Here is a 228,901-nt window from a genome sequence, read left to right on the forward strand (position 1 = left end):
GTGCTGCTGCGCTCGCCGTGGTGGATGAGCGCGGGCGTGGCCGTACTGCTTAGCGCCGGCGGGTTTGCCGCGCTGCCGCTGGACTACGCGGCGATGGGCGTGTTCGCGGCAGTGCCGTTCGCGGTCATCGCCATCATGGCGGCCTACAAGCAGTTGCGAGCCCCGTCCGACACGCGCGTGCAGGCGGTCGCCGAAGCCACCGCGGCCATGCCCTGGGCCGACTTCGCCAACACCGTTGAAGCCGGTTTCAAACGCGACGGCTGCGAGGTTCAACGCCTGCAAACGCCGGGCGCCGACTTCGCCCTGAGCAAAGACGGCCACGTGGCGATCGTCAGCGCCAAACGCTGGAAGGCCGCTCGCGTTGGCGTGGAACCACTGCGCGAACTGCAAGCCGCGCGTGAGAAGCGTGGCGCGCGCGAAGCCATCTACATCGCGCTGGGCGACGTATCCGACAACGCCTGGAAATACGCCAAAGAGCAAGGCGTGTCGCTGATGACGGCGCCGGAACTGGCCAAGCTGCTGCGCGACCTGAAGGTCTGAGCCGCCTGCCCGTCGCGCCTTTGCGTTCCATCCTGATCTTCCAATGACCTACCGCATCCTTGCCGACCTGGTGCTTGTCGTGCACGGGCTTTTTGTTGCCTTCGTGGTGTTCGGCGGACTGCTGACGCTGTGGCGGCCGCGCATGGCCTACTGGCACCTGCCGGCCCTGGTCTGGGGCGCAGTCGTGGTCGGCATGGGCTGGATCTGCCCCTTGACCCCGCTGGAGGTGTCGCTGCGCCAACAGGCGGGGCAGCAAGGCTACGCGGGCGGCTTCATCGAACATTATTTGTTGGGCATCATCTACCCCGACGGCATCACGCGAACCACGCAGATGGTGCTGGCAGCGTTGCTGATCGTCGGCAATATCGTGGTGTATGCGCTGTGGGTGCGCCGGCGCCGGCGCCGGCGTGCGGGGCGCAAGGCGCCGCAACGCCGGCCGGTCGAATAGGCAAGGTCTGCAACCCATGCCTGGGAATGGAGTTTGTAAATCCGGGGTTTGTGAATCCGGGGTTGCAACTCTGCGGATTACACGCGATGCGAATTACAGACCGCGCGCGATCACCAGCCGCTGGATGTCGCTGGTGCCTTCGTAGATCTGGCACACGCGCACGTCGCGGTAGATGCGTTCGACCGGGAAGTCCTTCAGATAGCCATATCCGCCCAAAGTCTGGATGGCGGCCGAACACACTTTCTCGGCCATTTCCGACGCAAACAGCTTGGCCATTGACGCTTCCATCAGCGCCGGTTTGCCGGCTTCGCGCAGCGCCGCCGCATGCAGCACCATCTGGCGCGCGGCGTGGATCTGCGTCGCCATGTCGGCCAGGCGGAACGCCACGGCCTGATGTTCCATGATGGGCTTGCCGAATGCCTGACGATCGCGGGCGTAGTCGCGCGCGCATTCAAAGGCGGCCCGCGCCATGCCCACCGATTGCGACGCGATGCCGATGCGCCCGCCTTCAAGGTTGGCCAACGCAATCTTGTAGCCCTGTCCTTCTTCGCCCAAGCGGTACGCGGCGGGGATGCGCATGTCTTCAAACGCGATCTGGCAGGTGTCCGACGCATGCTGGCCCAGCTTGTCTTCCACTCGCAGCACCTGATACCCCGGCGTGTCGGTCGGCACGATGAAGGCCGAGATGCCGCGCTTGCCGGCGTCGGGGTCGGTGACCGCGAAGACGATCACGGTCTGGCCGCTCTTGCCCGACGTAATGAATTGCTTGGCGCCATTCAAGACATAGTCGTCGCCGTCGCGGCGGGCGCGCGTGCGCAGGCTGCTGGCGTCCGACCCCGCTTGCGGCTCGGTCAGCGCAAAACCACCGATGTGCTCGCCGCTGGCGAGCGGCCGCAGGAATTGCTCTTTCTGCGCATCGTTGCCGAACTTCAGGATGGGCATGCAGGCGACCGAATTGTGCACGCTCATGATGGTGGAACACGCGCCGCTACCAGCCGCAATTTCCTCCAGCGCCACGGCGTACGACACGTAGCCGCTGTCGTTGCCGTCCCATTCCTCGGGCACCAGCATGCCGAAAAAACCCAACTGCGCCATCTCTTGAATGGCGTCGGCGGGATAGTGGTGGTCGCGGTCCCAGCGCTCGGCGTTGGGCGCCAGGCGTTCCACGGCGAAACGGCGCGCCATCTCTTGAATACTGATTTGCTCTTCGGTCAACAGCATGTTTTGTCTCCTGGGGTTGCCGGGGCTGGCGCCGGATAGGCGCCGCCCGCCTTGTTCTGTGCGCCGCGTCAGGGTGTACGCACGAGGCATGGATGCGGCACGGAGTCGAGAATACACCGTCGACCACGGGCGTGCGCCCAGGCTTTTTCGCATCAGGAATCTTTTAAAGTTGCGTGAATCTCGAAGATCGAATTATCATGCAACTTATTAAGTATCTTGATAAGCCATGAAGAGGAGTTTGCGGATGAATTACGACGTGATCATTGTGGGCGGCAGTTTTGCCGGCCTGTCGGCTGCCATGCAACTGGCTCGCGCCAGACGGCGCATCGCGCTGATTGATGGCGGCCAGCCCCGCAACCGCTACGCCGCGCACTCGCATGGCTTCCTGGGTCAGGACGGCAAGACGCCGCAAGACATCGTGCAACAGGCCCGCGAACAATTGGCCCACTATCCCACCGTGACATTCCTGGATGGCGATGCGGTAACGGCCAGCGGGTCAATCGGCCGCTTGCAGGTGATGATGGCCGACGGGCAGCAGGTACAGGGCAAGCGGCTGATTTTGGCCACGGGGCTGCGCGACGAACTCCCCGCCCTGCCCGGCTTGAACGAGCGTTGGGGCAAGACGGTCTTGCACTGCCCTTACTGCCATGGCTATGAAGTGGCCGGGAGCCCGTTGGGCGTGATGGCGGCGCATCCGCTGTCGGCGCACCAGGCCATGCTGCTGCCGGACTGGGGGCCCACTACGTTCTTCACCCAAGGTGAATTTGAACCGGATGAGGAACAGGCCGCTTTGATGGCCAAGCGCGGCGTGCGTATCGAACGCAGCCCTATCGTTGAATTGATGGGCACGGCCCCTGGTTTGGACGCGGTCAAACTGGCCGATGGACGGCGCATGGCCATCCACGCGTTGTTCGTGGCCAGCAAGACGCACATGGCCAGCCCGCTGGCCGCGCAATTAGGATGCGCGTTCAACGACGGCCCCTTGGGTCCGTTGATTCGCGTGGATGATCTGCGGCAGACAAGCGTTGAAGGCGTCTTTGCCGCGGGCGACGCCGCCATTCCCATGAGCAACGCCACGCTAGCCAGCGCGTCCGGCGTGATGGCGGGCGTGTGCGCGCATCGGTCGCTGGTGATGGACTGCTCGTAGGATGGGTGAAGCGCGCGATGCGTGGCACAAGAACCTGGCCGAGGATCGCGCGTAACCCATCGCGCGGACGTTGCCGATGGGTTGCGCGCGACAGGCGCCAGTTTTCGCGGGCAGGCGGTGCCGCGCTTCACCCATCCTACGCATCGTGAATAGCACACCGATCCCGGCTCGTAGGATGGGTGAAGCGCGCGCTACCCGTCCCAAGAACCCGACCGAGGATCGCGCGTAACCCATCGCGCGGACGTTGCTGATGGGTTACGCGCGACAGGCGCCAGTCTTCGCGGGCAGGCGGTGCCGCGCTTCACCCATCCTACGAATTGTGGGTAGGAGGCCGGGCCGGGTCACAGGTTGGCGGGCGTCGGTGTCGGCCGGATCACGGTATCGCTGACGTGCGCCTTGAAGAACGCCGCCATGCGGGCGTTCCAGGCTTGATGGAATTGGCTGCGGTCGAAGCCGGGCGCGTCCCGGCAGATGTCGGCTTGCGTCTGGTCGGGCCGGCAAGGCGCCAGGAACGCGAAGTGGCCCGCACCTGCCACCACCTGATAATCCGGAGCGTGGCGCTGACCCCGGCCCTTATCCTGGCCCTGGCCACTATCCTGCCCCTGGCCATTATCCTGCCCCTGCCCCCAACCCAGCCCCTGCCTCACCGCCTCCACACTGGCCGGCGTTACGCCTTCGCCGCCCAGCGCCGAAGCCCAAAGCTGCACGGGGATTTTCACCGCCCGCAACGCGTCACCCGGAAAAACATTCAGTGGGTCTGCAATGACCAGCGCCTTGATGCGCGCATCCTGCACATAGGGTTGTTGAGGAATTTTCCCGGACGCGATATCGCGGCACATGGGTAACGTCGGCGCGTCCTGGCAAACCGCCAGGCCTGCCTGAAAATCTGGCTTGGCGCCGGCCAGCACCAACGCCGTGTACGCGCCGCGAGAAAAGCCAAAGGCGCCGATCTTGGTCGAATCCACGCGCGCCTGCTGCGGCCAGGCCGTCGTCATGTAATCGATCACGCGCCGTATCTCACGCGGGCGCGTCGAAAATATTGACAGATATCCTTGCCGCGAGCTGTCCTGCGCGTTGTCGCCCACGTGGTTGATGGCGACCACCACGAAGCCCGCATCCGCCAGCGCCGCGGCGGTGTCGTGATGGCTTAAGAATGAACCGGCCGACCCGTGCGACATCACGATCAAGGGATGCCGGCCGTCGGGTACGGCGCAGTTCAAGACGCCCGGGATGGTGGTGCGACCCAGCTTGATATCAGTGGCCGGCGCGGCGCAAGGCGTCCAGATGCCACCGGTGAGCGCCGGGCCATTCATGTCCATGGGTATCGTCAGGCGCTGGAAGCCGGCAGCCTGGGCGGCGCCGGGCGCAAGGGCGCAGGCAAGAAGGAGGACAAGCGCGGGAACCGTGGCGCAAAGCGTGCGCCATAAGTAATGTCGATGCGTATCGCCGTGCGTATCACCATGCGGACGTCCATGCATATCGCCCTGCGAATGCCGATGCGGATGCCGATGCATATCGCCCTGCGAATGCCGATGCGGATGCCGATGCATATCGCCCTGCGAATGTCGATGCGAATGGTGATGCGGGTTCCGAGACGAATCGCGATGCGGATGGCAATTGCAATGGGAATGCAGAGTCATGGTCGAACGGAGCGAGGAGAAAAGCCGGGTACCGACAATACCGGTATTCGGACTGGTCTTGTTGCGGAGGCGGCGCGGTAGAACAATGCCGCACACCGCAAATAACAGGATGGCTTCGAATGCGTATTTCGTTCTTGCACACTATTGATGGCAATCAGGCCGTATTTGAGCATGCGGCGACCGACGCTGGCTTGCTCGTCACGCAGTTGCGCCACGACGTGCGCCCAGACCTTCGGGAGGCGGTTGGCCAAGGCTTGGCAACGGACGACGCGTTGCGCGTTCAGGTCCGCGACGCGGTACGGAATCTGGCGGACGAAGCTGATGCCGTCATCGTCACCTGCGCCACGCTGGGCCCCGTGGTGGACAGCCTCCAGGATTGGCCGGTGCCGGTCATTCGCGCTGACGTGGCCTTGGCTAAAGCAACGGCGGCCGCTAGCGTGGGCAAGCCGATCGTGGTGCTTTGCGCGGTGGCGTCCACCGTGGATGCCAACCGGGCGCTGTTCGAGCGCCATGCCCAGGCCAGCGGCGCATCGGTGGCGGTGCGGCTGGTGCCGGACGCGTGGCCCCTGTTCCAGGCGGGTGATAGGTCCGCGTGCTTGCAGGCCTGCGCACACGCTGCGCAAGAGGCGTATGCGCAAGGTGCCGAGGTAGTGGCTTTTGCGCATCCGTGGATGGCAGACGCCGTGGCATTGGTGCAGGGTGAGCGCCGACCCGTGGACGCAGCGCGGGCGGCGTTGCAAGCCGGCTTGCAGACGCGCTAGAGAAACTGGCTAGCGAACCAGCTGGCGAACGGACTACCGAACTGGCCAGGGAACCGCCTGGCAGCCCCCCGCCCATTCTCCACCGCCCAAGGACAGCCGCTGCGGCTATCCGTGGGCGGTGCCCTGCCCGCTTAACCAGCCCCTACCGGACCTTGCCCTCCTTCCAGGCAGCCAGCAGTTGCTCATAGGGAATGGTCTCGCCCTTGGGCTTCTCGTTGGCCAGCTTCTTCCACGGCGCGTGCTGGTCCGACAGCCACTTGCTGGGGTTGCTTTTCGGATTCAGCTTGGGCGCGCATTGCGCCATGCCTGCCCGCTCCAGCCGCGCCATCACCTGGTCCATCTCATTGGCCAGGCTGTCCATGGCGGCCTGCGGCGTTTTTTCGGCGGTGACCGCCGTGGCCACGTTCTTCCACCACAACTGGGCCAGCTTCGGGTAATCCGGCACGTTGTTGCCGGTGGGCGTCCATGCCACGCGCGCCGGGCTGCGGTAGAACTCGATCAGCCCGCCGTAGTTGGCGGCGTTCTTGGTGAAGAACTCGCTGTTGATGTCGCTGTCGCGGATGAAGGTCAGGCCGGTGATGGACTTTTTCAGCGACACCGACTTCGACGTGACGAACTGCGCATACAGCCAGGCCGCGGCCATCTTGTCGGGGTTGGTGGATTTGAAGAACGTCCACGAACCCACGTCCTGATAGCCGTTCTGCATGCCGTCCTTCCAGTACGGGCCGTAGGGCGACGGCGCCATGCGCCATTTCGGCGTGCCGTCGTCGTTCACGACCGGCAGGCCCTTCTTGGTCATGTCGGCGGTGAAGGCCGTGTACCAGAAGATCTGCTGGGCGATCTGGCCTTGGGCGGGCACCGGGCCGGATTCCGAAAACGTCATGCCCATGGCCTGCTGCGGCGCGTACTTCTTCATCCAGTCGATGTATTTCGTCAGTGCATAGACGGCGGCCGGGCTGTTGGTGGCCCCGCCGCGAGACACGGACGCGCCGACCGGCGTGCACTTGTCATCCGCCACGCGAATGCCCCATTCATCCACCGGCATGCCGTTGGGCAGGCCCTTGTCGGCCGCGCCCGCCATCGACAGCCATGCATCGGTGAAGCGCCAGCCCAGCGACGGGTCTTTCTTGCCGTAGTCCATGTGGCCATAGACCTTCTTGCCGTCGATTTCCTTGACGTCGTTGGAGAAGAAGTCGGCAATGTCTTCGTAGGCGGACCAATTGGTGGGCACACCCAATTCATAGCCGTACTTGGCCTTGAACTTATCTTTCAAGTCTTGCCGGGCGAACCAGTCGGCGCGAAACCAATACACGTTGGCAAACTGCTGGTCGGGCAACTGGTACAGCTTGCCGTCGGGCGCGGTGGTGAATTTGGTGCCGATGAAGTCCTTGATGTCCAGGTCGGGGTTGGTCCATTCCTTGCCCGCGCCGGCCATGTAGTCCGACAGCGGCAGAATGGCGCCGTAACGGTAGTGGGTGCCGATAAGATCGGAGTCCGAGATCCAGCCGTCGTAGATCGATTTGCCGGACTGCATGGACGTCTGCAGTTTCTCGACCACGTCGCCTTCCTGGATCAGGTCATGATTGACCTTGATGCCGGTGATTTCACTGAACGCCTTGGCCAGCGTCTTGGATTCGTACTCGTGCGTGGTGATGGTTTCCGACACGACGTTGATTTCGTTGACGCCCTTGGCCTTCAGCTTGGCCGCGGCGTCCATGAACCATTTCATCTCGGCCATCTGCTGGTCCTTGGACAGCGTGGAAGGCTGGAACTCGGAATCCACCCACTTCTTCGCCTCCGGCTCGCCGGCCCAAGCCCCTGACGTGCCGATCAGGGCGATAGCAGCCGCCATGGCGTGCATGCGCAATTTCATGACCTGTCTCCTCGAATACCCTTCCCCTTCTGTTCTGCTGCGGACCGCTGGCCGGGGAAGATGCGGGCCGCAGTCCTTCAAAACCATCCATCCCAACCTGCCAGGGGTCGACGCGCCCCTTCAGCCTTTTCGCATGATGAAAGCCAGCAACAGCATGGACACCACGAAGCTGATCCACACCGATGGCGGCTCATCCAGCGACAGCCACTCCATCACCTTTTCGCCAAACCCCAGAAACGCCAGGTTGACCCAGGCCGCGGCCATCAATCCGATAAACAGCCTGTCGCCGCGCGTGGTGCGCAGCGGCAGAAAGCCCTTGCGTTCGACCGTGGGCGATTTCAATTCCCACACGGTCATGCCAATCAGCATCAACACGATGCAGGTGAAAAACACGGCAACCGGCGTGGTCCATACCATCCAACTGAACATGTCGGCCCCCTTCTACACGCGGCCCATCGCGAAGCCCTTCGCGATGTAGTGGCGCACGAACCAGATGACGATGCCGCCCGGCACGATGGTCAACACGCCCGCCGCCGCCAGCACGCCCCAGTCCATGCCGGACGCCGACACGGTTCGGGTCATGGTGGCCACGATGGGTTTGGCGTTGACGGAGGTCAGCGTGCGCGCCAGCAGCAGTTCCACCCAACTGAACATGAAGCAGAAGAACGCCGCCACGCCCACGCCCGACTTGATCAGCGGCAGGAAGATCGTCAGGAAAAACCGGGGGAAAGAATAGCCGTCCACGTAGGCGGTCTCGTCGATTTCGCGCGGCACGCCAGACATGAAGCCTTCCAGGATCCACACGGCCAGCGGCACGTTGAAGACCAGATGCGCCAGCGCCACGGCCAGGTGCGTATCCATCAGCCCGAACGAACTGTAGAGCTGGAAGAACGGCAGCAGGAACACGGCCGGCGGCGTCATGCGGTTGGTCAGCAGCCAGAAGAACACGTGCTTGTCGCCAATGAAGCGGTAGCGCGAAAACGCATAGGCGGCGGGCAGCGCCACCGCCAGCGAGATCACCGTGTTGATGACGACGTAGATCAGGGAATTGATGTAGCCCGAATACCAGGCGGGGTCGGTGAAGATGGTGCGGTAATGCTCGAACGTGAAGTCGCGCGGCCACAGCGTCAGCGTGCTGACGATTTCGGTATTGGTCTTGAACGACATGTTCAACATCCAATACAGCGGCAGCATCGCAAACACCAGGTACAGGATCAGGAAGGCGGAACGCCACCAGGTGGATTGGTCACGCATGGGGATGCTCCTCGTCGACGCCGCCGGTCGTGCCCGCGCGCTGCATCCAGTTGTAGAGGATGAAGCACAGCAGCAGGATGATCAGGAAGTAAATGATGGAGAACGCCGCGGCGGGGCCCAGGTCGAACTGGCCCACGGCCTTTTGCGTCAGGTATTGCGACAGGAACGTGGTGGCGTTACCCGGCCCCCCGCCCGTCAGCACGAAGGGCTCGGTGTAGATCATGAAGCTGTCCATGAAGCGCAGCAGCACGGCAATCATCAGCACGCCGCGCATCTTGGGCAGTTGGATGTAGCGGAACACCGCGAGCCGCGACGCCCCATCGATGCGCGCGGCCTGGTAGTAGGCGTCGGGAATGGCGCGCAGGCCGGCATAGCACAGCAGTGCGACCAGCGGCGTCCAGTGCCACACGTCCATGACCAGCACGGTCACCCAGGCGTCCACGTCGTTGCCGGTGTAGTTGTAGTCCACCCCCAGCCACGACAAGGTCGCGCCCAACAGGCCGATGTCGGTGCGGCCGAACACCTGCCAGATGGTGCCCACCACGTTCCACGGAATCAGCAAGGACAGCGCAATGATCACCAGCACGGCAGACGCGCGCCAACCACTGGCAGGCATGGACAGGGCCAGCAAGATGCCCAGCGGAATCTCAATCGCCAGCACCGCCAGCGAAAAGCCGATCTGGCGGAACAAGGCGCCATGCAGTTCTTCATCTTGCAGCACGGCGGCGAACCACTCGGTGCCCACGAAGACGCGGCGGTCGGGGGCAATGATGTCTTGCACGGAATAATTGACGATGGTCATCAGCGGCAAGATGGCCGAGAACGCCACGCACAACACCACGGGCAAGACCAGGAACCAGGCCCGGTGATTGATGGGTTTCATGGGATCAGCACCTCGTCGCGGTAAAAGCAGGTGTGCGGATTCAGCACCGACAACCAGACGGTGCCGCCGACGGCGGCGGGCACGATGTTGCTGCCCAGGCGGGCGCGCACGGGCGTGCCTTCGAAGTCGGCCACCAGCAAGGTGTAGGTGCCCACGTCCTGAATGCGCTCTACCCGCATGGGCACGGCGCCCGCCGCGTTCGCGTCCGTCAAGCGCAGGTATTCCGGGCGCACGCCCAGCTTGATGGGGCCTGCGTTAGCCAGCTTTGCGGCCACATCGGATGTGGCACCTTGCACGCGCGCCTGCCCCACCCACAGCGCATCGTCGCGCCATTGCGCCGGCAGGAAGTTCATGCCGGGTGATCCGATGAAATGGCCCACGAAGGTATGCGCCGGCCGCTCGAAGAGATCGTCCGCGCTGCCCACCTGCACGGCGCGTCCGCGCGCCATCACCATGACCTGGTCGGCAAACGTCAGCGCTTCGGTCTGGTCGTGCGTCACGTAGATCAGCGTCAGCTTGAATTCGTGATGGATTTCCTTGAGCTTGCGCCGCAGTTCCCACTTCAGTTGCGGGTCGATCACGGTCAAGGGTTCGTCGAACAGAATGGCCGACACGTCGCTGCGCACCAGCCCACGGCCCAGCGATATCTTCTGCTTGGCGTCCGCCGTGAGGCCGCTGGCGCGGCGGTCCAGCACGTGCGACATCTCCAGCATTTCGGCGATGCGTCCCACCCGTTCGCGGATGCGCTCGGGCGGCACGCCCCGGTTGCGCAGCGGAAAGGCCAGGTTGTCGGCCACCGTCATCGTGTCGTAGACGACGGGAAACTGGAACACCTGCGCGATGTTGCGCGCTTGCGGGGACTTGGCCGTGACGTCCTGGCCGTCGAACAAAATGCGCCCGTGCGAGGGGCGCAACAAGCCGGATACGCAATTGAGCAAGGTGGTCTTGCCGCAGCCCGATGGGCCCAGCAAAGCGTAGGCGCCGCCATCGCGAAAGGTGAACTGCAGCGGCAGCAGTGCGTAGTCCTCGTCGGTCTTGGGGTCGGCCACGTAGGAATGGGAGAGGTCCAGCTCGATCTGCGCCATCAGGCCGCCTCCCCGTTCATGCCCGGATGGCGCGGCGCGGCCAGAGGGGCGGCCAACAGCGCGCCGTCGGCGTTAAATGCATAGGTGTTGGCAGGGTCGAAATACAGTTGCACGCGCTGGTCCAAGGTGTAGCGATGCACGCCAGGCAATTGCGCCACCACGTTGCCCGCGGCCGTTTCCGCATGCACGAAGGTGTCGGAACCTGAAATCTCGGCCAGCTTCACCACGCCGGCCACGCCAACGTGGCCCGGGCGCGGCTCCACGTCCAGCGCGCCCGCGCGCAGTCCCGCCGTGATGTCGGCGCCCGCTTCCGCAGGCAGGCCGCGGTCAACCGCCACCTGGCCTTGCAGGACGAAACCCGTGTCCGTGCACCGGGCCGCAAACAGGTTCATGGGCGGATCGCTGAACGCGCGCGCCACGCGTATGGAATTGGGGCGGTGAAAGACCTCGGCCGTGGGGCCGTATTGCAGCAGCTCGCCCGCATCCAGCACGGCGGTGTGGCCGCCCAGCAACAGGGCTTCGCCCGGCTCGGTCGTGGCGTAGACCACGGTGGAACGCCCTTCGGCGAACAATTCCGAAAGCTCGTCGCGCAGTTCTTCGCGCAGCTTGTAGTCCAGGTTGACCAGGGGCTCGTCCAGCAGGATCAGGGGCGCGTCCTTGACCAGGGCGCGGGCCAGCGCCACCCGCTGCTGCTGTCCGCCAGACAGTTCCGACGGGTAACGCGCCAGCAGGTGGTCGATGTGCAGCCGGGCCGCCATGGCGCGGACTTTTTCGCGGATGTCCTTTTCGCCGCGCAGCTTGAGCGGCGACGCGATGTTGTCGTAGACCGACATGGACGGGTAATTGATGAACTGCTGGTAGACCATGGCCACGTTGCGCTGTCGCACGGGCACGCCCGTGACGTCCGCGCCGTCAACCAGTACACGGCCTTCGGTGGGTCGGTCCAGCCCGGCCATGATGCGCATCAACGAGGTCTTGCCCGCCAGGGTCACCCCCAGCAGCACCGTCATGGCTCCCGGCACGGGGGCCAGGCTCATGGGAGTCAGGTGCGTTTGCGAACCGGCCCGCAAACCTATCCTGTCCAAGGTCAGCTGCATCTAGTCTCCTCAACCTACTTATACGTCCCTGTTTTATTTCGGACTTCGGTATGCGGTACAGCGCCCCAGCCGCTACGCGCAATGGCGTAACAGGATGAGCATACTCTTTCAGGTATCTTTCGTTTTTTTTGCGTTTTACCCAAGAAGCGAACAAAAAACAATCTTGCAGTGCGGCATTATTTTTCGCTTTTGTTGTTTTATCATGCGAATATGACACTGAATCCACGACAGAGCGCATTGGTCGAAATGGTGCGGGCCCAAGGCTCGGCCACGATCGAAGAGCTCGCCAAACGCTTTGACGTTACGCTGCAAACCGTGCGGCGCGACGTCAACATCCTTTCCGAAGCCGGCATGCTGTCGCGCTTTCATGGTGGCGTGCGCATCGAAGCGTCCACCATCGAGAACATTGCCTACCGCAAGCGCCAGGGGCTGCATGCGGCGGGCAAACAGCGCATTGCCGAAGCCGTGGCGCGCGCCGTGCCGGACGGCTGTTCGCTGATACTGAACATCGGCACCACCACCGAGGCCATCGCACGCGCCCTGCTGCGCCATCGCGGCCTGCGCGTCATTACCAACAACCTGCACGTGGCGGACATTTTGTCCGATAACCCGGACTGCGAAGTCATCGTGGCCGGCGGCGTGGTGCGTTCGCGCGACCGGGGCATCGTGGGCGAAGCCACCATGGATTTCATCCGCCAGTTCAAGGTGGATATCGGGCTGATCGGCATTTCGGGTATCGAAGCCGACGGCACGCTGCGCGACTACGACTTCCGCGAAGTGCGCGTGGCACGAACCATCATCGAACAATCGCGTGAAGTCTGGCTGGCCGCGGACAGCAGCAAATTCAAGCGCCAGGCCATGGTGGAACTGGCGCATATCTCGCAAATCGACCGATTCTTTACCGACGCGCACCCTCAGGAACCGCTGGCGCAGGTGCTGCTGGATTCCGGCGTGCGCTGCGAAGTCGCGGCCGCGCCCAATGGCGCCGGCGTAGAGACCCCCACGAATAATTCCGCATCCAACTTATGAACCAACCGCTCGCCAACGTCACACCGCCCGACCGCAACCGCCTGTTGTCCACGCTGGACAACACGCCGTCCTGGGACGTCATCGTCATCGGTGGCGGTGCAACAGGCCTGGGCACCGCCGTGGACGCCGCCGCGCGCGGCTACCGCACCCTGCTGATCGAAGGCGCCGACTTTGCCAAGGGCACGTCCAGCAAGGCCACCAAGCTGGTGCACGGCGGCGTGCGCTATCTGGCCCAAGGCAACGTCAGCCTGGTGCGCGAAGCGCTGCACGAACGCGGCTTGCTCAACCGCAACGCGCCGCACCTGGTGTGGCCGCTGGGTTTTGTGGTGCCCGCCTACAACCTGTTCGATCAGCCCTTCTACGGCATCGGCCTGAAGATGTACGACATGCTGGCGGGCAAGCTGAACCTGGCGCCCAGCCGCTGGTTGTCGCGCCGCGACACGCTGGCCAATGCGCCCACGCTGGCGGAAAACGTCAACGGACGCGGCTTGAAAGGCGGCGTGCTGTACTACGACGGCCAGTTCGATGACGCGCGCCTGGCGATGAGCCTGATGCGCACGCTGTTCGACCTGGGCGGCACGGCCGTGAACTATGTGCGCGCCACGGGCCTGAGCACCAGCAATGGCAAGGTTGACGGTGTGACCGCGCAAGATGTGATCGGCGGCGCCAGCTTCTCGTTGCGCGCGCGCTGCGTGATCAACGCCACCGGCGTCTGGGTGGACGCCGTGCGCCGCATGGAAGACAAGAACGCAACCACGATGGTGGCGCCCAGCCAGGGCGTGCACCTGACCTTGCCGCAAGAGTTCCTGCCCGGCAAGCGCGCCATCCTTATCCCGAAGACCGACGACGGCCGCGTGCTGTTCGTCGTGCCATGGAACGGCCACACCATCGTGGGCACCACCGACACGCCGCGTGGCGATCTGCCGCTGGACCCGGAAGCGGGCGCGCAGGATGTGGATTTCATCCTGAGCACCGCCGCGCGCTACCTCAGCCGCAAGCCAACCCGCGACGACGTCACCAGCGTCTGGTCGGGCCTGCGTCCGCTGGTCAAGGCCACGGGCGAGGCGTCGACCAAGCAGTTATCGCGCGAGCACACGATTTTGGTGTCCAACGCGGGGTTGGTGACGGTGACGGGCGGCAAGTGGACGACCTACCGCCGCATGGCGCAGGACGTGGTGGACACGGCGATTCAACATCACTTGCTGACGCAGGCGTCGTGCCGGACCGAATCGCTGCCGCTGCACGGCGCGGCGGGCCTGACGCCATCCGAAGAGCATGCAGGAACGCCGGACAGCTACTACGGCAGCGATCTTGCCGTGTTGAAGGCGCTGCCCGGCGCCGACCGCATGCTGGTCAAGGCTAGCGGCCTGTCCGAAGCGCACGTACGCTTCGCGGCGCGCTATGAGTTGGCGCGCAGCGCCGAGGATGTGCTGGCCCGCCGCAACCGCGCGCTGTTTTTGGACGCGGAAGCCGCCATGCTGGCCGCCCCGGAAGTCGCCCGCATCCTGGCCGAAGAGCTGGGCCACGACGCAGCCTGGCAACAACGCACGCTGCAAGAGCTGGCCACGGTAGCAAAAACGTATCGACTGTAGGATGGGTGAAGCGCGAGGGGAAGGCTCGCAAGAACCCAGACGAACAACGCGCGTAACCCATCAACGGCGGTGAAGTGCTAGCCGAAGTTGGAATTCATCCACGGTTGTTTGATGGGTTACGCGCGGCACAGGCCGGCTTTCTTTGGGGTGATTTCTCGCGCTTCACCCATCCTACGTAAGACGCCCGCTGCCGTAGGATGGGTGCAGCGCGCGGAAGCCTTTAAAAGCACCCTGACGCGAAACGCGCGTAACCCATCAGCAACCGTAAAGTTCTTGCCGAAGGTGGAATTCATCCACGGTTGCTTGATGGGTTACGCGCGGCACAGGCCGGCTTTCTTTGGGGTGATTTCTCGCGCTTCACCCATCCTACGAATGAGGCGGCTGCCGCCCATACACGTGAAACGCCCGCTGCGATTCACGGCACGCGCAGCGTGCTCGTTTCTATCATCGCTTCAAAGACGCGCAACAAATCCGGGTCGCACTTTGAACCGGCTTCACGATGCAGAATCCGCATGATCTCGGTATGCCCACGCGCGGGGTGATATGGGCGTGCGTCGCCTAGCGCATCGTAAGAATCCGCCAGCGAAATAATGCGCGATAGCATCGGAATGTCGTGGCCGTGCAGGCCGGTCGGATAACCCGAGCCGTCGAAATGCTCGTGGTGGTGGCGTACCGCTTGCGCGATCAGATCGCGTTGCGGCATCGCGCTATGCAAGATGATGTCTGCGCCAACCGCCGCGTGGGACTTCATGATTTCCCAGTCTTCGCCTTCCAGGCGATGCGGCGAAAACAGCACGCGATCGGGCGTGCCGATCTTGCCCACGTCATGCAGCCGCGCGGCTACGGCGGTGGCCTGTTGTTCGTCTTCGGACAGGCCACAGGCCTGCGCCAGCGCTACGCTTAGGGCGACTACACGGCGGCAATGTCGGCCGGTGGCGGGATCACGCGCCTGCATGGCAGCGAACAGCGCGGCCTCGCAGGAACCTTCAGGGTATTCGGGTACGTCGGGGGCATCAGGAAGGGTGCGCGGCGGCTCGGCTGAGGGGCGCACTTGTGTCGGAAAGTAGCGATTCTGACACAGTGCGCACCAATCCTGACGAAACAGACCAGCGTTCGGAGAACGGCGCAGATTCAATATCCGCGCGCCTCCGGCGCCCTGCCGCGTTGCGAAAAACTTCAGCACGTCAACAATTCAGCAATTCAGTGCTCCGGTGCCCCAGCTCATTGCTTCATTGCTTCAGCGCCATTGCTCCGGTGCTCCAGTACTCCAGCCCCAGCTTCATTGCCCCAGCTTCATTGCTTCAAACGCTCAAGCAGCGCTTCTGCCACCGCCACCGACGACGCCGGGTTCTGTCCCGTGACCAACAAGCCGTCGCACACCACATGCGGCTGCCAATCTGGCCCACGGCTGTACAAGCCGCCCAACTGCGTCAGTTCGTCTTCCACCAGGAACGGCACCACGTCGGTCAACTGCACCGCTGCCTCTTCACTGTTGGAAAAGCCCGTTACCTGCCGCCCTTGCACCAAGGGCTTGCCATCCGCCGTCTTGGCGTGACGCAACACGCCCGGCGCGTGGCAAACCGCCGACACCGGCTTGCCGGCGGCCAGCATGGTTTCGATCAGCGCAACCGACTTGGCGTCTTCCGCCAGATCCCACAAGGGACCATGGCCGCCGGGATAGAACACCGCGTCGAAGTCCGCCGCCTGCATGTCGGCCAGCCGCTGCGTGTTGGCCAAGACGCGCTGCGCGTCGGCGTCCTGGCGAAAACGGCGCGTGGCGTCCGTCTGCGCATCGGGGTCGTCGCTCTTGGGATCCAGCGGCGGCTGACCGCCCTTGGGCGAGGCCAGCGTGACCGCGGCACCCGCGTCAACGAACGCGTAATACGGCGCTGCGAACTCTTCCAGCCAGAAGCCCGTCTTGCGGCCTGTGTCCCCCAGCGTGTCATGGGAAGTCAGCACGATCAGGATTTTCATGTTTAGCTCCGATTGCGGTACGCGCTTATTCATCCGGGCCGACGCGCACAATGCGCTTGCCGGCGTTTTCGCCCTTGAGCAGCCCGATCAGGCCGCGCGGCGCGTTCTCAAGGCCGTCGACCACGTCTTCGCGATACTTGATGCGGCCCTGCGCAATCAGCCCTTCCATCGCTTCGCGGAATTCGCCATAGCGATGCGCGTATTCGTTGAAGATGATGAAGCCCTGCACCTTCAGCCGCTTGGTCAGGATGTTGCGCATCAACAGCGCCAAACGGTCCGGGCCATCAGGCAGGCTGGTGGCGTTGTAGGCCGAGATCAGGCCGCAGACCGGCACGCGGGCGCGCGGGTTCAGCAGCGGCAGCACGGCATCAAAGACCGCGCCGCCCACGTTCTCGAAATACACGTCAATGCCTTGCGGCACGGCGCGCGCCAGACGGCCGGGCAAGTCGGGCGACTTGTGATCCAGGCAGTCGTCAAAGCCCAGTTCGTCGACCACGTAGCGGCATTTGTCCGCGCCGCCCGCAATGCCAACCACCTTGCAGCCGTGAATTTTCGCGATCTGTCCCACCACCGCGCCCACCGCGCCGCTGGCCGCGGCCACCACCACGGTTTCGCCGGCCTTGGGCTGGCCGATGTCCAGCAACCCCATGTAGCCCGTGAAACCGGGCATGCCCAGCACGCCCAGCGAATACGACGGATGCTGCGGCTTGGGGCCCAGGCGCAGCAAGCCGGCGCCGTCGGACAAGGCATAGTCCTGCCAGCCGGATTGGGCCAGCACCCATTCGCCAGGTTTGTAATCAGGGTGATTGGACGCCTGCACGCGGGTCACCGTGCCGCCGACCATGGGCTGGCCGATCTGCACGGGTTCGGCGTAGGACGGCGCGTCGCTCATGCGGCCGCGCATATAGGGATCCAGAGACAGGTACACGGTGCGCAGCAGCACCTGGCCTGGGCCGGGCTGCGGGACATCGCCCGTTTCCAGGCGGAAATCGCTATCGGAGGGCTCGCCATGCGGGCGAGCGGCAAGCACGATGCGGCGGTTGATCGACGGGGATTGCGTCATGAAGTCCAGCCTCCTGGGGAAGCCGCCCAGGCCTTGCAGGCAAGGCCCGGGCGGCAGATTGGGGAACCGAGCCATTACACCATCGATGCCCACCGCCCTGCGTTGCAACATTTAACGCCGGCCCTCTTTTAATTAATTAAATACTTAATTAAACTGCCCGCCATGTGCCCAACCCCTTCCGCCCCCACCCGCCGGCCCGGCCGCCCCGCGCGTGCCGCAGGCCCCGACAACGCCGCCATGCGCGCCCAACTGCTGGACATCGCCACCGGCCTGTTTGCCGCGCAGGGCGTGGCGGCCACCACCATCGCGCAGATCGCCCAACGCGCCAACGTCACGCCGGCGATGCTGCACTACTACTTCAAAAGCCGCGACCAACTGATTGATGCCGTGGTGCTGGAACGGGTGGTGCCGGTCATTGGCTATGTTTGGGCCCCGGTACGGCTGGCCTCCGAGGCGGAGCCGGATACCGCTATTGACCCCGTCCTTAAGCCCGCCATTGACCCCGACCCTGCCCCCGACATGGACCCCGCCACGGCGGCGCGCGGTTACCTGACGGAAATTGTGAATCGCATCGTGCAGAGCGCCACGCAACGGCCGTGGCTACCCGCGTTGTGGATGCATGAAGTGGTGAATGAAGGCGGGCAACTGCGCGAACGGGTGCTGCCCCATCTGCCCACCGACCGGCTGGCCGCCTTTGCCGGGATGATCGGCCAGGCCCAGCATCAGGGCGCCATCACGCCCGGCGTCGAACCCAGGCTGGTGTTTCTTTCCATTCTTGGCCTGACCCTGTTGCCGCTTGCCACGTCCAACTTGTGGCGCCGCATCTGGCAAGGCGACGCGCAGGCGCAGGCCATCGACACCCAGGCGATCGCGGCGCACGCCATCGCCATGCTGACCGGTGGTCTGTTTTCGCCGCCTGGCCCGTCTTCCGAAACCGCTCGCCCATGAGGATGCCCACCATGAGGATTTCCACCATGAGGACGCCGACTCTGTGGTTGCCCACCCTAAAGATGCCGACCATGCGCACCCGCCCTGCCCTGCTTCGATTCCTGCCCGGCCTGCCGGTGTTGACCTTGCTGTTGGCCGGCTGCGGTCAGGACAGCACGCCGTTCTACCAGGGCTACGTGGAGGGCGACTACGTGTATGTGGCCTCGTCCGAAGCCGGCCGCCTGGATGCGCTGGCCGTCAAGCGCGGGCAGCAGGTCAGCGTCGACGCGCCGCTGTTTACGCTGGAGGCCACACGCGAACGCGCTGCCCGCGATGAGGCCAACGCGCAGTTGGCGGCGGCCACCGCGCAGTTGGAAGACATCGCCACCGGCAAGCGGCCGGCGGAAATCGACGTCAGCCGCGCGCAACTGGCGCAAGCCGAGGCCGCCAGCCGCCGCTCGGCCGCGCAACTGCAACGCGACACGGCGCAGTTCCGCATCGGCGGCATTGCCCGCGCGCAGTTGGACGACAGCCGTGAACAGGCGCAGTCGGACGCCGCCCGCGTGCGCGAACTGCGCGCGCAACTGGAAGTGGCCAACCTGCCCGGCCGCGACGACCAGCGCCGCGCGCAGACCGCGCAAGTTACGGCCGCGCGCGCCGCGCTGGCGCAGGCGGAATGGACCTTGGCGCAAAAGCAGTTGGGCGCGCCGGCCGCGGGCCAAGTGTTCGACACGATGTACCGCGTGGGCGAATGGGTCCCCGCGGGCAGCCCCGTGGTCAGCCTGCTGCCACCCGGCAATGTGAAGGTGCGCTTCTTCGTGCCCGAAACCGTGGTCGGTACGCTAAAGAGCGGCCAAACCGCCACGCTGCGCTGCGACGGCTGCGGCGACCCCATCCCCGTGCATATCGACTACGTGTCTGACCAGGCCGAATACACCCCACCCGTCATCTACAGCCGCGAAAGCCGCAGCAAACTGGTCTACATGGTGGAAGCGCGCCCCGCGCCGGACGCCGCGGCGCGGCTGCATCCTGGGCAACCGGTCGAGGCAACGCTGCAATGAACGCGCCCGCCACTCCAGATGCGCAAGACGGCGCGCCCGCCCCCGGCAAGGCTGTCATTGACGTGCGCGGCCTGAACAAGCGCTTTGGCGACAAGCATGTGGTGAACGACGTATCGCTGCGTGTTCAAGAAGGCGAGATCTTCGGCTTTCTTGGCCCCAACGGCAGCGGCAAGACCACCTGCATCCGCTTGATGTGCGGCCTGCTGACGCCGGATTCCGGCAGCGGCACCTGCCTGGGCTACGACATCGTTCAAGACAGCGCCCAGATCAAGCGCCATGTGGGCTACATGACGCAGAAGTTCTCGTACTGGGATGACCTGACCATCCGCGAAAACCTGGACTTTGTGGCGCGCATGTATGGCATGCCGCAACGCAAGCAGACCGTGGACCGCGCGCTGGAAGACCTGGGGCTGCATACCCGCGCCAACCAGTTGACGGGGTCGCTGTCGGGCGGCTGGAAGCAGCGGATGGCGCTGGCCGCCTGCCTGCTGCACGAACCGCGCCTGCTGCTGCTGGACGAACCCACGGCGGGCGTGGACCCGACCGCGCGGCGCGACTTCTGGGAACAACTGCATGAGCTGGCCGCGCGCGGCATCTCGGTGCTGGTCAGCACGCACTACATGGACGAAGCCGAACGCTGCCACAAGCTGGCGTACATCTCGTACGGCAAGCTGCTGACGCAAGGCACGGCCGAACAGGTGATTGCCGAACAGCGTTTGTCCACCTTTGCCATTCACGGCCACAACCTGGTGCCGCTGGGCCAGCGCCTGCGCAGCGCGCCGGGCGTGGACCAGACCGTGGCGTTCGGGTCGGCGCTGCATGTCAGCGGCCGGGACGCGGATCTGCTGGAGCGCACCTTGCGCGAGGCCATAAGCGGCCAGGACCTGCGCCTGGAACGCATCGACACCAGCCTGGAAGACGTGTTCATCTACCTGATGAACCGGTCCACCGACAACTTCGCGAGCCCCCCATGATGCGCGCCATGCAAGGCTTTTCCTGGGCGCGCTGGTGGAGCATGGTGCTGAAGGAATTTCTGCAACTGCGCCGCGACCGCATCACCTTCGGCATGATCGTGGGCCTGCCCATCATGCAGTTGGCGCTGTTTGGCTATGCCATCAACACCGACCCCAAGCAGATGCCCACGGCGGTCATCACGGCCGACCACAGCCCCTTCACACGCAGCTTCATCGCGGCGATGAAGTCGTCCGACTACTTCCACATCACCGAAGAGCTGGACAACGAAGAAGCCGGCCGCGCCGCGCTGGCACAAGGGCGCGTGCTGTTCGTGGTGACCATTCCGCCGGACTTTTCGCGCCGGCTGTTGCGCGGCGAACGCCCCGCCCTGCTGATCGAGGCGGACGCCACCGACCCCATGGCCACCGGCATGGCGATCGGCGCGGCCACGCAGCTGACGCAGGCCGTGGCGCAAAAAGACCTGACCGGGCCGCTGGCGGGCTTGGCGGGCGGGCAGCCGCCTTTCGACGTGCGCGTGCACCAGCTCTACAACGAAGAGCAGATCTCGCAATACAACACGGTGCCCGGCCTGATGGGCGTGATATTGACAATGACCTTGGTGATGATGACGGGCCTGGCCATGACGCGCGAACGCGAGCGGGGCACGATGGAAAACCTGCTGTCGATGCCGGTGCGCCCGCTGGAGGTCATGACCGGCAAGATCGTGCCCTACATCGCCATCGGGCTGATCCAGGCCACCATCATCCTGCTGGCCGCGCATTTCGTCTTCCATGTGCCGATCCTCGGCAGCCTGTTGTCCGTGTACCTGGCGGCGCTGCTGTTCGTGGCGGCGAACCTGACGGTGGGCATCACGCTGTCGTCGCTGGCGCAGAACCAGTTGCAGGCCATGCAGCTGACCATGTTTTATTTCCTGCCCAACATGCTGCTGTCCGGGTTCATGTTCCCGTTCCAGGGCATGCCGATGTGGGCGCAGTACCTGGGCAACCTGCTGCCGCTGACGCACTTCAACCGGCTGATTCGCGGCATCCTGCTCAAAGGCAACGGCTGGTGGGACCTGTGGCCCAGCATCTGGCCGCTGATGCTGTTCACCGCGGTCGTCATGACCGCCGCCGTGAAGTTCTACCGCCGAACCCTGGATTGACGCGCCATGCCACGCTCTGCCTTATCGCCTATTTTTTCTTGCGCCGCAATGCTGGCGATCGGCCTGCCAGCCCTGATCACGGGCTGCGCGGTCGGGCCCGACTTCAAGGCACCCCCAGCGCCAGACGCCACGTCCTACACGGCGCACGACGACGACGCCATGCCCCCTGGCGCGCAGCGCTTGCAAGCCGGCGTCGACATTCCCGCGCAATGGTGGCGGCTGTTCCAGTCCGACGCGCTGGATCAACCGGTCCGCCAGGCGCTGGAAGCCAGCCCTACGCTTGCCCAGGCGCGCGCCAAGCTGCGCCAGGCCAGCGAAGACCTGAACGCCGAAGCGGGCGGCCGCCTGTTGCCGTCGGTGGACCTCGATCTGTCCGCCAAGCGGCAGAAGGTGGATCCCTCCGCCTACGGCGTGCCGGTAGCGGAATTGCCGCCGCCGTTCACGCTCTACAACGCCTCGATCAATGTGTCCTACACGCTGGACGTGTTCGGCGGCAACCGACGGGCGCTGGAAGGCATGGCGGCGCAGGTGGACTATCAGGCGCACGAATTGCAGGCAGCGCGCATGTCGCTGGCCGCCAATGTGGTCACGGCGTCCATCCGCCAGGCCGACCTGTCTGAACGGCTGGCCGCCACCCGCGACCTGCTGGCCACGCAAGTGCGCCAGCAAGACATCATGCGGCAACGCGTGGCGGCGGGCGGCATTGCAGAGGCCGACCTGAGCAACCAGGAACTGCTGGTGGCCCAGACCCGCGCCACGCTGCCACCGCTGGAAAAGCAGTTGTCGGAAACCACGCATCAGTTGGCGGTGTACCTTGGCCTGCCGCCCGCCGCGCTGCGCACGCCGCCCCTGCGCCTGGCCGACCTGCATCTGCCCGCCGACATTCCCACCGGTGTACCGTCCGCGCTGACGCGCCAGCGCCCCGACATCCTGGCCGCCGAGGCGCTGTGGCGCCAGGCATCCGCCGACGTGGGCGTGGCCACCGCCAACCAGTACCCGCAGTTCACGCTCACGGCCAGTTTTGGCTCGCAGCGCACGCGCGCGGGCGACTTGTCCGACGGTGTAAACGTGTGGAGCTTGGGACTGGGGCTGGTGCAACCGCTGTTTCATGGCGGCGAGCTACGCGCGCGCAAGCGTTCCGCCGAAGCGGCCTACGAGGCTGCGGCGGCCGCCTACCAGCAAACGGTGCTGGACGGATTCCGCCAGGTTGCCGACGCCCTGCGCGCGGTACAAACCGATGCCGACAGCTACGCCGCCTATGACGACGCCTGGCGCCGCGCCAAGGACGCCGAACGCATCGCGCAGGGCCGTTACCAGGCAGGCGGCATCAGCCACCAAAGCCTGCTGGACAGCCAACGGCAGCTATTGCAGACGCGGATTGCGCGCACCGAGGCGGATGCGGCCCGCTACGGCGACACCGCGGCGTTGTTGCAAGCCCTGGGCGGCGGCTGGTGGAACGAGCCCGCAGCCCCGCCGGCGGCAACGCAATCCAGCGTGTCTGCCCCCCTGACCGCGAGGCCCTGACGGGACCCGGCGTTCAACCGCGTGTCAGGGTTGACGCCGCGGCCGGCGAATTCAAACATTGTTCGGTTACCACCCGAAAATTCACGGCGATAGGCCGCCTGCAATCATGTCTGAGAATTCGGGTACGAAAGTGTCGTTGAGCGGGGTAAGGGAAACCGCCGATTCGTAGCATCATGCAAGCGCTCAAGCTGCAAAGATCACTACGATTTCATGAATGACCTACTAGACCTGATCGTCTTCTCACCCGATCCCGACCAACGCGTGCGCCGCAGCGACGCACTGGCCGAGATGGGATTCTCGCCACGCCGGTGCGAGGACTCCAATGGCCTGTTCCGCCTGTTCCAGGCGCGCCGCACGCCATTGCTTGTGATGGAGGCCGAACTAACGGATCTCTGCATGGCCGTCGCAGGTCTGCGCGCCATGGACACCACCGCGGGCATCATCGCCGTGTCCAACTTTGATTCGCCCGAAAACCGCATCCTGGGCCTGCATTGCGGCGCCGACGCCTGCTTTCAGCATGACGTGGCCACCGCGGAAATCGCCGCCGCCTTGCAAGCCCTGGTACGCCGCGTGCCCGCCACGGGCCGCCGTCCCGCCATGCCCGAGCCCGATCCACGTGCCGCCACCCTGCCACCGGCAGCGGAAGCCACGGGCAAATGGCAGTTCCACGACGCCGCCTGGACCTTGGTCAGCCCGCAAGGTACGCGCGTGTCGCTGACGTTGGCCGAACGCGAATTCCTGCTGAAGCTGACCACTTCGGCCGACAAGCGCCTGCCGCGCGGCGATGCGTCCGGCTCCGACGCGCAGATCGGCCGGGAATCGGTCCGCCGCAACGATGTCGTGGTCAGCCGGCTACGACGCAAGGCGCAGGACCTGAACGTGGAGTTGCCGATCCGCACCGTCTGGGGTTGGGGCTACGCCTTCACTGGCGACATCTGACGGCGGCTGGCGGGCGTATCATGCGTAGCGGGACCGACGTCAGCCATCCGACAGCCACGTCCGGCCCCCGTTTGTTCGCATCCCCCTCCTTGGTTTCTACGCTGCCGCCACCGATATGAAAGTCTTCGAACGCCTGCAAGCGCTGCTTGCCCAGCACCACGCGCGCCACCGCCTGATCAACCATCCCGCCGCCGGCCGTTCGGTGGAAGTGGCCGCCATCCGTGGCACCGAAGTCAGCCAGGGCGCCAAGGCACTGGTTTGCCGCGTGAAGATCTCGTCGAACGTGCGCAAGCACGTGCTGGCCGTTTTCCCCGCCGACAAGCAGGCCGACCTGGACGCCATCGCGCGCGCCGCGGGCGGCAAGAAGGCGTCGCTAGCCTCACAGGAACTGGCGCGCGAACTGACCGGCTGCGAAATCGGCGCCATCCCGCCGTTCTCTTTCAACCCCGACCTGCACCTGCTGGTGGACCCCAGCCTGCGCACGCGCCACGATGAAATCGTGTTCAACGCGGGGCGGCTGGATGCGTCCATCCTGCTGAACACGGAAGACTATTTCCGGCTGGCGGCGCCCGATGAAGCGCCGCTGATCAAGGCCTGACCCCACCCCGCCGCCCCAGCACCCCTGCCACCATGACGCCCGCCGTGTTCCGCTCCAAGATCGCACGCGGCGCCAACATGCGCTGGCTGATGAACCTGGCGCACATGGAGCCGTCACCCGTCAGCCCCTGGGTGGCGGCGCGGGCTGCGCTGGCCATCGGCTTGCCGACGGCCGTAGGTCTGGCGCTTGAGCAAAGCGGCCCCGCCGCGCTGGTCGCGCTAGGCGCGCTGCCGGCCATCACCGGCGACAACGGAGGCCCTTACCGCAACCGGGCGCTGTCCATCGGCTGCGCCGTGTTCGGCAGCGCGCTGGGCTATTTGCTGGGCAACCTGGTGGCCGGACACGGGCTGTGGACGGCGGCCGCCATGACCGTGCTGGTGCTCGTCGCCAGTCTGGTGGGCACCTTCAACAACATCGCGGCGGTCGCCACGCTGCAATTCGCGGTGTACGTCATCGTGGGTTCCAGCCTGACGTCCACCCTGCCGCCCTGGCTGCCTTCGGTGCTGGTGGGCATGGGCGGGCTGTTTGGCCTGGCGCTGACGCTGGTGGGCTGGGTCGTACACCCGATTGCCCCCGAACGCGCCGCCGTCGCGCAGGCCTACCGCAAGCTGGCCACCCTGCTCGCCGCGATCGGCACATCGCGCACCATGGTGGCCCGGCGCGACATGGAAGCGGCGATGACCACCGCCTACGACACGGTGTTGGCGGCCCGTGGACGCGCGGCCGGGCCGTCTCCGCGCCTGGCTCGCCTGGCGGCGCAACTTCAGGCCTGCACGCCGCTGGCCAATACCGCGCTGGCGCTGGCCCGCGCCGGCCGTGTCCTGCCGCCGGCCTGCGCGCGCGTCATGAACCATCTGGCCGACAGGGTGGAACATGATCAAGTCCCCGCCCCCGGCGACGACATTGCGGCCTTGCGCCACGCCGGCATGCCGCAACTGGCGGATGCGCTGGCGCAGGCCGAGCCCTTGCTGACCGGCGCCAGCACGCCCGAGGCGAACCCCGAGGCCCCGCTTGCGCCGGTGCGCCCGCGCACGCCATGGCGGGTGCTTGCACGCACCTACCGCCCCGGTCCAACCACCGTGCGCTACCTGATCCGGCTGGGCCTGTGTCTGGTCGCCGCCGAGGCTGTGGCGCTAGCCGCGTCGCTGCCGCGTTCGTACTGGGTGCCCTTGATTGTGGTGGTGATCTTCAAGCCCAACTTCGGCTCGGTATTCGCGCGGGCGCTGCAAAGCTGCGGCGGCAGCGTGGTGGGCGTGGCCATCAGCGCCACCGTGCTCGCGGTGGACCAGAACGGCATCGCCAGCGTGCTGACGGTGGCGGCGCTGGCGGCCTTGCTGCCTTGGTCCATCCGCCGCAATTACGGGCTGTTTTCCGCCCTTCTGGTGCCGATCCTGGTGTTGCTGATCGGCGCCTTGCAGCCCGGCACCTGGACCATCGCGCTGGCGCGCCTGCTGGATGTGGGCGTGGCGGCCGGCATCGTGCTGCTGGTGGGTTACCTGCCGTGGATCCGCATCGAGCGCAACAACCTGGACCACGCCGTCGCCACCTCGATGGACACGCTGGCCGCTTACGTCAACACCGTGTTCCAGGAGGCCCCCGCCAAGCGCCACGTCCTGCGCGCCCGCGCCTATGCAAGCCTGTCGGACTTGCGCATCGCGTTGCAGCGCGGCCTGTCGGAGCCGCGTTTGGTCAGCCGCCGCGCGCTGGCCTGGTGGCCGGTGGAAGTGGCGCTGGAGCGCGTGGCCAACGCCGTGTCGGATACGGCCTGGTCGCTGCCTGCCGACCAGCCCATTCCCAGCGCCGCCGAGGTCGGGCAACTGGCGCACGCCTTGCATGCCTTGAGCGTCGCGGTGACGGAAGGCGCGGCCCCGCCTGTTGCGGCCATCGCCACCCCCTCGGCAGCACTGGCCGACGTGGCCGCCGAAATAGAAAACTTGCGCGCTGTGCTGGCCGGCCCGGACTTTGCCATCGCGCCCCTCGCCGCCTTGCCCAAGCGCCGCTCCACCCATCCCCTTACCCCTCCACCCCACCAGGTCTGAACCATGTGTCTTGCCGTATTGGCCCTGCACGCCTTGCCGGGCATTCCCGTCCTGATCGCCGCCAACCGCGACGAATTCCACGCGCGCCCCACGCATCCGGCCGCACAATGGGCCGATGCGCCCGGCCTGTACGCGGGCCGCGACGGCCTGGCCGGCGGCACCTGGATGGGCGTGACGGCGCAAGGACGCTTTGCGCTGGTCACCAACTTCCGAGAACCCGGCAGGCACCTGGACCCCGCCCCGTCGCGCGGCGCGCTGGTTGAGGACTATCTGCGCGGCGAAGACTCGCCGCAAGCGTACCTGGCCCGCGCGCATGAATCGGATCAGGCGTACAACGGGTTCAACCTGATCGTGGGCGATACCCACCAGGCCTGGTACCTGAGCAACCGCGATGGCCCGCCGCGCCTGCTGGCGCCGGGCATCTACGCCCTGTCCAACCATTTGCTGGACACGCCCTGGCCCAAGCTTGCCCGTACCAAGACGGCGTTTACCGAGGTGCTGGGGCGTACCCCGCAACCCGACCTGCCCGCCTTGTTCGACGCGCTGGCGGACCGGCAGACCGCCACCGACGAGGACATGCCCGCCACCGGTCTGCCCCCTGACCGTGAAAGACTGTTGAGCAGCCCGTTCATCGTCAGCCCCGACTACGGCACCCGCGCCTCCAGCGTGCTGGTGCTGCGCGAGGGCGGCGCGGGCCAATTGGACGAACGGCGCTTTGCGCCCGACGGCACGGTCAGCGGTGAAAGCCGGCTGGCGTTTTCCTGGCAAGCCTGAACGCACGGGGATATGCTGGGCGGCACGGCGTCCGGAAAGGCCGGGAGCGGAAACAATCGGTTGATCTCCGAGACGCGCTGCTGCGAACTCCGTGCCGTCGGCCGGGTCGAAGCTCAATCATCCACGTCTGGAGAATCAGATGAACAAACGCATTGAACGCTGCACCCTATCCGCCATGATGGCCTTGGGCAGCATGGCCATTGCTGGCGTGCTGTCCACCGCGCAAGCGGCCTTGCCGCCGGTCAAGCACCAGGGCTCGGTGCAGTACGTCAGCGGCGGCATCGGCATCGATGAATCCGAAGCCATGAAAGCCGCCGCGAAAGACTATCCGCTGGCGCTGACTTTCGCGGCACAGCGCGATGGCAAGGCCGACTATGTAGCCAGCGTCGCCGTCACCATCCACGACGCGCAAGGCAAGGAAGTCTTGAAGGCGACGTCCGAAGGCCCTTACATGCTGGTCAAGCTGCCCGCCGGCAGCTACAAGGTGTCGGCTACGTTTGAGGGCAAGGCGCAGGAACGCGCAGTGACCGTGCAAGGCACCGGCACCGCGCGCGCGGTTTTTGAGTGGAAGTAACGCTGGGGGGATTCCCAGAGTGTTGACCCCAGGGTTCCGATGCCCAGGGGTTTGCATTTCTTAGACGCCTGAAAACAGGATGGCGATCACAAAGCCCACGCTGATCGCCCAGACCAGCGATCGCAACGCGCCCCAGCCCGCCACGTACATAGCCAGATAGCCCAGCCGCACGCCCAACCAGCACGCCATCAAGGTGGCTACATGGGCGGGCGACGCCTGCGTATACAGCGCAAACAACACCGCCGCGTAGAAGAACGGCAGCGCTTCAAAGGCATTGATCTGCGCCGCGTTGGCGCGCGCGCGCCATCCTTCCTGTCGAGCAAGCCATGCGCGAGGGTCGTTGTTGTCGAACTTATTGCCCCCCGCCTTGGCGATGATTGTCGACACCAACGGCAACAGCGCCGCTGCCAACATCAACCACGCAATCATTTTCATGTGAACTCCTGGTGCGCAAGATAAGGCGGCTCGCGTTTGGCGCCGCTGCGGCAGCGGTCACCTGAAGGCGGAAGAAGTGAAAAACCTGGCACATTGAACTGACCCGTAAGCAACCCTGTCAAGAAGGCATTGGTTGATAGACGCTCGGAGCAAGGGTTATCCAGGGCACGAAGTGCACTGGCGGGAGGCCGCCCAGCGACCGGGGCGGGCGGTATGGGTTGTGATTGACCAACCATCGGTCGGTAAACGCTTGAACTTGGCTGAGGTTGGCGAACAGGTGCGCATCGAGCACCTCGGTACGATCAATGCGATTGAAGCGCTCGATAAAGGCGTTCTGATTTGACTTGCCAGGCTGGATATAGCGGATCGAAATGCATTTTTCGACTGCCCATTCGGGAAAAGGGGCCTGTCAGTAATTTCGTGTTCAAGGCATAACATGCGTCCAAGGAGCATTTATGCCACGCAACCCGAAGTCCAAGCTGGCGGATCTGCCGGCTATTCGCCCTGAGCTGTTGGCGTCGTTCGGTGAGGGCCCGATGACGGCCGAAGCGATCAACGCCGCCTCCCTGGCCTTCAAGAAGGCCCTGATCGAGCGCGCGCTCAGCGGTGAGATGAACCATCACCTGGGCTACCCCAGCGGTGCCGCCAAGCCCGCCGATGTCGCCAACCAGCGCAACGGCAAGGGCGCCAAGACGGTGCTCACCGGGGAAGGCCCTGTGCGTATCGAGGTGCCGCGCGACCGCGACGGCAGCTTCACGCCGCTGCTTATCCCGAAGCACGAGCGGCGTTTCACGGGCTTTGACGACAAGATTGTTGCCATGTACGCCCGAGGCATGACGGTGCGCGAGATCCACGGATTTTTGCTGGAGCAATACGCCACCGAGGTCTCGCCCGAGTTCATCAGCTCGGTGACCGATGAGGTCATGGCCGAGGTCACTGCCAGTCAAGGTCCGCGAGGACGCCGTCGTACGCAACAAGGCCATCTACCTGGCGCTGGGCGTGTTGCCAGACGGATCGAGGGAGATCCTGGGCCTTTGGATCGAAGGCACCGAAGGCGCCAAGTTCTGGATGAAGGTCTTCAACGATCTGAAGACGCGAGGCGTGGGAGATATCCTGATCGCCGTGACCGACGGCCTGAAAAGCATGCCCGAGGCCCTGGGCGCAGTGTTCCCCGCGACCACGCTGCAAACCTGCATCGTGCACCTGATCCGCAACAGCCTCGATTACGCCACCTGGAAGGACCGCAAGGCGCTTGCCGCGGCGATCCGGCCCATCTACACGGCCGCGAGTGCTGAGGCGGCCCAGGCCGAGCTCGATGCCTTTTCTGAAGGCCCATGGGGTCAGAAATTCCCGACGATCCGCGCCGCGTGGCGCAGCGCCTGGGATCGCGTGATTCCCTTCTTCGCATTTCCGCCGGAAGTGCGCCGGGTGATCTATACGACCAACGCCATCGAGAGCATCAATGCCCAGTTGCGCAAGATTATCAAGACCCGCGGGCACTTCCCATCTGACGACGACGCCACCAAGCTCATCTGGCTGGCCCTGCGCAATATCACCGCAGACTGGGGACGGCCTGCTCGCGACTGGAAGCAGGCCATGAACCAATTCGCTATCCTCTATGAGGATCGGTTTATCAGACCTTCCGTGTAAGTCTTAACCCCGCCTTGAACACGGAATTCTGACACCCCCGGGAAAGGCCTCGGAGATCCTCTCCGGGCCTTTATCCAGGCGTATTGCGTCAGGGGTCCATCGTTGATCAAGCGGCCCAAGACCACAACGAGGGGTGCTAAAGGGATGGACACCTGAGTACTTGATCTTCCATAGACAATACGCGGCGTTGCTGACAGACCCTGAATGCGCGTGGCGACTTCAAAACCAACAAAAGCCTAAGCTAATTGTCCGGCGGCAGCCTCTGCGCAACAGCGCAAATCAAGTTCCGCTCTGCCTGTGTAGGTGAGCGCATCACAAACAGAAAGGTCTGCCTTGCTGATCCTGACCTTTCTGCACCATCTAAATCACCGCTACTTCAATAACTTAACCGCCTGACTCAATAGAGACATGAACTCTTCAAGTTCAAAACTCCACTTCCCGCCTTCAGCAGGTGGGTATATTTCTATTTCCAAGGGTCTATCAGGCTCGCGGGATACTTCAGCTAGCTGGTCAGTTCCCAACCATATTTCGAACACAGAATTTTCCCAATCTGGAGGGCTACTAATCAAAGAGGATAAATGTGTCATGGTTTCGGTAGCACCAACAGGCCGATGAATTTTCCACTGGCTTCATAGCGAAGCCCCCTACCATCCGGAGCAACGATATCCATCACTTTTCCGAATCTTCCTGTGTACTTGTAGGTAACGGTTGACGCGGGATTTGTGAGAATATCATCAGCTATTTTTTGGCCTTGAGCATTGATTTCGGAAGGACTGCCTTTGACGCTAGGAAATGCACTACCTTCTCGACTGCCATGCTGCGACCCGCGGCCAGGTCAGAGCCGGCCACGACGATGTTGTATTGATCTGCCTTGCCCGCCGCGATGATCGCCATGTCTCGGTCAGACTACGATTTTTCTTCAATCGGTTTAGTCGCCTGACGAAGGGCATAAGACTGGCACTATGCATGCCCTAATCATCGCCAACGGAACCTTTTTATCTCGCCTCGCTCCACAGGAATTGGCTCAAATTTAATTTCCCTGTAAATCCGTTGGAAACCTAGGGATATGATTACGCTTTTCAGCCGTCGGGAACCAGCTAAAAAACGTCGCTTGAAACATTAAATCCAAAAAAATCGACAAATGCAGGACGATCATGAATAACAAGCAACTGACCGAAACAAGCAAATTTCTAAGTTTTATTTTGCGCCATGAACCTCAAACAATCGGATTGCAACTCGATGCGGAAGGCTGGACAGACATCAACTCTTTGATTGTCGGCGCAGCGAAAGAGGGCCGCGTACTTGACCAGGCAATAATTCAGGCAGTAGTAAATAACAGCAATAAGAAACGTTTTACTCTCTCCGTCGATGGCTTGCGCATTCGAGCCGCACAGGGACATTCAGCACCAAACGTAAACCTCCCACACATAGAGAAAGAGCCGCCAAAACTCCTCTATCATGGCACTGCAACACGCTTTCTTGAATCTGTCCTTCAGCAAGGATTGATTGCAGGCTCACGCCACCATGTGCATTTATCCCAAGAAATTCTCACGGCTATCGCTGTCGGGCAGCGCTACGGCAAACCCGTAGTTCTGAGGATTGAATCCCAGCTGATGTACCAACAGGGGTTTAAATTTTTTCAAGCCGAAAATAGTGTTTGGCTAACTGACACAGTTCCCGCTAATTTCATTTCAAAATAAAATCAACTACGCGATAATTCATTGGATAAAAACACATCTACGGCAAGCACATGAAAAGCAAGATTTTCTGACAAAAACTGTATACTGAAATGCCTCAACTTCGCCGGGTCGTGACTCGACACGGAACGCCATGCCTTCGAATTCTCTCTTACCAATTCGGAATCTATAAACTCGGTCAAATTTCCCAACCTAAAATCGTTTGGATCACCATCAAACTCAAAAATAGCGCCTCCCGGGAATGGCTCCCGAATAAAGCATCGCACAGACCTGAACACAATCTCCCGTCTTAAAGCAAGTGCGACCTCTTCGCCATTAACCACAATCTCCTTCTCATACTCAATCTCAAGTATCACGTCCGAGCCCACGGAGCGAAAAGACACTCTTGACTCACCATAACCTGGCAGCCACTCATATGGATCTAGTATTAATTTTGGCTGACGTATTTTCATGGACGCACCGACTTTAGTTGCTCTGCGCCTGTCGGCGGCAATTTGTTATTTTTTAACTGATCTGTTGCCAAATCATTGAATGTCTTACCTGGATAAGCCTCAACACCTGTCTGATTTCGCCCAAACCACTCACTTCTAGGGATAGCAGCCTGCTCAAGCGCGGTAGAAGTTCGCGTATTTAAAATAAGGCGAGTCCCATTTATATCAACATAATCAACGGGAAGCTGATTCGGCTTAACTTTCCCGTCTCTCAAAGCATCGGCCAGGTCATCAACTGTCTTGATCGGTTTGCCAGCCAACTGTGAGTATAGCCTTTGCCCATCCTCACTGAAGGATCGGTCAGATTTAATTTTATTTTGAGCGAAATTTGCTTTTAATAGTGCCCCTCTCTCTGCATTGGCAAGGGCACCTGATCCTTTTGCACCCTTTATCGATCCAGCCACCGCACTCGCAGCCGCCACTAGCCTTGCAGCCGTCTCTGTACTCACACCATATCTTTTTTGCAGATCGGCGGCGATTTCGGTATGGAGCGCCAAACTGACTGCTTCCGCATGCTGCAAAAAGTATATGGCAACATCATTCTTGAGGGCCGCAGGAAGATTCGTGCCAGTTAACTTATCTAGTTCCTCACGATACTCCGTCACTTGCTCGACAAATTCACCATAGCGTTCCCGGCAGAGGTTCGGGTCTGCCGCACACACGGCGATCATGGTTTCTTGGTTTTCGATGCTGAGTTTTCGGTACTTCTCCTGGACTTCGTCGCAATTGCCAAGTGCTTCGCAAGTGGATGCTTCTGCTGCGAATCGCTTCAACTCAGACAAGGTGAGGGCGTTATTGGTCAGCTCCGTGACAGCCGCGATGGTGCTAGTGGTGGCATCCACCGAAATTATTTCGGACATGCCGGCCACAACACTGGCGACCAAATTGCCTCGCGCTTCACGCTCCTCTGCGGATAGGTCGTCCCCCGCAGCCATTCCTATCAGCTTGGCAAGGACAGAACTCGCTGCAGCGCCCAAAGCACCGGCCGAACAATTGCCGCCGCTCGCCGCCGCACCAGCGCACCCCACAACTCCATGCAGAAGGGCGCGCGCAGCCTCCGAATCAGCTCCATCACCCAAGGAATCGGCGAGCTTCTTAACTCGCGACGCCCCTAAGCCCTGTAGATAATTCACTGCGGCCGCCTGGACGAAGCCACCAGCACTGCCGGTCACATTACCGGCTGCAGCCGCTGAAATCGCGCTCACGATGCGGCGGTACGAACCCGAAGGACCCCACTCACTATCCAGCTTCTCCGCAGCGGCAGCGGCCTGGGCACGCTCAGCCTGGGACAATGTCTCATCCTTGGCTCGCGCTTTTAAGGCCTCGATCTCCCGCGCCCGATTCACCAAAAACTGCCCCACCTGCCGGCCAGCTTCCCCCACGATCTCGAAGCCGGCCCGAATCTCCTTCTCGTTAAAAATCGGATCAAGGCTGTTCAACGTATCCTTGGTGTCGCGGTTCAGTCCGGCGATCACCTCGGCCGCCGTCTGCCCTGTCTGCGCCTTCTGCCCCGCCTCGTCGCGAATGACGACCGTTCCGCCGCTGATACCACTGAGCGTGGTGGAGTTGGACTGGCCGCTGGCGCCCATGACGACGGGCAAGCCCATGCTGATGCCGTTAGCGCTGGCCAGCTTCGAGTTCGGCGTCGCCTTGCTTCCGCCTGCGACCTCCCCCTTGCCGTCGGTGCCGATGTTGCTCTGGTCCTTGTCGCCGTCCTTCCCGCCGCTTTTACCGTCATCCTTGCCGCCGCCGAAGCTCACGCCCCCGCCCAACTGAATGGATTGCCCTTCGTAGCTGGCGCGGTTTTCGACGTCGCGGCTAGTCAGGGTGCCGGTGGTCAGGACGTTCTTGCCATCGGCAACCGCCTTGTCGCTGCTGGCAATGACGCCACCCATCAGTCCGGTATTCTTCGCCACATCAATCTGGAAGCCACCGTCGCCTGCCCACAGGCCCGTCTGCTCCGTGACGCTGGCGTACTGGCTGTTGATCTTGCTGTGGCCGTAGTTGCCGCTGACCGAACTGGCGCCGTAGCACAGGGGCGGTATGCACAGGCTTACCTGCACGCCCACGCTGCGGTCGCGCGCGGCGTAGTGGCTGATGTCCTGCAGGCTTTCGACAACAAGGTTGCCGCCTACCGTCGCCATAATCCGGTCGGCGCTGGCTTGCGCGCCGCGCAAGACCGTGTCGCCGCCGGAGTTCATGGTCAGGTTGCCGCCGGCCTGGACATGGGTGTTGTTCCACTTCGTATCCCGGCCATCGCCTTTGTTCTTGCTACCGCCTGCCGCCAGGTTGATGCTGACGCCGTTCTGGGTTCCACCGATCGAAAAACCCACCCCGACACTGGCGTTGCTGCTCTTGCCGTCAGTCTTCTGGCTGGCGGTATTCTGCTGGGCGGTAAGTAGGATGTCGCCCTGTGCGTTCAGCAGGATGTTGCGGCCCGCGGCCAGGTCGGAGCCCGCCACGACGATGTTGGATTGATCTGCCTTGCCCGCCGCGATGATCGTCAGGTCGCGGCCGGCCGCGATGGCCGCGCCGCTTGCTGTGCTGCTTTGCCCACTGCGGGTCTGGCTGGCGCTGCTGGCGCCGACATCGACGTTGATGTTGATGCCGCCGACCTTCGAGGGATCTTTAGCCACCGCATCGTAGGCGTTCTTGGCAGCCAGCCCCGCCGCGACCGCAGCGATTGCCTGCAGGCGGCCATTGTTGGTCTCTTGCGCCGCCTCGCGCATGCGGTTGGTGCTTTGCACGGCGCTGACAACAGGATTGCTGGCGCTGACGGTGACGCCGACCTGGCTGGTCTCCTGAAACTGGCGATACACGCTGGTGTCGAAGCTGCCGTCGATCGTGACCGCCTGCCCGCCCATCAGGACGTCTCGGCCCGCGCGGATGCCGCTACCGCGCACAAGCACATCTTCCTTGGCGACAATAGAAACGTCGCCCAGATGGCTGGTGACGGTGCTGCCAGCCGCGCTTGGCGTGCTGCTGCGCTCATCCAGGCTGCCGCTGCTGCTGCGAACTCCAACACTGAAGCCGCTGCCTTCGCGCCCCAGATCGCCCACCGTCTTGTTGCTGTAGCTTCTGCCTTGATCGCGCGTCGCGTTGCCCGTATCGACGGTGATCGATCCGCGATTGGCCAAGAGGCCCACGTTGTCGATGGCGTCGATAGCCGAGCCGGCGATACGGATATCGCCATCGCGGCTGTTCAGGTGGACGCTATTGCCAGTGATAAGCGAGGACGTCTGCCCCGTGCCCGAGGACAGCTCATTGGACTTCGCCGATTCGCCGCCGTAGGGGAACATCTTGACCCCACTGGAGTTCGGGCCGCCATCGATTGCCCGTCCGATGTCGCCCAGGCTCATGCCGCCCAACTCGAAGCTGGTGCTCTTGCTCGACTCCTCGCTGGTCTTGGTCTGACGGTTGTCGGAGCCGACAACGGAGATACTGCGCTGGGCGTCCAGCACGACACCGCCCTGGGCGCGCAGGCTGGACCCGGAAATCAGGACGTCGCCATCCCGTGCACGGCCCGAGGCATCGCGCGAGCCGTTGCCGGTGGCACGGATCATGACATCGCCCACGGCGCTAAGCGACGAGCCACTGCTGACCAGGCTAGACGAATCGAACGAGCCGCTGCTCTTGCTGCCGCTGTGCGAGAACGACACACCGGGCATTGTGGCCCCGCTGTGGGCAAGCTCTTGCGCCTTGGCTTTGGTGGTGCTGGCAGTGGCCAGGTTTTTGAAGGTATCCATCAGCGTGCTGACGGCGGACACGCCAAAGCTGCTTTCCTTCAGCGAGTATTCGCTGTGGGTGTTTTCGACGTCGCGGCCCGCCACGATGGCGACGTTCTGGGCCTGGATATCGATGTTGCCCGTATTGCCGGCGGTATCGCCCGAGGCCTTGCCCGCGACCACATCGCTGCCCGCGATCAGTACGTTTCGTCCCGCCGTCATGATGACGTCGCCGCCCGTGGTACCCAGAAGACTACGTGCGTCGCTCTGCGTCATGCCATCGACGGTCTGCAGCGATCGAGCATCGCTGCTTTTGTACGAGATCCCCAGACCTCTGGCGGAAATGCCGCTTTTCTTCACGCGCTTGTAATTGCTTTCCGCGTAAGTGTTCGTGCCGGCCGTCACCGACAAGTCGCGGCCGGCATCGACGATAAGATCTCCGCTGGCAAGGGCCTGCGACGCATTCAGCGAAACGTCCCGGCCAGCCTGAAATACGACCTTATCGCCAGTGAAAGTCGAACCCTTGGCCTGCTCCCAATCCGTCGAATTGATGATGTGCGTGGTCTTCGACGACAAGAAACCGCGCTTTTTATAGTGAAGTTCGTCGTACGCCGAACCGGACTCCACGCCGGCCGTCAGATTGATGTCGCGACCGGCGCCCACGGCCAACTTTTTGTCGGCGGTGACATCAGCCGCACGCGCGTTCACGTCTTGCCCCGCGATCAGCGTCAGGTTGCCGCCTGCGGCAATCGACGAACCGATCTCTTTGCTGGTGCTCAGGTCGTGGCGGTTTTTCTTGTTGATGACGATCGACTCGTCGTGGCGTTCCGTCAGGGTGGCCAGATTGATGTCGCGGCCGGCTTGCAACCCGGCGTTGCGCTCGGCGTTGACTTGCGCGGCGGTCAGGTTGATGTCGCGACCGGCTCGCATGTTCAGGTCACCCGCGTCCACGCGGGCCACGCCCGTGACGTGCGAACCCCAGGTGCTGCCGAAGTTCTCGGACGCCGCCGTCGAGGTCAAGGCGATGTCGCGCCCCGCCTTCAGCGTGACGGCATCACCCAAGATCCGCGAGGCGAGGTTGGTCAGGTTGGTGCGCGCGGAAAGATCCACGGTGGCGCCCTGGACCAGGCCGCCGGCCTGGTTGACGATGTTGGACGCGCTCATGACGGTGGCATGGCGCGCGCCGATCGTGCCGCTGTTGTCGATATTGCCATCGGCGACGAGCTTGACGTCGCGCCCGGCCATCAAGGTGCCGTCGCCTTTCAAGTCGTTCTTGCGGACCAGCAGGTAGACCTTGGGCACCAGCACCGTCTCGGCACTGCCGTCGGGCAGGGTGACCGTCTGCGCCACCAGCCAGACCAGATCGGTCTTGAGCTGGCGTTGTTGCGCGTCGGTCAACGCCACGCCCACCTGCACGTTGTGGTCTCGAGCGAATTGCGCGCCCGCGGCCAGCAAGGCCTTGTACTGGCTGTCGTTGTCGCCAAAGCGTTCCAGGAAGCGCTGGCCGGTGGTGGCCAGGATCTGGTCGGATACGAGTTTTTGCTCGTAGAAGCCGTCACCCAAACGCTTGGGTTGACCCGATGGCGTCAGGAACCTGGCGCCCTTGGGCACCAGGGTGTCCCAACCTGCCAGCCGCGCGCTGGACAGCGTCTTGCCGCCTTGCACGTCGTGGCCGGCGATGGTGCTGCCGCTGCCCAGGGCAGCGCCATGTACCGAAGAGGCCGCTGGGGCGTCCAGCCGTTGCGCGTCCCCGCCGGAGCCGGCGCCCACAGCGGGGCCTGCCGCCGCTTGCGGCGTGACGGTGCCGGCGCTGATGGCGGCTTGGACCAGGCTTGCGTCGGCGGGTTGGTCGACGCGCGGGCCGGTGAGCCCGCCGCCCGCGCCTGCTCCACCTGCGATGGAGGTATCCGGCAGCGCGCCCGGCTGGCGCAACAGCTCGAACAGATAGTCGCTGGACACGGTCGGCCGTTGGCCGATGAAGCGCGGGTCGGTCGCAACGAGGTAAGGCGCGTCGGGCCGCTGGTTTACCGCAAAAAGCTGGCTGTCTGGAATGCTGGCCGGGTTGGAGACGGTGCGCACGACCGTGCCGCCGGGCAGGTCCAGGCTGGCGACCAACACGGGGCCCGGTGTGCCGACACCGGTGGGGCCGGGCGCCGATCCGCCTAGCGTGACGTTGGTGTATCCGCCCGAGGTCCCGACGGGCAGTTCAATGCCCTGCGCCGCCAGCTTGGCGGTGTACGGAACCGAGGTTTCATAGCGATAACTGGAGCGCGGCTGCGAAAGCGTGGCCCTGCCCTCGCGCGTGATGGTGCGCTGACCGCTGGCGCCAACGTTATGGATGGCCGGGCCCGCCACACTCAGCGCGCCGCCGGCGGCGATCTGGCTTTTGTCGTTAGTGACCGTGCCAGCCAGCGTCATGGCGCCGCCCGACAGGATCTTGCCCGGGTCCGACGACAGCGTGCGGGTCTCGGTGACCGTTTCGTTGACCTGGTAATAGGTCAGCGAGCCGACCAGGCGGTTGTTGAAATCAGCGTTGAATTCGCGAATGCGGGCGTTCAGTTCCAGGTGCGGTGTTTTGTACGCGGCATAGGCCGCTTCATAGGCTTTGCGGCGCGCGGCTTCCGCCACGCAGGCCGGGCGGTTGCCAATGCACGGGGATGCAGGAGGAACCCAAATCGGAAGCGTGCCCGTGGGCGGGGTAACGCCGAAGACGGCCCATATGCGGGCGTCCGAGGCATAGAGGAATTTTTCCGGCTCGTCCCAGCAGGGACCGCCCGCGTCTCCGCCGCTACAACCGCTATTGGCGGGGGTATAAGTCGGGGCTATAGGCGAACTCACGCGCGCCTTGCGCTTTCCGCCCGGCGTGTAGTCGAACGGCGGGCCATACCGCGCCTGCGGATATTTGGCCGACGGCAGCAGGAACATGCGTTCGGGGTCGTCGTTTAGCCACGCCGGGTCCTTGCTGCACATCGGCGTGACTTCGTCGCACAGCCAGTTTGTCTCGGCGTCGTACATATCCGTGCTGCCGGCCGGGGTGAAGTACACCTTGGCCTGGGACGACACCTGCACGGTCTGGCTGGCGTAGTTGGCGTTATGGTTGTGCAGCGACGCCGCCGAGATACGGGCGTTGCCCGCCGCTTCGATGGTGGCGCCGGAGTTCAACAGAGACGCCGCCTGACCCACGGCATTGCCGCCGGCATCCAGCTCCCCGCCGATGGCGAGGTCTGCCCCGGCATAGATCAGCGCTTGCGCGCGATTCACCAGCGTAGCCACGCCCAAATCCATGGCGCCCCGAGACGCGATGACGGCACCGCCACCCGTACCGGCGCGGTTCACCAGCGTATGGGCCAGGATCGCGACCTTGTCGCCGTAGATGCGGGCCAGATTATCCACGCTGCCCGCGTTGATGCGCGTGACCGCGCCATCGATCAGGCCGGCGTTGATCAGGCCGTGCGCGACGGTGATGGTATTGGCGCCGCCCGCCAGAAGCTGACCGGTGGCGTGGTTGGTGAGCGAGTTCGCCTTGATGTTCAGGTCGCGCCCGGCGCTGATGGTTGCGCTGTTGTCCAGCGCGCCACCCACGGACAGGTTCATGTCGCGGCCACTGGACAGGTCGCCCGGCTGGTTCAGCGCGCCCGCATAGTGAAAGCTCAGGTCGCCCGCGGATTGCAGCGCGCCCAAGCCATGCAGCACGTGCGCGATGACTGTGAGGCTGTTGCCGCCCAGCAGCTTGCCCTGGCCGTTCTTCAGCGTATCCGCCACGATGTGGGCGTTGCCTTGGGCGGCTACCTCGCCGCCCTGGTTGTCGAGTTCGCGGGTGGTCAGGGTCAGGTTGTGGCCCGCCTGGATGGAGCCGCCCTGGTTGTTGACGCGGTCCGCCACGATGGTGACCACTTTGCCCAACACGCCCTGGGGTGCCGACTTTGCTGCCCCCAGCGTCGCGCTGTTGTCCAGCGTGGCCGAGGTCAGCGTCAAGGCGTTATCGGCCTGGATCAAGCCACTGTGGTTATCCACCGCGCCGCTGGCGTTGATGACAAGATTGCCGCCCGCCAGCGTGCCCGCGCGGTTGATGACCGTTGCGGCATCGACTCGCATGTCACCCGCCGCGGCGATCAGCCCTTCGGCGTTGTTGAGTTCGCCGCTTAGAGCCAGACGGGCGTCGCCCGTCGAGGTGAGTTTGCCTGCCTGATTGCGCAGATTGGCGGCCGAGATGTCCAAGCCGCCGCCTTGTACGACGGCGTGGCGTGTGTCGATGTCGCCTGGCGTGCCTAGCTTGACGTTGCCCACGGCCGAGAGCGTGCCGTGCGTCAGGTCCAGGCCGCCAGCGGTAAGGCTCAGGTCCTTGCCCGCAAGGCTGGTGCCGGGGTGGACGATGGTGCCGGCCGCAAGCGTCAGGCTGCCCGGCTGCTTGAGCGCGCCGTCACCATCCACGCCTGCCACGAGACGGCCGGCGTTGCTCAGCAACCCCGGCGTGGTGGCGAGCAGATCGCCTCCCGCCAGGACCGAACCCGGGTTCAGCAAGGTCTTGCCCGCGCGCACGCTAGCGTCTTCCTGGGCGGAAACCACGCCAGCGTTGGCCAGCGCACCACCCGCCTGCAAATCCAGGCCTCGGTTTGATTGAAGACGGCCCTCGGCCGCGACGGCCAGGTCACCCGCCGCGCGAGCCGTCAGGTCGCCCGCCTGGGTGGCGGCGATGCCGCCGAGCGTGGCATCGGTGCCTGCACGCAACGCCATGCCCTGGCCCGCTGCCAGCGAACCCTGCGTGCGCAGTGCCGCGCCGGCCTTGGCCGTCAGCGTGCCGCTGGCCTGCACGGTTGATGCCGCGCCCAATGCCAGGTCGCCCCGCTGCGAGGTCAACGTCAGGTTGCCGTTCAGCGCGGCAACCGTGCCGTCCACCGTCAAGTCGGTGCCAGCGATCAGCGCTTGCGACTGCCCGGCCAACAGGCGACCTGCGGCAAGCAAGGCGCCTTGCGCGGTGGCGGCAAGCGTGCCGCCTGCTTGCGCAAGACCGGTTGCCGCAACGCTCAGGTCGCGTCCGGTCAAGGTCAGGTTGGCGTCGGATGCGGCGGTGCCGTTTATGCGCAAGTCACGCGCGGCGGCCAATGCCATATCGGCCACCGAACTCAGGGCACCCGTGGCGTTCAGGTCGCGACCGGCACGCGCGGTCAGTGTGCCCGCGGCCTGGACCTGTGCACCTTGCTTGACGGTCAAATCGTGTTGCGCCGTGATCAGTGCATCGCCTGCCGCGCGCTCGCCCAACGCTGCCACCACGCCGCCCAATCGGGCGCTTGCGCCCGCAGCCAGCGTGAGGCCGCCGCCCGCAGCAATGGCGCCGTCGGAATCCAGGTCCGCGCCCGCGCTTGCAGCGAGGTTGTCAGAGGCTTGCATCCGGCCGGCGGCGCCCACTTGCAGATTGGCGCCGGCGTCGGCTTGCAAGCTACCCGCCAGGGCGGTCGCGATGCCGTCGATGTTGATGTCGCGGGTCGCCTTCAAGGCGATGGGTGAGCCGGCGGTGACGATGCCCGTATCCGTGATGGACAGATCGCGGCCGGCCTGCGCGTGTAGCGTGCCGCCCGAGGCGGCACTGGCGCTCCTGGCGCTCTGAGTGCCCGCTCCCTGAGTGCCCGCGCTCTGAGTATCCGCTCCTTGAGTGCCCGCTCCCCGAGTGCCCGCGCCCTCTGCGGTGCCGGCCGTGCCGGCGATGCGCAGGTCTTGGCCGGCGCTCATCAGCAACTTGCCGCTGCCTTGGGCCAGCGCATTTTCAGCCACCGCCAGATTTCTGCCGGCATCGATTGCGAGCGCTCCGTTGGCGACTGTCTTACCAGTCAGTTCAGCGTCCTTGCCCGCCGTCAGCACGATGTCCGTTTCGCTGGAAACACTGCCCGCTGCAAGCAGCTTGCCGCCCGCCCGTGCATCCAGTTTTCCCCCGGCTTGCAGCGCGCTTGCGCCGCCCAGCGTCATGTCACCGCCACTGCTGGCGACAAGTGCGTCCTTGTCGGCCAGCACGGTGCCCTCGACCGTCAGGTCGTTTTGCACCTGCACCTGCGCCGATTGTCCGGCAACAAGCATGCCGGCAAGCGTTGCGGTGTCCGCGTTGACAGCAATCGCGCCGTCGGCCTGCAGGCGCGAGTCCGCCCGCGCCGTCAATACGCCGCCCACGTTTGCACTGAGTGCTCCCGTCGCCAGCGTCTGCCCGGCCACCGTCATGTTGGCGGCCGCATCCAGGACCAGATCGGCAAGGGACGACATCGTGCCCGCCGCCATCAGCGATGCGCCCGCGCGCGCCAGCAAGGCGCCGCCCGCAAAGGCCTGGCTGTCAGACGACAGCGTCAGGTCTTGTCCGGCAATCAACTGCAACGGCCCCTTGGCCGATGCCGCCGTGCCCGTCATGGCCAGCGCGCCGCCAGCCTGGATGGACGTGCCCCGGTCGCCGCGCACGGCGCCCGCGACCGTTGCGTCGCCCAAAGCGTGGATTTGCGTCTTCTTGGACGCCTCCAACTGCCCGGCCGCACCGACCCTGATGTTGTTGCCCGCGTTGAGATTCAGCGAGCCATCCACGCCCACCTTGCCGGTAACTCCGGCATCGCGCTCAGCGCGCAGTAGCGCATCGCCTTTGGATACCAGCACGCCGTGGACCGCAAGATCGCGCCCCGACTGCCCCTGGACGTTCATCCCTTGCAACTGGCTGCCCACGCCCAGCAGCAGATCGTTGCCGCTCTTCAGGTCCAGCGTGCCACCTTCGGCCAGCGCGTTGCCCTCCACGCGCAGGTCGCGCACGGCAGCCAGCGCCATGCCGCGCTCGGACAAGGCCGTGCCTGCAATGGTCAGGTCCTGGCCCGCGTTCAGCGCCATCGCGCCGTCGGACTGCAGATGCGAACCGCTTGCCGTGGTCAAGGACTGACCCGCTTGCACGTCCAGCGCGCCTGCGGCGTAAAGCTGGTTGCTGATGCTGGCATTGCGCGCGGCCTGCAACGTCAATGCCTTCAACGAGCTGACCGTACCCGCCACGTGCAGGTCGCCATCGGTCTTGGCCCGCAGGGGTCCTGCTGCCGCCATGCGCGCCAAGGCGCCCACGGACAGGTCACCGCCCGCGCTCAGGTCCAGTCCGCCAACGCTGGCGGTCAGTGCGCCGTCCACCGTCAACGCACCCACCGCGGCCAGCGTCATATCGCCATTGCCGCGCCACGCGCCGGACAAGCGCATAGCGTTACCGGCTGCTGCCCGCGACGCGCCTTCTGCTTCCCACTGCGCCGCCTTGCTCATGTTGAGATCGCGCGCGGCAACGAGAGACACGTCGCCGCTTGCCAGCGCGGTGCTGTCAACGCGCGCATCACGGCCCGCGGCCAGTTCGATACCGCCGCGTGACCCCATCGTGCCTGCCGCGTAGAGATCGCTGCCCGCCGTTGCCGAGATGCCCTCGCCTTGCGTACGGCTGGACTCGCCCAGCCGCAGCGCCTTGCCCGCGTTCAGCGCCAGTGCGCCGTCATAGGCCCGCGCGGCGCCATCTATGCGCAGGTCGTCGCCGGCGTCCAGCGTGATGCCTGCGTTGGCTTGCGCCTCGCCCGCCAAGAACAAGTCTTGGCCGGCCTGTAGCGTCATCGTGGCTTCTGATTGCAGGTGCGCCTCGGCGCTCGCCACGATTTTTCCGAACGCCTTGAGCGACAGCGGGCCGCTCGCCAACAGCTTGCCGTCCACTATGGCGTCATGTGCAGCTTGTGCCGTCAGCCCCGCCAACGACGACACCGTTCCCGCCGCGTTCAGCGCGCCCCCGGTGCGTAACGCCAGCGGCCCGGCCGCCTGCACACGGCCGCGGGCGCCGATGGACAGGTCACTGCCCGAACCCAGGTTCAAGGCCCCCCGCACCGCTTCAGCCGCACCGGTGATGTCCAGCTTGCTGGCCGCATTCACCTGTGCGCCAAGATTGCTGCGCAAGCTGCCCGCCAGCGTGATATCGCTGTCGCTCGACAAGGCCGCGCTGCCGGTCGCCTCGAAGGTGCCGGTGACATAGGCCGCATCCGCCGCCCGCAGCGTCAAGTCCCCATCGGCGCCAAGCTTGCCGCCCAGCATCGCGCGATTGCCCGCTGTCAGCACCGCCGCGCCCACAGCGGATACTTCGCCGCTGGTGTAAAGGTCACGCGACGCAGCAACGGCAACGCCCAAACCTTGGACTTGGCTGGTTTCGCCCAAGCGCAGATCGTTGCGGCTGTTCAGATTCAGCGCGCCACCATGTGCCAGCGCTGATCCGTCCACATTCAAGTCGCGCGCCGCGTCGATCGCGATAGCGCCATCGCTCACGGCCGACCCCGCAAGTTTGGCGTCCTGCCCTGCGCTCAGCGTCATGTTCTTGGCCGATTGCAGTCGCGCGGCTCGCGCTCGGTGCCCAGGCCCTGGCCCGCGCGCTAGTGACAGCCTGTCGCCGGACAACAGTTGGCCACCGACGTTGATGTCGCGCGCAGCTGTCAGTGTTTGCGCGTCTTTGCTGGACAACGCCCCATCTACCGTCAACGCGCCGCCGCTCTTGCCCTGTAATGCGCCACCCGCCACTGCCTTGCCCTGCTTGCCGACCGACAGTTCTTTGCCTGCCAGCATATCCAGCCCGCCTTGCGCGACAGAGATTTCGCCGTCCAGGCGCAATGCGCCCTTGGCTCCAATGCGGTTGCCTTCGTTGCTGCGCAGCGCGCCGGCAATCAGGATGTCTTGTCCCGCCAAGATGTCCGCGCTGCGTTCCGCCTCCACGCGCGCGCCCTGGGCCAGGGTGACGTTGCCCGCGCTTTGCAGATCCAGTTTTCCCGTCGCTTGCGCTTGGCCGCCGACCAAGGTGTCGCGACCCGCCGCCAAGACCATATCTCCACGCGAAGCCATCGCGCCGTCAGCGATAAAATCGCCACCTGCCTGCGCGGACACGCCGTCGCCTTGGGTGCGGCTGGCCTTGCCCAGTTGCAAGGTATTGCCCGCGGTCAACGCCAACGCGCCCGCGTAAGCGTGCGCCGCGCCATCGATGCGCAGGTCGCGCCCGGCATTCAGCATCAGACCCGCATTGGTTTGCGCCTCGCCCGCCAGGGACAAGTCTTTGCCGGCAAGCAGCGTCATTGCCCCTTCTGATTGCAGCCGCGCATTCGCGCCCGCCTTCACCTGGCCGTCGGCCTGAAGCAACAGAGACCCACCCGCCAACAATTTGCCGTCGACCTTGGCGTCACGCGCGGCCTGTGCACTCAGCGCCGCCATGGAAGACACCGTACCGGCCGCGTTCAACGCACCTTCCGTGCGCAGCACTACCGGGCCGCCGGCCTGCACACTGCCGCCAGCACCAATCGACAGATCGCCGCCCGACGCCAGCGTCACTGCGCCCCGCGCGGCATCCGCCGCACCGACAACGCCCAGCGTGCCCGCCGCCCGCACGTCCACGCCTTGATTGCCGCTCAGGGTGCCCGCCAACAAGGCATTGCCGCCTGCCTTCAGGTCGACGCTAGTCTCGGACACCATGTCGCCGCCCGTGCGCACATCGCCACCGGCGTTCACCACGATGCGCTTGCCCTGCGCCTTGCTGGCCTGACCCAAGCGCAGATCGCTTCCGCTGTTCAGGTCAAGCGCACCACCGTAGGCCAGCGCGCTGCCATCCATGCGCAGATGGCGCCCCGCATCGATCGACAGGGCGCCATCCGTCAATGCCACGCCGGCGAGACTGGCGTTACCGCCCGCGCGCATCGTCAAGCCCTGGGCCGATTGCAGATGCGCGCCGGCGTCAGAAGCCAAGTCCGCGCCAGCCTGCATCAGCAGGTTGCCGGACGTGTATACCTGGCGCGGCAGCACCAGGTTGCGTCCCGCTTCCAGCGTGACGCCTGCCTTGGCGGAGACGACGCCGGGCGACACCGATCCGCCGCCTGCCTGCGTTCCGGCAGCCGTGCTTGCTGCCGATGAACTGCCTCCTGCGCCGCCAGCACTGCCGCCACTTCCACTGTTTCCACTGCCGTCTCCAGCGCTGCCGCCAGTGCCGCCACTGTTTCCGCTGCCGCCCCCTGCGCCACCGCCATTACCGGCCACGCCCCCGTTGCCAGTACCCGCGCCGGGCTGCGTCACCGAAGCCTGCACGCCCGCCACCTTCAGATTGCGGCTGGCAAGCGCCTTGATGTCCTGATCAGCCGTCAACAAATGGCCCGACAGAGCCAAGTCCCGGCCCGCGACGACGGCCAGCGCGCCCTGGGTGCGCAGACTGCCTTGCGCGCCGACGGTGACATCCTTGCCGCCCCGCACGCTTAAGGGCCCGCCGGCCCCCACCGCGCCCTGGATGCTGGCATCGCGCCCCGCGATCAATGTTGTTGCGCCCGCGGCCTGCGCCGTGCCCTGCACGGCAAGATCCCGGCCGCTTGCCATGCGCACCGCGCCCGCTGCCTGCGCGGTGCCGCTGGGCGTGATGCGCAGGTCTCCCGCCGCGTCAACGTGCAAGTCGCCAGTCAGCGCCACCAGGTTGCCACCGATGTTCACGCCCACGCCGGCCTCGGTACCAATCAGCCTGATGCTGTTTGCGTACATACCACCGAGCGCGGCCGTGTCCAGCGCCACGTCGGGCTTGGCGCCTTGCCCGACTTGGGCGGACACCGCACCCGTGCCGTAGTCGACGCGCGCGGCGCCGGCCGTGACGTTAAGCCTGTCGGCCCAGACGCCCGCATTGATTTCCAGCGTGCGGGCAAGCAGATCCACCTGGCTCAGGTTGGCGCCGTACAAGCCGTCGCCCTCAACGCGAAGCTTGCCCGATGCAATGTCAAAGCCGATACGGCCATCGGCCCCGATCTGCGGCCGGCCGGTCGTCAACGTCGCGCGGTCGGCATTCAAGAAGCCGCAGCCATTGCAGGTGATGCCGGCGGGGTTGGCGACGATGATGTTTGCCCGGTTGCCGGCCACCTCCAGGGTGCCCAGCAATTGCGACGGGTTCGGCGCCGTGACCTGGTTGAGGATGGTGGTGGCACGCTGGTTGCCCAACATGATGTTGCCCGCCACCTGGCCGGCCAACTGCGTCTGGCTGGCGCCGCCGCTGTTGTTGAGCACCGCGCCGGACGGGCCCACGTTGAATTGCGTGTAGCGGTTGTTCGACACCCCGCCCGCCGAGGGCGGCGCGATGTTGATGACAGGCACCCCGTTGGTGACGCCCACGGCAGGCTTCGCGCCGACAACGCTCTTGTCCACCGTGATCGGCAAGGTCTGCGCCAGCACCGGCGACCAGACCTGCAAGAAAACGACGGACCAGACAATCATCGAACGAAGCTTGGACATCATGCGTACCCGGTAACGTAGGGGTCGGCCTGCGTGCCACGCACGCCTGCTCCGATATCCAGCACCGCGCGCCCTATGTAATGGCAATGCCCAAGGCTGAAGCAAGGCGTTTCGGTCGGGAGGTCCAGCTTGGCTTGACTGGGCCCGGCGCGCGAGGACATGACGCCAGAACGCTCTGCCGAGCGGGCGCGCTGAATGTCCAGCGCTTGCTCCAGCCGGCGTTCGATCTCGGTGGGAAGCACCGCCGCTTCGGGCAAGCCTAGAGCGAAAGGTATGGTCGGTAAGGCTCCCGCCACCAACAGGCTTGCGATAAGACGCCAGCGCCAAAGAGGATTCATAACGGGTCGGCGCCCGCAGCGTGTGCGCGGAGCGATCTATCTCACGGAAACTGAATGAAGGGGCAGTCTGTCGTGAAAGATCGTTAACAACAATACTAATTGGGCAGCGGTCAGCAAAATCTGAGTTTTACTAATACTTGAATGCCGCTTGGAAGGAATTAGCGAAATAACGCGGACGTTGTCGAATCATCCACCTCGTTTTCGCGCTGCATCAGCGCTTATGGCCCGCTCCCCTTGGACCGCAGCCGCAGCCCGGATCGACCACGCTGCTGGTCGCTTGCCACCCAGGACGCTGCATCGATTGCTCTATGTCGAAGACTCAAGCCGCCTCGACAACGCCACTGTCGTGATAGATAGCGCTTTACGACATCCAGCTTGAGACACCCGTCGTACTTCGCCATGAAAAACAGCCCAAAGATTGGATAGGTATCCAACCTTTGGAGTGCGGTTCACATAGGAAGCACAGGCATGCGCGCTTACACTTTGCGCTTCGAATTCAGCGCCCGCTTGCTTCATGACCTTGCTCAGCCCCTGGCCCGCCCTGTTTCTTGCCGCCGCCCTGCTTTGGCCGCCCGCCACCCGGCGCTGGGCGCTGGCGCCGTTGGCGGTCGCATGGGGCTGGGCATGGGCTGAAGGGGTGATTGATCCGGTGGCGTTTGCCGCGCCGGCGCTGCTGGTCGTGGCGGCGGCCTGGGTGCGGCCGGGATCGGGCGACGCGGCGCGCGTGGCCGGTCACGCCTTGTTCCTGTTATTGGCCAGCGCGCTCTTCCTGCATTGGCTGCCAGGCTTTCACAACCCGCTGGTGATCGCCCCCGCCCCGCTGACCCCGGACGCTCTGGCGTTTGGCATGTACCTGAACCTGGACAAGCCGCTGGTCGCCTTCTGGGTGGTCTTGGCCTTGGCGCCGCCCATGGCGGGCGCCGACCCGCGCCGCACTTTGCTGGCGGCCGTGCTGGCTTGTGGAATGGCGGTGCTGGCCTGCCTGGGCATTGCCATGGCATTGGGTGTGGTGGGCTGGGCGCCCAAGTGGCCGGACTCCGGCTGGATCTGGCTCATCAACAATGCGTTGCTAGTGACGCTGGCCGAAGAAGCGTTGTTTCGCGGCTATGTGCAGCAGCAGTTGACCACGCGCTGGCGGCATCATGCCTGGGGTCCGTGGGCCGCGCTGGGCGTGGCCGCGATCCTGTTCGGGCTGGCGCATTTCGCGGGCGGCTGGCAATGGATGTTGCTGGCCGCCATCGCTGGCGCCGCCTATGGCGTGGCTTACCGCTACGGCGGACTGGCGGCGGCGGTGCTGGCGCATTTGGGGCTGAACGCCGCGCACTTCGGTTTGTTCACCTACCCGATGCGCGCGGTGTTTTAGGGCGGCTTACGCCAATGCCGGATAGTCCGTATACCCCGTTGCGCCCTGCGCGTAGAACGTGGACGGCACCGGCGTATTCAACTCGGCGTTCAATTCAAACCGGCGTTCCAGGTCGGGGTTGGCAATGTAAGGAACGCCAAACGCCACGGCGTCGGCGCGGCCGGCCTTGATGGCCGCTTCGGCGGATTCGCGCGTGTAGCCTTCGTTGCCGATGTAGACGCCGCCAAAAGCCGCCTTCAGGCGCGGGCCCAGGCTGTCTTCGGCTTCATGTTCGCGCACGCAAATAAACGCGATGCCGCGCTTGCCCAGTTCGGTGGCCACATACAGGAAGGTGGCGGCCGGATCGGAATCACCCATGGTGTGGGCATCGCCGCGCGGCGACAGGTGCACGCCCACGCGGTCGGCGCCCCAGACGGCCACGCACGCATCCACCACTTCCAGCAACAGGCGAGCGCGGTTTTCCAGCGATCCGCCGTATTGGTCGGTGCGCTGGTTGGTGCTGTCTTGCAGGAACTGGTCCAGCAGATAGCCGTTGGCGGCGTGCACTTCTACGCCGTCGAACCCCGCTTCCATGGCCATTTGCGCGCCATGGCGGTAGGCCTCGACCACGCCGGGCAACTCGGCCGTTTCCAGCGCGCGCGGGGTGACGTAGGCGCGCTTGGGGCGCACATGGCTGACATGGCCGCCGGCCGCGATGGCGCTGGGCGCAACGGGCAGTTCGCCGTTCAGGAAGATGGGGTCGGAAATGCGGCCCACGTGCCAAAGCTGGGCCGCGATCAGGCCGCCTTTTTCGTGTACCGCCGCAGTCACTTTGCGCCAGCCCTTCACTTGTTCGGTGGACCACAGGCCGGGGGTGTCGGCGTAGCCCACGCCTTGCGGCGTCACGGCGGTGGCTTCGGTCAAGATCAGGCCCGCGCCGGCGCGCTGGGTGTAGTACTCGACCATCAAGTCGTTGGGGACGCGGCCTTCGCTGGCGCGCTGGCGCGTCAAGGGGGCCATGACAATGCGGTTGCGCAGCGTCAGCGCGCCAACGCACAGGGGTTCAAACAGGGTGCTCATGCAAAGTCCTTCCGCCCCGGGTCGATGGGGCGCGGTGCGCAGCGGCGTACAAGGTGGCGTGGTGCGGTGTGGGGGCACACGCCTGCCGGCTGACTACATATCCTGGTTCAACTGCCGCAGGAACGCGGCAATCGCGGCTTCATTGCGACGGAAAAAGACCCACTGCCCCACCTTGGTCGACGTAATCAGGCCCGCGCGTTGCAACACGGCCAGGTGCGAAGACACGGTTGACTGCGACAGCCCGCAGCGGTCATCGATGTGGCCCGCGCACACCCCATGTTCAAAGGAGTGGCCCGGACGTTCCTCGAAATACGCATGCGGCGTCTTCAGCCATGCAAGGATGTCACGCCGCACCGGATTGGCCAGCGCCTTGATGATGGCGTCGGTATCAATTCCGGGTTCTGCGCCGGTCTGATCGGAGGACGAAGCGGAAGCGGAGCGAGTCATATTGGTATATCGCAATTTATCGAATCTTAAATCGAAAGTATTCGATATATAGTCATGCCCCTGCGGGCAACGCGGTTTTGCTTAGTCGCCTTGCACCCGGCCACGCAGGCGCTTGACCTCGCCATGCAGGACTTTGCGTTGCACGCGGCGGCGTTGGGAAGATCGCGTGGGCTTCGTGGCGCGGCGCGGCTTGTCGACCTGGATGGCGTTGCGAACCATGGTCACCAGCCGTTCGATGGCTTCGGCCCGGTTTTTCTCCTGGCTGCGAAACGACTGCGACTTGATGACGATAACGCCCTCTTTCGAGATGCGGTGATCGCTGACGGCGCACACGGCGTCCTGCACTTCGGGAGGCAGACGCGAAGCCCGCACATCAAAGCGCAAATGAACGGCGCTGGACACCTTGTTGACGTTCTGGCCACCCGCGCCCTGGGCGCGGATCATGCTGAACGTCAGGTCGCGTTCGTCGATATACAGGGAATCTTGGACATGAAACATAGGGCGGGAGTCTATACCAAGTAAAATAATCCGCTTTTGCCCGATTTTCGCGGCGCCTCCGGCCGCCAGCAACCTTATGACCTACTCCGCCAAAGAAATTTTCAAGACCCTGCAAGGCGAAGGCGCCCACGCAGGCCGCGCGGCGGTATTTTGCCGGTTTGCGGGCTGTAACCTCTGGACCGGCCGCGAAAGCGACCGCGCCAGCGCCGCCTGCACCTTCTGCGACACCGACTTCATCGGCACCGATGGCGAAGGCGGCGGCAAGTTCGCCACGGCGGACCTCTTGGCCGACACCATCGCCACCACCTGGGGACCGGGCACGCAAGACCGCTACGTCGTCTTCACGGGCGGCGAACCGCTGTTGCAACTGGACGCGGCGCTGCTCACCGCCATCCACGCCCGCGGCTTCACCGTCGCCATCGAAACCAATGGCACCGTCAAGGCACCCGCCGGCATCGACTGGATCTGCGTCAGCCCCAAGGGCACGGCGCCTCTCGTCATCGAACGCGGCGACGAGTTGAAGCTGGTCTACCCGCAACTCAACGCCTTGCCCGAGACCTTCGCGCACCTGGATTTCGAGCACTTTTTCCTGCAACCCATGGACGGCCCCGCGCGCGTGGCCAACACCGAGCGTGCCGTTCAGTACTGTATGCAGCATCCGCAATGGCGGCTGAGTTTGCAGACCCATAAATACATAGGCATTCCATGATGACCCCCCACGCGCGGCGGACCGCGCGATGATTTCCGTTACCCGCAGGCTGGAATTCGACGCCGGCCACCGTATCCCCGATCACCGCAGCCAATGCCGCAACCTGCATGGCCACCGCTATGTGCTTGAAATCACCCTGACGGGCGACGTGGTGCAAGCCCCCGGCGAATCCGACAACGGCATGTTGATGGACTTTTCCGAGATCAAGCACATCGCCAAGACCCACATCGTGGACGTCTGGGATCACGCTTTCCTGGTGTACGAAGGCGACGCCGCCGTGCGCGGTTTTTTGGACACCCTGCCCGATCACAAGACCGTGGTGCTGGACCGCATTCCCACGGCGGAAAACCTGGCCAAGATCGTGTTCGACACGCTAGCGCCGCACTACCACGGCCACTACGGCGCTGACCTGCGCCTGTCCCGCGTGCGGTTGTATGAAACCCCGAATTGCTGGGCGGACTGCAACGGCTGAGGGTTGGCGGCGAGATGAATCGCCGACCATCGTAGGATGGGTGCAGCGCGCAAGAAAAGGCACAAGAACCCAACTGCCGTTCGCGCGAAACCCATCAATCAACCCCGAAACCCGAAACAATCCGGCCACATCTTGGCGGTGGTTCGATGGGTTACGCGCGCTCAACGGAGGGGTCCTTGCCACGGATCTTGCGCGCTGCACCCATCCTACGAACGTTGCTGTCGACGGCAATATCACCGTCTTGGCATAAACCATCCCACCGTTCAATCACCGTCGCGCGATGGGTTCGCGTGATCGGCAGTGGTGTTTTCTTCGCCGGCCCCCCGCGCCACACCCATTCGATTAAAAATTCCTATCGACCCATTCGACACATTCAATCATTAGTAAGCTAATAGATAGGATACAATCGATTTCATGCACACTCCTTCAGACTCCCAACTCATGGCCACCACCGCTCACCTGATGGTGCTGTCGCGCGCCTATCGCGGGGCGGCTGACAAAGCCCTGGCCGACTACGGTTTATCGCAAGCCACCGCCTGGCCCGTCATCCTGGCCGGACGCCTGGGCGACGGCGTACGCCAAGGCGCGTTGGCCGAGGCGCTGGGCGTCGAAGGCCCCTCCCTGGTTCGCGTCCTTGATCAACTCGTCGCCGCCGGCCTGATGGAACGCCGCGAAGACGCGCATGACCGCCGCGCCAAGACCCTGCACCTGACCGACGCCGGCCATGCCCTGCGCGCCCAGGTTGAAGACGTGCTGGTGGAACTGCGCCGCCGCCTGTTCAACGGCGTCAGCGAAACCGATCTGCAAGCCTGCCTGCGCGTCTTCGACGCCTTGAATGTGTCCTTGGGGCGCGGCACGGCCAACGCGCAGCCCCAGCAGCAACAGGACAACGCATCGTGAAATTGCCCAACGTCCGCGAAACCCTCTTTTCGCTCAAGAGCTACCTAAGCGCCATCATGGCGCTTTATCTGGCCTACAGCATGGGTTTGCCGCGTCCGTTCTGGGCGATGACCACCGCCTACGTCGTGGCGCAACCCTGGTCCGGCGCCGTGCGTTCCAAAGCGCTGTACCGGCTGGTAGGCACCTTTGCCGGCTCGGCCGCCACGGTCTACCTGGTACCGCGCTTGTCGAATTCTCCCGTCATCATGACCGCCGCCATGGTGCTGTGGGTGGGCATCTGCCTGTATATGTCGGTGCTGGATCGCACGCCGCGTTCCTACCTCTTCATGCTGGCGGGCTACACCGCCGCCATGATCGGCTTTCCCAGCGTGACCGACCCGTCCCTGGTCTTCGACACCGCGCTTGCCCGCGTAGAGGAAATCAGCCTGGGGATCGTCTGCGCCACACTGGTCCACAGCATTGTGCTGCCGCGTGGACTGGCGCCTGCCTTGACGCTGCAGTTGGACAAGGCCGTGCGCGACGCCCGCAACTGGATGCACGACACGCTTAGCGGCAAGACCGCCGAACAGCGCGACCGCGACCGCCGCGTGCTGGCCAACGACATCACCCAATTGCGGCTTTTGTCCACCCATGTGCCGTTCGACACCAGCAACCTGCGCTGGACGTCCGGCGCCGTGCGCGCCATGCAGGATCAGATTTCGGCATTGACGCCGGCGGTGTCGGCCGTGGAAGACCGCCTGCGGGCACTTCAGGCCAATGACCAGCCGCTACCCGAACCCGTGTCCGCGCTGCTGAACGATATTTCGGAATGGATCAATGCCGGCGCCCAGGCCTCGCACGACACGGCCGTGCAATTGCGCGCCGCCGTCTCGCGGCTGACGCCCGCCATCGACAGCCACTCCTCCTGGCGCGACGCGCTGCTGGCCAGCCTGATGACGCGGCTGCGCGAACTGATCGACACCTATGACGAATGCCTGGCGCTGCGCCGCGAGATTCACGCCGGCCTCGCAGGTGCGCCACGCCGGGGGTCGGCACACAAGGCCCACGCTGCCCGCGACCCCAACACCGCGCTGCACCGCGACCATGGCATGGCGCTGCTGTCGGCGCTGGCCGCGGGCGTGGCCATTTCGGTGTGTTGCGCGTTCTGGATCGGCACGGCCTGGAGCAACGGCGCCACCGCCGCGTTGATGGCCGCTATCTTCAGCTGCTTCTTTGCGTCGCAAGACAACCCCGTGCCGGGCATCATGCAGTTCCTGACGTACACGGTGTATTCGATTCCGCTGTCGGCCCTGTACCTGCTGGGCATCATGCCCGCCATCCATTCCTTTGAAATGCTGGCCCTGACGATGCTGCCCACTGCCTTCGTGCTGGGCATTTTCATTGCGCGGCCCGCCAGCACCGGCAAGGGCATGGCCATGCTGTTCGGCTTTCTGGGCACCATGGCGCTGCAAGACACCAACACCGCCAACGTCGTGTCGTTCATCGACACCCAGGTGGCGCAGTGCATTGGCGTGGCCACCGCCGCCATCATTGCCGCCGTGTTCCGCACCGTCAGCGTTGACTGGAGCGCGCGCCGCATCCAGGCCGCCAACTGGAAGGAACTGGCGACGCTGGCCGCCTCGCCGCGCGCGCCCTCGCGCCACACCTACACCGCCCGCATGCTGGATCGCATCGGCCTGTTGCAGCCGCGCCTGGCGCTGGCCCAGCGGCCCGACGATCTGGTGGCCGCCGATGCATTGAAAGACCTGCGCGTGGGCCGTGACATTACTGAATTGCAGCGCGCCCGCCGTCATCTGCCGATGGCCGACGCCACGATCCAACCCGTGCTGAACAGCCTGGCGCAGTTCTTCCGCGCGCGCTCCGCGTGGCGCGTCGGAGAAAAAACGCCCGAGTTCCTGGCGCAGATCGACCGCGCGCTGTGCAGCGTGGCCGCCACGCCGCCAGGCCTGGCCGCCCGCGACCGCGCGGTGGTGGCGCTGGTGGGCATCCGCCGCGCCTTCTTCCCCGACGCGCCCGACTACCAACCCGCCCATCCCGCCATGGAGGGCCACGCATCATGATCGGTGAATTCAATCTTTACGGCATTTACTTCCCCTGGCTGCTGGTACTGGGCGTCGTCACGCTCGGCGTGGCCTGGGCATTGCGCCGCGTGCTGGCGCGCGTCGGCCTGTACCGCCTGGTGTGGCACCCCGCGCTGTTTGATCTGGCGCTGTTCGTGGTGCTGCTTTACGGCGTATCCCTGATTTCCCCATATTTTTTACAGAGATAGGTATGAAACTCCCCAACGCCCTTCGCCCTGCTGCTATCGGCAAGTTCGCGGTGACGGCCATCGTCGTCGCCGCCGCCGCTTACGCCGGCTGGCAGCTTTGGGTGCACTACGAAGTTGAACCCTGGACGCGCGATGGCCGCGTCAAGGCCTATGTGGTTCAGGTGGCGCCCGATGTCTCGGGCCTGGTGACGAGCGTGCCCGTGCACGACAACCAGGACGTGAAGGCCGGCGACCTGCTGTTTGAAATCGACCGCGCCCGCTTCCAGTTGGCCTTCGACCAGGCCCAGGCATCGGTGCGATCGCAGCAAGTGGCGCACGACCAGGCGCTGCGCGACGCCAAGCGCAACCGTTCGCTGGGCCAACTGGTGGCCGCCGAAGCGGTCGAACAAAGCCAGACCAAGGTGCAGCAGACCGAAGCCGCGCTGGCGCAGGCGCAAGTGCAACTGAACACCGCCCGCCTGAACCTGGAGCGCAGCCGCGTCGTGGCCGCCAGCGACGGCCGCATCACCAACCTGGATCTGCGCGCGGGTTCCTACGCCACGGCCGGGCGCGGCGTGATGGCGTTGGTCGACGCCGGCAGCTTCTATGTGGAAGGCTATTTTGAAGAAACCAAGCTGCCCGGCATTCACGAAGGCGCGCCCGTCACGGTGACGCTGATGGGCGATACGCGCCACATTCGCGGCCATGTGGAAAGCATCGCCATGGGCATTGCCGACCGCGACCGCAGCACGGGCGCCAATCTGCTGCCCAACGTGAACCCCACCTTCAACTGGGTGCGCCTTGCCCAACGCATTCCGGTGCGCGTGAAGATCGACGCCGTGCCCGACGGCGTGCGCCTGGTCGCCGGCCAGACCGCCACCGTGTCGGTGGACCCAGCATGAACGCCCGGCACTTTCTACCCCCGCTGTTGGCTGTGGCGATGGCGCTGGCCGGCTGCACCACCGTGGGCCCGGACTATCAAACGCCCGCCGGGTCCGCTGTGCAACGGCCAAGCGCGCAAGGCGCCTTCATCGAAGCGCAGCCTGGCGTGTATCAGCAAGCGCCGGTGGCCGGGCACTGGTGGCGCCTGTACAACGACCCGGTGCTGGATAGCCTGATCGACAAGGCCCTGTCGGCCAACACCGATCTGCGCGTGGCCAGCGCCAACCTGGAACGCGCGCAGGCCGCCGTGCAGGAATCCCAGGCGCAGCAGCAACCCAGCATCGGCGTGAACGCATCGCCCACCTTCGGCCATGTATCGGGCTTGCAGGAACTGCAACCGGGCGTCAACCCGCCTAGCCGCTGGTCGTATTCCACCGGCGCCAGCGTGTCGTACCAACTGGATTTGTTCGGGCAGATACGCCGCGCCATCGAAGCCGCCAGCGGTGATGCCCAGGCCGCGCAAGCCGCCTACGACGCCACCCGCGTCACCGTCGCCGCCGAAACCGCGCGCGCCTACGCCACGATGTGCGCGGCGGGCATGCAGTTGGCGTCGGCCAAGCATTCGGTGCAGGTGCAGAAGGAATCGCTGGATGCTGTCAGCCGCCTGCAACGCGCCGGCCGTGGCACCACGCTGGACGTCACACGCGCCCGCAGCCAGCTTGAACAGTTGCAGGCCAACCTGCCGCCGTTCCAGGCGCAGCAGCGCACGGCGCTGTACCGCCTGGCCGCGTTGACGGGGCAGACCCCCAACGACATACCTGCGTCGCTGCTGCAATGCGCCACCGCGCCGCGCCTGACCCGCACCATTCCCGTGGGCGACGGCGCCGCGCTGTTGCGCCGCCGCCCCGACATCCGCCAGGCCGAGCGCACCTTGGCCGCGTCCACAGCCCGCATCGGCGTGGCCACCGCCGACCTGTACCCCAAGGTCACGCTGGGTTTGTCCGCCGCGTCGGGCGGCCCCGCCGCCATGTTGGGCGATCGGGGCACCTTCAGTTGGAGCGTGGGTCCGTTGATCTCGTGGACGATTCCGAACACGGGCGCGGTGCAGGCCCGCATTGCCGAGGCCGAAGCCAACACCAAAGCCGCCGTGGCGCGCTTTGACGCCACCGTGTTGAATGCGCTGCGCGAAACCGAAAGCGCGCTGGTGGTCTACGCGCGGCAACTGGATCGCGACGCCGCCTTGCGCGCCGCCCGCGACCAAAGCGCCGAAGCCGCCTCGCAAGCGCGGCGGTTGTTCCAGTACGGCAAGACCGACTACCTGACCGTGCTGGACGCCGAACGCACGCTGGCCAGCAACGAAAGCGCGCTGGCGGCTTCGCAAGCCGAACTCAGCAACGACCAGATCGCCGTCTTCCTGGCGCTGGGCGGCGGCTGGGAAGACTAGCCAGCGGATGCCTCGCATCGGCGCCCCTACGCGGGGCGCTTTTTTTTGCTTGGCGTTTGACGCGTGGGCAACTTCCCGCCTTCGCTGGAAAATCCATTTCCACAATATGGATATCGCATTGCCTCCCAGGTTTTCGGGACCTTAGAATAATTCCGAGACAAATCAGTTGAAAACAGTTGAGCGCAAATGCTCAATGCCGGCCACAGGTACGCGTGATCGGCAAACAGATAAAACAAAAATCCATAATATGGAATACACAGAACGCGTCGACGCCCGGGTGCTCGACAGCATTACCAAGCTTGGCGACGCGGATGTCGGCCGGGTCGTGATCGCGGGATCCCATGGCGGCCGCTATGCGGCTTATTGCGCCGCCCGGGGCCGGGTTCACGCCGTGGTGCTCAACGATGCGGGCGTGGGCTGGCAAGAGGCCGGCATCGCGGGCCTGCAAGACCTGCAACACTGGGGCGTGCCCGCCGCCACGGCCGATTACCGCAGTTGCCGCATCGGCGACGGCGCGGACATGCTGCGCCGCGGTGTCATCAGCCATGCCAACCCGCTGGCTCAGGCCTTGGGCTGCCGGCCCGGCATGCGCGTTGCCGAATGCGCCGCGTTTTTGGGTCAGTCTTTGGGTCACTCTTTGCCCCACGCCTCACCGCATTCCCCAGCACGTCCCGCGCCGCCCACCGAGCGCAACGAATCCCGCATGGTGTTGCGCACCGCCGCCGACGGCACGCCCTGCGTCATCGGCGTGGATTCGGTGTCGTTGCTGGACGAACGCGACAACGGCCTGATCGCCGTCACGGCATCGCATGGCGAACGCCTGGCCGGGCTGCCGACCGACGGCGTCAAGGCCACGCCCCGGCTGGTGACGTTCAACGACGCCGGCATGGGCCAGGACGGCGCGGGCGTCGGTCGCCTGCCGCTGCTGCAACAGCGCGGCATTGCGGCATTGACCGTGTCCGCCCATAGCGCCTGCATTGGCGACGCCAGGTCCTGCTACGACGAGGGCGTGATTTCCTGCGCGAACGCGCGCGCCCGCGAACTCGGCTGCCGTGTCGGCACGCCACTGAAAACGTTTATCGACGCTCTCCTGAGCGGGCACGCCAATCAATAGAAACGATCACTACAACAATCACGAGAAATGAGGAGCACATCCGCATGTCGGAAAAACTGGAAATCACAGGCGGCGAAGCCATCGCCCGCATGTTCGCCGCGCATGATGTCGGCTTGATGTTTGGCATGGGCGGCTTTCAACTGCTGCCCTTCTACGACGCCGTGCGGCGCTTGAAGCTGAATCACAACCTGATCAACGACGAACGCTGCGCCGTGTTTGCCGCCGACGCCTACACCAAGGTCAGCGGGCGCCCCGGCGTGTGCGACGCCACCTTGGGGCCAGGCGCCACCAACCTGGTCACCGGCCTGGCCGAAGCCTTCAACGCCGGCACGCCGCTGGTGGCGCTGGTGGGCGACTCGCATCGCCTGCATTCGTGGAAGAACATGACGCAGGAAGCGCGCCAGCTTGAAGTGCTGCGCCCCGTGGTCAAGGACGTGCTGCGCGTGGAGATGATCGAGCGCATTCCCGAACTGGTGCGCCGCGCGTTCGCGGTGGCCACCAGCGGCCGCCCTGGCCCCGTGGTGCTGGACGTGCCCGAAGACATCGCGCATGCCGTCCATGCCTTTGACGCCGACGAGTTCTATTCCAGCGCCAACGCCCGCCGCGCCCCCGCGCTGCGCTGCCGCCCCGCCGCCGATGATCTGGCCCAGGCGGCCAGCATGTTGGCCGGCGCCGCGCGCCCCCTGATGCTGTGCGGCGGCGGCGTGCACATCAGCGACGCCGCCCTGGCCGTTGAAGCCTTCGCGCACCGCTTCAACATCCCCGTGGCGCACACCATGAGCGGCAAGGGCGCCATTGCTTGCAGCGACCCGCTGAACGCGGGCCTCTTCGGCCGCTACAGCCGCATCGCCAATGACCTGATCGCCAAGGCCGACTGCCTGTTCGTCGTGGGCTGCAAACTGGGCGAAGTGGCTACTCGGCGTTATGACCTGTTGAACGCGGGCGTGCCGGTCATTCATCTGGACATCGTGGCCGAAGAGTTCGACCGCACCACCACCCCTGCCCTGCGGCTATGGGGCGACGCGCGCGCCACGCTTGAAGAATTGGGCGAACTCATGGCGGCGCAAACGTCGCAAGCCGACCGCCAGGCCTATGCGGACGAAGTCGGGCAAGCCATGCACGCCTGGCGCGAATCCGTGCAGGGCAAGCTGACATCTTCCGACAGCCCGATCGGCATGGCGCGCCTGATGCATGAGATCAACGCCACGCTGCCCGAAGACGGCATCCTGGTGGCCGACGGCGGCTTTGCCGCGCATTGGGGCGGCCTGCTGTTCGACACCAAGCGCGCGGGCCGGGGCTTTGTGCCCGACCGGGGCTTTGCCTCCATCGGCTACGGCATTCCAGGTGCGATCGGCGCCGCTGCCGCCGCGCCGGGGCGCCAGGTCGTCAGCCTGACCGGTGACGGCGGCTGCAATATGTCGCTGGGCGAATTGGAAACGGCGGTGCGCATGGGCCTGGCGTTCACGCTGGTGGTGGTGAACAACGCGGCCTCGGGGTATATCAAGGCGTTGCAGCACCTGATGTATGGCGGCGGCAGCTATCAATCGTCCGACCTTGCGGAAACCAACTACGCCAACGTGGCGCGCGCGCTGGGTTGCAACGGCATCCGCGTGGAAGACCCCGCCGACATCAAGGCGGCCTTGGCCAGCGCCTACGCCTGCAAGGACCGCCCCACTATCCTGGACGTCGTGGTCACGCGCGACCCGGCGCACATGTTGCCGGGTGTGGACAGCCGCGCCGCCAAGATCAAGCCGGGCGACCGCATCGCCTGATATCAGTCAGCAGCCACAACAACGACAACACGCACAACAATACAAAGCGAGGAGACAACACCATGAAGAGAAGAACCTGGATCAGCTTGGCGGCCGCAACGCTGGCCCTATCGCTGACGGGCGCCGCCACGGCGCAAGGCAGCTACCCCGACCACCCCATCCGCCTGATCGTGCCTTTTCCGCCGGGCGGCACGTCCGACGTGGTGGGCCGCATCTTCGCCGAGGCGCTGGGCAAGCAGTTGGGCCAGACGGTGGTCGTGGAAAACCGGGGCGGCGCGGGCGGTACGGTCGGCACGCGCGCGGTGGCGTCCGCCGCGCCCGACGGCTACACGCTGCTGCTGGGCACGTCCAGCACCAACGGCACCAATTCGGCGGTGTACAAGAACCTGTCTTACGACGCCGTGAAAGACTTCACCCCTGTCACGCAGATCATCCGCGTGCCGGGCGTGATTGTGGTCAACAAGGATTTCCCGGCCAAGGACTACGCGCAATTCTTCGCGTTGGTGAAAAGCGCGCCGGGCAAGTATTCGTATGCGTCCTCGGGCAATGGCGGGGCCACGCACATGGCCATGGAGTACTACAAGTCGCTCTCGGGGCTGGACATGATGCACGTGCCGTATCGCGGCACCGGCCCGGCGTTGAACGACGTCATCGCCGGCCAGGTGCCCATCTTGTGGGACACGGCGGCGTCGTCCATGGCGCACATCCAGTCAGGCAATTTGCGGGCGATCGTGGTGGCGGCCAAGGCGCGCTTGCCGCAACTGCCCGACGTGCCGACCTTCGCGGAAATGGGCCTGCCTGACTACGACGCCGAAATGTGGAACGGCCTGCTGGCGCCGGCGGGCCTGCCCAAGGACGTGCTGGCCAAGCTGAGCGACGCGTCGCGCAAGGCGCTGGCGGACCCGGACGTGCAGGCCAAGTACGCGGGCGTGGGCGCCTATGTGGTGGCCGACACGCCCGAGGAGTTTGGCGCGATGATCAAAGCCGATGTGGCCAAGTGGAAGAAGGTGGCCGACTTCGCCCACATCTCGGTGCAATAGCATGGGCCAGCGCGTAAAAGACAAGGTCGCGCTGGTGTTCGGCGCGGGGTCGTCGGGGCCGGGCTGGGGCAACGGCAAGGCGGCCGCCGCGCTGTATGCCCGCGAGGGCGCGCGGGTCTACGCCGTGGACGTGCGCGCGGAAGCGGCCGAGGAAACCCGGCGCGTCATCGAAGCCGAAGGCGGGCAATGCGCCGCGCTGGTGGCCGACGTGACGCAGTCCGCGCAGATCCAGGCCGTGGTGGCGCGCGTGCTGGACGAAGCGGGCCGCATCGACATCCTGCACAACAATGTGGGCATCACCGAAATGGGCGGCCCCATCGAGGCCAGCGAGGAAAGCTGGCACCGCGTGCTGGACACCAACCTGACCGGCGTGTTCCTGACCTGCAAGCACGTGCTGCCGGCCATGCTGGCGCAAGGCGGCGGCAGCATCATCAACATCTCGTCGCTGGCGTCGATCCAGGTCAACAGCTATCCGTACACGTCCTATTACGCGGCCAAGGCGGGGCTGAACCATCTGACCCGGTCCCTGGCCGTGCGCTATGCGCCGGACAATATCCGGGTCAACGCGGTGCTGCCGGGCGTGATCGACACGCCATTGATCTACCAGCAAATCGCCGGCCAGTTCCAGGACGTGGAAGCCATGCGCCAGCGTCGCAACGCCGCCAGCCCTATGGGCCGCATGGGCGATGCCTGGGACGTGGCGCACGCCGCGCTGTTCCTGGTCAGCGACGAAGCCAAGTACATCACCGGCGTGTGCCTGCCGGTGGATGGCGGCAAGGCCTGCGCGGGACGCTAGCTCTTCGTGCTGCGGGGCCGACTTTGGGGCAAGCTCCGAGCACGTTCAGGGGCGCGCTCCGGCGCACAGTCAAGGACGCGGCAGCAGGTCCGCCGACAGCTCAGCCGCCGCGCGTTGCAAGGCCGCCACCACGTCATGCAGGCGCGCGCCGGACAGGCGTGAGCGGATCGCCGCCACGCTCAAGGCGGCCACCACGTTCTGCTCGCGGTCCAGCACCGGCACGCCCACACCCAGCATGTCGGGAATGATGCGACCCGGGTTCAGCGCATAGCCCTGCTTGCGGGCGGCGGCAATGTCGTCGCGCAGCATGTCGGTGGATGGGAGGTCGGGCGCGGTGGTGGCGTCATAGCGCGCCAGCACCCGTTCGATATCGTCGTTGGGCAGGAACGCCAGCAGCGCCAGGCTGCCCGCCCCCACGCCCAAGGGCCGTCTGTGCCCCACTTCCAGCGTCAGGATCTTGATGGGAAAGTCGCCCGTCTTGCGGTCCACGCACACGGCTTCGTGGCCGGAACGCACTGACAGGAAACTGGTGTCGCCGGTGGACTGGGCCAGCCGCAGCACGGCGGATTCCGCAATGGCCTTGATGCCGTGGCGGCTTTCCGCGGCCAGGCCCAGGATGTAGGACTCGCGCCCCAGGCTGTACGTCTTCAGCTTGGCGTTCAGCGACAAAAAGCCTTCCTGCAGCAAGGCCGACAACATGCGATGCGCCGTGGGCGGGGTCAGGCCAAGGTCGCGCACGACGTCGCTCAAGCCCACGCCCCGCGCGGGCGCGGCCCCCACGTATTTCAGCAGGCGCAGCACGCGGAAGATGCTTTGCGCGCCACCCACCGCATCGGCGGCGCGCGGCGAGGCCGGCACGGAAGAACGGGCGGTGCTCATTGGGCGCGGATCATCGGGCGGTGTTCATCGGGCTGCGGGGCATCGGGCTGCGGATCATCGAGCAGTGTCATCCCGCGATCAATGCACGGTGGTGCCATCGGGCGGCGTCTGGTTCAGCCCCAGGGCCGCTTCCCAGCTTCGCAGCGGCACGCAGGTCTGCAAGCGGACGATGGCGCGCTCGATCAGGGCGGGATGCAGTTCGTGGCCGACGTGGCTGGCGATGTCGATGGTGGAATCCCCGTGCAGCGTTTCCAGCCGGGCTTGCGCGGCCTGGATGTGGGACACGTTCATGACCGGGTCGTCGGCGCCGTGCAGCAGGTGCAGGGTGGTGAATTGCGGCGCGGCCTTTGGCAATTGCGCATAGCGTCCCGAGAACGCGATGACGCGCCCGGCCATGCCGTCGTGGGCCTGCACCAGTTCCAGCGCCATGATGGCGCCCTGCGAAAAGCCCGCCACCGCCGTGTCCGACTGCAGCAACTTGAAGCGAGCCTGCGCCTGGCGCACATAGGCTTCCAGGGGCGGCATGGCCGCCGCCACGCGCTCGGCGCGGTTGTCTTCGCTGATGCCGCGCACTGAAAACCACTGCCGTCCCGCGCCGCCGCCGTCAAAGGGCTCGAAGCCTTCGGGCGCCAGCACCGCCGCCATCGGGAAGGCCGCGCGCACGGCGTCGGCCAATGGCCGCAGGTTATCGGGCGACCCGCCCACGCCGTGCAACAGGATGAACAACTGGCGCACGTCGACGCCCGCTTCGGGAAGGAATTCAAGTGAACCGGTAGATGCCATGAAACTGCTCCGTGCTGGCTGGGGCCGCGGGACTGCGCCGCTGTCACAGCATTGTAAAATGCGCGGCGTTGGCGCTGGCGCCCCCCTTTGGTTCCCTGGGGATGCCCTTGCCTCTTGCTGGCAGTCCCTTGTCGCGGACCCTGCCTGAATGCCGCCGCGGCGGCCACTTTTCCCCGTTGCAATGCAAACACCGATTTCCGATTCTGGCGCCACGCCCGCCAGCCAGAATCAGCTGCACCGCGTGCTCAAGGCGCGCCACCTGACGATGATAGCGCTGGGCGGAGCCATCGGCACCGGCCTGTTCGTGGCCTCCGGCGCGGCCATTGCCGAAGCGGGTCCCGGCGGCGCCCTGCTCGTCTACCTGGTGATTGGCCTGATGGTCTACTTCATCATGACGAGCCTGGGCGAACTGGCCACCTTCATGCCGGTGTCGGGCTCGTTCTGCACCTATGCGTCACGCTACGTGGACCCCGGCTTCGGCTTCGCGCTGGGATGGAACTTCTGGGTCAGTTGGGCCACGGTTGTCGCCGTGGACGTGGTGGCCGCCCAACTGGTCATGGCGTACTGGCTGCCGGACACGCCGGGCTGGATCTGGAGCGTGGCATTTTTAGCGCTGACCTTCGGGCTGAACGCCTTTTCAGCGCGCAGCTTCGGCGAAGCCGAATACTGGTTCGCCCTGATCAAGGTGGTGGCCGTGCTGTGCTTCATTGCCGTCGGCCTGGGCATGCTGGTGGGCATCATCCACGGCGGCGACCAGGTCGGCCTGGCGAACTGGACCATCGGCGATGCGCCCTTCGTGGGCAACGCGGCCACCTGGGTGGGCGTGGCGATGGTGGTGGCCTATTCCTTCCAGGGCACCGAACTGGTGGGCGTGGCGGCGGGCGAATCCGAAAACCCGCGCCGCAATGTGCCGCGCGCCATCAATAGCGTGTTCTGGCGCATCCTGCTGTTCTACGTGCTGGCCATTCTGATCATCGGCCTGCTGTTGCCCTATACCGACCCGCAATTGCTGCGCAACGACGTCGAAGACATCGCCGTCAGCCCGTTCACGCTGGTGTTCCAGCACGCGGGCCTGCTGTCGGCCGCCACCGTGATGAACGCGGTGATCCTGACGTCGGTGCTGTCGGCCGGCAATTCAGGCATGTACGCTGCCACCCGCATGCTGTTCAACATGGCGGCCGAAGGCCAGGCGCCGGCGCTGTTCAAGCGGCTGACGTCCAAGGGCGTGCCGCTGTACGCGCTGCTGGCCACCACGGCGCTGGCCTGCCTGTGCCTGTTCAGCGTGGTGTACAGCCCGAAGGCGGTCTATATCTGGCTGCTGAATTTTGCGGGCATGACGGAATTCATCGTGTGGCTGAGCATCGCGATGAGCCATTACCGGTTTCGCCAGGGCTACGTCAGGCACGGCTACGACACGGCCGACCTGCCCTACAAGGCCGGCCTGTTTCCCTTCGGCCCGGTGCTGGCCTTTGTGCTGTGCCTGGTGGTGACGCTGGGGCAGAACTACCAGGCGTTCCTGCAAGATCGCATCGACTGGATCGGGGTGGTGTCCACGTATCTGGCCATTCCGCTGTTCCTGGCGCTGTGGATCGGGCATCGCGTGGTGAAGAAGTCGCGCTGGGTGCGCTACGGGGACATGCGCTTTTATGGGCTGGATCGGGACCAGGGCTAGGCGCGGGTCCGCCGGTTCAGGCCACAAAACCGCTCATCAGGCGGCCCATGGTTGGCCCATGGACGGCTCATAGTCGACCCATAGCCGCTTAAAAAGCGGCCCACAAAACGGGGCTACAATACTGTATATTCATACAGTAATGATAACCCCTGAACGCATCCACCCCGCGTTGTGGCGCGCCACCCAGTTGGCCAAAGGCGCCGCGCGCACCCTGCCCACCGGGCACGCTTCGCTTTCCGCCGAGCTGCCGGACGGCGGCTGGCCGCTGGGATCCCTGATCGAACTGCTGACCCCGCATCCCGGCGTGGGCGAAATCCGCCTGCTGCGCCCGGCCCTGGCCCAATTGGAAACGCGCCGCCCCATTGCGCTGGTGCAACCGCCGCACCGGCCCCACATCGCCAGTTGGATGAGCTGGCGGCTGGATCCCCGGCAATTGCTGTGGGTGGCGCCGCAAAAACCCGTCGATACCCTCTGGGCCACGGAACAAATCCTGAAAAACGGCAGTTGCGGCGCGCTGATCTGCTGGCTGCCGCATGTGCGCCCTGAATCCCTGCGCCGGCTGCATCTGGCGGCCCAGGCAAGCGACCTGCTCTTCATTGCCATCCGCCCGGCCAAGGCCGCGCAGAATGCCACCGCCGCCCCCTTGCGGCTGGCGCTTGCGCCCGCCCCGGGCGGTTTATCCGTCCATATTCTGAAGCGCCGGGGGCCTGTCTGCGACACCCCGCTGTACGTGGGCCTGGAGCCCGGCGCGCCGACACCGTCTTCCCCCCGCCATGCGCCTTTGGATCGCCGCCTTCCTGCGCTGCCTGCCGCTGGACGTACTACGCCCGCACTGGCCGCATGAGGAACACGCCTTCGCCGTCCTGGACCAGGAACGCGTTGCCGCCCTCACCCCCGCCGCCCGCCAGGCCGGCGTCAAGCCGGGCATGCGCCGCGCGGGCGCCGCAGCCATCGCCCCGCAGGTGGAACTCTTGCCGCGCCAGCCGCAGGCCGAAGCCGACACCCTGCACGGCGCGGCGCTGGCGCTGCTGCAATACACCCCCGAAATTGCCTTGGGCGATGCCGACACCGTGCTCTTGAACGTGGGCGCCAGCCTGATGTTCTTCGGCGGCCCGCGCGCGCTGTCCCGGCGCATACGGGCCACCTTGGCCGCGCTGGATGTGCGGGTGTCCCTGGGCATGGCGCCCACCGCCCGGGGCGCCTGGCTGCTGGCGCACCGCCCCGGCCGGCGCGTGCCCCGGCGCACCCTCACCCTGCGCACGCTGACCCGTCGGTTGGACGCGCTGCCGCTGGCGCTGCTGCCCCAGGCCCAGGCGCGGCTGGACTGGCTGGGCGACATCGGCTGCCACGCCCTGGCCGACCTGCGCGCCCTGCCGCGCGCCGGCCTGCAACGGCGCAGCACGCCAGATCTGCTTCCCGCCCTGGACGCCGCCTATGGCCAGGCGCCGGAACTGTATCGCTGGATTGAACCGCCCCACCAGTTTTCCCGGCGCATTGAACTCATGGATTACGTCGAGCACACCGACGCCGTGCTGGCCGTGGGGCGCCGCCTGGCCGAACAACTGGGCGGGTGGCTCACCGCACGGCAATTGGCGGTGCGGCGCGTGGTGCTCAGCATGGAACACGAACGCGGCCGCCATGCCCGCCCGCCCACCGAACTGGAACTGGCGCTGGCGCAACCGGTCTGGCAGGCGCCGCAAATCCTGCACCTGCTGCGCGAAAAGCTCAACCACGTCACGCTGGAAGCGCCCGTCATCGCCGTGTCGCTATTGGCGCCCGACACCGTGGAGCAACCCGCCGTCAGCACCACGCTGTTTCCCGAACCCGGCGGCACCGCGGCCGACCACGCCCGCCTGCTGGACCTGCTGGTGGCCCGGCTGGGCCGCGATCAGGTGCGTCACGCCCATCCCACGCCCGACCATCGCCCCGAAGCCGCGAATTCCTGGGGCGACGCGCTGGCCACCCCGCGCCCGCCCCAGCCCCTGCCCCCCTTGCTGGACCGTCCCTTCTGGCTGCTGGAAACGCCGCTGGCCCTGAAGCTGTCGGGCCATCGCCCCCAATACGGCGGCCAGCCACTGCGGCTGGTGCGCGGGCCCGAACGCATCGAAAGCGGCTGGTGGGATCCGGCCCTGACCGTGCGCGACTACTTCGTCGCCGAAGACGCGGCGGCGGCGCGCTACTGGATCTACCGCGAACGCGACGCGGAACACGCGCGCTGGTTCCTGCACGGGCTCTACGCCTGAGGCTTCGCGCATGCAAGACGACCCTCACGACGCCTCCTACGACGCCCCCGATCCGTCCGAACTGTTGGCAACGTTGCCCGGCTACGCCGAGCTGCAATGCCAGTCGAACTTTTCCTTCCTGCAAGGCGCCTCGCACCCGGAAGAGCTGGTCGCGCGCGCCGCTGAACTGGGTTACGCCGCGCTGGCGCTGACCGACGAATGTTCGCTGGCCGGCGTGGTCCGCGCCCACATGGAGGCCAAGACCCAGAAGCTGCCCCTGATCATCGGCGCCACGTTCCAGTTGCGCGCCGCGCCCGACGCCGCCCCGCTGGGCCTGACCCTGCTGGCGCAAACCCGCGAAGGCTACGGCAACCTGTCCGAACTCATCACGCTGGCCCGCACCCGCGCGCCCAAGGGCGAATACCGCTTGGCCCCGGATGACCTGACCCGTCCGCCCAAGGGCTCCGAGCACCTGCGCCAAGTACCGGAATGCCTGGCCATCCTGACCCCCGCTTACGGCACCGACGCCGACCGCCTGGCCGAGCAGGCGCGCTGGTTGGCGCGCGTGTTTCCCAACCGCGCCTGGGTCGGGCTGAATCTGCTGTACCGGTCGCGCGACGACCAGCACCGCGCCGCCGTCGAGCATGCCGCGCGCCAGGCCGATCTGCCCATCGTGGCCGTGGGCCAGGTGCAGATGCATGTGCGATCGCGCAAGCCCCTGCACGACACGCTGGCCGGCATCCGCACGCGCCAGCCGGTGGCCCAATGCGGCTACGAATTATCCGAAAACGCCGAACAGCATCTGCGCACCCGCATGCGCCTGGCCAACCTGTATCCGCCCGACGCGCTGGCGCAAACGCTGGTGGTGGCGCGCCGCTGCGCGTTTTCACTGGACGAACTGCGCTACGAATATCCCGACGAGGTCGTCCCGCCCGGCCACACGCCCGCCACCTATCTGCGCCAGGAAACCCTGGCCGGCGCCGCCCGGCGCTTTCCCGCCGGGGTCCCGGAAAACGTGGCCGGCCAGATCGAAAGAGAGCTCGACCTGATCGGCGACCTGCACTACGAAGCCTACTTCCTGACCGTCTACGACATCGTCCAGTACGCGCGCAGCCAGGGCATTTTGTGCCAGGGCCGGGGGTCGGCCGCCAACTCCGCCGTCTGTTATTGCCTGGGTATCACCGCGGTGGACCCGGTGCGCGGCAACAACTTGTTTGAACGTTTCATCAGCAAAGAGCGCAACGAACCACCCGACATAGACGTGGATTTCGAACACCAGCGCCGCGAAGAAGTCATCCAGTACATCTACAACAAATACGGACGCGAACGCGCCGCCCTGACCGCCGTGGTCATTTCGTACCGGCCACGCAGCGTACTGCGCGACACCGGCAGCGCGCTGGGCGTGGACCTGGGCGTGATCGACGCCGTGGCGCGCGCGCACCAGTGGTGGGACGGCAAAAAGGAAATGCTGCGCACGCTGGGCACCTGCGGGCTGGACCCGGAATCCCGCGTGGCGCGGCAATGGGCGTCGCTGGCGCAAACCATGATGGGCTTTCCGCGCCACCTGTCGCAGCACCCGGGCGGCTTCGTGATTTCACGCGGCAAGCTGTCGCGCCTGGTGCCCATTGAAAACGCCGCCATGCAAGACCGCAGCGTCGTGCAATGGGACAAGGACGATCTGGACGCGCTGAAACTGCTGAAAGTGGACGTGCTGGCGCTGGGCATGCTGTCGGCCTTGCGCCGCACCCTGGAGCTGGCCGGCCAACGCCGCGGCCAGCCGCTGGCGCTGCAAGACATTCCCGAAGGCGACGAAGCCACCTACGACATGATCTGCGACGCCGACACGGTGGGCGTGTTCCAGATCGAATCGCGCGCGCAGATGACCATGCTGCCCCGCCTGCGGCCGCGCAAATACTACGACCTGGTCGTGCAGGTGGCCATCGTGCGCCCCGGCCCGATCCAGGGCGGCATGGTCCACCCCTACCTGCGCCGGCGCCAGGGCAAGGAAGACGAAACCTATCCCAGCGAAAAAGTCCGAGGCGTGCTCAGCCGCACCATGGGCGTGCCCATCTTCCAGGAACAGGTGATGCAGATCGCGGTGGTGGCCGCGGGGTTCACGCCTGGCGAGGCCGACCAGTTGCGCCGGTCCATGGCCGCCTGGAAACGCAAGGGCGGCGTGGACAAATTCCGCGTCAAGCTGGTGGGTGGCCTGCTGGCGCACGGTTACACGCTGGAATTCGCCGAAGCGCTGTTCCGGCAGGTAGAGGGGTTTGGCGAGTACGGCTTTCCCGAAAGCCATGCCGCCAGCTTCGCGCTGCTGGCGTACTTCAGTTCCTGGCTCAAGCGCCACGAACCCGAAGCCTTTCTGGCCGCCTTGCTCAATTCCCAGCCCATGGGTTTCTACGCGCCCGCGCAACTGGTGCAGGACGCCCGCCGCCACGGCGTCTGCGTGCTGCCCGCCGACGTCACCGTCAGCGGCTGGGATTCGGCGCTGGAAACCCTGCCCGACGATCACCCCGGCGCCCAGCGACGCCCGCGCCCGCACTCACCACCCACCGAAGACACCCGCCCCGCCGTCCGGCTGGGCCTGAGCCTGATCCAGGGCATGCGGGAAGACGCCGCGCGCCGCATTGAAGAGGCTCGCGCAACGGCGCCTTTTACCGACACCGGTGACCTGGCCCGCCGCGCCGCGCTGAACCGCCACGACCTGAACGCCTTGGCCGCCGGCGACGCGCTGCGCACCCTTGCCGGCCACCGCCGCCAGGCCAGTTGGCAGGCCGCCGCCAGCGTACAAAGCCGCGACCTGCTGCGCGACGCCGCCATCGTGGAAACCCAGGCCCCCCAGTTGTCGGCCCCCTCGGAAAACCAGACCGTGGCCGCCGACTACCGCAGCCTGGGGCTGACGCTGCACAGCCACCCGGTCGCCCTGTTGCGCGCGCAACTTGCCGCCCGCAATTTCCAGCCGGCCGAAGTCCTGAACGGCTACCCCGACAAGCGCGTGGCCCGCGCCTGCGGCATCGTCACCGTGCGCCAGCGGCCACAAACCTCCAAGGGCGTGATCTTCGTCACGCTGGAAGACGAAACCGGCCCCGTCAACGTGGTCGTGCGCCCGGAACTCATCGAACGCCAACGCCGCGAACTGCTGGGCGCCAAATTGCTGGGCGTCTACGGCGCCTGGCAGAACGTGGACGGCGTACGCCACCTGATCGCGCAGCGCCTGGTGGACCTGTCCGACCTGCTGGGCGGGCTGGCGGCGCATAGCCGGAATTTTCATTGAGGCGCCAACTGGCCGGTATCACGGCAGGCACGTACCCGTTCCTGATGACATTTGGATCACTATCCGCCCGCTCCACTATGCTCGAGCGGCCTATGCTCTGCGCCTCTATCAACGCCCCCTCGAGGACTCAGCATGTCACCGCCGCGATCGCGCTTTTATCGGGAGCGCCTGGCCGAACTTCATCAGCAACTGATGCTGCATCCCGTCGTGCACCAACATCTAAACGGACAGCAGATCCGGTTTGACGGTATTCGCCTGCTGCCGGACAACGTGTTTTCCATGCCCTTTGGCGATATCTCCGTTCTGGAATTGACCCATTTGCTTTCCATTTTCAACGGCAGCCGTGTGCATCAACAGGCGGAACGAAAAGCAGGGCCGGATGACGCGCCGGCCGGACTGTACTTCACCGTTATCAACAATCGTCTTATTCAGGCGCCCTACAAAAACAGAATCGGGCTGTACACGGAGCAAAGCCGACCGCCCCGGGCGGCGCGCTACGCACTCCACATCGACTACTACTATCTGAACGCCAGCTTGGCACCACGCTACCTGGGACGGATCGCCTTCGCGCTCTGCGCCATCACAGCCTATTTATGGGGGCTGTCTAAAATTTCACTGATCGCAGCAGGCGGTATCGGTTACCCCGACCGCTATATCGGCTATCAAATCTGGCCCAGACTGGGCTTTGATGCTCGCCTGCTTCCCGAAGAAACATCAGGCGAAGCGCGGTTGTCGGAATGCGCGACAGTGCAGGAAGTGCTGGCTGCGGACGAAGCGTGGTGGATCAGGAAAGGGACACAAAGGCTGATGGTTTTCGACTTGGCGCCCCATAGCGCCTCCTGGGAAAAGCTAGTACCCTGCTTCGGTACAAAAGTCATGTCGGGAGGAGGTCTCAATGGCTGATCAAACCACATCGAAACGCATCGCCACCACCACAACCATGCACCGCACGAAGCCGGGGCATGTGTTCAAGATATCCATGAAGGGCATCCCGGTGGTCACCGAGGAAGACTGGGCCAGACTGGAAGCCTACGCCCGTCAGCCGACCACTGCACGCCGTGCTTATCCCACCTTGCCCGACCCAAGCTGATTCAGCATCCCCTGCTACGCCATCGCAGCCCGCCTTGATCACATTTCAACGCGGGCTTTTCACTTTTTGGCGCGCCGCCGCAACGCCAGATTACAGCGCGCCTAGGCTGGTCTATCATGGCTTTTTTCGTCGTGAAGTTGTAAGGAGCGATACATGATCCGCAAGCTGATCCCTTTCATTCTGGTTGCCAGCCTGACCGCATGCGCCAACACTGGAACGTCGTCGTCCAGCGCACCGGCAGCCTCCAGCTCCTCCAGCTCTTCATCCTCGTCCGGCGCCAGCTCGTCGGGCGGTGCTTCCTATGGTGGGTCGGGCTCGGCCATGCCGGGCTACGGTAGCAAAACCTGCGATGCGGCCGCGCTGCAATCGCAAATTGGCCAAAAGGCCACCACGTCCTCGATGGAAGACCTGCGTACCCGCAGCGGCAGTACCACCGCCCGCATCCTGCGCCCCGGCCAACTCGTCACCATGGAATACAACGCCACCCGTTTGAACCTGATCGTGGATGACAAAGACGTCATGACCGCCATTCGCTGCGGTTGATCTACCCCCCCAACAAGCCCTGCAAGGAACCCACCCCGCCCCGGACCGGCCGGCGCCTGACATCGCCGGCCGCCTCAGGCTTCGTCCGGTAACGCGGCGGGCGGCGTGGGCGGCACGTGGGGCAGGAAGGCCCCCGCCACTTCAAACGCGCATTCCTCGCGCGCGATCTCGATCACCCGTGACACGATCGGGTTGACGATGTTCTTCTTGTGCACCGCGTAGTAATTGATGGTGGGCAGGTCTGGCTGCACATCCAGCTGACATAGCGCGCCGCGCTCGACCAGTGGCGCGAAGTAGGCCCCAGGCAGATAACTGATGCCCAGCCCCAGCATCGTCAGTTGCGCCATCATCCCCAAGCTGTTGCAGGTCAACACCCGTTTGACCGACAAGCCCTGTTCCGCGAACCAGGCGTCGTACAGATGCGACAAGGCGGAATTGGTCGGCTGCGAAATCACCGGATACGGCGCCAGATCCTGGGGCGACAAACGCGCCTGCAAATCGATATCCAGCGCCGGGCTGGCCATCCAGACGTTGGTGACGGCGCCCAGATGGGTGCCCTCGTATTGATAGCTCCAGAACGGGCCAGGCATGATGGCCAAGTCCAGTTGGTCTTGGTCCAACCTTTCGTACAACGTAATGCCGCCGTCGATCTCGGGCATCAGTTGTACGCGCGGGTAGCGCAAGCTGATCTGATTGATCAGCCGCGCCAGCCACGTCATGCCGACCAGCTCGGTCACCCCCAGCCGTATCACGCCTTCGAAACTGGCCGGGTCGGCCATGTTTTGCACGATGCGGCTATTCAGGTCCAGCATTTCACGCGCCAGCTCAAACAGCTTGCGCCCTTGAGGCGTCATGAACAGCTTTTTGGCCCGGCGCTCGAATAACGGCGACCCGGCGAAGGCTTCCAATTCCCCTACCCGCTTGGCCACCGCCGATTGCGTGGTGTGCAGTTTCCGGGAAGATGCGCTGAAGCTGCCTAGCTCGGCGCTCCAGTAAAAAGCCTCTAGCTGTTTAAGGGTGTACATCGCGGCGGTGGATGCGAAACGCATGAAAGCCCTCACGTTACCATCGCCGCCACGACGCTAGCCGCGTGGGTGCAGGATGTCGGCCAGAAAGCGCTGTGCGCGCGGATGCGAGGGCGCGCTGAAAAAGCGCTCGGGCGTATCCACCTCAAGAATCTCGCCACCATCCATGAAGACGACCCGATCGCAGACGTCGCGCGCAAAGCCCATTTCGTGGGTCACGCATACCATCGTCATGCCGTCTTTGGCCAGGCCCTTCATCACTTGCAGCACCTCGCCGACCATTTCAGGGTCGAGCGCGCTGGTCGGCTCATCGAACAACATCACCGGCGGCTGCAACGCCAAGGCGCGCGCAATCGCCACGCGCTGCTGCTGGCCGCCCGACAGCGCACCAGGGTAGGCGTCGATCTTGTTCAGCAACCCCACCCGATCAAGCAGCGCACGCGCCAGTTCCAGGGCTTCCTTGCGCGGCTGCTTGCGGATATTGACCGGCGCGAAGATCACGTTTTCCAGCACGCTCATGTGCGGGAACAGGTTGAACTGCTGGAATACGAAGCCGATCTTCTGACGCAGCGCGTTCAGGTTCGCGCCCTTCTGGTAGATGTCCGCGCCGTCGATCAGGATGCGGCCTTTCTCAATAGGCTCCAACCGATTCACCGTGCGGATCATGGTCGACTTGCCCGAGCCCGACGGCCCGCACACCACCAGCACTTCGCCACGCGCCACGGACAGGTCCACGTCCCGCAGCACATGATGGGCGCCGTACCACTTGTTCACTTTTTCAAGCTTGATCATGATTCTTTCCGTTAAGCCATGGCGCGCGAGCGGCGGATATGCAGGTCCAGCCAGCTCAAGCCGCGACTCAGGCTGAAGCACACCAGAAAATAGATGATGGCCAGGATGCCGAACACCTGCAGCGGCTGGGTCAGCACCAGGTTGTTGACCTGATTGGCCGCGAAGGTCAGCTCGTTGACGCTGATGACGTAGCCCAAGGACGTTTCCTTGATCGTGGAAACGAACTGGCTCGTCATGCTGGGCAGCACGTTGAACAGCGCCTGGGGCAGCACCACCTTGCGCATCGTCGTCCAGTAGCCCACGCCCAGCGAACGCGACGCTTCAATCTGGCCGCGCGGCACCGCCTCGATGCCCGAGCGGATCACCTCGGACAAGTAGGCGCTTTCATAGACCACCAGCGCAAAGATCAGCGTCCAGAAACCGCTGACCACCTGCCCCGTCAACTTGGGCACCACGAAGTACGCCCAGAAGATCAGCATCAGCAGCGGCATGCCGCGCACCACGTTGACCAGCGCCTTGCTGGCGCCCCGCAACGCGCCGAATGGGCTGACTCGGGCCAGCGCGATCAGCAGCGCCAATGGTAAGGACATCAACAGCCCCAGCGCCGCCAGGATCAGCGTCAGCGCCAGCCCGCCCAAAGGCCCGTTGGGGTATTGGCCGACCAGCAGCGTCGGCCAGTATTGCATCAGCAGATCAAGCACCGTGGCCTCCGCGATTCAGACGATAACGGGCGTAGATGCGCGACCCCACCGCCATGATCAGGAACGATCCCAGCAGGTACATGATCGTGGCCGCGCCGAAGGTGGCGAAGGTGCGATAGGTTTCATTTTCAATTTCGCGTGCCTGATAGGTTAGCTCCATCACGCCGATCGCCATCGCAACGCTGGTGTTCTTGAACAGCAGCAACGCGCGGCCAACCAGCGGCGGAATGGATATGCGCAGCGCCTGCGGCACGATCACGTAACGCATGCATTGCAGGTAGCTTGCGCCCAGCGCGCGCGCCGCCTCGAACTGCGTCCAGGGTATGGCACGCAAGCCGCTGCGGATGTCTTCGGCGATGTACGCCGCCGAACCGAGCGCCAGCGCAATCGCCGCCAGCGACATTTCCGCGTTGTGATCATAGAGCCACAAGCGCAGCCCTTCGGGAAGCAGTTCGGGCATGCCGAAATACCAGAACAACACCTGCACCAACAGCGGCACGTTGCGGTGGTATTCAACATAAGCGTCCACCACCCAGCGGCATGGCGCCAGGTTGGTGGCCCGCACCACCACCAGCGTCACCGCGATGGCGAAGGCCATGACCCACGCCACCAGGAACAGTTGCACGGTAACCACCATGCCGCTGAGCAGCAGTTGGTATTGGGATGCATCTAGCAAGCTCATAAAGCGTCGGCCCTTGGCGGTTGCGCGACCATCAGCCGGCGATGGGGCCGATCTTGAACCCGCGTTCCAGCTTGTAGGGCGTGGTGGGGCCGAACCACTTGTCGAACAGCTTGGCCGCCTCGCCCGAGCTTTCGGCTTCGTCCAGCGCCTGGTTCACGGTTTGCAGCATGCGCGGCTCGGACTTGCGCACGCCCAAGCCCCAGGGTTCGTCAAACACTGACTTGCCGATCACGCTGACGGGCGCCGTCGGCGGGCTTTGCAGCACCAGGCGCACCAGCACCAGCTCGGACGCAAACTGCGCATCCACCTTCTTTTGCTGCAAGGCCAGGTAGGTGGCCGAACTGTCGCCATAACCAATCACCTTGGACTTGTCCAGGATGCGCTTGATCTCGCGCTCCGAGCTGGAGCCCTTGGTGGCGCCAATGCGGTGACCGTTCAGCGCTTCGATGCTGTCCAGGCCCGAGTCCTTGCGCACCAACAGCTTTTGCGGGCTGACGTAGTAAGCGTGGCTGAAGGAAATCTGTTCAGCGCGATCCGGCGAATAACCAAGGTTGGCGGCCAGGATGTCCACGCGCCCTTCGTTCAATTCCGGCACGCGCGCCGCCACCGACAGCAGCTTGTAGCTGATCTTCACGCCCAGCTTGTCGGCGACGAGCTTGCACACGTCCACGTCATAGCCCACCAACTGGCGGGTGGCGCCGTCCTGGAAGCTGAACGGTTGCGACGTGCCCAGCGTGCCGCAGACGAGTTCGCCGCGCGCCTTGATGTCGTCGACTTGATCCGCTTGCGCGGCGGCGCCCAGCGTCAGTGTGACCAGGCCCAGGCAGGCCGCGAAGAAAGTGTGGCGTTTCATGGTTGATTCCCCTTGTGTGTTGTGTGGTGGTCAAACGGTCTAGCGTAGCGAGGCGCCGTGTTCAGGCCAGCTTGGCGCAGGCCTCGCGAATGGCGGAACATCCTTGCTTGATATCTTCCAGCGACGCGGCAAACGACAGCCGGAACGTGCCCGGCGCGCCATAGGCGTTGCCGTCGATCACGGCCACGCCCGCCTCGCGCAGCAGGTAATGCGTCAGGTCGGTGTCGGTGGCGATCACGTCGCCAGCGGGCGTTTTTTTACCCAGCAGGCCCGAGCAGTCCGGAAATACGTAGAACGCGCCTTGCGGCACGACGATGCTCAGGCCCTGCGTACCGGACAGCTCGGCAACCGCCAGGTCGCGGCGCGTTTTGAAAACCTTGGCGAATTCGGTCACGCAGTCCTGTGGGCCGGACAAGGCCTCCAGCGCCGCCGCCTGGCTGACCGACGACGCGCCCGACGTGCTTTGGGATTGCAGTATCGCCATCGCCTTGATCAATTCGTCGGGCCCCGCGCCATAGCCGATGCGCCAGCCCGTCATGGCGTAGGCCTTGGACACGCCGTTGATCACCAGCGTGCGGTCGGCAAGTTCGGGCGCCACCTGCAGCGGGTGCACCGTCGGCGCGTCGGTGAAATTGAGCCGGGCGTAGATATCGTCCGTCATCAGCCAGACGTGCGGATGGCGCTTGAGCACCTCGGTCAGCCCGCGCAATTCATCAGCGGTATAGACCGAGCCCGTGGGGTTGCTGGGCGCGTTCATCATCAACCACTTGGTACGCGGCGTGATGGCTTGTTCTAGCGCCTGGGGCGTGAGCTTGTAGTCCGTGGCCGGCAAGGTCCGCACCACAACCGGCACCCCGCCGTTCACCAACACCATGTCGGGGTACGAGACCCAGAACGGCGCGGGAATCAGCACCTCGTCGCCGTCATTCAGCGTGGCGGCCAGGCCATTGAAAATCACCTGCTTGGCGCCGGTGCTCACGATGATCCGCGCCACGGGATAGTCCACGCCCGTGGCGGCTTGCAAATGGCCGCGCGCGGCACGGCGCAACGCCGCCGTGCCCTGGGCAGGCGGGTATTTGGTTTCGCCGCGGTTCATCGCGGCGGTGGCGGCCTGGCGAATATGTTCCGGCGTTGAAAAGTCGGGTTCGCCGATCGTCAGGTCGATGATCCGGCGGCCTTGCTCGCGCAGTTCGGCAATGATGGCGCGCGCGGCAACGCTGGGCGACAGCTTGATGCGCTTGATGCGGTCGGCAATGATGCTCATTTGGCGCCGCCCGTCTTCTCGGCAATGGTCTTTGCCAACCACGGCTTGGTGTAGGTGCCGGCGCGCAGCTTTTCCTTGGCCACGGCTTCGTCGGCTTCCTTCTTTTGCGCCAATGCCAACACGGCGGCGGCGTGTTCGGCGGGAATCACCACCACGCCGTCGGCATCGCCCACGACCACATCGCCCGCGTTGACCACCTGCCCGCCCACGGACACCGGCACGTTGATTTCGCCCGGGCCGTCCTTGTAAGGGCCCTTGTGCGACACGGCACGCGCGAAGCAGCCGAATTCGCCTTGACCAAAGACGTCCACGTCGCGCACCGCGCCGTCGATGACAAAGCCCGCGATGCCGCGCGACTGCGCGTCCATCATCATCAGTTCGCCGACCAGCGCGTTACTGGCGTCGCCCGCGCCATCGACAACGATGACATCGCCCGCGCCGCCCATCGAAATCGCCTGATGGATCAACAGGTTGTCACCGGGACGGGTCTTGACGGTCAGCGCCAGGCCAACCATGCGGCGCGTGCCGCCATGCATCGGGCGCAGGCCCGATACGCCGTACAGGCGATTCATGCAGTCGCTGATCTGGGCGGAGCCGATATCGGCAAAGCTGGCCAGCACGTCGGCGGCCACGGCCGGCGCCGACCGCGAAAGAATGCGAAATCCGATGGGAGTCATAAGAAAGTCGAGAGGGTGAATGCGTCAAGCGGTTAAGCGAATACGCATTACAAGGCCCCGCGCAGCTTTCCTCAAAACGATATAAATTCCCAGCCAATCAGGAATTTTTTTCTTGCATAACCTCGTTAAGGGTTATCCCTTATTCGTGATTACCGTCGCTCAATCATCCCCCCCGTTATTCGCCCCCCGCGCTTCCGACAGCGCGATCGTCAGGTGCACTACCTTCTTTTTCAGCTGATCGCGCTCTTCCGTAATGCGCGCCAGCACCCCGCGCAAGCGCGCCACTTCCGCCGGCAGGTCGGCGATGTGTTCGATGGGCACTTCGGGCGGGGCTTCGCGGGGCGGCGGCGCCTTGGCCAAGCGCACTTCGCGCGCGGCCTGTTGCAGTTCTTTCTTGCCGCCCGCCACCGCCGCCGCCTGACGCTCGGGCGGCAACGACGCCACCGCCGCTGCCGCATTGATGGAAATGGCGCCCTCTTTCACGGCGCGCACCAGTTCCGGCGCGGCGGCTTTCTGGATCTTTTCGATCTGCCCCAGGGTATTGCTGCTGATGCGCGCGGCGCGCGCCAGCGCCTGCCGGCTGGGCACAGGCGGCGTCCATGACATGTTGGGCGGCAGGCGCGGCGCTCCATCGGCGGCGGGCGCGCCGTCGTCCTCATCCCAGGGCGGCGACCCATCCGCAGGCGGTGCGTCGGCCGCGGCCTCGGGCGGCGTGCGCGCCAGCAAAATTTCCTTCTTGCGCAGCGCCAGCACGCCGCGCTGGAAGTCCGACACGCTGCGGCGTCCCAGATGGTTTTCGATCATCCACAGATGCACGTCTTCCATCGACTTGAACGTGGTGTTCTGGCGCGTCTGGAATTCAATGCCGTGCTTCTTGCACAAGGCGTAGCGGTTGTGCCCGTCCACCAGCAGGTCGCCCCACAGCACCAGCGCATCGCGGCAGCCTTCGGCCAGCAGGCTACGCTCAAGCGCCTCGTGCTCGTCTTCGGTCAAGGGGTCTATGTAGGCGCGCAGGCCCTCGTCTATCCTGATTTCCATGGTGTCCAATTCGTTGATCTTGTCGGGCCGACGCTACGTCAGCCCCTGGCCGCGCAGAAAATCCTGAACCGCCGCCAGCCGCGCCACCGGGTCCGTCAGGCCCAGCAGACGGGTCTTGTCGTCGGGCGGCAGCGGCAGCAGTTCGCACCAGCGGTCCGCCACCCAACCGCTGTCGTCCAGCCGGAATGGCGGCGCAATCGGCATCTTGTCGGCAGGCACGCCCTCTTGCTGCCATTGCGCCACCAGGCGCCCCAGCGCGTCGGCGCTGGGCTGCATGGATGCCGGCACGGGCGTGGGCGGATCGTCGGCAATGGGCTCGGCCTGGCCCATCCAAAGGCCGTATTTTGCCACTTCGCTGGAAAGCAGCCGGAACCGGCTGCCGCCAATACAGCGCACTTGCAGCAAGGCGGGCATGGGCGCATCCCACGAGGCGATGCGCGCCATGGTGCCCAGCGGCGCAAGCGTCTCGACGCCCTCGGGCGAACGCACTTCGTTGCCCGCCAGCAAGCCCACCACGCCGAACTCGCTGCCATCCGCGATGCAGCGGCGGATCATATCCAGATAGCGCACCTCGAAAATGCGCAGATGCAGCACGCCAGCGGGAAACAGCGCGTTGGATAAGGGAAACAGCGGAATCAGCGCCATGGCCGGCTCCTTATTGGGTGTCGGAAACGTTGACGGAAGCGCCGACGTCGAACGCGGCATCCACCGGCACCTGCATGGCCGTCACCATCGCGTTGGTCTGCGCCGCCATGCCAATCACGGAAAGCAGTTCGGCATGTTGGCCGTCGGTCATGCCCCGGGCCTTGGCCGCCGCCGTGTGCGAGTGCACGCAGTACGAGCAACCGTTGGCGGTGGACACGGCGATATAGATCATCTCGCGCACCAGCGGCGACAGTTCGCCGTCGGCCATCATGACCTGCTTCAACTGCGCCCACACGCGCTGCAATTGCGGGGGATCGTTCGCCAGCGCGCGCCAGAAATTATTCACGAAATCTGACTTGCGCGTCGCCCGGATGTCTTCAAACACCGCCCATGCCTGAGGGCTTTTACGGACTTCGTCGTCCGATAGCAGTTTGACCGTGCTCATGCCATTTTTTCCTTTGTGAAGGCCGCTGTCAGGCAGAATTTGCCGTCAAGCGGCTACAGTGCGTACTTTGCCGGCTTCTTCGGGTACCGTGGGCCGGGTTTTCCATCATAGTGCGGCAGCGCAGCGCGCACCCGCCCCCCAAAAAAAGGAAACATCATGCCCCAGCTATCCGCCTATCTCAGCTTTGATGGCAACTGCGCGGACGCCATGCGCTTCTACGAGCGCGTGCTGGGCGGCCGCCTTGAAACGCTGATCCGCTACGCCGACGCGCCGTCGGACGCGGCGATGCCTGCCTTGTCACCCGAGGACGCCGAGCGTGTCATGGTGGCGCGCCTGGTACTGGACGAGCAGACGCTGCTGGGCAGCGACGCCACCAGCGGCCATCCCTATCCCGGCAAGCAGGGCATTGCGCTGGCCCTGGTCTACCCCACGGTATCCGACGCCCAGCGCGTGTTCGACCAATTGGCCGACGGCGGCAACGTGACGATGCCATTGCAGAAAACATTCTGGGCAGACGCGTATGGCGCGTTGCTGGACCGCTTTGGCACGCGCTGGATGGTCAGCGGCGGCAAGATCACGCATTAAGGATCAGGCCTTAAGGGGGTACGCCTTAAAGGTCACGTGTTGAGCACGTCGGGTGCCGCGCCGGTTATTCGCCGCGGGACCGCCCGCCGCGAGATCGCCCGCCGCGGGATCGCCCGCCGCGCCGTCGGAGCATCAAGCCCCCGGCCGATGCAGCGCCAGCACATCGTGCAACGATTGCGCCGCGCGTTGCAGCACCGGCACGGCGCGCAGCAAATCGTCCAGCATGACCCGGGCCGTGGGCGCGTGGCAGGCCACGGCCGCCACCACCCGGTCCTCGGCGTCTTTCACGGGCACCGCCACCGCGCTCATGCCGCGCACGAATTCTTCGTTGTCGATACCAATGCCGCGCGCGGCCAGGCGTTCCAGTTCTTCTTCCAATTGCACGGGGTCGGTCAGGGTGCGCGGCGTGTTGCGCGTCAGCGGCAAGCGGGCCACCACGCGGCCCCGTTCCAGCCGGTTCATGGACGCCAGGAACAGCTTGCCGCTGGCCGTGCAATGCATGGGCACATGGCTGCCCACCGCGAAGAACAGCCGCAAGGGTTCCGACGTTTCCACGCGCTCCATATAGACCACGCGGTCGCCGTCGGGCGCGGTCAAGTTGCAGGTTTCACCCAGGGTGCCGACCAGTTGCGCCAGCACCGCGCGGCAGGCGCGTGTAAAGGCCGACGCGTGCAAGGTGGCCAGCGCCAGTGACGTGGCTTGCGGCCCCGGCACAAAGCCATGTTCGGTGGGCGTGGACGCCACGAAGCCGGCGCGCTGCATGGCGGCCAGCAGCCGCATCAGCGTGGTCTTGGGCATGTTCAAGCGCTGTGCAAGCTGCGCCAAGGTGGGCGGATGCTGGGCGCGCGCCAGGTGTTCCAGCACCACCAGGGCACGCAGCGAACGCGCGGCCTCTTGTTGCTGTTCGGGCGTGTCGCCTTCAGTTGACTGCGCTCCCGTCACCGGCTTGGACGCCGATGCTGCACTGCGATTTTGAAACCGAAGTTGCATGTTCCGTTCCATTTGTCCGCCCCCACGCGCGTTGTGCTTTGTTCTACGCGCCTGCTTTCTAGAATCGCCACAGATGTCCAGCCGGTTCCCGCATCAACACCGGATGGGATCGAGCCAGTATATAAGTGCGCCCCGCCGCAACAAGCAGGGAAAACGCGCCGTCAGGGCGTGGTGCGGGTTGCGGTGCGGGTCGCTTGGGAACAGGCGGCACGACAACAAGGAGACAAGGCGATATGTCCGATACCGTGGATGTCATCGTGGTGGGCGCCGGCTCGGCCGGATGCGTGATGGCCAATCGGCTTAGCGCCGACGGCGCGCACGCCGTCTGCCTGCTGGAAGCGGGCCCCAGGGACACCTACCCCTGGATCCACATTCCCATCGGCTACGGCAAGACCATGTTCCACAAGGTGGTGAACTGGGGCTACTACACCGACCCCGACCCCAACATGCTGGGCCGCCGCATCTACTGGCCGCGCGGGCGCACCCTGGGCGGCTCCAGCGCCATCAACGGCCTGATCTACATACGCGGCCAGCGCGCCGACTACGACGCTTGGGCGCGCGCGGGCAACCCCGGCTGGGGCTGGGACGACTGCCTGCCCTACTTTCGCAAACTGGAAAACAACGACCTGGGCGCCGGCCTGACCCGGGGCGTGGACGGCCCCTTGAACGCCACGTCCATCAAGACGCCCCACCCGCTGGTGGAAGCGATGATCGCCGCCGCCGGAACGCTGGGCGTACCGGCGGTGCGGGACTTCAACACGGGTGATCAGGAAGGCGTGGGCTATTACCAACTGACCACGCGTAACGGCCGCCGCTGCTCCACCGCCGTGGCCTACTTGCGGCCCGCCGAAGACCGCCCCAACCTGCGCGTGGAAACCGATGCCCACGCCATGGCCATTCTGTTCGAAGGCGGACGCGCCTGCGGCGTGCGCTACAGGCAAGGCGGCCAGGTACGAACGCTGCGCGCCCGGCGCGAGGTGGTGCTGTGCGCGGGCGCGCTGCAATCGCCACAGTTGCTGCAACTCTCGGGCGTGGGGCCGGCCGCGCTGCTGCGCCAGTTTGGTATCCGCGTGGTGCGCGACCTGCCCGGCGTCGGTGAAAACCTGCAAGACCACTTGCAGATCCGGCTGATCTACGAAACCACGCGGCCCATCACCACCAACGACCAGTTGCGCAGCCTGCACGGGCGCGTGCGCATGGGTTTGCAATGGCTGCTGTTCAGAGGCGGCCCGCTGGCGGTCGGCATCAACCAGGGCGGCCTGTTCTGCCGGGTGGACCCGGCCAGCCTCACGCCCGACACCCAGTACCACTTCGCCACGCTGTCGGCCGACATGGCCGGCGGCAAGGTGCATCCGTTTTCAGGTTGCACGTACTCCGTCTGCCAGTTGCGCCCGACATCACGCGGCCAGGTGCGGCTGCGCAGCGCGGACCCGTTCGAGCCGCCGTCCATGCAAGCCAACTATCTTTCCACCGAGCTTGACCGCCACATGACCGTAGCGGCGGTCAAGCATGCGCGCCGGCTGGCCGCGACCGAGCCGCTTGCCGGGTTGATGAAGCGCGAGTTCCGGCCCGGCCCCGACGTGCGCACGGATGACGACATCCTGCATTTCTGCCGCGAACATGGGGCCACCATCTTCCACCCCTCGGGCACGGCCAAGATGGGGCCGCGCAGCGATCCGATGGCGGTGGTGGACGAACGCCTGCGCGTGCATGGCGTGGCCGGACTGCGGGTGGTGGACTGTTCCATCATGCCCACGCTGGTCTCGGGCAACACCAACGCACCCGTGGTGATGCTGGCCGAACGCGCGGCCGATTTCATGCTGGAAGATTTCAAGCTGTCCCGGCGCCGGGCGGATCTTGTCGCCGCCTGATCGCCCCCATCAACAAGAAGGATGTCCCGAACGAAGCTCAATCCAGACCCGCGCACGGCGCCGCAGAGCGCCCCGCCCCATCAAAGGAGACTGCAATGCCCAAGCAAAACGAAGCCGCGGTACGCAAGGTCGTCACCGCATCGCTGATCGGCGCCACTATCGAGTGGTACGACTTTTTTCTATACGGTGTGGTCGCCGGCATCGTATTCAACAAGCTGTACTTCCCCACCGGCGACCCGCTGGTCTCCACCATGCTGGCCTATACCACCTTCGCGGTGGGCTTCATCACGCGGCCGCTGGGCGGGCTGATCTTCGGCCACTTCGGCGACCGCATCGGCCGCAAGAGCATGCTGGTGATGACGCTGATGATCATGGGCGTGTCCACCTTCCTGATCGGCCTGGTGCCCACCTACGACAGCATCGGCGTGTGGGCGCCCATCCTGTTGCTGCTGCTGCGCGTGTTCCAGGGCATAGGCCTGGGCGGTGAATGGGGCGGCGCGGTGTTGATGGCCTACGAGTACGCGCCGCCGGGCAAGAAAGGCTTTTATGCGTCGTTGCCGCAGATCGGGCTGGCGATTGGGCTGTGCCTGGCTTCCGGCACGGTGGCGCTGCTGTCCACCTTGCTGACCGACGAACAGTTCATGGCCTGGGGCTGGCGCATCGCCTTCGTGGCGTCCGCCGCCATGGTGCTGGTGGGCATGTACATCCGCCTGAACATCAAGGAAACGCCGGAATTCACGGCGGTGAAGGCCAACAACGCCGAAAGCCGCATTCCGTTCTTCGACATGCTCAAGCGCTACCCCGGCAACGTGTTCAAGGGCATGGGCGCGCGGTATATCGATGGCGTTTTCTTCAACGTGTTCGGCGTGTTTTCCATTTCGTTCCTGACGCAGACCGTGCAGATCACCCGCACCGAAGCGCTGATCGGCGTCATGGCGGCCGCGCTGGTGATGTGCTTTTTCATTCCCTTCTTCGGCCGCTTGTCAGACCGCATCGGCCGCACGCGTGTCTACTTCTGGGGCTCGCTGATCACGGCGCTGGCGTCGTTTCCCGGCTTCTGGCTGATGCTGAACAGCCAGGGCAACGTCATGCTGATCTGGCTGGCCATCATCATCCCGTTCGGCATCTTCTACGCCGCCGTGTATGGCCCCGAGGCCGCGCTGTTCTGCGAGCTGTTCGACGCCAAGGTGCGCTACACCGGGATCTCGTTCGTGTATCAGTTCTCGGGCATCTTCGCCTCGGGTATCACGCCCATCATCGCCACCGCGCTGCTGAAGACAGGCAACGGCCAGCCGTGGCTGATCTGCCTGTACGTGCTGTTCGCCGGCGCGGTATCCGCGTGGTGCGCGTGGCTGATCGGGCGTGGCAAGCCCGCCGAAGACCCGGTCGCGCAGTCTTCGGCGCCCCTGCCTCGCGCGGGCTTGCGCAAGGCTTGAGCGTGGCCGCTCAGTTGGCCTGCGCCACGGGCGGCTGGACGCCGGTCCAGCCGCCACCCAACGCCTTGAACAAGGTCGCCAGCGCGATCTGGCGCTGCGTGCTGACCTCGATATAGGTCAACTGATCGGTGAACGCGCTGCGCTGCGCGTCCAGATAGCGCAGATGACTGTCCACCCCACCGCGATAGCGCGCTTCCGACAGGCGCATCGCTTCCTGGCTGGACTCGGCCAACGCGCGCCGCGAGGCCTCTTCGCGCCGCAAGGTGTCCGTGGCGGCCAGCGCGTCGGACACCTCTTTGAACGCGGTCTGGATCGTCAGCTCGTACTGCGCCACCGCGATGTCCTTGCGCACCGTCGCCAGATCCAGGTTGGCCACATTGCGTCCGCCCGAGAAAATGGGCAGCGTGATCTGCGGCGTGAACGACCAGGCCCGTTGGCCACCGCCGAACAGGTCGGACAGGTCGGCGCTGGACGAACCGAACAGGCCCGTCAGCGTGATGCTGGGAAAAAACGCCGCTCGCGCCGCGCCGATGCTGGCGTTGCGTGCTTGCAGTTCATGTTCGGCGGCCAGGATGTCGGGCCGGCGTTCCAGCAGTTCCGAAGGCGCGCCCGCCGCAATCTCCTGCACCAGCATGGGCGACGTGGGCAGTTGCGTGGGAAGGTAGGGACGCAGATCGTTCACGCCCACCAACAAAGCCAGCGCGTTGCCGGCTTGGCGGACCTGTCGGTCGATGCGCTCGCGCTCGGCGCGTGCCTGTTCGGTCAGGCCCAAGGCCTCTTGGTAGTCCAGCGCCGTGGCCGCGCCGGCCTGGCGCCGCTGGGCGGTCAGGTGCAGCGAGGCCTCGCGGCTGGCCAGCGTCTGCTCGGTGACTTGCAGGCGGCGCATCGCGCTGTCGCGCGTGAGGTAAGCCTGTATCACTTCGGCCACCAAGCTGATGCGGGTGCTGTGCGCGGTTTCTTCGGTAGCCAGATAGCTTTGCAGCGCCGCATCCGACAGGCTGCGCACGCGGCCAAACAGGTCGATCTCGAACGAGGTCAGCCCAACGCCTGCCTGATAGCTGCTTTGCACGGCCGAACTGCCCGTGCTGTTCAGGTCAGCCGGCACCCGCTGCCGCGTGCCCGTGCCTTGCGCGTTGATGCCCGGCAGGCGGTCCGCGCGTTCGATGCGGTACTGCGCGCGGGCCGCTTCGATATTCAGCACGGCCTGACGCAGGTCGCGGTTATTGTCCAACGCCAGCGCCACCAGTTGGCGCAAGGGTTCGTCGGTAACGAAGGCCTGCCAGTCCAGCGTGGCGGCCGCCGACGGCGCCGAGGCATCCGGTTGGCCGAACTGCGTGGGGATGGGGGCATCAGGCCGTTGATAAACGGGCGCCATCGAGCAGCCGGCCAGCGCCGCCGTCAACACCAAGGCGCCCAGGGTGCGCGAAAAAGAAGTTTGCATCATGACGGTCATTCCTCGGCCGTGCGCGTGGCAGGCAAGGCATCGGGGGCCGGCTTGCCGCGATTCTTCGGCAGCAGCGACAGCACCCAGACAAAGAAGATGGGCACGAAAATCACGCCCAACAAGGTGGCGGTCAGCATGCCGCCGATCACGCCCACGCCCAAGGCGCGCTGGCTGGCCGCGCCCGCGCCGCTGGCCAGCGCCAGGGGCACCACGCCCAGGATGAACGCCAGCGACGTCATCACAATGGGGCGAAAGCGCAGCTTGGCGGCCTGGATGGCGGCATCCGCCAGCGTGTGGCCCTGCTCGCGCAGGCTCTTGGCGAACTCCACGATAAGGATGGCGTTCTTGGCCGCCAAGCCGATGATGGTGATCAGGCCCACCTTGAAATACACGTCGTTGGACATGCCCAGCACCGTTACCGCCAAGACCGAACCCAGCGCGCCGATCGGCACGATCAACATCACTGACGCCGGAATGGCCCAGCTTTCGTACAACGCGACCATCAGCAGGAACACCACCAGAAACGCCAGCGCGAACAGCATGGGCGCCTGCGCACCGGCAAACTTTTCCTGATACGACAGGCCGGTCCATTCATAGCCGATGCCGTTGGGCAGTTCGGACACGATCTTTTCAATCACGGCCATGGCCTCGCCCGTGCTGTGCCCCGGCATCGCGTCGCCCGCGATCTTGAACGCGGGGTAGCCGTTGTAGCGCGAGATCTGCACGGGGCCGTTTTCCCAATCGGTCTTGACGAAGGCCGACAGTGGCACCATGCCGCCCGACTTGTTCGGCACGTTCAGCATCAGAATGCTTTCGGGCGTCATGCGGTCGCGCACGTCGGCCTGCACCACCACGCGCTGCAAGCGCCCGGCGTTGGCAAAGTCGTTGACGGTGGCCGAGCCATAGGCCGCCGAGATCGCCGTGCTGATCGTGTCAAAGCCCACGCCCAGCGCCTCGGCCTTCTGGCGGTCGATGTCCAGGCGCAACTGCGGTGCGTCGGCCAGGCCTTCCATCATGGCGTAGGCGATGACGGGCGAGCTATTGGCCTTGGCCAGCAGTTGGTTGCGCGCGTCGGTCAGCGCTTGGCGGCCCAAGCCGCCCCGGTCTTGCAGGCGCAGCGCAAAGCCGCCTGAGTTGCCAAGGCCGTCGATGGGCGGCGGGTTCACGGCCATGATGGAGCCGTCCGGGATCACCGCGAAGCGTTCGTTCACGCCAGCCGCCACATCCGAGGCTGCCTGGCCCTTGCCGCGCTCGGACCAGTCTTTCAGCGTGGGGAAGGCAATGCCCGCGTTCTGGCCGGTGCCCGAAAAGCTGAAGCCCATCACGGTAAAGGCGTCGCCCATGGCGTCCAGCGACATCAGGTGTTCCTCGACATCCGCCACGACCTTGTCGGTGCGGTTGTAGGTAGCGCCCGGCGGCAACTGCACGTCAACAATGACGTAGCCCTGATCTTCGGCCGGCACGAAGGATTCCGGGACGCGCACGTACAACACGCCCAGCACCGCCACGATGGCCACATAGATCACCATGTAGCGGCCGGTGCGCTTGACCAGCCGCGAGTTCAGCGCTTCGAAGCGCCCGGTCAGCCGGTTGAACAGGCGGTTGAAGCCGCCAAAGAAACCCTTCTTTTCGTCGTGATGTCCCTTCGGGATGGGCTTGAGGAAGGTGGCGCACAAGGCAGGCGTGAAGGTCAGCGCCAAGAAGCCCGAGAACAGGATCGACACCGCCAGCGACAGCGAGAACTGCTGGTAGATCACGCCCACCGAGCCGCTCATGAAGGCCAGAGGCAGGAATACGGCGGACAGCACGAGCGTGATGCCGACGATGGCGCCCGATACCTGCTCCATGGCCTTGATCGTGGCCTCGCGCGGGGGCAGGCCCTCTTCGGCCATGATGCGTTCCACGTTTTCGACCACCACGATGGCGTCGTCCACCAGGATGCCGATGGCCAGCACCATGCCGAACATCGTCATCATGTTGACCGAGAAGCCCAGCACCGACATCACCGCGAACGTGCCCAACAGGCAGACCGGCACGACGATGGTGGGGATGAGCGTGTAGCGGAAATTCTGCAAGAACAGGAACATCACCAGGAACACCAGCACCATGGCTTCCAGCAGCGTATGCACGACCTTGGTGATGGCCACGCTGACAAAGCGCGAGGTATCGAACGGCACCGAGAATTCCACGTCCTCGGGGAACGAGGCGGACAATTCCTGCAAGCGTGCCTTCACCGCCTTGACCGTGTCGATGGCGTTGGCGCCCGGCGCCAGCTGCACGGCCGCGCCCACCGACTTCTTGCCGTTCAGCCGCGTTTCAAAGTCGTAGCTCTGGCGCCCGACTTCCAGCCGCGCCACGTCCGACAGATGCACGACCGAGCCATCCGCATTCGCGCGCAGCACGATGTTGCCGAATTCCTCCGGCGAATCCAGCATGCCCTTGACCGCCAGCGTGGCCGTCAATTCTTGCTCGGGCGAACCGGGGCGGCTGCCGAAACTGCCGGCCGGCACCTGCACGTTCTGTGCCGCGATGGCCGCGTTGACGTCCGCCACCGACAGGCCCACGCCCAGCAGCTTCTGCGGGTCGATCCACACGCGCATGGCCGCTTCGGCGCCAAAGAACTGCACCTTGCCCACGCCTTTGACGCGGCGGATTTCGTTGTTGATGTGACGCGCGGCGTAGTCCGACAAACCCACCACGTCCTTGTGCGCGTCTTCGCCCTTGTAGGTCAGGGCGTAGATCATCAGGAAGTTCGAGCTGGCCTGCTCCACCTGCAAGCCCTGCTGCGTTACCGCCTGTGGCAAGCGTGCTTCCGCTTTCTTGATGCGGTTCTGCACGTCGACTTGCGCCAGGTCCGGGTCCATGCCCGGTTCAAACGTGACGGTGATTTCAGCGCTGCCGCTGGAACTGCTGGACGACTCGTAATACAGCATGTTCTTGGCGCCGTTCAGCTCTTCTTCGATGACGCTCGTCACCGAGTCCACCAGCACCGAGGCCGATGCGCCGGGATAGGTGGCGGCAATGGTCACCTGGGGCGGCGCCACCACCGGAAACTGCGACACCGGCAACGACGGAATCGCCAGCAAGCCCGCCAGCGAAATGAAGATGGCCACCACCCACGCAAAATTGGGGCGGCCAATAAAAAACTTGGACATGATCTACCTTTGGGAATGCACGCAGTGCGTGGGCGGCTGCTTAGTTCGCGGCATGGTCGGAAGCCTGGCTGTTGGCTTGGGCAGAGGCCTGGCTGCCTGCTTGCTTGGCAGCCGCGACGCGCGCTTGTTCAGCCGCCGGCGCCACGCTGACTTTCTGGCCGGGCACGGCGGCAGACACGCCGCCCACGATGACCCGGTCGCCCACCGCCAGGCCGTCGACGATGTGCCAGTCCGAGCCGCGCATCGTGCCGGTTTGCACCGCGCGCGATTCCACCACGTCGTCCTTGCCCACCAGCATCACCTGCGGTTTGCCATCGGTGCTGCGCGTAACCGCGCGCTGTGGCACCAGGATGGCGTCGGGGTCCACTCCCTGCTGCGTTTCCACGCGCACGTACATGCCTGGCAACAGCAGCACATCGGGGTTGGAGAACTCGCCACGCACCGACACCTGGCCGGTGCTGCGGTCCACCGCGATGTCCGAGAACAGCAGCTTGCCGCTGCGCCGTTGTTCCGTGCCGTCAATCGTGATCGAGATGTTGGCGCCCTCACCCTGCCCCAGGCTGCCGTTCTGCAGCGCCGCGCGCATGCGCAGCATGTCGGCCACGGGCTGGTTGAAGTCGACGTAGATGGGGTCCAGTTGCTGGATCGTTGCCATGGCGGTGGCTTCGTTCTGGCCGACCAGCGCGCCTTCGGTAACCTGCGCGCGGCCGATGCGGCCAGAGATCGGCGCCTTGACGGTGGCGTAGTCCAGATTCAGTTGCGCGGTCTCGACGTCGGCCTGGGCGGACCGGCGCGCGGCCTGGGCGCTTTTCAGGGTGGTGGTGGCGGTATCGAAATCCTGCTGGCTGACGGCTTCGATCTTCACCAAGGGGGTGTAGCGCTTCAAGATGGCTCGCGCGTCGGCCACGGCGGCGTCCGCCTTGGCCAGCTCGCCCTGCGCGCGCGACAGCGCAGCCTTGAACGGCGCGGGGTCGATGCGGAACAGCACATCGCCCGCCTTCACGTCGGCGCCTTCCTCAAAGTTGCGGGTCAGGACGATGCCCGCCACGCGGGCGCGCACTTCGGCCACCCGCACGGGTTCGACGCGACCTGGCAAGGTGCTGGACAGCGCGTAGCGCTGCGTTTGCACCTCAACTACCTGCACCCGACGCGGCGTGTCGGCCTGCGCCTGGTTGGGGGACTCGCCGCCGCAGCCGGCCAACACCAAGGTCAGGCCCAGGGCCGCCGCCACTGCCGTCACGCGCAAGCGCCGCTTCATTTCATTCTTCATTGTTTACCTTGCGCCCCGCGGCACTGTTTTTTTACCAAGTGGCGAATGCTACTGGAAAGATTGATTTGAATCAATAAAGATTCATTTGATTATCAAAAGTTCATCAAAGAAGATTTAAAAGGGTTTTCTTGTCAAAAACGCAAAAGTTTGCACAAGCTGAATCTCGCATGCTCCAATACCCCGCAAATGGGGATCTCACACACAAAACAGGGGAAAGCGATGTCTGACGACACAGGACACGAGCGCTTTTTGGTCGCATTGGCGTTGGCGATGGTGGACCAGCCGCGTGCCACCTTGCAGGAACTGGCCAAGGCGGTGGGCGTCAGCAAGGCGACGCTATACCGCTTCTGTCAGACGCGGGACCAACTGGTCCTGCGGCTTACGACGCATTGCGCGCACATCATGAAGAAGGCGTTGGCGGATTCGCATCTGGATACCGCGCCGCCACGCGAGGCCCTGCGCAACCTGATCCAGCAGAACATGGCGCACAAGGAACTGACCGCCTTCCTGATGTACAACTGGAAGCCCGACAACGAGCAGCAGCCCGACATCATGAACAGTTGGTCGGGCTATCAGGAATCGTTGGATGCGTTCTTTCTACGCGGTCAGCGCGAAGGCGCGTTCCGCGTCGACATCACGGCGGCAGCGCTGACGGAGATGTTCATCGGCGTGCTGACCAGCATGGTGGACGCCGAGCGACGCGGGCGCGTCGCGCGGCTGGGTATCGCGTCCGTGGTCGAGCAGATGATGTTGCACGGCATCGCCAGCGAACCGGTGCGCGCCCCGGCCCAGGGCGCGCCCGCCTGATCAGGCGCTGGCGACGGGCCGACCGAAGAACGGGTAGTTCGGGTCGTTGTAGCCGTGGCTGGAGGCGTGGCCGGGGACGACCCAACCGTCCACGATGGCTTCGTCTTCGGGCGTGATGGTGACGTCCAGCGCCGCGTAGTAGTCGTCCATTTGCGCCAGCGTGCGCGGGCCGGCGATCACGCCGGTGATGATGGGGTTAGCCAAGACCCAGGCGGTCGCGAAATGGCCCGGCAGTACACCGCGCGCGGCGCTGTGCTGCACCAGTTGCTGGGCAATCTGTAGCGATTCTTCGCGGAACTCGGTCGCCAGGATGCGGCGGTCGCCGCGCCCGGCACGGGTATCGGACCCGGGGGTCTGGCCGGGCAGGTACTTGCCCGTGAGCACGCCGCGCGCGATCGGGCTGTATGGCACCACGCCCAAGCCGTAGTGCTTGCACGCCGGCAAGATCTCCACTTCAGGGCCACGGTTCAGCATGTTGTAGTACGGCTGGCATACCACCGGCTGCGGTACGCCCATTTTTTCGCAAAGACGCATCACTTCGGCAATGCGCCATCCCCGGAAGTTCGACAACCCAAAGCTGCGCAGCTTGCCGGCGCGGATCAGGTCGCCCAGCGCCCACAGCGCTTCTTCCAGGTTCTCTTCGTGAAAGTCGCGGTGCAGGTACAGGATATCCATGAAGTCCGTACCCATGCGCGCCAGGCTTTGCTCCACGCCGCGCATCAGCCATTGGCGCGAGTAATGCGACTGGTTCGGCCCCTTGCCGACCGGGTTGCCGATCTTGCTGGCCAACACCCAGTCATGGCGCTGCCCTTGCAGCAGCTTGCCCACCACGTCTTCCGAGCGGCCTTCGTTATAGACATCGGCCGTATCGATGAAGTTGACGCCATGGTCGCGCGCCGACGCAACGATGCGCGCAGCCTCGTCATCCGGCGTCTGCTCGCCAAACATCATGGTGCCCAGGCACAAGGGCGAAACGCGAAGATTACTGTTTCCCAGTCGACGGTATTTCATGGGACATTTCCCTTTCAAATGTAGGATGGGTGAAGCGCGAAGACCCACGTCAGAAGAAAAATAAAGCGGAACGCGCGCAACCCATCAAGCAGCGCGGGCCTTGCGGAGATTGTTCCTATATAGAGGCCGTCACAAGAAAACCGGATAGGAATCGTCGCAAGAAAACCGTTGCGCTGCTTGATGGGTTGCGCGCGTTCGACACCTGCTTGCTATGTTGCGGTTTCGCGCGCTTCACCCATCCTACACCTCGTCACCCGCATCCCCCACGTAGGATGGGTGAAGCGCGAAAACCCACGTCAAAAGAAAAATAAAGCGGAACGCGCGTAACCCATCAAGCAGCGTCACCCGCATCCACCGCCGCCAGAATTTTCCCAAACAGCGCATCAGCGTGCGCCGAATTCAGCCAACGCACAATAACGACCATTTTCCGCTCCGGTTCCACCCACGTGAACGAGCTGCCCGCGCCCACGCCGAAGAAGCTCGAAGCCGGCACGCTGGGAAACACGCGGCCTTCGTGGTTCAGCCAGATCAGATAACCGTAGTACGGCGCAATCTCGCAGGGCGTGCGCATCGCCTGGATCCATTCACGCGACAGAATCTGTTTCCCATTCGCGGCCTGGCCGTCATTCAACAACATCTGACCGATCAAAGCCTGGTCGCGCGCGCTGATGGACATGCCGCCGCCCCAGTGCGAACCGCCCGGCACGGACGGCATGCGCTGGCCGTCGATCTCGACCCAGGCGGTGTCGTAGCCTACCCATTGCCAATCTTCACTAGCGCCGATGGGGCGCGTGACGGCTTCGCGGAAAACGTCCGGCAGAGGTTTGCGGAACAGGTGCAACAGCGCATACGACAACTGGTTGATGCGGACGTCGTTGTATTCCCAATACGTGCCCGGACGCTGCAACGGCCGCGCATCGCCCTTTTTGCCGTCAGGCGGCACCCCAAACGTGACCGCGCGATAGCGGTCCGCCTGATCCGACACGCCAAAGCGTTCGCCTTCCCATTCGCTCGTCTGCTGCAACAGATGGCGCCAGGTGATGTCGGCGTTCTGGCCTTCGTCAAAGCCAATGCCCGGCACGCGCTTGCCCACGGGTTCGTCCACGTCTGGCAACAGGCCACGGTCATGCGCCACGCCGGCCAGAATCGCCAGGTACAACTTGGCCACGCTGAAGGTCAGGTCGGCGCGCTCGGGTTCGCCCCAGGACGCCACCGTCTTGCCGTCCACCACCACCACGCCCGACACCGGGCCACGATCGTGAATGGGACCCAGCAGGCGGTTCCACGGTGGCGGGTCGTTCAGGTGCACGCCAAAGTTGCCCTTGACGCTGCGGTCCCAGGTGGATTCGTGTTCATTTGCGAATTCAATCGCCTGCTGCATAAGCGTGTTCATGGTTTCCCTTCGTGTTGTCTTTGTCTTGCTTGATCTTCAGGCCGCCGCCGCGCCCTCGGGTGTGCGCGCCAGAAATTCCATCGCCGCCTGCACACCGCCGGAACGATGCGGCACGCCCGCGGCGGCCAGTCCCATTTCGACGCCGGCCAGCGTGCCGCACAGCGTCAGGTCGTTGAAATGGCCCAGGTGGCCGATGCGGAAAATGCGGTCGGAAAGCTTGCCCAGGCCCTGCCCCAGCGACATATCGAAGCGTTCCAGAATCAGCTTGCGCAGCGCGTCGGCGCTATGGCCCTCGGGCATCATCACCGCGGTCAGCGCGGGGCTGTGGGCGGCCGGGTCCAGGCTCAGCAATTCCAGCCCCCAACCCGCCACAGCCAGGCGGGTTGCGCGCGCGTGGCGTTCGTGGCGCGCGAACACGCGCGGCAGCCCTTCGGCTTGCAGCATCGCCAGCGCTTCATGCAGGCCGTAAAGCAGATTGGTCGACGGCGTGTACGGAAAATAGCCCTTGCCGTTGGCCGTCAGCATTTCGCCCCAGTCCCAATACGAACGCGGCAGGCGCGCAGTGTCGGCGGCGGCCAGCGCACGCGCGCTGACGGCGTTGAACGCCAGGCCCGGCGGCAGCATCAAGCCCTTTTGCGAGCCGGCCACGGTGACGTCCACGCCCCATTCGTCGTGGCGGTAATCAATGGAACCCAAGGAAGAAATCGTGTCCACCATCAGCAGCGCGGGGTGCGCGGCGCGGTCGATCGCGGCACGCACGGCGGCGATGTTGCTGGTGACCCCGGTGGACGTTTCGTTATGCACCACGCACACGGCCTTGATGCGGTGCTGCGTGTCTTCGGCCAGGCGCGCGCCGATCACACCGGCGTCAACCGGGTGGCGCCAGTCGCCTTCCACGTAATCAACTTCCAGCCCCAAGCGGCCGGCCAGCTTCTTCCACAGGCTGGCGAAGTGGCCGGTTTCCACCATCAGCACGCGGTCGCCGGGGGACAGCGTATTGACCAGCGCCGCTTCCCAGGCACCCGTGCCCGACGACGGAAAAATCACCACGGGCGATTGCGTCTGGAAGACCCGCTTTGCGCCTTCCAGCACGGCGAGGCCCAGCGCGCCGAACTCGGGTCCGCGATGGTCGATGGTGGGTTGATCAATGGCGCGCAAGACGCGGTCGGGCACATTGGTTGGCCCCGGAATCTGCAAGAAGTGCCGGCCGGACAGATGGGTGTTCAGGGTAAGCATGCGTAGCCCCAGGGTGGAATTTTTTGTATACCAGTGAAAGAAGCGCGGCGTTTAACACGGCGTTTGAAACGGCCGGGGCCGAGCACGCGGACTTGCGGCATGCGCCACTCTATCCCATTGTTTTTGCATAGATAACCTAGGGTATACACCCATCAATGAAGTCATGACGACAGGTTTATAGTGCAAAAAAACACGGGGAAATGTTGGTATACCAATGAGCAGCAATCCTAGCCTGATGCCGGGTTTGGCCAAGTCGGCACGCGCCGATTCCACCACGCCCAACGCGTTGCCAGACGCCGCCGCGCCTGCCGCGCCACGTGCCGCCGGCAACGGCCGCACGCTGCCCGGCGCGGTTGCTGGCGCGCTGCGTGAACGCATCATCCAAGGTGAATTCCCCCCCGGCTCCCGCTTGAACGAACGCGCCCTGTGCGACCTGCTGGGTGTGTCGCGCACCCCGATGCGCGAAGCCTTCCGCGTGCTGGCGGCCGAAGGCCTGGTGCAGATCGAACCCAACCGCGGCGCGCAAGTGGTGGCGCTGTCGGAAGCCAACATCCGCGAGGCCTTTGAAGTCATCGGCGGCCTGGAAGCCATGTCTTGCCGACTGGCGTGTGAACGCGCCACCGACCTTGAAATTGCCGAGATCCGCGCGCTGACCTACGAGATGATGGCCAGCCACGCGCGCCACGACCTGCCTACCTACTTCCACACGAACCGCGAGATCCACGAACGCATCAGCCTGGCTTCGCACAACAGCCTGCTAAAGCAGTTGTACGACGCGCAGAACGCGCGCATCCAGAACCTGCGTTTCGTGTCGAACGAGAACCGGCAGAAGTGGGATTTGGCCATGCGGGAACACATCGAGATGGCCGAGGCCCTGGACGCGCGCGACGCGGACCGGCTGGCGGGCATCATGCGGCAACACTTGCAGCGCAAGTGCGAGGCCGCGCTGAAAAGCCTGAACCCCGATGCGGCGCCCCCGCCCGCGCAATCGTCCAAATCTGGTTGAGCCTGCCCTCCCAGCGCAAGGACGATAACGATAAAAACAGGGTGGCGCGGCCCGGAGCGAGACGTTGGATACGCAGTACTTGTAGTGCCTTCCACAGGAGCCTTCACCATGGCTGATAGTCGCTTCACACCGCAGCACCTCAATTCCGTACCCGCTTTGCGCGCCCGCCGCATCACCCCGATGCGCGCCGTTGCCGCCGCCATCCTGGCCTGCGCCACGCTTGCCTCCCAGCCCGCGCTGGCCGGCAAGAAGGACGACACCTTGCGCATGGCGTATGACCAGGCGCCGGAAAGCGTGGACCCCTACTTCAACAACGTGCGGATCGGCGTCATCATTGCCGCCAACGTCTGGGACACGCTGCTCTACCACGACCCCGTCTCCAATGAGTATCGGGGGCAACTGGCCAAGAGCTGGAAGCAGATCGATGACAAAACGATGGAATTCGAGCTGCGCCAAGGCGTGAAATTCCACAACGGCGAAGAGTTCGACGCGGACTCCGTCGTGTACACGCTGAACTATGTGGCCGACCCGAAGAACAAGGCCGTCACGCAGCAGAACGTGTCGTGGATCGACAAGGTCGAAAAAATCGACAAGTACAAGGTGCGCCTGACCACCAAGGAGCCCTTCCCCGCCGCCAAGGAATACCTGTCCACCACCGTGGCCATCCACCCGGCCAAGTACTACAAGGAAGTCGGCCCCCAGGGCATGAACGCCAAGCCGGTGGGCTCCGGCCCGTACAAGGTGGTGGACTACCAGCCGGGCAAGTCCATCACGCTGGAACGCAACACCGAGTACTTCAAGGATTCGCCCAAGGCGCAGCCGAAGATCGGCAAGGTCGTCATCCGCTTCATTCCTGACCGCCAGACGCAGATGGCCGAAGTCATCTCGGGTGGCGAAGACCTGATCATGAGCGTGCCCAAGGACCAGGCCGAACAGCTGGGCCAGATGCCGAACCTGCAGATGGTCACCGGCAACACCATGCGCATCGTGTTCATGCAGATGAACATCAAGGAAGGCACGCCCGCGCCGCAACTGAAAGACGAGCGCGTGCGCAAGGCCATCATCCACGCGATCGACCGCGAATCCATGCTGAAGAACATCGTGGGTGAAGGCGGCGGGCTCATCAACACCATCTGCACGCCCTCGCAAGTGGGTTGCACACAAGATGGCGCGCCGACCTACAAGTACGACCCGGCGCTGTCCAAGAAGCTGCTGGCCGAAGCGGGCTACCCCGACGGTTTCGACATCGACATCGTGGCCTACCGCGAGCGCAACCAGACCGAAGCCATCATCAACTACCTGCGCGCCGTGGGTATCCGTGCCAAGCTGAACTTCCTGCAGTACGCCGCCATGCGCGACATGATCCGCGCCAACAAGGCGTCGCTGACGCACCAGACCTGGGGCTCCAACCTGGTGAACGATGTGTCGGCGTCCACGCCCGTGTACTTCGCCTTCGGCAACGACGACATCACCCGCGACCCCAAGGTGCGCGACCTGCTCAACAAGGGTGACCACACCATCGAGGCCAAGCCGCGCAAAGCGGCCTACAAGGAAGCGCTGGATTTGATTGCGGAGAAGGCGTATGCGGTGCCGCTGTGGACGCTGCCCGCCTACTACGTCGCCACCAAGGCCGTGAACTTCAAGCCCTATTCGGACGAACTCGTCCGCTTCTGGGACATGAGCTGGAAGTAAGGCGCAGGCTTGGCGCCGGGCGTGCGTAATGCGCGCCCGGCGTGCTGACACGTTAGAGGAAGTCCTATGCTGTATTTCACGATCAGGCGTCTGGGCCTGGCAGCGCTGGTGGCGCTGACCGTATCGGTCCTGGCGTTCCTGCTGCTGCACCTGTCGGGCGATCCCGCCCTGGCCCTGGCTGGCGAAGGCGCGCGCCAGGCCGACATCGACATGATCCGCAAAACCTACGGCCTGGACCGGCCGCTGGTGGTGCAGTATGCCGATTGGCTCTGGCATATTGCGCAAGGCGATTTCGGTACGTCTGTGTACTTCAAGACCGACGCCGGCCCGCTGATTTGGTCCAAGCTCAAGACCACCTTGATGCTGGGCATGGGCGCGCTGGGCTTCGCGCTGTTTATCTCGATTCCGCTGGGCGTGCTGGCCGCCATCTACAAAGGCAGCGTGATCGACCGCGCCTGTCTGGCCATCGCGGTGCTGGGCCAGGCCCTGCCGAATTTCTTTTTCGCGCTGATCCTGATCATGCTGTTCTCGATCTCGCTGCGCATCCTGCCGGTATCGGGCAGCGGCACCTGGCAGCACTTCGTGATGCCCGCCATTGCCCTGGGCTACTACGTGGCGCCCGCCTTCATGCGGCTGATACGCGCCGGCATGATCGAGGTGCTGGGCGCCGACTACATCCGCACCGCGCGCGCCAAGGGTCTGCCGGCCCGCAAGATCATCTTCAAGCACGCGCTGCGCAACGCCATCGTGCCCGTGGTGGCGCTTGCCGCCGTGCAACTGGGCTATCTGCTGGGCGGCTCGGTCGTCATTGAAACCATCTTCGCGCTGGACGGCTTGGGCTACCTGGCCTACCAAAGCATTACGTACAAGGACTTTCCGGTGATGCAGTTGATCGTGCTGCTGCTGTCCGTGCTGTATGTGCTGCTGACGCTTGCCGCCGATATCGCCAACGCGTGGCTTGATCCGCGCATCCGGGTGTCCTGACATGACTACGCCTATCCTCACTCCTACCGTTCCGGGCGCCCCCGCGCCCATGGAATTCACCGCCGCCACCTTGCGCTGGCGCCGGCTGCGCCGCAACAAGGCCCTGCTGGCGGGCGGCGGCATCCTGCTGATCATTGTGCTGATTGCACTGCTGGCGCCGTGGATCTCTCCGCACGACCCCTATTTCCAGGATCTGGCCTACCGCACGGCGCCGCCTGTCTGGTACGAAAAAGGCACCTGGCTGCATCCACTGGGCACCGACCAGCTGGGCCGCGACTATATGTCGCGCCTGTTCTACGGCGCGCGCATCTCGCTGTTGATCGGCATCAGCGTGGCGCTGATTTCGGGAATCATCGGCACCGCCATGGGCATGGCCGCCGGTTACTTCGGCGGCAAGGTCGACATGGCCGTGTCGTTCCTGATCACGACGCGCCTGTCGATGCCCGTGATACTGGTGGCGCTGGCCACCGTGGCCATCGTGGGCGGCTCGCTGTGGGTCGTCATCCTGGTGCTGGGCCTGCTGAAATGGGACCGCTACGCGGTCGTCATGCGCAGCGCCACGCAGCAGGTGCGGTCGTTGGAATACGTGGCGGCGGCGCAGGCCGCGGGCGCGTCCACCTGGCGCATCGTGTGGGGCGAAGTGCTGCCCAACGTGGTGCCGCAGTTGATCGTGATTGCCACGCTGGAAGCCGCCAGCGCCATTCTGCTGGAGGCTTCGCTGTCGTTCCTGGGCCTGGGCGTGCAACCGCCGCTGCCGTCCTGGGGGCTGATGATTTCGGAAGCCAAGGCCTACATGTTCTTCTCGTTCTGGCTGATCGCCATTCCGGGGTCTGCGTTGGCGCTGCTGATCTTCGCGATCAATCTGGCTGGCGACGGGCTGCATCAACTGCTGACGCCTGAAGAGAGGGCCTGACCATGAACGACAAGGAAATTGTTCTGGACGTGCAAGGGCTGACGGTGGACATCGCCACGCCGCGCGGGCCGCTGCATGCGGTGCGTGACGTGTCGTTCCAGGTCAAGCGCGGTGAAACGCTGTGCCTGGTGGGCGAATCGGGCTGCGGCAAATCGATGACCTCGCTGGCCATCATGGGCTTGCTGCCCAAGGCCGCCAAGCGCACCACGCGCCGCCTGGCGGTGCTGGGTGAAGATCTGTCCGCCGCGCGCGGCCGCCGCATCAACGCGCTGCGCGGCAGCAAGATGGCGATGATCTTCCAGGAACCCATGACGGCGCTGAACCCGGCGTACGCCATCGGCGAGCAACTGACCGAGCACTACATCCACCACCGCCATGCCAGCCAACAGCAGGCGCGCGACCGCGCCGTGGAACTGCTGGAGAAAGTGGGCATTGCGTCGGCCGGACAGCGCCTGACGCAGTACCCGCACCAGCTTTCGGGCGGCCTGCGCCAGCGCGTGATGATCGCGATGGCGCTGATGTGCGGCCCCGAATTGCTGATCGCCGACGAGCCCAGCACCGCGCTGGACGTCACTATCCAGGCGCAGATTTTGCGCTTGCTGGCCGACCTGCAAGCCGAGCTGGGCATCGCCATGGTGCTGATCACCCATGACCTGGGCGTGGTGGCGCGCATTGCGCAGCAGGTGGCGGTGATGTATGCCGGGCAGATCGTCGAGGAAGGCCCGGTGAAAGACATCTTCGCCACGCCGCGTCATCCGTACACGCAGGGCTTGCTGGGCTGTATTCCCGTGCCCGGCCGCACCCCGCCCGGCGAATCGCTGGGAACGATACCCGGCGTGGTGCCGTCGCTGGTGGGCGACCTGCGCGGCTGCGCCTTCGCCGACCGCTGCCAGTATGTGCAGCCGCAATGCCGCGACACGGTTCCCGTGTACGGCCATCCGCCGCACCAGCAATGGCGCTGCATCCGCCAAGAAGAAGGAGTTCCGGCATGAGCGCGCTCTTGCAAGCCGAAGCCGTCAGCCGGCAGTTTTCCATCCGCTCGGGCATGTTCCGCCCGCGCAGTACCTTGCATGCGGTCAATGGCGTGGACCTGGCGGTGGAACGCGGCGCGGTGCTGGGCATCGTGGGCGAATCGGGCTGCGGAAAATCCACGCTGGCGCGCATGCTGCTGGGGCTGACGCCGCCCAGCGCGGGCGTGATCAAGCTGGACGGGCAAGACATCAGCCAGATGGACCGGCGCGCGTTGGCCCGCCGCGTGCAGCCGATTTTTCAGGATCCGTATTCGTCCTTGAACCCACGCCGTTCCATCGCGTCCATCGTGTCGCTGCCGCTGGAGGTGCACGGCATCCCCAACCCCAAGCTGCACAAGGCCATTGAAATGCTGGAGCGCGTAGGCCTGCCGCCGCGCCTGGCGCACAACACGCCGGGGCAGTTGTCGGGCGGGCAGCGCCAGCGGGTGGCGATTGCGCGGGCGCTGGTCATGAACCCCGAGATCGTCATCTGCGACGAGCCGACGTCCGCGCTGGATGTGTCGGTGCAGGCGCAGATCATGAACCTGCTGATGGACCTGCGCCGCGAATTCAACCTGACCTATGTCTTCATCAGCCACAACCTGGCGGTGGTGGAGCACATTGCCACGCACGTGGCCGTTATGTATCTGGGTCGCGTGGTGGAATCCGCCGACACCGCCAAGCTGTTCCACGACCCGCGCCACCCGTACACGCAGGCCTTGCTGGCATCGGTGCTGACGCCCGAACCCGGCCTGGGCATTCCCGACATGGGCTTGGGGCTGTCCTTTCCCGACCCGCTTAACCCGCCGCCGGGCTGCCCCTTTCACCCACGCTGCCAGTACGCGATGGCGCAATGCAAGACCGAACGGCCCGCGCTGACGCTGCGTGATACGTCGGTGGTGGCCTGCCATTTGTATCCCGCGGCCTCGTCTTCCCTTGCCGCATCGAATGCGTCTTCACCGCTATCTTCGATACCCACTTCCACCGGAGCCCGACCATCATGACCCGTGAGCAAGCCATCGCCCAAGCAGAACACTGCTTTGATTCTGGCGCCTTCCGCGCGCTGCTGGCGCGCCGGCTGGCGCTGCCCACGGAAAGCCAGAACCCCGAGCGCGCCGCCGTGCTGGCGGACTACCTGGAATCGGAAATCCGCCCCGCGTTCGAAGCGCTGGGATTCACCTGCCAGACCTTGACGCATCCCAAGGCGCTGGCGCCCTTTCTTTATGCCGAGCGGATTGAAGACGCAAGCCTGCCCACCGTGCTGGGCTATGGGCATGGCGACGTCATTCGGGGGCTGGAAAAGGAATGGAAGGAAGGCTTGTCGCCCTGGGCGTTGACCGAGGCCGAAGGCCGCTGGTACGGCCGTGGCATCGCCGACAACAAGGGGCAGCACACCATCAACATGGAAGCGCTACGGCTGGTGCTGGAAGCACGCGGCAAGCTGGGCTTCAACGCCAAGTACTTGATAGAGATGGGCGAAGAGACCGGGTCGATGGGCTTGCGGGAACTGTGTGCCGAGCATCGCGACATGCTGGCGGCCGACCTGCTGATCGCGTCCGACGGCCCACGCCTGGCGCCCCAACGGCCCACCATTTTCCTGGGTGCGCGCGGCAGCCTGAACTTTGACCTATCGATCGAGGCGCGCGCGGGTGGGCACCATTCCGGTAATTGGGGCGGACTGATTTCCAACCCCGGCATTCAGTTGGCGCATGCCATTTCGACGATTGTGTCTCCCACCGGCCAGATCCGCATCAAGGAATGGGTGCCCGCCAAACTGCCCGACGCCGTGCGTCGCGCGCTGGCGGATTGCCAGGTGGATGGCGGCACGGACGGCCCCGAGATTGAACCTGAATGGGGCGAACCCGGCCTGTCGCCGGCGGAACGGGTTTTTGGCTGGTGCTCGTTTGAAGTGCTGGCGTATAAAACCGGCAACCCGGAAACGCCCGTCAACGCGATCCCACCGCGTGCCTGGGCGCGTTGCCAACTGCGCTTTGTGGTGGGCGTGGACCCGGAAGACCTGATCCCCGCGCTGCGCCGCCATCTGGACCGCGAGGGTTTTCCGATGGTGAAGATTGCGCTGACGCGCGAGTCCATGTTCCGCGCCACGCGGATTGACCCTGACGACGCCTGGGTGCGGTGGGCGGTCGATTCGCTGGAACGCACGTCGGGGCAGAAGACGGCGTTGCTGCCGAACTTGGGCGGGTCATTGCCGAATGATATTTTCACGGATGTGCTGGGCCTGCGCACGATATGGGTTCCGCATTCGTATCCGGGTTGTTCGCAGCACGCGCCGAATGAGCACCTGCCGCCGGAGCTGCTGCGGCAAGCGCTGGGGTTGATGACGGGCTTGTACTGGGACTTGGGTGCGGGGGACACGCCGGCGGTGTCGCGAGGGTGAATGCTGATTGATGGTTTGGGGGGTGATGTTGCTTGATGGGTTTGCGCGTTGTGCGTCGGCGTATTTTTTGCCAAGGTGCCGCGCTACACCCATCCTACGGTGTTGGGTTGCCGCTGGAATTGGTTGTGGTGCTGGCGTTGCTTGATGGGTTTGCGCGTTGTGTGTCGGCGTGTTTTTCGCCAGGGTGCCGCGCTACACCCATCCTACGGCGTCACTTTGTAGGATGGGTGTAGCGCGCGCCGGCTGGAGCAAGAAAAACTCATTCCAACGCGCGGAACCCATCATGCGGCCGTTGCATTGTGGCTGGAACTGGTTGTGGTGCTGGCGTTGCTTGATGGGCTTGCGCGTTGTGCGTCGGCGTATTTGTCGGCAGTTTGCCGCGCTACACCCATCCTACGGTGTCACTTTGTAGGATGGGTGTAGCGCGCGCCGGCCGGCGCAAGAAAAGCTCATTCCAACGCGCGGAACCCATCATGCGGCCGTTGCATTGTCGCTGGAATTTTTTGGAACTCTTGCGTTGCTTGATGGGTTTGCGCGTTGTGTGTCGGCGTATTTGTCGGCAGTTTGCCGCGCTACACCCATCCTACGGTGTCACTTTGTAGGATGGGTGTAGCGCGCGTCGGCCGGCGCAAGAAAAACTCATTCCAACGCGCGGAACCCATCATGCGGCCGTTGCATTGTCGCTGGAACTGGTTGTGGTGCTGGCGTTGCTTGATGGGTTTGCGCGTTGTGTGTCGGCGTATTTGTCGGCAGTTTGCCGCGCTACACCCATCCTACGGTGTCACTTTGTAGGATGGGTGTAGCGCGCGCCGGCCGGCGCAAGAAAAACTCATTCCAACGCGCGGAACCCATCATGCGGCCGTTGCATTGTGGCTGGAATTTTTTGGAACTCTTGCGTTGCTTGATGGGTTTGCGCGTTGTGTGTCGGCGTATTTGTCGGCAGATTGCCGCGCTACACCCATCCTACGGTGTCACTTTGTAGGATGGGTGTAGCGCGCGTCGGCCGGCGCAAGAAAAACTCATTCTAACGCGCGGAACCCATCATGCGGCCGTTGCATTGTGGCTGGAACTGGTTGTGGTGCTTGCGTTGCTTGATGGGTTTGCGCGTTGTGCGTCGGCGTATTTGTCGGCAGTTTGCCGCGCTACACCCATCCTACGGTGTCACTTTGTAGGATGGGTGTAGCGCGCGTCGGCCGGCGCAAGAAAAACTCATTCCAACGCGCGGAACCCATCATGCGGCCGTTGCATTGTCGCTGGAACTGGTTGTGGTGCTGGCGTTGCTTGATGGGTTTGCGCGTTGTGTGTCGGCGTATTTGTCGGCAGTTTGCCGCGCTACACCCATCCTACGGTGTCACTTTGTAGGATGGGTGTAGCGCGCGTCGGCCGGCGCAAGAAAAACTCATTCCAACGCGCGGAACCCATCATGCGGCCGTTGCATTGTGGCTGGAACTGGTTGTGGTGCTGGCGTTGCTTGATGGGTTTGCGCGTTGTGTGTCGGCGTATTTTTCGCCAGGGTGCCGCGCTACACCCATCCTACGGGCGACGGATGCCGTTTAGCAGCAAGTCCGTAATAAACGTCGCCAAGGCGCGTTGCTGTTGCGCGTCCGGCGCCTGGCGTGTGAAGCGTTCGATCATGCCCATCAGCGATTGGGCGAACCAGTCCGCCGCAACATCCGGGCGGAACAAACCCGCCTGCTGCTCGGCGCGCACGTTGTCGGCAATCATTGCCACCAACTCGTCCTTCAATGCTTCCGCCCCGGCCACCTGAAAAAAACCGATGCGGGTCAGGTTGGGGTCTTCTTGCAAGATCGCAAGCAGGCCCAGCACGCCGCCACGAATGCGATCGACCAGTTCGGCGCCGTCCAGATCAGCTGGCAAGCGCGCCTGGCTGATCGCCTGGCGCAAGCGCTGCGCGAACATGCCGACCAGTTCGTCGTAGGCGGCTTGCTTGCTTGAAAAGTATTGATAGAAGACGGGTTGGGTGACCCCGGCCCGGGCGACGATGTCGCTGATCCGCGTGTGCTGAAATCCGCGTTCGGCGAATTCCGCGGCGGCAACCTGCAAAAGCTGTAAGCGGGTGCGTTCACCTTTGGTGAGACGCTTGTCTTGCGATAAAGAAGGGGGTGGTGCCGTCATCATCGCGAGAAAGTACCCTGCTTCATGGCTTTGCGCTACTAGTTCGCATGGCCTTCCCGCAACGCAATGTCACGGTATTTCAGTGCTCTCAGAGGGGTGCACCCAAAAGCTTACAAATTACTGAAACAAAGCCGTCGCAATTTCTCGACAAGCGCCGATCCCTACGAGCCCCAGTACGTTCCCCAGCCGCTTGGAAACCCCTTGAAGTCACTTGAAATGCCCGTAGCTTTTGCAACAACTCTTGATGCCCGCGCGGCAGTAAAGTAGCGCTATCGCCCTGGCGCATTTCAAATATGCCCGTGCCAGGCGGACAGGAGCAAGATCATGAAACGGTTTACAGGCCGGCTGGTTGCCGTGACGTTGGCGCTTGCCGTTGCAGGTGCGCCCGCGATGGCGGGCGGTCGTGGCGGTGGTTGGGGCGGCGGCGGTGGTTACCACGGCGGCTATTACAACGGCGGTGGCTATCACCATCATGGCGGCGGCGGCAGCTCGGACGGTTGGTGGGTAGGCGGCGCCTTTGCGCTGGCCGCCGTTGGGCTATTGCTGGCCGCGAACTCTGGCCCCAGTTATGCGCAGACCAGCGTCTACGCCTCGCCGGGCGTTGCCTACACGAGCCCGCCGATCTATGCCGCGCCCGTCTACGACGCGCCGCCCGTGTATGCCGACCCATCCATTGCTTATGCGCAACCGCAATCGCAGCTTGAGTCGCAGCCGCAATACGCGCCCGTGCAGTACGAGGCCGCGCCCAAGGTCAGCGCCGCCCAGGCCAGCGCCACCACCGATTGCCAGCGTTGGGCCATGAACCAAAGCGGCTACAACCCGGCCACCATTTCGCAATGGACGACGCAAGTGATGGTGGATTCGTACAACCATTCGCTGGATTCATGCATGACCAGCCGGGGTTACCGCAGCCAGTAGGGCCTGTCACCGGGCGTGGCGCCGGCAGCCGCGCCACGCCAGCGCCAGCCCGGCGGCCAGCAATACCGTCGCCGGCAGCACCCAGACAAAGCCTGACGACGTGTAGACCACTTGGTCCACGGGATCGTAATAGCGACCCAAGTCGTTGAAGTCCCACTTCCAATAGAACGCATACCAGGCGTAGTAGAAGAAGGCGGACAGCCCCAGGCACAGCACGGCGCCGATACGCGCCCGCCACGGGTGGCGCGCGGCGCCCTTCCCGCCCGATCGCCTTGCAACGCGCCCGCCCCAGGCCGCAACGGCCAGCACTGCCAGCACCACGGCTCCCGCGCTAAGCCACATCTTGCGCCTCCAACCCTGCCAGGCAAGCGTCGGCCTCGGCCCATTGCTTTTCGCTAAAGACCTGTACGCCAGCGCCGATCAGCAATTCGGCCGTGATGCCCACGCCCGTTTTCCGCTGGCCCGAGTAATGGCCGTCATACACATAGCCGCTGCCACACGACGGGCTGCCTTCTTTCAGCACCGCGATGCGAATGCCGCGCTGTCGCGCCACGGACAAGGCCGCATGGCCGCCTTGCACGAATGGCTGGGTGACGTCGTCTCCCGTCACGGCAATCACGCGCGCGCCGCCGGCCAACACATCGGCGGCCCGCTTGCCCGGCTCGATCTCGGCGGGCGGGCGCGGGGTAGCCATGCCGCCCGCGACTTCCGGACACACCGGCACGACCCGCCCTTCCTCGCGCCAGCGAGCCAGGACGGCGTCATCATTGGGCACCGCGCGCCCGTCATAGCGCACGGGGTTGCCTAACAGGCAGGAGCTGATCAACACGTATTGCATGGGAAATTCAAGCAGGACCGGGCTTGGACAGGAACAGGCCTGAATCATAGACCAGGCACTCAGCGCGTCAGCGACGGCACGACATCAGCGCGTGCACCCACGCCCGCAAATCGGGGGCGCGCAGTTCCATCACATCGAACAGGCCCAGCGCGCGCAGGGCCGGCAGCGCGTCTTGAATGTCGCGCCGCGCTTCGGCCACTGCCTCTGGCGACGCCTTGGCATCGGTGCACACACGCGCGTTCGCCAGAAACGCGCCCACGGTGCCCTTGCGCACCGGCACGCCGTTGAATTCACTGTGGTTCATGCCGTCCGGCAAGATGTCTTTGGCTTGCATGCCTGGCTCCTGATAGTGAGAAACAAGCGTTACGATAGCGGCATCAACTTGGCATTACTGCGGGGTTCTGGCCAATGAATACCGCGTTTCGGCCACGCACCACCTACCACCTGCGACCCGCCACCGGCTGACATGACCACTCCCTTGCTGCCGCCCGAACGCGCCCAATCAAAAAGCGGCCCGACGCTGATCGCCGTCCGCCGCGATGACGGCCTGCTTCGCGACACCGCCATGCATCAGCATGCGCGCGGCCAGTTGCTGGGCGCCTATCGGGGCTTGCTGACGGTGTATGCGGGCGCGCGGCAATGGGTGGTCCCGTCCGCGCAGGCGGTGTGGATTCCGCCCGGCCAGCCCCATGGTCTGAGATCGCACGGGCCGTACGCGGGCTACAGCGCCTACCTGAGTCCGGCTGCCTGCTCGCGCTTGCCCACCACCACCCGCGTGCTGCAAACATCAGCCTTGCTGCTGGCGGCCGTGGACCGTGCCGCGTCATGGAATGGCAATGAGACAAGCGCCGCGCGCGGCCACGTTCTGGGATTGATTCAAGACGAATTGTGCACCCTACCGCTAGCCGGCCAGGCGCTGATCATGCCGGGTGACCCGCGTTTGCAGCGCTTGGCGGTATCCCTTTCCGACAACCCTTCGGATACTCGGTCCTTGGATGCCTGGGCCGCGCAGGTCGGCATGGCGCCGCGCACCTTTGCGCGCCGTTTCCTGGCGGAAACCGGCCTGCCCCTGGGCGCATGGCGGCAGCAGGCCCGCCTGATGCGGGCGCAGGAAATGCTGGCGGCGGGGAGTGCCGTGACGACGGTGGCGTTGGAACTGGGCTACGACAACATCAGCGCATTCATCGCCATGTTCAAACGCGAAGTCGGAATCACGCCGGGCCGCTTTCGCGGCCCGGGGGTGTAAACCCGATCAGGATTCCTTGGCCGGCGTCTTGCGAGGGCTGCGGGTGCGCGACGCGGTCTTGCGGGCAGGCTTGGCAGACGCCTCGGCCTGGGGTTCAGCAGCCGGTGCCGATGCCGCCGATCCCGTTGCCGCCGCTTCGGTTGCCGAGGATTTCGTTGCCGACGGTTTCGTTGCCGTCGGTTTCGTTGCCGTCGCTCCGGTAGCCGTCGACTTGGTCGCCACCGGTTCCGTTGTCACGGCCCGGGCAGCGCGACCAGCGTCCGATTCGGCCGACTTGGCCTTCGTGGTCTTGCTGGCGGCACGGGCGCGCTTGGCCGGGGCTGCCGGAGCGGGAGCAGGAGCAGGTTCTGCCGCCGGCCTGGCGCTTGCGCCTGCGAACGGGTCGGCCACTTTGGCGGGGGCCTTGTCGGCTGCGTCGCGGCGCGTCTCAGCGGGGGGTTCAACGAACGTCCATTCCGCGATATTCACGGCAGGCAGCGGCTGGCGCGCTTGCGGCAAGGGCGTCGGCATGGGCGGCAGGCGCGACGGCTGGACAGGCTTGGGCGCTTGAGCGCGCGCCAGGGCATCCGCGCGCATGGACTCCAGTTTGGCAACTTCCCGAGCAAGCGCCTTGGCGGTTTCCTCATCGGCCTCGGCTTGCTTGTCGACCTGGGCTTGCTGGTTCGCCTGGCGTTCGGCCTGGGCTGCCCCCTGGAACGATACGGGCGGCGTAGTGGCTGGCGCAGTGGCTGCCGTAGTAGCTGGCGCAGTGGCCGGCGCAGTGGCTGGCGTAAATGCGCCCTCTTGGGTCCGCTCTTGGGTCCGCCGCTCTCGGGTCCGCTCTCGGGTCCGCTCTTGCCCCCGGTCCTGTACACCCTCGGGTGCTGCGACCGGAACCGCCGCCTGCGCGTCCGGCGCAGCGTCAGACGGCGCGGCGACCGCCACTTCGCCCGCGCCTTGCTCAACGGCATGGTTGGCGCCTCGGCCGGATCCGCCCGACTTGCGGCCGCCGCGTGATCTACGGGCAGGCCGGGAGCCGGTTTCTTCCTGCTCCGCGCCCGCTTGGGTGTCGTCGACATCCACCTGCGCGGCCTGGGCCGACTGTCGGCCCTGCCCGGAACGGGACCTACCCTGGCCGCCCGCGCGGTTCACTTCCGGCGTGCCGTCGATGCTGTCGCGATACACATAGGTGCCGGACTTCTCTTCGCGGCCCACGTCCAGGAAGCCGCGCGACTGCGCTTCGTCCAGCAGGTTGCCAAAGGCTCGAAAGCCGTAGTACGACTCGTTGAAATCCGGCTTGCGGCGCTTCAACGCATCTTTCAAGGCGGACGCCCAGATCTTGCCGCTGTCGCCGCGTTCGGCCATCAGCGCCTCGAAGGTCTCGACGACCATGTCCACGGCCTGGGTCTTGCGCGCTTCCAGCTCTTCCTTGCGGCGGAGTTCTTCGTCCGGCGTGCGGCGCTGGCCGGTGCTGGCGCCGCCACGGTTGTCGCGGCGGGCGTCGGCGGTGCGCTGGCCTTCGCGCGCCAGGTCGTCATAGAAGATGAATTCGTCGCAGTTGGCAATCAGCAGGTCCGACGTGGATTGCTTCACGCCCACGCCGATCACCTTCTTGTTGTTCTCGCGCAGCTTGGACACCAGGGGCGAAAAGTCGGAATCGCCGCTGATGATCACGAAGGTATTGACGTGCGACTTGGTATAGCAGAAGTCCAGCGCGTCCACGACCAGCCGGATGTCCGCCGAATTCTTGCCCGATTGGCGCACGTGCGGAATTTCGATCAGCTCGAAATTGGCCTCGTGCATGGGGGCCTTGAATTCCTTGTAGCGTTCCCAATCGCAATAGGCTTTCTTGACGACGATGCTGCCCTTGAGCAGCAGGCGTTCCAGCACGGGCCGGATGTCGAATTTCTGGTATTTGGTGTCCCGCACACCCAGCGCCACGTTCTCGAAGTCGCAGAAAAGCGCCATGCTGACGTTTTCGTTGGGGGTAGTCATTTTCTTCTCCAAAGCCGAGGCGGCCACGTGCTTCGGGCCGCCAGATAGCGCTCATGATATACATATCCGGCTTTTGCCCCTCTTGCCTTCCTGTCAGCCGCCCATTTTTACCCCCGCCGCGGCTTGACCCGGCCCCGTTTCCGACGGCCCGGCCGCCTTCCTGACGACTCGCCTAAGCCAGCGCTTACCGGCCCTTTCGCCCCGCTTTCCGGCGGATTGACTTGGGCGCGCGCTGGCTAGAATTCCCGACAATCCGGCATTCCGGCTCGGCGTGCCATCCCCCTTCGGGCAAGATCCATGAATCCGTCTACCCTCATCGGCGCCGCCGTCGGCCTGCTTACCCTTGTCATCGTCGTGGCGCTGTCCGCCACCGACGCCAGCATGTACATGAACCTGCCAGGCCTGGCCATCGTGCTGGGCGGCACCTGCGCCGCGCTGTTCATTGCCTATCCGTTGTCGGAAGTGCTGCGGATCTTCAAGCTGGTTCGCACCGTGTTCCGCAACGACCAACACGACCAGCAGCGCGACATCGAAGAACTGGCCACGATGGCGCAACTGTGGATGAACACCGACGTCCGCAAGGTCGAGCAAGAGCTCAAGAAGGTGTCAAACCCGTTCCTGCGCACCGGCGTGCAGTTGATCATCGACAACACCCCTGAAGACCAGATTATTGAAGTGCTGCAATGGCGCGTGGCGCGGCTGCGCGCCCGCGAACAGGCCGAAGCGCAGATGTTTCGCGTCATGGCCACGTTCGCGCCCGCCTTCGGCATGTTGGGCACCCTGATCGCCTTGATCAACATGATGGCGGTGCTGGGCGATGGCAGCATGGCGACCATCGGGCGCCATCTGGCCGTGGGCCTGATGACGACGTTCTACGGCATTTTGCTGGCCAACCTGATCTGCAAGCCGATCGCGCTGAAGCTCGAACGCCGCACCGCGCGCCGCGTGGAATCCATGAACATGGTGCTGCAAGGCATCTCCATGATGTGCGAAAAGCGCGGCCCGGCCGTGGTGCGCGAAACGCTGAATTCCTTCGTGCTGCACGTCGAAGACGAAATCTACGACGGCGGCGTGGCCGCGCCTGCGTCCAATGCCAAGGCCAAGACGGCTGCGCCGGCCAAGGGCGCCAACCAGGGCGCAACCCCCGCCGCCAACCCGCCTGTGTCCATCACCCGCCCTGCCGCCGCGCGTCAATGAGCCTGATTTCCCCTTCCCTGGCGCAGCGGATCGAACTGGCCCGCCAGGCCCAACTGCGCGCCCAGAAAGCCGCGGACACGAACGCCTGGCGGCCCAGCAAGACCGACCGCAAGGACCGCTACGCCCGCTGGCACGTCGAAGAAACGGTGGAGCAAGACGCCGAGAACTGGCTGTTGAGCTACCTGGATCTGATCACCCTGCTGCTGGCGATGCTGGTCGTGATGCTGGCGGTGTCGCGCCTGCATGGCCTGGGCCCTGAAGCCTCTGGCAAGCCCATCGAACTGGTCGGCACGCTGGCCACCGCCGGCTTGCCCGCGTATGACGGCGAATACTCGGAGTTCGACGCCGTCGCCATTCCCGCCAGTTGGGCCGAGCCTCCCGCGCCACCCGCACCGCCCGCCGCCGTCCAGGCGGCCGAAGCGGCGCCGGTCGAAGACGGCGTGAAGGTGGCCGAGGCCGCGCCGCCGTTGATTGCGCCGTCCAAGGAATCCCTGGGCCTGGACGACCTGGGCAAGTCGGTGGATGTGATCATCAACGAACAGTCCGTGAGCTTTCGGATCAGCAACGAATTGCTGTTCCCCTCGGGCCAGGCCGCCCTCAGCCCGTCCGGCCTGGACGTGATCAAGCGCCTGGCGGTCATCCTGAACAAGAACCAGCACCCGGTGTCCGTGGAAGGCCACAGCGACCCCGTGCCGATCCAGACGCGCCAGTTCGCGTCGAACTGGGAACTGTCCACCAGCCGCGCCACCAGCGTGCTGCGCGAACTGGTGCGCGACGGCGTGTCCGCCGACCGGCTGCGCGCGGTGGGCTATGCCGAAACGCGCCCGATCGAATCCAACGACACGCCGGCTGGCCGCGCCGCCAATCGCCGCGTCGAGCTGATCATGGACATCGCGCCGAAGCCAGCGCCCACGAAGAAAGCGCAGGCGCCCGCCGAGCCGTCGACGCCCCAGGCGGACACGGCACCGGCACGATCCTGAGCGGGCGACATCACAACGTTCTGAGCACGGGCAACATCACAACAATCAGCACGTGGCTTCTGCCGCCCTAGGGTGGACAAAGACGTCACGGTCAGGCTGGCGGGGTGCTGGGCAACGGCGGTAAGCTTCGCCAATTCGCCCCAGGCCCGAACCAGGAAACGCCATGTCCTATATGTTGCTGATTGTTGAACCGGTAGGCCAGCGCGCCCAGCGCACGCCCGAAGAAGGCCGCGAGGCCTATGCGCAGATGGTGCGCTACGCCGAAGGCCTGAAAAGCCGTGGCCTGCTCGTCAGCGCCGAATCATTGAAATCGGAATCCGAAAGCGTCCGCCTGCAAATCCGCGACGGCGAACGGTCGCTGATGGACGGGCCATTCGCCGAAGCCAAGGAAATGATCGGCGGGTTCTTTCTGTTGACCTGCGACACCCGCGAAGAGGCGCTGGCGCTAGCCGCCGAATGCCCTGCGGCGCAATGGGCAACCGTGGAAGTCCGCGAACTTGGGCCCTGCTTCATGTAGCAGCATGCCTTGCTCCTGGCCGACCATCGCAACGCGGGTTGTATAAGTGACTGCATATTCCTAGAATGCATGCACTGAATGCGTCAGGAGCGCCCGCATCATGCCTATGTTGACCGTGAGAAATATCTCTGAAGAGGTACATCGCGCCCTGCGCGTGCGCGCCGCCCAGCATGGCCGAAGCACCGAAGCCGAGGTCCGCGCCATTCTTGAAGACGCCGTCAAGCCTGAAGGGCGCGTCAAGCTGGGTTCGCTGCTTCTGCAGATCGGCCGCCAGGCCAGGCTCACCGACGAGGAAGCCGCCTTGTTCGACCAACGCGACAAGGCGCCCGCCGCCCCACCGAGGTTTGAATGATTCTGCTGGACACCAATGTCATCTCCGAGCCGCTGCGCCAGGCGCCCGCCGACGCCGTCATCGAATGGATAGACCGGCAGCCCCTGGAAACCTTGTTTCTTTCCGCCGTCACCGTCGCTGAATTGCGCTTTGGCGTGGCCTGCATGCCAGTGGGAAAACGGCGCGACGCCTTGCATGGCGACCTGGAACAGCGCGTCCTGGCCCTGTTTGCCGGGCGCATCCTGGCTTTCGATACGTCCGCCAGCCTGGAATACGTCGCGCTGATGGCGCGTGCGCGGGCCTCGGGCCAGGCCATCGGCGGGCCAGACGGCTACATCGCCGCCACCGCCGCCGCGCACGGGATGAGCGTCGCGACCCGGGACGTGGCGCCCTTTGAAGCCGCCGGCGTGTCCGTCATCAACCCGTGGGGCGCCTAGAACGCCACGGCACTAGTAATTACCCTGATATCGCGACATTCCTGTCGATCTGACCGCCTTTCATTCGTCGTCCCGATACAAGCCCCCGTTGTTCCACCCCGGACCCCAGCGGCGATGTCCACCCCCCAAGGAGAGACTCGGATGCGTTTCATGATGATTGTGCGGGCCACGCCCGATAGCGAAGCCGGCCTGATGCCGGACGACAGCCTGCTTGCCGCGATGGCGACCTACCACGAAGCGCTGGTCAAGGCCGGCGTGCTGCTGGATGCCAATGGCCTGAAGCCCACCTCCCAAGGCTGGCGCGTGCAGTATGCCGACGGCCAACGCCAGGTGGTGGAAGGCCCTTTCGCGGAAACCAAGGAGCTGATCGCGGGCTACACCCTGATTCAGGTGCGCTCGCGCGAAGAAGCCATGCAATGGGCGATGCGCTTTCCACAACCCTTCCCGGGCCAGAACTGCGCGATCGAAGTACGCCAGTTGTACGAACTGGAAGACTTCGAACCCAGCCCGGAAGTGGAACGCTTTCGCGACATTCCCGGCGTCAGCCACTGATATCCAGGAGACAAAGCCATGCACAAGCAAATTTTCGTCAACATCGCCATTGGCGACATGCAGAAATCGCAAGCCTTCTTCAAGCAACTGGGCTTCACCTTCAACCCGGATTTCACCAATGAGCAAGGCGCCTGCATGGTCATCAGCGATGACATCTACGCCATGCTTCTGACGCGCGATTTCTTCCAGGGCTTTACCGGCAAACCGCTGGTGAACGCCAAAGAGGCAACCGAAGTCCTGATCTGCCTGTCTTGCGAAAGTCGCGCCGAAGTCGACGACCTGGTCGCCCGCGCGCGGGCCGCCGGCGGCACCGTGCCGCGCGAGCCGCAAGACCACGGCTTCATGTACGCGCATGGCTTCGAAGACCTGGACGGCCACATCTGGGAACTGGTCCACATGGCGCCCGGCGAGGTTCCCGCGGCATGACGCAGGCGGCCACGCATCGTGCCATCGAGGCGGTCTGGCGGATCGAGGCCGCCAGCGTCATCGCCGGCGTCGCGCGCCTGGTGCGCGACGTCGGGCTGGCCGAAGAACTGGCGCAGGACGCGCTGGTGACCGCCCTGGAACGCTGGCCGCAGACCGGCGTGCCGGACAACCCGGGAGCCTGGCTGATGACCACCGCAAAGAACCGTGCCCGCGACCGCTTGCGCCTGGATGCGCTGCACACCCGCAAGCACGAGCAGATCGGCCACGAACTTGAAGCCTTGCACGCAGACGTGGAACCCGACTTTGTCGACGCGCTGGACGCCGCCCGCCAGGACGACATCGGCGACGACCTGCTGCGCCTGGTGTTCACCGCCTGCCATCCGGTGCTGTCCACCGATGCCAGGGTGGCGTTGACGCTGCGCCTGCTGGGCGGGCTGTCCACCGCCGAGATCGCCCGCGCGTTTCTGGCATCCGAATCCACCATTGCCCAGCGCATCGTGCGCGCCAAGCGCAGCTTGACCGCCGCGAATGTGCCGTTTGAAGTGCCCGATGCCAAGGACCGCGCCGCGCGCCTGGCGTCGGTGCTGGAAGTCATCTACCTGATTTTCAATGAAGGCTATTCGGCGACGTCCGGCGACGATTGGATGCGCCCGGCGCTGTGCGACGAAGCCTTGCGACTAGGCCGCATTCTGGCCGAACTCACCCCGGACGACGCCGAAGTGCACGGCCTGGTGGCGCTGATGGAACTGCAAGCCTCGCGCCTGCATGCGCGCACGGACGCTGGCGGCAAGCCTGTGCTGCTGATGGACCAGGACCGCAGCCGCTGGGACCCCTTGCTGATCCGGCGCGGTTTGGCCGCGCTGACCCGTGCCGCCGCGCTGGGCGGGCCGCACGGGCCCTATGCCTTACAGGCGGAATTGGCCGCCTGCCACGCGCGCGCGCCCACGCCGCCAGACACCGACTGGCCACGTATCGTGGCGCTTTACGACGCGCTGGTGCAATTGACGCCATCGCCCGTGGTTGCGCTGAACCGCGCAGTGGCCGTGGGCATGGCGTTCGGGCCGCAGGCGGGGTTGGATCTGGTCGACGCGCTGGCGAGCGAGCCCGCCCTGGCCAACTACCACTGGCTGCCCAGCGTGCGCGGCGACCTGCTGGCCAAGCTGGGGCGCAACGCCGAAGCCCGGACAGAATTCGAACGCGCGGCCGGCATGACCCGCAACGCCCGGGAACGTGAACTGCTGTTGGCGCGCGCCCAGGCGATGCAGGCGTAAGCGATTCCTGGCTAGCCGATTCACGCCCACGCGATGCGCGCCTTGCCGAACGGCCGACAAGCCAGCGTCGTGCTTAAATTCCACGCATGGTTTCCCTGCCTGCCGCCTCGTCCGATGCCGACGCTTCCGTATTGACGGGTGTGCCGGCGGCGTTCGACCACCCCAATGACCGCGCCGAATTTCGCCACGCCGCGCATCAGCCCGGCGTGGAGCTATACCGCGCCCACATCATCCGCCACGCCTTCGAACCGCACACGCATGAAGCCTATGGCCTGGGCGCCATCGAGTCCGGCGTCGAACGGTTTCGCTATCGCGGCGCCGATCACCTGGCGCCGTCCGGCTCGGTCGTGCTGATGAATCCCGACGAGCTGCACACCGGCCGCGCCGAAACGGAAGGCGGCTGGCGCTACCGCATGGTGTACATCGACCCCGACGTGGTGGCCCGCGTGTCGGGCGAAGCCGGCTGGTGGTTCGACTCCGCCGTCGGCCATGACGCCCCCGGCGCGCAGCGCGTCACCGCCCTGCTCGACACCTTATGGCGTTCGCACGAACCGCTGGCTTTCGACAGCGCGCTCTACACGCTGCTCAGTGAATTCCGCCGTCACGCCCAGGTGCCGCGCGATGCGCCGTCCGAGGGTGCGCCGCGTTTTGCGCCGGTCGTCGACTACCTGCGCGCGAATCTGTCGCGCCGCCTGACGCTGGATGAACTGGCGGCAGTGGCAGAACTGAGCCCCTTTCATTTCCTGCGGCGCTTTCAGTCGCACTACCACGCCACGCCCCAGCAGATGCTGATGGCCTTGCGGCTGTTCGAAGCCAAGCGCCTGTTGGCCGCGGGCATCGCGCCGGCCCAGGCGGCGCTGGCGGCCGGCCTGACTGACCAAGCGCACCTGACGCGGGCGTTTTCGCGCCGCTATGGCGTCACGCCCGCCCGCTATCAGAAGCAGGTACGTGGGTAGGCCAGCCTAAACCGCAATCTGGTACAAGATTCGCCCAGCCCGCGCCGCTAGACTGCCCGCATCGATACGCAGGAGCATGGCATGTGGGCAGGAACCCTTTACGCGCTGGCCGCCGGCCTGATGTGGGGGCTGGTGTTCGTGGGGCCGTTGTTGCTGCCGGAATATCCAGCGGCGCTGCAATCGGTGGCGCGCTACCTGGCGTTTGGGCTGATCGCGCTGCCGCTGGCGTGGCTGGACCGCAATCGGCTGCGGCAACTGCGCCGCGCCGACTGGATCGAGGCGCTGAAACTGGCCGCCATCGGCAACCTGCTGTACTACCTGTGCCTGGCCAGCGCCATCCAGCGCGCGGGCGGCCCCGTGCCCACGATGATCATCGGCACGCTGCCGGTCGTGATTGCCGTCTGCGCCAACCTGCGCAATGCGCGCCGCGACGGGAAACTGCCGTGGAAACGCTTGGCGCCCTCGCTGGCTCTGATTGCGCTGGGCATCGGCTGCGTCAACCAAGTAGAGCTGCAAGCGCTGCGCCAGGACGCCAATGCCGACTTGTCGCGCTACGTCGTGGGCGCCCTGCTGGCGCTGGCCGCCGTCGCCTGCTGGACCTGGTATCCCCTGCGAAACGCCGATTGGCTACGCGCGCATCCCGACCGCAGCCCCAGCACCTGGGCCACCGCGCAGGGCGTGGCCACCCTGCCGCTGGCGCTGGCGGGCTACGCGGTGCTGTGGGGCGGCATGGCCGCTACCGGCAGCCCGTTTGACATGCCGCTGGGACCGCGCCCCGACGTATTCCTGGGCCTGATGATCGCCATCGGCCTGTTCGCGTCCTGGTTGGGCACGCTGTGCTGGAATGAGGCCAGCCAACGCCTGCCCACCGCCCTGGCCGGCCAGCTTATCGTCTTTGAAACGCTGGCCGCGCTGGCCTACGCCTTCATTCTGCGCGGCACCATGCCGCAACCGCTGACCTTGGTTGGCATCGCCTGCCTGATGGTGGGCGTGCTGCGCGCGGTGCGCGTCAAGCCGGTGCCGGTGCCCGCGCCGCTATAGCTGGGCCGCCCGAACTCGCCGTAGACCGGCGGCGATCACCAGGCCCCCCAGCGCCGCCGCCAACACCACATACGACGCCGCCCCCCAGCCAAAGCGGTCTATCACCCCACCCACGGTGACCGGCCCGATCACCTGCCCCAGGTTGCTGCCCTGCATCACCAGCCCGACCGACGCCGCCGTCAGCGCGGGGCGCGGCGCGACCAGCGGCGCGGTGCCCAGCAAGGTGGCGGGAATCAGGCCGCCCACCGCCGAGAACAGCACGCACAGCAGGAAGGTCGGCATGGCCGGCAGCACGGATTGGAAGATCAGCAGTGCCACCACGCCCATCGTGGCGCTGGCGCAGGCGATCAGGGAGGACCGCCGCCACCCGCGCGCCAGCAGTACGCCCGCGCCCAGGTTGCCGATGATGTTGGCGGCGCTGGCGATGGCGCTGTACAGGCCCGCCTGTGCCAGCGTCAGGCCCAGTTGTTCCATCAGCAGCACCGGCAGGAACGTGAACAGCGCGAAGAACATCAGGCTGTAGAGCGTGAACGACAAGGCCAGCAGCACCGGGCCGGCCGCGCCCAGCGTATCGACGGTGTCTTGCCGCAAGCCGCGCCAAGACAAGGAGGCCGTGGCCGTGGATTCCCTCGCGGGCACCAGCGCCGCCACGCTTGCCAGCGCCACGGCCACCGCCGCGCCCGCGCACCACCAATAGGCCTGCCAGTGGTCAAACGCCTGCGAGGCCAGCATCGCGACGGCCATGCCGGTCGGCATGTAGCAGCTCCAGAGCGCAAAAGCGAAATCCCGGCCGGACGACGACACCATGCGCTGCAAGGCGGCGGGGCCGGCCACGGTAATCATCAGGAAACCCAAGCCCTCGATCACGCGGGACGCCAGCAGCAGCCCGTAGCTGGGCGCCATGGCCCCCATGGCCGTGCCCAGCGCCGTGGCCAGCAAGCCCAGCAACAGCATGCGCCGCGCACCGAAACGCGCGATCACGCCGCCGGCGGCAATACCGCCCACCACGCCCAATAGCGAAAACACGGCGGTCAGCGTGCCGATCGACGCCAGGTCCAGGCCCATGTCCTGGCGCAACAAGGGCGCGGCGATGATCACCTTGCCCACCTGCAACGACGCCACCACGCCCGCGCCCACAATAGCCAGCACCCCGGCCCAACGGGTTTCACCCTGATTCATTGCTGCCTCGATACCCATGCGATGGTCGCCAGCATGCCCGCTGGAAACGATCTTGAGAAGTGATTATTTTTCGATGAAAATGATCGACAAAATAGATCACTGTATCGATCACTGAATCGATCACCCGCCCGATGATAGATGCCCTGACCCTGGACCAATTGCGCGTGTTCGCCGCCGTGGCGGACGCCGGCAGCTTTCGCGCCGCCGCCCGCCGCCTGTCGCGCGTGCAATCGGCGGTCAGCCACGCCATCGCCAATATGGAACAGCAGTTGGGCGTGACGCTGTTCGACCGCGCCGGCCATCGCCCCGTGATGACGCCGCAAGGCCAGGCGCTGCTGGCCAATGCCCGCGACATTCTGCTGCGCGTGGACGCGCTGCGCGCGCGAGCGCAAGGCATGGGCACGGGCGTCGAACTGGAGCTTTCGCTGGTGGTGGACACCCTGTTTCCGATCGCCACGGTGGGCGCGGCGCTAAAGACCATGCGCGACTTGTATCCCATGGTGGCCACGCGCGTGGCGGTCTTGCCGCTGGGCGGCCCGATTGATGCCTTGCTGTCGGGCAGCCATACGCTGGGCATCATTGCGGGCGAGCATTTTCGCCACCCGCGTATTGCCGTGCAGGCCTTGTCGTCGGTGCAGATGGTGGCCGTTGTGGGTGCCGGCCATCCGCTGGCGCGGCACGCAGCCGGCAACGCCACGTTAGGCGCGCCGGAATTGGCCGACCACTTGCAGATCGTGCAATCCGATTCGTCCAGCTTGAGCGAGGGGCGTGACTTTGCGGTGCTGTCGCCGCAAACCTGCCGCGTCAGCGGTCAGGACACCAAACATGCATTGATTGTGGCGGGCCTGGGCTGGGGCCGCTTGCCGCTCTGGCAGGTGGAGCGCGACCTGGCCGAAGGCCGGCTGGTGCGCCTGCCCACGCACAGCCTGGGGCGCGGCAGCCAGGTCGCCACCGAGACGTACCTGGCGCACCGCATCGACATGCCGCTGGGCCCGGCCGCCCGTGCGTTTGCGGATGCGCTGCGGGCCAGCGCCTAAGCGCCCCGCGCGGGCGCTTGCGCATAGCTCACCCCCATACCCGCGCGCACATCGTTCTGTATGCCATAAGGCGCGATCGGATAGCGCAAGCCGTTGGCGGCCAAGGCCTTCATGCCTTCGATGGCAATCGGCAGGTAGCGCGGCGGCAGCGCCATCAGCATTTCTTCATCAGGCACGCCGCCGTAACGGCGTTCGGCGAAACAGGGTAATGACAAGCTCGGTTCGCCCGTGGCAAGCGCCCGGCCCCAGGAGTCCGCACAGGCCGTTTCGCCCACCACGCTAAAGTCAAAGCGCCGATAGTTCTTCCACTGCAAGCCATTGATAAGAATGATCATCTGCCCCGGCGTGGCATACACCAGGCAGATGTCGGGCGGGTTCAGCCGCCCCGAGGCCAGCGGCGACACCACCATGCCCCGGTACTTGCCCGCGGGCACACAGGACAGCGCTTCCTGGCGCGCGCGGGCATCGGCTTCAGTGGCATGCCACACGCCCACGTAGTCCTTGCCGCTTTTCCAGGCCTCGTCCTGCGGGCCCAGTCCTATCACCGCGCGGCATTGCGACCCGACAAGATCATCACCCGTGATGCCCACCGTCCAACCCAGCCGCGCCGCCATGCCGACGATCTGGTCGGTGGTATGCGTGGCTTGCGGCCGGCGCAAGCCCTTCACGCCAGCCATGTCCGCTTCGTTCTCAAACAGCTTCATGCCGATGACCGTGGTCTTCAAGCGCAGCAGCTTGTTCAGGTCGTCCACCAACTCGGGCCAGTTCAAGGCCGCGTCAAACGTTGTCTCTTCCATACCTGTCCTTTGGACTGTTGTGCGCGGCGTCTGCCGCGATGGGAATTCGTACTGGCGAGTGCTAAGCATGCACCAATCCGCCCGCGCATGAAACACGCAGAACTAGTCTTCGCGCCGAATGCCGCCTGGCGCTTGCCGCTGCAACATCGCAAACAAAGCCTGAACCGGCGCGCTGTCCGCCGCCTGCGCGGATGCCGCCAACCCGAACGACCGGTACAGCGGCGCGGCCAGTCGCAGCACACGCAAGCCGCGACGGTTCTCAGGCAAGGTCAGCGCGGGCACCAGCGACACACCCACGCCTTCGCGCACCAGCGCAAACGCGCTGCTCCAGTCGCGCACCGTGGCGCGCACGTCCGTGATCGTCACGCCCTCGCCATTCGCCACGCTTTGCGCATGCACGCTGCATCCGCCCGTGGCCAGCACGAAGGGCTGCCCGGCAAGCTCGGCCAGATCGATGGAGTTGCCGGCGCGCGCCAGCGGATGCGTGGCGGGCAGCACAACCAACCATTCATCCTCGCCAAGCGGGCACACGTGCCGGTCGGGCGCGGCGTTCAGCACCACGCCCACATCCACGGTATTGGCCGCCAGCAGCGTTTCGACTTCGTCATCACTGGCTTCCAGGGACACGACATCGATGGCCGGATGCAATTGCCGAAAGCGCCGCAACACGGGCGGCAGAATCGTCGAGAACACCATCGGAAAACTGGCCAGCCGCAAGGTGCCGCGCGCCGCGCCGCGCGCGTCTTGCGCCATCTCTTGAATGCGTCGCAGCGCATCCAGCATGGCGCGTGCTTCATCCGCCACGCGCAGACCCAGCGCGGTAGGCAGCGTCTGCCTGCGTTCGCGGGTGAAGAGCGGTGCGCCCAGCGTGTCTTCCAGGTTGGCGATGGCCTGGCTGGCGCCGGACTGGGTCATGCCCACCTCGGCCGCCGCGTGCGTGATGTTGCCGGCGTCGGCCACCGCCAGCACCAGCCGCCAGTGCATCAAGTTCATCATGGCATCAGCCCCGCTTATTCCACATTTTTGAAGAAGTAATTTTACGCATGCCTCGGGCGGCCTCAAGCTGAACGCCTTGTTGAATCAGGAGTGACCGATGAAGCTGTATTACGCCCCCGACACCTGCTCACTGTCGCCACACATCGTGCTGCGGGAGCTGGGCCTGCCCTTCACGCTGGTGCGCGTCAACAACCAGACCAAGCGCACGGAAGACGGCGGCGACTTCCTGGCGATCAACCCCAAGGGCTATGTCGCCGCGCTGCAACGTGACGATGGGCAAGTGCTGACCGAGGGGCCAGCCATCGTGCAGTACCTGGCGGACTTGAAGCCGGAAGCCGGATTGGCGCCGGCCAACGGCACGTGGGAGCGCAGCCGCTTGCAGGAATGGCTGAACTTCATCAGCACCGAAATCCATGGCGGCTTTGGCCCGCTGTTCAACCGCGCGCTGCCACCCGCTGCACGCCAGTGGTGGCAGGCGCGGTTGGAAAAACGGCTGGACTATGTGGCGGGCGCCTTGCAGCCGCATTCGTATCTGGTCGACGACCGTTTCGGTGTGGCCGATGCCTACCTGTACACGGTCTTGCGCTGGGCCGCGTTCTTCGACATGAGCCTGGCGCGCTGGCCCGCCCTGGCGGACTACATGGCCCGCATTGGCGAGCGGCCCAGCGTGCGGGCGGCGTTGGCGGCCGAAGGGCTTGCCAGCGGGACGTAAGCCCTCTGGTCTTGCCGCAAGGGTGCTTTCAGCTTGGCAAGCGGATGGCGTGGCGCTACCGCGAACAACCATTCCAGCGCCCCCAATTTCGCCCACTGCAGATTGGGCATAGACTGAGGTTCGTTCGTCGCCCCCACGTCAGATCCGCCCGATCTTCGCGCAGCGCTTCCCAGGTGCCGCCCAACACCTCTTGCGTCAAACGCAGGCTTACCCCGGATTCCAGGCGATCAAATGCGCGGATCAAGGGCAGCATCAATTCGAATGTTGGCGCGCCGCGTGGGATACCGACGATGGCGCACGGCCCAGTTTCACCGCCGCGCGGGACAGGCTGCCGCTGTCCCGGATGGCTTCCAGCAGCGCCAGTTCATTGACCGTCAACATGTGCGATTTCTTCGAACGTGTTCATGCGAAGGATCGTACGACAAAGCGCCAGCCCTGGCGCAACATGGCTGCACCTTATCGAACGACTCCCAAGGAGATCACCATGAACCGTTTTGAACACAAGACCGTATTGGTTACCGGCGGCACCAGCGGCATCGGCCTGGCGGCGGCGCAAGCCTTCGCGGCAGAAGGCGCGCGCGTCATCGTCACGGGCCGCGACGAGGCCGCGTTGGAAGCGGCGCGGGTCACCTTGGGCGGCAACGCGCTGGCGGTGCGCAATATTGCAGGCGCCCCAGGCGCCGCCGCCGCGCTGGCGCAAGCGTTGAAGGACGCGGACGTGCGCCTGGACGCCGTCTTCTTCAACGCCGGCATCGCCAAGTTCGCCACCTTGGCCGAATCCACCGAAGACCTTTGGGACCAAACCTTCAACACCAATATCAAGGGCGTGTTCTTTCAGTTGCAAGCCCTGGACCCGTTGCTCAACCCGGGCGCGTCCATCGTGCTGAACGGGTCCATCAGCGCCCACATCGGCATGCCGGCATCCTGCATCTACGGCGCCAGCAAGGCCGCGCTGATCTCCTTGGCCAAGACCTTGTCGGCGGAATTATTGCCGCGCGGCATCCGCGTGAACGTGGTCAGCCCCGGCCCGATCTCCACCCCCATCTACGGCAAGCTGGGCCTGGACGCGGCAAACCTGGAGAAAACCGCCGCCGGCATCCAGGCGCAGATCCCGCTGGGGCGCTTTGGCACGCCGCAGGAATTGGCGTCGACCGTGCTGCACCTGGCCGCGCCGGAATCCGCGTTCATCGTAGGCACCGAGATCATCGTGGATGGGGGAATGAGTCAGCTTTGACTCATCAGCTTTGACTCATCAGCTTTGACTCATCAGCTTTGACTCATCAGCGCTGCCCCCTCTGCTACGTCCCGATCGAACGCAACGCGCGCTGACAGATGCGTTCGGTGGCGGCGCCTGTCTTGCCGGCCAGCCAGCGTGCGCACACCTCACGCACCCATGCCGGCTGGTCTTTGCTGGCGTCGTTCAACCAGTTCGCCACCGAGTCCTGCACATACACCGAGGGGTCCGCGCGCAACGGCTCCAATAAGGGCAGCGCCATGGCGGGGTCGGCTTTTAGCGCCGCGATGTGCGCGCACCAGACACCGCGCGGGCGCAGGCATTCGCTGGCAAAGCGGCGCACGCGCTCGGAAGGGTCTAGGGTCCAGGGCCGCAATGCCTGGATGGCCGCCGGCAGATCCGCCGCCAGGCGCGGGCGCACCGCCAGCCATGCCCATTCGCGCACGCCGAAATGCGCGTCGTCGGCCAAGGGGCGGATCCGCTCAAGCCGCGCGCGCAAGGGCAAGTCCGGCCTTGCGCCGATGACGAAGCAGGCCCAGCCGCGCACGGTGTCGGACGCATGCGCGGCAAGCTGTGCTTCGCAATCGGCGCCCAATGCGTCCACCAGGAGTTCGGCGGCCAGCGCCATGCGTTTGGAAATTCCCAGCGCTGCCTGCGCCTGCATCCGCGCGATGGCCTCGTGCCCCACTTGCGGCGCCGCCGCCCGCATCAGCGCCGCGAAGTCCACCGCCAGGCATTCGGTCAGCGTCGTGGCCGGCGCGCCCGCGTTCAACTGCGCCAGCCGCGCGGCGGGAATGTCCTTGACGCCACGCCCGATGGGCTTGGCGGTGGGGGAATTGGCGGTGCGTGATTTGGCGGCGGGAGATTTGGCTGTACTCATGACTGCCTCTGCGCGATAGCGGCGCGGCCGGCATCGGTGCCGCGCCAGACGCGCGCCAGCAATCCGCTTAGTTGTGTCTTGTCCGCCGCGCTCAACTTGCCGAACAGCGACGCGATCCAGGCCGTGTGCTCGTCGAATAATTGCGCCGCCGCCGTCTTGCCCTTGGGGGTCAAGGTCACCATGATCTTGCGGCGATCGCCCTGGCCCGCCTGGCGCAGCACGTAGCCGTCCCGCGCCAAGCCATCGAGCAGGCCCGTGATGGTGGCGCGCGTAACGCCCGCCCCGTCCGCCAACTGATGCGGCGACAAGCCATCGGGCTGCTCGTGCAACAGAAACAGCAACACGAACTTGCCTTCGGACAATTGCCGGGGCGCCAGGCGCGCCGCGCAATCGCGGTCGATGGCATTGGCCAGCGACAACAACTGAAAGCACAGTCCGATATCGTCGGCCGAGGCCAGACCGCGCCGCGCGGCTTCGTCCAGCAGCGCGTGATGTTTGGGTTCAAGCATGGGGAGATCGGGGGGCAAGGCGAGATTCCTGGTTCAATTCAGGGGCAGATAGTAAGGCACCTAACTATAAGAGAGCAAGGCGAGGCGTAGGCCGTAGAATTTCCCCGGGATCCAAAGCGAGCCCCCTGCCGCTATCATCCCGATCTTCCCCCTCCCAGCGATCCGCCCCTCCCGATGATCCCTATCCTTCCTGCCCGTCTGCTGCTTGGCGCGTTGGCACTGGCCGTGTTGGCGCCCTGCGCGGCGCCGGCCGACGCCGCGTTGCGCACCGTCTACCGGGGCACGCTCGAAGGCGCGGGCGATGTGGTGATGGAACTGGATAGCGAGGCGCCTTCGGGCGGCACATTGACGGGCCGATATTTCTATCCGAAGCACGGCGTCGACATTCCCTTGAAGGGCACGCCCGAGGCGTTGACCGAACCTCGCCTGTTTCAGGACCTGGCGCAAGCCGGCATCGATCCCGACACGCCGGCAGCCGCCGCGGCCACCTGGCAAGGGCGGCGCGACGCCGACGGATATCGCGGACGATGGATCGACGCGCGCACGGGCAGGCAACGTGCGTTCACGCTGCGCCGCGTGGCCCAGTACGATCCCGACGCGCTGGCGCCCGACAGCGTGCAAGCCGTTACCGACGCGATCAGCGGAGGCACGGGCAGCGGGATTGATCGCGGCGTTGGCATCCATGCCACCAACGCCCCGTACGAAACCCTGAAGCTTGCGGGTTTCGCCAAACCCGTCGGCCCCGACAGCGGCACGGGCGCCGTCGCCTACAGGATGTGGCGCGATCCGCGCACCCGGTTCAGCTACCCGCGCCTGAGCCGCCACCCCGACCCGCGAGTGCTGGCGCGCGTCAACCACCTGCTTGAACAACGCCATTGGCAGATGAATCTGGCCGCGCTGGCTTGCATGGCGTCGGCCTATACCGACGGCAACCCCGCCGCCGGCACGCTGGGCAGCTATGACGACGAAGCCATCACCGTGCAGTGGCTGTCGCCCGCGCTGATGACTGTGACCGAGTCTGGCAGTCTGTACTGTGGTGGCGCGCATCCCGACAACCATTTCGAGCCCTACACCTTTGACCTGCTGCAAGGCGGCTATCTGGATTGGAACCGCGTGCTGAATGCATACGTGCCGGGCGACAACGGATGGCGCCAGGCAAGCCCCGCCCTGCTTGCGCTGGTGGAGAAAGCCCGCGCGCCGCTGGCCGGCGCAACGATCGAGAACCCGGAAGAGGCATCGCTGAAGGAATGCTCTGACCTTTGGCCCAGCTATCTGGCCTTGGGCACCCAGGCGCCGGGCGTGCTGACCCTGTCGGTCTCGGGCGTGGGCCACGCGATGGGGGTATGTCTGGGAACGCACGCAACCGTGCCGTTCAAGGACCTGACGCCGTATCTGGCGCCGGGCGGGCAGGCTTATCTGGTTGGTGAATAGCGGGTTGGTGAACAGCGGGGTGGTCGCATAGCGGACCGAAGCGCTTGATTACGCCATCAGTGCATCATGAATACGGCGGGCAATGACCGGATCATCCAGGTAGCCCTCGATGCCGTGCTGATTGCCGGTATGGTTGACGACATCGGTCTTGTTTTCGATTGCCGGGTTGACCCGGAAATTTCGCTGGTCCAGCGGGTACAAGGCCACCACATCGTGCGGGTCCAGCGCGTTGAACCAGTTGCCCACGCAGACTGGATGTGACACGCCACCCAAGCGGTCACGTATGGCCTTGAGGCCCAGCGGCGAGCCCAATGTAATCAACATAGGCACGCGCCACCCAGCCTGGGCGGTCGTTTGCCGCAGCATCAGATAGGCGACGATGGTGCCCAGAGAATGGGCAACCACCACCTTGTCCGACGGGTTGTCGAAGGCGAGGCCTACGCCGCGATGAATGACGGTGCGCACGTTGGTCTTGCGCAAATACATATAGACGTCATGGGTCAGCAGGCCGATCAGCGCGCCGCCGCCCGGCATGTGCTGGTCGATCGTGCGCAGCACCGCGTGCACCCAGCGCCAATTTTGCACGCCACGCTCGATCACCATCGGCTCGCCGTCGCGTGGGACGTTGCGGTTGATCTCGTCCTCGCCGATTCGGCAGGCCACGATATATTCATCTAGCAAGTCCAGCAGGAAATCAGAAGCGGCGGCGTCGTCTTGCGCGCCGCGCACGATGATCTTCGCCGCCGAGTGCTCGTCAACACCGCGCACCAAGTCCCTGAGCGTGTCGCCATAAAAGGGGAACCGGATGCGTTCGACAGGAATGGGCAGGGACAGCCCGGCTTTGCCCAGCCCCCGCTCCCAGGCGGCGATCCACTCGCGCTTGAGCGTCTCGGAGGCTTGATCGTGTTGCGATCGGCCGTGGATCAGCACCAGCTCTTTCATAAGGTCGGCGCCGACATCGAGTAGGCCTCGGCCTGTCCGGTGGAAGGCTCCAGCCACCCCGCCAGGCGCTGCATCCCTTGCGGCGAGTAATGCGCCCACAACTGGCCGGTGTCGTACTGGCGCAGGCTGCGCAATTCGGCCGGTAGCGCATGCCCCAAGGCGTCCATCAAAACCCATCCGGTTGAAAGCAAGGGCGTGGCCGGCATGAAATCAGTGGGCGTGTAGGGCCGGCGCAGCAGGTCGCGCGACAGCAATGCCAGATCAAACAGGTGGACGCCCAAACGCTGGAACATGTAGTCGCGCAGCGCGCGGATACGGTCAATGTCACCGATTTCGCGGTAGGCGTAGGCTGCGTAAAGGGCCAGGGCGGGATCCAGGAATTGCAGCTTGGCCATGCGCTCGTCCAAGGCCTGCGCGCTGGCCTGGTCGACTTCAAATACGTTTTGCTTGGCGGCTTCCGCCACCACGGCGCGCAGCCACTGAAGCTGGCGCATATCGTCGGTGTCGGCCTGGGCGTACAGCGGGTCGTAGTGCAGCGCGACGCGTTCTTCGGCGTCCCATCTCAGCGTGGCGACACATCCGTTGAAAAGGGGGACCAGCAAACCCGAGCCGTCGTGCAGCTGCACCAATGCCTGCTTGGGCGTCCAGAGATCCGGGAATTGCCAGGAGTCGTACACGACGATGTCCTGGCCGCCGTTCGCGCCGACCGTGCCGAAGCCGGCCTTGATGGCGCCGTCGTACTCCAGGCACGTTACGGTTAGCACCCGTTGCCCGATCGCGACCAGACCGGATGCCTCCAGCTCGGGAATGCCCAGGCCAAGCGCCCAAGTCGCCTTTTGAAGCACGCCCCGGGCTTGTTCGCCCAGGACATCGAGCGACGGAATTTCCAGGTTGGCCTCGTCCAGCGAATGACGAAGCACATGGCTGACCAAGCCTTCCGCCGATAACAGCGACAGGCCGGGCGAACCCAAGGCGGGCGCACCGGACGGCGCATGCCCGTCTCCTGACGCTCCGTCTTTGCTTGCCTGCCCCTTGGCGTCCGGGAGCCCGCTGTTGGAACCGTCGCCGAAGAACGCACCCAGGTTTCCGAGCGGCCCATCGCCCGTCTGGGAAACTCTGGGATCAAATCGCGCCAGCCACGCTTCTTCGTCCGACAGGATGTACGCGTCGGGATCCTGGTTGATGATCGGAGAAAAGCCATGCGCGAGCAGATACTCGGGCACAAGCGTCTTCAACGCCATTTTCAATGGCCGCGGCCGAATGAAGCCGGCCGTAGCCACCTGGGGCTTCGCGCCGCGAAGCACCTCGAACAGCACCTCGGTGTAAACGGCCTTGTACACATCGTTGGCGCCAACCCGAACGGGTACTTCCCGTGCCGGCGCACCCAACCTGGTAGCGTAGAAGACATCGACCCAGGACGAGTCGTTCGCATCATTCGAATTCGGAAATATGCCCGCGCCGTGCAACTTCGTTTGGGCCACGTCTTTCGACACGGTGCGGCACGCGTCTGAAATGAACACCACATGGCGCACGCTGCCACGTTGCGCCGCTTCATGACTGACTGCCAGGTTGACGGCGGCATTCAGGTCATTGGGGGCATCCGACAAGTGCCAGAACTCCGCGCGGCCATCCATGGATCCGTGTCCGGAGAAATAAACAATCAACTGCTCCACCGGGTCCTGCTCAACAAAGTGCCGGACCCAACGGTAAATCTCATGGGTCGTCACGGGTTCGCCCGCACCGTCCGTGATGCGGACGATGCGGTCTGCCGGGATGCCCTGCCCGCGCGCCCATTGCTCCATCAGATCCACGGCGCTTTCCACCGCTTCCAGCCGGCCCAAGCGGCCGCGCGTTTCGCTGACGCCGATAAGAACGATTGCCCGATCCATGCCGTCTCGCCTTGACGCGCCGTGCGCGCCTGTGCCCAAGCCTTTACCCGGATGCGGGTCTTTCAACCCGGCCGCCGCAAAGGTTACGCCCGGGGTCGCCGGGCGCACAATGATGCATGGGCACCGGGTAGCACACGCTGCCCCGGCGCTGCGCTTAGCGGTACAGCACCGTCGGCAGCCACATCCCGATTTCCGGGAACATGTACAGCAGGAAGATCGCCACGATCTGGATGCCCATGAACGGCATCATGCCCAGGAAAATCTGATTCAGCGTGACATGCGGCGGCGATACCCCTTTCAGGTAGAACGCCGACATGGCGACGGGCGGCGACAAGAACGCGGTTTGCAGGTTCAGCGCCACCAGCAGGCCGAAGAACAAGGGGTCGATGCCGAAGGTGTTCAGAAGCGGCACGAAGATGGGCATGAAGATCACGATGATCTCGGTCCATTCCAAGGGCCAGCCCAGCAGGAAAATAATGGCCTGCGCCAGCAACAGGAACTGGATGGGCGTGAGGCCCAGCGACAGCACCCATTCTTCGATGATGCGCTGGCCGCCCAGCAGCGCGAACGCCGCCGAGAAAATGGACGAACCCACGAACAGCCAGCACACCATTGCGCTGGTCTTGGCGGTAAGGAATACCGATTCGCGCAGCACCGGCAGGTTCAGGCGCCGGTATGCCAGCGCCAGCAAGGCGCCGCCCATGGCGCCCATGGCCGCGGCTTCGCTGGGCGTGGCCAGGCCGAAGACGATGGAGCCCAGCACCGCCGCGATCATCACCGCCAAGGGAAAGAACGAACCCATCAGCATCTTGAAGATCTCAAGACGCGCCCAGGTCAGCGCGGCGTAGAAGACCACCAGCATCACCGCGCAGATGGCGGCAAAGATCCAGAAACCGGTTGGCGCGGCGACGGCGTTGTCCTTGTCTTCAACGGCGGCCGAGGCAGCGGCAGCGGCGGGCTCGGCGGCGGGTTCGGCCTGCGGCGTGCCGGGCGGTTCCGACAAGCCCCCTGACCCGGCATCCGACATCGGCGGCTCGGCCAGGCCATCGACCGGGGGTTCGCTCAACCCGGAATCAAACCCGCCCGAATCAAAGCCGCCAGAATCAAAGCCGCCGCCCCCCAGTTGCAGTTCAGCGGGAATCTCGTATTCCACCACCGGGCGCGTCAGCCCGTGATGTACCACCGCCACCAGCAACACGGTCACGGCCAGCGGCGCCAGCACCGTCGCCATGTTGCGCAGCATGAAGCCGAACGACACGCCTTGGTTGCGGCGGCCCTTGAACATGGCGGCCACCATGCCGGTCAAGGCGCGCGTATACCCGGCGTCGGCCAAGGTCTGGGTCTCGGGCGACAGCGGTATGCCGCGCTCGCTGACCGGCAAGGGCGGCGCCATGTCGGGGCGCAGCTTGGCCACAAGGATCACGTAGCCCATGTAAAGCGTGGCCAGCATGATGCCGGGAAACAGTGCGCCGGCGTACAACTGCACCACCGACACGCCCGTGGTCGCGCCGTACACAATCAACATCACCGACGGCGGCAGCAAAATGCCCAGGCAGCCGCCCGCGGTGATGGACCCCGCCGTCAAGCGCACGCTGTAGCCCGCCTTCAACATGGCGGGCATGGCCAACAGGCCCATCAGCGTCACCACCGCGCCGACGATGCCGGTGGCGGTGGCGAAAATAGCGCAGGTAGCCAGCGTGGCCACCGCCAGCGCGCCGGGCAGACGCGCCAGCGCCAAGTGCATGGACCGGAACAACTTTTCGATCAGGTTGGCGCGTTCAACCAGATACCCCATGAAGACGAAGAGCGGAATTGAAATCAGCGAATCGTTCGTCATGGTCGCGTACGTGCGCTGCACCATCAGGTCCAGCGTCTGCCTGATCGAGCGGCCCGCGTCGTCGCTTTGCAGGTAATAGGCCAGGAACGTAAACAACACGCCCATGCCCATCAGCGTGAACGCCGTGGGAAAGCCCAGCATGATGGCCACGACAATCAGCGCCAGCATCAACAGCCCGATGTGCCCCTGGGTGATCTCGCCCCATGGGGTCAGAAAGGCGATCATCAACAGCACTATCCCGATGCAGGACAGGCCAAACCACAACGCCTTGTGGATTCTCATCGGTGGGGTTCCCCGGGGGTGGTCACGTAACGGTCCAGTTGGGCGATGTCTTCGTCCTTCACGTGCACCATCTTCTTCAGCTTGTCGACGTCCACTTCCTCGACGTCTTCTTCGCGTGACGGCCACGCGCCGCGCCGCAGGCACAGCACGCAACGCAGCACCTCGGCCACGCCTTGCAGCAGCAGCACCGCGCCGGCCACGGGGATGAACGCCTTGAAGGGATAGATGGGCGGCCCGTTGGCCATCAGCGACGAGTGCTCGCCAATGGCGATGGAGTAGCTGGCGTAATACCAGCCCGCCCACACCAGCGCGATCACGCCGGGAAAGAAGAACACCAGGTACAGGATCAGATCCAGGCCGCCCTGCACGCGCGGCGGCAAAAAGCCGTAGAGGATGTCGCCGCGCACATGGCCGTTCTTGGCCAGCGTATAGGCGCCGGCCATCATGAAGAGGATGCCGTAATACATCATCTGCATGTCGAACGCCCAGGCGCTGGGCTTGTTCAGCAGATACCGCGCCGCCACCTCCCAGCACACGTGCAGGGTCAGTACGACGATCAGCCAGGCAAAAGTCTTGCCGACGAAGGTGGAGACGCGGTCTATCAGACGGACGAGACGAAGCATCGATGGGCCTGGGTTGGGATCAGGCCGGCTTGCTGCTGCGCGAGAAATAATGGTTGTAGGCCATTCGGAAGTTGACCGAGGTATCCCCCTGCCAACGCCCCACCCGCTCGGCGAAAGCCCGCTGCGATTCCAGCACTTTCTTGAACAGGGGATTCTCGGCCGAGCGCTTGGCGATCATCTCGTCCCAGATCTTCAACTGCTGCTGCAGGATGGCGTCGGGCGTCTTGTAGAACTTGACGTTGTGTTCCTTCTGCAGCTTGATGTAGTCCTGCGAATAGCGGTTGGCCGCCTTCCAGGACATGTCCGCGCTGCTGGCTTGCGCCGCATAGCTCAGCACGTGCTTCAAGTGCGGCGGCAGCGCGTCGTACTTGGCCTTGTTGAACATGATTTCGAACTGTTCCGCGCTTTGGTGAAAGCTTTGCAGCATGCAGATCTTGGACACGTCCTGAAAGCCCAGCGCCAGATCCGACGACGCATTGTTGAACTCGGCGCCATCCAGCAGGCCACGATCCAGGGCGGGCACGATTTCACCGCCCGGCAAGGCATTCACCGCCAGGCCCATGGCCGTGTACATATCGATGGCCAGGCCCACGGTGCGGAACTTCGCGCCCTTGACGTCTTCGATCTTGGTCACCGGCCGCTTGAACCAGCCGAAGGGTTGCGTGGGCATCGGGCCATACATCAGGGACACCACGTTCACGCCCATGGCCTTCTGGATTTCCGTCAGCAGGTCCTTGCCACCGCCGTACTCGTGCCAGGCCAGCAGCATGTTGGCGTCCATGCCGAACGCAGGCCCCGAGCCCCACAGCGCCACGGCCGTGTTCTTGCCGTACCAATACGCCACCACGCCATGGCCGCCGTCCAGCGTGCCGGCGGATACCGCGTCCAGCAAGTCAAACGCCTTCACCACCGCGCCAGCCGGCAACACCTCGATAGTCAACTGGCCGCCGGCCATGTCGTTGACCTTCTGCGCGTAGTCGCGGGCGAACTCGTGGAAGATGTCGTTGGCGGGCCAGGTGCTTTGGAACCGCATCGAAATGGGCGCGTTCTGCGCCCGGGTGACAGCAGGAAAACCCAGTGCGGCGGCGCCCGCGACGGCAGCGCCGGAAATGAACTTGCGGCGGGGCTTTGTGACGTGTTGCATGGCTTTTTGTCTCCTTGGTGGACTACATGGGACCAGCTTGTAGTAACTGCACCTGCGAGGACGCGGGGGATCGCCTGCTGCGCGCTTCCCTGTGTCGGGGCTACGACTGCTTTGCAACTTTGTGCTGATTAAACCTGCCTGACTAACGGCTGACAATCAGCTTGTTGTCGGGAATTACCCTACAGGGGGGCTAGTGCATATGAGGGGGTCCCGCGATTGCCTGAACTGCCGCGTCGCCAGGCAATGCGCATGCCATCACGAAGCGGGCTTACTCGGGCCGACGCACCGCCCTGACCTTGCCGCTGTTGCCGCCGCCGCAGAAAAAGCGGCCCGCGCCATCCGACTCCAGGCCCGACACGCCCACGCCCGCCGGCATCTCGACGCTTTCCAGCACGGCCCCGGTGGCCGGGTCCAGGCGGCGCAAATCGCTGTCGTCGTTCTCCCAGGTGCCGTGCCAGAGTTCGCCGTCAACCCAGGTGACGCCGGTCACGTAGCGATTGGATTCGATGGTGCGCAACACGCGGCCAGTTTCCGGGTCCACCTGGTGGATCTTGCGTTGCTGGTATTGGCCGACCCACAGCGAGCCGTCGGCCCAGGCCATGCCGGACGCTTCGGCGCCGCCGGGCGCGGGGATGGTAGCGTGCACGCGGCCGCTGGCCGGGTCCACCTTGAGGATGCTGCCGTCCGAAATTTGATAAAGGAATTTGCCGTCGAAGGCGGTGCCGGCGTTGGCCACCATGTTCAACGTGCGCTGCGTTTCGCCGCTGTCGGGGTCCAGGGTAAGCAGCTTGTCGCCCGTGGCGAACCAGATCTGGCGGCCGTCATAGCTCACGCCATGCACGGCGTCGACCTTGGGGAAAGGACCATATTCACGCAGGATCTGGGCTTGGCTTCGTTTCATGTCTGGCTCCTTGTAATGGGGTGAATCCATGCTACAGGCCGGGCACCAGCGTGGGGAGTAACAAGCTTGTCGTGAATGCCGGCACCGCCGGCGTCGTCCAGCGCCGCGCGCGGCCATGGCCCAGCGGCTGCGCCTGGCCCGACGCCGCCAACGCATCCAAGGCCCGCTGCACCGTGCGCTGACTGGCGCCCAAGGCCAATGCCAGGGCCGAACTGGACCACGCCTGCCCGTCCACCAGGCAGGCCAGCACCGCCGCGTGATCGCGGTCCGCAACATCGACGGGACGGGCAAGCACCATGACCTGCGTGTCCGCATGCGGGCGCAGCACAAAGCCATGCCGCGTGGCATTCACGTCCGCCATGCCTTGCATCGCCGTGCGCAAGCGCCCTATTTCCACGCGCAGCCGCACACGATGCGACTCGTCTTGAAAGCCGGTGCGGAAAGCTTTGGCGATCAGCAGTTCGCGGGTCACGTCCTGTGGCCAGGCCTCGGCCAGCATGCGCGCCAGCGTGAACAACACGGGGCGACTGGCCAGTGGCGCCGTCTGGCCGTTCTGGCGCAAGACGTTGCGGCACGCATCGACAATCAGCGCAGGGGATGCCAGCAGCGTTTCCACCTCGTCCAGCAGCAGGTCCCGGGCGCCGTCTTGCGCGACCAGACGCGCGGCTGGCGCGCGCAGCGTCTGCACCGCGTGATCCACCTCGGCCTGCAAGGCGGCAATGCCCGACTGCTGCGCGGCGTGATCGGCGCGCGCCAGCGCCGCTCTGGCTCGCCCTGCCTGCACGCGCCGCAGCGCGATGCCGGCCGCGATCAGTTCATGCATGGCGCGGGACGCGGCCGGCACGGCGTCGCCGTCCACGCTGGCCAGCGTTTGCTCGGCATCATCCAGCCGTCCCAGCATCAATAGGCGTCGCGCCGCCAGATATGCGGCATGCGCCGCATTGACGGCGTCGCCCTGCGCGGCCAGCGTGGCGCGCGCGGCCGCCAACGATTTCTCGGGCCAGGCCAGGTCACGCGAGGCCAGCGCAACTTCGGCCTCGGCCACGATGCAGCGGGCGCGCGCCAACGCATGCGCCGGGCCGAACGCGCGGGCTGCCTGGCGCAGCAAGGCCTTGGCCCGAACGAAGTCACCCAATTGCGCCATGGCGATGCCGCGCAAGGCCAAGGCGGGCGCGTCATCGCGCAGCGCAACGTGGTTCAGCGCGGTCAGCGGGTCGCCCGCCGCCAGGGCGCGCGCGGCGCTTGTGATCAGCAAATCCATGAATGTCTCGCCACCTTCAGCCCTTGCCTATGCCGGTTGCGACTGAATCTACCATTGCTGGTGGCGCGAATGCGGGGATGCCAGCGTCAGAACGACGATGCCCCCCTGATGATGCACCCCCCTGCGGATGCAACCCATGACCACGCCACCCATGATGTGACCCCATTAATAAGACAGCGCATCCTTCCCCACCCTTAAGCAGCCTGCCAGCGTGTAAACTCCCCCCTTTTTGACTCTGGTGGTATGTTGCAAGCCCCACAGCGCACAGGTTTAAGCGGCCCGACGCTCATTCGCTTGCTGACTCGCCTGACGGATGTCGACGTTCCGGAATCCAGGCAATCGCTATCCGACCATTTGAGCCAGTGGCTCGGTTGGACGGACGCGATCGCGCTGTCCGCGGCCCTGACCACGAGCCCGCCGGTGATCGCCCCCGGCGCGCGCGTATTCAGCAGCGCCGAAGAGCGTGAATGCGTGCGCGTGCGCACGACGCTGGCCGACGCCATCGCCAGCGATACGGCGGCCACAAGCGCCAAGCGGCTCATGCCGGGACAGGCGCCGGCCAAGCCGTCGGCGGCGGTCGAGGAAGCCCAGGCCGATTACTCGAATTTTCGTCAGCGGTACGTGTCCTTACAGCACACGATGGAGACCAGCGTGGGAAATTTGCGCAGCCGCCTGCGCGGCATGGTCGCCGCCCGGAATGGCGAGATGACGCGGCTGGCCGTGGTGGACGCCATCATGGACCGCGCGTTGCTGCCCAAGGAACGCACCCTGCTGGGCGCGATCCCGAAGCTGCTGCAAGGGCATTTCGAGCGTTTGCGCCTGGCCGAGGAAGCACAGGCGCCGGCCACCCCAGGCGCGTGGCTGGACGTATTCCGCAAGGATATGCGCAGCGTTCTGCTTGCCGAATTGGATGTACGTTTACAACCGGTGGAAGGGCTGCTTGCCGCCCTTCGCGCCAGCTAACCAGGACACCATGTCCAAGACTCTGATCAATTTCGTTGTGTTTTTGGCCGGTTTGGCCGTTGTGGGCTGGATTGGCGCGGGCTACGCGGGGTCCAACCCGCTTGCACTGGCCGTGACGCTGCTGATAGCGGTCTGTTACCTGGCCGGCGCCTGGGAACTGCTGCGTTATCAGCAGGCCACGTCCAGCCTGGCGCGGTCCACCGCCGCGCTGTCCGAAGCGCCCGCCAGCCTGACTTCCTGGCTGGACCAGTTGCACCCCAGCCTGCGCAACGCCGCGCGCCTGCGCGTTGAAGGTGAACGGGTGGGCTTGCCCGGCCCGGCCCTGGCGCCCTATCTGGTTGGCCTGCTGGTGCTGCTGGGCATGCTGGGCACGTTCCTGGGCATGGTCGTCACGCTGCGCGGCACCGGCATGGCACTGGAAAGCGCGACCGACCTGGGCGCCATCCGCGCGTCGCTTGCCGCGCCGGTCAAGGGTCTGGGTTTTGCGTTCGGCACGTCGATTGCCGGGGTGGCCACGTCCGCCATGCTGGGCCTCTTGGCCGCGCTGTGCCGCCGTGAACGGGTGCAGGCCGCGCAACTGCTGGACACGAAGATCGCCACCACCTTGCGCGTGTATTCGCAAAGCTATCAGCGCGAAGAATCCTTCAAGCTGCTGCAACGCCAGGCCGAAGTCATGCAGCGCCAGGCCGAGGCCATGCCGACGCTGGTTGATCGCCTGCAAGCCATGATGCAGAACATGGAGCAGCAGACGCGCGCCATGAATGACAGCCAATTGGCCAGCCAGGACGCCTTTCAGGGCAAGGCCGAAGCCGCCTACGCCCGACTGGCGTCAGTGATGGAACAGTCCATGAAGGAAGGCGTTGCCGAAAGCGCGCGTTCCGCCGGGGTGGCCTTGCAGCCGGTCGTGCAGGCCACGATGGAAAGCCTGTCGCGCGAAACCGCCAGCCTGCAAGACACGGTGGCGCAAGCCGTGCAGCAACAACTGAGCAGCCTGACCTCGGGCTTCCAGGCGTCCACCGCCAACGTGGCCGACATCTGGAACCAGGCGCTGGCCGGCCAGCAACGCGCAAGCGAAACGCTGGCGCAAGACCTGCGCGACTCGATGGACCGCTTTGCCGAAACCTTCGAGCAACGCTCGGCCGCGCTGCTGGACGGCGTGTCCGCGCGCCTGGAGGCGTCGTCGGGCAATATGTCGGAAGCCTGGACTTCCGCGCTGTCGCGCCAGGAACGCGTCAGCGAAAAACTGGCGGGCGACAACCTGCAAGCGCTGACCGCCGCCGCCGCCAGCTTCGAACAGCACTCGGCGTCGCTGCTGCGCACGCTGAACGATTCGCACACGCTCTTGCAATCGGACCTGGCCTCGCGCGATCAACAGCGCCTGGCGGCGTGGGCCGAGACCCTGGGCGCCATGGGCGCCACGCTGCGCCAGGAATGGGAACAGGCCGGCACGCAAGCCGCCGACCGCCAACAGGCCATCAGCGACACGCTGGCGCAGACCGTGCGCGACATCAACGCCCAGGCCGCCGCGCAAGCCCGCGTGCTGGAAGCCGTGTCGACCCGCATGGAAGCCGCCGCCAACAGCGTGTCGGACCGCTGGAACAGCGCGCTAAGCCGCCACGAACAAGTCAGCGAGAAGCTGGCGCAAGACAATCAGCAAGCCTTGACGACAGCGGCCGCCGCGTTCGAGGCGCATTCGGCGTCGCTGCTGCGCACGCTGGACCAGTCGCACGCCGAGCTGCAAGCGGCCCTGGCCGCCAAGGACCAGGAACGTCTGTCCGCCTGGACCGACACGCTGGCCGCCATGGCCGCCACCTTGGGCCAGGAATGGAAGGCAGCCGGCGACCAGAGCGTGGCGCGCCAACAGGAAATCAGCGACGCGCTGGCCCTGACCGCGCAGAACGTCACCGGCCAGACCGAAGCACAGTCCCGTCTGCTGGACAGCGTGTCGACCCGCCTGGAAAGCGCGGCCGGCAGCGTGACCCAGGCCTGGACCGAGGCGCAGACCCGCCAGGCGCAGCTGGGCGAGAAGCTGGCCGCCGACAACCAGCAAGCCCTGAGCACCGCCGCCGCCGCGTTCGAGCAGCACTCGGCGGCGCTATTGCGCACGCTGGACCAATCGCACGCGGACCTGCAAGCCGCGCTGGCGGCCAAGGACGAAGAACGCTTGTCGGCCTGGACCGCCAAGCTGGCCGCCATGGCTGACGCGCTGGGCCAGGAATGGGAACTGGCCAGCGCGCAGGCCGCCACCCGCCAGCAGGAACTGACGCAGGCGCTGGGACAGGCCACGCAAGAGATCACGACGCAGACGCAGGCGCAGGCCGGCGTGCTGGAAAGCGTGTCCACGCGCCTGGAAACCGCCGCCAGCCAGGTCACGCAAGCCTGGACCGACGCGCAGACGCGCCAGGAACAGCTAGGCCAGCAATTGGCCGAGGCCAATCAGCAGGCGCTGGAGGCGGCCGCGGCCACCTTCGAGCAGCACTCGACAGCGCTCTTGCACACGCTGGACCAGTCGCACGCGGACCTGCAAGCAACGCTGGCCGCCAAGGACGAAGAACGCCTGTCCGCCTGGACCGCCAAGCTGGCCGCGCTGGCCGACACGCTGGCGCAAACCGCGCACGGCATCACCGCGCAAACGCAAGCCCACGCCAGCGAGACCATTGCGGAAATCGGCCGCCTGGTGCAGGCCGCGTCGGAAGCGCCGAAGGCCGCCGCCGACGTCATCGGCGAACTGCGCCAGAAGCTGTCCGACAGCATGGTGCGCGACAACGACATGCTGCAAGAGCGCAACCGTTTGCTGGACACGCTGGACACCTTGCTCAACGCCGTCAACCACACCGCCGCCGAACAACGCTCGGCGGTGGACGCGCTGCTGGCCTCGTCGGCCGAATTGCTGGAGCGCGTGGGCACGCAGTTCACCGAACGCGTCGAAGCCGAAACCGGCAAGCTGACGGACGTGGCGGCGCACGTCACCACCAGCGCAGTGGAAGTCGCCAGCCTGGGCGAATCGTTCGGCGCGGCGGTGCAGTTGTTCGGCGAGTCCAACAACACGCTGGTGGCGCACCTGCAACGCATCGAAGCCGCGCTGGACAAGTCCATTGCGCGGGGCGACGAGCAACTGTCCTACTACGTGGCGCAGGCGCGCGAAGTGGTGGACCTGAGCCTGATGTCGCAAAAGCAGATTATTGAAAACCTGCAGCAGTTGGCCGTCCAGCGCGCTGCCGCCAGCGCGGAAACCGCATGAGCGACGACATCGACGGCGGCATCGAGCCTTCCGCCCCCGCCTGGGCCGTCTTCGGCGACCTGATGTCGGTGCTGCTGGGCGCGTTCGTGCTGATCCTGGTCAGCGTGATCGGCATGCAGTTGCAGTTGTCGACGCAGCTGGAAGAAGAGGTCAAGCAGCGCCAGGAAGAAACGCAGCGCCGCGAAACGCTGGAACAGGCGCTGGCGGTTCCGCTGGCAGCGGGCCGCGTGACCTTGGTCAATGGCCGCATCGGCATCAGTGGCAGCGTGCTGTTTGCGCTGAACTCCGACCAGTTGCAGCCGGAAGGCCGCGAGATTCTGAAATCGCTGATTGAACCGCTGTCTACGTACCTGAAAACGCACGACGAAATTCTGATGGTCAGCGGCTATACCGACAACCAGCAGGTGCACGAGGGCAACCGCCGCTTTGCGGACAACTGGGATTTGTCGGCGCAGCGCGCCCTGACGGTCACGCGCGCCTTGATCGACGAAGGCGTGCCGTCTTCCACGGTGTTCGCGGCGGCGTTCGGGTCGGAGCAGCCGGTGGCGTCCAACGCCGACGAGGACGGCCGCGCCAAGAATCGCCGGGTGGAAATCACCCCCATCCCCAAGCAAGCCGATGCCCCGGGAAAGCCGCGTGAGTAGTGACGGCGGCAGCCAAGGCACGCTGGACGCGCAGGCCATTGTGGATGCGCAGGCCATGCTGGACGCTTGGCGCGACGGAGGCGCCGACCAGGCTGACCCGGTGCGCTTTCATTTCCTGCAAGCGATGGCGCGGCGCGCCGCCGTGCTGGCCGGCCCGGCGCGGCAGTTGCTGGATGAAAAGCTGGCGGGGCATATGTATGCCTACTCGCAGTTGCTGGATGCCGAGGCGGATGCCCATCCGGGTGCCAAACCGGATGCCGAGCCGGATGCCAAGCCAAACTCCGAACCGGGTGCCGAGCCAACCGCGCCACCGCCAGCGCAACCCACCGACGTCGCGCCCAACACGCTGGCCGGCTTGCTGGCGTATCTGGCAGACCCTGGCGCTGGCCCCGGCCAGACCACAGCGGACGCCGCCTCCCCTTGGAACCGCGACGCGCTGGGCCTGCGCGACGCTTACCCCGACGTGCAGATGCTGGAATACTTTCGCGCCGTGTGGTCGCGCGTCAGCGCTGACCGGCAGGTGCGGCAGTCGCAGCAGCAGGTGCACAAGAATGCCGGCCCGCTCAATTCCAACCAGTTGGTGCACCGTGCGCTGTCCTTGATGCGAGAACTATCGCCGGGTTATCTGCAGCAGTTCCTGTCGTACACGGACGCGCTGATGTGGATGGAGCAGATCCACGCGGCCACCGCGCCCGCCCCCAAGGAAGCCGCGCGGGGCGCCACCAAGAAAACGTCGCGGGCGAAGGCGCGGTAAGCGTAACCAAGCGTGCCGATAGGCCTGCCCAAGCGCCCCCACAGGCAGCCCCGCGATCCGGGCAACAGCGCGCGCTGCCTATAATTGCCAAAGTCAGCGCCCAGGGCCAAGGCCTGCAACCCAGTACCCCAAGCCCGTCGCCCCGACCCATCGTCCCAACTTCCGCTTTGACGGCAGCCATGCCGTGCCTCATGTCCACCTTGCCCCTACGCGTGCTGTCCATCATCCCCCCGATGACGCAGCTGAATACGCCCTACCCCTCCACCGCCTACCTGACCGGTTTCCTGCGTTCGCGCGACGTGAACGCGGTGCAGGAAGACCTGGCGCTTGCGCTGGTGTTGCGTCTGCTGTCGGCGGACGGCCTGCGCGCCGTGGCGGAACGGGTCAACGCGCTGCCGCTTGAAAAGCACACGCCCGCCATCCAGGCCTTCGTGGCGATGCAGCCGCGCTACCTGGCCACCATCGGGCCAACTATCGCGTTCTTGCAAGGGCGCGATTCCACGCTGGCGCACCGCATCGTGGGCCGCCACTTCCTGCCCGAAGGCCCGCGTTTCAGCACGCTGGACGTCTACATGGACGAAGACGGCGGCGACCCGCTGGGTTGGGCCTTCGGCGCGCTGGGGCTTCAAGACCGCGCCAAGCACCTGGCCACGCTGTACCTGAACGATTTGGCGGACGTGCTGCGCGACGCGGTGGACGATCGCTTTGAATTCGTGCGCTATGCCGAATCACTGGCAGGCAGCCAGCCCACGTTCGACCCCTTGGCCAACGCCCTGACCAGTGCGCCCACGCTAGTGGACGACACCTTGCGCGAACTGACGACCGAAGCCCTGGCGCGCCACGCGCCGACGATCGTGCTGTTGTCGGTGCCGTTTCCCGGCGCGGTATACGCGGCGTTTCGGATCGCGCAGACCATCAAGGCGCAAGACCCCAGCATCGTCACCGTGCTGGGCGGCGGCTTCGTCAATACAGAACTGCGCGAACTGAAAGACCCGCGCGTGTTCGACTACTTTGACTTCGTCTGCCTGGATGCCGGCGAACGCCCGCTCTTGGCCTTGCTGGAACACGTGCAGGGCAAGCGCTCGCGCCAGCGTCTGGTGCGCACGTTTGTGCGCAACCCGGACAGCCGCGCCGTGCAGTACGTGAACCTGGTGGAGCCCGACGTGGCCTTCGCGGAAGTGGGCACGCCCACCTGGGACGGCCTGCCGCTGGACCGCTACCTGTCGCTGCTGGACATGCTGAACCCCATGCACCGCCTCTGGAGCGACGGGCGCTGGAACAAGCTGACCGTGGCGCATGGCTGCTACTGGAAAAAATGCAGCTTCTGCGACGTCAGCCTGGACTACATCGGCCGCTATGAAGGCGCGTCGGCGTCCGTACTGGCCGACCGCATCGAAGCCATCGTGCGCGAAACCGGGCAGACCGGGTTCCATTTTGTGGACGAGGCCGCGCCGCCCAAGTCGCTCAAGGCGCTGGCCACCGAACTCATTGAGCGCAATGCAGGCATTTCGTGGTGGGGCAACATCCGCTTCGAAAAAACCTTCAGCCCCGAACTATGCGAACTGCTGGCCGACAGCGGCTGCATCGCGGTATCGGGCGGTTTGGAAGTGGCGTCCGACCGCTTGCTGAACCTGATGAAGAAAGGCGTGTCGGTCGACCAGGTGGCCCGCGTTACGCGCGCGTTTTCGGACGCCGGCATCCTGGTGCATGCCTATCTGATGTACGGCTTTCCGACGCAGACGGTGCAAGACACCGTGGATGCGCTGGAATACGTGCGCCAACTTTTTGCCAACGACTGCATCCAAAGCGGGTTCTTCCATCGCTTTGCCTGTACGGTGCATTCGCCGGTGGGCAAGAACCCCGAGGAATACGGGGTAACGCTGCAACCGCTGCCGCCCGTTACCTTCGCCAAGAACGACATCGGTTTTCATGACCCCACGGGCGTGGATCACGATGCGCTGGGCCGCGCGCTGAAGAAAGCCATCTACAACTACATGCACGGCATCGGCCTGGATGAAGACGTGCGGACGTGGTTTCCGTTCAAGGTGCCGAAAACCACGGTGTCGAAGAACCGGATCGCGCGGGCGCTCAGCCAGCAAGGCTGACGCCGGGGCAGCCTTGATTTGCACGAGGCCCCCGTCGCGCTGTACCATACGATCCATATACAAACCATATATGGATCATTCTTTATGGGCCTCGTCAAAATCTCTGAGCAGATGCATGAGAATCTGCGCGTCGCCAGCGGCGCCCTCAGCCGCTCGATCAATTCCCAAGCCGAACACTGGATGCGCATCGGCATGCTGTCCGAGCTCTATCCCGAACTGCGCCACGCGGACATCTGCCAGTTGCTGATCCGCATTGAACAGGGCGAAGGCTTCACCATTGCCTCCCTGTCCCGGCGGCTGCCGGACGCGGCCCAGGAGGTCGCGTAAATGGCACGCAAGGTTTCCATCAAGTCCGCCGCTGATATTGAAATGGCCCGCAAGGCCGGCGCCATGGCGGCCGAAGTGCTGCACATGATCGGCGAACACGTGCGCCCCGGCGTCACCACCGACGAGATTGACCGCATCTGCAACGAATACATCGTCAATGTGCTGAAAGCCATTCCGGCCAATGTCGGCTACCACGGCTTTCCCAAGACCATCTGCGCGTCGGTCAACCATGTGATCTGCCACGGCATTCCCGGGCCCAAGGTGCTGAAAAACGGCGACATCCTGAACATCGACGTGGCCGTCATCAAGGACGGCTGGTTTGGCGACACCAGCCGCATGTACTACGTGGGCCAACCCAGCCCGCTGGCGCGCCGCCTGGTCAACACCACCTATGAAGCCACCCGCGCCGGCATCATGGCCGTGAAGCCGGGCGCCACGCTGGGCGACATCGGCCACGCCATCCAGACCGTGGCGCACCGCGAACACTTTTCCATCGTGCGCGAATACTGCGGCCATGGCATCGGCCAGATCTACCACGACGAACCGCAGGTGCTGCACTACGGCCGGCCCGGCGAAGGGCTGGTGCTGCAACCCGGCATGATGTTCACCATCGAACCCATGATCAACGCGGGCAAGCCGGCCACCAAGCAGTTGCCCGACGGCTGGACCGTGGTCACCAAAGACCGTTCGCTATCGGCGCAATGGGAACACATGGTGGTGGTGACCGACACCGGCTACGAGGTGCTGACGCCCTGGCCGGACGGCTACGGCGACTATCCGCCGATTCCTTGAAGCGCCTTTCCTGAACCCCGCCTTTCCTGACCGCACCCGTCCATGGCAAGGACCGGAGTGCAAGCCGCCAAGGGCACGATCATGATCGTGCCCTTGCCGTTTTCGGCGCCGCGTCTGCTCCCCCATGCCCGCCCTGCCCCTAGCATTCCGCCGTCTGGCCGCGTCCAACCTGGCCGCCCAACTCTCTGAACAGATGGCGCTGGCGGCCGCGCCGCTGGTCGCCGTGCTGGCGCTGGGCGCCACCGCCGCGCAGACCGGCACGCTGCAAGCCGCGCAAACCTTGCCCTTTCTGCTGCTGTCGATGCCGGCGGGCGTGCTGGCCGACCGCATGTCGCGCAAAGCGCTGATGACCGCTGCCGAATGCGTGCGCGCCGCCAGCCTGCTGGGGCTGCTGGCCTTATTGTGGATGGGGGGCCTGAACCTGGCCTGGCTGGCCGCGCTGGGCTTTCTGGGCGCGGTGGGCACCGTGGCATACAACGTCTCCGCGCCGGCCTTGCTGCCCCGGCTGGTGCCCGCCAGCGAATTGGCCAGCGCCAACCGCTGGCTGGAACTGGCGCGCAGCAGCGCGTTCGCGGCGGGGCCGGCGGCGGGCGGCGCGCTGGTCGGCTGGATGGGCGCGCCCATCGCCTACGTGCTGGCCACCACCTTGTCGCTGCTGGCGGCGGCGCTATTGGCGGGCTTGCCTCGGGACGGGTCGGCGGGTAGCGGGAACCCGGCTCGCCGCCATCCCTTGACCGAATTGCGCGAAGGCGCGGCGTTCGTCGCCACGCACCCGCTGCTGCGTCCCGTGCTGGTCACGGCGGTGTTCTTCAATACCGCCTGGTTCGTGCTGCAAGCCGTGTACGTGGTGTACGCCATCGACCGCCTCGGCTTGAGCGCGACCGGAGTGGGCATCACCTTGGGCGTATACGGCGGCGGCATGCTGGCGGGCGCCCTGGCCGCGCCATGGCTGGCCCGCCGCCTGTCCTTCGGCGCGATGATCGCGGCCGGTCCGCTATCGGCCCTGGCGGCAAGCGTCCTGTTGCTGCTTACCTTGCTTGGCGTATCCGTCGGGCGTGGCGGCCGCGGCGGGCTTTTTCCTGTTTGGGGCGGGCCCCATCCTGTGGACCATTACCACCACGACGTTGCGCCAGGCCGTCACGCCGAACGCGCTGCTGGGCCGCGTATCGGCCGTGATCCTGACGGCCACCTACGGCGCGCGGCCCGTGGGCGCGCTGATAGGCGCGGCGCTGGCCGCACGCATCGGGTTGGACGCCTGCCTGTGGGTGTCGGCGGCGGGTTTTCTGGTGCAGTTCGTGGTGTTGTTCACGTCGCCCGTTGCGCGGCTGCAGAGCCAGCCGCGCACGGTCAGTGCATGAAATAGTCGAGATCGCCCGCGGCTGAGAAGATCGGCTGACCTTTCAGCCAGCCGCCTGCGTTACTTCACCACGCCGCAGATCAGTCGCCCGCCTCCGCCGCCCAGCGGCTCGGGCTTGTCGCTGTAGTTGTCGCCGCCTATGTGCACCATCATCGCGTGCCCTTTCACGTCGGCCAGCTTCAGGTGTGGCGCCACCACGGCCTTCTTGGCCGTGCCGTCTTCTGCCACCGTAATGAACGGCAGGTCGCCCTGGTGCCCATCCTTGGCCATCGGCCCCTTGTGCGCCTTGGTGCCCTTCGGGTCCAGATGCCCGCCCGCCGCGCCACCAGGCGCCATCTTGCCGTTCACCATGCCCGGCATGCAGGAGCCCTTTTCGTGGACGTGAAAGCCGTGCTCGCCCGGCTTCAAGCCGTTCAGGTTGGGGGTGATTTCCAGCCCGCCCTTGGTGTCCTTCAGTGAAATCGTGCCGGCGCGTTTACCCAGGCCGTCGGCGGTCAGGAATGACATCGAAACGTCTTCGGCCAACGCGGCGCCAGACGCGCCCGCCATCGTCAGCGCCGCGACAAGCATCGAGATTTTCTTCATGAAGTGCCTCCTGGAATCATGCACGCAAGGTGCGGATGCCCGGCCAGCACGAACCTTGCCGCCTGGCCCAGGGCGCAGAAAACAATAGCACCGGGGCAAGTCGGCGCACCAGCATTCTTCCTTCCTGATACAAGCGATCAGGCTTCTTAACGATTCACCAGCAGCACCAGCGCGTGCAGCGCAACACCGATCAGCCCGCCGACCAGCGTGCCGTTGAAGCGGATGTATTGCAGGTCGCGCCCCACGCTGAGTTCCAGCTCGTCGACCAGATGGCGTTCGTCCCAGTTCTTCACCGTGCGTGAAATGTGTTCGGTCACGCCGATGCGCAGCCGGCCGGTCAGGCGGCGCGCGCTGCCCATCACGTGGCTGTTGATGGCGTCGCGCAGGCTTGGGTCTTCGCCCAGCTTGCGGCCCAGCGCCAGCATGGCGCGTTCCAGATGGCCGGCCAGCGCCGAGTTTTCGTCGGACAGGTCGCGCCGCAACGCGGCGTGGATGTCGTCCCACAGGCCTTGCACGTATTCCTGCACCTTGGGGTGGTCGATGGCGCGCTGCTTCAGGGCTTCAACCTGGGCCGACAAGGCCGGGTCGGTCTTCAGGCGTTCGATGTAATCCAGCACCCAGGCTTCGTAGTCGCGCCGCACGGGATGGTCGGGTTCGGACAACACGTCGCGCAGCTCGTCCATCAAGGCCATGGCCAGGCGGTCGGCCAGGTTGTCGGCAATGCCGTCCACCGACTTCACCACGTCCACCGCCGCGATGATGCGTGGCCATTCCTTGCGGGCAAACTTCACCAGCAGCTTGGACGCGCGTTCCTTCACATCGTCTTCGCCCAGGTAGCCGCCCAGGCGTTCCATGGCCGCATCCAGCAGTTCCTGGTGGCGCCCGTCGCGCGTCAACAGGCCCAGCACTTCGCCAACGGTGCCCGCCGCGTCCCAGCCGCGCAGGTTCTTCACGAATTCCTGGATCACCCCGCGCACGGCGTGGTCGTCCAGCATGTCCAGCGTTTGCAGCGCCACGCGGCGCGCACCGTCGCTCAAGGCATGCGCCTGCTTGGGCCGAACCAGCCAACGCGACAGCCGCGTGGCGGGGTCGAACACGCGCAGCTTTTCCATCAGCGTGTCGGGGTCCAGGAAGTGGTCGCGCACGAACACGGCCAGGTTGTCGCCGATGCGGTCTTTGTTGCTGGGGATGATGGCGGTGTGCGGAATCGGCAAGCCCATCGGACGGCGAAACAGCGCCACCACCGCGAACCAATCGGCCAGCGCGCCCACCGTGGCCGCTTCGCAAAACGCCCGCACCCAGGCCCACGCACCCTGCCCGCCCATGACATGGCTGGTGATGAAGCCGCAAACCATGGCCACCAGCAGCGCCAGTGCGGCGATTTTCATGCGCCGCAACTGCGTGCGGCGCGCGTCGGAAGCCAAGGTGGAATGCGTGGCGAACGCGGCGGCGGCCCGTCCGGGCTGGGGCGCCAAGTCGGAGGTCTGGGACGTGTCGGCGGGTTCGGGCTTATCAGGCATGGCGGCTTTTGCGTGACAACTTCGGCGTGGCAAGCGAGGCGTCAGCATAACAACTGCGCTACTCGCCCAGGAACTCCGACACGGCCTCCAGCCCTTCAATGTGGTCCGCCACCACCTTGGCGATAAACGCGATGGGCACGGACAGCAGCGTGCCCCAGATGCCCCACAGCCAGGTGAACAAGAGCAGCATCATGAAGACGGCCACCGAATTCATCTTGGCGATGCGGCCTGACATCCAGGTGGTGACCAGCACGCCGATCAGCAACGCAATGGCCACCGAGCTGCCCGCGACCTGTAGCGCCGGCCCGATCTCGCCAAACTGAATCAGCGCCGCCACCCCCGTGCCCACCGCCGTCATCAGCGGACCGAAGTACGGGATGATGTGCAAGGCGCCCGCCACCACCGCCCAGGTGGCGGCGTTTTCCAGGCCCAACAGGCGAAACGCCCCCCACGACAGCACGCCCAGCGCCACGTTCGTGACCAGCATCATCGCCATGTACATGTGAATCGAATTGTTGATCTGGTCCAGCATGTGCACGCTGATCTTCTTCTGCGACAAGGTCTTGCCCGCCACCTTCACGAACTTGCGCTTGAACGCATTGCCCGACAACAGCAGGAAGAACACCAGGAACACGCTCATGGTCGCCTGGCCCAGGAAGGTGGCCAGCCCCTTGGAGCCCCACAGCAGGAATTCGCTGAAGCCCGCGTCGGACTTGGCCACCACCACCTGGCGGCCGGGTTGCACGCCGCCGGTGTCCTGCAGCACGCTGGCCGCGCCCTTGAGGCGTTCAATCAGCGACCCGTCACCGCTGGCAAAGTCGCCCAGCGTGCGCGAGATCTTGCCCGATATCTCGGGCAAGGCCTGCACGATGGAGTTGACCTGGCTTTGGGTGGCATAGATTAGGCCCGCCAGACCGAAGGCAATTACCGCCATCAGGATGATGATGCCGACCGGGCGCGGCAGGCGCACCCGCTCCATCAGGGTCACGGCAGGGTCCAGCGCATACGCCACGACAATCGACATCACCACGGGCACGATGAATTCCTGCGCCATCTTCAAGGAAAACAACACGGCCAGCACGGTCAGCGTGGTCAGACAGGCGCCGCGCGCCCAGACGTGCATGACGTTGGGCGCGGGCTCGGGAATGATGCCGGCGTCTTGGACGGTGGCTTTTTCTTCCGAGGCGCGATCGTCCGGCCCGGACTTTTCCGCCGCCCGTTCTTCGGGCGACATTGTTTCCGGCGCCACTTTTTCCGGCGTGATCTTTTCCGGCGTCACCTTCGCCGGCGTCGCGCTTTCCATCCCGTCCCCTCGTATTTCATTTTGGTGAACGCGGACAGCAAGTATCGTGCCTGGCGGTATTCGGCTTGTTTTCGGCTTGCTTTTAGCCCTGTGTTAAGCCTCGCCTTTTAGCCCTTCACCGCCAGCAGCCCCGCCTGCCCTTCGTGGTCGCGCTGCGCGCGTTCCAGAATGAATTCGATCAGCATGGAAATCGCGCGCGGATGGTGCCGATTGGGCATGTACAGCATGTACATGCCACGCCCGAAGATGCTTAGCCGCCATTGCGCCAGCGCGGCCAGCAACTCGCCGCGCGCAATGTCGTCGTGCACCACGTAGTCAGGCACCACGCCCACCCCCAGGCCGGCGCGGATGGCGTCTCGCAGAAAGGCGTAGTTGCGCGAAATGACCGTGGGTTCCAGCACCACGTGCTGGCGCGGCTGGCCGCCATAGTAGGCCGACAGCCGCAGCGGCCGGCCAATGACGGCCGCGCTGATGATGGGCGACTGGCCCAGGTCCTCGGGCCGTTGCGGCAGGCCCCGGGCCTCGGCATAGGCTTTGGACGCGCACGCCACGTAGCGCACCAACCCCAATTCACGCGCCACCAGGTTCTGGGGTGGCTCGGACATGATGCGTACCGCGATATCGACCTCGTCGCGCAGCAGGTCGTCGACGCTGTTCTCGAACAGCACGTCCAGGACGATATCCGGATACGCCTGCTTGAACTCCAGCAGCCAGGGCGTCATCACAAACTGCCCATAGCCGCTGGGCACGCTCAGCCGCACCTTGCCTTGCGGCGTCTTGCCCAGGGTGTCGACCGCCTCGCGCGCGGCGACCAGTTCGTCCTGGATGCTGCGGCCATGCTGATACAGCTTCAGCCCGATCTCGGTGGCTTCCACATGGCGCGTCGTGCGCCGCACCAGCTGCATGCCCACAGACCGCTCTAGCTGATTCAGGTGGTAGCTGACGTTGGCGCGGGTCATCTTCAGCCGGCGCGCGGCTTCGCTCAAGTTGCCGGCGTCGAGGATATCGACCAGCAAGGTCAAGGATTTGGTGTCCATGGCGTCTCCTTGGGCCGGATTGTCAAATTTTTTTATCCGTCGTGTCAATTCCTGATGTCATTGTCAAGACATCTTTACTGGGAAAGAATAAAGAACTAAGCGATACACGCAAAACAAGACAAGCGGTTTTTCCGGCTTGCCAGGCGCCGCGACGGCGGACGCCACTAAGGAGACAAGGACCCATGACGGACAGCAGCACTGCCGGCGCCGCCCACGCGCGCCGCGACGAAGACATCCTGGTCATTACCCTGGACCACCCTCCGGTCAACGCGCTAAGCGCGGACGTGCGTCGCGGCCTGGCCGACGCCATCCAGGCCGCGCAAACCGACCCCGACGTACGCGCCATTCTGCTGGTGGGCGCGGGCAAGAACTTCATCGCCGGCGCCGACATCCGCGAATTCGGCAAGCCGCCCAAGCCGCCCGCCCTGCCCGACGTCTGCAACCAGATTGAAGCCAGCACCAAGCCGGTGGTGGCCGCGCTGCACGGCGCGGCGCTGGGCGGCGGGCTGGAAGTGGCATTGGCCGCGCACTATCGCTTGGCGCTCGCCAGCGCCAAGCTGGGCTTGCCCGAGGTAAACCTGGGCCTGCTGCCGGGCGCGGGCGGCACGCAACGCACGCCCCGCCTGATTGGCGCCGCCGCCGCGCTGGACCTGATGCTGTCGGGCAAACACCTGTCGGCCGACGCCGCGCTGCGCGCCGGGCTGGTGGATACGCTGGCCGAAGGCAATGACCCACTGACGGCGGGCCTGGCCTACACCCGCCAACTGTTGGCCGAAGACGCCGGCCCCCGCCGCAGCCGTGACGCCACCGCCGCACTGGCCGACAAGGCCGCCGCCCTGGCCGAAGCCGCCGCCGCCGGCGAGCGCATCGCCAAGACCCTGCGCGGCCTGTATTCGCCCGAGAAGATCGTCGATGCCGTGCGTGCCGCCATCGAACAACCCTTTGACGAGGGCCTGCGCACCGAACGCGCGCTGTTCCTGCAATGCCTGGACAGCCCGCAGCGCGCCGGCCTGGTGCACGCATTTTTTGCCGAGCGTGAAACCGCCAAGGTCCCCGAACTGAAAGAAGGCAAGGCGCGCGCCCTGAACAAGATCGGCGTGGTGGGCGGCGGCACGATGGGCGCGGGCATCGCAGTATCGGTGCTGGACGCCGGCTTGCCCGTGGTGATGGTTGAGCAGGACGATGCCGCGCTGGAACGTGGCCGCGCGCGTGTGGCGCAGGTATACGACCTGCTGGTCAAGAAAGGCCGCATCACGCAAGAGGAACGCGACGCCCGCTTGGCGCGCCTGACCGGCGCCACCACCTACGACGCCCTGAATGACGCCGACCTGATCATCGAAGCCGTGTTCGAGGACATGGACGTGAAGCTGGCCGTGTTCGCCGAACTGGACCGCGTGGCCAAGCCCGGCGCGGTGCTGGCCACCAACACGTCGTACCTGGACGTGAACCGCGTCGCCACCGCCACGCGACATCCGGGCAACGTACTGGGCCTGCACTTCTTTTCACCGGCCAACATCATGAAGCTGCTGGAAATCGTGGTGGGCGAGCAGACCGCGCCCGACACGGTGGCCACCGGCTTCGAACTGGCGCGCAAACTGCGCAAGACGCCCGTGCGCGCGGGCGTGTGCGACGGCTTCATCGGCAACCGCATCCTGGCCGTGCACCGGCAGGCGGCGGACATGATGATGGAAGACGGCGCGTCGCCCTACGACATCGACGCCGCCGTGCGCGAGTTCGGCTACCCCATGGGCCCCTATCAGATGGCCGACCTGGCCGGTGGCGACATCGGCTGGGCCACCCGCAAGCGCCGCGCCGCCACCCGCGACCCGGCCTTGCGCTATGTGCAGATTCCCGACCGCCTGTGCGAACGCGGCTGGTTCGGCCAGAAGACGGGCCGTGGCTTTTACCTGTACCCCGATGGCGCGCGCGTGGGCACGCCGGACCCGGAAGTGCTGGCCATCATCGACGACGAACGCCGCCGCGCCGGCGTTACGCCGCGCCCGTTCACGCACGAAGACATCCAGCGCCGCTACCTGGCCGCGATGATCAACGAAGCCGCCAACGTGCTGGACCAGGGCATTGCGCTGCGCCCGTCCGATGTGGACGTGGTGTTCCTGTCCGGCTACGGCTTTCCGCGCCACCACGGCGGCCCGATGCACTACGCCGACAGCGTGGGCCTGGACCGTGTGCTGGCCGACATCCGCGCCTATGCGCAGGAAGACCCGGCGTTCTGGAAGCCGTCGCCGCTATTGGTGCGCCTGGCCGAATCCGGCCGCAACTTCGCCAGCCTGAATCAGGCTGCCTGATCACGGCTGCCCGATCGCGAACCTGTGATCGCAGCCCCTTGATAGCAGCCCTTTGATCGCTGACTCACCCCACTTTCGACTGGAACCCTTATGCGCGAAGCCGTCATCGTCTCTACCGCCCGCACCCCCATCACCAAGGCGGGGCGCGGCGAATTCAACCAGATCGCCGGCCCCACGCTGGCTGCGCACGCCGTGCGCGCCGCCGTTGACCGCGCCGGCATCGACCCCGCCCTGATCGAAGACGCCTTCATCGGCTGCGGCTACCCCGAAGGCGCCACGGGCCGCAATATCGGCCGGCAAGCCGTCATCCGCGCCGGCCTGCCGGTCAGCGTAGGCGGCGCCACCATCAACCGCTACTGCGCCTCGGGCCTGCAAGCCATTGCGTCGGCCGCCGGCCGCATCGTGATGGACGGCGCCCCGGCCGTGATCGCGGGCGGCGTGGAACTGGTATCGCAGATCCGCACGCGCGACGACGGCGTCAGCGGCATGGACCCCTGGATACTGGCGAACAAGCCCGAACTCTATTTGCCCATGATCGAAACCGCCGACATCGTGGCCGCCCGCTACGGCATCAGCCGCGAAGCGCAAGACCGCTTTGCCGCGCAAAGCCAGGCGCGCACCGAAGCCGCGCAGGCCGCTGGCCGCTACCGCGAAGAGATCATCGCCGTCACCACCACCATGTCCGTCACCGACCGCGCCACGGGCGTCGTCAGCGAACGCGAAGTCACGGTGGACAAAGACACCTGCAACCGCCCAGGCACCACCTACGAAGCGCTGGCCAGCCTTGCGCCCGTGCGCGGCGAAGGCCAGTTCGTCACGGCCGGCAATGCCTCGCAACTGTCCGACGGCGCGGCCGCCTTGGTGCTGATGGAAGCGGGCGACGCCGAGCGCGCTGGCATTCGCCCGCTGGGCGCGTTCCGGGGCCTGGCCATTGCCGGCTGCGAGCCCGACGAAATGGGCATCGGCCCCGTCTACGCCGTGCCCAAGCTGCTGGCGCGCCACGGCTTGAAGGTCGACGACATCGACCTGTGGGAACTGAACGAGGCATTTGCGTCGCAAGCGCTGTATTGCCAGGAAAAGCTGGGCATCCCCATGGACCGCCTGAACGTGGACGGCGGCTCCATTGCGCTGGGTCACCCGTTTGGCGTCACCGGCGCGCGCCTGGCCGGCCATGTGCTGATCGAAGGCCGCCGTCGCGGCGCCCGCTATGCCGTCGTCACGATGTGCATCGGCGGCGGCATGGGCGCAGCGGGCCTGTTTGAAATCTATGCTTGATATGCACTAAGGACCGACATGGACTTGGAATTCACCCCCGAAGAAAACGCCTTCCGCGACGACGTGCGCGCCTTCCTGGCGGCCAAGCTGCCCCGGCGCCTTTCCGACAAGGTGGGCCTGGGCAAGCTGCTCACGAAAGACGACATGGTGGAATGGCACGCCATCCTGAACCAGCAAGGCTGGCTGGCCAGCCACTGGCCCGTGGAATACGGCGGCACCGGCTGGAGCGCCACGCAAAAATTCATCTTCGATAACGAATGCGCGCTGGCCGCCGCGCCCCGCATCGTGCCCTTCGGCCTGAGCATGCTGGGGCCTGTGCTGATCAAGTACGGCAATGAAGCGCAGCGCCAGTACTGGCTGCCGCGCATTCTGGACGGCAGCGACTGGTGGTGCCAGGGCTATTCCGAACCCGGCGCGGGCTCCGACCTGGCTTCGGTCAAGACCACTGCCGTGCGCGACGGCGACCACTACATCGTCAACGGGCAAAAAACCTGGACCACGCTGGGCCAGTACGCCAACATGATTTTCTGCCTGGTGCGCACCTCGCAGGAAGGCCGGCGCCAGGAAGGCATCAGCTTCCTGCTCATCGACATGAACAGCCCGGGCATTGAAGTGCGCCCCATCATCACGCTGGACGGGGAACACGAAGTCAACGAAGTGTTCTTTTCCGATGTGCGCGTGCCCGTCGACAATCTGGTGGGCGAAGAAAACCGGGGCTGGACCTGCGCCAAATACCTGCTGACCTACGAACGCACCAACATTGCCGGCGTGGGCCAATCCACCGCCGCGCTGGAACGCCTGAAAGCGGTGGCCGCCAAGCAGAAAAAGAACGGCCGCCCCCTGGCCGAAGACCCCGACTTTGCCGCCCGCCTGGCGCGCGTGGAAATTGAACTGGCCAATATGCGCACCACCAACCTGCGCGTGGTCGCGGCGGTGGCGGGCGGCGGCGCCCCCGGCGCCGAAAGCTCGATGCTGAAGATACGCGGCACACAGATCCGCCAGGAAATCACGGCATTGAACCGCCGCGCCATGGGTCCGTACGCGCGCCCCTTCGTACCCGAAGCGCTGCACGACGGCTACGACGCAGCGCCCATCGGCCCCGAAGGCGCTGACAGCGCGGCGGCGCAGTACTTCAACAACCGCAAGCTGTCGATCTTCGGCGGCTCCAATGAAATTCAGAAAAACATCATCTCGAAGATGATCTTGGGACTGTAAGGGCCGGCCATGAACTTTGAACACACCGAAGACCGGCGCATGCTGTCCGACATGCTGCGCCGATTTGTCAGCGAGCAGTACGACTTCGCCACCCGCGAACGCCACGCGCAATCGCCCCAGGGCTACAGCGTGGAATTCTGGCGCCGCTACGCCGAACTGGGTGCCATCGGCGCCTTGTTCACCGAGGCCGATGGCGGCCTGGGCGGCGCGGGCTTTGATATCTCGGTCGTCTTCGAGGCGCTGGGACGTGGCCTGGTCGTGGAACCCTTTCTAGACGCCTTGATGGTGGGCAGCGCCATCGCCTCCGCGGGCACGCCCGCGCAGCGCGAAGCTGTGGATGGCCTGATCGCGGGTTCCATCACCGCAGCGCTGGCCCAGGCCGAACCCGATTCCGGCTATGAGCTGGCACGGGTCAGCACGCGCGCCGAACCGTCGGGCGACGGCTGGGTGCTCAACGGCGCCAAGGCCGTCGTCACGGCGGGCGAACACGCGGACCTGTTCCTGGTGTCGGCGCGCACGTCCGGTGCGGAAGATGACGAAGCCGGCATCAGCCTGTTCCTGGTCAGCGCCGGCACGCCGGGCCTGGCGGTGCGCGGCTACGGGCTGATCGACGGCGGACGCGCCGCCGAAGTCACGCTGACCGACGTCAAGCTGGGGCCCGACGCCCTGCTGGGCGAGGCCGGCGCGGGCTACCCGCTGCTGGAACGCGCCACCGGGCGCGGCATTCTGGCGCTGTGCGCCGAAGCCGTGGGCGCGATGGACTGCGCCCGCGACGCCACCCTGGAATACCTGCGCACGCGCCGCCAGTTCGGCACGCCCATCGGCAGCTTCCAGGCCTTGCAGCACCGCATGGCTGATGTGCTGCTGGAAATTGAACAGGCGCGCTCGGCCGTCATCAACGCCGCCGCCGCGCTGGACCACCCCGACCGCGTCACCCGCGAACGCGCCTTGTCCGCCGCCAAGTTCACCATCGGCCGCATCGGCACGCTGGTGGCCGAGGAAAGCATCCAGTTGCACGGCGGCATCGGCATGACCTGGGAACTGCCGCTGGCGCACTACGCCAAGCGCCTCGTCATGATCGACCACCAACTGGGCGACGAAGACCATCACCTGCGCCGCTACATCGCGCTGGCGCAGGCGTGAACGGAGGCAAGCCCGACATGACGCAGGCCCACGCCGCCCAGCCGCTGTTGCCACCGATTTCGCCCCCGTTCTCGGCGCCGTTCCCCGTGCGCAGCGCCGCGGACGTGCAGCGTCTGCAAGCCCGCCCGTTGGCCGAAACGCTGACGGTACAAAGCACCTACGAGATCTTCCGCAATTCGGCCGCGGCCTTTGGCGACAAGACCGCGCTGACCTTCCTGCGCTCGGCGGACCCCGATGATGAGGCCATCCGCTGGAGCTATCGCGAACTGCTGGCCGGCATCCACCAGACAGCCAACCTGCTGCACGACCTGGGCGTGCGCGCGAACGACGCCGTGGCCGTGATGCTGCCCGGTTGCCTGGAATACCACCTGGCGCTGTGGGGCGGCGAGGCGGCCGGCATTGTCCAGCCGCTGAACCCGCTGCTGACGGAAGACAAGCTGGCCTCGCTGATGACGACCGCGCGCGCCAAGGTGCTGATCGCCTATGGCGCCGACGCCGATTGCGAAATGTGGTCGAAGGCGCTGCGGCTGCGCGAGCGCGTGCCGACCCTGCAAACCCTGCTGCGCGTGGCGCCGCACACCGAGCCGCTGTCGGACCGCCCCGCCCTGCCCGACTACGCGCTGGACTTCAACGCCAACCGCTCGGCGCAACCCGCCGACCGCCTGCTCAGCGAACGGATCATCCGCGCCAGCGACGTGGCGGCGTATTTCCACACGGGCGGCACCACGGGCGCGCCCAAGCTGGCCATCCACACCCACGCCAATCAGGTCTTTACCGCCTGGGCGGCCGTGCAGTTGCAGAACGCGGGACCGACGGACGTGGTCATCAACGGCTATCCGCTATTCCACGTGGCGGGCGTGTTGCCGGCCTCGCTGGCGGCTTTGTCGGCCGGCGTGGAAACCGTCATTCCCACCACCATGCTGCTGCGCAACCGCGACGTGCTGCGCAACTACTGGCGCCTGGTCGAAAAGCATCGCGCGACCTCGCTGCAAGGCGTGCCGACCATTCTGGCGGCGCTGGCCGACGTGCCGCTGGCGGGCGCCGATATCTCGTCGCTGCGCTACTGCCGCACCGGCGCCGCGCCGCTGCCCGCCGAACTGGCCGCGCGCTTCAAGCGGCTGTTCGGCCTGCAAGTGAATGAAAGCCTGGGCATGACGGAGATGGCCGGCATCTCTTCCATCACGCCCCCGGGTTCGGTGTTTCCCGTCAACTGCGTGGGCTACCCGCTGCCCTATGTGCAGGTACGCATCGTTGGCCTGGACATTCCCGCCGGGCAAGCCGCGAAGGACTTGCCACCGGGCAAGCCCGGCATGGTGCTGTTCAAGGCGCCCAATGTGATCCCCGGTTTTCTGGACCCCGCCGACACCGCCCGCGCCTTCACGGAAGACGGCTGGCTGATCAGTGGCGACGTAGGCTTCATGGATGCCGAAGGCCGGCTGCATTTGCAAGGCCGCGCCAAGGACTTGATTATCCGCAGCGGCCACAACATCGATCCCAAGACCATCGAAGACGCGCTCGCCACGCACCCGGCTGTACACCTGTGCGCCGCCGTCGGCGCGCCGGACGCCTATGCCGGCGAGCTGCCGGTGGCCTTCGTCACGCTGATGGAAGGCGCGCAGGCCACGGAAGCCGAACTCGTTGCCTACGCGGCCGCGCACGTGGATGAAGGCCCGGCGCGCCCCAAGCGCGTCATCGTGCTGGACGCCATGCCCATGACCAACGTGGGCAAGATCTACAAACCTGATTTGCGCCATCTGGCCACTGCCGTATCGGTAGAGGCGGTGGTGGCGCGCACCCTGCAACAGGCCGGGCTAGCGGAAGACAGCAAGATCTTCCGCGTGCTGGCCGATGCACAACCGGATGTCGCTGTTGAAGCGGCATCCGGCGTATCCGCGCCGCTGAAGGAGCAGTTGCGCGAAGCCTTGGCGCGCTTGCCGGTCAAAGTCGTGTTGCGCGACTGAACCGGAACGCGTCCTCCCATCACCACACACCACAACAAACCACAACACCACTGGAGACAACCCATGCTGAAGATGCCCAAGCGCCGCGCCTGCCTGGCCGCACTACTGCTTGCCACCACCGGCGCCGCCTTGCCGCTGGCCGCCAGCGCGCAAACCGACTTTCCCACCAAGCCCATTACGCTGATCGTGCCCTTCCCGGCGGGCGGCTCCACCGACCGCCACCTGCGCATCGTGGCGCAGGACGCCTCCAAATACCTGGGTCAGCAGGTCATCGTGGAAAACCGGCCTGGCGCGGGCGGCACCCTGGGTCCGGCCACCATGGCCCGCACCGCCAAGCCCGACGGCTACACCATCAGCCTGTACACGCTGGCCATGTTGCGCATGCCCTACATGCAGAAAAGCAGCTGGGATCCCATCAACGATTTCAGCTTCATCATCGGGTTGTCGGGCTACACCTTCGGCTTCACCGTGCGCTCGGATTCGCCGTACAAGACGTTCAACGAATACATCGAGGCCGCGCGCAAGGCGCCGGGCACCATCGACTACGGCTCCACCGGCGTGGGCTCGTCGCCGCACCTGCTGATTGAAGAAATCGCCATCAACGCCAAGGTCAAGCTGAACCACGTGCCGTTCAAGGGCAACGCCGACATGCAGCAGGCGCTGCTGGGCGGCCACGTCATGGCGCAAAGCGATGCCACCGGCTGGGACCAGTTCGTGGACTCGGGCAAGATGCGCCTCTTGGTCACCTTCGGCGAAAAGCGCACCACGCGCTGGCCCGACGTGCCCACCGCGCAAGAGCTCGGCTACAAGGTGGTGTCGACCTCGCCGTATGGCCTGGCCGGCCCCAAGGGCATGGACCCCGCCGTCGTGAAAACGCTGCATGACGCCTTCAAGAAAGCGCTGTTCGACAAGGCCAGCATGGACGTCATGAAGCAACTGAACCAGGAACCCGCGTACCGCAACAGCGCGGACTACAAGGCCTGGGCGCAAGCCACTTTCGTGAAGGAGAAGGACCTGATCGAGTATCTGGGGCTGATGGCAAAGGACTGACCCGAGGCCAGGTTAGCGCCCTGATACAGGGCCTCAAAAAGCCGGACGGACCGGCAGATATTCTTTGCACGCTACGTTTGTATGCAAAAAATGTCTGCCTTTCCTGTCCGGCTTTTTGATAGACTGGCTGCCCGATGGTTTTCCCCTCCGGCCGCCGCAGCCGCGCCCCATGACTCAGGAAGTTCCGCTAGACCCCAGCGCCGACGATATTGCCCGCGAAGTGTCCGCCGCCATCGTGGCGCACAAACTTCCGCCTGGCACCCGGCTGCGCGAAGAGGCGCTGGCGCGGGTCTACAAGGTCAGCCGCACCAAGATCCGCGCGGCGCTGCTGATGCTGTCCAAGGACAAGCTGATCAACATCGTTCCCGACAAGGGCGCGTTTGTCAGCAAGCCGGACGCCAACGAGGCGCGCGAAGTCTACGCCGTGCGCCGCATCCTGGAAGCCGCGCTGGCCAAGGAATTCGTGGCGCGCGCCACCGCCGCCGACTACCGCCGCATTGATGCCCATCTGGCCGAGGAACGGCTGGCCGTGCAAGCCGGCGACGTGCAAAAGCGCAATTATCTGCTGGGGCATTTCCACATTCTGCTGGCCGAAGCCGTGGGCAATTCGGTGCTGACGGGCATGCTGCGCGAACTCTCGGCCCGCAGCGCCGTGATCACCGTGCTGTACCAAAGCTCGCACGACGCCAGTTGTTCGTCGCAAGAGCACCACGCTTTCATCGAGGCCGCGCGCGCGGGCGATACCGAACGCGCCTGCGCGCTGATGGATGAACACCTGGAACACGTGCAAACCGCGCTGAATTTCACCGACGACAGCGCGGGCGGCGGGGACTTGGTCACAGCGCTGCTTAGCTGAGCTGGCTGAGCCAACGACCCGGCAGTGGCCAAGCGCCCCGGCCCGCGTTCGTCTTAGCCCGCGTTCGCCTCACCCCGCGTTCGCCTTAGCCCGCGTTCGCCTCACCCCGCGTTCGCCTTAGCCCGCGTTCGCCTCACCCCGCCTTCGTCCCGCCCAGCATCTGCTCCATGCGCTGCTGCAACCACAGCTCGGTCGCGCTCAGCGACGCGCCTTGCAGCCACAACGTACGCACTGACAACATCGGCAAGGACAAGCCGGTACACGGCACCCGAGTCAGCGTTCGGCGAAAGCTCTCGTATTCGGCGATGTTCAGCGGCAGGATCGCCCAGCCCAGTTCGTCCGCCACCATGCCGGCAATGCTGTAGAAGCTGTCCGTGCGCCAGACGGTGGGGCTCAGCACCACCTCTTCCACGCCTTCCATCTGCATGACCAGTTGCCGGTAGCGCGCCAGGTCACTGCGCGTGACCTCGGCCAACGCAGCCAGCGGATGGCCCGACGCCACGAACACCGCCTGCGCCACATGGCCCAGGTAACGGTGTGCGAAGGCGCTGCCGGGGTCGCCCCGGTCAAAGTGGAACGCGATGCTGGCGCGACCCTGCTGCACGTAATCGGCCACCTCGGTCGCGGTACCGTTCAACTGCGTGAGTTCCAGGGCGGGAAAGCGGTCGGCCACTTCCACCATCAACGCGCCCAGCACCTGATACGGCAGCGCCTCGTCCAGCGCGATCGACAGCCGCGCATCCTGCCCCGCCGCGAAAGACAAGGCCCGCTGGTCCAGCCCGCCCGCCTGCCGCAGCAGTTCACGCGCTTCTTGCAGCATGACTTCGCCGGCGGGCGTCAGCGTGGCGTTGCGCCGCGAGCGGTCGAACAATTCCACGCCCAGGTCGGCCTCCAACAGGCCCACCGAGGTACTGACGGCGGACTGCGCGCGGCCTAGCGCACGCGCCGCGGCAGAAAACGAACCGGCATCCGCCGCCGCGACGAAATGCCGAAGCTGATCCAAGGTCCATTGCATGGCGCCCTCCTTAATTCATCTATTTTATAGATGGAATCAAACTTTTTACGGCAAATAAACAGATACATAATGCCGGCCTTGCACTCGTAGCGCCGCCGAAACCGCGCGGCCGGGTGTGGATACAAACAGGAGTAGAACTATGCAGCGGACTCATTCGAACGCTGTCGCCACGGCCGACCCGCGCCGTTGGCTGGTGCTGGGCATTGTGTCCATTGCCTTGTTGTTGATCGTGGTGGACATGACGGTGCTGTACACCGCCCTGCCCCGGCTCACGCATGAGCTGGGCGTCACCGCGTCTGAAAAATTGTGGATCGTGAACGTTTACGGCCTGGTCGTGTCGGGCCTGTTGCTGGGCATGGGCACGCTGGGCGACCGGCTGGGCCACAAGCGCCTGTTCATGATGGGGCTGGTCGTCTTTGGCGTGGCCTCGCTGGCCGCCGCCTATTCGCCGGGCGCGGCGTCCTTGATTGCGGCCCGTGTGCTGCTGGCGGTGGGCGCGGCCATGATGATGCCGGCCACCCTGTCCATCATCCGCCTGACTTTCGCCCAGGAACGCGAACGCGCCGTGGCCATCGGCATCTGGGCGTCGGTGGCGTCCGGCGGCGCGGCGCTGGGGCCGGTGGTGGGCGGCGTGCTGCTGGAGCATTTCTGGTGGGGCTCGGTGTTCCTGATCAACGTGCCCATCGTGCTGCTTGCGCTGCCGCTGGCCTGGCGTTGCATCCCCGCCAGCCGCCCCGCCGCCGCCCGCCCCTGGGACCTGTTGGGCTCCTTGCAGGTCATGGCGGGCTTGATCCTGTGCGCCTATGCGTTGAAAGAACTGGGCCGCGCCACTACCTCGTGGTCGCATGCCGCATTAGCTTGCGCGGCCGGGGTCACCATCCTGACCTTGTTCGTGCGCCGCCAGCGTCGCCGCCCGTATCCGCTGATCGACTTCGCCATCTTCCGCAACGCCACTTTCAGTTCGGGCGTGGCGGCCGCTCTTTTCGCGGGTGCGGCGCTGCTGGGGTTGGAACTGGTGTTCAGCCAGCGCCTGCAATTGGTGCTGGGCATGTCGCCGATTCAGGCCGCGTTGTTCATCCTGCCGCTGCCGCTTGCCGCCTTCGTGGCGGGGCCGCTGGCGGGCTGGCTGTTGGCCTATATGCGTGGCCCGCGCCTGATGTTCCTGGCGCTGGCCGTGTCAGCCGCGGGCATGGGCGCTTACCTGCTGTGCTATGACGGCGCCATCTTGCCGCAGATGCTCAGCCTGAGCGTGCTGGGCCTGGGCATCGGCGCAACCATGACGGCGGCGTCCAGCTCCATCATGCAAAGCGCCACGCCAGAACGCGCCGGCATGGCGGCGTCGATTGAAGAGGTGTCCTACGAATTGGGCGGCGCGCTGGGCGTGACGCTGATGGGGTCCATTCTGTCGGGCGTTTATGCCAACACGCTGGACGTGCCCCCTGCTCTGGCCGCTGCGCCCGCGCTGCGTGACAGTCTGGATGAGGCGCTGATCGTGGCGGAAGGCTTGCCGACAGACCTGGCGGCCACGCTGACGCACTTGGCCAAGACGGCGTTCGACACCGGCTATGCCGCCGTGATCGCCACCGCCACCGTCATGCTGCTGGCCACCGCCGCGTTCGTGCTGCTGAACCGCACGCGGCGGCAACCGGTTCCGGGCTAAGCCAGGTTCCAAGACGGGGGCTACGCCGAGGGGCTAAGCCGGGCTTTGTGCCGAGGCGCTAGGCCGGCCCAGCGCCCCCGTCAGCGACCGTCAGCGAATCCGAAAGGCGTGGTCCATATCCGCGATCAGATCTTCTTCGTGCTCCAGCCCGATTGAAATCCGGATCAGCCCTTCCGACACGCCCGCCGCCTCGCGTTCCTCGGCCGGCACGCCGGAATGCGTGGTGGACGCCGGGTGGCACACCAGCGATTCCGTGCCTCCCAGGCTGACCGCCGACTTGAACAGATGCAGCGCGTTGATGAAGCGGAACGCCCGCTCGCGGCCCCCATCAAGCACGAAGGCGAAGGTGGAGCCGGGGCCGGTGCACTGGCGCTTGTAGACCTCTTGGTAAGCGCGGTCAGAGATCATCTCCGGATGATAAATAACGACCTTCTCATACGGATTGCCGGCCAGCCATTGCGCCACCTTGGTCGCCGTGCGGGCCGCCTGCTTCATGCGCAGCACCACCGTTTCCATCGACCGCGTGATCATCCAGCAGGAATGCGGGTCCAGTTGCGAACCGAACGCGCTGCGGATGGCGCGTACCTTCTTGATCAAGTCCTTGCTGCCCGTGACGGCGCCCGCCACCAGGTCGCTGTGGCCGCCCACGTACTTCGTCAGCGAATACACGCACAGGTCCACGCCATGGTCGGCCGGCTTTTGAAAAATGGGCCCCAACAGCGTGTTGTCGCAGACCGATACGGGGCGATAGCCGTGGCGCGTTTCAAACGCATCCAGCTCGTTCTTCATGCCTTCGAAATCGATCAGCGCGTTGGTGGGGTTGGCCGGCGTTTCCACATAGAGCACGCGCACCGGCCCCTTGGCCGCCGCTTCCTCCAGCGCCGCGCGCATGGCCTTGGGCGACAGGCCGTCGCGGATGGCATGCGAGCCGATGCCCCATTCCGGAAACACCTTGGCAATCAGCGTCTCGGTACCGCCATACAAGGGCAGCGACTGCACCAACTGGTCGCCGGGGCGCAGGAACGCCATCAGCACGGCGCTGATGGCGGCCATGCCGCTGGCCGTGACCGCCGCCGCTTCGGACCCATCCAGCAAGGCCAGCCGGTCTTCCACGATTTCCAGGTTGGGATGATTGAAGCGGCTGTAGACCAGCCCGGCCGATTCGCCTTGCGGCAAGGGCTTGCGGCCCGAGACCACATCAAAGAAGGCCGCGCCGTCCTCGGCGGACCGGAACGCGAAGGTGGACGTCAGAAAGACGGGCGGCTTGACCGCGCCTTCAGACAGAAAGGGGTCATAGCCATAGGACATCATCTGCGTTTCCGCATGCAGCGGGCGTCCAAAAATATCCTTCTTGTGATAAGTCGAATACGTCATGGTGTGCCTCTTACTCTGGGATTCCAGCCGACCGGGCAGGCGCGTGTCGCATGTTGCGACGATAACGCCTATTCGTCCGCTTGCATCTGGCCGGGCACGACACGATTGCGGCCGTGGTGCTTGGCCTGGTAGAGGCCGCGGTCGGCCGCCCGGATCAGGTCGGTGCAGGGCTGGTCATCCGTGGGAATGGCCGTGGCCGTGCCGATGCTGACGGTCAGCCAGGGGCCAGACCCGGTATCCTTTTGCGGAATCTGCATGGCCTCGACCGCGCGGCGCAGCTTTTCAGCCGCCAGCCGCGCGCTGCCGGCGGGCGTGCCGGGCAGCACCAGCGCGAATTCTTCGCCGCCAAAGCGGGCGGCCAGGTCGGTGGAGCGGTCGCAACTGGCGAAGATGGTGTTGGCCACGCGCTTGAGCGCTTCGTCGCCCGCGATGTGGCCATAGGTGTCGTTGTAGGCCTTGAAGTGGTCCACATCGATCATCAACATGCTGATCTCGCGGCCATCGCGGCGCGCGCGCTGCCATTCGGCGTTGAGATATTCATCGAAGTAGCGGCGGTTGCCCAGGCCCGTCAAGCCGTCGGAATTGGTCAGCCGGCGCAGTTCCATATTGCTTTCCAGCAACTGCTGCTGGCTTTGGCGTAGCGCCTGGTAGGCCTCGTCGCGCTGCACCAGCGCCAGGTACGAGCGCGAGTGGTAGCGGATGCGCGCCACCAGTTCGATGGAATCCGGCAGCTTCACCAGATAATCGTTGGCGCCAGACGAAAACGCCGCGCTCTTGATGGCGGGATCTTCCTTGGTGGACAGCACGATGATGGGAATGTCGCGCGTCACCGGATGGTTGCGGTATTCCTGCACCAGACTCAAGCCGTCCACGCCAGGCAGCACCAGGTCTTGCAGGATGACGGTGGGCCGCGTCTGGATGGCCACCGTCAGTGCCTTGTAGGGGTCCGAGCAATAGTGGAAATCGATATTGCCCTCGACGACCAGCGCCCGCCGGATTGCCTCGGCCACCATGACCTGATCGTCAACCAGCAGCACCATGGCCGCGTGCGCGTTCAGATCCGCCGAGCCTGCGCTGTCTATAGGAGGGTGCATAGCTATTCCTTGATGTCTGGCAATGTTGGACGCTCAGGCCAAGGCCTGGATCACGCGCGGCGCGATCTGGTCCAACGGTTTGATTTCCACCGCCGCCTGCAAGGCGGCCGCCGCCTTGGGCATGCCGTACACGGCACTGGTGGACTGGTCTTGCGCAATGGTGAGACAGCCGCGTTCACGCATGGCCTTCAGGCCGCGCGCGCCGTCCTGACCCATGCCGGTCAGCAACACGCCCACGGCGGTGCCGCGCCAGTGCTGCGCCACGCTATGAAAGAACACGTCGATGGACGGCCGATACAGGCTTTCCTTGGGATCCGGCGTGTAACGCAGGGTGCCGTCGGCCAGCAGGTGCAGATGGTCGTCGGTGCCCGCCAGCAGGATCTGGCCCGGCAAGGGGCGTTCGCCTTCGCGCACCAGCCGCACGGGCAGTTGCACCTGATCGTTCAACCAGTCGGCCATGCCCGCGGCAAACGACGCATCCACATGCTGCACCAGCACGATGCCGGCCGGGAAACTCAGCGGCAGATCGCGTAGCAGTTGGGCCAACGTGGCCGGGCCACCCGCCGATGCTCCGATGACCAGCAGCCGCTGCGCATCCGCGCGCGGCGCAGCCTTGGGCACCGGGGTCAAGTTGGGCCGGCTGCCGTAGCGGCCGATCAACCAGCCGATGTTGCGGATCTTGCGCAGCAAGGGCGCGGCGGCGCTGCGCAGGTCGCCCCCGCCGACCACCGGCGTATCCACCGCGTCCAGCGCGCCGTGGCCCATGGCGTCGAACACGCGGGCGGTGTGGCGGGCCACGTCCACGGTGACGACCACGATGGCGCATGGCGATTCGGCCATGATGCGGCGCGTGGCTTCCACCCCGTCCATGACGGGCATGATCAGGTCCATCAGCACCACGTCCGGCCGGTCGCGCGCGCACTGCGCCACGGCCTCTTCGCCGTTGGACGCCACCCAGGCCACTTCCAGGCCCGGTTCCAGCGCAATGGCGCGCCGCAGGGTTTCAACCGCTATTTGCAGATCGTTGACGATGCCGATTCTCACGTCAGTGCCTTTCCGATCAGGTCTTCGACGGCGTCCAGCAAGGCGTCGTCATGGAAACTGCCCTTGGCCAGATAGTAATCAGCGCCGGCGTCCAGCCCGCGCCGACGGTCTTCCTCGCGGTCCTTGTACGACACCACCATCACCGGCACGCCTTGCAGGCGGGCGTCGGCCTTGATGCGCGAAACCAGTTCGATGCCATCCATGCGCGGCATGTCCACATCGGTCACGACCAAGTCGAATTCCTCGCTGCGCAGCATGTTCCAGCCATCCATGCCGTCGACCGCCACGGCCACCTCAAAGCCCCGGTTCACCAGCAGCTTGCGTTCCAGTTCGCGCACGGTCAGCGAATCGTCCACCACCAGCACGCGCTTGCGGCGGCGCGTCTGCGCGACCTGGCCCGCGCCGTCCACCCGCGTCAGTCGGCCGGCTTCGATCAGCTTTTGCACCGACAGCAGCATGTCTTCCACGTCCAGAATCAACAGCGGCGTGCCGTCGTCCATCAAGGCGCCCGCCATCACGTCCTGCACCTTGCCCAAGCGGGGGTCCAGCGGCTGCACCACCAGCGTGCGCTCGCCCACGTAGCGGTCGACGGCGATGCCGTAGCGCTTGTCATGGTCACCCACCACCACCACCGCCACGGACTCCGCCGCGGGCGCAGGCTCGCCGCCGCGCAGGATCTGCCGCGCGGACACAAGCCCCACCTGTCGGTCCATGAACCGAAAATGCTGATGGCCTTCCAACTGTTCAATCTCTTCCCGGCGCACCTGCAAGGCATGGCTGACGTAGGCCAGGGGGAACGCATAGATGGCGCCTTGCACCTCAACCAGCAGGCTGCGCACCACCGACAGCGACAAGGGCATTTCCAGCACGAAGCGGGTGCCCTGCCCGCTGGTCTGATGAATGCGCACCGCGCCGCGCAACTGGCGCACCATGGTCTGCACCACGTCCAGGCCCACGCCGCGCCCCGAGATCTCGGTCACTTCGCCGCGCGTGCTGAAGCCGGACAGGAACAGGAATTCCAGCAACTCGGCTTCGCTCAGGCGCGCCGCGGTGTCGGCCGAGGTCAGCTTGCGCTGCACCACTTCCACGCGCAGTCGGTCCAACGAAATGCCCGCGCCGTCGTCGCTCAGTTCCACCACCAGCATGCCGGCGGAATGCCGCGCCGACAGCTTGATCAGGCCTTCCGGGGGCTTGCCGGCGTCCAGGCGATCCATCGGCATTTCAATGCCATGGTCCACCGCGTTGCGCAGCAGGTGCATCAGCGGCGCGTCCAGCTTTTCAAGAATGTCGCGGTCCACCTGCGTGGTGTCGCCCTCGATTTCCAGCCGCACCTGCTTGCCCAGCGAGCGGCCCAGGTCGCGCACCATGCGCGGCATGCCGCCCACGCCGTCGGCAAACGGCCGCATGCGGCAAGCCAGCGCGGTGTCGTACAGGCGTTGGGCCAGATGGCTCATGCGCCAGCCGAATTCATCGACTTCGTTGGTGCGCTGGGCCAGTTCCTGCTGGCATTGCTCAACGATGCGCTGCGCATCATCCAGCGCCGCCTGCGCGCGCGCGTCCACATGCTGGCCGGCCAGCGCGCCGCGCACGCCGTCCAGCGCCTGCGCGGCACCCGCCTGCAAGCGCCGCAGACGCAGCATGGATGCGCCGAACGGGCCAACCCAGTGTGACTCCACCAGCGTCTCGCTGGAAAGGCCCAGCAGTTTGTTCAGCGTGTCGGCGGTGACGCGCAACACGCGCTCGCCTTCAAAGATGCCCTGATCGGTACTGCGGCGCGCCGTCGCTTGGGCGGGGGCTGTTGTCGGCGGCGACGTGGGGGTCGATGCCGGTGGCGGAGCGGCGGACGAGGACGCAGTGGGTGCCGCAGGGGGGGCCGCGGTCGTTGCCGCGGTCCGGCCCGATGGCTGGGTGCGCGCCGAGGCCGGCAAATCGTCAAAACGCTGAATGGGCGGCAGAAAATCCGACGGCCTGGGCGCTCGGGGCGGCGCGGGCGCGACAGCCGGCGCGTTGCTCAGGCGCACCACCAGGTCATCGATCTCGCCACCCAGTTCCGCGCCCGGCGTCGCCACCCGCTGCAGCAGGTCGGTGCCCAGCAGCAAGGCGTCGATATCGTCCGCCTGCAAGCGCAGCCGCCCTTCCTGCGCGGCCACCAGGCAATCTTCCATGGCGTGCGCGATACGCACGGCGGGGTGCAGGTCCACGATGCGGGCGGCGCCCTTGAGCGAATGCGCCGCGCGCATGCAGGCTTCCAACTGGGCCGCCGATGTGGGGTCGTGCTCCAGCGCCAGCAGGCCGTTGTTCAGCACCTGCACCTGGGTGCGGGTTTCAAGCTGGAACAGCTCAAGCAAGGAGGCATCGCGCATTTCGTCCGGATTCACGCCAGGCTCCGTTCCAAAGCTTGCATCAGTAAGGCCTCATCCAGCACACCCACGCTGCGGCCGCCGCACTGTGCCACGCCGCGCGAATACTTCAGGCTGGCGCCCTCCACGGTTGACGGCAGCGGTTCCAGTTGGTCCAGGTTGACGGCATGGATGCCTTCAACCTCGTCCACCGGCAGCACCACGGCCCGGCCCGCGCCGCCGAAGATCAGCATGCGGGCGGCACCAGGGCGCTCGCGCGTGTCATCCGCCGCGGCGTCCAGGCCCAACAGGCGCGCCAGCGACACGCACACGGTCAAGGTGCCGCGCACATTGGTCACGCCTAGCACCGCCGGATCGCGGCGATGCGGCAGCGTCAGGATCTTGCGCGTGGCGGCAACCTCATCCAAGGCCCGTGTCGGCAGCGACAGCCATTCCGCGCCCACGCGAAACACCAGTAGCGAAGACAAGCGAACATCGTGCCGGGGCTGCTCAACATCACTGTCAGACGAATCAAGTTGTGGCGGCAGCCGGTCCAGAATACGTTTGGCGGCCGCCGCATAGACCGGGCAGTTGCGGCAATGCACATGCGTGGGCAACTGGTCGCAGCTTTTGTCGCCACGGATACCAATGTGGTTCCAGCAGTCGTCAATGTCGGAGAGGCGCGTAAGGGACTCAATCACGTCGAGCCTCCTGTCGCGCCGCGCGCGCCTGCAAGCGACGTGCGCCTTCGATGTCACCGGACGATGCCACCAGGGCGGCCAGGTGCAGCAGCGCTTCGCGATGGGTCGGGTCCAGGTACAGCGCCTTGCGGTAAGCCGCCTGCGCCTGATGCATGTCGCCCGCGGCGTCTTGCAGCAGGCCCAGCAGATGCAGCGCATCGGCGCTGACGCCGTGCAGGTCTATGTGCGCGCGGCATTGCGCCAGGGCGTCTTGCACGCGGCCGCGATCCGCCATCTGCGCAATCTGGCGCAACGAGGCCGTGGCGCTGGTGTGGTCCGTTGGCGCGCTGATGTTGCCCGTTGCCGCGCTGAGGTCGCCATTGCCAGGCGCCGGGGCGATTGCCGCATGCGCCAGGGGCAGGCGCGCGGCCGGCGCCTGCGGCACGGGCCGCCGGGGTGGCGACCAGGCGTGCACGATGGGGGTTGCCCCAGCGACGCCCATCGCGCCCATCGCCCGCATCGCCGGCTCGGGCGGCGCCGGCAAGGCCTGCGCCTGGAAGGCAAACGACCGCGCCAGCGGCAGCGCGGGCAGGCGGCGCTGCGTCAACAAGCTGGTTTCGGCCGGCCCCACAAAAATCACGCCATCGTTGCGCGTGAAGCCCCGCAGCACCTGCACGGCGCGTTCCTGGGTCGGCCCGTCGAAGTAGATCAGCAAGTTGCGGCAGAACACGAAGTCATACGGGGCAACGCCCGCCAGCAGGTTGCCGTCGAACAGGTTGCCATGTTGAAAGCGGACCTGCTCGCGGACCTGCGCATTCAGTTGATGGCCGTCGGCCGTTTCAACAAAGTGGCGGTCGCGATACGCCAGGTCGTCGCCACGGAAGGCGTTGCGGCCATACACGGCGCGCTGCGCGAACTGCACCATGCGTTCGCTGATGTCCACCGCATCCACCTGAAAGCGCGCGGCGGGCACGCCCGCGTCCAGCAGGGCCATGGCGATGGAGTACGGTTCTTCGCCGCTTGCGCAGGGCACGCTCAATATCCGCAGCACCCGGCTTTCCGGCACGCCGGCCGCGAACAAGCGTGCACGCGCCAGGCTGGCCATGGCGGTTTGCGATTCCGGATACCGGAAGAACCAGGTCTCGGGCACGATCACGGTTTCGATCAGCTGCTGCATTTCATCGGCCGCCGTGTGCAGCCTCCGCAGGAACTCGTGTTCGTCCGCCACGCCCACCGCGTTCATGCGGTGGCGCACGGCGCGCTCGACCGCGGCCTTGCCGATGGAGCCGCTGTCCAGCCCCATCTTGCGCTTGAGCAAGGCGCTGAATTCATCAATCATGATCATGGCCGGGCCTCGCCAACGGGGGCGGCCGGGTACAACATCGCGCGTACGGATGGCGCCAGCAAGTCATTCACGCGCACGGCCTGGACCATGCCTTGCGCATCGCTCAGCACCGGCCCCAGGTAGCGGGCGTCTGGGTTGTCCAGGCTTGAAGGCTGGAACGCGGCCGGGTCGTAATGCAGCGTTTCGGTGGCGTGTTCCAGGATCAGCCCCAGCACATGGTCAGCCGCGCCGGAGGCCGCCGCAGTTGCAGTCGTAGTCGCAGTCGCAGTCGCCGCCGTAGCCACAGTCGCCGCCGCAGTCGCAGCCGGCCGGTAATGCACCAGCGCCAGCCGGGTGCTGGTGACCCGGGCGGCGGCGCCCTGGCCCGCCAGCTCGCTCATGTCGATCACGGGCACCGGCGCGCCGCGCCTGTCCAGCATGCCCGCTACCCACAAGGGCGCGCCGGGCACCTGTTTCAGCGCACGCAAGCCCAGCACCTCGATCACCTCGCCCGCGTCCAGCGCATAGCGGTCGCCGCCGATGCGAAACAGCAGATACAGCCGCCGCGCGGCTGGACCCGCGGCACCGGGCTGGGTAGAGAAAGCAAGTTCCGCCATGACGGGATTCAGATCTTGAAGCGAGACACGCCGCTGCGCAGGTCGTTGGCCACCACCGTCAGCTCTTCAATGGCCAGGCTGGACTGGCGCAGGGATTCCACGGTTTGCTGGGCGGCGTCGCTCAACTGCTGCAAGGCCTGGTTGATCTGCTCGGCGCCCGTTGCCTGGGCCTGCATGCCTTCGTTGACCATCTGCACGCGCGGCGCCAGCGTCTGCACCTGCTGGATGATCTGCGACAACTGGTCGCCTACCTGCTGCATGTCGGCCATGCCTCGGCGCACTTCCTCCGAGAACTTGTCCATGCCCATCACGCCGGCCGACACCGACGACTGGATCTCACGCACCATCTGTTCGATGTCATACGTGGCCACGGCGGTCTGATCGGCCAGCCGGCGGATTTCGGTGGCCACCACCACGAAGCCCCGGCCGTACTCGCCCGCCTTCTCGGCTTCGATGGCGGCGTTGAGCGACAAGAGGTTGGTCTGGTCCGCTACCTTCGTGATTGTAGTAACCACCTGAGTGATGTTGCCGGCCTTCTCGTTCAGGATGGCCAGCTTGGCGTTCACCGAGCCCGCCGCGCCCACCACGTTGCGCATCGTGTCTTCCATGCGCGCCAAGCCCACCTGCCCGCTGCCGGCCAACGACGCGGTCTGCTCAGCGGCGCTGGACACTTCGGTCATGGTGCGCACCAGCTCGCGCGAGGTGGCGGAAATTTCACGTGAGGTAGCGCCGATTTCGGTGGTGGTGGCCGCCACTTCGGACGCGGTGGCTTGTTGTTGCTTGGACGTGGCCGCAATTTCGGTCACCGACGTGGCCACCTGCACGGCCGAACGCTGGGTCTTGCCGACCAGCCCGGTCAGTTCGTCCACCATGCCGTTAAAGCCCGTTTCAATCGCGTTGAATTCGTCTTTGCGCGCCAAGGACAAGCGACGGGTCAGGTCACCGCCGCCAGTGGATTCCAGGGTCTTGACGATGTCGCGCATGGGATTGCCGATGGCGCGCATCAGCAGAAAGCCGCAGATAATCGCCGCCACGATCGCCAGGCACAGCGACACCAGCATGCCGTATTCAGCCGCATCCACGGCCTTCTTGATGCTGACCGCGGCCTCGTCGGCCTGCTTCTTGTTTTCAACCACCATCTGCGCCAGGATGTCGCGCCCCTGGTAGAAGGCGGGCCGCAATTCGTTCTTGATGCGGCTTTGCGCCCCGGCCGTATTGCCCGCCATCGCGCTGCCCAGGATATCGGCTCGAATGCGCTTGTAGTCCTGCAAGGCTTTCTCGAAACCGGTGAACATCGCGCGGTCGTCCGCGCGCGCAATCGTGTGGCGGTAAAAATCGATGTACTCGTCCAACTGCTGGTCGCTCTTGGGCAGCGCTTCCAGCACGGTGCGGCGCTCTGCGTCGGAATCGCTGTTGAAGGCGTCCTGCACCACCACGAACCCGGCAAACCATGACGCGCGTATCGACGTGCTGTAGTAGATGCCAGGCACGGCGTCCGTGTTGATCATCACCACTTCGTCTTCAATGTGCAGCAGGCGTCGGTAATCAACCACCACCATCAACGTCATGATGGCCAGGATGACCATGAAGCTGGCCAGGATGCGTTGGCGCAGAGTCAGATTCTTCATTCAGGTAGACCTTTGTGCAGGTTCAACACGGCAACGCCCGCCCACATTCTTTACCGGATGTGGGGAAATGCAGTGATTATTGCAAAGGCGGGTGCGGCGAGCCATGAAAAACTAGGGAAATCCCCGCAAATTTGGGGATACCCGTCAGAAAAACGCAAAGCTCGCTTACAAGAACTTGTGTTTTCCCGTGACAGTGCGTACCGCAAGCGCGGCTAGGCGGCTTGCCACAGCGCTGCTGGCGGGTGGGCTGTTACCCAGTCGCACGCCTGGTCATAGGCTTGCGCCAGCCGCAACACATCCAGATCGCCCTGCGGCGGGCCGATCAACTGCATGCCCATCGGCAAGCCCTGCGGGCTGAAGCCCACCGGCACACTGATCACCGGGCAGCCGGCCAGCGTCCACGGCGTCACGGTTTCCATCCAGCGGTGATAAGTGTCCATGGCGCGGCCGGCAATGTCCTTGGGCCAGTCCAGCGTGGCGTCAAACGGAAACACCTGCGCCGACGGCACCGCCAGGAAATCGACCTCTTCAAACATGCCCAGCACCGTCTGGTACCAGGCGCTACGCTCTTGCGTGGCCTGATAGACGTCGTGCGCGGTCATGCCGTCCAGGCCTTCCACTTCCCAGATCAGCGCGGGCTTGAGCAGCTTGCGCGTCTGCGGGTCTTGAACCAGCGCATGGAACTGGCCGCCCACCATCAGGTGGCGATGGGTCAGCCACATGCGCCACAGCCGGTCGCCCGCGAACGGCACCTTGTAATCGACGACGTCGCAACCCACGGTATCCAGTGTGGCCAAGCCTTGGGCGCACACGTCCAGAATGCCCGGTTCCAAGGGCAGGTAGCCGCCCCAGTCGCCCAGCCAGCCGATGCGCTTGCCGCGCGGGTCCGCGTCTGATGTGGCGTCCAATGCGGTGGCGAACTGCGCGGGGTCGTCGCGCAGCGACAAGGGCGAACGCTTGTCGTACCCCGCCATCACCGACAGCAGCAGCGCCACGTCGCGCGGCGTGCGCCCCATCGGCCCTTCATAGGACAGTTGCTTCAGGAACACTTCGGGCGACGGCCCGAACGGCACCCGCCCCGCCGACGGCCGCATGCCGTACACATTGCAGAACGCCGCCGGGTTGCGCAGCGAGCCGCCAAAATCGCTGCCGTCGGCCACGGGCAGCATGCGCGCGGCCAACGCCGCCGCCGCGCCGCCGCTGCTGCCGCCCGCCGTCTTGGACGGATCGTAGGGGTTGCCCGTCGTGCCATAAACCTGGTTGTAGGTATGCGAGCCCAAGCCGAATTCCGGCACGTTGGAGCGGCCGATGAAGATAGCGCCCGACGCCCGCATGCGCTCGACGATGATCGAATCATGCTGCGTGACCTGGTCCTTGTAGACCAGCGAGCCCATCGACGTCACCATGCCGCGCACGGCCGTCAGGTCCTTGGGCGCCTGCGGCATGCCATGCATCCAGCCCAGCCACTGGCCGGCATCCAGCTGCGCGTCGCGCTCGGCGGCTTCGCGCAGCAGCGCGTCGGTATCGCGGCGGGCGACGATGGCGTTGATCTTCGGGTTGACGCTGTCGATATGCGCCAGATACGCGCGCATGACCTCGACACAGGACAGCTCGCGGCGCCGGATCGCATCCGACAAGGCATGCGCCGGCATGGCGACGATGGGGTTCAGGCTGGCGGCGTCGGTCGGCGTGGCGAGGGGCATGCGTAGGTCTCCGGCTTGTCTTGTTCGTTGTCAGGCTGGCGCGTTGGCCAGTGCACCCAGACGACATACTACGCAACCTGGGCGGGGCCAGCACGGCCATTACGGAAACAAATGCTGCGCCAGATGGTCGATGAACACGCGCAGTTTCGGGGAAGCATGACGGCTTGCCGGCCACAAGGCCCACATCGTGCCGCCGCCGCGCGTGCGGTCTTCCATGACGATCTGCAATTGCCCCGCCGCCAGTTCCCGGCGGATGGTGAAGTCCGGCAGGCAGACTATGCCCTGCCCGCCCACCGCCAGCGCAATCCGCGTTTCCACGCTGTTGCACACCAACGTCAAGGGCAGTTCGGGCGCCTGGACGTCCGGCCCCAGCTTGAACGGCCATTTTTCCAAACGGCCCGTGGCGGGATAACGGTAATGCAGGCAGGCATGGCGCAGCAGGTCTGCCGCGCGCTTGGGCGTGCCGCGCTGGCGCAGATAGTCGGGTGACGCCGCCAGCACCCGGCGAAAAGCCCCCAGGCGGCGGCGCTTCAGGCCGGAGTCGTCCATGTCGCCCGAACGGACCACGGCGTCGTAGCCTTCGCCAATGACGTCCACCATCCGGTCGGTGAAATCCAGGTCCAGTTCCACCGCGGGGTACTGCCGCATGAAGCTGGCGATGCTGGCGTCGTACAAGCCGCTATAGCGCGGCAAGCTCACCCGCAGCCGGCCCTGCGGCGCGTCGGAAGCCGCCGACAGTTCCAGTTCCGCCGCTTCGACCTCGCACAAGATGCGGCGGCAGCGATCCAGGAATTTCTCGCCTTCCGGCGTCAGCGCAAGCTGGCGGGTGCTGCGATGAAACAGCCGCACCTTCAGGCGCGCTTCCATCCGCGCAATGCTCTTGCCCACCGCCGACGGCGACACCCCCAGCACGCGCCCCGCCTCGGCAAAGCTGCCCGCTTGCGCCACCAATACGAACACCCCTATGCCGCTCAGGCTATCCATCCACCACGCTCCAATGCGGACATTCATGTCCGGAATGACGGGAATCCTAGCCTATTTTTCTTTCATTTCGGGGCGCATAAGCTGGCCATCCCTTTTGTATTCCCTGATGTGCGTCATGCCTACCCCTGAGCTTTCCACCCCCTTCCCGGCCCCCCGCCACCGTTGGCTGCAACTGCTGTCGGCCTGCCTGACCGCGCTGTTGATCCCGCTGTGCTTCACCGGCCCCGCCGTGGTGCTGCCATCCATCAGCCACGACCTGGGCGGCACGCCCGTGCAACTGAATTGGATCTTGAACGGCTACATCCTGGCCTACGGCAGCGTGATCATGGTGGCGGGCAGCCTGACCGACCTGGTGGGGCCGCGCCGAGTATGGCTGCTGGGCCTGGCGGGCTTTTGCGTCACGACGTTCGCCATTGCGTTCGTCCCCACGACCGGCTGGATCAACTTCCTGCGCTTGATGCAGGGCGTGGGCGGCGCGGCCGCATTCGCGGCCGCCATGTCGTCGCTGGCGCCGCTTTTCCATGGCGTGGCGCGCACCCGCGCGTTCAGCCTGTTGGGCACCACGTTCGGCATCGGCTTGTCGTTCGGGCCGCTGGCTTCGGGCTGGATGGTGCAGACGGCCGGCTGGCAGTGGGTGTTTCTGTCCACGGGCGTGGTGGGCCTGCTGGGCGCCGTCATGGTGGCCATCAGCGTGCGCCCCACGGCAAGCGTGGCGCAAGGCCGGCTGGACTGGCCGGGCGCCATCACCTTCACCGGCGCGCTGGGGCTGTTCACCTACGGCATCTTGCTGGCGCCCGAAGCCGGCTGGACGGACGCGCACGTCGTCGGCGCGCTGCTGGCATCCGTGCTGCTGGCTGTGGCCTTCGTGCGTATTGAACGCCGCGTTGCCCGCCCCATGCTGGACCTGAGCCTGTTTCGCAGCCCGCGCTTTGTGGGCGTGCAGGTTTTGGCGGCGTCGCCGGCATTTCTGTTCATCGCACTGATCGCGCTGCTGCCCGGCCGCTTCATTGGCATCGACGGTTACAGCGCACTGGAAGCCGGACAACTGATGATCGGCCTGGCCGCGCCCTTGCTGGTGGTGCCGTTCCTGGCCGCGCTGCTGACGCGCTGGTTCCGCCCTGGCTTGCTGTCGGCAATCGGCCTGATCGCGGTGGCGGCAGGCTTGATCTGGCTGGCCGACGTGATGGCCGCGGGTGCGGCGGGGCTGTGGATGCCCATGCTGTTGATCGGCTGCGGCATCGGCCTGCCGTGGGGCCTGATGGACGCCATGGCGGTCAGCGTGGTTGATGCACGCAACGTCGGCATGGCGACCGGCATCTTCAACACGGTGCGCGTGTCGGCGGACGGCGTCGCCATCGCGGTGCTGAGCGCGCTGCTGGCGCTGTTGATCCAGACACAGTTGTCGGCCTCACTGTCGGCCACCCTGCCCGCCTCACTGTCCGCCTCACTGCCCGACCCCCAGCCCGGTGCTCAGGTCGAAGCAAAGTCCAACGCACTACAAGCCCAAGCCCTCGTAATGGCCGCCAACCGCGCGGCGCTGGGCCAGCTGGACGAAGCCGCGGCGCAGCTACCGCACGCCACGGCCCAGGTCATGCCGCTGCTGCATGACGCCTATGACAGCGCCTTTCGTCACGTGCTGCATGCCCTGGCCGGCATCGCCGTGCTGACGGCGCTGTGCATCACCCTGCTGCTGGGCCGCCGTGAAACGGTCGCGGCGCGGCTCAGTCCACCCGCCACCAGCTAGGCAGCAACCCGCGCACCTTGGCGCGGCGGTAGCGGTCGTCAATCAGGTGCACCGTGCCCACATCGCTTTCGGTGCGGATCACGCGGCCGGCGGCCTGCACCACCTTTTGCATGCCCGGGTACAGATAGGTGTAGTCGTAGCCGTTTTCTTCGCCGTAACGCTGGTCCATCGCGCGCTTCATGTTCTCGTTCACGGCATTCACCTGCGGCAGGCCCAGCGTGGCAATGAAGGCGCCGATCAGGCGCTTTCCCGGCAGGTCCACCCCTTCCGAAAACGCGCCGCCCAACACCGCGAAGCCCACGCCCTGGCCGGCTTCGGTAAAGCGCGCTAGGAACGCCGCGCGGCCCGCTTCGTCCATGCCCGGTGTTTGCAGCCAGATGGGCACGGCCGGATGGCGTGCCCGCATCAGGTCCGACACCTGGCGCAGATAGTCAAAGCTGCTGAGAAAGCCCAGGTAATTGCCCGGGCGTTCCGCGTACTGCGTGGCGATCAAATCAACAATGGGCGCCAGCGAACGCTCGCGGTCGCGATAGCGGGTGGACACATTGCCCACCACGCGCACCGCCAATTGCTCGGCCTGGAACGGTGCGGCCACGTCGATCCAAGGTGTTTCGTTGGGCAGCCCCAGGGTGTCGCGATAAAACTGCTGCGGGCTCAAGGTGCCCGAGAACAGCACGGTGGCGTGCGCCGCCGCATAGCGCGCCGCCAGGTACGACGCGGGGATCACATTGCGCACGCACAAGGTGGACGGCCGCGTCTTGGCGCTGGCCACGCCCACGTCCGACAGCGTCACATCAAACAAGGCATGCGAGCCGAACTGCTCGGCCAGACGCATGAATTGCAACGCCTGAAAGTAGAACGTCAGCACCGGGTCGTCTTGCGGCAAGGGAGATTCGGCCATGTATTCCATGATGGCGCCCACGGCTTTCTGCACGGCCGCCAACACACCCGGCGCCACCGCGTCATACGCCTGATAGCGTTCTGCCTGCTTCTTGTTCAGCGCATTCCACGAACGCTGCAAGCCATCCAGCGGCTTCTTCAAGGCCTTGGGCGCGGCATACCGCGCCGCGGACAACGAGGCCTGATCCAATTCCCCCGTGTACATACGGCGCGCGCGGTCAACCAGGTTATGCGCCTCGTCCACCAGCACCGCCACCTTCCATTGATAGGCCTGCGTCATGGCGTACAGCATGGCCGACGAGTCGTAGTAATAGTTGTAGTCGCCCACCACCACGTCGCTCCAGCGGATCAGCTCTTGCGACAGGTAGTACGGGCAGATGCTGTGTTCACGGGCCACGGCGCGCACCGTGGGCGCGTCCAGCCGCGCGTGCTGCACCGCCGCCTGGCGCGCTTGAGGCAGGCGGTCGTAAAAGCCCTGCGCCAAGGGGCAGGAATCCCCATGGCAGGCCAGGTCCGGATGCTCGCAGGTTTTGTCGCGCGCCTGCAGGTCCAGCACGCGCAAACCGGGCCCGGCGGGCTGCGCGTTGACCGTGTGCAGCGCTTCAACCGCCAGCGCCCTGCCCGAGCCCTTGGCTGCCAGGAAGTAGATCTTGTCCAAGCCCGTGCCGGGGCTGGCCTTGAGCAGCGGGAAGATCGTACCCAGCGTCTTGCCGATACCGGTAGGCGCCTGCGCCATCAGGCAGCGGCCATCGCGCGCCGTGCGGTAGACGGCCACGGCCAGATCGCGCTGCCCGGCACGGAATTCACCATGCGGAAACGCCAGCTTTTCCAGCGCCGCGTCGCGTGTCTGGCGGTGCGCCAGTTCGGTCTTGGCCCAGGCCAGGAAACGGTTGCACTGTTCCTGGAAGAATGTTTGCAACGCGGCAGCGTCGTGCGTTTCCGTAAGCACCGTTTCTTCCTCGGTGACCACGTTGAAATACACCAGCGCCACGCGCACCTGTTCCAGTCCGCGCGCCTGGCAAAGCAGATGGCCGTAGACCCGCGCCTGCGCCCAATGCACCACGCGATGGTTCTCGCGCACGCTGTCCAATTGGCCTCGGTACGTCTTGATCTCTTCAAGCTGATTGGCCACGGGGTCATAGCCATCGGCGCGCCCCCGCACCAGCAGGCCTTCATGCTGGCCGGAGAGCGAGACCTCAGTCTCGTAGGCGGGGCCACGCCGCCCGGTCACCACCGCATGCCCGGCCATGCCTTCCACCCCGCTTGGCGCGGGGGTAAAGCGCAAATCCAGGTCACCGGCGCGCGCCGTGAATTCGCACAACGCGCGCACCGCCACCGCGTAGCTCATGCCGCGCCCTCCTGCCAGCGAACATGGCAAACACGCACCGGCATGCCGTGCGCCACGCAGTACTGGAGCCATCGGATCTGGTTGTCTTGCAGTTTGTCGCCAGGGCCTTTGACTTCGATGAGTTCATAGCGGCGCTCGGCCGGCCAGAAGCGGATCAGGTCCGGCAGGCCCGAACGATTGGTCTTCACGTCGCGCAGCAGGCGGGTAAAGAGCAGCTTCAGGTGCGTAGCGGGCAGGCAATCCAGCGCCTGGGTCAGCAGCGTTTCGGACAAGGCGCCCCAGAACACAAACGGCGACTGCACGCCCGCCTTGTCGGCGTAGCGTTGCAGGATCAGGCCGCGATACGCGGGCGTGTCCAACTGCGCCAGGCAATCAGCGAACAGCGCCTGTCGGCGTTCGTGGAAGTCCGGCGAATCCAGGTCGGCCGGGCCGCGCTGGAACGGATGAAAGAACGCGCCCGGCAAGGGCGCGAAGACGGCCGGCCAGCACAGCAGGCCAAACAGGGAATTCAGCAGCGCGTTCTCCACGTAATGCACGGGCGCGTCGTCGTGATGCAGATGGTCGCGCGTGACGAATTCCACCGACGCCGGCGTGGCCGGCCGTTGCAGCGTCAGGTCGGTGCGCGGCACGGCGTGAACGGGCGCGCGGGCGGGTCGGCCCTGCCCCACCGCGCGATACAAGCGCGGCAACATGCGCGCCACGCGCTGGCTTTCCTCTTCGCTTTCGGGTGCGTCGCGCGCTTGCAGCGCCAGGGCCAACGCCGCGTCATACCGCGCCATGCGCTCTTGCACGCGGATGCGGCGATGACGCGCGCCGGGGTAGGCGCAGTGTTCATAGGCCGCTTGCGCCGCCGCCCAATCCTGCGCGCGTTCGCACGCCTGCCCGATCCGCAGCAGCACCTTGGCGCGGCGCTTTTCCAGCCAGGCGTTCTGGCTGACACAGCCTTGCACCGTGGCCAGCAAGGGGGCGATGTCCGCGCCGTCATCCAGCGCAGTGCGGCAGGCATGCAACACCAGGTAGGCATCCACGTCCGCCCGCGTCTGGAACGCACGTGAACAGGCATCAAACGGCACGGTCTCGTACTGGAACACGCCCAGATCGGCCAACACGAATTCCGACCAGTCCTGGTGCAGGTTGCCGAAGAAAATCAGCCGGAAGCGCTCGCAAAGATCGCCCACCATGACGCGCCAGACGGGTTCTTGTGCGCCCGGGAACCATTCGGCGTATGGCCGGGGGGTGTCGTGCGCGACGCGCAGGGCGGCCAGAAGATCGGCTTTGCGCGCGGAGGGTTTAAAGGGCTGGTCCAAAGCCAGCTGGCAAAGTTCCGGCTTGGTATGCAGGCCGAACAATTCGTCCAGCGACATCGGCGCCAGCCCATCCAGCCAGCCCAGCGCCGCGAGCGGCGCGGCGGCATCCACCGCGCTGCCGATTTCCTCATAGACCAACCGGCTGGCCCGAAACCACGGCCCACGGCGCATCAGCATGCGCACCATCAAGGCCTGCGAGGCTTGCGGCAAGGCCTGGAAGTCAGCCAGAAAGCGGTGCTCGTCAGCGTCCAGCAGGTCGGCATAGCGTTCGCCGACCCACGCCAAGGCGCGCTGAAAATTATGCAGATAGTAGTAGCGGTGCGGGGGAAACATCGGCCGGGCCGGATAGCTGGTTTTTTATCCAGTAATCATAGCAGGCGGCCCGGCGTCGCACCGGGCCATTTTTGCCACTACTTTCAGCCTTGCACGTGCGGCACGATGTTCAGCCCTTCCTCTGGATGGGGTTCGACAAAGTAGGCGGTGATGGCGTCGTACTGCTCGTCCGAGGTGGAAAACGCATGGGTGCCTGCGGCGTTGCGGGCGCGCAACCGCGCCTTGCACAGCGCGTCGGACGCCTGCAAATAATGCAGCCGATGCGGGCAACCCGCTTGCCGCGCCACCTCAAGCAACCATTGCCGAGCCGGGCGCGTGTTGGCGGGAAAGTCCAGCACCACCGACAGCCCCGCCCCCACCAATGCCGCCACATGGCCACCCATGGCGTCACGCAGTCGCGCGGCGAAACGCGCGTAGTCCGCAATGCCCTGGATTTCGCCGGGATACAGCGCCGCCAACCAATGGTCTTCGCTGATCAACAGCGTGCCGGGCTGCGCGGCAAGCGTCGTGGCCAATGTGGACTTGCCCGCGGCGATCTTGCCGCAAAGAAAGTGCAAGGTGGCGGGCGATGAGGATAAAGGCGTCATGCAAGGCTCTCCTGGAGCGTGTGCCTGGCGGGCCAACAAAAAACCCGCCGGTTGGCGGGTTTGTGTAGCGATGTGCCGATGCGCGCTAACCCACCTTGGTACCAAGGCAGGTAATAATCGCGGCGAAAGGATGCAGGGGTCGGCACATAGGGCAGAGATTGCGCCTGGCGCGAGTGCTTGTCAACGGCAGGCGTGGACGGAGGTGTCAGGAAGAACTCACCGACGCGACCACCACCACAAGCCCCATGCCATCGCAGCCGGAAGGCCGAACAGCGCCAGATGAATAGGCAGTTCCTGGGCCAGGGTGTAGCCATGCGACATGCCGGTGCGCAGGTTCCACACCGACACGCCCAGCCAAGCAAGTGTGAATACCGCCGCCGCCACGGTGCGATGCGCGGCGGGTGTCAGCCGAATCAGCAGCGCGGCCAATACCAGCCCCACTGCTATGAAGATCAAGGTACGCAAGATGGCCTCACTGGATGGTGTGGCCGCCGTTGATGAGAACGGGATGTTCGAAAAAAGGGTCAGGGGCGGCGCTTGGACAGCAGATTACGCTTGGCGCGCATCGTTATCAATCGCCGCCCCCCTCTCAAACAACCCGCCCTACCGCGCCGGCTGCGCCGCCGCGCCCACGTCCTTGCGGACCTTGGCCACATCCGACGCGCTGACAGCCGAGGCCTTGTTGCCCCAGCTGGACCGCACGAAGGTCACCACGTCGGCGACTTCCTTGTCGGTCATGCGCCAGTCAAAGCCCGGCATGGCGTAGGCGGTGGGCGCCGCCGTCGTGCCCGGCATCTGGGCGCCCTTGAGCACGATATGGATGAGCGACGTGGGGTCCGCCGAATTCACCGTCGAGCTCAGCGCCAACTGCGGGAACGTTTCCGTGTAGCCCTTGCCGGTGCTGCGGTGGCAGGCCGCGCAGTTGTTCAGGAAGGCCATGGCGCCGTCGCCCTTGTCCTTGCCCGTACGCAGCGCCTGCGCCACGGTCTCGTCATAGGCTAAAGGCTTGCTGGTGGCATCCTTGTTGACCGGCGGCAAGCTCTTCAGATACACGGCTATGGCGTTCAGGTCGTCATCGCTCAGGTGCTGCGTGCTGTCTTGCACCACCTGCGCCATGCCACCAAACGCGGCCGAATGGCCGTTGCGGCCCGACTTCAGGAAGACGGCGATGTCTTCCTTGGTCCAGCTACCCAGGCCGTCCACGACGTCGCCGCGCAGGTTCTTGGCCAGCCAGCCTTCCACCACTCCGCCCGACAGGAAGGCCGAGCCGTCCGCGTCGCTCAAGGCCTTTTCCTGCAAGGCAAAGCCGCGCGGGGTGTGGCAGGTGCTGCAATGCCCCAGCCCTTCAACCAGGTACTGGCCACGCAGCAGCGCCGCGCGGTCCGCGCCCTTCAGGTCGCTGGTGGCCGGGCCGTTGACGACGTCGGGTGCGAACATCCAGCGCCACACGGTCAGTGGCCAGCGCATCGACATGGGCCACGAAATATCCGTGTCCTTGTTTTCCTGCTTGACCGGTTCGACCCCATGCATGAAGTACGCGTACAGCGCCTTCACGTCTTCGGGCGTGACCTTGGCGTAGGCGGTGTAAGGCATGGCCGGATACAGCGAATGCCCATCCTTGGCCTTGCCATGGCGCACAGCCTGGTCGAAGTCCTCGTACGTGTAGTTGCCGATACCGGTTTCTTTATCGGGCGTGATGTTGGTCGAATAGATCGTGCCCAGCGGCGATTCGATGCCCAAGCCGCCTGCAAAGGGTTTGCCGCCCCCTACCGTGTGGCAGGCAATGCAATCCCCGGCGCGCGACAGGTATTCGCCCTGCTTGATCATCTGGGCGTCGTTCGACGCCGGCGTACCGTCCGCCGCGAAAGCCGTGCTGGCGACCAGGGCCGAGAAGGCCGCAACAATGGTTTGCTTCAACATTGTTCCGTCTCCTTAAGCCTGGACCAGCGGGCCGGGGTTCTTCAGGTACTGCTCGCGGATCGCCTGCGCGGCCCAATAGGCCAAGGCGCCCACCAGCCCGGTCGGGTTGTAGCCCATGTTCTGCGGGAACACGCAGGCGCCCATCACGAACACGTTCGGCACATCCCAGCTTTGCAGGTACTTGTTGACCACGCTTTCCTTGGGGTTCGACCCCATGATGGCGCCGCCCGTGTTGTGCGTGCTTTGGTAGATGCGCGTGTCATAGTGCGCGCCCTTCTTGCGCACTCCCACGAAGTACTTTTCGGGGTTCATGGCCTTGGCCACGGTCTCCATGCGCTTGCCCATGTAGCCCAGCATGTCGAACTCGTTGTCGTGCCAGTCGAACGTCATGCGCAGCAGCGGCTGGCCAAAGGCGTCCTTGTAGGTCGGGTCCAGCGACAGATAGGCGTCGCGGTACGACATCACCGAACCGGAAATGCCGATCGTCATGTAGCGCTGGTAGGCATCCTGCACGCCGGCCTTCCAGCCCGTGCCCCACGTCGGTGTGCCCGGCGGGGTCGGCGTCTGCTTGATGGGCCGACCGCCGGTGCGCACGTGGCGGATGCTGGCGCCACCCACGAAACCCAAGGGGCCGTGGTCGAACTGGTCGCCGTTCAAATCGTCCATGCCCACGCCGCCCGCGCCCGTCCCCATGAAGGGATTCAATTGCGTTCCCTTGGGCAACAGCACGTTGACGCCGCCGTTCATTTGGTAGGCGTAGTTCTTGCCGACCACGCCTTCGTTCGTCTTGGGATCGTACGGTTTGCCGATGCCCGACAGCAGCAGCAGGCGCACGTTGTGCATCTGGTAGGCCGACAGGATCACCAGGTCAGCCGGCTGCTCGATCTCCTGGCCCTGGGCGTCGATATACGTCACGCCAACGGCCTTCTTGCCGCTCGAATCCAGGTTGACCTTGATGACCTGCGAATGCGTGCGCAGTTCAAAGTTGGACTTCTTCAGCAGCACCGGCAGAATCGTCGTCTGCGGCGAAGCCTTGGAATACATGTAGCAGCCGTAGTTTTCGCAGAAGCCGCAAAAATTACAGGGACCCAGACGCACGCCATAGGGGTTGGTGTACGGGGCGGAAGCGTTGGCCGCGGGCGTCGGATACGGGTTGAAACCCACTTCACGCGCGGCCTTCTCGAACAACTGCGCACCGTAGGTGGTGGTCAGCGGCGCCAACGGATATTCCTGGCTGCGCTTTCCTTCCAGCGGGTTACCGCCTTCGACGATCTTGCCGTTCAGGTTGCCGGCCTTGCCCGACGTGCCGCACACGTATTCGAACTTGGAGAAGTACGGTTCCAGTTCGTCGTAGGTAACGCCGAAGTCCTGAATGGTCATGCCTTCAGGAATGAACTTCTTGCCATAGCGTGTTTCGTAGCGCGTGCGCAGTTCCAGCTCTTCGGGCAGCACGCGGTAATGCATGCCGTTCCAGTGAAAACCCGCGCCGCCCACGCCCGTGCCCAGCAGGAACGAACCGTTCTGCCGATACGGTACGGCCACGTCGTCCACGCCGTGGCGGATGGTCACGGTTTCCTTGGACAAGTCCTGGAACAGCTTGCCGCGCACCGAATACGTCAGTTCGTCGATCACCTTGGGATACTCGGCGTCTTTCGGGGTGTCCTGCATGCCGCCGCGTTCCAGCGCCAGCACATGCAAGCCCGCGTCGGTCAGCTCTTGACCCAGGATTGCGCCGGTCCAGCCGAACCCGACCAGTACCGCATCCACTTTGTCTTTCTTGATAGCCATGATTAACCCTTCTCCCCAGAGATCGACACGGGGCCATAGGGGTACTTGACGTTGGGCTGATCCGCCCAGTCCATATAGTCGGCGCGCGCGCCGGGAAAGCCCACCATCTTCCAGCCCACCATGTTCTTGTTGCCGCCGTGAATGGGGTCGGCAAAGAAGCCTTCTTTGGTGTTGGCCAGCAGGAAGCTGAAGAAGGTCGAGGCGGGAACGGTTTCCAGCTTGATCTTGTTGCCTTGCAGATCTTTCAGGATCTGTTCCTGCAAGGGCTTGTCCAGTTCGGCGTAGGCCTTGCCGTGCGTCTTCACGCACCAGGCATTGCAGGCTTCGATGCCGTGGCGATAGACTTCGCGCGGGTTCTGGTTCAGTTGATAGCCCAGCTCAGGCGCCTGGTCGGTGTGGAACGGGCCTTCCATGTACCAGAGCTTGCCGTGGCCGAACGGCGTTTCCATCTGACGGTCGATGAATTCAGGCACACCGGCTTCAATCGCGCCCGGACCATATTGGTCGGCAGGGATCAGGTGATCCACCGCGGCAACAATGAAGTCCCATTCGGGCTTGGTGAAATAGGTGGGTGCGTAGGGTTTGGCGGCCGCAGCGGTCTTGTCGTCCGCGGCGTTGGTACAGCCAGTGGTCAGCGCGCCAACCGCCAATGTCGACGCGGGCACGATCGCCAACGCCTGAAGAAACCGACGACGCGGCTTTGCATCATCTGTCATAGACATCTCCGTGAATATTCCAAGTTGTCCTAGCGCGCTACCGAACATGAACCCTGGAAACACGAACTGCCGAGCTAGTGACAACACGCTCTGTACTTCAGAAAAAATCGAACCTGCTCTTCAATGGGGACATAAGAGAAGGTGCTGGCATTATGCGCTTATTCATGCCTCTGATCCGCTTGCAGGACCGGATCAGATTGAATTTATTGACATGGAAAAGTGTTTTGCATTAAGGACAAAGTAAGACTCCCGCAAAAGCGGGCTTTTCTGACAGTTGGGTGAACGAATTCTGTATATTTCGCGGTTGGAACAAAGGACGGCAGGCATGAACGACAAGACGAAGATCTGGAAAAGTTCGACGACAACACGCAGTTGGAGTTCCACCACGGACCTGACGCCCGAACAACGCGTGAACATTGAAGATCTGTTGGACGGCAAGCTAGGCAGCGTCAGCATTCAAGAAAAATGGAGCTACGCCGGCACGGAAAACGGCGAAGCGTTCAAGGTCGATATCGACAACGGCGCGGTCACGGTCAACGGCCGACACTACGACAGTCTGGACGACGTGCCGCGCGCGGAACGCGAACGCATCGAGGCGCTACGCGACGGCGAAGGCATGAAAGGCCTGTGGGACATGCTGAAAAATGCCGGGGTGCAGATCGAAGATATGCCTGGTGACGATGCTGCGCGCACTGGCAAACCTGCATTCACGATTGAGACGGACGACGGCAGTGCTGACGCCATCGCAAGCGCATCGGCGCGGCCCCTTGAGGCGACCGAAACAGCCCGCGTCAGTACCGACCCGACTGCGTCGCCGGGTGCGGTTCCCAAGAGCGGCGGGCTGCGCCGCGCATTGTTGATCGGTATCGCCGTGGGATTGGCGCTATGGGTGGGACGGGCGTTGAATCTGTTTTAGCAGGCGACGTTCACGTCCAGCACCACCCGGGCCACCTCAAGCAAGCCGTCATCCACGTCATACCCGCCCTTGGCCTTCAACCAATCCAGCACGGGATACAAACGCCAAATGGACGCCTTGCCTTCATGCACCGGCGACGGAAAGCTGTCTGAATACGCGAGCATCAGCTTGCGCATGTTCTGGCGCGACATGCCCATCAACTCGGCCACATCCGTCAGCCCCACGTAGTCAGGGCCGGCTTCGATCAAGCGCGCGGAAGGAATCGCGAGCTTCACATCCGCCAATGCGCCGTGCACCGCCGCCCGGGCGCTGTTGGCCTCTCGCGCGAATTCAAGCGCCAAGCGGCCAGGCTGCCCCGATCCGACCAGGGCATCGTCGCAACCTGCTTCGGCCAGACGACCGATCAGGTCGTCAAGCGACTCTTCGGTTTGGCCCAACCGATATCGCAAGGTGAAGGTGTATTCCACTGTTAGGGCTCCCGACGGGATAGGGTTCTAGTCTGTTCAAGATGCGCAGTGCATTGATTCAGTACGCGGCGCAGCAAACGTGCATGGCTATCGGCGTTTCTCGGTGTGCTCCACACGCTGGCGATACAAAACTCACCACGACGGCAATCATGATCGTTGTAGGGGCAATAGATGCGGCCCCACGCATGACCACTACCGAGCCTGACGCGCCAACCTTGTTGCTCTGCGTGACGCAACACCGATTCAATCTCTTTCTTTGGATGTGATGAACGAACCATGTAAGCCCCAAGTATTCAATCGATCGACAAGGTTGTCAACTGACAACTTATGACCATCGATGTTGATGCGTGCGGGTTGGCTGCCACCCGTTTACGCCAAAGGCTTAATTCTCCGTTGCTCGCCGTGAAAACAAGGGATGCTTGGATCCTTCATTCAGTCTGATACGGCGCCCGTTACCCGCGCCGCGCGTAGCATCCCAAGAACATCTCCACCGCCGAATCCGCCACGCGCTTACGCTCGGCGGCGCTCAAGGGCGCTTGTCCCAGCGTAACTTGCGGCCAAAACGCAAAGCTCTTGACCAGGCCCTGCAACTGGTGGCCGGCGAACTCGGGGTCCACCTCCACCAGCCGCCCGTCCTGGATCGCCGCACGTATCCACGCCGTTTCACCGCCCTCTTTTTCACCCATGCGGCACACGATGGCCTGGGCGCGTTCGGGGGAATGGATGATTTCGGCCATGGCCACGCGTGCCAGGTCGATGAAGTTGGGGTCCGCCAGCAGGTCCAACTTTTGCATCAGCAACTGCCGCAACTGCTGGTCCAGCGCGACGTCGGCGCGATACGACAGCGCAACGCTGGCCGCGCTGCTGGCCCATAGCTCTTCAAGAATCAGCGAGAACAGCGTTTCCTTGCTGGGGAAATGGTTGTAGACCGTGCGCTTGGAGACGCCCGCCGCGGCAGCGATGCGGTCCATGCTGGTGGCATCAAATCCGGCTGACCGAAACTCTTCCACCGCCGCGCGCACAATGGCCTGGCGTTTGCGGTCGGTCAGGCGGGTCGGAGGATTGGGCATGAAGCGGGCTCGTTGTAGGGGGGTGTTGCGCGCATTGGCGACGCGAAATTCTACACCGGCCAGTGTACTTTTCAGAAAAACAAAACTACACTGCGCAGTGTAATTTTTGGCGGCGGCGCCTAGAGCGTCAGTCGCATCAGTCGCAACGCCCATTGCCCTCCTCTGTCTGGAACCCTAGCCGTGACCGCCCTCACCTCCTGCCCGTCTGCCCCGCCCAGCTATCCGCAGTCTCCGCAACACCATGAAGGCCGGTTCCACAACCCGCGGCCGCGCCCCTCGCTGGGCTTCTGGCAAGGCCTGAAACTGATGTGGACGTTTTTCTTCGCCAAGCCCCGGGGAACCGTGCCTGATCGAACCATTCCCGTACGCGCGCTGACCTTGGCCGACCTGCAAGCCGCGCCCGACCGCAGCCTGTATCGCCTGGGTCATTCAACCATCCTGATGAAACTGCACGGCCGCTACTGGCTGACCGACCCGGTATTTTCCAAACGCGCCTCGCCCGTCCAATGGGCCGGCCCCGCGCGCTTTCACGCACCGCCCATCTCCATCGAAGACCTGCCGCCCATTGCCGGCGTGATCCTGTCGCACAACCACTACGACCACCTGGACCGCGCCGCCATCGACAAGCTGGCCGCCAAGACCGCCCGCTTCATCACCCCCCTGGGCGTCGGCGACCAGCTCATCGCCTGGGGCGTCGACCCCGCCCGCGTCGAACAACTGGACTGGTGGCAATCCACCGACGTCGACGGCCTGCGCCTGACCGCCACGCCGGCGCAGCACTTCTCGGGACGCGGCCTGACCGACACGGACCGCAGCCTATGGGCCTCGTGGGTCATCCAGGACGCCGACCTGCGCGTCTTCTTCAGCGGCGACAGCGGTTACTTCGACGGCTTCAAGGCCATCGGCGACGCTTACGGCCCCTTCGACCTGACGCTGATGGAAACCGGCGCCTACGACAAGCGCTGGGCCTTCGTGCACATGCAGCCCGAAGAAACCCTGCAAGCCCACCTGGACCTGCGCGGCCGTTGGCTGTTGCCAATTCATAACGGCACCTTCGACCTGGCGCTGCATGCGTGGGAAGACCCATTTGAACGGATCGCGGCGCTGGCCTCGTCCAAAGGCGTCGCGCTGACCACGCCCGTGATGGGAGAACGGGTGGATATGGCCGCCCCGGAGGCGGGCTCCCCGTGGTGGCGAATCGGCAACGCCCCCGCCTGAGCGCTCCAGTACAATCCCGCGTTTGGCGACGTTGTGATCGCCCACCCTCTGGACCGAAGCATGTTGCGACTGACCGAAATCAAGCTGCCGTTGAACCACACGCCCGAAGAATTGCCCGCCGCGATTCTTAAAAAACTGGGCATTCCGGCCAGCGACCTGCATGGCTTCACCATCTTCTTGCGCAGCTACGACGCGCGCAAAAAGCACAATATCCTGCTGACCTACACGCTGGATATCGACGTGGAAAACGAGGCGGCGCTGCTTGCCCGTTTTCATGACGACCGTCACGTCAAGCCCACGCCCGACACCGAATACAAGTTTGTCGCCCAGGCGCCCGCCACGTTGGCCAAGCGCCCCATCGTCATCGGCACCGGCCCCTGTGGCCTGTTCGCCGGCCTGGTGCTGGCGCAGATGGGCTTCAAGCCCATCATCCTGGAACGTGGCAAGGCCGTGCGTGAACGCACCAAGGACACCTGGGGCCTGTGGCGCAAACGCATCCTGAACCCCGAGTCGAACGTGCAGTTCGGCGAAGGCGGCGCGGGCACGTTCTCGGACGGCAAGCTGTACAGCCAGATCAAAGACCCCAAGCACTACGGCGAAAAGGTCCTGAAGGAATTCGTGCTGGCCGGCGCGCCGGAAGAAATTCTGTATGTCAGCAAGCCGCACATCGGCACGTTCCGCCTGGTCGGCATGGTCGAAGTCATGCGCGACACCATCACCAAACTGGGCGGCGAAGTGCGCTTTTCCAGCAAAGTGGAAACGCTGCAACGCGAAAACGGCCAGGTCACGGGCGTTACGCTGACCAGCGGCGAACACATCGAGGCCGATCACGTGGTGCTGGCCATCGGCCACAGCGCGCGCGATACCTTCCAGATGCTGCATGACCAGGGCGTGTACATGGAAGCCAAGCCGTTTTCGATCGGCTTCCGGATCGAACACCCGCAGTCGCTGATCGACAAGGCGCGCTTCGGCCCCAGCGCCGGCCACCCCATTCTGGGCGCGGCCGACTACAAGCTGGTGCATCACGCCAGCAACGGCCGGTCGGTGTACAGCTTCTGCATGTGCCCGGGCGGTACCGTGGTGGCCGCCACGTCGGAACCCAACCGCGTCGTCACCAACGGCATGAGCCAATATTCCCGCAACGAGCGCAATGCCAACGCGGGCATTGTGGTGGGGATCTCGCCCGAGCAAGACTACCCGGAACACGTGCTGGCCGGCGTGGACTTCCAGCGCAAATGGGAATCGCAGGCCTTCGTGCTGGGCGGCGAAACGTACAGCGCGCCTGGCCAGTTGGTGGGCGACTTCATCGCGGGCAAGGCGTCCACGGAATTCGGTTCCGTGCTGCCGTCCTACACCCCGGGCGTGCACCTGACCGACCTGGCCACGGCGCTACCCGACTTCGCCATCACGGCCATCCGCGAAGCGCTGCCCGCCTTTGACAAGACCATCAAGGGCTTCGGCATGCACGACGCCGTGCTGACCGGCGTGGAAACGCGCACGTCGTCGCCGGTGCGGATCAAGCGCGACAACGACACGCTGCAAAGCATCAACACCCAAGGGCTGTTCCCGGCCGGCGAAGGCGCGGGGTACGCGGGCGGGATTCTGTCGGCGGGCGTGGACGGCATCAAGATTGCCGAAGCGGTGGCGTTGAGCATCATGGGCCGCCAGGGGTAAGGAAACCCCACCGGCGGCTACGGGTCAAGGCGGCCAAGGCGGGCCGCTACGACGTGCCGGCCTTGACCTGTTGCGCCCGGTATTCCGGCACGGTGACGCCGCCGACGCCCCAGTTTTCCATCTCAACTTCGTCAATCACGACGAAGGTTGACGCGTGCGGCTTGCCCAACACCTCAAACAGCAGATCGCTGACGCCTTTGATCAGCGCGCGCTTCTGTTCGGGTGTCGTCGCCGTCGCGCCGGGCGCGGTGCCTTCGCGAGTGACCTTGATATTTACGTAGGGCATGTTTGTTCTCCTTTGAACCGAGCGTTGCCACGGGCTGAACGGTGGAGCGTCAGGCGCCCGCCACCTGTCCACCATCAACATGCAGGATTTCACCGGTCACAAAACCGGCGTCCTCCAGATACAGTACCGCCTGCGCGACGTCGGCGATGTCCCCCAGACGCTTCATGGGATGTAATGCCGCCAAAGCCTGATGCGTTTCGGGCGCATGCATGGGTGTCCTGATAATGCCTGGCGACACCGCGTTGACACGAATATTCCGGGTGGCGTATTCAATGGCCAGGCTGCGCGTGGCGGCGGCCAAGCCGCCCTTGGTCAAGGACGCCAGCACCGACGGCACGTTGGAATTCGCATGGTCCACCAGCGTCGTGGTGATCTGCACGATATGGCCGCCGCCCTGCTTCAACATGGCGTCCACGACATGCTGGGTCGTGTAGAAGAAGCCCGCCAGGTTCGTGGCAAGCATGTCCCGGTATTGCAGTTCGGTATAGGCGGTGAAGGCGTTGGCGATGAAAATGCCGGCGTTGTTCACCAGCGTGTCCACCCGACCGAAGCGGGCCAACGCCAGCTCCACAACTGCCTTGCCCGTGGCCGGGTCGCCGATGTCTCCGGCAAGGGTCAGGTAATTGGGATCTTCAGACGGCTTGATCGACCGCGACGTCCCTACAACCCGGTAACCCCGATCCAAAAATGCCTGGGCAATACCCTCGCCCAGCCCTTGCGATGCGCCCGTAACGATGGCGACTTTCCGTTCATTGCTCATGATGTTTCCTTCACAGATGTGGTTGGTGTGAGAGGAACATTAGGCGTATTGGCGCTGATCGAAAATCCGCTATTCTTGCGCAATGGCTGAGAAAAAACGCACAGAGCCCGACTGGCAGGACATCCGCGTATTCCTCGCGCTAGGTCGTTACGGCAGTCTCTCGGCCGCCGCGCGGGCACTATCGACCAACCATTCGACGATATCGCGGCGTCTTCGGTCGCTAGAAGCCACCCTGGGCGAAAAGCTGGTCGAACGCCGGCCCGAAGGCTACGTCTTGACCCCCGCCGGCAGTCACGCGCTGGCGGCGGCCAGCGATATGGAAACCGCTGTCCACACCCTGGGAAGAGCCAGCGCGGACAGCGCGCTGCGTGGCCTGGTCCGGGTCAACGCGCCGCCCGCGCTATCGCAGGGGTTTCTTGTCAGCCGGCTGGCCCGGCTTCCGCTGCGGCATCCCGGCATCGATATCGATCTGGCGACCGATTTACGCTCGGTGAGCCTTGAGCGGCATGTCACCGATATCGCGGTACGGTTGGGCCGCCCCCAGGACGGTGACTTCATTGCAAAGCCGCTGGGGCACATCGCGTATGGCTTCTATGGAGATCCGGCGCTTTGCGAACGGATCGCAAGCGGCGCCGAACCGGTGTTTGTCGGCTTCGACGAGGCCAATGCCTATCTGCCCGAAGCCGCCTGGCTGGCACGGCGTTATCCCCGGGCACGCGTGGCGTTTCGGGCCAACAACCAGGTGGCGCAGGCCGTGGCCGCGCAGTCGGGCGTGGGCGTCGCCCTGCTACCGCACTACCTTGGGCGCACGACACCGGGGCTACAACCCTGCATGCTGGACGACGCACCGCCACCGCGCGACATCGTGCTGCTGACGCGCAGGCAAGATCGTAAAGATCCGCCCATCCGAACGGTTGTTGACTACCTGGTCGACGTCTTCGGCAACGAGCGCGCCTTGTTCAACGCCTGACCCCGCAACTAACGCGGCGCTAAAAATTCGCCCCCGGGCACAAGGTGGGCTCAGGCCGGGCATCAACCTGGCACAAACGCCGCTTCGGTAGCCGCGCGGTCGCGACGCATCAAGACGGTTGATAGCGCGCGGCCGCGCTAGCCATCTTGATGTCACCCAACAAGACCTGCCGCGCTCCGTCCAATGCATCCCAGCGCGACACCTCATGCAACGGCGGAATCGTCACCGTTTCACGCCGGTCAAAGCCCACCAACGCCGCATCCACCAGTTCGCCCACGTCCATCACTTCCGGCAACATGTTGATATCAATGCCCGCGCGTTGCCAGATCTCGGTGCGCGTGGCGGCCGGCAGCACGGCTTGCACGTAAACGCCCGCGGGCGATAGTTCTTCGTGCAAGGCCTGCGACAGGAACAACATATAGGCCTTGGTTGCGCCGTAGACCGCCATGCCGAACTGCGGCATGAAGCCAACCACCGACCCCACATTGACGATAGCGCCCGCGCCCGCTTGCACCAGGCGCGGCACTACCGCGCTGGCCAGCCGCGTTGGCGCGGTGGTATTCAGTGCGACCAGTTGTTCAACCATGCTGGGCGTCTGCGCAACAAAATTGCCCGCCTGCGCGGCGCCCGCGTTGTTGATCAGAATCTGGATGCGGGCGTCTTCCCGCAGCCTCGCCTCGACGTGTTCGATGTCATCGTCGCGCGTCAGGTCCGCGGCCAGCACGTCGACGCCAACGCCATGCTCTTGCCGCAACCGAACGGCAAGGGCCTCAAGCCGGGCAAGGTCGCGCGCCACCAGCACCAGGTCATGGCCACGCCGCGCAAAACGTTCGGCATAGGTTGCGCCAATGCCGGAGGACGCGCCGGTAATCAACACTGTGGAGGGATTCATCTTGCAGCTCTCTTTGTAAATGGAAATGGACCCCGCCGCGATGCGCAGCGGGTCAAGGGGAGTCAGCGCGGCTCAGCGCGGTTCAGCGAGGGTCAGCGGGGGGTCAGCGCGGCTCAGCGCACGTCAGCCAAGGCCGGATAGTCGATGTAGCCTTCCGCGCCGCCGCCATAAAGCGTGGCCGGGTCCAACTGCGCCAGCGGCGCGTCCGTCTTCAGGCGCTGGACCAGGTCCGGGTTGGCGATGAACGGACGCCCGAACGCGAACAGGTCCGCATGGCCCTGGGCAAGCTGGGTGGCGGCCAGGTCCAGGCCGTAGCCGTTATTCGCGACATAGGTGTTCGTAAAGCGCCGACGCAGCGAACCATAATCAAACGGCGCCACGTCGCGCGGGCCGCCCGTGGCGCCTTCCACCACATGCAGATAGACCACGCCCAGCGCATCGAGCTGGTCGGCAATGTAGTCATACTGCGCTTGCGGGTCGCTGCACGAGATGCCATTGGCGGGCGATACCGGCGAAATCCGCACGCCTGTGCGGTCAGCGCCTACCTCAGCGGCCACCGCCTGGACGACTTCAAGCAACAGCCGAGCACGGTTCTGCACCGAGCCGCCATAGGCATCGTCGCGGTGGTTGGCCCCGTCCTTGGCGAACTGCTCAAGCAGATAGCCGTTGGCGCCGTGGACTTCCACGCCATCGAAGCCCGCCGCGATGGCGTTGGCCGCCGCCTGGCGAAAATCGTTGACGATGCCGGGCAGCTCGTCCAACGCCAAGGCTCGCGGCGCCGACACCGGTACAAAGCCATTGTTCACAAACGTCTTGGTCTCGGCGCGGATGGCGGAGGGCGCCACAGGCGCCGCTCCGTTCTCTTGCAGGTCCACGTGCGACACACGGCCCACATGCCACAACTGCAGGAATATCTTCCCGCCCTTGGCGTGGACGGCCTGCGTCACCTGGCGCCAGCCCTCAATCTGCGCGGGCGTGTAGATCCCCGGCGTGTCCTGGTAGCCCTGCCCCTGCCGCGAGATTTGCGTTGCCTCGGCAATCAACAAACCCGCCGATGCTCGCTGGCTGTAGTAGGTGGCGGCAAACTGGCTGGGTACGAAGTCCGCCTCGGCGCGGTTACGCGTCAGCGGCGCCATCACGATGCGGTTGGAAAGCGTCAGGGATCCCAGTTGGTAGGGCTGGAACAAAGCGTTGTCGGTCATGGTCAGGTCCGTCGAAGAGGGTTGAGCGCCGCGGCCGAAAGTGCGTGCTTGGGCCTGTTGCGCTGGCGCTGGATGCGCTAACGGCGTTAATGATGATGATCAACATCTAAATCGTCAAGCACTTTGATGATGATCGACATCAATGTATATTCACGTCCTGGGCACTGCATTGATCAACGAGGCACGCGATGGGGCCACGAAATGAGGGGCAGCAAATGAAAGTCACCAAGGCGCAGGCGCAGGCCAACCGGGCGCATATCGTCGAAACCGCATCGGCCCTCTTCCGAGAGCACGGCTACGACGGCGTGGGCGTGGCCGAATTGATGGCAGCGGCCGGGTTCACCCACGGCGGCTTCTACAAGCACTTCCGGTCCAAAGCCGACCTGATGGCGGAAACCGCCGCGTCGGGGCTGTCGCAATCCCTGGCCATGACGGGCGACATGGACCTGGCCAAGTTCATCAGCGTGTATGTGTCGCGCGCCCACCGCGACGGGCGCAGCGCCGGCTGCACCATGGCTGCCCTGTGCGGCGACGCCGCGCGCCAATCAGACGACGTCAAAGCCACCTTTGCGGCGGGCATCGAAGACATGCTGGCCGTGCTGGGCCGGGACGACGCCGCGCCCCAGGACGCGGACCCGAAGCGCGCGCGCGCCAAACGCATCGACTTGCTTGCCCATGTGATCGGCGCCGTTGCCTTGTCGCGCGCCTGCCCTGATGATTCCCCGCTGGCCGACGAAATCCTGGAGGCCTGCCGCAATGAACTGCTTGCGTCCTTGACGCCAACAGCCGCCGCTTAACGTTTCCGTTGCCCTGTGTTCAGCGCCCTAAACCTTGTTGCCCTGACCGCATTGCCTATCTGATGGAGCCAATCCCCATGCCCCTGCACTACCTGGAAGACCTGAGCCCCGGACAACGCTTCATCGGCACCGCCCGCGTACGCGTTACCCGCGAACGCATCAAGGCCTTTGCCACTGAATTCGACCCGCAGCCGTTTCATCTGGACGAAGACGCCGCCAGCAGCACCCTTTTCAAGGGCCTGGCCGCCAGCGGCTGGCACACCGCCGCGCTGACGATGCAGTTGCTGGTCGCCAGTGAATTCAAACCTGCCGGCGGCATCATCGGCGCCGGCGTGGATGAAATTCGCTGGCCGCAACCGGTGCGCCCGGACGACGAATTACGGATTGAAAGCGAAGTGCTGGAAGTGCGGCCGTCCAAGACGCGGCCCCAGCAAGGCATGGTGAAAGCGCGCACGACCACGCTGAATCAGAACGATGAAGTCGTGCAGATCTTCGTCAGCAATCTGGTGGTGCAGCGTCGCGGAGCGTAAGCGCCAGCGCAAAGTACGCCGCCGCGCCAGCGTTGTTGGCACGGGTCAGCACGGCACGCAGCGTCACATTCAGCCAGCTTCCATCCTTGCGGCGCAGCTTTGCACCAAACGCCGCGGTGGGCCTGCCATGCAACATTTTCTTCAACCGCGCGCCCCCGTCGGCAAGCACGCTGGCCAGTCCATCGCCCAGTAGTTCTTCTTTTCGGTAGCCCAGCATGCGCGCCAGCGCCGCGTTGGCGGATTCGCAGCGCAGGTCAGCGTCCAACAGCGCCATGCCTTGCGACGTCAGCTCAAACACCGCCTTGAAACGCGCCTGCTGGTCCCGCAGCGATTGCTCGGCCAGCTTGCGCGCGGTGTTATCCATGCTGATGCCCACGACCTTCACGACGCGCCCGTCCAAGTCACGCACGGGCGTGGCGCGCGATGAAATCCAGCGCAGGCCGCCGTCGGGCTGGAACAGCCGAAAGTCGAACTCATGCGCGTTTCCCGTCCGTAGCGATTCTTCGTAGACGGCGTTCATCATGGGCACGTCATCGGCGTGCACGTGCTTCCAGAAGCTCTCGTTACTGACAATGCGCCAGCCATAAACGGCTTGGACATTGGACGAGTAGCTGACGTCGTCCGTGACCAGGTTCCATTCCCACGTAACGATGCGCGCACCCTCTTGCGCCAGCTTCATGCGCGCCTCGCTTTCCATGATCTCGGCCATGTAGCGGCGCCGTGTATCGGTCATGGGCATGACCACCGCGCCCGAGGCGCCCGCGGCCTCCAGACCCTGCTCGCCGTAGCGCAACCAGATCCAGTTGACGCCCAGGAACGCCGCCAGCTTGCGCAGCTTTTCATAGTCGATTTCGCCGCCCTTCGTCCATTTATGAACGGCGGGGCGCGACACGTTCAGCGCGGTGGCCACGGCCTGCAATGACAACTGCTTGTGCTCAAGCAGCTCTTTCAGGCGGAACGCAAAGCTGTCTTCCATCATGACCCTGTCCTCCTGCGCGCGCAGGGGTAAAAACTGCGCGCCGTTACAAACGCGCCGCATTCAGATTGATGCTTGTACATAGGCTGGGCTGTACCTAAAGTCGCGTTAGTCAATTGTTAGCTAATGGTTAATGTAAACCGTTGGTTAACTCCCAACAAGACACCGTGCGCAACGACGCATCGGAGGAGACAACGTGAAAACATCCGCGCCACGCCGCGACCAGTTCCTGACCCTATGCACGCTTACCGCCGTGCTGCTTACCGTCATCGCCATGGTTCTCTGGCCCACTGAAGCGGCCGCTACGGCCACCGTACTGTTCGACTGGACCACGCGCTCGTTCGGATCAGTGATCCAGGTGTTCGTCTTTGGCTGTGTCATCGCCTGCATCGGGCTGGCATTCAGCAAGTACGGCAACGTACGGCTTGGCGAAGACAAGCCGGAATACTCAACGCTGTCTTGGGTCTTCATGTTCATCTGCGCCGGCATGGGGTCGTCAACCCTGTATTGGGGCGTGATGGAATGGGCCTACTACTACCAATCGCCGGGGCTTAACGTCGCCGCCGGCTCGCGCGAGGCACTGGAATACAGCATCAGCTATTCCTTCTTCCATTGGGGCCTTAGCGCCTGGGCGGTGTATGCCCTGCCCTCGCTGGCCATGGCTTATCACTTTCATGTGCGCAAGAACACGGGCTTGAACCTGGCGTCCATCATCCAGGCCATTACGGGGTTTCGGGCCACGGGTCCGGTCGGCCGCGCGGTGGACCTGATCTTCCTGCTGACGATGTTCGGCGCGCTGACGGTGTCCATCGCGCTGACCGCATCGACCTTCACGCGCGGCCTGTCCAGCCTGCTTGGCACGCCCGACACCTTCAGCATGCAGGTCATCGTGATCGTCGGCGTGTCGGCCCTGTTCTCGGCCAGCGCCTACATCGGCATCGCCAGCGGCATGAAACGGCTTAGCCATATGGTCTGCTGGGGCGCGCTGCTGCTGGCCGCCGCTGTGTTGCTGGTGGGGCCAACCCAGTTTTCCGGCAACAACATTGTCAACAGCCTGGGCTTGATGCTGCAGAACTACATCCGCATGAGCCTCTTCACCGACCCCGCTGGCGACGGCGCCTTCAACTGTGGCTGGACGGTGTTCTATTGGCTGTGGTGGGTGTCGTATTCGCCGGGCGTGGCGATGTTCGTGGCGCGCGTATCCAAGGGCCGCAAGATCAAGGAAGTGATCTACGCACTGTTGTTGGGCGGCAGCGCCGGCTGCTGGTTTTTCTTCGGCGCGCTGGAAAGCTATTCCATGCACCAGTTCCTGTCGGGCGCTATCGACGTGCCTCGCATCCTGAAGGAACACGGCGGCGAAACGGCAGTGGAAATGCTGCTGAGCGCGCTGCCCGTCGGCTGGCTGTTCCTGGCGCTGTACCTGGCCATCATGATCGTCTTCCTGGCGGCCCACGTAGATGCCGTGGCCTACGCCGTGGCCGCCACCACCACCCGCAACCTGTCCGAAGGCGAAGACCCCAGCCCCACCAGCCGCGTCTTCTGGTGCATTGCGCTGACGCTGGTGCCGCTTGCCATGCTGTTCACCAAGGCTTCGCTGGAAACCATGAAAACCGCCGTGGTGCTGACGGCCATCCCCTTCCTGTTCATCCTCGCCATCAAGCTGTTCGGCCTGTTCCGCTGGCTGATACAGGACTACGGCGATACCCCCGCGCACCAGATCGAATCGCCCACCCAAGCTGTTTTTATTCCCAGGAGATCATCATGAACCTCATCGCCAAGCTTCCCGCCAACTTCTGCGCCGACGAAGAAAACGCCTGGACCCTGCCTGCCTCGTACTACACGAAGGACGCTGTCTTCGACTACGAAAAAGAAAAAGTATTCGCCAACGCCTGGATCTGCGTGGCGCACCGCAGCGAATTGGCCGCACCCAACGACTACGTCACGCGCGAGATCATCGGCGAAAGCATCATCGTGTTGCGCGACCGCGAAGGCGTCCTGCGGGCGTTCTACAACGTCTGCCCGCACCGGGGCCACCAACTGATGCAAGGCAGCGGCCGCGCCAGAAACGTCATCACCTGTCCGTACCACGCCTGGACCTTCAAGCTGGATGGCGAGCTGGCCCTGGCCCGCAACTGCGACAACGTACCCAACTTCAGCCCCGACAAGGCCAGCCTGGTCCCCGTTCGGGTTGAGGAAGCCGCCGGCTTCATCTTCATCAACATGAACGCAAACGCCGGCACCGTTGAAGATCAACTCCCCGGCCTTGCAGCCCGCCTGCGCGCCGCCTGCCCGGTGGTGGATGACCTGCACCTGGCCGCGCGCTTCGTCACGCAAACGCCCGCCAACTGGAAGTCCATCGTCGACAACTACCTGGAGTGCTACCACTGCGGCCCCGTCCACCCAAGCTTCGCGGACTCCGTCCAGGTAGACAAATACCAGCACACGATGCACGGCAACTGGACGCTGCAATTCGGCCTGGCGAAGTCGTCGGAAAAATCCTTCAAGGTGGATCCCTCGGTAAAGGACCCCAGTTTTGCCGGCTTCTGGGCCTGGCCATGCACCATGTTCAACGTGCCGCCGGGTGCCGACTTCATGACCGTCATCTACGAATTTCCCGCCAGCGCGGGCGTCACGCTCCAGCACTACGAGATTTACTTTCTGAACAAGGATCTGACTGAAGAACAGCAGACGCTGGTTGAGTGGTACCGCGACGTGTTCCGTCCCGAAGACCTGCGCCTGGTGGAAAGCGTGCAAAAGGGCCTGAAGTCCAGGGGCTATCGTGGCCAGGGGCGCATCATGGTCGACCGCCAGCGCAGCGGCATCAGCGAACACGGCATCGTGCATTTTCATCGCAAGCTGGCAACGGAATACGCAGGTAAGGCGGCTTCTGAAATGCCTCGGTCGGCGCCGCAACAGGCCCCCGCCTCGGCATGAGCACACAACAGACCTTGCAAGTGCGGGTCGCGCACATTGAGCGCGTGACCCCGCTAATCAAGCGCTACACGCTGGAAGCCCTGGACGGCAGCGCGTTGCCGCCGTTCACGGGCGGCAGCCACATCATCGTGCAGATGCGCGACGGTAGTCGTCAGGTCAACAACGCCTATTCGCTGATGAGCCCGCCCAGCGCGTTGGGTAGCTACCAGATCGGTGTGCGGCGTGAAGCCGCATCCAAGGGCGGGTCGGCGTTTCTGCATGACAAGGTGGCCGTGGGCGACACGCTTGCCATCACCGCCCCAAGCAACCTGTTCGCGCTGGATGAGTCGGCTCGTCACCATGTGCTGATCGCGGGTGGCATCGGCATCACCCCATTCATGTCGCAGTTGCATGAGCTGCACCAACGAGGCGCTTCGTATGCATTGCACTACGCCTTTCGCGCTGACGAGCACGGCGCCTTTCGGGATGAGCTGACCCGGCTCTGCGGGCCGTGCGTCAGGTTCTATGCGGGCAACAAAGGCCAGAAGCTGGATCTGACCGGCCTGCTGGGCGGCATGGTCGCCGGCGCGCATGCCTATGTCTGCGGCCCCGCGAGGCTGATCGATGCCGTCCGCCTTGCCGCGCAAGCCAACGGCATTGCGTCCGCGCGTGTGCATGTCGAGCAATTCGCCGCACCGAAGCCAACAGGCAGCGCCTTCACCGTGGTGCTGGCCAAGTCCGGCAAGACCGTGGCAGTGGCCGCCGGCGAATCGATCCTGAACGCCATCGAACGCGACAGCACCGTGCCGGTGGAATGCCTGTGTCGCGCAGGCGTGTGCGGCACCTGCGAGACCCGCATTCTGGAAGGCGAAGCCGAACACGCTGATCAGTATCTCAGCCATGCCGAGAAGGCGGCGCAGCAGACGATGCTGATCTGCGTGTCCCGAGCCCGGGGCGGAAGGATTGTGCTTGATTTATAGGGCCGCGCCGCTAGCGGGCGTGACGGGTGCGGCTTGCCTTGGGCGGCTTGCTTGGTGCAGAACCTAGAACAACGCCCTTCCCAACGACGCCCCGCCATCCACATGCAAGGTCTGCCCGGTCATGAACGCCGCATCGTCCGATAGCAGGAACGAGATCACCGCGGCAATCTCATCCGGCTTGCCAAAGCGCCCCATCGGCACGCCAGACAGATAGCGACGTTCGCCGTCGCTGCCGGGTGGGTTATTGGCGCGGAACAGTTCGGTTTCCGTGGGACCGGGCGCCACCGCATTAACCGTGATGCCGGTGTCAGCCAGTTCCAAACCCCAACCGCGCGTGAAACTGACCAACGCTGCCTTGGCGGCCGCGTAGGCGGTGCGTTGGGGCATGCCCAGAATAGTCAGGCTGGAGATATTGACGATGCGCCCCCAACGACGCGCCGTCATTCCCGGCAAGGCCGCTTGCACCGCCGCCAAGGCGGGGTGCAGGTTCACCCGAAGCACTTCATCCAGCTCGGGCAGCGTCACGTCAGCCAGCAAGGCGGGCCGGACCAGCCCCACGTTGTTCACCACGCCATCCACCTCGAAACGCTGAATGATGTCATCCAGCGCGACGCGGGTGGCGTCGTCGTCGCTCAGATCCACGGCAACGAAGGTACCGGGGAAATCGCTTGGCGCGGTGCGGGCCAAGCCAATCACATGATGGCCGCCAGCGGCAAGCCGGACCGACAACGCAAGACCAATGCCCTTGCTGGCGCCGGTGACAAGAAAAGTGCGAGGCATGGAAGCTCCTTCGCGCTCGCCCTTCGGCAAGCGCTTATCCAGACGAATCAGGCGGCGCGGGCAACTGCCTGCGCAATGGCGGGCAACATGTCTGACGGCTCAGGGCGACGGGTGTAGTCGGGGTTTACCTCTGCGTAGACAATCGTGCCGTCTTGCGCGACCACGTAGCGAGCCGGCATCGGCAGCGTCCAACTGGCATCGCCATTGAAGGCGGGAAGTTCGTTCTTGAGCGACTTGTACAGGTCAACCAGATAGTCCTGTAGTTCAAAGCGCAGGCCGAACGCGGCCGCCACGTCGTTGTGCGAGTCCGACAAAATCGGGAACGTCAGCGCGTTCTGGCGCACTGCCTTGCGGCTGTTTGCTGCAAGCTGCGGCGAAATCGCCACCAGGCTTGCGCCCGCATCTTGGACAGCGGGCAGCGCAGCCTGCAACGCCTGCAAATCCATATTGCAGTAGGGGCACCAGACGCCGCGATAAAACGTCACGACCAAGGGGCCCTGCCGCAGCAGATCGGCGGACGACACGGGCTTGCCCTCGGCATCGTCCAGCGTGAAGGCAGGCATCGTATCGCCCGCCTTCAGGGCGCGTTGCGCCGCGCCGGAATTGATGAGTTCAGCGGTGGCGCGGTGCATGGTCTCCACCACCGAGCGCGGCACGTTATAGGGAGGCTGGCCGGCTTCAAAGGCGGCCTTGAAGGTATCGAGCTGTTCTTGGAGCGACATAAGAATTCCTTGGCAAATAAAAGCGTTTTGGGAACACACATAGTGAAAGCACATTCTGGCTGGCGTGCAGCAGGAATGGCAGATACCATTCAGCGATAACGCTTATTCCCAATAGGAATTTCATGGATCGCTTTCAGGCCATGACCACCTTCGTGCGGGTGGTCGAAGCCGGCTCCTTTTCTGGCGCGGCCCGGGTGCTGGGGGTGGGACAGCCGGCCATCTCCAAAAGCGTGGCCCAACTGGAGCGGCATCTGAACGTGACGCTGTTGCTGCGTTCTACGCATGGGCTGACGCCAACGGAAGCCGGCTTGCGCTTCTACGAACGCGCCCGCCTTGCCATTCAGGAAGCGGATGAGGCCGACCTGGCCGCTCGCGGCGTGGGTGCCAGCCTGTCCGGGCGGCTACGCATTTCGGCGGCGCCCACGTTCGCCAGCCTGCACGTCATTCCCCACTTGCCGCGCTTTCTGGACGCCAACCCCGGCCTGGACGTGGACGTGGTGCTGGACGACCGCATCATCGACTTGATTGCCGAGGGCATTGATATCTCGTTGAGAATGGGCGCACTGAACGACTCCAGCGCCGTGGCGCGAAAGTTGGCGACGTCCCCCCGCTCGGTACTGGCCACGAGGGAATACCTTTCCCGACACGGCACACCACAGCTACCTGCTGAGCTGTCCGACCACGAGACCGTGGTGTTCAGCCAGGCGGGCAATGCGTGGAACTTCCAGCGTGATGCCGCCGAAGTGTCGGTGCTGGTCAGGGGCCGGGCACGGTTCAGCGCGGCTGAAGGCATACGCGCGGCGGTGCTTGCCCATCTGGGCCTGACCATTGCGTCCGACTGGATGTTCGCGCCGGAACTGGCCGACGGCCGCGTCGTCCGCGTGCTGGAAAACTGGTCGCTTCCCGACATCGACCTGTGGGCCGTGTTCCCCACGGGACGCCTGGCCACCGCCAAGGCACGGCTGTTTGCTGAATTCGTAGAGATGGTGATGCGCGAAAATGGCCGATAGAAACCGCCTTCGATTGTCTACCTCACCCCTGTCGACACCATGCCCGATACCCTTCAAGACCTTAGCCAGCAACAACGTGAATTTGCCCAGGCCCGCAATTGGGGCCAGTTCCATTCGCCCAAGAACCTGGCGTCGGCGCTGATCGTGGAAGCGGCCGAATTGCTTGAACATTTCCAGTGGCTGACCGAAGAACAAAGCCGCGCGCTGCCCCCAGAGAAACTCGAAGCGGTGGGCAGCGAGATCGCGGATGTGCTGCTTTACCTGGTCCAGCTCGGCAACGTGCTTGGCATCGACCCCGTGAAAGCCGCGCAAGCAAAGATTCCCCTGAACGCGCAGAAGTACCCCGCCGACCGTGCTCGGGGTAGCAGCAAGAAATACGATGAGCTTTGAGTGGTGGCCAGGCCGGCATCGTTCATGCCATCCTGATCTGCGATATTTAACCGCGGGTCATTCGACGATGGGTGACGGGTCCCGATCCTCGAACGCGGACTGCACGGCCTCGATAACGCGCAAGGCGCGTATCTTGTCGTCGAGTATCGGATACTCCTTCACGAGTTTGCCCGAGATGCACCACCCGTATTCCTTGACCGACCGGATTATGCGCACAGCGTCCGCGTCCGGCATTTCCAGTACGTCCTTGATGCGCTGCTGTGCAAGCTCGAACCGCACCAGCACACGCGCCTCGTCCGCCATTTCGTGGTGGATGGTGTGAGCCACAAGCTGAGCGGTGTAGATCGCGTGCTCGGTAAGGTCCGGGTAGCGCCAAGCCGAGTTGGCGTCGTCATAAGCATCGAACACAAAGTTTGACCTGACGCCGTCTTCGTATTCGACCATCTTGCCGAAACGATAGCCAGAGTCGTACCGTCGCATGAATGGGCTCGAGAACACGTCCAGCACGCGGTCATAACCATGGCCGAACTCGCGCACGCTGGTGATGGTCGCCGAAACAGGCAGGATCACCCCCGCTGGAATGGCCTCATCGCGCAAGAGAGTGTCGTTGATCAGGAAGCGGTGAATACGGCCGTTTCCGTCGCTCATTGGGTGGAGGTAGACGAACCCGAATGCGATGGCCGCCGCGCGCGCCAGCGACTCGCGTCCGCGGGTCAACTGCTCGAAGGCTTGCAGCCCTGTCAGCATCTCATCCAGCACCGAGCAATGCGGGCCGATATAGTGGACGATGTCCTCGCGCATGGTGGCCTGGCCGACGAAGACCGGCGATTGGCGCACACCCAGCCGCAATGCCGCGGCGCCGAGAATGTCCTTTTGCAGCACGATCAAGCCGTCGATACCTAGCGGCTCGTCCAGCTTGCCGCAGTGTTCGCCCATGACGTGGGCAAACCGCTTGACCCGATCTGTCTGATCGGCCTCGTGTTCAATCTGGAAACTTGCCCGCGACTCCTTGAGCTTGAGCCAGACGACAGCGCGTCTCAGCACGTCTTCGCCAAACTGCCGATCCAATTCCGTGAGCGCCTCAAGCGGGTTGAACTGCAACGCTTGAGTCAGAACCTGGGAGCGACGAATGATGGGGCAAAAAGCTGGCGTACCCGGCAGGTTGTTGTTGATCCGCCAACGACGATCGCGAGCGGCTTTGGTGCGCGTGACGTAGGCATCATCGGAGATGGCATCAACGTAGGCTCCGCCGGCCAGATCCGGGACATCAAGTTGCTGACCGGTGAGCCATTCGTAGAAAAAGCCCGCCCTGCGCGCGTACTGTCCGAACGGCTCGGCTCGGCACCATTGCTCTAGCGGCTGGGGTCCGCTGGCCGTGAAGAGCCGGGCGAAGAATTCGAGATGGATCTCCTCGTATTTCAGCCCGAACTCAAAGTGTCCGGCAAAGGTGTCGGCAGGCCGGTAAACAGCGGGATATTGGTTTTCGATTCCCTGGGGCGACTCTCGCGTCGCACGGACAGTACCAACGAGCGAGGTCACACGCAGCGGCTGCGCCGACGTAATGCCAAACCTGGCCTCCAGGGCTTTCAAACCGATCCGCATGTGATGAAAATCCGTCACGGGCCACTAAAAACGTTTATTTTTAGTGGAAAACCCAAAAAAATGATAACGGAATACTGTCACACATCGCCGGAGAATGCACCAAGAACAGCGTGCATCGCTATCAAGACCCTACGCTTCCCTCCTGTCAGCGCATCCCTCCCGAGCCCAGAATCACCTCGCCCGTCACCCACCCCGCCTCGTCGGACGCCAGAAACGCGACGATCGACGCAATATCCTCAACTTTTCCGACGCGGCCCAGCGGTGTCTGGCCTACATTCCACGCCTCGAAGTCCGAACCCATCACCCCGGCGGTATGAGTACCTTCGGTTTCGACCAGGCCGGGGTTGACCGCGTTGACGCGGATGCCTCGGGGCCCGAGTTCACGCGCGAGCACGCCGGTGATGGCGTCAATGGCTCCCTTCGTCCCGGTGTAGATGGCGCTCTCGGCGGGCAACACACTCGTCACGTTGGAACTGATGTTGATGATGCTGCCGCCTTGGCCCAGATGCCGCGCGGCGGCTCCCGCTACCAGCAGCGTGCCCAGCACGTTGATGTCGAACTGCTGTCGGTAGAGCGCTTCGGTGGTGTCCTCGATTTTGGCGAACTGGTAGATGCCCGCGTTGTTCACCACGATGTCCAGCCGGCCGAAGTGTTCGATAGCCGATCCGACCAGCGCCTCGACGTCGGTCTGCTTGGTAACATCCGCGCCCACCGCCACGGCCGTTCCGCCAGCGGCTTCGATGTCGGCCACCACCTTGTCCGCGCCGCTCCGGCTTGCGGCGTAATTGACGATGACCTTCGCGCCATCAGCCGCGAGTTGACGCGCGATGCCCGCGCCAATGCCTTTCGAGGCGCCCGTCACCAGGGCGACTTTATCTTTCAACTTGCTCATGTCTTGCGATTCCAGAATCGGCTGGACCGGAATGGTCCAGCGCGGCTAAGCCGCCATGTTGATCGGAATGGATTTGTTTGCGAACTGCCATTTCTGTATATTTCCCGTTCAGTTTTGAACGGGAGTTCATGGCATGGAATGGAGCGACGTCCGGATCTTTCTGGCGGTGGCCCGCGGCCAATCCTTTGGCGAAGCCGCGCGGCGCCTGGGCGTGAGCCATCCCACGGTGGGCCGCCGGATCAAGGCGCTTGAAGTCGAAGCCGAGCAAGCACTCTTTCGCAGGACGAAAGACGGATTGGTGCTGACGGATGCGGGCGACGCCGTGATGGCGTTGGCGGAATCCATGGAGAATTCCGCGCTGTCGCTGGAAAGGCGGCTGGCGGGCAACCACCAGCGGCTTGAAGGAATCTTGCGAATATCGTCGGCCGAGTGGTTTGCGGGCTATGTGCTGGCGCCCGTCCTGGCCGAACTGACGCGCCGCCATCCGGCCGTGGTGCCCGAGGTGATTGCCAGCTACCGGCTGCTGGATCTGTCACGCCGTGAAGCCGACGTGGCCTTTCGCATCGTGCCCTTTACCGAACCAGACATTGTTCAACGCCGCCTGATGACGGTGCCCTATGGGCTATATGGTTCGGCGGACACCGCATCGGCCATGCAGCACGATCCGTCTTCAGTCGGCTTGATTCTTATGAATACGGCGCAATCCCACTTTCCGGATGTCGCCTGGCTACTGGACCGGTTCCCGCAGTCGCGCCGTGTTTTCACCAGCACAAGCCGGGCGGTTCAAGCGCAGATGTGCGCGCGTGGCATGGGTATCGCCGTACTGCCCAGACCGCTAGGCGATGCCGTGCCTGGGTTGCAGCGCATTGAAGCGCCGGACCAACCGCCAAGCAGGGATATATGGCTGGGCTACCACCAAGACCTGCGGCATATGGATCGCTTGCGGGCGATGTTGGATATCGCGGATGCGCTGCTGTCGGATGCGGCGACTGAAGCACAGCGCGCGCAACCTTAACAGAACGCTATCTTTTTCGGACCGGTGATTGACGCGGATCCGCATCCGCAAACGTCGCGGCGCGTTCCAAGCCCCCCCCTCCCTGCACCCGCCTATTGCGGCGGCAACAGCGCCGCGAACCGCTTGCGGTACTCCGCGGGTGTCACGCCCACGTGACGCGCAAACGCCCGGCGCAACACATCCGCATCGGCAAACCCGCAACGCGCCGCAACCTGCTTGGGTGCCGCTTGCCCTTGCTCCAGCAGGCGACGCGCCGCGTTCACTCGTGCCTCTTCAACCCAGCTTGCGGGCGTGATGCCGATCTCGCTACGGAAAAGCCGCGCAAAGTGCCGAGGACTGAGGTTCATGCGCTCGGCCAGGCTTGCCACGCTGTGGTTTAACTCGGGATTGGCGGCGACCCAGCGCTGAAGCTCCTGCAACGCCGCCCTGCCCGCGGGCGCGGCTTCGCTTTTACGGCTGAACTGTAGTTGTCCGCCGGGCCGCTTGAAGAACATGACGAGTTGGCTTGCGACTTTCAGGGCGATCTCACGCCCAAGGTCTTCTTCCACCAGGGAAATGGCCAGGTCCAGGCCGGCCGTCACGCCCGCGGCGGTACGCAGCGGTCCGTCACTGACGTGGATCGCGTCCTGGTCAACCGTCACGTCCGGGAATTGTTCGGCCAGGCGCTCGGCAACCGCCCAGTGGGTCGTAACGCGCTTGCCATCCAGCAACCCGGCTGCCGCCAGAAAGAACGCCCCGCTGCACACGGACCCGAAGCGCCTTGCCTTGGGCGCGCGGCGCCTGAGCCAGTCCACCACAACGCCGCGAGCCGGCACATCAGCCGCGTTCGGGCAGCCGGCAACGAGCAGAGTATCGACCGGTTCGTCCGCGTCGCGCCCGATGGTTCGATCGGCCATCAAGCGGACGCCGGATGAGCTTCGTACGGGACCGGATCCGCCCGCGACGACCAGCAGCCGGTATACCTCACGCCCGGCCTGCACATTCGCTTCCGCAAAGACGTCCAGCGGGCCGGATACATCAAGCAGTTGCACCCCTGGCAACGCCAGCACCATGATCGTTTTGACCTTATCGCGCGCCATGGCCGCCTTGATCTTTAAATGGCTGAAATCGACGTGTTCCGCCTATTGTTGCCATGCTAGCACGGCCCTATTCTTGATTGAACCCACTCAACCAAGGAAGAACCTGATGTCCATCATCCACGAAGCCGCCATTCCCGATTCGACATTGGCGCGCGCCATCACCGAATACATCCGCGATACCGAAACACCACTGCTCTTCAACCATTCAAGCCGCGTGTATCACTTTGGCGCGTTGGCCGGCGTGAAGCGCGGCCTGAAGTTCGACCGCGAGCTGCTCTACGCCGGCGCCATGTTCCATGACATCGGCCTGATGCCAAGCCACAACAGCAAGGACGAGCGCTTTGAGGTGGACGGCGCGCACGCCGCCCGCTCGTTTCTCGAAAGCCATGGCATCTCGGAAGCGGACGCGTACACGGTGTGGACCTCCATCGCGCTCCACACCACGCCCGGCGTGCCGCAGCACATGCACCCGGTCGTCGCGCTGGTGACCGCCGGCGTCGAAATGGACGTGCTTGGCCTCACCTACGCACAATATTCGGACGTCGAACGCGAGGCCGTCGTCCGCGCGTTTCCGCGCACGCCTCAGTTCAAGGAGGACATCATCCAGGCGTTCTACGACGGCATCAAACACAAGCCCGACACGACCTTTGGCAACGTCAAGGCCGACGTCATCGCCGACAAAGAGCCGCACTTCCATCGCGGCAACTTCTGCAGCGTGATCCGTTGCTCACACTGGCACGGTTGAGCGGCTTCACCTCAGCTTTCCGTCCCATCAACGGACCGGGCTGGCGTCATCAAGCAAAGCCAGCGCGGGCCGAACCAGACCACGCAGCAACTCCGGTTCCGGCCGTGAACGCGCCAGCACGCGCAGGCCCATCAGCAGGCCGAGCAACATGCGCGCAAGATCGTCAGCCGACTGCGTGGCGTTGATGGTGCCGGCCGCTTGACCCGCCTGCACGCAGCGCAGGAAGAAGGCCTCCATATCCCGCAGCACAAGCGCCAGCGCCTCCTGGAACTCGGCATCGTGCGGAGACAGCTCCAGCGCCGAATTCACGATCATGCACCCCTTGCGCTGTTCGTCCGCCAGCGATAGCTCGATGATCTCTTCAAAGAACGCGCCGATGGCCTCGCGAGGCGTCAATTGCGATTCAAAACGCCTGACCCGTTCGCAAAAGCCGCGCTCGACGTAATGCGCGAGCGCCCGCTGATACAAGCTGCGCTTGTCTCCAAACGTGTTGTACAGGCTGGGGCCCACGATCCCCATCGCAACGGTCAGGTCGCGAACCGACGTGGCTTCATAGCCGCGCGACCAGAAGCATTCGATGGCGGCGTCCAGCGCCGCCGCTTCGTCAAACTGCCTGGGGCGCGCCATGTGGGCTCCTAAGCGGCTGCGTGGCGCAGCGAACGGGGAAAGGCGACGCCATCATAGAGCGCTATGGTCCTTGACCGCTTCTTCCAGCGCGGGTTTCAGCGTCAGAAACCGCGCATCAATAGCCGCGGGATCCTGGCGGTTCAGCGCAATCATCTGCGCGCGCGTCTCGCCGCCGCGGATGACCTCGAACGCGTCCATCTCGATTCCTTCGACGATGGCCTCCGCCACCGCGGAAGCAGGCTCCCGCGAAAACCCCAGTTCCGGGCCGGCGCGGTTGGACTGCATCATGGGCGTATCGGTCCCGCCTGGATAGGCCGTCAACACATGGATGCCTTCGCCTTTCAGCTCGCGCCGAAGCGCCTGGCCAAAGTGCGCCAACCCCGCCTTCACCGCCGCGTAGGTCGTGTAGAACGGCGCCCCCACCAGCGCGATGCCAGAGGTCACGTTCACCACCATGGCCTCACCGCTGGCCCGCAAGGCCGGGATCGCGGCGCGGGTCAGCAAGATCGGCGCAAGCAAGTCCACGTTCACCATTTGCTCGATGTCGGCCTCTGCCGTATTTTCCAGACGACCGGCACGCACGCCGCCGGCGTTGTTGATCAGGATGTCGAGCCCGCCCAAGGCCGCCACGGCCTTGTCCAGCGTGGCGATGCGTCCTTCGGTCGTGCCGACGTCGGCGCAAACCCCCGTGGCTGAATCCAGACCGCGCAGCGCATCATCCAGCACGCTTTGCCGCCGCCCCGTGATGACCACCCTGGCGCCGCGCGCCGTCAGCGCATGAGCCAGGGCGAGGCCGATGCCGCTTGAGCCCCCTGTCACCAGAACCCGCTTGTTCTTCAGATCCATCTCAAGCTCCTTGTGACGACGCGGGGGGAAAGTTCGACGGGAACAACGCCCGCTTGGTTTCATCGTCGTTCACCGTTTTCCACTCATGGCTTTTGCTAAGCGCCCGGGCGCGCGCGACGGCCGGGCGCGCATCCACGCTGGCGAACCAGCGCTTCAGTTCCGGAAACGGCGCCAGCGGGTCTTCAGCGCCCTTGCGCACGCGGGAGGCCCGGTCCAGCCAGCCCCACGCCGAAATGTCCGCAATGGTGAAGCTGTTGCCCACGATGAACTCGCGCCCCTTCAGATGCTCGTCCAGCACCTGATAGTGCCGGTCGGCTTCGCGGCGGTAACGGTTGACGGCGTAGTCCAGGCCATCCGGCGCGGCGAACTGGAAGTGCACCGCCTGGCCAGAGAACGGGCCAAGGCCAGACGCAATGAACAGCAGCCAGGACAACAGCTCGGGCCGGTCTTCGGGCGTGCCCACAAGCTTGCCGGTCTTATCGGCCAGGTAGATCAGGATGGCCGTCGAGTCGAAGACGCGCGCTTCCTTGCCGCCAGGGCCGTCGGTGTCAACAATTGCCGGCACTTTGCCGTTCGGATTGATGGCCCGAAAGGCCGGCGTGTGCTGCTGGCCTTTGCTGGTGTCGACCGGCACGGCTTCGTACTCCAGCCCGGTCTCTTCCAGGAAAAGCGCGATCTTGGCGGGATTAGGCGTCGGATGAAAGTAAAAACGAATCATGGCTGTTGTCTCGCTGTCGTGGTGGTCGATGGGACTGCTACCTTGCGCTTGGGACGGGCTGCCAGAAGCACGCCGCCGACGACGGCAAGAAGCGCAACGCCCTCTTCCCATGACGGCAACTCACCCAGGACGGGAATGGCGGTCAGCGCGGCAACCGCCGGAATCAGGGCAATGATGGCCGTCGCGGCCGACGGCCCCAGCAGCGCAACGGATCTGTTGAAGGACACGATGGCCACGCCGCTCATCAAGACGCCCTGATAGAACGCCTGCAAACCGATTTCACCGGGTGACGCCAAGTCAAGGCGGCTGAGCCCGGCAAATAGGTAGACCGGCAGAAACAACACGGCCGACCAGAAGCAAATCAACGCCGCGGCCTGCACCGGCGTCAGCGCGCTGCGCCGAAACAGCAGCGTATAAACGGCCCACATCGCGGCGGCAGTGATCAGCGCCAGAAGGCCTACCGGGTTCGCAACGCCGTGCGCCGAGGCGCCGCCCGCGATCATGCAGATCAGACCGATGACGATGGCCAGATAGCCCAGCAAGCGGCCCCTGCCTTGTTGTTCTTTCAGGAAGACCCAGGCGAAAAGCCCGACAAAAACGGGCATTAATGTCGGCGCCACGGCCGCCGCCCGACCGGCGGATGTGAGCTGCAAGCCCAGGGCGACCGCCAATACGAAGGGCATGCCCCACAGGCAGGCGTACAGCAGTCCTTCACCCCATTGTTTGGCGGACATGCGCCCGGAACCCCGCAGCAAGACGGGAAAAAGAATGACGGCGCCGATGCCGAACCGCAGCGCGGTGACATCCCACAAACGCAATTCGCGCGTCACGCTGAAACGCGTCACGACAAACCAGCCGGCGAAGATCAGGACGCTAAGGGCGGCCCAGCAGAGTCCTTGGAGGGTTTTTCGGGAGGGTTGCTGAAGGTGGGATACGGGAGCGGGTCCGATGGCGGGGTCCTGGATAGGGTCGGCGAGCTGCGTCATGCGGTGGCCTCCCCTGGGGCAAGCGGGTTGACGAAGGCACTTGCGTTGCAGGTGCCGTGCAATGTCTGCCGATTTTATATCGACTGCTATAAAACATGCCAGCGTTGATTTTCCCAGCGCGCCGATGAACGGCTAATGCGATGCCGCCGCATCAACAAAGGCAGACAGATCACGATTGAAGCGCTGCGTCTCTTCGATAAAGGGCGAGTGCCCCGCTTCTGGGTAGAACTTGCCGATGGCGCGCGGATTCAAGGCCTTGGCCCGGCTGAAGGACGGTCCGGCCTGAACCAACGCATCACGCGCACCGTAAATCAGCAACAGCGGCTTGTGCATGGCCCCCAAGCCCTTCGGCGCGTCCAACGACATACCATGCACGGCGTTCTGCATGTTCTGGGAGGCCATGGCGGCATTGGCCAGCAAACGTTGGAACGTCTGCGCGTCGGGCTGCTTGGCAAAGCACAGCGCCACGAACTCACGCTCGGCATCAAGATGCGTCTTGAGATCCGGCGATGCCATTGCGCTGTAGACCTGCGGATGCGACACGATTTGCTCGGGCTTCAGCTCGATGACACCGCCCACGTACACAGCGCCTGCGATTTTGTCGTCACCATAGGCAGCCAGATAATTCGTGGTCACGGCGGCGCCTAGCGACCATCCCACCAAGACAGGCTGCCGAGCTCCTGACCCAGCAATCACCGCTGCCAGATCATCCGCCCAACGTCGTCCATCACGGTAGGCATCGGCGCGCTCAGGTTGACCAGACAGGCCATGCCCGCGCATATCGAAAGTGATCAGCCGATACCGCTGCAACTGAGGGCTGTTGACCTGCTTTTCCCAACTCAGATGGCTGCCGAGCAAGCCGTGGATAAAGATGATGGGCTGCCCGTTCGGGTCACCGGCCTCTTGCACCGCGATGCGCACCCCATCAGGCGCCGTTACTGTGTAGGGGTCTGCGGCGGCCTGCGCCAGCGCGGACAGAGCCATCAAGGCCAAGGCGGCAAAGCCCTTGCGCCATTTGCTGAAGAGGTTGAAAGACATCATGTTGAAGCTCCTTCGAATGGAAAGAGCCCAGGCTAAAGCCTGACATTAGTGTCATAGTCAAGCGCGGATGATAAGGTTCGATCCATGAAAAAAACTGAGTCCACCACCCTGCTGAAGATCGGCGCGTTGGCGCAAGTAACCGGCGTCAGCGTGCGCTCTATTCGTCACTACGATCAGCACGGTCTGCTTGCATCAACGCGGGCCGAGAATGGCTACCGCGCCTTTGAGGCGGTGGCCGTCACGCAGGTCAAACAGATACAACGATTGATCGCCACCGGCTTCAGCTTGGAAGAAATCCGCAGCTTTCCGGATTGCATGTTGCTGATCGAAGGGGCTAAGGCATGCGCGAATATGACGGATGCGAAGCGCAAACGGCTGGAGATACTGGAGAAGCAGATTGAGGCGCTGGAAAAGCAGCGCCAGCGATTGCGAGGCATGCTGATTGAGGGGGGTGGGCAGGAGTGAGCCTTCGGTTTTCGTTTATTGCGATTTTCGTTTATTTCGAATAATCTCGCTCCTGAAAGTGCATTCACCTCAGGAGCTAGCCATGACCGCCATTGCCGAAACCAAGATGACCTTACCCGCCGCACGGGAAGTGGAGGCGGCTGTTCAAGGCCAGCGCGCGTTGGCCGCGTACCTGGCAACGCGCGTTGAAACACAACACATCCAGATCTTCGATGAACGGAACCAAGCCCATCAAGTAGAGTTGCCCACCTCTGCGCTGCGTCTGCTGGTCGACATCCTTGCCGAATTGGCCGCCGGCAATGCCGTAAAAGTCGTACCCGTCCATGCAGAACTGACGACCCAGGAAGCCGCGGACATGCTCAACGTCTCCCGCCCTCACCTGGTCAAGCTACTGGAGGATGGCGTGCTGCCATTCCATCGGACGGGGAAACATCGCAGAGTGCGGCTCGCGGACTTGACGCAGTACAAGGACGCACGCGACCGTGCTAGCGAAGAAGCCATGGCGGAGCTCGCCCGTCAGGCTCAGGAATCAAGCTTGGGTTACGAATGAGGCACTCCCCGTTTACTGCCATCTACGATGCCTGCGTACCCTACCCCGCGCCGCTGCGTGACTTCCTAATGTGGCTGGGACTGTCAGGGCGATTCCGTGCCCGCTGGAGTCGCGACATTCATGAGGAGTGGAAACGCAATCTACTGGTCAACCGGCCCGATCTGACACGTTCGCAAGTCGATCGCACTTCAGACCTGATGAATCGCGCAATCCCGGATGGCTTGGTGGATGGATATGAAGAGCTCATTGCGGGAGTGCGTCGGTGATGTTGCTGGCTGCCATAGTCGTATGGAAGGAAATCAAGGACATCACTACACGGCACGCCAAACCGCTTGGCAAGCGGTTTACCTACCCCGGTGAAGTTCATTCATTGGCGCCTTGCCCCACAGCGGTCGGCACATCGGCGCCCGGATGGCGGGCCAGTTCGATGAAGGCCCGCACGTAGTCAATGGCGCTGTCCGCCTCGCGCGCCCCAAGAAAAATCTGCTTGGCGATGCCGCGCACACCCAGCCGCACCGGCACCACATCCATCCGCGCCGCGTATTCCTCGACAAGCCAGCGCGGCAGAGCGGCCACACCGCGTCCGCTGGCCACCATCTGCACCATGATGTCGGTGGTTTCGATGGCTTTATGGCGCTTGGGCGTGACACCGGCCGGCAGCAGGAACTGGTTGTAGATGTCCAGCCGCTCGATGTCCACGGGGTAGCTGATCAGCACTTCCTGGTTCAGCTGTTGCGGCTTGACGTACGCAGCCGTTGCCAGGGGGTGGCCCTTGGGCACGACCAGCACCTGCTCGTAGTCGAACACGGGCTCGAACTTCAGACCCGGCTTGAACAGCGGGTCGGGCGTCACCAGCAGGTCGATCTCGTAGCCAAAAAGCGCGCCGATCCCGCCAAACTGGAACTTCTGCTTGACGTCCACATCCACGTCGGGCCAGGCCGCCAGATACGGTGAAACCACCTTCAGCAACCACTGATAGCAAGGGTGGCATTCCATGCCGATGCGCAGCGCGCCGCGTTCGCCCTGCGCGAACTGGCCCAGCCGCTCTTCGGCCAGGTCCAGTTGCGGCAGCACGCGGTTCGCCACCGCCAGCAGGTATTGGCCGGCCTGCGTCAAGCGCAGGCTTCGACCTTCGCGCAGCCAGACGTCGGTGCCCAGCTGCACCTCCAGCTTCTTCATGCTGTGGCTCAGGGCCGACTGGGTCAGGTTCAACACGCCCGCGGCGGCCGTCAACGACCCTTGCTTTTCGACCTGCTGGACGATGCTGAGATGGATGCGCTCAAGCATTCAGATGATTCCTGCTCATGGATTAGTGAAATAAAACCATTTTACTTCATCGTTACCCTCATCTAGCATGCGGTTCCAGCTTGATGCTGCAACTGCACAAAGACAGATGCGGCGCCGGGTAGATCCATTCATGTGAAGCAAAGATGACACGTCCACTCCGTCTAGTCGCAGTTTCCGGCGGACTGCAACGCCCCTCGAAGTCAGCGGCCCTGGCAGAACACCTGCTGGATCTCATCGCCGACCATATCCCGTGCGAACAGCACCTGGTTGAACTGGGCGAGCTCGCCCCGCAACTTGCTGGCGCCGTCTGGCGCTCGCAATTGCCCGACACGGTGGAGCGCGAGCTTGGCATGGTCGAACAAGCGGACATCCTGGTGGTGACAACCCCGGTCTACCGTGGCTCGTACACCGGCCTGTTCAAGCACTTCTTCGACTTCATTCATCAGGACGCCCTGGTCGACAAGCCCGTCTTGTTGGCGGCCACCGGCGGCAGCGAACGCCATGCCCTGATCATCGACCACCAGTTGCGGCCGCTGTTCAGCTTCTTCCAGGCACGCACCTTGCCGCTGGGCGTCTACGCCACCGACAAGGATTTTGCCGACTACCGCGTGCAGGACATGGCCCTGCTCGAACGGGCCCGACTGGCGGTCCAGCGCGCGTTGCCCTTGATCGAATTGATGCGCCATCCACGCACCGCCGCCGCACAAGAAGCGGTAGCAGCCTGACGCAAAGCCAATTCAAGCGCCGCCCGCAGCGGCGATAGCGTCCGTTGCCAAGCGGCAGCCGGACTCCGTATTCCTTACGCCAAAAACCGCACACGCCAACACCATGAGCAACGCCTTCACCTTCAACATCAAGAGCATTCCTTTTGATGAAAATTACCAGCCGTCCGACAGCACGCGCATCACGACCAACTTCGCCAATCTGGCCCGGGGCGCGAGTCGCCAGCAAAATCTGCGCAACACGCTGAAGATGATCGACCGGCGTTTCAATAGCCTGGCGCATTGGGACAACCCCCGGGGGGATCGCTACACGGTCGAACTCGAAATCATCTCCGTTGAAATGAACATCGCCGCCAACGCCGGCAGTGATGCGTTTCCGCTAATTGAAATCTTGAAGACCAACATCGTTGACCGCCATAACAACGAACGCATCGAAGGGATCGTCGGGAACAACTTCTCTTCGTACGTGCGCGACTACGACTTCAGCGTGCTTTTGCAAGAGCACAACAAGAACAAGTCCAGCTTCAGCTCGCCTGACGATTTCGGCGACTTGCACGGCAAGCTGTTCAAGCACTTTGTCGGTTCCAGCGCTTACCAAGAGCAGTTCAGCAAGCCGCCGGTCATCTGCATCAGCGCCTCGAGCAGCAAGACGTACCTGCGCACGGAAAATCAGCACCCCATCCTGGGCATTGAATATCAGCAAAACGAATTCTCGCCGACGGACCAGTACTTCGAAAAAATGGGCTTGCAGGTCCGTTACTTCATGCCCCCGGGCAGCGCGGCACCGCTGGCCTTTTACTTTCAGGGCGACCTGCTGGGCCACTACACGAACCTTGAGCTGATCAGCATCATCAGCACGATGGAAACATTCCAGAAGATCTACCGTCCCGAGATCTACAACGCCAATTCCGCCGCAGGGAAGGTCTATCAACCGAGCCTGAAGAATCAGGACTACTCGTTGACGCAGATTGTCTATGACCGCGATGAGCGCAGCCAACTCGCCGTGAAGCAGGGAAAGTTCACGGAAGAGCACTTCATCAAGCCCTACAAGCACGTGCTGGAAAGCTGGGCCGCCAACTACGCGCACTAATCACTCAAAAAACACACGAGACCAACTGATCATGAAAAAACTACTGCCCACCTCCACCGCCGGCAGCCTGCCCAAGCCTTCGTGGCTTGCTCAGCCTGAAAAACTCTGGTCGCCCTGGAAACTGCAAGACGAAGAGCTGATCGAGGGCAAACAAGACGCCTTGCGCCTGGCGCTGCAAGAACAACAGCACGCGGGCATTGATATCGTCAGCGACGGCGAGCAAACCCGTCAGCACTTTGTCACGACGTTCATCGAGCATCTCGACGGCGTTGATTTCGAAAAGCGCGAGACCGTTCGCATCCGTGATCGCTATGACGCGAGCGTGCCGACCGTGGTGGGCGCCGTCAGCCGTCAAAAGCCGGTGTTCGTTGAAGACGCCAAGTTCCTGCGTCAGCAAACCAAGCAACCCATCAAATGGGCGCTGCCTGGCCCCATGACGATGATCGACACGCTGTACGACGCCCACTACAAGAGCCGGGAAAAACTGGCCTGGGAATTCGCGAAGATCCTCAACCAGGAAGCCCGCGAATTGGAAGCCGCGGGCGTGGACATCATCCAATTCGATGAACCGGCATTCAACGTGTTCTTCGACGAGGTCAACGACTGGGGCATTGCCACGCTGGAACGAGCGATTGAAGGCCTGAAGTGCGAAACCGCCGTGCATATCTGCTACGGCTACGGCATCAAGGCCAATACCGACTGGAAGAAGACGCTGGGCTCCGAGTGGCGTCAGTACGAGGAATCGTTCCCCAAGCTGCAGAAGTCCAATATCGACATCATCTCGCTGGAATGCCACAACTCGCACGTGCCGATCGATCTGCTCGAACTGGTTCGCGGCAAGAAAGTGATGGTCGGCGCCATTGACGTGGCCAGCGATAAGGTGGAAACGCCGGAAGAAGTGGCCAATACGCTGAGAAAGGCGCTGAAGTTTGTGGATGCCGACAAGCTGTATCCGTGCACGAACTGCGGCATGGCGCCCTTGTCGAGGGCTATTGCGAAGGGGAAGCTGCTCGCTTTGAGCGAAGGCGCGGAAATCGTTCGCAAGGAACTGTTGGGCTGATGCGCGATGGTGTCAGACTGCATTTTTGCGCTGGCATCGGCGAAATTGCAGTCTGACTTCGCGGGCATGCGGGGCGCAGGCGGTGGTTTTATCTTTGTTCCGCCTACTGTTCCTTCAGCCCCAACGACTTGATCAATGGGGCGAACAATTTCTTCTCCTCCTGCACACGCGCGGCATACTCGGCCACGCTCAGCGGTAGCGCCTCGGCGCCGGCGTCCAGGAACCGCGCCTTGATCTCCGGCCGTGCCAGCACCTTGTTGATTTCGCCGTTCATGCGATCAACCACATCATCGCGGGTGTTGGCGGCGGCATACACGCCGAACAGGCTGTCCGCGAAAACGCCGTCAATGCCGGCCTCAGAAAAGGTTCGTATGTCGGGCGCCACGGCAGCCCGTTGCCGGCTCGCCACCGCCAGCACCTTCAGCTTGCCCGCTTGCACCATGGGAAAAACCGTGGCCGGTCCAAACGCAAAGTCGATCTGGCCCGCGGCCAGGTCTTGAATCGCCGGCGCCACGCCGCGATAGGGCGCATGCGTGGCCTGCATGCCGGTAGCCTGCTTGAGCAGCTCGCCAGCCAGATGCGGCGTCGTGCCGTTGCCGGCCGAACCGTAGTTGAGCGGATTGGGCTGCTTGCGCGCGTATTCGACGAACGCTTCAAGCGTATCGACGCCTAGCGAAGACCGGACGAACAGGAACAACTGGCTGTTGGCCAACAAGGCGACGGGCCGCAGGTCACGCTGCGGATCAAACGGCATGTTGGTGAACATCAGCGGGTTGACCGATTCAGTCGTCGATGGATTGAGCAAGAAGGTGTGGTTGTCTCGGCCGTTGCGCGCGACCTCGGCGCCCGCCACATTGCCGCCCGCGCCTCCCCGATTCTCCACGATAACGGTCTGCTTCAAGGCCTCGGCCAAATGCGGCTGTATCGTGCGCGTCAGCACGTCGACCAGCCCGCCAGGGGCCAGCCCCACGACCATGCGCACCGGCTTGGTAGGCCAGGCCTGAGACGGCGTTTGCGCCTGGCTGCCCGTCGCCCAGCCAGTCAGCGCCAGCAGCATCATGGCCAGGCAATGTCTACGCAACGGCATGCGATTCTCCTTATGGGCCGCCACCGCGCGATCCTGCGTACGGTGCGTCAGGTGCCGCACCCCGGTGAACCGCCTTGATGCCTCATCACGGCGGTGCCCTGCATCTGGCGCTTATTCTTCACAAAAGTTTAAGCATAAAGAATCCCGGATAACCCTAGTTTGCTGGGGAGGAGCAAGTGGGGCTTGGCGAGATTGCTTTAGTGCGGACAAAAAAAACGGGAGGCCTCGAATTCGAGGCCTCCCGTTCTTATTGGGCTGCGAGCTACCTCCCCAATTAAAACCACTGACAACCACGGCAAAAACAAAAAGAGCGCCGAAGCGCTCTTTCCTTTACCTCAACCCTTGAACAGGATCACTCCCACTCAATCGTCGCCGGCGGCTTGCTCGACACGTCATACACCACCCGGTTAATCCCGCGCACTTCATTAATAATCCGCGAAGAAACCCGAGCCAGCAGCGGGTGCGGCAGCGGCGCCCAATCAGCCGTCATGAAGTCAAACGTCTGCACCGCACGCAGCGCCACAACGTACTCATACGTCCGCCCATCGCCCATAACGCCCACCGACTTCACCGGCAGGAACACGGCAAACGCTTGCGACGTCAGCTCATACCAAGTCAGACCACTAGCTTCATCCTTGGTGTTCCGCAATTCTTCAATAAAGATCGCATCGGCACGGCGCAGCAGTTCAGCGTATTCATGCTTCACTTCGCCCAGAATCCGAACACCCAGACCCGGACCCGGGAACGGGTGGCGATACACCATCTGCGGCGGCAAACCCAACGCAACGCCCAGTTCGCGGACTTCGTCCTTGAACAGTTCGCGCAGGGGTTCCAGCAGTTGCAGGTTCAGCGTGTCCGGCAAACCGCCAACGTTGTGGTGCGACTTGATCGACGTGGCCTTGCCCGTCTTGGCGCCGGCGGATTCGATGACGTCGGGGTAGATCGTGCCCTGGGCCAGCCACTTGGCGCTTTGCTGCTTGCCGGCTTGTTCCTGGAACACTTCGACGAATTCGCGGCCGATGATCTTGCGCTTGGCTTCGGGGTCGTTAACGCCCGACAGCTTGCCCATGAATTGGGCGGTGGCGTCGACGTGAATGATCTTCACGCCCATGTTTTCCGCGAAGGTCTGCATGACCTGCTTGCCTTCGTCCAGGCGCAACAGGCCGTGGTCGACGAACACGCAGGTGAGCTGGTCGCCGATGGCCTTGTGGATCAGGGCGGCGGCAACAGAGGAATCCACGCCGCCGGACAGGCCCAGGATGACTTCGTCGGTGCCGACTTGCTCGCGGATGCGGGCGACGGCTTCGGCGACGTAGTCGGGCATGTTCCAGTCGCCCTGGCATTCGCAGATCTCGTTCACGAAGCGGGCCAGCATGGCCTTGCCTTGGACGGTGTGCGTGACTTCGGGGTGGAATTGAACGGCGTAGAAGCGGCGTTCTTCGTCGGCCATGCCGGCGATGGGGCACGACGGCGTGGATGCCATCAGCTTGAAGCCCGGGGGCAGCTCGGTGACCTTGTCGCCGTGGCTCATCCAGACCTTCAGCATGCCGTGGCCTTCGGGCGTGGTGAAGTCGTCCAGGCCTTCCAGCAGCTTGGTGTGGCCGTGGGCGCGCACTTCGGCGTAGCCGAATTCGCGGTGGTCCGAGAAGCTGACTACGCCGCCCAGTTGCTGCGCCATGGATTGCATGCCGTAGCAGATGCCCAGCACCGGCACGCCCAGTTCGAACACGGCGTGCGGCACGCGCATCGAGCCTTCTTCGTAGGCCGAGGCGTGGCTGCCGGACAGGATGATGCCCTTCAAGCCTTGCGCCATCTGCTCGCGCACGAAGGCGTCGTCGACGTCGCCGGGGTGCACTTCGGAATAGACGCCGGCTTCGCGGACGCGACGGGCGATCAGTTGGGTGACTTGCGAACCGTAGTCAAGAATGAGGATGCGCTGGTGCATTGAGCTCTACCGATTAAATAAAACCGCACCGGCAGAACCGCTGTTGTTAATGCGATTCTGCCGGTGCGTGATGCATGACATTGTAGTTGACTGTACGGATCAGTCGGCGCGGTAGTTGGGCGCTTCCTTGGTGATCTGCACGTCGTGTACGTGGGACTCGCGCACGCCGGCGGAGGTGATCTCCACGAATTCGGCCTTGGTGCGCATGTCGTCAATGGTGGCGGCGCCGCAGTAGCCCATCGAGGCGCGAATGCCGCCGACCAATTGGTAAATGATGGCCAGCACGCTGCCCTTGTAGGGGACGCGGCCTTCGATGCCTTCGGGGACCAGCTTGTCGGCGTTGTTGGACGGGTCCTGGAAGTAGCGGTCGGCCGAGCCGTCCGTCATGGCGCCCAGGCTGCCCATGCCGCGGTACGACTTGTACGAACGGCCTTGGAACAACACGACTTCGCCCGGGGCTTCTTCCGTGCCGGCGAACATGCCGCCCATCATGCACGCGAACGCGCCAGCGGCCAGCGCCTTGGCGACGTCGCCCGAGTAGCGGATGCCGCCGTCGGCGATCAGCGGAACGCCCGTGCCTTCCAGCGCCTTGGCGACTTCAGAGATGGCATGGATCTGCGGCACGCCCACACCGGCGACGATACGCGTGGTGCAGATGGAGCCGGGGCCGATACCGACCTTGACGCCGTCGGCACCGTACTCGACCAGTGCGCGCGCGGCGGCGGCGGTGGCGATGTTGCCGCCAATGACTTCAACCTTGGGGTAGTTCTGCTTGACCCAGCGCACACCTTCCAGCACGCCCTTGGAGTGGCCGTGCGCGGTGTCGACGATCAGGACGTCAACGCCGGCGGCAACCAGCTTTTCCACGCGCTCTTCGGTGCCCGCGCCCACGCCAACCGCTGCGCCAACGCGCAACTGGCCTTGGCCGTCTTTACTGGCCATCGGGTGTTCGGTGTTTTTGACGATGTCTTTGACGGTGGCCAGGCCACGCAGCTCAAAGCCGTCGTTCACGATCAGCACGCGCTCAAGGCGGTGCTTGTGCATCAGGGATTGCGCTTCGTCCAGCGTGGCGCCTTCCTTCATGGTGACCAGGCGTTCCTGCGGCGTCATGATGTTGCGCAGGGGCTGATCCAGGTTTTCTTCAAAACGCAGATCGCGGTTGGTCACGATGCCGACCAGCTTGCGGCCTTCAACCACCGGCAGGCCCGAAATGCCATGCTGGCGCTGCAACGCAATGGCGTCGCGCACTTTCATTTGGGGGGTGACGGTGACCGGATCGATCACGATGCCGAATTCGTGGCGCTTCACGCGAGCCACTTCACGGGCTTGGGCATCGGCGGACAAATTCTTGTGAATGATCCCGATGCCACCTTCTTGAGCCATGGCGATCGCCAGGCGAGCTTCGGTGACGGTGTCCATGGCGGCGGACACAAGCGGAATATTCAGGCTGATATTGCGGGTCAGGCGGGTGGCCAGGGAGGTGTCGCGCGGCAACACCTCGGAATACGCAGGCACCAACAACACATCGTCGAAGGTGAGCGCTTTTTGAACGAGACGCATGGGTAACTCCGGGCGCAAAGCAAGATTATACGCCGCCAGCAAGTTTTTTCTAGGGTCTACCCTAGGGTTGTACGGAATTTTTGCGTAGGCGGCGCCGCTCAACCGGCACCAGGGACGCCGGCAAACCGACCCCGGCTTTTCCCCTTGTTGTCGACATTCAACAAGCGCCATATTTTTACCCGGATTTTATTGACAGCCTATTTTTACCCGGATCATAATCCGCCCTGTGATTGATTTGAGATCAGACGAATCGGAACCGGGCACCATGACAAACCACCCCACCCCGCGCTACACCGCCTTTGACGGCCACCGCATTCTTGCCGCCGGACCGCTCGCCGACGTAGCGTTGGCGGTGAAACGCGCCATGTCCACAAGCAGCGGCCAGCCGCTGGTATTCAACGACAATACGGGCCAGCAGACCGACCTGGATCTGCGCGGCGACGATGCCGCCATCATCGCGCGCCACGCGCCCCCTGTAGACGTAGAAACCGATGCAATCGAACTTCCAGATGCGCAGCCGCGCGGGCGTGGCCGTCCCAAGCTGGGCGTGGTGCCGCGCGAAGTGACGCTATTGCCGCGCCATTGGGATTGGTTGGCCGCGCAGCCGGGCGGCGCATCGGTTGCGTTGCGCAAGCTGGTGGAGCAAGCGCGCCGCGACAACGACGCGCAAGACCAGCAACGCCAGCGCCAGGAAGCTACGTACCGCTTCATGTCCGCCATGGCGGGCAACCTGCCCGGCTTTGAAGAAGCGACCCGCGCGTTGTACGCAAATGACCGCGAGCGCTTTGCGCAATGCATCGCCCCGTGGCCCGAAGACGTGCGCGGCTACGCAGTGCGCCTGGCCTGGGATGCGGAAGCGGTGACGCACAAGCCCGCGTAAAACGCCACCAAGTTTCTGTAGGATTCGGATTGCGCCCTTCTCAAACTGGAATACAGGCATGCCACAACTTGTACTGCTTCTGTTGGGAGTTCCTTATCTGCGCAAGCGCTGGAAGGGCCTGTTCACGGCAGGCCTGTTTTTTCTGGTTGCGGGCATCGCCGTTTTCATCGACGCGCTGGACAACGCGCTGTACTTCCCGTTGAACGCCTTCGCCGTTCTCTTCATCGTGGAAGGGCTGGCCACGCTGATGATCGCGTCCAGCGGCGTGGGCGGGCAGCGCGTGCTGCGCTACGTGAAGGGGCTGTTCGTGCTGCTGGCCGGCAGCTTGATCCTGGCCGGCCACCATCACGGACACTTTGCCTTGTCGATGATCTTCGGCGCCTTGTTCCTGACCGACGGCGTATTGCAGTGCCTGGCGGCGTATGTGGTGCGCTACGAGCGTTGGCGCTACGCCTTTGCCGGTGGCATCGCTGAAATCCTGCTGGCCATTTTCTTTTTCCAGCCCTATCCCACCAACTATGTGGGCACCGTGCCGTATTGCCTGGGGCTGTTCCTGGGCATCGCGGGCGTGAAGCTGCTGTGGCTGGCGCGTCGGGTCAAGCACCTGGCGTCGAACCCGGCGTTTGCGTCCAATGTGTCACCGGACTTCATGCCCTCAGAGCCCGCATCCACCCCAGCTTCCAACGCAAGCGCGGCATTGGCGCCCCGCCCTCTGGGCCCGACGATGTGGGACGGCCCGCCCGCCGACTCCGAGCCCGCGCTGACGGTGCATGTGTGGACCCCGTCCGGCACGGCCAAGGCCCAGTCACGCAATCTTCCCTTGGTGGACCGTTACATTGCCGCCGTCGACATCAACGGCGTGATATCGACCGGACACGCCGCGCTGGAGTCGCCGGAAGGCATCTACATCAGTCTGTACCCCCGCGACGACATCGACCGGTCGCCCGACGAATTTGGCAACCTGCTGCGCGCCACCGCCGAAAACGACATCCCTGGCGTCTATCAACCCGACTACCCCACGGAATCCAAGGCGTGGTGCCCGTCGACCGTGCGCGTGCGTTTTCGTAACTACGACGCGCAGAAGCTGGCCGACTTCTGGCAAGAGTACCGCCAGGACAGCACCTACAACCTGACCCACCGCAACTGCTCCAGCTCGGTCGCGCGTGCGCTGGATGCCGCGCTGGACGGCGTGGTGGGCCGCCTGCATGGCAGCCAGGCCGGCTGGGGCGTGTTGCTGCGCCTGTTGCTGACGCCGGAATTGTGGGTGGCGTCACAGATCCGCAAACGCGCGCTCACCATGGCGTGGACGCCCGGGCTGACGCTGGACTACGCCCGCGCCATGAGCATGCTGGCCGACCCGCGCCCGTTTGGTTGGTGGAAGATGTCGCAATCGGCGCTGCGCCGGATCGCCACACTGCGGGCCAACTGGCGCCAGCAAGACCGCGATGCGCCGCTGCGCAGGCCGCCCGCCTGAGCTCCTCCGCGCCACCATCCGGAGTGTCAAGCTGCCGATGCGAACATTGACCCGGGTCACGCACCTTGCCAGCCGCATCGTCACACACGACATCTTGCCGCCGTTGCGCTTTAATGGACCCGTGCATGTCAACCAAGGACCATCATGTCCACGCCCAAGAACTTCTTGCTGTACGACGGAGACTGCCCCTTCTGCTCGAACTACGTACGGATGCTGCAATTGCAGAAAGCCGTGGGCCGGATCGAACTGCTGAACATGCGCGACCACCCCGACCTGGCCGTGGCCTACAAGGCGCAGGGCTATGACCTGAACCAGGGCATGCTGCTGCATCTGGATGGCCAGGATTACTGGGGCGCCGACTGCATCAACCGGCTGGCGATGCTTAGCACCGGCAACGATCTGTTCAACAGCTTGAACGCCGCGGTGTTTCGCAACCGCTGCCTGTCGACGGCGCTGTACCCCTTCATGCGCACAGGGCGCAGCCTGGCGCTGACCTTGCTGGGCAAGCGGAAGATGCAGTTGTAGGCATGGGAAACGTGGGCGCCTAGCTGCGGGCTGCCGCCCCGTCCACGACTGCATCCACGCCCATGACCCGTTGCAAGAACGCGTCCAGCGCCGGATTGTCATGCTGGGCATGCCAAACCAGATACATGTCGGCGTACAGATTGCGCTGGCCGATCGGCCGGAATTCCACGCCTTCAAAGCGCAGTTCTCGCGCGGAATCCGGAACGATGCCCACGCCCAGCCCGGCGCGTATCAGCGCCAGCAGCGTATGGGTTTGCCCGGCGCGTTGCACGTAGTCGGGCTGCACATCCGCAAGCCCGAACGCCCCCACGATACGGTCATAGAAGTACTTGCCTTCGCGCGGCGAATACAGCACGAAGGGCTGGCCCTGCAACAGGCGCAGCGGCACGGTCTCGTGTTCGCACAGCGGCGAGCCGACCGGTAGCGCCAGCACCAGGGGTTCGCGCTCGACCAACCGGGATTCAATGCCGGCTTGCTGCGGCACGCTGCGCGCCAGAATAACGTCCAGCTCGCGCGCCAACAGCAGCCGGGCCAGATCGGTGCTGACCGTCTCGCGCAATTGAATTTCAACGCCCGCCAAGAGCTTGCGCGCCCGCATGATCATCGACGGCATCAGCCGATAGGACGCCACCGCCGTAAAACCCAAGGTGATGTGCCCGGCCTCACCGCCGGACGTGCGCCGCGCCGTGGCGGCCGCGCGCGCCGAAAACTCCAGCAGATGGCGCGCATCGCGCAGAAAACGCCGGCCCGCCGCGCTAAGCAGCACCTGGCGGCTGTTGCGCTCGAACAGCGTCACACCCAGATCCTGTTCCAGCAACTGGATCTGGCGCGACAGCGGCGGTT

General features: G+C 64.8%; 201 protein-coding genes and 11 pseudogenes (2 of these 212 cut by a window edge). 111 read left to right on the forward strand and 101 right to left on the reverse strand.

Going from position 1 to position 228,901, the window contains the following annotated elements:
* Both P8T11_RS06495 and P8T11_RS06500 read left to right on the forward strand, forming a co-directional pair.
* On the forward strand, positions 1-540 hold the 3' portion of the coding sequence (locus P8T11_RS06495) for a restriction endonuclease (protein ID WP_268077714.1). The gene continues 36 nt to the left of window position 1, outside the view; 540 of the gene's 576 nt are visible here — the last part of the coding sequence; its start codon lies off the left edge, out of view; it ends in the stop codon at positions 538-540.
* A 43-nt stretch (positions 541-583) separates the two neighbouring features.
* Positions 584-988, forward strand: a complete 405-nt coding sequence (locus P8T11_RS06500) for a DUF2784 domain-containing protein (RefSeq protein WP_268077713.1) — start codon at positions 584-586, stop codon at positions 986-988.
* Between the two features lie 93 nt (positions 989-1,081).
* On the opposite strand, the gene P8T11_RS06505 is transcribed toward P8T11_RS06500, so the two are convergent.
* A complete protein-coding gene (locus P8T11_RS06505; RefSeq protein ID WP_268077712.1) occupies positions 1,082-2,209 on the reverse strand; it encodes an acyl-CoA dehydrogenase family protein in 1,128 nt (375 codons plus the stop codon).
* A 244-nt stretch (positions 2,210-2,453) separates the two neighbouring features.
* Between P8T11_RS06505 and P8T11_RS06510 the strand changes: the two genes are divergently transcribed.
* Positions 2,454-3,356, forward strand: a complete 903-nt coding sequence (locus P8T11_RS06510) for an NAD(P)/FAD-dependent oxidoreductase (RefSeq protein ID WP_418910246.1) — start codon at positions 2,454-2,456, stop codon at positions 3,354-3,356.
* Between the two features lie 341 nt (positions 3,357-3,697).
* Here the strand turns inward: P8T11_RS06510 and P8T11_RS06515 are convergent, their stop codons facing one another.
* Positions 3,698-4,675, reverse strand: a complete 978-nt coding sequence (locus P8T11_RS06515; RefSeq protein WP_268077711.1) for an alpha/beta hydrolase family protein — start codon at positions 4,673-4,675, stop codon at positions 3,698-3,700.
* 153 nt (positions 4,676-4,828) lie between these two features.
* Here P8T11_RS06515 and P8T11_RS06520 point away from each other — a divergent pair, with 153 nt between their 5' ends.
* Positions 4,829-5,077: a hypothetical protein gene (locus tag P8T11_RS06520; RefSeq protein WP_268077710.1), complete on the forward strand. Its 249-nt coding sequence runs from the start codon at positions 4,829-4,831 to the stop codon at positions 5,075-5,077.
* Between the two features lie 38 nt (positions 5,078-5,115).
* A complete protein-coding gene (locus P8T11_RS06525; RefSeq protein ID WP_268077709.1) occupies positions 5,116-5,757 on the forward strand; it encodes an arylsulfatase in 642 nt (213 codons plus the stop codon).
* A gap of 142 nt (positions 5,758-5,899) precedes the next feature.
* Here P8T11_RS06525 and P8T11_RS06530 read toward each other — a convergent pair whose 3' ends face one another.
* The 6 genes from P8T11_RS06530 to P8T11_RS06555 form a co-directional block, all read right to left on the reverse strand.
* Positions 5,900-7,630 (reverse strand): ABC transporter substrate-binding protein, encoded by a 1,731-nt coding sequence (locus P8T11_RS06530; RefSeq protein WP_268077708.1) that lies wholly within the window; start codon positions 7,628-7,630, stop codon positions 5,900-5,902.
* Positions 7,631-7,750: 120 nt separating this feature from the next.
* Entirely contained in the window at positions 7,751-8,059 is a 309-nt protein-coding gene (locus P8T11_RS06535; RefSeq protein WP_268077707.1) for a DUF2160 domain-containing protein, read from the reverse strand.
* A gap of 12 nt (positions 8,060-8,071) precedes the next feature.
* Positions 8,072-8,884, reverse strand: a complete 813-nt coding sequence (locus P8T11_RS06540) for a carbohydrate ABC transporter permease (protein WP_100855963.1) — start codon at positions 8,882-8,884, stop codon at positions 8,072-8,074.
* A complete protein-coding gene (locus tag P8T11_RS06545) occupies positions 8,877-9,767 on the reverse strand; it encodes a carbohydrate ABC transporter permease (protein WP_268077706.1) in 891 nt (296 codons plus the stop codon). Before P8T11_RS06545 ends, P8T11_RS06540 begins: the two co-directional genes overlap by 8 nt.
* Positions 9,764-10,852: an ABC transporter ATP-binding protein gene (locus P8T11_RS06550; protein WP_268077705.1), complete on the reverse strand. Its 1,089-nt coding sequence runs from the start codon at positions 10,850-10,852 to the stop codon at positions 9,764-9,766. The genes P8T11_RS06545 and P8T11_RS06550 overlap by 4 nt, the downstream gene beginning before the upstream one ends.
* Positions 10,852-11,949 (reverse strand): ABC transporter ATP-binding protein, encoded by a 1,098-nt coding sequence (locus P8T11_RS06555; protein ID WP_268077704.1) that lies wholly within the window; start codon positions 11,947-11,949, stop codon positions 10,852-10,854. The genes P8T11_RS06550 and P8T11_RS06555 overlap by 1 nt, the downstream gene beginning before the upstream one ends.
* Before the next feature lie 210 nt (positions 11,950-12,159).
* On the opposite strand from P8T11_RS06555, the gene P8T11_RS06560 reads away from it, so the two are divergent.
* Both P8T11_RS06560 and P8T11_RS06565 read left to right on the forward strand, forming a co-directional pair.
* Positions 12,160-12,978, forward strand: coding sequence for a DeoR/GlpR family DNA-binding transcription regulator (locus P8T11_RS06560; RefSeq protein ID WP_205736910.1), 819 nt, complete (start codon positions 12,160-12,162; stop codon positions 12,976-12,978).
* Entirely contained in the window at positions 12,975-14,570 is a 1,596-nt protein-coding gene (locus P8T11_RS06565) for a glycerol-3-phosphate dehydrogenase/oxidase (RefSeq protein WP_268077703.1), read from the forward strand. The genes P8T11_RS06560 and P8T11_RS06565 overlap by 4 nt, the downstream gene beginning before the upstream one ends.
* A gap of 415 nt (positions 14,571-14,985) precedes the next feature.
* On the opposite strand, the gene P8T11_RS06570 is transcribed toward P8T11_RS06565, so the two are convergent.
* The 3 genes from P8T11_RS06570 to P8T11_RS06580 form a co-directional block, all read right to left on the reverse strand.
* Complete coding sequence (locus tag P8T11_RS06570) at positions 14,986-15,525, reverse strand: HD-GYP domain-containing protein (RefSeq protein ID WP_278072178.1); 540 nt, start codon at positions 15,523-15,525, stop codon at positions 14,986-14,988.
* Between the two features lie 338 nt (positions 15,526-15,863).
* The gene (locus P8T11_RS06575) at positions 15,864-16,544 is read right to left on the reverse strand and encodes a type 1 glutamine amidotransferase domain-containing protein (protein WP_268077701.1); all 681 of its coding nucleotides are present in this window, start codon (positions 16,542-16,544) and stop codon (positions 15,864-15,866) included.
* Positions 16,545-16,569: 25 nt separating this feature from the next.
* Positions 16,570-17,607, reverse strand: a complete 1,038-nt coding sequence (locus tag P8T11_RS06580) for an NADP-dependent oxidoreductase (protein WP_268082429.1) — start codon at positions 17,605-17,607, stop codon at positions 16,570-16,572.
* Between the two features lie 162 nt (positions 17,608-17,769).
* Here P8T11_RS06580 and P8T11_RS06585 point away from each other — a divergent pair, with 162 nt between their 5' ends.
* The 10 genes from P8T11_RS06585 to P8T11_RS06630 all read left to right on the forward strand — a co-directional run bounded on the left by P8T11_RS06585 (position 17,770) and on the right by P8T11_RS06630 (position 28,159).
* Positions 17,770-18,555: a TetR/AcrR family transcriptional regulator gene (locus P8T11_RS06585; RefSeq protein ID WP_268077700.1), complete on the forward strand. Its 786-nt coding sequence runs from the start codon at positions 17,770-17,772 to the stop codon at positions 18,553-18,555.
* A gap of 71 nt (positions 18,556-18,626) precedes the next feature.
* Positions 18,627-19,595 carry an HlyD family secretion protein gene (locus P8T11_RS06590; protein WP_268082428.1) on the forward strand — a complete coding sequence of 323 codons (969 nt, stop codon included), beginning with the start codon at positions 18,627-18,629 and terminating at the stop codon, positions 19,593-19,595.
* Complete coding sequence (locus tag P8T11_RS06595; RefSeq protein ID WP_268077699.1) at positions 19,592-20,569, forward strand: ABC transporter ATP-binding protein; 978 nt, start codon at positions 19,592-19,594, stop codon at positions 20,567-20,569. The genes P8T11_RS06590 and P8T11_RS06595 overlap by 4 nt, the downstream gene beginning before the upstream one ends.
* Positions 20,566-21,711: an ABC transporter permease gene (locus tag P8T11_RS06600; RefSeq protein ID WP_100855973.1), complete on the forward strand. Its 1,146-nt coding sequence runs from the start codon at positions 20,566-20,568 to the stop codon at positions 21,709-21,711. The genes P8T11_RS06595 and P8T11_RS06600 overlap by 4 nt, the downstream gene beginning before the upstream one ends.
* A 48-nt stretch (positions 21,712-21,759) precedes the next feature.
* A complete protein-coding gene (locus P8T11_RS06605) occupies positions 21,760-23,235 on the forward strand; it encodes an efflux transporter outer membrane subunit (RefSeq protein WP_268077698.1) in 1,476 nt (491 codons plus the stop codon).
* 210 nt (positions 23,236-23,445) lie between these two features.
* A complete protein-coding gene (locus P8T11_RS06610; RefSeq protein WP_268077697.1) occupies positions 23,446-24,174 on the forward strand; it encodes a DNA-binding response regulator in 729 nt (242 codons plus the stop codon).
* Between the two features lie 115 nt (positions 24,175-24,289).
* Entirely contained in the window at positions 24,290-24,772 is a 483-nt protein-coding gene (locus tag P8T11_RS06615; protein WP_268077696.1) for a YbaK/prolyl-tRNA synthetase associated domain-containing protein, read from the forward strand.
* Positions 24,773-24,804: 32 nt separating this feature from the next.
* Positions 24,805-26,811: an FUSC family protein gene (locus P8T11_RS06620; protein ID WP_268077695.1), complete on the forward strand. Its 2,007-nt coding sequence runs from the start codon at positions 24,805-24,807 to the stop codon at positions 26,809-26,811.
* 3 nt (positions 26,812-26,814) lie between these two features.
* Complete coding sequence (locus P8T11_RS06625; RefSeq protein WP_268077693.1) at positions 26,815-27,585, forward strand: NRDE family protein; 771 nt, start codon at positions 26,815-26,817, stop codon at positions 27,583-27,585.
* Positions 27,586-27,724: 139 nt separating this feature from the next.
* Positions 27,725-28,159, forward strand: coding sequence for a carboxypeptidase regulatory-like domain-containing protein (locus P8T11_RS06630; RefSeq protein WP_268077692.1), 435 nt, complete (start codon positions 27,725-27,727; stop codon positions 28,157-28,159).
* A gap of 60 nt (positions 28,160-28,219) precedes the next feature.
* Here the strand turns inward: P8T11_RS06630 and P8T11_RS06635 are convergent, their stop codons facing one another.
* Both P8T11_RS06635 and P8T11_RS06640 read right to left on the reverse strand, forming a co-directional pair.
* On the reverse strand, positions 28,220-28,594 hold the full coding sequence (locus P8T11_RS06635) for an MAPEG family protein (RefSeq protein WP_268077691.1): 375 nt from the start codon (positions 28,592-28,594) through the stop codon (positions 28,220-28,222).
* Positions 28,595-28,712: 118 nt separating this feature from the next.
* On the reverse strand, positions 28,713-28,967 hold the full coding sequence (locus tag P8T11_RS06640) for an integrase core domain-containing protein (RefSeq protein WP_347404746.1): 255 nt from the start codon (positions 28,965-28,967) through the stop codon (positions 28,713-28,715).
* Positions 28,968-29,049: 82 nt separating this feature from the next.
* Between P8T11_RS06640 and P8T11_RS06645 the strand changes: the two are divergent.
* Positions 29,050-30,244: pseudogene (locus P8T11_RS06645) on the forward strand (IS256 family transposase).
* A 738-nt stretch (positions 30,245-30,982) separates the two neighbouring features.
* Here P8T11_RS06645 and P8T11_RS06650 read toward each other — a convergent pair.
* Positions 30,983-31,138 carry a hypothetical protein gene (locus P8T11_RS06650; RefSeq protein ID WP_268077690.1) on the reverse strand — a complete coding sequence of 52 codons (156 nt, stop codon included), beginning with the start codon at positions 31,136-31,138 and terminating at the stop codon, positions 30,983-30,985.
* 260 nt (positions 31,139-31,398) lie between these two features.
* Here P8T11_RS06650 and P8T11_RS06655 point away from each other — a divergent pair, with 260 nt between their 5' ends.
* The gene (locus tag P8T11_RS06655) at positions 31,399-31,944 is read left to right on the forward strand and encodes an RNA 2'-phosphotransferase (protein ID WP_268077689.1); all 546 of its coding nucleotides are present in this window, start codon (positions 31,399-31,401) and stop codon (positions 31,942-31,944) included.
* A gap of 445 nt (positions 31,945-32,389) precedes the next feature.
* Here P8T11_RS06655 and P8T11_RS06660 read toward each other — a convergent pair whose 3' ends face one another.
* Positions 32,390-47,428, reverse strand: coding sequence for a hemagglutinin repeat-containing protein (locus P8T11_RS06660; protein WP_278072165.1), 15,039 nt, complete (start codon positions 47,426-47,428; stop codon positions 32,390-32,392).
* Entirely contained in the window at positions 47,425-47,763 is a 339-nt protein-coding gene (locus tag P8T11_RS06665; protein WP_268077687.1) for a hypothetical protein, read from the reverse strand. Before P8T11_RS06665 ends, P8T11_RS06660 begins: the two co-directional genes overlap by 4 nt.
* 514 nt (positions 47,764-48,277) lie before the next feature.
* On the opposite strand from P8T11_RS06665, the gene P8T11_RS06670 reads away from it, so the two are divergent.
* On the forward strand, positions 48,278-49,126 hold the full coding sequence (locus tag P8T11_RS06670) for a CPBP family intramembrane glutamic endopeptidase (RefSeq protein WP_268077686.1): 849 nt from the start codon (positions 48,278-48,280) through the stop codon (positions 49,124-49,126).
* A gap of 6 nt (positions 49,127-49,132) precedes the next feature.
* Here the strand turns inward: P8T11_RS06670 and P8T11_RS06675 are convergent, their stop codons facing one another.
* The 3 genes from P8T11_RS06675 to arfB form a co-directional block, all read right to left on the reverse strand.
* Complete coding sequence (locus tag P8T11_RS06675) at positions 49,133-50,185, reverse strand: alkene reductase (RefSeq protein WP_268077685.1); 1,053 nt, start codon at positions 50,183-50,185, stop codon at positions 49,133-49,135.
* Positions 50,186-50,278: 93 nt separating this feature from the next.
* On the reverse strand, positions 50,279-50,632 hold the full coding sequence (locus tag P8T11_RS06680; RefSeq protein WP_264616226.1) for an ArsR/SmtB family transcription factor: 354 nt from the start codon (positions 50,630-50,632) through the stop codon (positions 50,279-50,281).
* An 81-nt stretch (positions 50,633-50,713) separates the two neighbouring features.
* Positions 50,714-51,130 carry an alternative ribosome rescue aminoacyl-tRNA hydrolase ArfB gene (arfB, locus tag P8T11_RS06685; protein WP_268077684.1) on the reverse strand — a complete coding sequence of 139 codons (417 nt, stop codon included), beginning with the start codon at positions 51,128-51,130 and terminating at the stop codon, positions 50,714-50,716.
* Positions 51,131-51,206: 76 nt separating this feature from the next.
* On the opposite strand from arfB, the gene queE reads away from it, so the two are divergent.
* The 11 genes from queE to P8T11_RS06740 all read left to right on the forward strand — a co-directional run bounded on the left by queE (position 51,207) and on the right by P8T11_RS06740 (position 62,507).
* Complete coding sequence (queE, locus tag P8T11_RS06690; protein WP_268077683.1) at positions 51,207-51,839, forward strand: 7-carboxy-7-deazaguanine synthase; 633 nt, start codon at positions 51,207-51,209, stop codon at positions 51,837-51,839.
* Between the two features lie 28 nt (positions 51,840-51,867).
* A complete protein-coding gene (queD, locus tag P8T11_RS06695; protein WP_050446995.1) occupies positions 51,868-52,311 on the forward strand; it encodes a 6-carboxytetrahydropterin synthase QueD in 444 nt (147 codons plus the stop codon).
* A gap of 414 nt (positions 52,312-52,725) precedes the next feature.
* Complete coding sequence (locus P8T11_RS06700; RefSeq protein WP_268077682.1) at positions 52,726-53,211, forward strand: MarR family winged helix-turn-helix transcriptional regulator; 486 nt, start codon at positions 52,726-52,728, stop codon at positions 53,209-53,211.
* Entirely contained in the window at positions 53,208-55,271 is a 2,064-nt protein-coding gene (locus tag P8T11_RS06705; protein WP_268077681.1) for an FUSC family protein, read from the forward strand. The genes P8T11_RS06700 and P8T11_RS06705 overlap by 4 nt, the downstream gene beginning before the upstream one ends.
* Positions 55,268-55,480 (forward strand): DUF1656 domain-containing protein, encoded by a 213-nt coding sequence (locus P8T11_RS06710; RefSeq protein ID WP_006219803.1) that lies wholly within the window; start codon positions 55,268-55,270, stop codon positions 55,478-55,480. The genes P8T11_RS06705 and P8T11_RS06710 overlap by 4 nt, the downstream gene beginning before the upstream one ends.
* Positions 55,481-55,482: 2 nt before the next feature.
* Positions 55,483-56,361, forward strand: coding sequence for an efflux RND transporter periplasmic adaptor subunit (locus P8T11_RS06715; RefSeq protein ID WP_268077680.1), 879 nt, complete (start codon positions 55,483-55,485; stop codon positions 56,359-56,361).
* Positions 56,358-57,785 (forward strand): efflux transporter outer membrane subunit, encoded by a 1,428-nt coding sequence (locus tag P8T11_RS06720; protein WP_268077679.1) that lies wholly within the window; start codon positions 56,358-56,360, stop codon positions 57,783-57,785. Before P8T11_RS06715 ends, P8T11_RS06720 begins: the two co-directional genes overlap by 4 nt.
* Positions 57,786-58,032: 247 nt before the next feature.
* Positions 58,033-58,899, forward strand: a complete 867-nt coding sequence (locus P8T11_RS06725; RefSeq protein ID WP_268077678.1) for a hypothetical protein — start codon at positions 58,033-58,035, stop codon at positions 58,897-58,899.
* A gap of 44 nt (positions 58,900-58,943) precedes the next feature.
* Positions 58,944-60,671, forward strand: a complete 1,728-nt coding sequence (locus P8T11_RS06730; protein ID WP_268077677.1) for a thiamine pyrophosphate-binding protein — start codon at positions 58,944-58,946, stop codon at positions 60,669-60,671.
* Positions 60,672-60,733: 62 nt separating this feature from the next.
* Positions 60,734-61,711 carry a Bug family tripartite tricarboxylate transporter substrate binding protein gene (locus P8T11_RS06735; RefSeq protein ID WP_268077676.1) on the forward strand — a complete coding sequence of 326 codons (978 nt, stop codon included), beginning with the start codon at positions 60,734-60,736 and terminating at the stop codon, positions 61,709-61,711.
* A gap of 1 nt (position 61,712) precedes the next feature.
* Positions 61,713-62,507, forward strand: a complete 795-nt coding sequence (locus P8T11_RS06740; protein ID WP_268077675.1) for an SDR family NAD(P)-dependent oxidoreductase — start codon at positions 61,713-61,715, stop codon at positions 62,505-62,507.
* Positions 62,508-62,576: 69 nt separating this feature from the next.
* Here the strand turns inward: P8T11_RS06740 and P8T11_RS06745 are convergent, their stop codons facing one another.
* Together P8T11_RS06745 and ypfH are read right to left on the reverse strand one after the other, a co-directional pair.
* Complete coding sequence (locus P8T11_RS06745) at positions 62,577-63,386, reverse strand: IclR family transcriptional regulator (RefSeq protein WP_268077674.1); 810 nt, start codon at positions 63,384-63,386, stop codon at positions 62,577-62,579.
* Between the two features lie 78 nt (positions 63,387-63,464).
* A complete protein-coding gene (ypfH, locus tag P8T11_RS06750; protein WP_268077673.1) occupies positions 63,465-64,169 on the reverse strand; it encodes an esterase in 705 nt (234 codons plus the stop codon).
* A 181-nt stretch (positions 64,170-64,350) separates the two neighbouring features.
* Between ypfH and P8T11_RS06755 the strand changes: the two genes are divergently transcribed.
* From P8T11_RS06755 to P8T11_RS06785, 7 genes are all read left to right on the forward strand, one after another.
* Positions 64,351-65,841 carry an amino acid permease gene (locus P8T11_RS06755; protein WP_268077672.1) on the forward strand — a complete coding sequence of 497 codons (1,491 nt, stop codon included), beginning with the start codon at positions 64,351-64,353 and terminating at the stop codon, positions 65,839-65,841.
* Between the two features lie 139 nt (positions 65,842-65,980).
* On the forward strand, positions 65,981-66,685 hold the full coding sequence (gene imuA, locus P8T11_RS06760) for a translesion DNA synthesis-associated protein ImuA (RefSeq protein ID WP_268077671.1): 705 nt from the start codon (positions 65,981-65,983) through the stop codon (positions 66,683-66,685).
* Positions 66,615-68,084 (forward strand): Y-family DNA polymerase, encoded by a 1,470-nt coding sequence (locus P8T11_RS06765; RefSeq protein ID WP_268077670.1) that lies wholly within the window; start codon positions 66,615-66,617, stop codon positions 68,082-68,084. Before imuA ends, P8T11_RS06765 begins: the two co-directional genes overlap by 71 nt.
* A gap of 10 nt (positions 68,085-68,094) precedes the next feature.
* Positions 68,095-71,340, forward strand: a complete 3,246-nt coding sequence (locus P8T11_RS06770; RefSeq protein WP_268077669.1) for an error-prone DNA polymerase — start codon at positions 68,095-68,097, stop codon at positions 71,338-71,340.
* A 132-nt stretch (positions 71,341-71,472) separates the two neighbouring features.
* Positions 71,473-72,243 (forward strand): hypothetical protein, encoded by a 771-nt coding sequence (locus P8T11_RS06775; protein ID WP_268077668.1) that lies wholly within the window; start codon positions 71,473-71,475, stop codon positions 72,241-72,243.
* The gene (locus P8T11_RS06780; protein WP_268077667.1) at positions 72,236-72,430 is read left to right on the forward strand and encodes a hypothetical protein; all 195 of its coding nucleotides are present in this window, start codon (positions 72,236-72,238) and stop codon (positions 72,428-72,430) included. Before P8T11_RS06775 ends, P8T11_RS06780 begins: the two co-directional genes overlap by 8 nt.
* Before the next feature lie 153 nt (positions 72,431-72,583).
* On the forward strand, positions 72,584-72,973 hold the full coding sequence (locus tag P8T11_RS06785) for an I78 family peptidase inhibitor (RefSeq protein ID WP_050446590.1): 390 nt from the start codon (positions 72,584-72,586) through the stop codon (positions 72,971-72,973).
* A 74-nt stretch (positions 72,974-73,047) separates the two neighbouring features.
* Here P8T11_RS06785 and P8T11_RS06790 read toward each other — a convergent pair whose 3' ends face one another.
* The 10 genes from P8T11_RS06790 to P8T11_RS06835 all read right to left on the reverse strand — a co-directional run bounded on the left by P8T11_RS06790 (position 73,048) and on the right by P8T11_RS06835 (position 81,095).
* Positions 73,048-74,022, reverse strand: a complete 975-nt coding sequence (locus P8T11_RS06790) for a LysR family transcriptional regulator (RefSeq protein WP_268077666.1) — start codon at positions 74,020-74,022, stop codon at positions 73,048-73,050.
* Between the two features lie 33 nt (positions 74,023-74,055).
* Positions 74,056-74,790, reverse strand: a complete 735-nt coding sequence (locus P8T11_RS06795) for an amino acid ABC transporter ATP-binding protein (protein ID WP_268077665.1) — start codon at positions 74,788-74,790, stop codon at positions 74,056-74,058.
* A gap of 11 nt (positions 74,791-74,801) precedes the next feature.
* A complete protein-coding gene (locus tag P8T11_RS06800; RefSeq protein ID WP_268077664.1) occupies positions 74,802-75,491 on the reverse strand; it encodes an amino acid ABC transporter permease in 690 nt (229 codons plus the stop codon).
* Positions 75,484-76,173 carry an amino acid ABC transporter permease gene (locus tag P8T11_RS06805; protein WP_268077663.1) on the reverse strand — a complete coding sequence of 230 codons (690 nt, stop codon included), beginning with the start codon at positions 76,171-76,173 and terminating at the stop codon, positions 75,484-75,486. Before P8T11_RS06805 ends, P8T11_RS06800 begins: the two co-directional genes overlap by 8 nt.
* Positions 76,174-76,204: 31 nt before the next feature.
* Positions 76,205-77,026 (reverse strand): ABC transporter substrate-binding protein, encoded by an 822-nt coding sequence (locus P8T11_RS06810; protein ID WP_268077662.1) that lies wholly within the window; start codon positions 77,024-77,026, stop codon positions 76,205-76,207.
* A gap of 61 nt (positions 77,027-77,087) precedes the next feature.
* The gene (locus tag P8T11_RS06815) at positions 77,088-78,290 is read right to left on the reverse strand and encodes an aminotransferase class I/II-fold pyridoxal phosphate-dependent enzyme (RefSeq protein WP_268077661.1); all 1,203 of its coding nucleotides are present in this window, start codon (positions 78,288-78,290) and stop codon (positions 77,088-77,090) included.
* Positions 78,287-78,967 (reverse strand): RraA family protein, encoded by a 681-nt coding sequence (locus P8T11_RS06820; RefSeq protein WP_268077660.1) that lies wholly within the window; start codon positions 78,965-78,967, stop codon positions 78,287-78,289. Before P8T11_RS06820 ends, P8T11_RS06815 begins: the two co-directional genes overlap by 4 nt.
* Before the next feature lie 159 nt (positions 78,968-79,126).
* Positions 79,127-80,005: a hypothetical protein gene (locus tag P8T11_RS06825; RefSeq protein WP_268077659.1), complete on the reverse strand. Its 879-nt coding sequence runs from the start codon at positions 80,003-80,005 to the stop codon at positions 79,127-79,129.
* Between the two features lie 33 nt (positions 80,006-80,038).
* On the reverse strand, positions 80,039-80,650 hold the full coding sequence (locus P8T11_RS06830; protein WP_259248154.1) for an LON peptidase substrate-binding domain-containing protein: 612 nt from the start codon (positions 80,648-80,650) through the stop codon (positions 80,039-80,041).
* A 10-nt stretch (positions 80,651-80,660) separates the two neighbouring features.
* Positions 80,661-81,095, reverse strand: a complete 435-nt coding sequence (locus tag P8T11_RS06835; protein WP_268077658.1) for a carboxymuconolactone decarboxylase family protein — start codon at positions 81,093-81,095, stop codon at positions 80,661-80,663.
* Positions 81,096-81,251: 156 nt separating this feature from the next.
* Here P8T11_RS06835 and P8T11_RS06840 point away from each other — a divergent pair, with 156 nt between their 5' ends.
* Complete coding sequence (locus P8T11_RS06840; protein WP_050446599.1) at positions 81,252-81,680, forward strand: VOC family protein; 429 nt, start codon at positions 81,252-81,254, stop codon at positions 81,678-81,680.
* Between the two features lie 132 nt (positions 81,681-81,812).
* On the opposite strand, the gene P8T11_RS06845 is transcribed toward P8T11_RS06840, so the two are convergent.
* A complete protein-coding gene (locus P8T11_RS06845) occupies positions 81,813-82,682 on the reverse strand; it encodes an IclR family transcriptional regulator (protein ID WP_268077657.1) in 870 nt (289 codons plus the stop codon).
* 221 nt (positions 82,683-82,903) lie between these two features.
* Between P8T11_RS06845 and P8T11_RS06850 the strand changes: the two genes are divergently transcribed.
* Together P8T11_RS06850 and P8T11_RS06855 are read left to right on the forward strand one after the other, a co-directional pair.
* Positions 82,904-84,541, forward strand: a complete 1,638-nt coding sequence (locus P8T11_RS06850) for a GMC family oxidoreductase (protein ID WP_268077656.1) — start codon at positions 82,904-82,906, stop codon at positions 84,539-84,541.
* A gap of 95 nt (positions 84,542-84,636) precedes the next feature.
* Positions 84,637-85,977 carry an MFS transporter gene (locus P8T11_RS06855; RefSeq protein WP_268077655.1) on the forward strand — a complete coding sequence of 447 codons (1,341 nt, stop codon included), beginning with the start codon at positions 84,637-84,639 and terminating at the stop codon, positions 85,975-85,977.
* 10 nt (positions 85,978-85,987) lie between these two features.
* On the opposite strand, the gene P8T11_RS06860 is transcribed toward P8T11_RS06855, so the two are convergent.
* The 3 genes from P8T11_RS06860 to P8T11_RS06870 are packed head-to-tail and all read right to left on the reverse strand — an operon-like array spanning position 85,988 to position 91,846.
* On the reverse strand, positions 85,988-87,421 hold the full coding sequence (locus tag P8T11_RS06860) for an efflux transporter outer membrane subunit (protein ID WP_268077654.1): 1,434 nt from the start codon (positions 87,419-87,421) through the stop codon (positions 85,988-85,990).
* A 5-nt stretch (positions 87,422-87,426) separates the two neighbouring features.
* A complete protein-coding gene (locus tag P8T11_RS06865) occupies positions 87,427-90,576 on the reverse strand; it encodes an efflux RND transporter permease subunit (RefSeq protein ID WP_268077653.1) in 3,150 nt (1,049 codons plus the stop codon).
* Between the two features lie 40 nt (positions 90,577-90,616).
* Positions 90,617-91,846 carry an efflux RND transporter periplasmic adaptor subunit gene (locus tag P8T11_RS06870; RefSeq protein WP_268077652.1) on the reverse strand — a complete coding sequence of 410 codons (1,230 nt, stop codon included), beginning with the start codon at positions 91,844-91,846 and terminating at the stop codon, positions 90,617-90,619.
* A 219-nt stretch (positions 91,847-92,065) separates the two neighbouring features.
* On the opposite strand from P8T11_RS06870, the gene P8T11_RS06875 reads away from it, so the two are divergent.
* A complete protein-coding gene (locus P8T11_RS06875) occupies positions 92,066-92,653 on the forward strand; it encodes a TetR/AcrR family transcriptional regulator (protein WP_268077651.1) in 588 nt (195 codons plus the stop codon).
* Here the strand turns inward: P8T11_RS06875 and P8T11_RS06880 are convergent, their stop codons facing one another.
* The 3 genes from P8T11_RS06880 to P8T11_RS06890 form a co-directional block, all read right to left on the reverse strand.
* Entirely contained in the window at positions 92,654-93,664 is a 1,011-nt protein-coding gene (locus tag P8T11_RS06880) for an aldo/keto reductase (protein WP_268077650.1), read from the reverse strand. It abuts the gene before it with no gap.
* A 331-nt stretch (positions 93,665-93,995) separates the two neighbouring features.
* Positions 93,996-95,057 (reverse strand): serine hydrolase domain-containing protein, encoded by a 1,062-nt coding sequence (locus tag P8T11_RS06885; RefSeq protein WP_268077649.1) that lies wholly within the window; start codon positions 95,055-95,057, stop codon positions 93,996-93,998.
* Positions 95,058-95,093: 36 nt separating this feature from the next.
* Entirely contained in the window at positions 95,094-96,293 is a 1,200-nt protein-coding gene (locus tag P8T11_RS06890) for a pyridoxal-phosphate-dependent aminotransferase family protein (RefSeq protein WP_268077648.1), read from the reverse strand.
* Between the two features lie 214 nt (positions 96,294-96,507).
* On the opposite strand from P8T11_RS06890, the gene P8T11_RS06895 reads away from it, so the two are divergent.
* The 14 genes and pseudogenes from P8T11_RS06895 to P8T11_RS29240 all read left to right on the forward strand — a co-directional run.
* Complete coding sequence (locus P8T11_RS06895) at positions 96,508-97,299, forward strand: GntR family transcriptional regulator (RefSeq protein WP_418910245.1); 792 nt, start codon at positions 96,508-96,510, stop codon at positions 97,297-97,299.
* A gap of 108 nt (positions 97,300-97,407) precedes the next feature.
* On the forward strand, positions 97,408-98,991 hold the full coding sequence (locus P8T11_RS06900) for an ABC transporter substrate-binding protein (RefSeq protein WP_268077647.1): 1,584 nt from the start codon (positions 97,408-97,410) through the stop codon (positions 98,989-98,991).
* Between the two features lie 66 nt (positions 98,992-99,057).
* Positions 99,058-99,975 (forward strand): ABC transporter permease, encoded by a 918-nt coding sequence (locus P8T11_RS06905; protein WP_050446616.1) that lies wholly within the window; start codon positions 99,058-99,060, stop codon positions 99,973-99,975.
* Position 99,976: 1 nt separating this feature from the next.
* Complete coding sequence (locus P8T11_RS06910) at positions 99,977-100,888, forward strand: ABC transporter permease (RefSeq protein WP_268077646.1); 912 nt, start codon at positions 99,977-99,979, stop codon at positions 100,886-100,888.
* A 2-nt stretch (positions 100,889-100,890) separates the two neighbouring features.
* The gene (locus P8T11_RS06915) at positions 100,891-101,880 is read left to right on the forward strand and encodes an ABC transporter ATP-binding protein (RefSeq protein ID WP_268077645.1); all 990 of its coding nucleotides are present in this window, start codon (positions 100,891-100,893) and stop codon (positions 101,878-101,880) included.
* Complete coding sequence (locus P8T11_RS06920; RefSeq protein WP_268077644.1) at positions 101,877-102,902, forward strand: ABC transporter ATP-binding protein; 1,026 nt, start codon at positions 101,877-101,879, stop codon at positions 102,900-102,902. The genes P8T11_RS06915 and P8T11_RS06920 overlap by 4 nt, the downstream gene beginning before the upstream one ends.
* On the forward strand, positions 102,899-104,296 hold the full coding sequence (locus tag P8T11_RS06925; RefSeq protein ID WP_268077643.1) for a M20 family metallopeptidase: 1,398 nt from the start codon (positions 102,899-102,901) through the stop codon (positions 104,294-104,296). The genes P8T11_RS06920 and P8T11_RS06925 overlap by 4 nt, the downstream gene beginning before the upstream one ends.
* Positions 104,297-104,565: 269 nt before the next feature.
* A pseudogene (locus P8T11_RS29210) lies at positions 104,566-104,631 on the forward strand (hypothetical protein); the annotation flags it as partial.
* 124 nt (positions 104,632-104,755) lie between these two features.
* Positions 104,756-104,821, forward strand: a pseudogene (locus tag P8T11_RS29215) (hypothetical protein); the annotation flags it as partial.
* A 124-nt stretch (positions 104,822-104,945) separates the two neighbouring features.
* A pseudogene (locus tag P8T11_RS29220) lies at positions 104,946-105,011 on the forward strand (hypothetical protein); the annotation flags it as partial.
* A 124-nt stretch (positions 105,012-105,135) separates the two neighbouring features.
* Positions 105,136-105,201, forward strand: a pseudogene (locus tag P8T11_RS29225) (hypothetical protein); the annotation flags it as partial.
* A 124-nt stretch (positions 105,202-105,325) separates the two neighbouring features.
* Positions 105,326-105,391 (forward strand): annotated as a pseudogene (locus P8T11_RS29230) (hypothetical protein); the annotation flags it as partial.
* 124 nt (positions 105,392-105,515) lie between these two features.
* Positions 105,516-105,581, forward strand: a pseudogene (locus P8T11_RS29235) (hypothetical protein); the annotation flags it as partial.
* 124 nt (positions 105,582-105,705) lie between these two features.
* Positions 105,706-105,771: pseudogene (locus tag P8T11_RS29240) on the forward strand (hypothetical protein); the annotation flags it as partial.
* A gap of 58 nt (positions 105,772-105,829) precedes the next feature.
* On the opposite strand, the gene P8T11_RS06930 reads toward P8T11_RS29240, so the two are convergent.
* Entirely contained in the window at positions 105,830-106,435 is a 606-nt protein-coding gene (locus P8T11_RS06930) for a TetR/AcrR family transcriptional regulator (RefSeq protein WP_268077642.1), read from the reverse strand.
* Between the two features lie 321 nt (positions 106,436-106,756).
* On the opposite strand from P8T11_RS06930, the gene P8T11_RS06935 reads away from it, so the two are divergent.
* On the forward strand, positions 106,757-107,350 hold the full coding sequence (locus P8T11_RS06935; protein ID WP_268077641.1) for a hypothetical protein: 594 nt from the start codon (positions 106,757-106,759) through the stop codon (positions 107,348-107,350).
* Between the two features lie 6 nt (positions 107,351-107,356).
* Here P8T11_RS06935 and P8T11_RS06940 read toward each other — a convergent pair whose 3' ends face one another.
* The 3 genes from P8T11_RS06940 to P8T11_RS06950 form a co-directional block, all read right to left on the reverse strand.
* On the reverse strand, positions 107,357-107,692 hold the full coding sequence (locus P8T11_RS06940; RefSeq protein WP_268077640.1) for a hypothetical protein: 336 nt from the start codon (positions 107,690-107,692) through the stop codon (positions 107,357-107,359).
* A complete protein-coding gene (locus tag P8T11_RS06945; protein ID WP_268077639.1) occupies positions 107,682-108,188 on the reverse strand; it encodes a DUF523 domain-containing protein in 507 nt (168 codons plus the stop codon). The genes P8T11_RS06940 and P8T11_RS06945 overlap by 11 nt, the downstream gene beginning before the upstream one ends.
* Positions 108,189-108,255: 67 nt before the next feature.
* Positions 108,256-108,522, reverse strand: a complete 267-nt coding sequence (locus tag P8T11_RS06950) for a hypothetical protein (protein WP_268077638.1) — start codon at positions 108,520-108,522, stop codon at positions 108,256-108,258.
* Positions 108,523-108,654: 132 nt separating this feature from the next.
* Between P8T11_RS06950 and P8T11_RS06955 the strand changes: the two genes are divergently transcribed.
* Entirely contained in the window at positions 108,655-109,434 is a 780-nt protein-coding gene (locus P8T11_RS06955; protein ID WP_268077637.1) for an AraC family transcriptional regulator, read from the forward strand.
* Between the two features lie 6 nt (positions 109,435-109,440).
* Here P8T11_RS06955 and P8T11_RS06960 read toward each other — a convergent pair whose 3' ends face one another.
* Positions 109,441-111,408: an NYN domain-containing protein gene (locus P8T11_RS06960; RefSeq protein WP_268077636.1), complete on the reverse strand. Its 1,968-nt coding sequence runs from the start codon at positions 111,406-111,408 to the stop codon at positions 109,441-109,443.
* Positions 111,409-111,705: 297 nt separating this feature from the next.
* Here P8T11_RS06960 and P8T11_RS06965 point away from each other — a divergent pair, with 297 nt between their 5' ends.
* The 10 genes from P8T11_RS06965 (at position 111,706) to P8T11_RS07010 (ending at position 119,116) form a co-directional block, all read left to right on the forward strand.
* The gene (locus P8T11_RS06965) at positions 111,706-112,605 is read left to right on the forward strand and encodes a motility protein A (RefSeq protein ID WP_268077635.1); all 900 of its coding nucleotides are present in this window, start codon (positions 111,706-111,708) and stop codon (positions 112,603-112,605) included.
* Positions 112,602-113,585, forward strand: a complete 984-nt coding sequence (locus tag P8T11_RS06970) for an OmpA/MotB family protein (RefSeq protein WP_268077634.1) — start codon at positions 112,602-112,604, stop codon at positions 113,583-113,585. The genes P8T11_RS06965 and P8T11_RS06970 overlap by 4 nt, the downstream gene beginning before the upstream one ends.
* 163 nt (positions 113,586-113,748) lie before the next feature.
* A complete protein-coding gene (locus tag P8T11_RS06975) occupies positions 113,749-114,102 on the forward strand; it encodes a YciI family protein (protein WP_268077633.1) in 354 nt (117 codons plus the stop codon).
* 100 nt (positions 114,103-114,202) lie between these two features.
* Positions 114,203-114,454 (forward strand): FitA-like ribbon-helix-helix domain-containing protein, encoded by a 252-nt coding sequence (locus tag P8T11_RS06980; protein ID WP_268077632.1) that lies wholly within the window; start codon positions 114,203-114,205, stop codon positions 114,452-114,454.
* The gene (locus P8T11_RS06985) at positions 114,451-114,870 is read left to right on the forward strand and encodes a type II toxin-antitoxin system VapC family toxin (RefSeq protein ID WP_268077631.1); all 420 of its coding nucleotides are present in this window, start codon (positions 114,451-114,453) and stop codon (positions 114,868-114,870) included. Before P8T11_RS06980 ends, P8T11_RS06985 begins: the two co-directional genes overlap by 4 nt.
* Before the next feature lie 141 nt (positions 114,871-115,011).
* Complete coding sequence (locus P8T11_RS06990; RefSeq protein ID WP_268077630.1) at positions 115,012-115,422, forward strand: YciI family protein; 411 nt, start codon at positions 115,012-115,014, stop codon at positions 115,420-115,422.
* An 18-nt stretch (positions 115,423-115,440) separates the two neighbouring features.
* Positions 115,441-115,848 (forward strand): VOC family protein, encoded by a 408-nt coding sequence (locus tag P8T11_RS06995; RefSeq protein ID WP_268077629.1) that lies wholly within the window; start codon positions 115,441-115,443, stop codon positions 115,846-115,848.
* Positions 115,845-117,119, forward strand: coding sequence for an RNA polymerase sigma factor (locus P8T11_RS07000; protein ID WP_268077628.1), 1,275 nt, complete (start codon positions 115,845-115,847; stop codon positions 117,117-117,119). The genes P8T11_RS06995 and P8T11_RS07000 overlap by 4 nt, the downstream gene beginning before the upstream one ends.
* 86 nt (positions 117,120-117,205) lie before the next feature.
* Positions 117,206-118,075, forward strand: coding sequence for an AraC family transcriptional regulator (locus tag P8T11_RS07005; RefSeq protein WP_268077627.1), 870 nt, complete (start codon positions 117,206-117,208; stop codon positions 118,073-118,075).
* Between the two features lie 81 nt (positions 118,076-118,156).
* Complete coding sequence (locus tag P8T11_RS07010; RefSeq protein ID WP_268077626.1) at positions 118,157-119,116, forward strand: DMT family transporter; 960 nt, start codon at positions 118,157-118,159, stop codon at positions 119,114-119,116.
* On the opposite strand, the gene P8T11_RS07015 is transcribed toward P8T11_RS07010, so the two are convergent.
* Positions 119,111-120,295, reverse strand: a complete 1,185-nt coding sequence (locus tag P8T11_RS07015; RefSeq protein ID WP_268077625.1) for an MFS transporter — start codon at positions 120,293-120,295, stop codon at positions 119,111-119,113. The genes P8T11_RS07010 and P8T11_RS07015 overlap by 6 nt on opposite strands.
* Before the next feature lie 131 nt (positions 120,296-120,426).
* On the opposite strand from P8T11_RS07015, the gene P8T11_RS07020 reads away from it, so the two are divergent.
* Complete coding sequence (locus P8T11_RS07020; protein ID WP_268077624.1) at positions 120,427-121,332, forward strand: LysR family transcriptional regulator; 906 nt, start codon at positions 120,427-120,429, stop codon at positions 121,330-121,332.
* Here the strand turns inward: P8T11_RS07020 and P8T11_RS07025 are convergent.
* Together P8T11_RS07025 and P8T11_RS07030 are read right to left on the reverse strand one after the other, a co-directional pair.
* Positions 121,329-122,129, reverse strand: a complete 801-nt coding sequence (locus tag P8T11_RS07025) for a DUF169 domain-containing protein (protein WP_268077623.1) — start codon at positions 122,127-122,129, stop codon at positions 121,329-121,331. The genes P8T11_RS07020 and P8T11_RS07025 overlap by 4 nt on opposite strands.
* 102 nt (positions 122,130-122,231) lie before the next feature.
* Entirely contained in the window at positions 122,232-123,125 is an 894-nt protein-coding gene (locus tag P8T11_RS07030; protein ID WP_268077622.1) for a LysR family transcriptional regulator, read from the reverse strand.
* A gap of 97 nt (positions 123,126-123,222) precedes the next feature.
* Between P8T11_RS07030 and gstA the strand changes: the two genes are divergently transcribed.
* Complete coding sequence (gene gstA, locus P8T11_RS07035; RefSeq protein WP_268077621.1) at positions 123,223-123,837, forward strand: glutathione transferase GstA; 615 nt, start codon at positions 123,223-123,225, stop codon at positions 123,835-123,837.
* Here the strand turns inward: gstA and P8T11_RS07040 are convergent.
* A pseudogene (locus tag P8T11_RS07040) lies at positions 123,786-124,218 on the reverse strand (LysR family transcriptional regulator); the annotation flags it as partial. The gene gstA and the pseudogene P8T11_RS07040 overlap by 52 nt on opposite strands.
* Positions 124,219-124,321: 103 nt before the next feature.
* Between P8T11_RS07040 and P8T11_RS07045 the strand changes: the two are divergent.
* A complete protein-coding gene (locus P8T11_RS07045) occupies positions 124,322-125,071 on the forward strand; it encodes an SDR family oxidoreductase (protein WP_268077620.1) in 750 nt (249 codons plus the stop codon).
* A 64-nt stretch (positions 125,072-125,135) separates the two neighbouring features.
* On the opposite strand, the gene P8T11_RS07050 is transcribed toward P8T11_RS07045, so the two are convergent.
* Positions 125,136-125,951: a HEAT repeat domain-containing protein gene (locus P8T11_RS07050; RefSeq protein WP_268077619.1), complete on the reverse strand. Its 816-nt coding sequence runs from the start codon at positions 125,949-125,951 to the stop codon at positions 125,136-125,138.
* The gene (locus tag P8T11_RS07055; RefSeq protein WP_268077618.1) at positions 125,948-126,460 is read right to left on the reverse strand and encodes a MarR family winged helix-turn-helix transcriptional regulator; all 513 of its coding nucleotides are present in this window, start codon (positions 126,458-126,460) and stop codon (positions 125,948-125,950) included. Before P8T11_RS07055 ends, P8T11_RS07050 begins: the two co-directional genes overlap by 4 nt.
* 174 nt (positions 126,461-126,634) lie before the next feature.
* Between P8T11_RS07055 and P8T11_RS07060 the strand changes: the two genes are divergently transcribed.
* Positions 126,635-127,891 carry a hypothetical protein gene (locus tag P8T11_RS07060; protein WP_268077617.1) on the forward strand — a complete coding sequence of 419 codons (1,257 nt, stop codon included), beginning with the start codon at positions 126,635-126,637 and terminating at the stop codon, positions 127,889-127,891.
* A gap of 48 nt (positions 127,892-127,939) precedes the next feature.
* On the opposite strand, the gene P8T11_RS07065 is transcribed toward P8T11_RS07060, so the two are convergent.
* From P8T11_RS07065 to P8T11_RS07095, 7 genes are all read right to left on the reverse strand, one after another.
* Positions 127,940-128,833 (reverse strand): hypothetical protein, encoded by an 894-nt coding sequence (locus tag P8T11_RS07065; protein ID WP_268077616.1) that lies wholly within the window; start codon positions 128,831-128,833, stop codon positions 127,940-127,942.
* Positions 128,830-130,722: a caspase family protein gene (locus P8T11_RS07070; RefSeq protein WP_268077615.1), complete on the reverse strand. Its 1,893-nt coding sequence runs from the start codon at positions 130,720-130,722 to the stop codon at positions 128,830-128,832. The genes P8T11_RS07065 and P8T11_RS07070 overlap by 4 nt, the downstream gene beginning before the upstream one ends.
* Before the next feature lie 154 nt (positions 130,723-130,876).
* Positions 130,877-132,841, reverse strand: coding sequence for a TRAP transporter large permease (locus P8T11_RS07075; RefSeq protein WP_268077614.1), 1,965 nt, complete (start codon positions 132,839-132,841; stop codon positions 130,877-130,879).
* Positions 132,838-133,464, reverse strand: a complete 627-nt coding sequence (locus P8T11_RS07080; protein ID WP_268077613.1) for a TRAP transporter small permease subunit — start codon at positions 133,462-133,464, stop codon at positions 132,838-132,840. The genes P8T11_RS07075 and P8T11_RS07080 overlap by 4 nt, the downstream gene beginning before the upstream one ends.
* A gap of 19 nt (positions 133,465-133,483) precedes the next feature.
* Positions 133,484-134,608: a TRAP transporter substrate-binding protein gene (locus P8T11_RS07085; RefSeq protein ID WP_268077612.1), complete on the reverse strand. Its 1,125-nt coding sequence runs from the start codon at positions 134,606-134,608 to the stop codon at positions 133,484-133,486.
* 268 nt (positions 134,609-134,876) lie between these two features.
* Positions 134,877-135,509, reverse strand: coding sequence for a Vgb family protein (locus P8T11_RS07090; protein WP_268077611.1), 633 nt, complete (start codon positions 135,507-135,509; stop codon positions 134,877-134,879).
* 31 nt (positions 135,510-135,540) lie between these two features.
* On the reverse strand, positions 135,541-136,770 hold the full coding sequence (locus P8T11_RS07095) for a helix-turn-helix domain-containing protein (RefSeq protein WP_268077610.1): 1,230 nt from the start codon (positions 136,768-136,770) through the stop codon (positions 135,541-135,543).
* Positions 136,771-137,013: 243 nt separating this feature from the next.
* Between P8T11_RS07095 and P8T11_RS07100 the strand changes: the two genes are divergently transcribed.
* The 8 genes and pseudogenes from P8T11_RS07100 (at position 137,014) to P8T11_RS07135 (ending at position 146,954) form a co-directional block, all read left to right on the forward strand.
* The gene (locus tag P8T11_RS07100; RefSeq protein WP_268077609.1) at positions 137,014-137,733 is read left to right on the forward strand and encodes a DUF3348 domain-containing protein; all 720 of its coding nucleotides are present in this window, start codon (positions 137,014-137,016) and stop codon (positions 137,731-137,733) included.
* 10 nt (positions 137,734-137,743) lie between these two features.
* Positions 137,744-140,974: a DUF802 domain-containing protein gene (locus P8T11_RS07105; protein WP_268077608.1), complete on the forward strand. Its 3,231-nt coding sequence runs from the start codon at positions 137,744-137,746 to the stop codon at positions 140,972-140,974.
* A complete protein-coding gene (locus P8T11_RS07110; RefSeq protein ID WP_268077607.1) occupies positions 140,971-141,618 on the forward strand; it encodes an OmpA family protein in 648 nt (215 codons plus the stop codon). Before P8T11_RS07105 ends, P8T11_RS07110 begins: the two co-directional genes overlap by 4 nt.
* On the forward strand, positions 141,611-142,372 hold the full coding sequence (locus P8T11_RS07115) for a DUF2894 domain-containing protein (RefSeq protein ID WP_418910244.1): 762 nt from the start codon (positions 141,611-141,613) through the stop codon (positions 142,370-142,372). Before P8T11_RS07110 ends, P8T11_RS07115 begins: the two co-directional genes overlap by 8 nt.
* Before the next feature lie 191 nt (positions 142,373-142,563).
* Complete coding sequence (locus tag P8T11_RS07120; protein ID WP_268077606.1) at positions 142,564-144,477, forward strand: B12-binding domain-containing radical SAM protein; 1,914 nt, start codon at positions 142,564-142,566, stop codon at positions 144,475-144,477.
* A gap of 84 nt (positions 144,478-144,561) precedes the next feature.
* Entirely contained in the window at positions 144,562-144,804 is a 243-nt protein-coding gene (locus P8T11_RS07125) for a ParD-like family protein (protein WP_050446659.1), read from the forward strand.
* Complete coding sequence (gene map, locus P8T11_RS07130) at positions 144,805-145,596, forward strand: type I methionyl aminopeptidase (RefSeq protein WP_268077605.1); 792 nt, start codon at positions 144,805-144,807, stop codon at positions 145,594-145,596. It abuts the gene before it with no gap.
* Positions 145,597-145,720: 124 nt separating this feature from the next.
* Positions 145,721-146,954, forward strand: a pseudogene (locus P8T11_RS07135) (MFS transporter).
* A gap of 59 nt (positions 146,955-147,013) precedes the next feature.
* Here the strand turns inward: P8T11_RS07135 and sodC are convergent.
* The 4 genes from sodC to P8T11_RS07155 form a co-directional block, all read right to left on the reverse strand.
* Entirely contained in the window at positions 147,014-147,538 is a 525-nt protein-coding gene (sodC, locus tag P8T11_RS07140) for a superoxide dismutase [Cu-Zn] SodC (protein ID WP_268077604.1), read from the reverse strand.
* Between the two features lie 146 nt (positions 147,539-147,684).
* A complete protein-coding gene (locus P8T11_RS07145; protein ID WP_268082424.1) occupies positions 147,685-148,926 on the reverse strand; it encodes a DUF445 domain-containing protein in 1,242 nt (413 codons plus the stop codon).
* A 190-nt stretch (positions 148,927-149,116) separates the two neighbouring features.
* Complete coding sequence (locus P8T11_RS07150) at positions 149,117-150,361, reverse strand: AI-2E family transporter (RefSeq protein WP_268077603.1); 1,245 nt, start codon at positions 150,359-150,361, stop codon at positions 149,117-149,119.
* A 107-nt stretch (positions 150,362-150,468) separates the two neighbouring features.
* A complete protein-coding gene (locus P8T11_RS07155) occupies positions 150,469-151,398 on the reverse strand; it encodes a LysR family transcriptional regulator (protein WP_268077602.1) in 930 nt (309 codons plus the stop codon).
* A 182-nt stretch (positions 151,399-151,580) separates the two neighbouring features.
* Here P8T11_RS07155 and P8T11_RS07160 point away from each other — a divergent pair, with 182 nt between their 5' ends.
* From P8T11_RS07160 to P8T11_RS07190, 7 genes are all read left to right on the forward strand, one after another.
* The gene (locus P8T11_RS07160) at positions 151,581-153,704 is read left to right on the forward strand and encodes a 3-hydroxyacyl-CoA dehydrogenase NAD-binding domain-containing protein (protein WP_268077601.1); all 2,124 of its coding nucleotides are present in this window, start codon (positions 151,581-151,583) and stop codon (positions 153,702-153,704) included.
* Positions 153,705-153,794: 90 nt separating this feature from the next.
* Positions 153,795-154,979 (forward strand): acetyl-CoA C-acyltransferase, encoded by a 1,185-nt coding sequence (locus tag P8T11_RS07165; protein ID WP_268077600.1) that lies wholly within the window; start codon positions 153,795-153,797, stop codon positions 154,977-154,979.
* Positions 154,980-154,997: 18 nt separating this feature from the next.
* On the forward strand, positions 154,998-156,194 hold the full coding sequence (locus P8T11_RS07170; protein ID WP_268077599.1) for an acyl-CoA dehydrogenase family protein: 1,197 nt from the start codon (positions 154,998-155,000) through the stop codon (positions 156,192-156,194).
* Positions 156,195-156,203: 9 nt separating this feature from the next.
* Positions 156,204-157,337 (forward strand): acyl-CoA dehydrogenase family protein, encoded by a 1,134-nt coding sequence (locus P8T11_RS07175; RefSeq protein ID WP_268077598.1) that lies wholly within the window; start codon positions 156,204-156,206, stop codon positions 157,335-157,337.
* Positions 157,338-157,354: 17 nt separating this feature from the next.
* Entirely contained in the window at positions 157,355-159,298 is a 1,944-nt protein-coding gene (locus P8T11_RS07180; protein WP_268077597.1) for an acyl-CoA synthetase, read from the forward strand.
* A gap of 63 nt (positions 159,299-159,361) precedes the next feature.
* Positions 159,362-160,348: a tripartite tricarboxylate transporter substrate binding protein gene (locus tag P8T11_RS07185; protein WP_268077596.1), complete on the forward strand. Its 987-nt coding sequence runs from the start codon at positions 159,362-159,364 to the stop codon at positions 160,346-160,348.
* A gap of 169 nt (positions 160,349-160,517) precedes the next feature.
* Positions 160,518-161,204 carry a GntR family transcriptional regulator gene (locus P8T11_RS07190; protein WP_268077595.1) on the forward strand — a complete coding sequence of 229 codons (687 nt, stop codon included), beginning with the start codon at positions 160,518-160,520 and terminating at the stop codon, positions 161,202-161,204.
* A gap of 133 nt (positions 161,205-161,337) precedes the next feature.
* On the opposite strand, the gene P8T11_RS07195 is transcribed toward P8T11_RS07190, so the two are convergent.
* Entirely contained in the window at positions 161,338-162,219 is an 882-nt protein-coding gene (locus P8T11_RS07195; protein WP_268077594.1) for a LysR family transcriptional regulator, read from the reverse strand.
* Positions 162,220-162,358: 139 nt separating this feature from the next.
* Between P8T11_RS07195 and P8T11_RS07200 the strand changes: the two genes are divergently transcribed.
* On the forward strand, positions 162,359-163,879 hold the full coding sequence (locus P8T11_RS07200) for an MFS transporter (protein WP_268077593.1): 1,521 nt from the start codon (positions 162,359-162,361) through the stop codon (positions 163,877-163,879).
* Between the two features lie 90 nt (positions 163,880-163,969).
* On the opposite strand, the gene P8T11_RS07205 is transcribed toward P8T11_RS07200, so the two are convergent.
* The 10 genes from P8T11_RS07205 to P8T11_RS07250 form a co-directional block, all read right to left on the reverse strand.
* Entirely contained in the window at positions 163,970-165,253 is a 1,284-nt protein-coding gene (locus P8T11_RS07205; RefSeq protein WP_268077592.1) for a cystathionine gamma-synthase family protein, read from the reverse strand.
* A gap of 68 nt (positions 165,254-165,321) precedes the next feature.
* The gene (locus tag P8T11_RS07210) at positions 165,322-166,347 is read right to left on the reverse strand and encodes a response regulator (RefSeq protein ID WP_268077591.1); all 1,026 of its coding nucleotides are present in this window, start codon (positions 166,345-166,347) and stop codon (positions 165,322-165,324) included.
* Between the two features lie 33 nt (positions 166,348-166,380).
* Positions 166,381-167,391, reverse strand: a complete 1,011-nt coding sequence (locus P8T11_RS07215; protein WP_268077590.1) for a chemotaxis response regulator protein-glutamate methylesterase — start codon at positions 167,389-167,391, stop codon at positions 166,381-166,383.
* The gene (locus P8T11_RS07220; protein WP_268077589.1) at positions 167,388-169,769 is read right to left on the reverse strand and encodes a hybrid sensor histidine kinase/response regulator; all 2,382 of its coding nucleotides are present in this window, start codon (positions 169,767-169,769) and stop codon (positions 167,388-167,390) included. The genes P8T11_RS07215 and P8T11_RS07220 overlap by 4 nt, the downstream gene beginning before the upstream one ends.
* Positions 169,766-170,431 (reverse strand): chemotaxis protein CheW, encoded by a 666-nt coding sequence (locus P8T11_RS07225; RefSeq protein ID WP_268077588.1) that lies wholly within the window; start codon positions 170,429-170,431, stop codon positions 169,766-169,768. The genes P8T11_RS07220 and P8T11_RS07225 overlap by 4 nt, the downstream gene beginning before the upstream one ends.
* Positions 170,424-171,755: a CheR family methyltransferase gene (locus P8T11_RS07230; RefSeq protein ID WP_268077587.1), complete on the reverse strand. Its 1,332-nt coding sequence runs from the start codon at positions 171,753-171,755 to the stop codon at positions 170,424-170,426. Before P8T11_RS07230 ends, P8T11_RS07225 begins: the two co-directional genes overlap by 8 nt.
* Positions 171,752-172,351, reverse strand: a complete 600-nt coding sequence (locus P8T11_RS07235) for a chemotaxis protein CheW (RefSeq protein WP_268077586.1) — start codon at positions 172,349-172,351, stop codon at positions 171,752-171,754. The genes P8T11_RS07230 and P8T11_RS07235 overlap by 4 nt, the downstream gene beginning before the upstream one ends.
* Positions 172,352-172,359: 8 nt before the next feature.
* Positions 172,360-173,979: a methyl-accepting chemotaxis protein gene (locus P8T11_RS07240; RefSeq protein ID WP_268077585.1), complete on the reverse strand. Its 1,620-nt coding sequence runs from the start codon at positions 173,977-173,979 to the stop codon at positions 172,360-172,362.
* Between the two features lie 212 nt (positions 173,980-174,191).
* Positions 174,192-175,682 carry an amidase gene (locus P8T11_RS07245; RefSeq protein ID WP_268077584.1) on the reverse strand — a complete coding sequence of 497 codons (1,491 nt, stop codon included), beginning with the start codon at positions 175,680-175,682 and terminating at the stop codon, positions 174,192-174,194.
* Positions 175,683-175,781: 99 nt separating this feature from the next.
* On the reverse strand, positions 175,782-176,666 hold the full coding sequence (locus P8T11_RS07250; RefSeq protein WP_268077583.1) for a LysR family transcriptional regulator: 885 nt from the start codon (positions 176,664-176,666) through the stop codon (positions 175,782-175,784).
* Between the two features lie 115 nt (positions 176,667-176,781).
* Here P8T11_RS07250 and P8T11_RS07255 point away from each other — a divergent pair, with 115 nt between their 5' ends.
* The gene (locus P8T11_RS07255) at positions 176,782-178,410 is read left to right on the forward strand and encodes an MFS transporter (protein WP_268077582.1); all 1,629 of its coding nucleotides are present in this window, start codon (positions 176,782-176,784) and stop codon (positions 178,408-178,410) included.
* Here P8T11_RS07255 and P8T11_RS07260 read toward each other — a convergent pair.
* The 7 genes from P8T11_RS07260 to P8T11_RS07290 all read right to left on the reverse strand — a co-directional run bounded on the left by P8T11_RS07260 (position 178,388) and on the right by P8T11_RS07290 (position 187,309).
* The gene (locus tag P8T11_RS07260; protein WP_268077581.1) at positions 178,388-180,658 is read right to left on the reverse strand and encodes an ATP-dependent DNA helicase; all 2,271 of its coding nucleotides are present in this window, start codon (positions 180,656-180,658) and stop codon (positions 178,388-178,390) included. The two genes, P8T11_RS07255 and P8T11_RS07260, sit on opposite strands and share 23 nt — an antisense overlap.
* Complete coding sequence (locus tag P8T11_RS07265) at positions 180,655-182,298, reverse strand: VRR-NUC domain-containing protein (protein WP_268077580.1); 1,644 nt, start codon at positions 182,296-182,298, stop codon at positions 180,655-180,657. The genes P8T11_RS07260 and P8T11_RS07265 overlap by 4 nt, the downstream gene beginning before the upstream one ends.
* A gap of 83 nt (positions 182,299-182,381) precedes the next feature.
* A complete protein-coding gene (locus tag P8T11_RS07270) occupies positions 182,382-182,885 on the reverse strand; it encodes an AAA family ATPase (protein WP_268077579.1) in 504 nt (167 codons plus the stop codon).
* 216 nt (positions 182,886-183,101) lie between these two features.
* Positions 183,102-183,350, reverse strand: a complete 249-nt coding sequence (locus tag P8T11_RS07275) for a hypothetical protein (protein WP_268077578.1) — start codon at positions 183,348-183,350, stop codon at positions 183,102-183,104.
* 138 nt (positions 183,351-183,488) lie between these two features.
* The gene (locus P8T11_RS07280) at positions 183,489-184,805 is read right to left on the reverse strand and encodes a c-type cytochrome (protein ID WP_268077577.1); all 1,317 of its coding nucleotides are present in this window, start codon (positions 184,803-184,805) and stop codon (positions 183,489-183,491) included.
* A 12-nt stretch (positions 184,806-184,817) separates the two neighbouring features.
* Positions 184,818-186,593: a GMC family oxidoreductase gene (locus P8T11_RS07285; RefSeq protein WP_268077576.1), complete on the reverse strand. Its 1,776-nt coding sequence runs from the start codon at positions 186,591-186,593 to the stop codon at positions 184,818-184,820.
* Positions 186,594-186,595: 2 nt separating this feature from the next.
* Positions 186,596-187,309, reverse strand: coding sequence for a gluconate 2-dehydrogenase subunit 3 family protein (locus tag P8T11_RS07290; RefSeq protein WP_268077575.1), 714 nt, complete (start codon positions 187,307-187,309; stop codon positions 186,596-186,598).
* A 325-nt stretch (positions 187,310-187,634) separates the two neighbouring features.
* Between P8T11_RS07290 and P8T11_RS07295 the strand changes: the two genes are divergently transcribed.
* A complete protein-coding gene (locus tag P8T11_RS07295; protein ID WP_268077574.1) occupies positions 187,635-188,225 on the forward strand; it encodes a hypothetical protein in 591 nt (196 codons plus the stop codon).
* Here P8T11_RS07295 and P8T11_RS07300 read toward each other — a convergent pair.
* The 3 genes from P8T11_RS07300 to P8T11_RS07310 form a co-directional block, all read right to left on the reverse strand.
* Entirely contained in the window at positions 188,222-188,692 is a 471-nt protein-coding gene (locus P8T11_RS07300; protein WP_268077573.1) for a helix-turn-helix transcriptional regulator, read from the reverse strand. The genes P8T11_RS07295 and P8T11_RS07300 overlap by 4 nt on opposite strands.
* A 2-nt stretch (positions 188,693-188,694) precedes the next feature.
* The gene (locus tag P8T11_RS07305; RefSeq protein ID WP_268077572.1) at positions 188,695-188,970 is read right to left on the reverse strand and encodes a hypothetical protein; all 276 of its coding nucleotides are present in this window, start codon (positions 188,968-188,970) and stop codon (positions 188,695-188,697) included.
* A gap of 174 nt (positions 188,971-189,144) precedes the next feature.
* On the reverse strand, positions 189,145-189,762 hold the full coding sequence (locus P8T11_RS07310; protein WP_268077571.1) for a TetR/AcrR family transcriptional regulator: 618 nt from the start codon (positions 189,760-189,762) through the stop codon (positions 189,145-189,147).
* A gap of 180 nt (positions 189,763-189,942) precedes the next feature.
* Between P8T11_RS07310 and P8T11_RS07315 the strand changes: the two genes are divergently transcribed.
* Both P8T11_RS07315 and P8T11_RS07320 read left to right on the forward strand, forming a co-directional pair.
* Positions 189,943-190,980: an MBL fold metallo-hydrolase gene (locus P8T11_RS07315; RefSeq protein WP_268077570.1), complete on the forward strand. Its 1,038-nt coding sequence runs from the start codon at positions 189,943-189,945 to the stop codon at positions 190,978-190,980.
* A 60-nt stretch (positions 190,981-191,040) separates the two neighbouring features.
* On the forward strand, positions 191,041-192,654 hold the full coding sequence (locus P8T11_RS07320) for an NAD(P)/FAD-dependent oxidoreductase (RefSeq protein WP_268077569.1): 1,614 nt from the start codon (positions 191,041-191,043) through the stop codon (positions 192,652-192,654).
* Positions 192,655-192,700: 46 nt separating this feature from the next.
* Here P8T11_RS07320 and P8T11_RS07325 read toward each other — a convergent pair whose 3' ends face one another.
* Both P8T11_RS07325 and P8T11_RS07330 read right to left on the reverse strand, forming a co-directional pair.
* Positions 192,701-192,940, reverse strand: a complete 240-nt coding sequence (locus P8T11_RS07325) for a tautomerase family protein (protein WP_268077568.1) — start codon at positions 192,938-192,940, stop codon at positions 192,701-192,703.
* Positions 192,941-192,989: 49 nt separating this feature from the next.
* The gene (locus P8T11_RS07330) at positions 192,990-193,700 is read right to left on the reverse strand and encodes an SDR family NAD(P)-dependent oxidoreductase (protein ID WP_268077567.1); all 711 of its coding nucleotides are present in this window, start codon (positions 193,698-193,700) and stop codon (positions 192,990-192,992) included.
* Between the two features lie 82 nt (positions 193,701-193,782).
* Between P8T11_RS07330 and P8T11_RS07335 the strand changes: the two genes are divergently transcribed.
* Positions 193,783-194,670, forward strand: a complete 888-nt coding sequence (locus tag P8T11_RS07335) for a LysR family transcriptional regulator (protein WP_268077566.1) — start codon at positions 193,783-193,785, stop codon at positions 194,668-194,670.
* Between the two features lie 109 nt (positions 194,671-194,779).
* On the opposite strand, the gene P8T11_RS07340 is transcribed toward P8T11_RS07335, so the two are convergent.
* Positions 194,780-195,562, reverse strand: coding sequence for an SDR family NAD(P)-dependent oxidoreductase (locus P8T11_RS07340; protein ID WP_268077565.1), 783 nt, complete (start codon positions 195,560-195,562; stop codon positions 194,780-194,782).
* A 113-nt stretch (positions 195,563-195,675) separates the two neighbouring features.
* On the reverse strand, positions 195,676-196,764 hold the full coding sequence (locus P8T11_RS07345; protein WP_268077564.1) for an alkene reductase: 1,089 nt from the start codon (positions 196,762-196,764) through the stop codon (positions 195,676-195,678).
* Between the two features lie 215 nt (positions 196,765-196,979).
* Here P8T11_RS07345 and P8T11_RS07350 point away from each other — a divergent pair, with 215 nt between their 5' ends.
* Entirely contained in the window at positions 196,980-197,561 is a 582-nt protein-coding gene (locus P8T11_RS07350; RefSeq protein ID WP_268077563.1) for a TetR/AcrR family transcriptional regulator, read from the forward strand.
* 77 nt (positions 197,562-197,638) lie between these two features.
* A complete protein-coding gene (locus P8T11_RS07355) occupies positions 197,639-198,091 on the forward strand; it encodes a MaoC family dehydratase (protein WP_268077562.1) in 453 nt (150 codons plus the stop codon).
* Here the strand turns inward: P8T11_RS07355 and P8T11_RS07360 are convergent.
* Positions 198,057-199,070: a PAS domain-containing protein gene (locus tag P8T11_RS07360; RefSeq protein WP_268077561.1), complete on the reverse strand. Its 1,014-nt coding sequence runs from the start codon at positions 199,068-199,070 to the stop codon at positions 198,057-198,059. The genes P8T11_RS07355 and P8T11_RS07360 overlap by 35 nt on opposite strands.
* 193 nt (positions 199,071-199,263) lie before the next feature.
* On the opposite strand from P8T11_RS07360, the gene P8T11_RS07365 reads away from it, so the two are divergent.
* Genes P8T11_RS07365 through P8T11_RS07375 form a run of 3 tightly spaced genes read left to right on the forward strand, consistent with a single transcriptional unit; the run spans position 199,264 to position 202,960 of the window.
* Positions 199,264-200,832: a BCCT family transporter gene (locus P8T11_RS07365; RefSeq protein ID WP_268077560.1), complete on the forward strand. Its 1,569-nt coding sequence runs from the start codon at positions 199,264-199,266 to the stop codon at positions 200,830-200,832.
* A complete protein-coding gene (locus P8T11_RS07370; RefSeq protein WP_268077559.1) occupies positions 200,829-202,001 on the forward strand; it encodes an aromatic ring-hydroxylating oxygenase subunit alpha in 1,173 nt (390 codons plus the stop codon). Before P8T11_RS07365 ends, P8T11_RS07370 begins: the two co-directional genes overlap by 4 nt.
* Positions 201,998-202,960 (forward strand): PDR/VanB family oxidoreductase, encoded by a 963-nt coding sequence (locus tag P8T11_RS07375; protein ID WP_268077558.1) that lies wholly within the window; start codon positions 201,998-202,000, stop codon positions 202,958-202,960. Before P8T11_RS07370 ends, P8T11_RS07375 begins: the two co-directional genes overlap by 4 nt.
* 63 nt (positions 202,961-203,023) lie before the next feature.
* Here P8T11_RS07375 and P8T11_RS07380 read toward each other — a convergent pair whose 3' ends face one another.
* Positions 203,024-203,740, reverse strand: coding sequence for an SDR family oxidoreductase (locus P8T11_RS07380; RefSeq protein ID WP_268077557.1), 717 nt, complete (start codon positions 203,738-203,740; stop codon positions 203,024-203,026).
* A gap of 47 nt (positions 203,741-203,787) precedes the next feature.
* On the reverse strand, positions 203,788-204,462 hold the full coding sequence (locus tag P8T11_RS07385; RefSeq protein WP_268077556.1) for a peroxiredoxin-like family protein: 675 nt from the start codon (positions 204,460-204,462) through the stop codon (positions 203,788-203,790).
* A gap of 122 nt (positions 204,463-204,584) precedes the next feature.
* Between P8T11_RS07385 and P8T11_RS07390 the strand changes: the two genes are divergently transcribed.
* Positions 204,585-205,472: a LysR family transcriptional regulator gene (locus P8T11_RS07390; RefSeq protein WP_268077555.1), complete on the forward strand. Its 888-nt coding sequence runs from the start codon at positions 204,585-204,587 to the stop codon at positions 205,470-205,472.
* Between the two features lie 39 nt (positions 205,473-205,511).
* Positions 205,512-205,862 carry a nucleotide pyrophosphohydrolase gene (locus P8T11_RS07395; RefSeq protein ID WP_268077554.1) on the forward strand — a complete coding sequence of 117 codons (351 nt, stop codon included), beginning with the start codon at positions 205,512-205,514 and terminating at the stop codon, positions 205,860-205,862.
* A gap of 57 nt (positions 205,863-205,919) precedes the next feature.
* Here P8T11_RS07395 and P8T11_RS07400 read toward each other — a convergent pair whose 3' ends face one another.
* Together P8T11_RS07400 and P8T11_RS07405 are read right to left on the reverse strand one after the other, a co-directional pair.
* Complete coding sequence (locus P8T11_RS07400) at positions 205,920-207,482, reverse strand: Fic family protein (RefSeq protein WP_268077553.1); 1,563 nt, start codon at positions 207,480-207,482, stop codon at positions 205,920-205,922.
* Between the two features lie 127 nt (positions 207,483-207,609).
* The gene (locus tag P8T11_RS07405; RefSeq protein WP_268077552.1) at positions 207,610-208,356 is read right to left on the reverse strand and encodes a glucose 1-dehydrogenase; all 747 of its coding nucleotides are present in this window, start codon (positions 208,354-208,356) and stop codon (positions 207,610-207,612) included.
* Positions 208,357-208,489: 133 nt separating this feature from the next.
* Between P8T11_RS07405 and P8T11_RS07410 the strand changes: the two genes are divergently transcribed.
* Positions 208,490-209,371, forward strand: coding sequence for a LysR family transcriptional regulator (locus P8T11_RS07410; RefSeq protein WP_268077551.1), 882 nt, complete (start codon positions 208,490-208,492; stop codon positions 209,369-209,371).
* 92 nt (positions 209,372-209,463) lie between these two features.
* Here P8T11_RS07410 and P8T11_RS07415 read toward each other — a convergent pair whose 3' ends face one another.
* Positions 209,464-210,450 carry a GlxA family transcriptional regulator gene (locus P8T11_RS07415; protein WP_268077550.1) on the reverse strand — a complete coding sequence of 329 codons (987 nt, stop codon included), beginning with the start codon at positions 210,448-210,450 and terminating at the stop codon, positions 209,464-209,466.
* 106 nt (positions 210,451-210,556) lie between these two features.
* On the opposite strand from P8T11_RS07415, the gene P8T11_RS07420 reads away from it, so the two are divergent.
* Positions 210,557-211,195, forward strand: a complete 639-nt coding sequence (locus tag P8T11_RS07420) for an HD domain-containing protein (protein WP_268077549.1) — start codon at positions 210,557-210,559, stop codon at positions 211,193-211,195.
* Between the two features lie 27 nt (positions 211,196-211,222).
* Here the strand turns inward: P8T11_RS07420 and P8T11_RS07425 are convergent, their stop codons facing one another.
* The 5 genes from P8T11_RS07425 to P8T11_RS07445 all read right to left on the reverse strand — a co-directional run bounded on the left by P8T11_RS07425 (position 211,223) and on the right by P8T11_RS07445 (position 215,410).
* Positions 211,223-211,822 (reverse strand): TetR/AcrR family transcriptional regulator, encoded by a 600-nt coding sequence (locus P8T11_RS07425; protein ID WP_268077548.1) that lies wholly within the window; start codon positions 211,820-211,822, stop codon positions 211,223-211,225.
* Positions 211,823-211,873: 51 nt separating this feature from the next.
* Positions 211,874-212,668 carry an SDR family NAD(P)-dependent oxidoreductase gene (locus P8T11_RS07430; protein ID WP_268077547.1) on the reverse strand — a complete coding sequence of 265 codons (795 nt, stop codon included), beginning with the start codon at positions 212,666-212,668 and terminating at the stop codon, positions 211,874-211,876.
* A gap of 1 nt (position 212,669) precedes the next feature.
* The gene (locus P8T11_RS07435) at positions 212,670-213,386 is read right to left on the reverse strand and encodes a glutathione S-transferase family protein (protein ID WP_268077546.1); all 717 of its coding nucleotides are present in this window, start codon (positions 213,384-213,386) and stop codon (positions 212,670-212,672) included.
* Positions 213,383-214,372, reverse strand: coding sequence for a DMT family transporter (locus P8T11_RS07440; RefSeq protein WP_268077545.1), 990 nt, complete (start codon positions 214,370-214,372; stop codon positions 213,383-213,385). The genes P8T11_RS07435 and P8T11_RS07440 overlap by 4 nt, the downstream gene beginning before the upstream one ends.
* A gap of 132 nt (positions 214,373-214,504) precedes the next feature.
* On the reverse strand, positions 214,505-215,410 hold the full coding sequence (locus P8T11_RS07445) for an alpha/beta fold hydrolase (protein WP_268082423.1): 906 nt from the start codon (positions 215,408-215,410) through the stop codon (positions 214,505-214,507).
* Positions 215,411-215,497: 87 nt separating this feature from the next.
* Between P8T11_RS07445 and P8T11_RS07450 the strand changes: the two genes are divergently transcribed.
* The 3 genes and pseudogenes from P8T11_RS07450 to P8T11_RS07460 form a co-directional block, all read left to right on the forward strand.
* Positions 215,498-215,878: a MerR family transcriptional regulator gene (locus tag P8T11_RS07450; RefSeq protein WP_268077544.1), complete on the forward strand. Its 381-nt coding sequence runs from the start codon at positions 215,498-215,500 to the stop codon at positions 215,876-215,878.
* A gap of 82 nt (positions 215,879-215,960) precedes the next feature.
* The gene (locus tag P8T11_RS07455; protein ID WP_268077543.1) at positions 215,961-216,428 is read left to right on the forward strand and encodes a helix-turn-helix domain-containing protein; all 468 of its coding nucleotides are present in this window, start codon (positions 215,961-215,963) and stop codon (positions 216,426-216,428) included.
* A pseudogene (locus P8T11_RS07460) lies at positions 216,425-216,685 on the forward strand (PIN domain-containing protein); the annotation flags it as partial. The gene P8T11_RS07455 and the pseudogene P8T11_RS07460, both read left to right, overlap by 4 nt.
* Positions 216,686-216,791: 106 nt before the next feature.
* On the opposite strand, the gene P8T11_RS07465 reads toward P8T11_RS07460, so the two are convergent.
* Complete coding sequence (locus P8T11_RS07465) at positions 216,792-217,715, reverse strand: LysR family transcriptional regulator (RefSeq protein WP_268077542.1); 924 nt, start codon at positions 217,713-217,715, stop codon at positions 216,792-216,794.
* A gap of 143 nt (positions 217,716-217,858) precedes the next feature.
* On the opposite strand from P8T11_RS07465, the gene msuE reads away from it, so the two are divergent.
* The 3 genes from msuE (at position 217,859) to P8T11_RS07480 (ending at position 220,587) form a co-directional block, all read left to right on the forward strand.
* Positions 217,859-218,440, forward strand: coding sequence for an FMN reductase (gene msuE, locus P8T11_RS07470; protein WP_268077541.1), 582 nt, complete (start codon positions 217,859-217,861; stop codon positions 218,438-218,440).
* Positions 218,441-218,543: 103 nt separating this feature from the next.
* On the forward strand, positions 218,544-219,527 hold the full coding sequence (locus tag P8T11_RS07475) for a DUF1852 domain-containing protein (RefSeq protein ID WP_268077540.1): 984 nt from the start codon (positions 218,544-218,546) through the stop codon (positions 219,525-219,527).
* Positions 219,528-219,558: 31 nt separating this feature from the next.
* Positions 219,559-220,587, forward strand: a complete 1,029-nt coding sequence (locus tag P8T11_RS07480) for a methionine synthase (protein ID WP_268077539.1) — start codon at positions 219,559-219,561, stop codon at positions 220,585-220,587.
* A 103-nt stretch (positions 220,588-220,690) separates the two neighbouring features.
* Here P8T11_RS07480 and P8T11_RS07485 read toward each other — a convergent pair whose 3' ends face one another.
* From P8T11_RS07485 to guaB, 3 genes are all read right to left on the reverse strand, one after another.
* Entirely contained in the window at positions 220,691-221,674 is a 984-nt protein-coding gene (locus P8T11_RS07485; RefSeq protein ID WP_268077538.1) for a Bug family tripartite tricarboxylate transporter substrate binding protein, read from the reverse strand.
* A gap of 352 nt (positions 221,675-222,026) precedes the next feature.
* The gene (gene guaA / locus P8T11_RS07490; RefSeq protein ID WP_268077537.1) at positions 222,027-223,619 is read right to left on the reverse strand and encodes a glutamine-hydrolyzing GMP synthase; all 1,593 of its coding nucleotides are present in this window, start codon (positions 223,617-223,619) and stop codon (positions 222,027-222,029) included.
* A gap of 99 nt (positions 223,620-223,718) precedes the next feature.
* Entirely contained in the window at positions 223,719-225,179 is a 1,461-nt protein-coding gene (guaB, locus tag P8T11_RS07495; RefSeq protein WP_050449705.1) for an IMP dehydrogenase, read from the reverse strand.
* Positions 225,180-225,444: 265 nt separating this feature from the next.
* Between guaB and P8T11_RS07500 the strand changes: the two genes are divergently transcribed.
* From P8T11_RS07500 to P8T11_RS07510, 3 genes are all read left to right on the forward strand, one after another.
* On the forward strand, positions 225,445-226,059 hold the full coding sequence (locus P8T11_RS07500; RefSeq protein ID WP_268077536.1) for a DUF2239 family protein: 615 nt from the start codon (positions 225,445-225,447) through the stop codon (positions 226,057-226,059).
* A 58-nt stretch (positions 226,060-226,117) separates the two neighbouring features.
* A complete protein-coding gene (locus P8T11_RS07505) occupies positions 226,118-227,533 on the forward strand; it encodes an HdeD family acid-resistance protein (protein WP_268077535.1) in 1,416 nt (471 codons plus the stop codon).
* 144 nt (positions 227,534-227,677) lie between these two features.
* On the forward strand, positions 227,678-228,058 hold the full coding sequence (locus P8T11_RS07510) for a DCC1-like thiol-disulfide oxidoreductase family protein (RefSeq protein WP_100856120.1): 381 nt from the start codon (positions 227,678-227,680) through the stop codon (positions 228,056-228,058).
* A 19-nt stretch (positions 228,059-228,077) separates the two neighbouring features.
* Here P8T11_RS07510 and P8T11_RS07515 read toward each other — a convergent pair whose 3' ends face one another.
* Positions 228,078-228,901 carry the 3' portion of a LysR family transcriptional regulator gene (locus P8T11_RS07515; RefSeq protein ID WP_268077534.1) on the reverse strand. It continues 85 nt past the right edge of the window, so only the last 824 of its 909 coding nucleotides appear in the window; its start codon lies beyond the right edge, outside the window; its stop codon occupies positions 228,078-228,080.

This window comes from Achromobacter spanius (genome assembly GCF_029637605.1).
In the GTDB taxonomy this organism is placed as follows: Bacteria; Pseudomonadota; Gammaproteobacteria; order Burkholderiales; family Burkholderiaceae_B; genus Achromobacter; species Achromobacter spanius_E.

Bases quoted from the DNA above. Each gene is read 5' to 3' on its own strand.
- P8T11_RS07305 (WP_268077572.1), bottom strand. From the start codon at position 188,970: ATGGTTCGTTCATCACATCCAAAGAAAGAGATTGAATCGGTGTTGCGT.
- P8T11_RS07090 (WP_268077611.1), bottom strand. From the start codon at position 135,509: ATGAAACGAAGCCAAGCCCAGATCCTGCGTGAATATGGTCCTTTCCCC.
- P8T11_RS06945 (WP_268077639.1), bottom strand. From the start codon at position 108,188: ATGCAATACGTGTTGATCAGCTCCTGCCTGTTAGGCAACCCCGTGCGC.
- P8T11_RS07155 (WP_268077602.1), bottom strand. From the start codon at position 151,398: ATGGACACCAAATCCTTGACCTTGCTGGTCGATATCCTCGACGCCGGC.
- P8T11_RS06955 (WP_268077637.1), top strand. From the start codon at position 108,655: ATGACCACTCCCTTGCTGCCGCCCGAACGCGCCCAATCAAAAAGCGGC.
- P8T11_RS07320 (WP_268077569.1), top strand. From the start codon at position 191,041: ATGTTGCGACTGACCGAAATCAAGCTGCCGTTGAACCACACGCCCGAA.
- P8T11_RS06665 (WP_268077687.1), bottom strand. From the start codon at position 47,763: ATGAATCCTCTTTGGCGCTGGCGTCTTATCGCAAGCCTGTTGGTGGCG.
- P8T11_RS06870 (WP_268077652.1), bottom strand. From the start codon at position 91,846: ATGAAGAATGAAATGAAGCGGCGCTTGCGCGTGACGGCAGTGGCGGCG.
- P8T11_RS06805 (WP_268077663.1), bottom strand. From the start codon at position 76,173: ATGAGCTTGCTAGATGCATCCCAATACCAACTGCTGCTCAGCGGCATG.
- P8T11_RS07285 (WP_268077576.1), bottom strand. From the start codon at position 186,593: ATGGCTATCAAGAAAGACAAAGTGGATGCGGTACTGGTCGGGTTCGGC.
- P8T11_RS06970 (WP_268077634.1), top strand. From the start codon at position 112,602: ATGAGCCTGATTTCCCCTTCCCTGGCGCAGCGGATCGAACTGGCCCGC.
- P8T11_RS07390 (WP_268077555.1), top strand. From the start codon at position 204,585: ATGGATCGCTTTCAGGCCATGACCACCTTCGTGCGGGTGGTCGAAGCC.
- P8T11_RS06890 (WP_268077648.1), bottom strand. From the start codon at position 96,293: ATGCTTACCCTGAACACCCATCTGTCCGGCCGGCACTTCTTGCAGATT.
- P8T11_RS06720 (WP_268077679.1), top strand. From the start codon at position 56,358: ATGAACGCCCGGCACTTTCTACCCCCGCTGTTGGCTGTGGCGATGGCG.
- P8T11_RS06545 (WP_268077706.1), bottom strand. From the start codon at position 9,767: ATGAAACCCATCAATCACCGGGCCTGGTTCCTGGTCTTGCCCGTGGTG.
- P8T11_RS07110 (WP_268077607.1), top strand. From the start codon at position 140,971: ATGAGCGACGACATCGACGGCGGCATCGAGCCTTCCGCCCCCGCCTGG.
- P8T11_RS07185 (WP_268077596.1), top strand. From the start codon at position 159,362: ATGCTGAAGATGCCCAAGCGCCGCGCCTGCCTGGCCGCACTACTGCTT.
- P8T11_RS07100 (WP_268077609.1), top strand. From the start codon at position 137,014: ATGTTGCAAGCCCCACAGCGCACAGGTTTAAGCGGCCCGACGCTCATT.
- P8T11_RS07405 (WP_268077552.1), bottom strand. From the start codon at position 208,356: ATGAGCAAGTTGAAAGATAAAGTCGCCCTGGTGACGGGCGCCTCGAAA.
- P8T11_RS07370 (WP_268077559.1), top strand. From the start codon at position 200,829: ATGAACCTCATCGCCAAGCTTCCCGCCAACTTCTGCGCCGACGAAGAA.
- P8T11_RS06610 (WP_268077697.1), top strand. From the start codon at position 23,446: ATGAATGACCTACTAGACCTGATCGTCTTCTCACCCGATCCCGACCAA.
- P8T11_RS07095 (WP_268077610.1), bottom strand. From the start codon at position 136,770: ATGGATTTGCTGATCACAAGCGCCGCGCGCGCCCTGGCGGCGGGCGAC.
- P8T11_RS07160 (WP_268077601.1), top strand. From the start codon at position 151,581: ATGACGGACAGCAGCACTGCCGGCGCCGCCCACGCGCGCCGCGACGAA.
- P8T11_RS06715 (WP_268077680.1), top strand. From the start codon at position 55,483: ATGAAACTCCCCAACGCCCTTCGCCCTGCTGCTATCGGCAAGTTCGCG.
- P8T11_RS06770 (WP_268077669.1), top strand. From the start codon at position 68,095: ATGCAAGACGACCCTCACGACGCCTCCTACGACGCCCCCGATCCGTCC.
- P8T11_RS06535 (WP_268077707.1), bottom strand. From the start codon at position 8,059: ATGTTCAGTTGGATGGTATGGACCACGCCGGTTGCCGTGTTTTTCACC.
- P8T11_RS07195 (WP_268077594.1), bottom strand. From the start codon at position 162,219: ATGCAATGGACCTTGGATCAGCTTCGGCATTTCGTCGCGGCGGCGGAT.
- P8T11_RS06860 (WP_268077654.1), bottom strand. From the start codon at position 87,421: ATGATGCAAACTTCTTTTTCGCGCACCCTGGGCGCCTTGGTGTTGACG.
- P8T11_RS06930 (WP_268077642.1), bottom strand. From the start codon at position 106,435: ATGATGACGGCACCACCCCCTTCTTTATCGCAAGACAAGCGTCTCACC.
- P8T11_RS07345 (WP_268077564.1), bottom strand. From the start codon at position 196,764: ATGACCGACAACGCTTTGTTCCAGCCCTACCAACTGGGATCCCTGACG.
- P8T11_RS07085 (WP_268077612.1), bottom strand. From the start codon at position 134,608: ATGCAACACGTCACAAAGCCCCGCCGCAAGTTCATTTCCGGCGCTGCC.
- P8T11_RS07330 (WP_268077567.1), bottom strand. From the start codon at position 193,700: ATGAGCAATGAACGGAAAGTCGCCATCGTTACGGGCGCATCGCAAGGG.
- P8T11_RS06910 (WP_268077646.1), top strand. From the start codon at position 99,977: ATGACTACGCCTATCCTCACTCCTACCGTTCCGGGCGCCCCCGCGCCC.
- P8T11_RS06920 (WP_268077644.1), top strand. From the start codon at position 101,877: ATGAGCGCGCTCTTGCAAGCCGAAGCCGTCAGCCGGCAGTTTTCCATC.
- P8T11_RS07070 (WP_268077615.1), bottom strand. From the start codon at position 130,722: ATGGATCGGGCAATCGTTCTTATCGGCGTCAGCGAAACGCGCGGCCGC.
- P8T11_RS06660 (WP_278072165.1), bottom strand. From the start codon at position 47,428: ATGATGTCCAAGCTTCGTTCGATGATTGTCTGGTCCGTCGTTTTCTTG.
- P8T11_RS07045 (WP_268077620.1), top strand. From the start codon at position 124,322: ATGAACCGTTTTGAACACAAGACCGTATTGGTTACCGGCGGCACCAGC.
- P8T11_RS06620 (WP_268077695.1), top strand. From the start codon at position 24,805: ATGACGCCCGCCGTGTTCCGCTCCAAGATCGCACGCGGCGCCAACATG.
- P8T11_RS07475 (WP_268077540.1), top strand. From the start codon at position 218,544: ATGAGCAACGCCTTCACCTTCAACATCAAGAGCATTCCTTTTGATGAA.
- P8T11_RS06525 (WP_268077709.1), top strand. From the start codon at position 5,116: ATGCGTATTTCGTTCTTGCACACTATTGATGGCAATCAGGCCGTATTT.
- map (WP_268077605.1), top strand. From the start codon at position 144,805: ATGGCACGCAAGGTTTCCATCAAGTCCGCCGCTGATATTGAAATGGCC.
- sodC (WP_268077604.1), bottom strand. From the start codon at position 147,538: ATGAAGAAAATCTCGATGCTTGTCGCGGCGCTGACGATGGCGGGCGCG.
- queD (WP_050446995.1), top strand. From the start codon at position 51,868: ATGATTTCCGTTACCCGCAGGCTGGAATTCGACGCCGGCCACCGTATC.
- P8T11_RS06940 (WP_268077640.1), bottom strand. From the start codon at position 107,692: ATGTGGCTTAGCGCGGGAGCCGTGGTGCTGGCAGTGCTGGCCGTTGCG.
- P8T11_RS06810 (WP_268077662.1), bottom strand. From the start codon at position 77,026: ATGAAACGCCACACTTTCTTCGCGGCCTGCCTGGGCCTGGTCACACTG.
- P8T11_RS07420 (WP_268077549.1), top strand. From the start codon at position 210,557: ATGTCCATCATCCACGAAGCCGCCATTCCCGATTCGACATTGGCGCGC.
- P8T11_RS07150 (WP_268077603.1), bottom strand. From the start codon at position 150,361: ATGGAAAGCGCGACGCCGGCGAAGGTGACGCCGGAAAAGATCACGCCG.
- P8T11_RS07280 (WP_268077577.1), bottom strand. From the start codon at position 184,805: ATGTTGAAGCAAACCATTGTTGCGGCCTTCTCGGCCCTGGTCGCCAGC.
- P8T11_RS07350 (WP_268077563.1), top strand. From the start codon at position 196,980: ATGAAAGTCACCAAGGCGCAGGCGCAGGCCAACCGGGCGCATATCGTC.
- P8T11_RS06740 (WP_268077675.1), top strand. From the start codon at position 61,713: ATGGGCCAGCGCGTAAAAGACAAGGTCGCGCTGGTGTTCGGCGCGGGG.
- P8T11_RS07430 (WP_268077547.1), bottom strand. From the start codon at position 212,668: ATGGATCTGAAGAACAAGCGGGTTCTGGTGACAGGGGGCTCAAGCGGC.
- P8T11_RS06580 (WP_268082429.1), bottom strand. From the start codon at position 17,607: ATGACGCAATCCCCGTCGATCAACCGCCGCATCGTGCTTGCCGCTCGC.
- P8T11_RS07165 (WP_268077600.1), top strand. From the start codon at position 153,795: ATGCGCGAAGCCGTCATCGTCTCTACCGCCCGCACCCCCATCACCAAG.
- P8T11_RS07510 (WP_100856120.1), top strand. From the start codon at position 227,678: ATGTCCACGCCCAAGAACTTCTTGCTGTACGACGGAGACTGCCCCTTC.
- P8T11_RS06605 (WP_268077698.1), top strand. From the start codon at position 21,760: ATGCTGGCGATCGGCCTGCCAGCCCTGATCACGGGCTGCGCGGTCGGG.
- P8T11_RS07440 (WP_268077545.1), bottom strand. From the start codon at position 214,372: ATGACGCAGCTCGCCGACCCTATCCAGGACCCCGCCATCGGACCCGCT.
- P8T11_RS06745 (WP_268077674.1), bottom strand. From the start codon at position 63,386: ATGAGCACCGCCCGTTCTTCCGTGCCGGCCTCGCCGCGCGCCGCCGAT.
- P8T11_RS07180 (WP_268077597.1), top strand. From the start codon at position 157,355: ATGACGCAGGCCCACGCCGCCCAGCCGCTGTTGCCACCGATTTCGCCC.
- P8T11_RS06585 (WP_268077700.1), top strand. From the start codon at position 17,770: ATGTGCCCAACCCCTTCCGCCCCCACCCGCCGGCCCGGCCGCCCCGCG.
- P8T11_RS06765 (WP_268077670.1), top strand. From the start codon at position 66,615: ATGCGCCTTTGGATCGCCGCCTTCCTGCGCTGCCTGCCGCTGGACGTA.
- P8T11_RS07235 (WP_268077586.1), bottom strand. From the start codon at position 172,351: ATGGCGGAACTTGCTTTCTCTACCCAGCCCGGTGCCGCGGGTCCAGCC.
- P8T11_RS06790 (WP_268077666.1), bottom strand. From the start codon at position 74,022: ATGCGTTTCGCATCCACCGCCGCGATGTACACCCTTAAACAGCTAGAG.
- P8T11_RS06730 (WP_268077677.1), top strand. From the start codon at position 58,944: ATGTCGGAAAAACTGGAAATCACAGGCGGCGAAGCCATCGCCCGCATG.
- P8T11_RS06550 (WP_268077705.1), bottom strand. From the start codon at position 10,852: ATGGCGCAGATCGAGCTGGACCTCTCCCATTCCTACGTGGCCGACCCC.
- P8T11_RS07245 (WP_268077584.1), bottom strand. From the start codon at position 175,682: ATGCCCCTCGCCACGCCGACCGACGCCGCCAGCCTGAACCCCATCGTC.
- P8T11_RS07005 (WP_268077627.1), top strand. From the start codon at position 117,206: ATGGTTTCCCTGCCTGCCGCCTCGTCCGATGCCGACGCTTCCGTATTG.
- P8T11_RS07015 (WP_268077625.1), bottom strand. From the start codon at position 120,295: ATGAATCAGGGTGAAACCCGTTGGGCCGGGGTGCTGGCTATTGTGGGC.
- P8T11_RS07075 (WP_268077614.1), bottom strand. From the start codon at position 132,841: ATGAGAATCCACAAGGCGTTGTGGTTTGGCCTGTCCTGCATCGGGATA.
- gstA (WP_268077621.1), top strand. From the start codon at position 123,223: ATGAAGCTGTATTACGCCCCCGACACCTGCTCACTGTCGCCACACATC.
- P8T11_RS07325 (WP_268077568.1), bottom strand. From the start codon at position 192,940: ATGCCCTACGTAAATATCAAGGTCACTCGCGAAGGCACCGCGCCCGGC.
- arfB (WP_268077684.1), bottom strand. From the start codon at position 51,130: ATGTTTCATGTCCAAGATTCCCTGTATATCGACGAACGCGACCTGACG.
- P8T11_RS06830 (WP_259248154.1), bottom strand. From the start codon at position 80,650: ATGGCGCTGATTCCGCTGTTTCCCTTATCCAACGCGCTGTTTCCCGCT.
- P8T11_RS06995 (WP_268077629.1), top strand. From the start codon at position 115,441: ATGCACAAGCAAATTTTCGTCAACATCGCCATTGGCGACATGCAGAAA.
- P8T11_RS07170 (WP_268077599.1), top strand. From the start codon at position 154,998: ATGGACTTGGAATTCACCCCCGAAGAAAACGCCTTCCGCGACGACGTG.
- P8T11_RS06540 (WP_100855963.1), bottom strand. From the start codon at position 8,884: ATGCGTGACCAATCCACCTGGTGGCGTTCCGCCTTCCTGATCCTGTAC.
- P8T11_RS06600 (WP_100855973.1), top strand. From the start codon at position 20,566: ATGATGCGCGCCATGCAAGGCTTTTCCTGGGCGCGCTGGTGGAGCATG.
- P8T11_RS07295 (WP_268077574.1), top strand. From the start codon at position 187,635: ATGAACGACAAGACGAAGATCTGGAAAAGTTCGACGACAACACGCAGT.
- P8T11_RS07465 (WP_268077542.1), bottom strand. From the start codon at position 217,715: ATGCTTGAGCGCATCCATCTCAGCATCGTCCAGCAGGTCGAAAAGCAA.
- P8T11_RS06850 (WP_268077656.1), top strand. From the start codon at position 82,904: ATGTCCGATACCGTGGATGTCATCGTGGTGGGCGCCGGCTCGGCCGGA.
- P8T11_RS07505 (WP_268077535.1), top strand. From the start codon at position 226,118: ATGCCACAACTTGTACTGCTTCTGTTGGGAGTTCCTTATCTGCGCAAG.
- P8T11_RS06700 (WP_268077682.1), top strand. From the start codon at position 52,726: ATGCACACTCCTTCAGACTCCCAACTCATGGCCACCACCGCTCACCTG.
- P8T11_RS07010 (WP_268077626.1), top strand. From the start codon at position 118,157: ATGTGGGCAGGAACCCTTTACGCGCTGGCCGCCGGCCTGATGTGGGGG.
- queE (WP_268077683.1), top strand. From the start codon at position 51,207: ATGACCTACTCCGCCAAAGAAATTTTCAAGACCCTGCAAGGCGAAGGC.
- P8T11_RS06565 (WP_268077703.1), top strand. From the start codon at position 12,975: ATGAACCAACCGCTCGCCAACGTCACACCGCCCGACCGCAACCGCCTG.
- P8T11_RS07050 (WP_268077619.1), bottom strand. From the start codon at position 125,951: ATGAGTACAGCCAAATCTCCCGCCGCCAAATCACGCACCGCCAATTCC.
- P8T11_RS06780 (WP_268077667.1), top strand. From the start codon at position 72,236: ATGGCTGATCAAACCACATCGAAACGCATCGCCACCACCACAACCATG.
- P8T11_RS07480 (WP_268077539.1), top strand. From the start codon at position 219,559: ATGAAAAAACTACTGCCCACCTCCACCGCCGGCAGCCTGCCCAAGCCT.
- P8T11_RS06520 (WP_268077710.1), top strand. From the start codon at position 4,829: ATGCATATCGCCCTGCGAATGCCGATGCGGATGCCGATGCATATCGCC.
- P8T11_RS06625 (WP_268077693.1), top strand. From the start codon at position 26,815: ATGTGTCTTGCCGTATTGGCCCTGCACGCCTTGCCGGGCATTCCCGTC.
- P8T11_RS06855 (WP_268077655.1), top strand. From the start codon at position 84,637: ATGCCCAAGCAAAACGAAGCCGCGGTACGCAAGGTCGTCACCGCATCG.
- P8T11_RS06935 (WP_268077641.1), top strand. From the start codon at position 106,757: ATGAAACGGTTTACAGGCCGGCTGGTTGCCGTGACGTTGGCGCTTGCC.
- P8T11_RS07450 (WP_268077544.1), top strand. From the start codon at position 215,498: ATGAAAAAAACTGAGTCCACCACCCTGCTGAAGATCGGCGCGTTGGCG.
- P8T11_RS06655 (WP_268077689.1), top strand. From the start codon at position 31,399: ATGAATAACAAGCAACTGACCGAAACAAGCAAATTTCTAAGTTTTATT.
- P8T11_RS07395 (WP_268077554.1), top strand. From the start codon at position 205,512: ATGCCCGATACCCTTCAAGACCTTAGCCAGCAACAACGTGAATTTGCC.
- guaA (WP_268077537.1), bottom strand. From the start codon at position 223,619: ATGCACCAGCGCATCCTCATTCTTGACTACGGTTCGCAAGTCACCCAA.
- P8T11_RS06505 (WP_268077712.1), bottom strand. From the start codon at position 2,209: ATGCTGTTGACCGAAGAGCAAATCAGTATTCAAGAGATGGCGCGCCGT.
- P8T11_RS07065 (WP_268077616.1), bottom strand. From the start codon at position 128,833: ATGAAAGAGCTGGTGCTGATCCACGGCCGATCGCAACACGATCAAGCC.
- P8T11_RS07385 (WP_268077556.1), bottom strand. From the start codon at position 204,462: ATGTCGCTCCAAGAACAGCTCGATACCTTCAAGGCCGCCTTTGAAGCC.
- P8T11_RS06590 (WP_268082428.1), top strand. From the start codon at position 18,627: ATGCGCACCCGCCCTGCCCTGCTTCGATTCCTGCCCGGCCTGCCGGTG.
- P8T11_RS07380 (WP_268077557.1), bottom strand. From the start codon at position 203,740: ATGCCTCGCACTTTTCTTGTCACCGGCGCCAGCAAGGGCATTGGTCTT.
- P8T11_RS07410 (WP_268077551.1), top strand. From the start codon at position 208,490: ATGGAATGGAGCGACGTCCGGATCTTTCTGGCGGTGGCCCGCGGCCAA.
- P8T11_RS06575 (WP_268077701.1), bottom strand. From the start codon at position 16,544: ATGAAAATCCTGATCGTGCTGACTTCCCATGACACGCTGGGGGACACA.
- P8T11_RS06835 (WP_268077658.1), bottom strand. From the start codon at position 81,095: ATGAGCACGGTCAAACTGCTATCGGACGACGAAGTCCGTAAAAGCCCT.
- P8T11_RS06510 (WP_418910246.1), top strand. From the start codon at position 2,454: ATGAATTACGACGTGATCATTGTGGGCGGCAGTTTTGCCGGCCTGTCG.
- P8T11_RS07290 (WP_268077575.1), bottom strand. From the start codon at position 187,309: ATGACAGATGATGCAAAGCCGCGTCGTCGGTTTCTTCAGGCGTTGGCG.
- P8T11_RS07415 (WP_268077550.1), bottom strand. From the start codon at position 210,450: ATGGCGCGCGATAAGGTCAAAACGATCATGGTGCTGGCGTTGCCAGGG.
- P8T11_RS07485 (WP_268077538.1), bottom strand. From the start codon at position 221,674: ATGCCGTTGCGTAGACATTGCCTGGCCATGATGCTGCTGGCGCTGACT.
- P8T11_RS06670 (WP_268077686.1), top strand. From the start codon at position 48,278: ATGACCTTGCTCAGCCCCTGGCCCGCCCTGTTTCTTGCCGCCGCCCTG.
- P8T11_RS07260 (WP_268077581.1), bottom strand. From the start codon at position 180,658: ATGAGCTACGCGGTGGCGGTGCGCGCGTTGTGCGAATTCACGGCGCGC.
- P8T11_RS06680 (WP_264616226.1), bottom strand. From the start codon at position 50,632: ATGACTCGCTCCGCTTCCGCTTCGTCCTCCGATCAGACCGGCGCAGAA.
- P8T11_RS06960 (WP_268077636.1), bottom strand. From the start codon at position 111,408: ATGACTACCCCCAACGAAAACGTCAGCATGGCGCTTTTCTGCGACTTC.
- P8T11_RS06710 (WP_006219803.1), top strand. From the start codon at position 55,268: ATGATCGGTGAATTCAATCTTTACGGCATTTACTTCCCCTGGCTGCTG.
- P8T11_RS06885 (WP_268077649.1), bottom strand. From the start codon at position 95,057: ATGAACACGCTTATGCAGCAGGCGATTGAATTCGCAAATGAACACGAA.
- P8T11_RS07205 (WP_268077592.1), bottom strand. From the start codon at position 165,253: ATGACGTATTCGACTTATCACAAGAAGGATATTTTTGGACGCCCGCTG.
- P8T11_RS07120 (WP_268077606.1), top strand. From the start codon at position 142,564: ATGTCCACCTTGCCCCTACGCGTGCTGTCCATCATCCCCCCGATGACG.
- P8T11_RS07000 (WP_268077628.1), top strand. From the start codon at position 115,845: ATGACGCAGGCGGCCACGCATCGTGCCATCGAGGCGGTCTGGCGGATC.
- imuA (WP_268077671.1), top strand. From the start codon at position 65,981: ATGATAACCCCTGAACGCATCCACCCCGCGTTGTGGCGCGCCACCCAG.
- P8T11_RS06630 (WP_268077692.1), top strand. From the start codon at position 27,725: ATGAACAAACGCATTGAACGCTGCACCCTATCCGCCATGATGGCCTTG.
- P8T11_RS07355 (WP_268077562.1), top strand. From the start codon at position 197,639: ATGCCCCTGCACTACCTGGAAGACCTGAGCCCCGGACAACGCTTCATC.
- P8T11_RS06560 (WP_205736910.1), top strand. From the start codon at position 12,160: ATGACACTGAATCCACGACAGAGCGCATTGGTCGAAATGGTGCGGGCC.
- P8T11_RS06615 (WP_268077696.1), top strand. From the start codon at position 24,290: ATGAAAGTCTTCGAACGCCTGCAAGCGCTGCTTGCCCAGCACCACGCG.
- P8T11_RS07080 (WP_268077613.1), bottom strand. From the start codon at position 133,464: ATGCTTCGTCTCGTCCGTCTGATAGACCGCGTCTCCACCTTCGTCGGC.
- P8T11_RS07265 (WP_268077580.1), bottom strand. From the start codon at position 182,298: ATGTTTCCCCCGCACCGCTACTACTATCTGCATAATTTTCAGCGCGCC.
- P8T11_RS06775 (WP_268077668.1), top strand. From the start codon at position 71,473: ATGTCACCGCCGCGATCGCGCTTTTATCGGGAGCGCCTGGCCGAACTT.
- P8T11_RS07375 (WP_268077558.1), top strand. From the start codon at position 201,998: ATGAGCACACAACAGACCTTGCAAGTGCGGGTCGCGCACATTGAGCGC.
- P8T11_RS06570 (WP_278072178.1), bottom strand. From the start codon at position 15,525: ATGCAGGCGCGTGATCCCGCCACCGGCCGACATTGCCGCCGTGTAGTC.
- P8T11_RS06795 (WP_268077665.1), bottom strand. From the start codon at position 74,790: ATGATCAAGCTTGAAAAAGTGAACAAGTGGTACGGCGCCCATCATGTG.
- P8T11_RS06555 (WP_268077704.1), bottom strand. From the start codon at position 11,949: ATGCAGCTGACCTTGGACAGGATAGGTTTGCGGGCCGGTTCGCAAACG.
- P8T11_RS06875 (WP_268077651.1), top strand. From the start codon at position 92,066: ATGTCTGACGACACAGGACACGAGCGCTTTTTGGTCGCATTGGCGTTG.
- P8T11_RS06530 (WP_268077708.1), bottom strand. From the start codon at position 7,630: ATGAAATTGCGCATGCACGCCATGGCGGCTGCTATCGCCCTGATCGGC.
- P8T11_RS06880 (WP_268077650.1), bottom strand. From the start codon at position 93,664: ATGAAATACCGTCGACTGGGAAACAGTAATCTTCGCGTTTCGCCCTTG.
- P8T11_RS06895 (WP_418910245.1), top strand. From the start codon at position 96,508: ATGAGCAGCAATCCTAGCCTGATGCCGGGTTTGGCCAAGTCGGCACGC.
- P8T11_RS06900 (WP_268077647.1), top strand. From the start codon at position 97,408: ATGGCTGATAGTCGCTTCACACCGCAGCACCTCAATTCCGTACCCGCT.
- P8T11_RS07310 (WP_268077571.1), bottom strand. From the start codon at position 189,762: ATGCCCAATCCTCCGACCCGCCTGACCGACCGCAAACGCCAGGCCATT.
- P8T11_RS06950 (WP_268077638.1), bottom strand. From the start codon at position 108,522: ATGCAAGCCAAAGACATCTTGCCGGACGGCATGAACCACAGTGAATTC.
- P8T11_RS07335 (WP_268077566.1), top strand. From the start codon at position 193,783: ATGGCTGAGAAAAAACGCACAGAGCCCGACTGGCAGGACATCCGCGTA.
- P8T11_RS06980 (WP_268077632.1), top strand. From the start codon at position 114,203: ATGCCTATGTTGACCGTGAGAAATATCTCTGAAGAGGTACATCGCGCC.
- P8T11_RS07020 (WP_268077624.1), top strand. From the start codon at position 120,427: ATGATAGATGCCCTGACCCTGGACCAATTGCGCGTGTTCGCCGCCGTG.
- P8T11_RS07030 (WP_268077622.1), bottom strand. From the start codon at position 123,125: ATGATGAACTTGATGCACTGGCGGCTGGTGCTGGCGGTGGCCGACGCC.
- P8T11_RS06595 (WP_268077699.1), top strand. From the start codon at position 19,592: ATGAACGCGCCCGCCACTCCAGATGCGCAAGACGGCGCGCCCGCCCCC.
- P8T11_RS07105 (WP_268077608.1), top strand. From the start codon at position 137,744: ATGTCCAAGACTCTGATCAATTTCGTTGTGTTTTTGGCCGGTTTGGCC.
- P8T11_RS06840 (WP_050446599.1), top strand. From the start codon at position 81,252: ATGCCCCAGCTATCCGCCTATCTCAGCTTTGATGGCAACTGCGCGGAC.
- P8T11_RS06825 (WP_268077659.1), bottom strand. From the start codon at position 80,005: ATGGAAATCAGGATAGACGAGGGCCTGCGCGCCTACATAGACCCCTTG.
- P8T11_RS07190 (WP_268077595.1), top strand. From the start codon at position 160,518: ATGACTCAGGAAGTTCCGCTAGACCCCAGCGCCGACGATATTGCCCGC.
- P8T11_RS06915 (WP_268077645.1), top strand. From the start codon at position 100,891: ATGAACGACAAGGAAATTGTTCTGGACGTGCAAGGGCTGACGGTGGAC.
- P8T11_RS06500 (WP_268077713.1), top strand. From the start codon at position 584: ATGACCTACCGCATCCTTGCCGACCTGGTGCTTGTCGTGCACGGGCTT.
- P8T11_RS06815 (WP_268077661.1), bottom strand. From the start codon at position 78,290: ATGAGCATCATTGCCGACCGCATCAAGCGCATCAAGCTGTCGCCCAGC.
- P8T11_RS06725 (WP_268077678.1), top strand. From the start codon at position 58,033: ATGGAATACACAGAACGCGTCGACGCCCGGGTGCTCGACAGCATTACC.
- P8T11_RS07250 (WP_268077583.1), bottom strand. From the start codon at position 176,666: ATGGATAGCCTGAGCGGCATAGGGGTGTTCGTATTGGTGGCGCAAGCG.
- P8T11_RS07240 (WP_268077585.1), bottom strand. From the start codon at position 173,979: ATGAAGAATCTGACTCTGCGCCAACGCATCCTGGCCAGCTTCATGGTC.
- P8T11_RS07060 (WP_268077617.1), top strand. From the start codon at position 126,635: ATGATCCCTATCCTTCCTGCCCGTCTGCTGCTTGGCGCGTTGGCACTG.
- P8T11_RS06845 (WP_268077657.1), bottom strand. From the start codon at position 82,682: ATGGAACGGAACATGCAACTTCGGTTTCAAAATCGCAGTGCAGCATCG.
- msuE (WP_268077541.1), top strand. From the start codon at position 217,859: ATGACACGTCCACTCCGTCTAGTCGCAGTTTCCGGCGGACTGCAACGC.
- P8T11_RS06925 (WP_268077643.1), top strand. From the start codon at position 102,899: ATGACCCGTGAGCAAGCCATCGCCCAAGCAGAACACTGCTTTGATTCT.
- P8T11_RS06985 (WP_268077631.1), top strand. From the start codon at position 114,451: ATGATTCTGCTGGACACCAATGTCATCTCCGAGCCGCTGCGCCAGGCG.
- P8T11_RS07445 (WP_268082423.1), bottom strand. From the start codon at position 215,410: ATGTCTTTCAACCTCTTCAGCAAATGGCGCAAGGGCTTTGCCGCCTTG.
- P8T11_RS06635 (WP_268077691.1), bottom strand. From the start codon at position 28,594: ATGAAAATGATTGCGTGGTTGATGTTGGCAGCGGCGCTGTTGCCGTTG.
- P8T11_RS06965 (WP_268077635.1), top strand. From the start codon at position 111,706: ATGAATCCGTCTACCCTCATCGGCGCCGCCGTCGGCCTGCTTACCCTT.
- P8T11_RS06755 (WP_268077672.1), top strand. From the start codon at position 64,351: ATGCAAACACCGATTTCCGATTCTGGCGCCACGCCCGCCAGCCAGAAT.
- P8T11_RS06865 (WP_268077653.1), bottom strand. From the start codon at position 90,576: ATGTCCAAGTTTTTTATTGGCCGCCCCAATTTTGCGTGGGTGGTGGCC.
- P8T11_RS07055 (WP_268077618.1), bottom strand. From the start codon at position 126,460: ATGCTTGAACCCAAACATCACGCGCTGCTGGACGAAGCCGCGCGGCGC.
- P8T11_RS07435 (WP_268077546.1), bottom strand. From the start codon at position 213,386: ATGATTCGTTTTTACTTTCATCCGACGCCTAATCCCGCCAAGATCGCG.
- P8T11_RS06785 (WP_050446590.1), top strand. From the start codon at position 72,584: ATGATCCGCAAGCTGATCCCTTTCATTCTGGTTGCCAGCCTGACCGCA.
- P8T11_RS07125 (WP_050446659.1), top strand. From the start codon at position 144,562: ATGGGCCTCGTCAAAATCTCTGAGCAGATGCATGAGAATCTGCGCGTC.
- P8T11_RS07230 (WP_268077587.1), bottom strand. From the start codon at position 171,755: ATGATCATGATTGATGAATTCAGCGCCTTGCTCAAGCGCAAGATGGGG.
- P8T11_RS07200 (WP_268077593.1), top strand. From the start codon at position 162,359: ATGCAGCGGACTCATTCGAACGCTGTCGCCACGGCCGACCCGCGCCGT.
- P8T11_RS06820 (WP_268077660.1), bottom strand. From the start codon at position 78,967: ATGACTCCCATCGGATTTCGCATTCTTTCGCGGTCGGCGCCGGCCGTG.
- P8T11_RS06905 (WP_050446616.1), top strand. From the start codon at position 99,058: ATGCTGTATTTCACGATCAGGCGTCTGGGCCTGGCAGCGCTGGTGGCG.
- P8T11_RS06990 (WP_268077630.1), top strand. From the start codon at position 115,012: ATGCGTTTCATGATGATTGTGCGGGCCACGCCCGATAGCGAAGCCGGC.
- P8T11_RS07500 (WP_268077536.1), top strand. From the start codon at position 225,445: ATGACAAACCACCCCACCCCGCGCTACACCGCCTTTGACGGCCACCGC.
- P8T11_RS06675 (WP_268077685.1), bottom strand. From the start codon at position 50,185: ATGAGCACCCTGTTTGAACCCCTGTGCGTTGGCGCGCTGACGCTGCGC.
- ypfH (WP_268077673.1), bottom strand. From the start codon at position 64,169: ATGGCATCTACCGGTTCACTTGAATTCCTTCCCGAAGCGGGCGTCGAC.
- P8T11_RS07025 (WP_268077623.1), bottom strand. From the start codon at position 122,129: ATGGAAGAGACAACGTTTGACGCGGCCTTGAACTGGCCCGAGTTGGTG.
- P8T11_RS07210 (WP_268077591.1), bottom strand. From the start codon at position 166,347: ATGCACCCTCCTATAGACAGCGCAGGCTCGGCGGATCTGAACGCGCAC.
- P8T11_RS07455 (WP_268077543.1), top strand. From the start codon at position 215,961: ATGACCGCCATTGCCGAAACCAAGATGACCTTACCCGCCGCACGGGAA.
- P8T11_RS07340 (WP_268077565.1), bottom strand. From the start codon at position 195,562: ATGAATCCCTCCACAGTGTTGATTACCGGCGCGTCCTCCGGCATTGGC.
- P8T11_RS07255 (WP_268077582.1), top strand. From the start codon at position 176,782: ATGCCTACCCCTGAGCTTTCCACCCCCTTCCCGGCCCCCCGCCACCGT.
- P8T11_RS06515 (WP_268077711.1), bottom strand. From the start codon at position 4,675: ATGGACATGAATGGCCCGGCGCTCACCGGTGGCATCTGGACGCCTTGC.
- P8T11_RS07175 (WP_268077598.1), top strand. From the start codon at position 156,204: ATGAACTTTGAACACACCGAAGACCGGCGCATGCTGTCCGACATGCTG.
- P8T11_RS06735 (WP_268077676.1), top strand. From the start codon at position 60,734: ATGAAGAGAAGAACCTGGATCAGCTTGGCGGCCGCAACGCTGGCCCTA.
- P8T11_RS06975 (WP_268077633.1), top strand. From the start codon at position 113,749: ATGTCCTATATGTTGCTGATTGTTGAACCGGTAGGCCAGCGCGCCCAG.
- P8T11_RS07360 (WP_268077561.1), bottom strand. From the start codon at position 199,070: ATGATGGAAGACAGCTTTGCGTTCCGCCTGAAAGAGCTGCTTGAGCAC.
- P8T11_RS07425 (WP_268077548.1), bottom strand. From the start codon at position 211,822: ATGGCGCGCCCCAGGCAGTTTGACGAAGCGGCGGCGCTGGACGCCGCC.
- guaB (WP_050449705.1), bottom strand. From the start codon at position 225,179: ATGCGTCTCGTTCAAAAAGCGCTCACCTTCGACGATGTGTTGTTGGTG.
- P8T11_RS07145 (WP_268082424.1), bottom strand. From the start codon at position 148,926: ATGAAAATCGCCGCACTGGCGCTGCTGGTGGCCATGGTTTGCGGCTTC.
- P8T11_RS06650 (WP_268077690.1), bottom strand. From the start codon at position 31,138: ATGGCGATCATCGCGGCGGGCAAGGCAGATCAATACAACATCGTCGTG.
- P8T11_RS07270 (WP_268077579.1), bottom strand. From the start codon at position 182,885: ATGACGCCTTTATCCTCATCGCCCGCCACCTTGCACTTTCTTTGCGGC.